Source organism: Staphylococcus sp. GDH8C109P (genome assembly GCF_017893405.1).
Classification (GTDB): Bacteria; Bacillota; Bacilli; order Staphylococcales; family Staphylococcaceae; genus Staphylococcus; species Staphylococcus cohnii.
Window position 1 is genome coordinate 1 of record NZ_JAESMX010000009.1, and the last position, 230,686, is coordinate 230,686.

The following is a 230,686-nucleotide window of genomic DNA, read 5'->3' on the forward strand; positions in this document are numbered from 1 at the left end:
CGTATGGTTTTTTTATCCAAAATAAAGGAGCAAAATAACAATCAAATATAATATTTTGATTGTCTTTGCTCCTTTGTAGCAGCTATTTTATTGAAAGCTGTTAAACTTTTCTAATGTTGCTTAACAATAAGTGTTTCTAATAGTAGTGTTCATATTTATAACATCAAGCACTTTCACTAAATTGAAATAACTAATTTGCCAACCATGCTATGGTTTTCCATTTTTTTATGCGCTTCATAAATATTATCTGCTGTTAGTCCTTTTAGCACTTCATTTACAGTTGGCTTATAGTCGTCTGATTCTACTTTGTTAGTGATATCTTTTAAATAGGTACCATGAATAGCCATATCTTCTGTTTTATTTAACGGTCTTGAATACATATATTCATGTGTAAATGTTACACTTTTAGGCTTCAGTAAATTTAAATCTTGCTTATTATTGAAAGCAACAATTGTAGCAATCTTACCGCGTGGTTTTACTAATTCAATCATTTTTTCGTAATACAAGTCCGTATCAAAAGTACAAAATACATAATCTACTTCACTAATTTCATATTTTTTAAATTCATCTGTCAGATTATTTTTATGATTCAACACGATGTCTGCACCTAATGATTTTGACCAATTATACGTTTCATCGCGAGATGCAGTGGTGATGACGTGTAATCCGTAATACTTTGCTATCTGAGTTGCGATACTACCTACGCCACCTGCGCCATTAATTATTAATAAGGACTTGCCTTTATTTTCTTCTGGATTATGAGAAATATTAAAAACATCAAAAAGTGTTTCTGACGCTGTTAAACCAGTTAAAGGGAGACTTGCCGCTTCAACATCACTAATATTACTCGGCTTCAATGCTACCAATCGTTCATCAACAAGTTGATATGTCTGATTCGATCCTTGATACGAAGGTGAACCTGAATAATAAACTTCATCTCCGACCTTAAATTGTTTAACATCTTCGCCTATAGCTTCCACAACACCTACAGCATCATACCCTAAAATTCTTGGCGACTCATTTATAATCGATTGTCTAATTTTCGTATCTACTGGATTCACACTAATAGCAGTTAAACGCACTAATAATTCATATTGCTGAGGTTTTGGCGTCTCTATATCCATTTCATAAAATTGATTACCCTCATCTAATGTAAACGGTCTATCTGCACCAATTGCTTTCATATGTGCATCTCCTCTACTTATAAATTGTCTGAAACTTGGACCACTTGTTTACCAAAATTATCTCCAGTAAATAAATTTCTAAATGCAATTGGCACGTTTTCAAATCCTTCTACAATCGAAGTTTTTGTTTTTATTTTATCTTCATTTACCCATTGAGCAAGCAGTTGACTCGCTTGTTTAAAGTCATCAGCATAATTTGCAACAACAAATCCTTTCATGAGTGCTTGTGATTTTATCAAAATCGGCTGAATACGTGGGCCGTGCTCAATACTTTTATCATTATAGCCAGAAATTGCACTACATACTGGAATTCTAGCAAATTGATTTAAGTGTTTCATTACTTCATCTGCAATGTGTCCACCAACATTTTCAAAATAAACATCTACACCATCTGGGACTGCTTGAGCTAATTGTTCTGAGAAGTTATCAGCTTTATAATCTACACTAGCATCAAATCCTAATTGTTCAGTTAAATATTTCGTTTTGGTTGTTCCGCCTGCAATACCAACCACACGTGCACCTTTTAATTTAGCTATTTGACCTACTACTGAACCGACAGCCCCTGAAGCCGCAGATACAACAACAGTTTCTCCTTCTTTAGGTTGGCCAATTTTTAGCAGACCATGGTATGCCGTTTGTCCAGTCATACCTAATACACTTAGATATAAATAAAGTGGAATGTCTCTCTGAGTAATTTTCGTAACTTTTTGAGCTGATACATTTGCATATTTTTGCCAAGGTAACATACCTAATACATAATCACCTTGCTCAAAAGCGTCAGCGTTGGATTGTACTACTTTTCCAACAATATGTCCTGCCAATGGTTCATCTAATTGAAATGGTTGTATATAAGATTTACTATCATCCATTCTGCCACGCATATATGGATCTACCGAAATATATATCGCTTCAACTTGAATCTCATCATTACCAGGCTCATCTATTTCAATAGTTTCGTATCTAAATACATCATCAGAAGGTATGCCTTCTGGGCGTTTTGCTAATACAATGCTTTCTGTTTTCATTATTTTGCCTCCATTTCATGTTTTCTTCTATTCTATAGCGATGAAGGTATGCAATCAATCAAATCGCTTATTTGATATTTTGTCCTCGTGTTATGATAAACAAAATGGAGCACTTAAATGATTGTAATGAAGGAGAATGTGATATGCGATTAAGTATACTAGACTATGTTCCAATATTTGAAGGTAGCGATACTACTCAAGCGATAAATCATTCTGTTGAATTAGCTCAATTTGCTGAATCGCTAGGTTTTTACCGATTTTGGGTTGCTGAACATCACAAAGTATTGTCAGTTGCTTCTAGCGCTCCTGAAATGATAATGATGACATTGCTAGAAAATACAAATTCGATTCGCATAGGCAGTGGTGGTGTTATGCTTCCTCACTATAGTGCATATAAAGTAGCAGAAGTATTTAAAATACTAGAAGGACGTCATCCTGGCAGAGTGGATTTAGGCATTGGCCGTTCTATGAGCTTTAAAAATGTAAATCAAGCATTAAATAAAAACAAAACAGCCAACGTCGATTTTAAAACACAAATTGTGGATTTAACAAACTATTTTAATGATGACATTCAAAGACAAAGATTCCTTGGATTATACGCTACACCTTTAATCCATACACAACCCGATATGCATTTATTGGGCACAAGCCAAAATAGCGCTGAACTCGCTGCGCAACTTGGTTTACCTTTTGTCACTGCTTAAATGGGTAAAAATAAAGATAGGATTAAACAATCCATCGACGATTATCGAAAGCTATTTTCAAAACTTCATCCAAAGCGAACACCTTATGTTATTATTTCAACTTTTGTAATCACTGCAAATGACATTCAAAAGATCAAAGAATTGGAACAAGCTTTTCATCTATGGTTATTGCGCATTAACTATTTAAAACAACCTAGTCACTATCCATCAATTACATTTGCTCAACAAAGACAACCATCTACTAGAGAACTTGAAAAAATGAAGCAAAATGAACCACGCTTTATCAGTGGTTTGCCAAATGAAGTTTTCACTCGATTACAAGCAATCGCACATAACTACAATGCAGATGAAATAATGATTCAACCACATGTTTATGGGGAATCAAACCGCAAAAATTTGTTACAATTATTAGCAATTGAAAACAACCAATTTTAAGTTAATCAAAATGAGTAGATATAGTGGCTTCATAACTGTTCAAAAGATAATTCTCATATAATAGAGTTATCTTTTTTATTTATAATTCCAAAGAAATGCATTAATTTGATCTGTAACTTTTTCATTATCATGAAGCGCGCTATGTTCAGCTTTAGACCCATAAGCTTTGTATGTTTTATAAGTTTTAATATGATTTGATAATAAGAACCTTAATGATTCTGATGATACATTCGTTACTCTACCATCAGAATGCGTTCCGTCTTTTAAATCACCATAAATATTAAGGACTTCAGCGTTTTTAGGGTAGTGCGCATGCATAGATAATAAATTACGGTATTCTTTTAACATCTTGTTGGGTTTGCCATTTTTGTCTAAATGTATATTTAAGTCCAAACCATTGATATCCACTTCTCCATTAAAGTTTCCAGCTAAACTAACTTGCTTATTTAACTTTGGTAAAACTCTATCATCGCCATACTTTAGCATATAATAGCTAAAAGATTGATTTCCCATTGAGTGTGCAACAAAATTAAATTTTTTAAAATGATATTTTACACTAAAAGCTACCATAACATTTTTGATCCATTGCGCATTTTTTTCTAAATTCTTATTTTCATTATCTTCAAGTATAATTTTTATAATTGGGCGTTTCATCTTGTTAGATATATTTTTATTAAATGTCACCTTTCCATTTGATGAAACTTTAGCTTCAACAACGTCATCTGTTATATTATTTTGGACTGCTGAATTTACCATGTATTTTTCTGATTGAGTTGTTCCAGCATAACCGTGTAAATAAAATGTCGGCACTGATGTTTCACTGGACATATTTTTAATTAACGTTTTGTTAAACACTTGATTCATCACCAAAAAAGAGCTACTAGAAAAAATAATTAATAATAATACGATACTCAATTTTTTTAAGAGATGATTTTGTTTGTTGAATGTCATATGTATAACCTCTAATACTGTTTTATTTTATTATACTTCATACTATTTTAACTTACTAAAATAAAACCAACTTTTTTCCATTTTTAAAGGGTACAAATGTTGTCTACATTTTTGACTATTTATAAAACAAAAAAACTTCCCATATTAATATGGGAAGTTTGAAACGTTTCTTCTATTTGACACCAATCACCTAAGCAATTAATGTACCAAACCTGTGAGCGAAAAATATTCGCAACAACATTTGGGATATTAACGTTTTGAGAATTGTGGTGAACGACGAGCTTTTTTAAGACCTGGTTTTTTACGTTCTTTCATACGTGGGTCACGTGTAAGTAATCCAGCGCGTTTTAATGAACCTCTATATTCAGGATCTGCTTCTAATAAAGCACGTGCAATACCGTGACGGATAGCTTGTGCTTGTCCAGTGAAGCCACCACCATGAACGTTAACTAATACATCATAGTTACCTTTAGTTTCTGTAACATCAAATGGTTGGTTTAAGTCTAAGATTAATGATTCGAATGGTAAGTAGCTACGTACATCAGTGTGGTTAACAGTAATGTTACCTTCGCCAGGTACTAAACGTACACGTGCTACTGAGTTTTTACGACGGCCTGTGCCTTTATATTCAACTTGTGCCAATGTAATTTCCTCCTTTTAATTAACCACGTAACTCGTAGTTTTCTGGTTGTTGTGCAGCGTGTGGATGTTCAGCGCCACCATATACAAATAATTTTTTGCCTTGTTTTTCGCCTAGACGTGTGCTTGGTAACATACCTTTAATTGAGTTTTCAAGTAAACGTTCTGGGTTTTTAGCTTTTAACTCACCAGCAGAGATTGATTTGATTCCGCCTGGGTGGTTACTATGACGGTAATACATTTTGTCTTGTTCTTTATTACCAGTGAATTGAATTTTAGCAGCGTTGATGATAATTACATAATCACCTGAATCAACGTGTGGTGTATAAGTTACTTTATTTTTACCGCGTAGAATAGCAGCTACTTCTGATGATAAACGACCAAGTGTTTTACCTTCAGCATCAATAACATACCATTTGCGCTCAATGTTTGCTTCATTAGCCATAAATGTTTGACGCATATAATTGTCCTCCTAGAATAAATAAATGTTTCTTGTCTAATTAAAGTGATATTTAAACTTAAATTCATTTATTTTGTTAATTTATAATTTCTACGTGCTTCTATATCTTGTTACACAATAAGATTCCGGGGCTTATCGTGGGGTGATATAAAACAATACCGTTAGTTATCGTATAATTTTTATGGGGTTTTGTCAATGTAATTTAACTATTTTGTGTAGATTTTTTTTGATGTATTTTTATATCTTCACCAAAGTCTCTTTTTAGTGCTTCGGAGGATAAATATATATGTTCCAAATACAATCCATCTGCTGGTGCAGTGAAAGGAACTTTATTGCGATCTTTAGCAATTAATAATTGTGGAACTACCTCAGGTTGAAATTTCCCTTTGCCTACTCCAATTAAAAATGCTACTAACACACGCACCATATTATATAAAAATCCTGAACCAGTAACGACATAATCAAAACCATATTTTGTTTTTTCTATTTTACTTTCATATAACGTACGGACTTTACTTTCAACTTCTGTTTTTTGGGAACAAAATCCAGTAAAGTCATGTGTACCTATAAACAAATTAGCAGCTTGTGTCATTTTTTCAAAGTTTAAACTTTCTGGTACGTGACCTTTCAAACCACATTCAAATGGATTTTTATTAGGTGATTGGTAAACTTTATAGCGATAAGTTTTACCGACACAATCGTATCGACAATGGAATGATTCATCTACAAATGAAACATCTTTCACATAAACATCATCAGGTAATGCCCGATTCATCGCATATCGCCATTGCTCTGGTGAAATGTTAAGCTCTGTATCAAAATGAAAATATTGTTCTAATGCATGCACGCCACGATCAGTTCGACTACTTGGGTGTATTCTAATATGCTGTTTGTGCATGCGTTTAAGTATTTTTTCAAATTGTTGTTGTACAGTTCTACCATTATTTTGTATTTGAAAACCCAAAAATTGACTACCTTGATAAGAAATATTTACTAAAACACGAACCATTCTTTACACTCCCATATACTTTAACACAAATAATATTATTGCTATTGGTATAATTGAAATCAATAACAAACTATCAGACCCTTGCCAGTCTAATTGACGATAACTTGTTCGCTGTTTGTTTGTTTCATAACCACGGACTTCCATTGCAATGGCTAAATCTTCTGCTCTTTGGAAAGCTGAGATAAATAAGGGAATCAATAAAGGAATAAATGCTTTAACTCTGTTGATTAACCCTCCAGAACTGATTTCAGAACCTCTTGATTTCTGTGCTAAGATAATCTTATCTAGCTCATTCATTAAAGTTGGAATAAAACGTAAAGCGATTGACATCATCATACTCAGTAAATGTACAGGTACCTTTATCAACTTTAATGGATATAATAATCTTTCAAACGCATCAGTAAGATCTAATGGGCTTGTCGTTAAAGTCATGATTGTAGATACCATAATGATAAACATTAGCCTCAAAACAATATAAACACCTTCTAAAACACCTTGAGTATCAATTGAAACAAACCCTAACTCAAATATGCGCATACCACCTTTAGTTAAAAACAAATGCATTAAAAAGGTGAAAATCAGAAAAATCCATATGGGTGTTAATCCCTTTATTAAAAACCAAGATTTTATGTACGCTGCTTTCATCATGGTTACAATGATTAAGAATAACCATAAGTAAGTGATAAATGAATGTGCAAAAAATATTAGTATGATAAATAAAAATACATATATTAATTTGGCACGTGGATCACGACGATGTACAAAAGTGTCTAATGGAAGATAACGTCCTATAATAAACTTATCTCTCATGTTGTTGCCACCCCTTATACATCTCTGTGAATTCTGCTTCGGTTAATGCGATGCGTTCAAATTTAAATTGATGCTTTGCTTCGATATCTCTCTGTAATTTAACGATGTCTGGTACATCTAAATGCATATCTTTAACATAATCGTCAGCATTAAACAATTTTCTTGGTGAACAGCTTTCCACTAACCTACCACGCTTAATAATTTTCACTTCATCAACATATTTTGCAACATCATTCATTTCATGTGTAACTAATATAATTGTTTTATTTTGTTCAAGCTGCAGTTTCTTTAACATTTCCATGATTTGATTTCTACTTTTAGGGTCAAGTCCTGCAGTAGGTTCATCTAAAATAACAATATCTGGATCCATAGCCAATATAGAAGTAATTGCTATTTTTCTCATTTGACCTCCCGACATTTGGAAAGGTGATTGTTCAAGTATATCTCTATTAAAACCGAACTCTAATAATAATTGAAATGCTCGTGCTTTTACTTCTTCAAGTGGCATATTAAAATTTTTAGGTCCGAATAAAATTTCTCGTTCCACGGAGTCTTCAAAAAGTTGAGATTCAGGAAATTGGAATACTACCCCTACGCGCTTACGCACTTGCTTTAAATACTTATCTCTCGTCTTGTGTGTAATCATGACATCATCGACCTCTAAAGAGCCATGTGACGGTTTTAGCAATCCATTAATATGTTGTATTAATGTAGACTTACCAGAGCCTGTTTGACCAATCACTGCATAATATTTACCTTGTTCAAAAGTAGTTACAATCTCTTTCAATGCAAGATGTTCATAAGGTGTTCCTTTTTGATAAACATAAGACACTTGATTGAATTTAACAGTCATAATTTGCTTACCAACCCTTCATAAGAAATATAGTCAGTAACACCTAATAATTGTTGATTCATTCTCATTGCAAACGGTAAATCTAAACCTATTTGTGTTAAAGCCTCTCCTTTATTAAAAATAACTTGAGGCAAACCTGATTGATATAGGAAGCCTTGGTTTAAAACAACTAAATGATCCGCATCTATAGCTTCAGATAAATCATGAGTGATGGATATAATTGTCACATCTTTTTCTTCCTTTAAACGATGTATGAGTGAAATTAATTCTGTTCTACCTTCTGGATCTAACATAGACGTCGCTTCATCTAATATGATGATATCCGTATTTAATGCTAAAACTCCTGCGATTGCGACACGCTGTTTTTGGCCACCAGAAAGTGATTGCGGCTCATATGTAGCTCTATCCAGCATATCTACATCCGCTAATGCTTTAGGCACAATTTCATGCATCTTCTCGTAAGTCATAGCATTATTTTCTAAACCAAATGCTACATCAAATTCCACAGTAGACCCAACAAATTGATTTTCTGGATTTTGAAATACAATCCCTATATGTTGTCTCAACTTATTTAAGTTATCGTCATTGATACTTACACCGTTTAAATATATTTGGCCCTCAAAAGGTTTTTGAATGCCTATCATCAGTTTTGCTATCGTTGATTTACCTGAACCATTATGGCCTACTATAGAGGTCCATTTGCCCCTAGGAATGCTAAATGATACATCATTTAACGCAAGTGGTTCATCGCTATTATATTTAAAAGATACATGATCAAATTTAATTATTTCTTCTGCTTGCGTTATCATACCAGTTATCTCCTAAATCAAAAATATTAATCATATACTTAATCATTTTACATGAAAAACGATAAATAAGCACTTCATCTTCATTAATTTCTCTTTTAAATTTTATTTATTGAGACACGCATAAAGATACTTTTGAGCATAAAATACACTTTTCATTAGTGTAAATAGTTAACAATCATTGTTTCTTTGCAATTTTTCTAGTTTTTAAATCAATGAACAAAATACTGTTTAATTAGAACTTCTTATGCATTTACACTATGAATATTTCCTTTTACCTTACCCAAATTAAGGATATATGGTTCGGCGGTTCGCTATTGCCTTGCAATTGCATAAGTCCCCCTAAATTCTTCGAATTAAGGGGGACTAACAAAAAAAAGCGCGCACCCCATCATATTTGAGTTCACGCTTTAAAATTTATTAAGTTTGATGGGGTACTCTGAGCTAGACAATATTTGTATGTGGCAAACATTATCGTTGCACTCATTTGCTTTATACATAGTAGTATGTGTATTTAAATTAAACTAATTCTATAATTACTGATTCAGCACCGTCACCGCGACGAGGGCCTACTTTAAGGATACGTGTGTAACCACCTTGACGTTCTGTATAACGTTCAGCAATTTCACCAAATAATTTTTGAAGTGCAGTTTGTGTTGTTTCATCTTCATTTAAAACTTCAACATTACGTAAAGTTTTAGCAGCTTGACGACGAGATGCTAAATCTCCTTTTTTACCTAAAGTGATTAATTTTTCAACAACACTACGTAATTCTTTTGCACGTGCTTCTGTTGTTTCAACACGTTCACTAACAATAAGTGAAGTAGCTAAGTCACGTAACATCGCTTTACGTTGATCAGAAGTACGACCTAATTTTCTGTAACCCATGAGTTAACCTCCTTTTTATTAATCTTCTTTTCTAAGACCTAAGCCTAGATCTTCAAGTTTATATTTAACTTCTTCTAATGATTTGCGTCCTAAATTGCGCACTTTCATCATATCTGCTTCAGATTTATCAGCTAATTCTTGAACAGAATTAATACCTGCGCGTTTCAAACAGTTATATGAACGGACAGATAGGTCTAATTCTTCTATAGACATTTCAAGTACTTTTTCTTTTTGATCTTCTTCTTTTTCAATCATGATTTCAGCATTTTGTGCTTCATCAGTTAATCCAACGAAGATGTTCAAATGTTCAGTTAGGATTTTTGCCGCTAGAGAAACAGACTCTTGTGGCGTAATTGAACCATTAGTCCAAACATCCAAAGTTAATTTATCAAAATCACTACTTTGACCTACACGTGTGTTTTCTACAGTATAGTTAACACGTTCTACTGGTGAATATAGTGAATCCACTGGAATTACACCAATTGGTAAATCACTAGTGTTATTTTGTTCTGCTAATGCGTAACCTCTACCCTTATTAGCAACAAGACGGATTTTTAAATGTCCACCTTTAGATACTGTTGCGATTTTAATCTCAGGATTTAAAATCTCTACATCACTATCATGCGTGATGTCACTTGCAGTAACTTCGCCTTCATCTTTTACATCAATCTCTAATGTTTTATCTTCTTCAGAATAAATTTTCAATGCTAGCTTTTTGATGTTCATAATAATTGTTGAAACATCTTCTACAACATTATCTATTGCTGAGAATTCATGCAATACACCTTCGATTTCGATGTACTTAACGGCTGCACCTGGTAATGAAGATAGTAGGATACGACGTAAGGAGTTTCCTAGTGTAGTACCGTAGCCACGTTCTAGTGGTTCAACAACGAACTTACCGAATTTAGCATCTTCACTAATTTCAATTGTTTCAATTCTAGGTTTTTCGATTTCAATCATTTACAAATATCCTCCTTGATTACGTCGACTTGAATTGTACTGTGTTTCTCAGTGACTTGCGACAATAACGATAATATTATACGCGACGACGTTTTGGTGGACGACAACCATTATGTGGTACTGGAGTAACGTCACGGATTGCAGTTACATCTAATCCAGCTGATTGTAATGCACGGATCGCTGATTCACGACCTGGGCCAGGACCTTTAACAGTAACTTCAACAGTTTTTAAACCATGTTCCATAGCTGCTTTAGCTGCAGTTTCTGATGCCATTTGTGCTGCAAATGGTGTTGATTTTTTTGATCCTTTAAATCCAAGTGCACCTGCTGATGACCATGATAAAGCATTACCAAATTCATCAGTAATAGTTACGATTGTATTATTGAATGTTGAGCGGATGTGTGCCACACCATTCTCAATATTCTTTTTCACTCTACGTTTACGAGATACTTGTTTACGTGCCATTTAAAATTTGCCTCCTTTACCTATTATTTTTTCTTGTTAGCTACAGTTTTAACTGGGCCTTTACGAGTACGAGCATTGTTTTTTGTCTTTTGTCCGCGCACTGGTAAACCACGACGGTGACGGATACCACGGTATGATGAGATTTCCATTAAACGTTTGATGTTTAAGTTTTGCTCACGACGTAAGTCACCTTCTACTTTATAATTGTCTACTACTTCACGGATACGACCTAATTCGTCATCAGTTAAGTCTTTAACGCGAGTATCTGCAGATACATTAGCTTCTTCAACAATTTTTTGAGCTGTAGTAGTACCGATACCATATACATAAGTTAAAGAAATAACAATACGTTTTTCACGTGGAATATCTACTCCTGCAATACGTGCCATAATTATTTACACCTCTCTTTATTAACCTTGTCTTTGTTTGTGTTTTGGATTGCTACAAATTACCATTACTTTACCTTTACGTTTAATGACTTTACATTTTTCGCAAATTGGTTTTACTGATGGTCTTACTTTCATTTTAATACCTCCCTATATTATGGAGTGACGATTATTTATAACGATACGTAATTCTTCCGCGTGTTAAATCATACGGAGACATTTCTACAGTTACTTTGTCGCCAGGTAGAATTCGAATATAATTCATTCTGATTTTACCACTTACGTGAGCTAAAATCTCATGACCATTTTCTAATTCTACTTTAAACATTGCATTTGGTAAAGTATCTAATACTGTACCTTCTAATTCAATAACATCTTGCTTAGCCATTTATTAACTTCCCCCTTTTTACAATAGTTGGTTATCGTCTAAGATCAACTATAACCATACGAGTCTATAAGTGTTGTTAATAAGTTCAACAAAATTAAAATGAATTACTATATCGCATTGTCACTCTTTTTCGTTTATACTCTTGGCATTACATAGACCGTACAAAGTTGATACTATTTTAAGTTCTCAAGAATATCGATTACGTTTGAAGTAACTTCACTAATATCTTTTGAACCATCAATGTTTTTCAATACATTTTCATTATCATAGTATTCTAGGATTGGCTTAGATTGTTTTACATTGACATTTAAACGATTTGCAACTGTTTCTGGGTTGTCATCTTCACGTTGGTATAATTTACCACCGTCAATATCACAAATGCCATCAACTTTTGGAGGATTGAATACAAGATGATAAGTGTGCCCGCATTTTTCGCAAATTCTACGACCAGTAAGGCGGTTCATTAATTCTTCTTCAGGTACCTCTATATTGATAACAGCATCAATTTTTCTATCTAGTTCTTGCATGATTTCACTTAATGCTTTTGCTTGTTCAATAGTACGAGGAAAGCCGTCAAGTAAGAATCCTTTTTTTGCATCGTCTTCAGAAATTCTTTCTTTAACGATGCCCACAGTAACTTCATCAGGGACTAATTCTCCACGATCCATGTACGATTTAGCTTCTTTTCCTAAATCCGTTTCATCTTTAATCGCTTTTCTGAACATGTCTCCAGTAGATATGTGTGGAATTGGGAATTTCTTAACAATTTCACTCGCTTGAGTTCCTTTACCTGCACCAGGTAAACCCATTAAAATGATATTCATAAGTGCCCTCCTACAATTTATCTACCACCAAAGCCTCTATAATCTTTTTGACTCACTTGAGCTTCAAGACTCTTCATTGTTTCAATCGCAACACCAATTACGATAAGTAGACTTGTACCACCGACTTGTATCGATTGTGGTAGGTCCATCACCTTAGTAGCAATGATTGGTAGTATAGCAACGACAGCTAAGAATATTGATCCTACAAAGGTCAATCTGTAGAGAACTTTAGTAATATATTTTTTTGTTTGTTCGCCAGGTCTAATCCCTGGAACATAACTTCCTTGTTTTTTAAGGTTATCAGACATCTTTTCGGGATTGACTTGTACAAATGCATAGAAATATGTGAATGCGATAATGAGAATCACATAAACAATCATCCCTATATTATTCGATGGATTTGCAACGTCAGATACTTTTTGCGCCCAACTTGCATCAGGGAAGAACAAAGTTAATGTTCTTGGTAATAAGAAGAACGCCATTGCAAAGATGACTGGGATAACCCCTGCAGAGTTAACTTTCAAAGGTAAATATGTTGCTTGTGAACCTAATCGTTGTGCAGACTGTTTTTTCGCATATTGAATTGGTATTTTTCTAATAGCTTGTAGTACGAATATTGCACCAACCGTTAGCAATACCATTCCAACAATTAATCCAATAACTTTTAACCATGCTAAAGTTGTATCATCTTGCCCTACAAAGGACTGTTGGTAAAACTGGATTAATGATGAAGGTAATGAAGATAAAATACCTCCAAAGATAATGATGGAAATACCATTACCAACACCGAATTGAGTGATTTGTTCACCTATCCAAATTAAAAACGCTGTACCAGCTGTTAACACAACAGCTATTGTTAGGTAGCTAATTATGGACTGATCCATAATTAGTTGACCTTTCAAATAATTATTAAATTGGAACGCCATTCCTATTGATTGGATAAAAGCAAGTACAATCGCAAAATAACGGGTTACGTTATTAAGTTTTTTTCTACCTGCATCACCTTGTTTTGCCCACTCTGAAAACTTTGGAACAATATCCATTTGTAATAACTGCATCACAATTGATGCAGTAATATATGGCATTATACCCATGGCAAAGATAGAAAAGTTCTGCAAGGCTCCGCCACCAAACGTGTTAAGTAAGTCAGTGACACCTTGAGAACCTTGTTGACTGTCAAAAGCAGCTGGATTTACGCCAGGTGCTGGAATATAAGTACCTATTTTAAAAATAACTAACATTGCGAGCGTAAAAAAGATCTTGTTACGAACTTCTTTTGTAGTAAAGAAGCTCACAAGCGTTTGAAACATTAGATCACCTCGTGTGCTCCGCCTTTAGCATCAATAGCTTCTGCTGCAGAAGCAGAGAATTTGTTAGCTTTCACTGTTAACTTCTTGTCAAGTGAACCACTACCTAGTACTTTAATACCAGATTTTTCACTTTTAACTACACCAGATTCTACTAATAAAGCAGGAGTTACTTCAGTACCATCCTCAAATTTATTAAGTTGGTCTAAGTTAACAATAGCATATTCTTTGCGGTTAATGTTAGTAAAACCTCGTTTTGGTAAACGGCGGAATAAAGGTAATTGTCCACCTTCAAATCCTGGTCTGATACTACCACCTGAACGCGCTTTTTGTCCTTTTTGTCCACGACCACTAGTTTTACCGTTACCAGTAGCTGCACCGCGACCTACGCGGTTACGAACTTTACGAGAACCTTCTGCTGGTTTTAACTCATGTAATTTCATTTCGGCACCTCCTTAATTATTTTTCTTCTACTGTCACTAAGTGACTTACTTTGTTGATTTGCCCACGAATAGCAGGGTTATCTTCAACAACTACTGAAGAGTTTGTTTTTTTCAAACCTAAAGCTTCAACAGTTTTACGTTGTGTTTCTGGACGACCTATAACACTACGAGTGAGGGTAATTTGTAATTTAGCCATAACTTATTTTCCCTCCTTAATTATATAATTCTTCTACTGACTTGCCACGTAATTTCGCAACTTGTTCAGCATTTTTAAGGTTTTGTAATCCATTAATTGTTGCACGCACCATATTGATTGGTGTATTTGATCCTAAAGATTTACTTAAGATATCAGTGATACCTGCTAGTTCTAATACTGCACGAACAGGACCACCCGCAATAACACCAGTACCAGGAGCTGCTGGTTTCATTAATACACTACCTGAACTGAATTGTCCAGTGATCATGTGAGGAGTTGTACCTTCGACACGTGGAACTTCAACTAAGTTTTTCTTAGCTGCTTCAACTGCTTTTTTGATTGCTTCAGGTACCTCTTGTGCTTTACCAGTACCGAATCCAACGCGACCGTTTTTATCTCCAACTACTACTAAAGCGCTGAAACGGAAACTACGACCACCTTTTACAACTTTTGCAACACGATTAATTGTAACAACGCGTTCTTCAAATTCTTTCGCTTCTTCTCTACGAGCCATGTAAATGTCCCTCCTTTAAATTAAAATTCTAAACCATGTTCACGAGCTGCATCTGCTAATGCTTTAACACGTCCGTGATATAAATATCCTCCGCGGTCAAATACAATTGTTTTTAAGCCTTTTTCATTCGCTCTTTTAGCAATTGTTTCGCCGACTTTAGCTGATAAATCAACTTTAGATCCAGTTTCATTAGCTAGATCTTTTTCTTGTGTTGAAGCTTGTGCTAATGTTTTACCATTAACATCATCGATAACTTGTGCATAAATGTGTTTGTTTGAACGATAAACATTTAAACGTGGTTTTTCAGCAGTGCCAGATAATTTGTTACGGACACGAGCATGTCTTTTCAAACGCACTTTGTTTTTATCAATTTTGCTGATCATTTTATTACTCCTTTCTTCTGAAAGTTACTTATTATTTACCAGTTTTACCTTCTTTACGGCGAACGTATTCACCTTGGTAACGAATTCCTTTACCTTTATAAGGTTCTGGAGGTCTTACTGAACGAATGTTTGAAGCAATAGCTCCAACTTGTTCTTTTGAAATACCTTCTACAGTTACTGTAGTGTTTTTATCAACACCGAAAGTGATACCATCTTCAGCTTTAAATTCAACTGGGTGTGAGTATCCAACGTTTAATACTAGGTCATTACCTTGCATTTGAGCACGGTAACCTACACCTACAAGTTCAAGTGTTTTTTTGTAGCCATCTTTAACACCTAGAATCATATTATTAATCAAAGCACGAGTTGTACCATGAACTGTTCTGTCATTTTGAGAATCAGTTGGTCTTACAACTTCTAATGTGTTTTCATCTTGCTTATATGTCATTCTTTCATTCATTGTTTGTGATAATTCGCCTTTTGGACCTTTAACAGAAACTGTATTTCCTTCGATAGTTACTGTAACGTCACTAGGGATGTCAATAATTTTTTTACCAACACGACTCATGTTATCGCACCTCCTTGTTATTAATTATTACCAAACGTAACCTAAGATTTCTCCACCAATATTACGTTTTCTTGCTTCTTTATCAGTGATTACACCTTCAGAAGTAGAAACTAATGCAATACCTAAACCATTTAACACTTTAGGCACTTCGTTTGCTTTAGCATAAACACGTAAACCTGGTTTTGAGATACGTTTTAATCCAGTGATAACACGTTCATTGTTTTGACCATATTTAAGGAATAAACGAATAACCCCTTGTTTATCGTCTTCAACGTATTCTACGTTTTTAATGAAACCTTCACTTTTTAATATTTCAGCAATTTCTTTTTTGATATTTGATGCAGGCAATTCTAACTTATCATGGCGCACCATGTTTGCGTTTCTTACACGAGTTAGCATATCTGCAATTGGATCGTTGATTGTCATTGAATGTTGCCTCCTTTCAGACTTTTTTCTATTACCAGCTAGCTTTACGAACGCCAGGAATTTGGCCTTTATAAGCTAATTCACGGAAACAAATACGGCATAATTTAAATTTACGATATACAGAATGTGGACGACCACAGCGTTCACAACGCGTATATTCACGTACTTGGAACTTTTGTTTTTTTTGTTGCTTAGCAACCATTGAAGTTTTAGCCACTTAATTAGCCTCCTTTAGAGATTATTTTTGAAATGGCATACCGAATTGTGTTAACAATTCACGAGCTTCCTCGTCAGTGTTAGCAGTTGTTACGATAACGATATCCATTCCTCGTATTTTACTTACTCGGTCATAGTCGATTTCAGGGAAAATTAATTGTTCTTTAACACCTAAAGTGTAGTTACCTCTACCGTCAAATGCTGATTTTGATACACCACGGAAGTCACGAACACGTGGAAGTGATACCGCAATTAATTTATCTAAAAAGTCATACATTCTTTCACCACGTAAAGTTACTTTAGCGCCGATTGGCATACCTTCACGTAAACGGAATGTAGCGACAGATTTTTTCGCTTTAGTTACTAATGGTTTTTGACCAGTGATAGCTTGTAATTCCTCTACAGCATCATCTAATACTTTAGAGTTTTGTACAGCATCACCAACACCCATGTTTACTACAATTTTTTCTATTTTTGGTACTTCCATTACAGAACTATAGTTGAATTTTTTAACTAAGTCCGTTGTAACTTCAGAATTAAATTTTTCTTTTAAACGATTCACAGTGGATCCTCCTTTCAATTAGTTATTCATTATTAGATTTGATTTCTTCGCCAGATTTTTTAGCGATTCTAACTTTTTTACCGTCTTCGAATTTGTAACCTACGCGAGTTGGTTCATTCGTTTTAGGGTCTAATAATTGTACATTAGAAACATGGATTGCTGCCTCTGTTTCTAAGATTCCACCTTCAGGATTAAATTGAGTTGGTTTTTGGTGTTTTTTAATAGTGTTAACACCTTCCACAACGACACGGTCTTTTTTAGGTTCTGTAGCTACTACTTTACCTTCTTTACCTTTGTCTTTACCTGCGATAACTTTTACGTTGTCACCTTTTTTGATATGCATGTGTGGCACCTCCTTAAATTTATATATTTATAAATAATTTATTAAAGTACTTCTGGAGCTAATGATACAATTTTCATGAAATTACCTTCACGTAATTCACGCGCAACTGGTCCAAAAATACGAGTACCACGTGGGCCTTTGTCGTCACGAATGATGACACATGCATTTTCATCAAATTTGATATATGAACCGTCATTACGACGTACACCTGATTTAGTACGTACAACAACAGCTTTCACTACTTCACCTTTTTTGACAACGCCACCTGGTGTAGCATGTTTAACAGTAACGACGATAACGTCACCAATGTTCGCTGTTTTACGACCAGATCCACCTAATACTTTGACTGTAAGTACTTCACGTGCACCAGAGTTATCTGCTACTTTTAATCGTGTTTCTTGTTGGATCATGAGTTAAACCTCCTTTATCTTCACTGTTTATTAAATAATTACTGATTCTTCAACAATATCTACTAAACGGAAACGCTTAGTTGCTGATAAAGGACGTGTTTCTTGAATCTTAACGATGTCCCCTAATTTAGCTGAGTTGTTTTCATCATGTGTTTTGTATTTTTTAGAGTATTTTACTCGTTTGCCATATAGTTTGTGTGTTTTGTATGTTTCTACAAGTACAGTTACTGTCTTATCCATTTTATCGGAAACGACTCTACCTACATAAACTTTACGATCATTTCTTTCGCTCACTTTAGTAACCTCCTCTTTCAATTTGATTATTGATTAGCCTTACCTTGTTCAATTTCTCTTTCACGAGCAACAGTTTTTAGACGTGCAATCGTTTTTCTCACTGTACGAATACGTGCAGTTTCCTCTAATTGACCTGTAGCTAACTGAAAGCGTAGGTTAAAAAGCTCCTCTTTTGAAGATTTGATTTGTTCTTCGATTTCAGAAGTGGTTAAGTCTCTAATTTCCTTAGCTTTCATTTGTTTCACCACCCAATTCTTCACGTTTTACAAACTTAGTTTTAACTGGAAGTTTGTGACTAGCTAAACGTAATGCTTCACGCGCAACTTCTTCGTTTACGCCTGCAACTTCAAATAAAATTCTACCTGGTTTTGCAACAGCAATCCAGCCTTCAACGGCACCTTTACCAGCACCCATACGAACTTCTAAAGGTTTTTTAGTGTAAGGTGTATGTGGGAAGATTTTGATCCAAACTTTCCCGCCACGTTTCATATAACGAGTCATTGCAATACGAGCTGATTCGATTTGACGAGATGTGATCCAAGACGTTGTAGTTGCTTGTAAACCATACTCACCAAATGTTACATAGTTACCGCCTTTAGAACGACCAGTTGTTTTAGGACGATGTTGACGACGATATTTAACACGTTTTGGTAGTAACATTATTATTTTCCTCCTTCACTAGTGTTCTTAGTAGGAAGAACTTCTCCACGATAAATCCACACTTTGACACCTAACTTACCATAAGTTGTGTCTGCTTCTGCGTGTGCATAGCCTATGTCAGCACGTAGTGTATGAAGTGGAACAGTTCCTTCTGAATATTGTTCTGCACGAGCGATATCAGCACCAGCTAAACGACCAGATACTTGAGTTTTGATACCTTTAGCGCCTTGTTTCATCGCTCTTGTAATAGCTTGTTTTTGTACACGACGGAATGATGCACGGTTTTCTAATTGACGCGCAATATTTTCTGCTACCAATTTAGCATCTAAATCAACTTTTTTGATTTCAATTACGTTGATGTGTACTTTTTTATTTGTTAATGAATTTAATTTGTTACGAAGTTTTTCGATTTCTGAACCGCCTTTACCGATTACCATACCTGGTTTACCAGTGTGAATAGCGATGTTGATACGATTAGCTGCACGTTCAATTTCTACATGAGAAACTGATGCTTCACTTAATGCGTTATCAATAAACTTACGGATTTTTAAATCTTCGTGTAATAATGATGCGAAGTCTTTTTCTGCATACCATTTAGCTTCCCAATCACGGATTACACCGACACGAAGTCCAATTGGATTAATTTTTTGACCCACAGTGTTCCCTCCTTAAGATTTTATTAAGCTTCTTTAGCTTCTTCTTTACCGTCACTTACGACGATTGTAATGTGGCTTGTACGTTTGTTGATCGCACTTGCACTACCTTGTGCACGTGGACGGAAACGTTTTAAAGTTGGTCCTTCATTAGCATAAGCTTCTTTAACTATTAATTCATCTGTGTTCATGTCATAGTTATGTTCTGCATTAGCTAAAGCGGACATTAATAATTTTTCAATTACTGGTGATGAAGCCTTGTTTGTTAATTTTAAAATCGCTATCGCTTCACCAGCGCTTTTGCCTCTAATTAGATCTAATACTAATCTAACTTTACGAGGTGCGATTCTTATTGTTTTAGCAACCGCTTTTGCTTCCATTCCAATTTCCTCCTCTACCTGTTAGATATTATCTTCTTGTTTTTTTATCGTCTGCAACGTGACCTTTAAATGTACGTGTTGGTGCAAACTCTCCAAGTTTATGACCAACCATATCTTCTGTTACAAATACAGGTACATGTTTACGTCCATCATATACAGCGAATGTATGTCCGATGAAATCAGGGAAAATAGTTGAACGACGTGACCAAGTTTTGATTACTTGTTTTTTCTCGCTTCCGCTTTGAGCTTCTACCTTTTTCATTAGGTGATCGTCAACGAAAGGTCCTTTTTTAATACTACGAGCCATAGTGGCGCCTCCCTTCTTATTATGTGCGTGCAGCGGTTAAGCCGCACACCCAAATAAGTTATTTTTATTTTTTCTTACGTCCACGAACGATAAGTTTATCTGATGATTTTTTACCGCGACGTGTTTTCTTACCAAGTGTTGGTTTGCCCCAAGGTGACATTGGAGAAGGCATACCGATTGGTGCGCGTCCTTCACCACCACCGTGTGGGTGATCGTTAGGGTTCATTACAGAACCACGAACTGTTGGACGGATACCTTTCCATCTTGAACGTCCAGCTTTACCAACGTTAACAAGTTCGTGTTGGATATTACCAACTTGACCAATAGTAGCGCGACAAGTTGAAAGAATCATACGAACTTCGCCAGATCTTAATCTGATTAATACATATTTTCCTTCTTTACCTAATACTTGTGCACTAGCACCAGCAGAACGTGCAATTTGTCCACCTCTGCCAGGTTTTAACTCGATGTTATGAATAACAGTACCTACTGGAATGTTTTGTAGTGGTAGGGCATTACCTACTTTAATATCTGCTTCTGCACCACTTTCAAGCATTTGACCTACTTTTAAGTTTTTAGGTGCAATAATATAACGTTTTTCTCCATCAGCGTAAAATAACAATGCGATATTTGCTGAACGGTTTGGATCGTATTGAATTGAATCAACTTTTGCTTGGATACCATCTTTGTTACGTTTGAAATCAATTACACGGTATTGACGTTTATGTCCACCGCCATGATGGCGAACAGTCAATTTACCTTGGTGATTTCGTCCCGCTCTTTTCGGTAGCGGTTGTAATAATGACTTTTCAGGAGTAGTTTTCGTAATTTCTGCGAAATCTAAACTTGTCATATTACGACGACCGTTAGTAATTGGCTTATATTTTTTTAGAGCCATTGTCGTTTACCTCCTTATTGGTAATTTTTAGTTAAATAGATCGATTGATCCTTCTTTTAATTTAACGATTGCTACGCGTCGTTTGTTTGTATAGCCTTGGTAACGGCCCATACGTTTTTTCTTTGGCTTGTAGTTAATGATATTTACACTATCAACTTTTACATCAAAGATTTCTTCTACAGCGATTTTTACTTGTGTTTTGTTAGCACGAGTATCAACATCGAATGTATATTTGTCTTCAGCCATTGCAACTGAAGATTTTTCAGTGATTACGGGGCGCTTAAGAACGTCTCTTGCTTCCATTATCCGAGCACCTCCTCAACTTTTTTAGCAGCTGCTTCTGTGATTACTACACTATCAGCGCTTGTTAAATCTAGAACGTTTAAACCTTGTGCAGTTGTTACTTGAACACCAGGGATGTTACGTGCTGAAAGTGCAACATTTACATCTTCAGATTCAGTAACTACTAGCACTTTTGTAGGTTGTTCTAAGTTAGAAAGTACAGTTTTGAATTCTTTTGTTTTTGGAGCTTCAAAACTCAATACATCTACAATTGTTAAGCTATTTTCTTGTGCTTTGAAAGATAATGCTGAACGTAATGCTAAACGACGCATTTTCTTAGGCATTTTGTAAGCATAGCTTCTTGGTGTTGGTCCGAATACGATACCACCACCACGCCATTGTGGCGCACGAATAGTACCTTGACGCGCACGTCCTGTACCTTTTTGTCTCCATGGTTTACGTCCACCACCACGTACTGCTGAACGGTTCTTAACAGCATGTGTACCTTGGCGTAATGAAGCACGTTGTAAATTAATTGCCTCAAAAAGAACGTTATTGTTTGGTTCGATTGCAAATACTGCATCGTTTAATTCAACTGAACCTGATTTAGTTCCATCTACTTTTAATACATCATAATTTGCCATTATGCATTTCCTCCTTTCGCTCTATAATTATTTATTACCTTTGATTGATGATGAGATTTCTAAGTATCCTTTTTTCGGACCTGGTACATTACCTTTTACTAAGATAACATTGTTTTCAGCGTCAACTTGAACTACTTCTAAGTTTTGGACTGTTACAGTGTTTCCACCCATACGTCCTGGCATTTTTTGTCCTTTGAAAACTTTTGAAGCATCAGATGCCATACCTACTGAACCAGGTGATCTATGGAAATGAGAACCATGTGACATTGGTCCACGTGCTTGGTTATGACGCTTGATAGCACCTTGGAATCCTTTACCTTTAGATACGCCAGTTACATCAATGATGTCACCAGCTTCAAATGTATCAACTGAGACTTCTTGACCTACTTCGTATTCATCAACATTAACGTTTCTGAATTCACGAATGAAGCGCTTAGGTGCTGAGCTTGCTTTTTTAGCATGGCCTTCAGCTGGCTTGTTAGCATATTTGCTTGACTTGCTTCCTTTTTTGTAAGCTGCTTTATCAGCATAGCCTACTTGGATTGCATTGTAGCCATCTACTTCTTCAGTTTTCTTTTGTAATACTACGTTTTCACTAGCTTCTACTACTGTTACAGGGATTAAATCACCGTTTTCTCCGAAAACTTGTGTCATCCCGATTTTTCTTCCTAAGATTCCTTTGGTCATCGAAAGTCCACCTCCTAATTTTTTCTATTATAATTTGATTTCGATGTCTACACCAGATGGTAAGTTTAAGCCCATAAGAGCATCTACTGTTTTAGGTGTAGGGTTAACAATATCGATTAAGCGTTTATGTGTACGTTGTTCGAATTGTTCACGTGAATCTTTATCCTTATGCACGGCACGAATTACAGTATAAACTGATCTTTCAGTCGGTAACGGAATTGGTCCAGACACATCTGCACCAGAACGTTTTGCTGTTTCAACAATTTTTTCTGCAGATTGATCGATAACTCTGTGATCATAAGCTTTTAATCTGATTCTGATTTTTTGTTTTGCCATAATTTTCCCTCCTTATTCGTCTACATTTAAGTGATAGACTTCTCCACGAAAACTATCTCACACAGCGCCATGGCAAAGCGGCCGGGTGTGTCAGTAACCTTTCGCTTCATCGCGTGTTCTTAAAGTCCAACATTAGATATGTTACATGAAAAGCAGTGATTTATCAAGCTTTTCTGCAAAAGTTTTTACTATTTGCCTAACACATACCTTGTTATTATACTTGAACTACTTATTCAGTTCAACCTCTTTCAGGAAATTTTTAGTGTTTGCAATTTTAAATGTTTATTTGACCTTTTTTATTTTCATTTGATTTATTTCGTTTATATTATTATTAGTTAGGAGTGAATATTAATGAAGAGTGGTATCCGTTCGACTCTTATAATATTGAGTTTAATATTAATTGTCGGCGAGTTTATTTATGGCATTCCGTTTTTAGGTGGTAGTATCATTTTCAGTTTTGGTTGGCAGCCTTTATTAATCAATGCGTTACTTTATTTTATAATTGTAATTATATTAATAGTTGATAAACAAAATTCTATTAAACCAATGTTAGTCATACCGTTGTTAGGTGTTATTGGTTCTTTTATAGCATTCATACCATTTGTAGGGATGATCGTCCATTGGGTTTTATTTTTCTTAATGTTATTCTTTGTTTTAATTATTTTCTCTACGCCTCTTTATGTTCCAAACAAGCATGCAAAAGTTGTTTACACGCAACATAAACAAGAGAATAATAAATTTTAAAGTTATACAGACATGGTTATTACTTTATAATGAAGAAACTCGTTTTTTTGTGAACTGAATACAGATAATTAACACTTACAAAAAATCCCTTTGCTTCGATTTGAATCGAATGCAAAGGGATTTTTTATCTAGCCATGGACAAACACAAAATATAATATAAACAGTATCATTAAAGCATACATGATTGGGTGGACTTCTTTATGTCTTTTAGAAATCAACATTGTGATTGGATAAAAGATGAAGCCACAAGCAATACCAGTTGCGATTGAATAAGATAACGGCATCATAATAATCGTGATAAATGCTGGTACTGCTACTTCGAATTTTTTCCAGTCTATTTCCGCAAAATTAGCTGCCATTAATACACCTACGACTACAAGCGCTGGCGTAGTCACTGCACTTGTTACTACTTCCATTAAAGGACTGAAAAATATCGCTAATAAGAAACAAAAACCTGTAACAACACTAGCAAATCCTGTACGAGCTCCTACAGCGACGCCTGACGTTGACTCAATATAGGAAGTCGTTGTTGTCGTCCCAAAAATCGAACCAACTATTGTTGCTAATGAATCAGAAAATAATGCTCGGCCAGCTCTAGGTAATTTATTATTCTTCATCATACCTGCTTGCGTTGCTACTGCAACAAGTGTACCTGCAGTATCGAAGAAGTCTATAAATAAAAACGTTAAAATTACAATTAAAAATTGTACGGTGAACAATTGACTAGGATCCTTAAATGCTTCAAAAGCAGCTCCGAAAGTAGGCTCAATACTAGGAACTTTGCCCACTATGCCACTTGGTGTATGTATTAGTCCTGTAAGCATTCCTAAAATAGATGTTAATACCATACCGATAAATATCGCACCAGGCACTCTAACAGCATATAATATCACTGTTATAATAATACCGAAAATCGTTAACAGTACAGGGCCATCAGTAATATGACCCAAAGTTACTAATGTAGAATCATTATTAGTGATGATTCCTGAACTTTGTAATCCAACAAAGGTAATAAATAAACCTATACCTGCTGAAACCGCCATTTTCATTTGATAGGGTATTGCGTTAATAATGGTCTCTCTTAAACCGGTCATAGTCAAAATTGCAAAAACCACACCAGAGAATAACACGCCGGTCAAACCAACTTGCCATGGAATACCCATTGTTAATACAACTGTAAATGCGAAAAATGCATTTAAGCCCATGCCAGGTGCTAAGGCAATTGGATATCTAGCTATCAAGCCCATAAATAAAGAACCGACAAACGCGGCTAATGCTGTAGCAACAAAAATAGCGCCTTGGTCCATTTTCATATCTTCTGAAACACCTTTTACGCCTGCTAAACTAAGTACTTGAGGGTTGACAGCTAATATATATGCCATTGACAAGAAAGTTGTAAGCCCACCAAGTATCTCTTTCTTATAGTTTGTTTTATGCTTTTCAAACTTGAAATACTTTTTCACGGTTTAGTTCTCCTTTTTTTAAAATACCTACACATTCTAATACCAATTACATTATTTTACAATAGCAAACACGAACTTCTTGTCGAAATTTATACTTTTCGATCGAATAATTTAAAATTTCAATCCTTTTAGTGCATCTTGGAATGGATTGTTCTCTAATCCATCATCGTTATTCATATATTTTTTCAAATCTTTTTTGTTCACTTTATCTGATTTTTTATTTTTATGACGTTTATCCATTTGTGCTTGTGTTTCAGTATGGCCACACACACAACGATAAACCGCTTCTTTGCCTTTCCCAAACAACATCATTTTTTTATGACAATTTGGACAACGTGCATTGGTTTTTCTTTGAATATTCTTTTTAGTTTTACATTTAGGATCCTGACAAACGAGCATTTGACCATTTTTAGTTTTAACTTTAATCATAAATTTGCCACATGTAGGACATTCCGTTGTTGTTAAATTATCGTGTTTATAATTTTGTTCACTTTCTTTAATTTCATTAACAACTTCATGTGTGAAAGTTTTCATTTCAGAAATAAATTGATTGGCGTTGTATTTACCTTGCTCTATTAATGATAGTTTTTCTTCCCACTCAGCAGTTAATAGTGGTGATGTTAATTTTTGTGGTGCTAGCTCTAGTATTTGCTTTCCTTTAGATGTAACTCTTATCTTACCATCACGAGATTCAATTGCATTCATGTTGAATAACTTTTCAATGATATCTGCTCTAGTAGCAACAGTTCCAATCCCACCTGTTTCTTTCAATGTTTCGTTGTATTTTTTATTATTTAATTTAAAGAATTTTTGAGGGCTTTCCATCGCTTTTAATAAAGTACCCTCATTAAAATATGATGGTGGTGTTGTTTCAAGTTGTTCGATTTTAGGATGTGTTATGTGCAATTTAGATGATTTGGTTATTTTTTCTATTTGTTTGTTGACAGTTGCTTCAGTTTCATAAATCTCTTTAAACCCTAACTTTTTAGTAACTTTATCTTTAAATTCAAATTTATAATTCCCTGCTAAAATACTGATTGATACAGCTTCGTATTCATGTGGTGGCATAAGGTTTTCTAAAAATCTTTGAGCAATCATCAGATAAATTTTTGTTTCACGTTGTGAGAGCTGATTCATATCAGGACGTACTTCTGTCGGTATAATTGCATGATGATCTGATACTTTTTGATTGTTTATAAATTTTTCATTTGTTGAAAATGATTGTGCCATTTGAGATTTTGCAATTTCTTTCAATGATGTCCCCATGATTGCTTGAATTCTATCTTTAAGTGTACCTACCATATCGTCAGTTAAATAGTTAGAATCTGTACGTGGGTAAGTTACAAGTTTGTGTCTTTCGTACAATGCTTGTAAAACATTCAATGTTTCTTTTGGACCAAAGTGATAGCGTTTATAGGCTTCTTGTTGTAAATCTGTTAAATTAAACAATTTAGGTGCATATGATTTTTTATGCTTTTTATTAATACTTTCAACCAAACCTTCTTTATCAATAACTTCGCTTTTTATCTTTTCAAAAACTGATTTATCATTACTAGTCTCCGGCGTCATACATTGGAATGTGAGGCCTTCAGCAACGATATTCATCTTAAAATAGGTTTGCGGTGTAAAATGATTAATTTCATTTTGTCTCATTTGAACAAGTTGTATCGTCGGCGTTTGAACTCTACCAAGTGACAATTGCGCATCGTATTTTGTTGTCAATGCACGAGTTGCATTGATACCGACAATCCAATCTGCTTCACTACGAGCAAGCGCTGCATAATATAAATTATTAAATTTACGACCATCTTGTAATTTTGAAAAACCATCCTTAATTGCTTTTTTAGTTACTGAACTAATCCACAATCTTTTAATAGGTTTCTTATTATGAGATTTATCTAAAATTAAACGCGCAACAAGTTCCCCTTCTCTACCAGCATCTGTTGCGATAATAATCTCTTTTGTGTTTTTATTATTAATTAATGATTGTACAATAGAAAATTGTTTTTTAGTTTTGCTTATGACAACCGTCTTCATACGTTTAGGTATAATAGGAAGATCGTTAAGTTTCCATTCTTTATAATTATCATCATATTGTTCTGGTGTAGCATTCGTAACTAAATGCCCCAGTGCCCAAGTGACAATATACTTATTATTTTCGAAGTATCCATTACGTTTTTCATTTATATTTAATGCTTGCGCAATATCTCTGCCTACAGACGGTTTTTCAGCAATAATGAGTGATTTCATAATTTCGTCCTTTCAATTTTAATGATATTCATATTGTAACATGTATATAGCACATCAAAACTTCCATTTACATGAAAAAGTTCTTATAATTAACTTAATAGTTCATCATATGGAGGTATTATATGAAAACAACAAATCCGAACGATGTAGATCAAATCTTAGAATTTTTGAATAATGCTAACTATCAATCTGCTTCCTATTTGTATAAATTGCCACAAATGCATAATGACATTAGGACCGTTATTACCAATGCAATACAAGATCCAGGTGTATTTGCACAAGTAAACAATCAAGATGAAATAACAATGTTGCTTTTGGCTTTAAAGTACGAAGATAATAAATATAAAGTATTAGGACCATTCATAGACAAAAGCATCACGCCTTCTATCGAAGAGATGACACAACTCTTCGATGCATTAGCGCAAAGTAAACCTGATACTGCAAATTTTAATTTTTCATTTGAAGAACATGAGCAAGCATATTTGCCATTTATGAAATCTTTAGGTGCATCCTATAGTTTCACTGATTATTATCTCATTTCTACGAAAGATATTGGCGACGTTGGTAATGAACAAAATATTATTGAATACCAACCTGCGTTTTATCGCTATTTTAGTAAATTACACAATCAAACATTCAAACATGATGTAATGACCGCTGATGAAATTGTAAAATCATTAGATGCATACCATCGTCTATTTATATTTATGTCTGAAGGGTTATTAAAAGGCTATTTATATCTTGAAATCGCTGAAAATAACAACATCGCTGAAATCAAATATTTTTCTTCTCACTCTGATTACAGGTTAATGGGAATTGCTTTTGATTTACTATCATATTCTTTACATTTTGCATTTTCAACATTTGATATTGATAAGATTTATTTTAAAATACGCAGTAAAAATACTACGCTTGTTGAGCGTTTCAATGAATTAGGTTTTAACATTAATTATGAATATAAAAAATTCAAATACGTAGCGGCATATATTTAAATTGTAAGTGTTTTATATTTTTACATTTTTAATATCTACACACACTATTTTAAAAATTAAAAAGCTGAACTGTAATCTAATATTTTTACTATTCGATGCCTTTACTTTAAAATGAGTATCTAGGGCAATCTTCAGTGATTGTTTTATAGAAGGAAAGTAAAATTAAATAGAGAGTGAGTGAAGCTTAGTTATGGATTTATTAATTGCCCTACTCCCAGCGTTATTTTGGGGGAGCGTTGTTTTAATTAATGTACTAGTTGGTGGTGGCCCTTACAATCAAATTAGAGGGACTACTTTCGGTGCACTTATCATAGGTATCTTATTATTACTTACTGGCAATACAAAATTCGATGACCCCATCGTAATTATTGTAGGTTTAATATCTGGTGCTTTTTGGGCATTGGGACAAGGTTATCAATTAAAATCAGTCAGTTTAATTGGCGTATCTAAAACAATGCCAATTTCAACAGGATTACAACTTGTAGGTACTACTTTATTTAGTGCTATATTCTTAGGTGAATGGAGTACCGGTACACAAGTTATACTTGGCTTAATTGCAATGATTTTACTTGTTGGAGGTATTGCACTTACATCAATTAAAGGAAAAAATGAAGCTTCAGAAAGTACTAAAAACTTTGGTAAAGCCATTCCTATCTTGTTAATTTCTACTGTAGGTTATGTCGTCTATGTTGTGGTTGCACAAATTTTTGGTGTTGACGGCATGAATGCTCTATTCTTCCAATCTATTGGTATGGCAATCGGTGGATTAATATTATCTGCTAAACATGAGACTACTATTAAAAGCACCGTGTGGAACTTAATACCAGGTGTCATTTGGGGGATAGGTAACTTGTTTATGTTCTATTCTCAACCCAAAGTAGGTGTGGCGACAAGCTTCTCATTTTCACAATTATTAGTAATTGTTTCTACACTTGGTGGTATATTCCTTTTAGGTGAACGAAAAGATAAACGTCAGATGATAGGCATTTGGACAGGTATCATTTTAATCGTTATAGCTGCCTTTGTTTTAGGTAACATTAAAGCTTAGATTAAGAATTATTATTAAATTTTATTCGACTTATAAACTTTTATAAAAACTAAATTTTTGCCGAATAACTAGGAGGAATCTTAAATGTTTGAAGATTTAGCAGGAAAAGTAGTTATTATTACAGGTGCTGGTAGTGGTATTGGAAAAGCGATGGCAGAACAATTTGGTGAAGAAAAAGCGAATGTTGTATTAAATTACAGATCCGACCGTCATATGGACGCTATGGAATCCTCAATTAAATTAATTGAAAATGCTGGTGGTAAAGCGATAAAAGTTCAAGCAGATATCTCTAAAGAGAATGATATTGATCATCTCATCCAAACTACTGTAAATCATTTTGGTACATTGGATATTATGATTAACAATGCTGGATTTGAAAAAGCAATCCCAACACATGAAATGCCTTTAGATGAATGGCAAAAAGTAATTGATATTAACTTAACTGGCGCATTTTTAGGTGCCAAAGCAGCAGTTAATCAATTTCTTAAAGAAGATAAGAAAGGTGTTATTCTTAATACCTCAAGTGTACATGACAAGATTCCTTGGCCTAACTATGTAAATTACGCTGCAAGTAAAGGCGGTTTGAAATTAATGATGGAAACAATGTCTATGGAATATGCTCAATATGGCATCCGCATTAATAATATTTCACCAGGGGCAATTGTTACTGAACATACAAAAGAAAAATTTTCAGACCCAACAACTCGTGCAGAAACATTAGAAATGATTCCAGCAAAAGAGATTGGTGAAGCAGATGAAGTAGCAAACGTAGCAAGATTTCTTGCCTCTGATTTAGCAAGTTATATTCATGGAACAACTATTTATGTTGATGGTGGCATGACAAATTACCCAGCATTTATGGGAGGTAAGGGATAAATTCCTCACGTTCCATCCGAAGACATGAACTTAGTTATTAATATCTATGCTCAAAATATAAAAAGGCGTTAATCTGTAACGGATTAACGCCTTTTTATATTTAAAGCCTTACAAATAATCAATTAAACAAATAATGCTTGATATATATATATAATAATAATGCTAATTAAAATTGTTAAGTTGCTCACCATACCAACAAGCGGCAACGTCTTATACTTAAATTGGATTGAATAAGGTATAATAGCAACACCTACTGGTAATAACCAAGCAACTTGTAATGTTGTTTTAATCATATCATTATCAACAGGTAAAAAGAAATAAACCAACAATCCTGCGATAACACCTAATCCATAATGTAAACCTAAATATTTCAAAGCGATAGGTAAGAAACGCTTATCGATACTAAAGTTGAGCATTAAGCCCAGTAAGATCATGGATAATGGCATGTTAGCGCCAGATAATACTGAGAAAAACTTAATGACAGGTTCTGGAAAATGAATATTAAGCATATTCAAAATAAACATGATAATATATGTCATTAAAGGAACTGATTTTAGTAAATTTTTACCTAAATACTTAAAGTCAAAGTTATCACCAGCACTGCTGAAATAACTTCCAACAAAGTATGTAACACCAAACATAATCACAGCGCCACCTATATCTGCCATTCCGAAATATATCATACCTGTTTTGGGCCAAATCGCTTCTACAAGTGGATAAGCAAATAAACCAATATTTAGCGAAGCAGTCATCATTCCAACTGTTCCACGTATATGATTATCATATTTTAAGAAAAGCCAAATTACGATGACCTTAGCGATAACACCATACAATATCATCAATATCGGTAATATTGATAGTGACAAATCTAAACTTGCACCATTTAAATTAACAATCACTAAAGAAGGTAATGTTACGTTTAAAACAAGTGTTGAAAAAACTTGACTATCATTAGCTTTAAAATAATTTATGCGTTTGAGTGTATAACCTAGTGCAATTAATAAAATAATAATGATAAATTGTTGGGTCACATTAATCCTTCTTTCATCCAATCATCTGTTTTCATTCTATTTTCATACTTTAACATATGTAGCAACTATTTTAGAAGCTTTCGAATCCATGTTACAATTTAATTTATATACGAAACGCTTACATTAGACAAAAAGGTGGTAATGGAATGGATTTAAATGACAAATTAGCAGAACTGAAATATGATTACGTTAGATTACAAGGCGACCTCGAAAAAAGAGAATCAGTCAATCAATCTGTGGACCCTTTAGTTAAACAACTTGAAAAGATAGAGCAAGAAATGTCAGAAGTACGTTCAGAAATTAGACAAAAAGAAAATAAATAACATCCTAGTAAATCAATAATTTACATGCTAAGATTAAGGGCGAACATAGAAAGGATGTAATCAATGCAACTGTATCTTATATTTTTGCCAGTGTTATATTTAATCGTAAGTTACATAAGTATATTTAAAATGAACACCATTATAACGCGTATTTTACGTATTATTATGTCTTTACTTTTATTATTCGTAGTAGCTATTACAACTTTATCATTCCCTGCAATAAATTGGTGGGTCTTTATTGTACTACTGCTTATCATAAGTAATGTAGAAATTACAGCTTTCAAAAACAGCAAAAACGATCAAAAAGCCGTTCAAATTTTAAATATAATGAGCGTTATTTTATTTGTAATTTATGTTATTTTGACTTTAGTTTTATATTAAAAAACATCATTATAATTATAAAGATACTATAACGTAACATATATAAAATCAGCCCCGAAAAGATTTCTGTTTATAAGAAACTTATTGGGGCTGATTTTATATATTTATACTTCGTAATGCTTTGCACGCTCACCTTGAACAAGACATGGTCTTGTTACTTTCTAAAATTATTATCTTTGATACCATACAGTAATCATTGCTTAATCACCTTAAAGAAACTCACATCATTTATATTTCCAAACGACTAATTATATATAAGTACGGACATACGAAATCTTTAAAAGTAGGTAATCTCGTATGTCCGCATTATATTTTATTCTATTTTCGTTTTCTCAAGATTTTTGCCTTTAATGTAAATAATATTTCATATATTACCGGTACAACTATTAAAGTTAGTAAGGTTGAAGAAATCAATCCCCCTACTACAGTTGCTGCCATTCCTTTTGAAATAATGATAGAACTATCTTCACCAAATAACATAGGCAACAACGCTCCAATGGTTGCTAATGCTGTCATGAGAATTGGTCTGATACGCGTTCCACCTGCTTCTAACAATGCTGCTTGCATTTCCATACCTTGTTGTTGTTTATTTATCACTCTGTCAATTAATACTATTGCATTGGTTACAACAATACCAATTAACATAAGCATACCAATCATGCTCGGTACAGATACTGTCTCACCAGTTACTACTAAAGCAATTACAACACCTATAACTGTATATGGTAATGAGAATAATATAGTGAAAGGTGCCAATGCGCCTTTAAATGTTAACACAAGCACTAAATAAACTATAATAATTGCTGCTAACATCGCCATAGATAATTGCGTTACTGCGTTACCTATATCTTCATTTGCGCCTCCCATGTTGACGTTTACGTTATTAGGTTTATCTATTTTATTTAATTTTGATAGCACTTTCTGTGAAGTTCCACCAACATCATCATTTGTAACTTTCCCGGAAACTTTTGACGTATAGTCTCCTGCTTTAGTTTCTATTTTATTTGGCGTCGTTGTTTTTTCTAATGTTGCGATATCACTTAATTCAATAGCTTGACCAGTAGCTGTTTGTATTTCAGTGTTTTCAAGTTTTTCTTCTGTCCAATCTGTTTCTTTATCTTCTTTAATTTTCACATCTATCGTTTTTCCATTTTCCTTTACGGTTGTGACACTTTGCTCAGGTGTATTCTGATTTAATGTCATAGCTAATTGAGATGCAGACAAGCCATAACCAGAAGCTTTATTTTGATCGACTTTAATATTATATTGTTCATATGTTTGAGATAAATCAGATTTAACGTTTGCTATACCATGAATATTATTCATTTCTTTTTCGACTTTATTGACAGTTCCTTTTATTGCATCAAGAGATGGTCCAGTAACAGTGACTGCTAATTCATTGTTTGTCCCACCTGTGCCCATATCTTGGTTTGCCCAATCTCCAGGATGCTGATATTTGTTGATATGTTTTAATACTTTATCAGGCTCTTCATCAAAATTAGGTGTATTACTATCATATTCAACCATGATAGCCATACTATTCGAACTACCTGTAGGGTCTGTCGGGGTTGATCCACCAACTGAATACTGAACTGTTTTAACTTTATCTTTATTGTTCAAATACTTTTGTACTTGTTCAGCATGTGCTAATACCCCTTTTTCTGTTTCACCTGGTTCAGGTGTATAAGTTAACGCCATAAATTTATCTTCCCCAGTTGAGATAAAGCTAGTGCCTAATTTTGCTGCACCTAAACCAATACTAGCAATTAAAATAACTGTACTTAAAATCATTACAATCCATTTGTGCGCTAATGACCAGCGCAATATACGTTTATATCCTCTACCTACCATACCTAGTGTTTCTTTTTTACGTTGTTTAACACCTTTTTTGAAAAAAGTAGCACTTAAAGAAGGCACGATGGTAATCGAAACAAGTAAAGAAGCTAGTAAACTAAACGCAATCGCTAATGCAAATGGTCTAAACATCTCACCTACTGATCCATTGACAAATGCCAACGGTAAAAAGACTATAATGGTAACGATTGTCGAAGACATTATCGGTTTAAATACTTCACTCGTCGCACTAATAATGAGCTGATTACCACTTAATGGTTCTTTTTTATCTGATAAACGTCTATAAATATTTTCAACTACAACAATTGAATCATCAATAACTCTACCTATTGCAACTGTTAGTGCACCAAGTGTTAATATATTTAATGATACATCTGTTAATTTCAATGCAACCATTGCAATTAATATAGACATCGGTATTGAAACGACTGAAATTGCAGTTGTTCTAATATTTCTTAAGAATAATAATATAACAATTATGGCAACAATCGTACCGAGTGCTGCTTTTTCAATCATTGTATATAGTGAGTCTTCTATTGGTTTCGCAGTATCCATAACTTTTGTAGCTTTTATTTCTTTATTATCTTTGGTAAATTCATCAATTTCTTTTTTCGTGTCTTTCGCTACTTTAACAGTGTTGGCATCTTGTGCTTTTGTCACTTGTATATTGACTGCATCTTTGCCATTTGTTTTAGAAATTGATTGTCGTTCATCACCTACTGAGATATTTGCAATGTCTTTGAGTTTAACAGAAGGCATGCTATTTTCTCCGTCTTGAGCACCTGAGCTAGGCATTGCTGTTGCTATGTTACCGCTTTGTGATGAACTTTGCGCACTAGCACCCTGATTTGCACTTCCATCGTTGCTACCTTGAGCACTCATGCTTGAAGCTGATAAAGGAATTTCAAGGTTTTTCAGTGCATTTACTGAAGTGAATTGGCCATCAATTACCACTGATTTTTCAGTTTTGCCAAACTGGAATAAGCCTAATGGGGTTTCACTAGTTGCACTCTTTAAGAATTGTTCCACACTATCTACAGTCAATCCTCTATCTTGCAATTTTTCTTGATCAAATTTAATTGAAACTTCTCTCGATGTCTCTCCATTCAATTGTGCATTTTGTACGCCATTGATTGTTTGAAGTTTAGGTAGTAACTGATTATTAACTTTTTTGGTTGTATCTTTTAAATTATTATCATTTGTAGTAAAAGAATAAGCTACAATTGGAAAAGCATTCATTGAATTCCTTGTTAATTCTGGTTCTTCAACGCCTTCTTCAAACTTAATTTTATCAAGTTCTTTTTTTAAATCATTTTCAGCTTTATCCATATCTGTGCCATTTTCATATTCAACAGAAACCATAGAAGCATTTTGAATAGATTGTGCATTAACATTTTTCACACTTGCCATTGACCTTATTTGGTCATCAATTTTATCACTAATGTCATCCTTTACCGTTTCTGGTGTAGCACCAGGCATGGTTGTTTGTACAGTAATTACTGGAGGCTCAACATCAGGCAATAATTCAAGTTTCATTTTCGCACTTGAATAAACACCACCTAAAATGACCAGCAATACCATAAGAAAGATTGCAAATTTATTTCCCAACGAAAACTGCAATAGTTTTTTAATCATATCTTTTCTCCTCTCAAATAACATTTTAATTCGATATTGCATTTATCTTCTTTATGTATAATCATATCTATGTATTTTCTAAACTCATAAAAAATGCACGTTATAAAGTTTAAAATGCATATTAAAACTTTATAACGTGTCTACTTTTTTACAAAATTACTAACAAAACTATTTACGTTTTAATTTACGTGAAAGCTTAATTTTAGTCTTAGTCAACTTCGGTTTAACATTTTCAATAACTTGATATAATGGTTTATTTAACACGTAATCAAATTCACCTATTTTTTCACTTAAATACGTGCCCCATACTTTCTTAAACGCCCATAATCCATAATGGTCTGATTCTTTGTCTGGATCATTATCTGTACCACCAAAATCATATGTTTTTGCGCCATGTTCTCGAGCGTATTGCATCATAGCAAATTGCATGTGATGATTTGGCAAGAAGTCACGGTAGTCATTAGATGATGCACCATAAAGATAGTAGGATTTGTTTCCGGCAAACATTAGCAATGCACCTGATAAATATAACCCTTCTGGATGCTTAGCTTCTAACGCTTCCATTTCCTTAATGAGTTCTTGTGTTTTTTTCATTTTATTGTCAGCATCGTTTATTTTATTTAATGTCTTTTTATCTTGTTTTTTTTCAGCTAGCTTTTCTTTTTCTGCTTCTAATTGTGCGAAGTCTTGACGTAAATCTTTAAGGACTGGTTTAGGTTCCAATTTCACTAAAAACAATTCCGCATCTCCATCTGGATGTAAAGCATCGTATATGTTTTGGAAATAGCTGATATCTCTTGTTAAAAAGCCATCTCTTTCGCCAGTGATTTTCATTAACTCTGCAAATGTTTTCAAACCTTCTCTATCAGAACGTTCTACTTTAGTACCACGCTTTAATGCTAACCTTACTTTTGAACGATTACGTCTTTCAAAACTTTGAATTAACGCATCGTCGTTTTTATCAATAGGTGTTATCATTGTCATTCTTGGTTGAATATAATCTTTCGAAAGTCCTTCTTTAAAGCCTTTGTGTTTAAAACCTAATGCTCTTAAATGTGATAGTGCATCAGCACCTTTATCTACTTCAACATCTGGATCGATTTTAATTGTATAAGCTTTTTCTTCTTTTGCAATTTGAATTGCATATTCTAGCAATGTTTCTAATGCTAATTTATTACTATAATCCGTTACAAAACCTCTTGAAATATAGCATAGCGTATAAGGTAATTTAGGAACCTTTTTAAATAATAACTGCGCCACACCTAAAATTTTACCATCTTCACCTACTGCGATACGCTTAGAGTACCAGCCAGTCAATTTCTTTGTTTCTGCCCACTTTGTTAATTGTAATAAGTCACCTTGAGGGTGCGCTTTAACAAAGGCATCGTGCGCTTGATTCGTTATATTCATCTTTTCCATAAACCTGATATCTCCTTTTACCATTACATACTTTGTTATTATACATTGCTTCACACATTCTTTCACATCATTTCCCATTATTTGATATAATAATATACGAAATGAGGTGTTTTTGTGCGTATCATTATCTTGTCATTACTTTTTTTAATAAATTTAATTTTTGTAATCCAAACATTTAATACAACTTTTAATGTTTCATATCTAAGTTTAAGAATTATTCTCGCTGTTTTTACATTTGTAGTAACGGGTTATTTACTACTTTTATCTAATAATAATAAATGGGGAACTTACTTAACTATTTTAACACTTATAATTTCTTTGATACACATCATTGTTATTGCACATAGTATGTATGTTTACATTTATTAATCTGCTTCAACTTTGTACTTAAGCCCTCTAATGATTAATGTATATGGTGAAGTTGTATTATCATCTTTCAAAGTGACTGCTTTATAACCCGAATATTCACCATCATATATATGATATACAATATCATCGTTTTTCAATTTTAATGTCGTGAATGTTTCTGTGTTATTCACGATCTCCATTCCAAACCACTGTTGCCATTTTTCAACCGTATGTGCTCTTTCTGTACTATTAATTTCAATACTTTTTATGCTAAAAGCATTTTGGCGTAATGGGTTTAACTTTTCTTCTCTTGCTTCAATATTTTCATTCCATTGAATAAAAAATGGCGGCTTCACCCTATAATCAGGATCAGCTATATATAGCAAGCGCCATGTAGTCTTTTCTCCTTTTGTGTTTTCTCGTTGCATTTCAACAGGACCTATGACGTCTATATTTTGTGATTCTAAAGTTTCTTTTAATTTGGTAATATCTTGCGTTTGAAATGCTATTGTTTTTAATCCTTCTTTATAATGATCTTGAACAATTTTCGAAGGAAATGACACACGACCTTCTTCACTTTTTACAATTTTTTGCAATTTCTCTGGTTTATAAATATCTAATAATTCAATGTAGGCATTATTTAAGTAGGCTAAACGATTGTATGTGCCTAATTTCTCATGTTTACCACCTTGATATAGTGTAAATAAATGACCTGGGAATTTGAAATTATCTAATTGTTGTACATAATGAACGATATGATCTAACTTTAAATCTTGCATACCTTTATCCCCCTATCTTTCCTTTACATTTATTTTAACAAATTGTATACATGTTTACTTCTGATAACCCATTTTAATGATTTAAATTGCGATTATACATTTATTTTTATTCAGATATCAAAAATATCATTTAATAAATAGGTATTGATTTCCCTGTCCAAATGGACTAAAATATAACTTGTTCAAAATTAAGTTAGCTTTGCTAACTATTTTCGGAGGTATGCATTCATGCAAAATAAATTTGTATTTGATAACATCATCGCAATTTATAGACCGTATACAAAAATGTTCCAACCTATCTTTGAATCATTTGATCTATATCCTGCACAATGGCTCGTTTTAAAAGATATTTCCTACAATGCACCAACCACTTTAGTACAAATTTCAAAACGACGCTCTATTGAGAAGCCTACCACAAGAAAAATATTAAAAGTACTTTCTGAAAAATCTCTATTAACTGTTGAAACAGGTACAGATAAACGAGAAAAATGGCTTTCACTTTCTCCAAAAGGAGAAAAACTTTATAAAAACATCAGTTCACGTGTAGATAAAGTGCAAGACGAAATTATTAAAAATACAGGTTTATCCGTTTCAGAACTTGAACACATTACAAAATCACTTCAACTTATTCACGCGCAAATTTTAGAAATGGAGGAATTTTAACATGAATCAAACAGCATCGATGAAGTCACCAATTTGGACAAAAAATTTTAATATCAATTTTATTACAAACTTTTTAGTTTACTTATGTATGTATTTGCTTATCGTCATCATAGCAAGTTATACAAAAACTGAATATCATGCGTCAGACAGTATGGCGGGACTCGTGTCTGGATTATTTATTATTGGTTCTTTAATTGGACGATTTATCACTGGAAAGTACGTTAATAAAATAGGTCCTAAACGTATTTTAATCATCGGTTTAATCTTATTAATCATCACACAACTGCTTTATTTTATAGAAGGTGCCTTGGCTGTTCTAATGTTCACGAGATTAGTTAACGGTATTGCTACTGGTGTTACTACGACAGCAACGGGGACAATTGCTGCTTATGCAACACCACAAGAAAGAAAAAGTGAAGGTATTAGCTTGTTTTCTTTAAGTTTAGTTATAGGCGCTGCAATCGGCCCATTTTTTGGCCTACTACTTATTAATACATTCCCAATTCAATTGTTATTTTTACTTTGTTTAATGTGTGGTGTCATCAGTTTTATCATTTCATTTTTCATTAAGTTAGATATCGATGTAACTAGTGATATACCGAAAACACAAACAACCGAAAGCAAAAAATTTAATATTAATAATTACATCGCCAAAGAAGCATTACCTGTGGCAATTATTATGCTCCTTGCAGGATTATCCTATTCATCTATTCTGACATTTTTACAGTTTTTTGCTCAAGAAATCAATTTAGTTACAATATCTAGTTATTTCTTTATTTTTTATGCTATTGCATCCCTCATTACAAGACCAATTGCTGGTAGAATGATGGACCTCAAAAACGAAAACGTCATCGCTTATCCTGCTTTTGTCTTTTTAATCCTAACTTTTTTAACATTAAGTATTACAAATAATAGTTGGTTATTAATTCTTGCTGGGTTACTCCTTGGCGCTGGTTACGGCAATATTTCATCTTGTATGCAAGCCATTGCAATCAAAGTATCTCCACCAGCTAAATACGGTATTGCTACCTCAACCTACTTTATCGGTTTAGACTTAGGACTAGGCTTTGGACCTTATGTATTAGGCTTTGTAACATCTACAGTGTCATTCGCTCAATTATACGCTATTATGGGCGTATTGGTTTTAATTACTGGTGTTATTTATTACTTCGTTCATGGTAGAAAAGTCAAACACATGAATGCCTATTAATTTTTTATAAAACAATAAATTAAAGTTACTGTAAATTATTTGCTTTAGCTGTCAACAAAACTATTTTGTTGGCAGTTTTTTTGTACATATTTTAAATACGAGCCTTTTAGTATCTACTTTATATATTTAACTTTGAATACTAGTTATTTCAAAGTTATTATTGAATTTGAATAATCGTAGATTTTTGAAGTTTATTAAAAAAACCAAATGCTATTATAGCACTTGGCTTATCTCTTAATTATATCATTGTCATTGATAGTCATCTAATTGTAACTTTAGTAATTAAGCAACTTTTATGTTTTCAATTTCTTTTATAATATCATCTATTACTTTTAACTGTTCATCAGTATAATAATAGAACACTTGTCTTTCATCTGTTTCTGATCGGACTTTTGAGATCAACTCTTTTTTATAAATCTTTCTTATAATCACATCTATTTTACTAGTGTCCCATAACATTTCAAAATGTAAGGTATCTCTTAATTCTTTTCCACTAATTTTATTAGCTTCATAAACTTTAAACAACACTACAAATTCTTCGATAGATAAACGATGAACTGACTTCAACCAATGTTTCAACTGACTTAAAGCCCTCTCAGATGTAATATAAAATGATGCTTTACTTTCCATAAATTTGGCCTCCTCATGATTTACTTTCATTGTTAGTATTGGCTTTATATAATGAATAAGCTTTTAAAATATTATATAACACTTTCTTCATTAAATCTATTATTTTAAAAGAAACAGATAAATAAATTTTACTATTGTAAAGTTTTTATATATCTACAATTGATTATGGTAATATTTTTCTATTGTTCATTATCTTTAATCGATAAAAAAATACTTATGTATAATACATTTTCATATAAAAATATCTTTCCACATTTTTGAAATCATTTCACATAAGATATGAGTTCAAATTATAATTAAAAAGAGTAGAAGATAATTCAAATTGAAACTTTGAATTATTTTCTACTCTTAATATTTTTTGAATAATCACAATAGTGATTATTATTATAAAGTGATTAGTTATTTAAACTTTTTAAATATTTAATAGCTAATTGTCATGGTCAAAAGTTCAGCTCCCAAAAATACTAAAAGCTAATAAATCAACCACCAATATAATTCATATTGATTTTTTTACGTTTTCTATTGGCTACTGTTTGTGCTGTACGTTCATCTGAATATCTATCATCACGAATATTCCATAAGGCTTTAAACTGTTCAAACAACGCTTCATCTGACACACCAGATCTCATAAATGATTTCACATTGAACCCGTCCACAGTACTAAATAGACAACCATAAAACTTACCATCTGATGATAATCTCGCACGTGTACATGTAGAACAGAATGATTCAGACACACTTGTAATCAGACCAAACTTAGCACCATTATCTTTATGTCGATAATATTTTGCGACTTCACCAAAATATTTGGGTTCCACAGGTTCTATATCAAATGATGACTCTACCATTTTTAACATTTCATCTTTTGTTACAACCTTACTGAAATCCCAACCATTATCATTGCCGACGTCCATAAATTCAATAAAACGTATTTCAATATCTTTATCTTTAAAATATTGAATCATAGGTAAAATTTGATCATCATTCACACCTTTTTGAACAACTACATTTACTTTTACATGAAAACCTATTGAGACCGCATAATCTATTTGTTGTAAAATCGTGGAAGCTTTAATATTTCGATTGTTTATAGCTTGGAACACTTTGTCATCAATCGCATCTAAACTCACATTAATACGTCTTAAACCAGCATCATATAATTTTTGGCCGTGTTTTTTTAATAACAAACCATTAGTGGTTAAACCAATATCTTCTATACCATCAAGTTGGTTCAACTCATATATTAATTTATATAAATCTCTTCTTAATAAAGGCTCTCCACCTGTAATACGTATTTTTTTGACTCCTAAACGTGTATAAACTTTAGCGATACGTACCATTTCATCAAAAGTGAGTAATTCATCTTTGGGTAGGAAAACAAAGTCATCGCCAAATATTTCTTTTGGCATACAATAGTCACAACGAAAATTGCAACGATCTGTAACTGACAACCTCAAATCTCGAATTGGACGTCCAAGTTTATCAGTTATTTGTTCTACCATCTGATCAACCCCTTATCTATTCATAATGTCGTGATGTAAATCTATTAAGTCTTGTTGATAGTTAATATTTTTGTACCAATAATCAGATGAACCAATTTCACGCACATCTAACCAATCACTTTTGACTTTTGAATAGACATTCTTAAGGCTGTAATCTCCTGATTCCAATGCTGATTCTATAAAAGATAGCGTATGCGGGCTGTAAAAAGCCATCGTTGGAATGGGCCTTCCATCTTCTTGGAAACCGGCGATATCTAGTTGATCTTCTATTAAATGTTCCACCATAAATTGATACAATTTACTTATTGCTTTTTGTGTAATCATAGGTGTATCTACAGATATAACAAAGAAAAGCGTTTCGTCTGAATGTTGTCTCATTACTGAGTAAATACCAACCAGTGGACCTTTACCTTTGTTTTTAGCATGATCGATAACAATATTATCATGATCAAATTCATGTGATAATGTTTCATTCGTACTAATAATTATTTCATTAAACATATTAGTAGCTTCTAAAACTTCAATGATACGTTTGTAAAACATTTGAGAGTTGATCTCTGCAAACGCTTTTGGTTTACCAAATCTTTCTGATTGTCCTCCAGCTAGTATAATTGCTTTCATATGTCTATTACCCTCCACTAACTGGTGGTATCAACGCTACTGTATCATTAGATGTTACGATATCATCACCTTTGACAAATTCTTCATTAACTGCAATTTGGAACTTTTTGTTATTAATATTAGGATAACGTTCAAACAAATCTGTTACAAATTCATCAACGGTAAGATCATAACTTAAGTCAATATCTTCTGAACTTTTACCTAAAATTTCTTTGATTTCCGCAAAGTATAAAACTTTCATAATTTTTCTCCTCCAACTGCATCCTCATGGCTACCATGTTGGTGACCTTGCCATTTAGCACCATCTTCCCAAATTTCTTTTTTCCAAATGGGTACTACCTCTTTAATACGTTCAATTGCATATTCGTTAGCACGATAAGCATCTTTTCTATGTGGCGATGAAACACTTATCAATACTGCAATATCTGATATGGCCAGTGGCCCAATTCTATGAACAATAGCCGTTTTTGTGCCTGGCCACTTTTGTGAAATCTCATCACCTATTTGTGCCAACTTTTTTTCTGCCATAGGTATATAAGCTTCATACTCCAAATATTCTGTTTTAATCCCTTGTGTCCACTCACGTACATGACCTGTGAAAATAACAACGGCGCCTTGACGTTCATTGAGAACATATTGACGGTATTGTTCTGTTGCTATTGGCTCGTTTATAACCTCAAATTGTTTCATTCAATCCATTCCTTTTTCATTAACGAAAGATAATAACCATTGTTCAAATTTTTGAAGTGCTAATGGTTGTTCAATATTAATATCGTACTGAATATTTGATAATTTATTTAGTTGTTGGTAATCGGCATCATCACGATATATCAGCACTTTATCATAATTTGCTTCTTTGAATCCTTCTACTAAAATGATGTCACTGTCTATTGTAACAGATTTATCAATGATTTCATCCAGGCTTTGTTTTTCACTTCGTGTAACTATTTGTTGTAGTTGATACCCTTGAACAATGCTTTGATCCGCACCAGCATTAAAATGTTTCATGTGGTCAACAGTATTTGATTGTAGTTCAATATCTGATAGGTTTAAGTCATGTTGCCCATGATGTTTAATCGTTGCTACGCAAAAACCATGCAATTTTAAAAATTTCACTGCATGTGTCATCAATGTCGTTTTCCCTGAATTTTTATAACCTACAATTTGTAATATCATAGCGTAGTGTCCACTTCATATGTTTGCGATTCAGTTAAAATGACATCAACTGTATGCCCCTTTTGATATCCTCGTGTGCCGCTTGGTAACACAATCATTGCATTACTATGTGCAATAGCTACTACTGCACCAGACTTGTTAAATCCTGATGGTATCACTGTCATCTCTTTACCATTAAAAGTCACTGTTGCTCGAATAAATCTTGTAAATGGATTTGGCTTTTTAAAGTCTTCCATAAGTGTCGCTTGTACGATTTGTGGATATATAGCTTTAGCGCCCATCATATGCTGTATTGCAGGTTTGACATAGAGTTCAAATCCAGTGAAACAAGCAGAGGGATTACCTGATAATCCAAATAAATATTTATTATTAGCAACAGCTACTGTAGTTACACTACCGGGACGCATGGCAATCTTGTTAAACAAGACACGTGCATTGACCGCTTCATAAATTTGAGGCAAATAATCGAAATCTCCTACAGATACACCGCCAGTAGTGATTACAATATCATGCTCAGCCATAGCTTCACGCATCACTTGAATACTACTATTCAAATCATCTTGTTGAATTTTATAAGCATTGACTTCTAAGTGATGCTTTTTTGCTAAAGCAGTTATCATAGGGCCGTTTGAATTACGAATTTTTCCAGGTTCTAAATCATCTCCAACATCTAATAATTCACTTCCTGTAGCGATAACAGCCACACTAGGTTTTTCAAAAACTGGAATTTCTGTATAGCCATATGTTGCTAAAACAGCGATTGCCCCTGGATTAACACATTGACCTTTTTCTAATAAAATATCTCCAACCTTTGTTTCTTCACCCTTTAACGAAATATTCTCATTTTCGCTAAACGTTTTTCTTATTGTAAAATCTTGTTCACCTTCGACAGTTTGTTCAAGCATAACGATAGCATCAGCACCTTCAGGTACTTGTGCACCTGTCATAATTCTCACGGCTTCAAATGCTCCAACTGTTTTAGTGGAAACTGACCCTGCTCCTATGTGGTCAATAACTTTAAATCTAATGCGATTGTCACCGCTCGCACCTTTTGTATCAATACTTCTTAACGCAAAACCATCATACGGTGATTTATCAAATCTTGGTATCTCATGAGTCGCTACAATATCTTCAGCTAAAATGTAATTTAAGCTTTCTGCTAAAGGTAAAGTGATTCTATTCATAAAAATTTCTTGGTTTATCACACGTTGAATTGCTTCACTCACTGGAATTGGATTTCTTTTCTTTACAGCCATCACAAATCTACTCCTTATATTTAATAATTTCATGATATACTAGAACACGATTAGGAGGGATACTTTGACTGAATTTACGCATATTAACAAACAAGGGAATGCGAAAATGGTAGACGTCTCTGATAAAAACATAACAAAACGCTCAGCTACCGCGCATTCAAGTATAACGGTAAATCCAGCGATTTATGAACAAATCGTTGATCACACTAACCAAAAAGGAAATGTGCTAAATACTGCTCAAATTGCTGGTATTATGGCAGCAAAAAATACAGCTGATATTATACCAATGTGTCATCCGTTACCTTTAACTGGTATAGATATCACATTTGATTGGCAAAAAAAAGCACAAACATTCATTTTAAATATACAGGCAACCGTCTCTACAACTGGAAAAACTGGTGTGGAAATGGAAGCACTTACTGCCGCTTCAGCCGTAGCACTTACAGTTTATGATATGACAAAAGCGCTAGATAAAGGCATGGTCATTGGCGAAACTTACCTACTCTCAAAAACAGGTGGCAAATCAGGCGATTACAAAAGATAATTGTCTTAAATATTATTATGTAAGAGTTAGAGTCCAACGAACATATAAACGTTGGGCTCTAATTATTTTGTAATCTCTTGAACTAAATGATTCAGTTCTGGTTTAATGAGCTTATTCAATGCTAATTTCACTGCGCCCGTAGAGCCAGGTATACTAAAAATCAATTTATCATTTACGGTACCTGCAATTGCTCGAGATAATAGCGCACGTGTCCCAACATCCTCTGCATAACTTAAATATCTAAATAATTCTCCAAACCCTTCGATTTCTTTAGTAATCAAACTGGATACAGCTTCTATCGTTACATCTCTTTGTGCTATACCAGTTCCACCTGTAGTGATAATCACATCAATATCTTCTGCTAACCATTGCTTTATTTGTTGAGTAATTGCTGTTTGCTCATCTTTAACAATCTTATAATGAGATTCAGAAATCGTAACATTTAATGTAGAGATTAGCTCTTTAACTAATTTACCACCTTTATCTGTTTCATAATCCCTTGTATCGGAAACTGTTAATACTGCACATTTAATATTTCTATCAAGTTTAACATTTGTATGCATACTGAACCTCCTTAGCCAAATAATTGGTTGATTAACGTCATCGCTTGTTGTGGGTTAGTCATACCATGAATCAATAATCTTCCACCTTTAAAACTAACTATTCTATGTGCTTTGTATTCAAAATGTAACATGTAAGGATTACGTTGATATGGAATCTCTTGTTGTTCCAAAAATGTTTCCAACATTTCCTGGGAAATTTTAGGATTTTCGTATTGAACGGTATCCCTTCCACATAAAGTTGCAAATTGCCTTTGTGTGGTATTGAGATAGGGATATGTTGGTTGTGTGCCACAAGTTTTACAAGCGCTATCTTGCAATTTTTTAAATCCAAATGTAAAATGTGTGCCTTCCCAAATATCACCGTAAGTAACTTTAGGTGCAATTGTTGCGCCTGTTAATATTTTCAATGCATCTTTTAATTGTAAACTAGTCGTCATAGTGACTGCTGGCTGAATGACACCTACTGTATCACAAGTCATATTAATTGCGGGTAGCTGTGGGATCAAACAGTTAAAACAAGGTGTTTGTTCAGGTATAAACGTCGCTTCCACATAAGTACTTTGTACAACACCACCATAAATCCATGGTATAGCAGCTTTATAAGCAAAATCATTTATCAATTGTCTCGTTTCAAAATTATCTGTTGCATCTAAAATAAGTTGTACATCTTGCGCGTATGTTTCTAAAAACAACCGATCGACATGTGCAATATGTAAATGCAATCTCAAATTTTGACGTATAGCCTTTAAATTACGTTCTGCTGCAACAACTTTTGGTAATTTATCTGCTGCATCCATTTCTGTATACATCGTTTGGCGTTGTAAATTACTATATTCAATATAATCTCTATCTACGATTGTTAGTTCTCCTACACCAGCTCTTACTAATCCTTCTGCTAGGTGCGTCCCTAAAGCTCCCATGCCTATAATTAACACATGTGCATTCATAATTTTCTCTTGCCCAGATGTTCCTATATGTTTAAATAACATTTGTCTTGAATAACGTTCGACACTCACTATGAACCCCCTCACTTTGCGTCATTATTTTCATTATAAATCTTGAACGTCTATGTAACAACGGTTTAAATTCATTATACAAAAATCCTATATGCCACTTTTTATTCATATTACTAATGCAAAACTTAACAAAATAAAAGAGTAAGAACGAAATCAAATATAGATAGTGATTTCATATTCCTACTCTTTATCCCAAAACAGTTTCAAAAGATATAATGATACATTTAAAGTAATTACAGATATTTTGATTTCTGGCATTAAAGTTACTAATCATTATTTAAATTTGAATTTTCAATCCATCAAATGCAATGGTTGATTTTAAGCCATCTTCTTCTAATTGACCTTCTAATTGTTTAATTTGTGCCTTTGTTAAACTTTCAGTAGCTTCAATATGAGTAAAATATGTATGCTTAGCATTGACAGCTTTAGCAATAGCCACACATTCATCAAATGTAGCTTCTCCTAAATCATTTAACATACCTTCTGGATGAATACGTTCATTAGTTATAGGATTCACTTCATTGCTACCAAAAGGTAAAATAGCAACATCAACATTTTTCAACTTCTCTGTTGGTCGAAAGCCTTTAATTTCATCTGGAATAATAAGTATACGTTTGGTATTTGTAGTTAAATAAAAACCAAACGCGAATTGTTCTGCTAATTGAATCCATTCTACCGTTGTGTCATCAAAACTAATTTCTGCATCATTGTCAACAATTACTAGATTAATTACGCCTAATGATTCTAAATATTCAACATATTTCCAACGCGCAAAATATGCTTTGAAATCTTTCACTTCTTGCGCTGTAATATAAACCGTTGACGTTTTGGACTTAGGTACTTTGTGAATAAAATCAAAATTGAGTGTTTCCCATATCCTAATCCCCATCGTGTGATCTGGATGCCAATGAGAATAAATGCCATATTTTATATCATAAATTTTTGATCTTCTCAGTTGTTGAAATATATCTTCTGAAGTGTCGATGAGTAATTGTAAGTCATGAATGAATATACCAGGCCCTGTTCGTTTTTGTGCATCTTTATGCTGTGAAACTGATTGATAAAGTGTTGGTATACCCCCAGAAGTTCCTAAAAATTCGATAATCATTTCATTGCATACCCCCTACTTATCTATAAGTGTGATTATAATTATTGCTCAACCATTCATAAACTTTGGTTGCATATCACCTATATTAATAATTTCGTGTGCCAATATTTCAGCTTCATATTGCGAATGTGTCACAAAGATAATAGGTATATTCCATAATTTAAAAATTCGTTTTACTAACAAAATACTTTCTTCTTTCGTTGCATCATCTAAACTAGAAAATGGCTCATCTAGTAACATCAAGTCTGGTTTAGTACTTAAAGTTCTAGCTAATGCAACTCGTTGAGATTCACCACCAGATAAGCGTATTGGAAATTTATCTTTTAAGTGAACAATATTTAGTTGATTCATTAAATTATCTATGTGCTGAGAGTACTGTGTCATAAAAGTGATATTTTGAAACACAGTCATATTTGGAAATAATTGATAATCTTGAAATAAATAACCGATATTGCGTTTTTGAATTTTCACATCAACATTTGAAGTAGTATCTATTAATATATGGTCGTTAATCTTTATAAACGCTTGATCTGGTTGTTGTAAACCAGCAAGCATATTTAAAATTGTTGTTTTACCTATACCTGAAGGTCCTTTAATGGCATAGATTTTAGGTGTAGTGTCATCTATTTCTACATGTAATTGCGTACTATTTAAAAGATGATTTAAAGATATATTTAGCATTAACGAACCTCCCGATAACCATCTTTATTCAATAAATTGATTGTACCAATTACAGTAACCGCAAATGCAACCAATACAATCACCCATAACCATGCTTGATTTTCTTTCCCTTGCTCTACTAAAAAGTATATTTCTAAAGGTAACGTGTTGGTTTTGTTAGGAATATAGCCTGCTACCATTAACGTAGCTCCAAATTCTCCAATTGCACGTGCAAAACTCATCATTACACCAGCAAGTATTGAACGTTTAGATAACGGTAAAACCAATTTAAAAAATATTTTGTTTTCACTTGCACCCATAGTTCTTGCTGTATTCAACATCTTGGGATCTATGCTACGAAACCCTTGTACAGTATGCTGATACATTAACGGAAAACTTACAATGATAGATGCAAATATGGCACCAGTTAAAGTAAATACAACTGGCAAATGTAAAAAATCGTTAAAAAACCTACCAACCACACTACGAGGTGAAAATATAATCAGTAAAATAAAACCCATCACTGTTGGAGGTAACACAATTGGTAAAACAATGAAACTTTCCAGAAGTCTCGTTATAAAGCCACGACGCTTATACAACCATCTTGATATAAAAACACCTAATATCGTAACGATAATCGTGCTGATAACCGCGACCCTCAATGATATCCAAAATGGCGTGACATCTGGCATTTTTGCTACCTCCTATACTTTGAATTTATATTTTTTTAAAATTTCTTGTGCTTCATCTGTTTTTAAAAAGTCAACCCATGCTGTTGCTAATTTTTTATCTGAAATCGTCGCTGACTTATATGTGATAGGCTGTTTTAACTTAGCTGTTTGAATTTCTTTCACATTACTATCACCATTTTTTTGACTTTGATATAAATCTGTTTTATATACATAACCTAATTGGGCATTGCCTTTTTCAACATAATTTAATACTTGTCGCACGTCTTTGGCAAAAACTAAATGTGGTTTAACATCCTCATACAATTGATGGTCTTTTAAGTATTGTTCGGCATATTTACCTGCAGGCACAGATTTAGTCTCACCAATAGCTAACTTTTCACCTTGCTTTAAGTCGGACACATTTTTATATGTATTATTAGATTCACCTATAAGCACTAAATCATTTTGTGCGTATTCATATTTATTTTGAGCTTGTTTACCTAATGCATCAATGTCTTTTGTATTTGCAGACATAAATACATCTACAGGTGCCCCCTTCTCAATTTGTTGTCTTAAGGCTCCTGATCCGCCATAATTAAATGTGATTTTAGCATTTTTATGTTTTTTGTTAAATGCTTGTTCTAAATCTTTAGTGACATCTGTTAAACTTGCTGCAGCTGAAATATGTATTTCTTCCTTATTATCATCCTTACTGCTAGCCTCTTTTTCACTATGATTATTTTCGCTGTTAGAACACCCACTTATTAACATACAAATCATAATAGTAGCAATAATTAAAAAATACCAAGTTCTTTTCATTTAGTTGCCTCCTTTTTCATATAATTATATGCCTCTTTATTTCAAAAAAAAAGAGCATATACTAAAGTAAAAATGACTTTGTATAGCTCAATTTTCAAAATGTTTATTGTAGCGATGTAATAAATGTTTTAAATGCGTTTTGACCTTGTGGTGTGTTTTTAAATACACCTGCATCCTCTAGTACGCGTTTGAATTTAAAACCAAGTTCTTTTTCAACAATTTCTTCTACGTTCTTTTCATTGATATCATATCGTTGCACCATATCTTCTGCCCATGATTGATGTATACCTAATGTTTGTTGTTGATCACCTAATAAAAATGCCTTAACCTCTTGTAACTCTTGTTTTAATCTACCCGGTAAAATGGCAGTGCCCATGACTTCTATTAATCCAATGTTTTCTTTCTTAATATGCTGGACGTCTTTATGAGGGTGAAAGACACCATCTGGATATTGTTCTGATGTTTGATTATCTCTTAAAACAATATCAAGTTCATATTGTTGTTCCCTATAACGGGCAATAGGCGTTACAGTGTGATGACGCTCGCCATTTTTACTGTATGCGCTTATATCTACAGTTTCATCTGAATAATTATTCCATGCTTTTCTAATAAATTCTGCCGCCGCTACTAAGTCGTTTTTATCTTCACTTTTCAAACGAATGACACTCATAGGCCAATACAATGTCGAAGCCGCTACTGTTGGGTATTGTTTCAAACTAAAGCTGTGCAATTCCTTAGCGTTGTCCATCGGAAATGTGTGTCTACCCGATTGATAATGATTGTGTGTTAAAATTGAACCGCCAACGAGTGGAATATCTGCATTCGAACCAATAAAATAATGTGGAAATTTATCTACAAAATCTAACAGTTGTACAAACGTTTGCTTATCTATGTTCATAGGAATATGTGATTGAGATAAAACGATACTATGTTCTTTAAAATAAGCATATGGAGAATATTGAAATCCCCATTGTTCTTGTCCTAAGTTCAACCTGATAATACGATGATTTGTTCTCGCAGCTTGTATTACAGAGCCTTTAAACCCTTCATTTTCCATGCATAGTGCGCATTTAGGATAATCTGTTGCAGGCGCTTCTTTCGCTTTGGCAATTTGTTTAGCATCTTTTTCTGGCTTGGATAGATTGATTGTTATTTCCATATCACCATATTCACTTGCTGTGTTGAAATTTATATTATGCGCAATTGCATCTTCTTTCACATAATGATTGCGTTTGGTTATGTTATAAAAATAGTCTGTCGCTTTCTTCGGACTCTGTTGATATAATTCATAAAACTTATGATTCAGTACAGATGGACGTGGTGTGATTAAATCTAATATTTGTGCTTCAATGATCTCTTTGCTATATAATGCGTCATCTATACATTTGTTATTAATTGCTTCTTGAATCCAGTGTTGTGTTATCTCAAGTGCAGTTGTCTCTGAATTAAATTTGGAAGTTGTTGTATCATCTATACCTGAAGCATTTAAAATACTCAGTAACTTATTTTGAATATAAATGGTGTCTTCCGCTTCATAATCCCCATGTACAATAGCGTGAGATACAAATAATTGGACAGCGTATTTATTCAATAACATGCATTATACCTCCTGATATCCGTTAGGGTGCTTTTCATGCCATTGCCAAGCAGAACCAATAATATCATGTATATCATCATGTTTAGGTTTCCATCCTAATATTTGCTGTGCTTTATTACTTGATGCAATTAATTTGCTAGGGTCTCCAGCTCTTCTTTCACCTACAACTGCATTTATTGTTTTACCTGTAACTTTTCTTGCTGCTTCTAAAATTTCAAATACAGAATATCCTTGGCTACTACCTAAGTTAAATGCACCTGATTCTCCACCATTCTTCAAATGTTGAAACGCTAAGATATGCGCATCAATTAAATCGACGACATGTAAATAATCTCGTATGCAAGAGCCATCTTCCGTATCATAATCATCGCCAAAAACAGTTAGTTCATCTCTTTGTCCTAAAGCTACTTGTAATACAATTGGAATTAAATGCGTCTCAGGTCTATGGTCTTCTCCAATTGTGCCATCTTCTTTTGCTCCTGCAACATTAAAGTAGCGTAGTGCAGCATAATTCACTCCATAAGCTTCATGACTCCAATGCATCATTTTTTCCATCATTAATTTACTTTCACCATAAGGACTTGTTGGCGTTTTAGAATCATCTTCTGTAATTGGCACAGTGTCTGGTTCACCATATACAGCTGCAGTTGATGAGAAAACAATATGCGCTACATCGTGATCATACATAACTTCTAACAATACCTGTAAGCCATTAACATTATTATTAAAATAGGTTAGTGGTTTCTCAACAGATTCACCAACTAATGAATATGCACAAAAATGAAATACGCCTTCAATATTTTCATTATTAAATACGTTTTCTAAAAATGCCTTATCGCGAATATCACCTTCGTAAAATTTTGCTTTATTGTGTATTGCTGCTTGATGTCCAGTACCTAAATTATCTACAACAACAACATCATAACCTCTATGAATTAATTGATCTACTGCATGACTTCCAATATAACCTGCGCCACCTAATACTAATACACCCATGAAAAAACCCTTTCTTTGTTAATTTGATTTTAAATTGTTTTTACGCCGTCACTAATGCCCACATGATAAAACGATGGTTCATAACCAATTTTTTCTATATACTTTTTTGTAACTTTATTTTCTAATGCTTGAATTTGATTTTTGTGCACTAACGCAATTGCACAACCTGCAAAACCTGCACCTGTCATTCTTGCACCGAGCACACCTTCCACTTGTTGAGCTGTTTCTGCCAACGTATCAAGTTCAATACCTGTTACTTCATAGTCATCTTTTAAAGATGCGTGAGAATCATTTAATAACTGCCCAAATTTTTCAAAATTATTATCGGATAATGCTTGATAAGCAAATTTCGTACGTTCATTTTCTGAAACAGCATGTTTTGCTCTTCTACGTTTTACGTCATCTTTAATAAGCATTTGATGGGCTTTAAATTGTTCCATCGTTATTTCACCTAAAGATTCAATATTTAACTTTTGTTGTAATGATGACAGCGCAGATTCACATTCACTTCTGCGTTCATTATATTTACTTTCAGTTAGTGAGCGACGTTTATTGGTATTCATAATCGAAATGACATAGTCTCCAAATTTAGCTGGTACAAATTCGTAATTCAACGTTGCAGTATCTAGTAATACGGCATGTTCTGCTTTCCCCATACCTATTATAAATTGGTCCATAATTCCTGAATTGACACCCATAAATTGATTTTCAGTCCGTTGACCTATCTTAATGAGTTCTAATCTCTCTAAATCCAAATTAAATAACTGTTTTATCAACCAGCCGGTTAATAATTCTATTGATGCAGAAGATGAAAGACTAGCGCCGTTTGGAATATTACCTTCTATCAAAATATCAAAGCCTTGTTTAATTTCTGAAAAAACTTCTACTAGATATTTAATAACACCTTTAGGATAATTCGCCCAATCATGTTCCTCATCAAAATCTAAATGGTCTAAATCGAAGGTAATCATACCAACTGTTTCAAAATTATTAGAATATAGGCGAACCAAATTATCTTCTCGTTTAACTGCTAAACCATATGTGCCTAATTCAATTGCAGCTGGAAAAACATAACCGCCATTATAATCAGTATGTTCTCCAATTAAGTTAATTCTTCCTGGTGCAAATGCACGCACTTCAGGCTGTTTGTCAAATATTCTTTCGAATTTCTCGCGCATAGCTTCTAACATAATATTCCGCTCCTTTAAAAACGATATAAACCAAAATCGAACTCCTTAGTAAACTTAAATAAAGTTTACTTGTTTACTAAATGTTTTGTCAATATACATTGCTTGTTTACTTTAAAGGTCATTCTTTCTTTTAATTGTGCCTCTGCTATAACATGTATGGCAATTTGTCTTGTTTTATTTATTCTCTCTTCAGCCATTCTTACTGCTATTTTCCCAAAGTCGTCTATTGGTATATGTACACTACTGATAGAAGGAACTGCATACTGAATGACTTCCAAATCATTAAAACTTATCAATTTTATATCATCAGGTAAAGTGTATTTTTTTAGTTGTAATTGTTGCAATATACCTATAGCAATCATATCGTTACCTGCGATAAAAACTTGAGGTAAATGATGCTTTTGCAATAATTCGTTTACTGCATTTATACCATCTTCTTTATTCCAACCATTCATCAATAATCTACCTTTTCTTTGATGCTTGTCACACCAGTCAGTAAATGCGATATATCGCTTATCTTGAATATTTGGACTATTCAATGTTGGCATACCATTAAGATTTTTTATTGTATGCGTACCACCTACATAAACAATATCGCTTAAACCTGAACGATCTATATCATTTAATAATTGAATCATAGCATCATATAAATCCGAATAAACAGCATCAACAGATTTAGGTGTGTTAGCGTTATTGATAACCACAATATTCTGATTGTAACTCTGCAATTCTAAAATAGCTTCTGAAGCAAAATTCCCCACAACAATAATTGCGCCAGCCTTTGTTATTTTAGTGAAATCAATAGAATCATGTTCACCATCAATACGAAGCGTTCTTTTTAATGATAGATTTAAACGTTTCACCTCCGCTTCAATGGCAAGTCTAATCTCACGATAATAAGGATCGGACATTTCTTTGGCTCGTGATGCATAAGTAATAATTTGTATACTTTTATTTTTCCTTTCAGATTTTTTATATTGAAAATTATCTGCTATATCATTTATTCTTTTTCTCGTTTCTTGAGCGACAGATAAAGTAGGATCATTATTTAACACACGAGAAACCGTACCTGGACTGACCTTTGCTTCTTTCGCAATATCTCTTATACTAGCCATGAATCAAATCACCTCTCAACTTCATGTTTACTATAAGTTTACTTCTAAGCATGTTATATATCAATCATATATTGTAGTTATAAGTATGTTTAAGAATACAGTTTATTTTTTTTGCAAGTAAAAATACGCTAAAATAGTTAGTGAATAGGAACTGGGGGATAAATACTATGAATGAAGATGTTTTAACAAATCAACATATTGTTAGATATGAAAACGGCAAACTTATTGAAACAACAGATCACTACGTCACAGAATTCCCACTGACAATCATGGTCAATGGAGAAGAATTTGCAACAATCATTTGCAGTCCAAATCATATGGAAGAATTAGTCTTAGGTTTTTTAGCTTCAGAAGGTGCTATTTTAAAAAATGATGATTTAAAATCTATCCAAATAGACGACAGTAAAGGGTTTGCCCATGTTGAATTAACCAAATCACTTAATGATCGGTTTGAATACTCTACTAAACGTATGATTGCATCATGTTGCGGTAAGAGTCGTGAATTTTATTTCCACAATGATGCTGCTATAGCTAAAACATCTATGTCTAAAATTAAACTTGCCCCTCAACAAGTTCTTAATATGATGACACGTTTACAAAGCGCAAGTAAAATTTTCAAACAAACTGGTGGCCTACATAATGCTGCCATTAGTGATGGAGAGACATTTTTTGAACACAGACAAGATATTGGTAGACACAATGCTTTAGATAAACTTTATGGTTATTGTATACAACGCCATATACCTGTGCGAGATAAAATATTAATTTTTAGTGGGCGCATATCTTCTGAGATTCTTATTAAAGCTGCGAAAATTGGCGTTGGCGTTATTTTATCTAAATCCGCACCAACTACATTAGCTGTAACGCTTGCTAATGATTTAAATATTACAGCAATTGGTTTTATTCGTGATGGTAATTTTAATGTTTATAGCCATCCAGAGCGCATAACATCATAATGATTTAAAAAGTATCCCTTACTATATGAAAATGTCAAATTATAGGCAAATCTTATGTGATATGTCACCTAAGGTTTGCTTTTTATCCATTGATTTATGCAATATTATAAAAAATCTTATACTCATTCACCACTAAAATGTTGATTGTGAATTGGTACTGATGCATACAAAAAATTATTAGCCAAATATGAAAAGATTAAGCTATGCCTTCAGAAATTGTGCGTAAAAAATGTCGACAAAGTTAGAAACTTTGTCGACATGATAATATCTTCACTATGTAAAAATACTTTTTAAATTATAGTAAAAAACATTGGAGCTGATTCAAATATCTTCTTTTACAATATGATAGCAAAAGCTTATAAACACATATCCTTGCTTCACATACATTTCTTTAGCACTATCTTCTCCATCGGCAATCAGTATCAATGGTTTTTGCATGGCTAACTCTGCAGCAAAACTTTGCATCACGCTACCAACACCCTGTCTTTGATGACATGCTAATACGCCAAAACCATCAATTTCAACAGTTGTCTCATTTATAATCAAATCTAATATACCAGCCGGAACACCTTGCTTATAAGCTATAAGACGTGTTTTAGCATCATTAATATATTGGTTTTTAATCATATTAGAACTTTCTCTGACATATTCCTCACCATATGGTGCTGCAAACTGGCTATGAACACTTATATAATCATCTATGGTATGCTCATCCACCACTTTAACTTCGATTTCAGAATCTACATATTTTTTGAAATTTTGAGGTTCAATCGCATATAACTCCATTAGACCTAATTCAAATTGCTCTTGATTAATTAATGCTATCCATTGTTGATCTAATTCTATATTTTCAGGAAAAGTAAAAGTTAAATGATTCGAGCTTTGTTGCTTATGCATATGTGTTTGTGCAGCTAAATCTGCTTTCCATTGTTTAATCGAAGGCATTTGTTTGTACACCCATTTATTTGCATCAAATACTAAAGGGATTTGAGGAGTTAAATAAATTACTTTATCTTCGTCTTCAGCATAAATATTCCCGGGTTGGAAAATATTGTTTAAAGTAATGTTTACCATCATTTTCACTCCCCTTTATCGAAACTGATTTTACTTAAGTAATTGTTTAAATCGACTATGGTTTAACATGATATTACCAATTAAGCTGGCAATCAGAGCTTTAATAATATCACCAGGCATAAATACAAAAGAAAGCATAACTGATTTAGAAATCGGTAAATTCGTTATCAGTCCCATTATAATCGTACCGACAATATCTAATAAAACGACCCCTATCACTACTGTCGTTATCAATAATACAATAAAGTTGATTCTTTTCAAATATAAGTCTCTTACAAGTCCAATGAGATATGTAACAACAGGATACATAAATAAAAAACCTGCTGATGGCCCTGCAAATACACCAATACCACCACGACCACCTGATAGCAACGGTAATCCAGCAACAACTAAAAGTAATAAAACAACGATACTCAATGTTCCATATTTACGACCTAATAGAATTGCAGCTAGAAATATACCAATATTTTGTAAAACAATTGGCACAGGCATTATTGGTAACGGGATAGCAGGTACAAAACCTAAAACTGCAATAATTGCAGTCATTAAAGCAGTATAAACTAAATATTTCGTTGACATCATCAAACCTCCTTTAATGAAAAAAATTATACCACAAATGTAAACTATAAAAAACAAAAAGTTTACAATAAAACGATAACCTTTTTACAATCAAAAACATGAGCCTGGACAATTTCACTTCGTCCAACGCTCATGTTTTATTTTGATGACGTCTAATTAAATCTCTAAAAAACTACTATAACCATCGCTTTATGAGTTCGATTTCAAAAATTTCTCTTTCAAGTCTTTTCTCATAAATTCCAGTGTATAAGGATCGTTATACCAATAAGTTTCTGCTTGTACTTCTATAACGTGATCATTTTTAACTGCAGATAAATTGTTCCAGAGATCTGTTTTTTTATAACCTGGTTTTGATTTACCTTCACTTGTAGAAACGATATAATCACCAGCATAATCAGCTATTTTTTCTTGTTTAATTTCAGCCCAGCCTTCTTTTTTAACTAATTCGTTAAGTTTGTCAGGCATTTTTAATCCAAAAGCTTGGTAAATGACTTCTCCACCACGACCCCAGTTAGGCCCGTATGTGTAAAGTTTTTTATCGAATTCATCAAAAATTGATACGGTTGTATTTTCACCAATTTTCTCTTTGATTGCTTCACCATCTTTTTCAGTTTGTGATTTCCACTTTTCTTCCCATTTTTTTACTTTATCTTCTTTCCCAAGTAATTTACCTAATTGTCTTTGTTGGTCTAAATATTTATGCTTACCATAATCGTAAACTACAGTCGGTGCAATCTTTTTATACTTTTTAATGTTTTTATCTGTAGAGTAAGCTACGATTAAATCCGGTTTTGTTTTAGCAACTTTTTCAACGTCATTTTCTCCAACTTTTTCAACATTTTTAAATTTATCTTTTAAAATATTACTGCTATCAACTTGCTCATTTACTGCTACAATATTGCCTCCTAAATATTTAATTCCACCTGCATATGTAGGTGCAACAACTGCAATACGTTCTGGATTTTTAGGTATATCAATTTTCTTCCCGCTATCTAATGTATAAGCTTTTGTATCTTCTTTTTTACTATCCGAGCCACTTTCAGATTGTTTCCCACAAGCAGCTAATATTAAAACCATTACAATAATTGGAAATATTAATTTTTTCATAAAGCCCCTCCGTTGAAAATGATTATCATTACTACTGAATTATATAATGATTATAAAATTTGTACAATAGAAAACCTAAAATTTTTATTATTTTAAAAAATAAAAAAAGGAATGAGTTATAAAATCAACTTTAATAAGTGATTTCATATACTCATTCCAAAATACAAAGCTTGTGAAAAATATTCATGACTTTAAAAACCAGGCCATGTTTTCTGTATTTATTTAAAGTGACCTAATACACTATGAGCTATATTCGTATAAGCCATGTCTTCCATAGGTGGATTATGGAGTCCAGCTCGCATATCCCTATAGTAACGTTGTAATGGACGCTCCATTTCTAAACTCTTAGCACCCACAATACGCATGGCAATGTCTATTATTTCTAAACCTTGGTTCATCACCAACACTTTACTTGCTGAAGTTTCATTCCAAATTGGTATGTCTTGTTGTTGATTGTATAACGCTGCTGTACTCCATAAAAAGTGGCGTGCTGATAATAGTAAGGATTCCATTTTACCCACATTTTGCTGTACGGTCGATATATCTCCAATCACACCATCAATACTTGCTGGGCTATAATTTTTTGCAAAATCAACAGCATAGTCTCTCGCTGCTTGTGCAATGCCTAAATAAGTACTAGGGATATGTAATATCCAACCATTAGGTTTTTTACCACCAGCACCTCTTATTTCAACAAAATTTTCTTCTGGAATGAAAACATCATTTAAAATCAAATCATGACTTTCAGTTGCACGCATACCCACCATATTCCAATTGTCTGCAATCTCAACACCAGGTGTATCTTCAGATATCAAGAAAAACCCTACCGTATCTATTTCTTCATAATAGGCACTTACAATAAAATGGCTTAACCTTCTACTCATTGAAGTAAATGTTTTAACCCCATTAATCACAAAACCTTTGTCTTTTTTTATTGCATGTGTAGCAGGTCTTGCCCCACGTGTAGGACTACCTGTTTCAGCTTCACTGACAGCTCTGTTAACCAATGCACCTTTTTTCACTGCAATTGCGAAGCGCTCTAGCATATCTTGTTCCCAAGCATGTTGTTCATATAATTGTCCAACTACGCTAAGGTGCCAACCAACTGAAAGTGCAGTTGCACCATCTATTGCCCCTAAATATGTCTGTAGTACAACCATATCTTCAACAGTCGCCCCTTCACCACCATAATTTTTAGGCAACGTTAATAATGTATAACCTTCTTTTACTAACCAATCAATATTCTCATATGGAAATCTTGAATGTTTATCATTATAATCAGCTTTTTCTTTAAATTGTTCTTTTATTGAATCAAACTTATCTATCCATTTTTTTTGTATCTCTGTATGTATTAATGCAGAATAATTCACAGTGTCCACCTCATTTTAGACTTTTATCTATTAATCTTAGTGTAACACTCGCTTATAACGAATAAAAGCCTTTAAACTATCTAAAATCTTACTTTACCGATAAGGATTAATGTGATACTTTGTACGTATTGATATTCTGGGGGTTTAAAATGATTACAGTTGAAAATTTAATACATAAATATAAAAACCATACTGTTCTAAATGGCGTTAGCTTTTCACAAAATAAGGGTACTGTGACAGCTATTATAGGTCCAAGTGGATCAGGTAAAACAACACTGCTAAGAACATTGAACGCGTTAGCCATACCAAAATCAGGCACAATTCAAATTGACAATCAAAGATTTGTCGCCGATAAACATTCAAAAAAAGATATCTCACAATTACGAAAGAAATCTGCAATGGTGTTTCAAAACTATAATTTATTTAAAAACAAAACAATACTTGAAAATATTACTGTTGGTTTGATACATGGTAAAAAAATGTCCGCTAAGCAGGCAAATGAAATAGCCATCTCTTATTTAGAACGTTTTAATTTATTAAATCAAAAGGATAAATTCCCTTCTCAACTATCTGGAGGTCAAAGTCAGCGTATAGGGATTATCCGTGCTTTAGCACTTAACCCAGATGTATTGCTTTTAGATGAACCTACATCTGCATTAGATCCTGAATCAATTCAAGGTGTTTTGTCGCTTATCAAGTCTATTGCACAAGAAGGGATGACCATGGTTATTGTCACTCATGAAATACAATTTGCTAAAGCGATTGCTGATCAAATTCTATTTATAGATGAAGGTAAAATATTAAAACAAGGTACACCACAATCTGTTTTAGCGTCTTCTGACTCTAAAAGAATTAACCGTTTCTTAAACACCGTAGAAATGGAGCGTGACTTTTTATGAAAAATAATAAGTTACGTTTTTTAATGATTACACTATTGATTACGGTATTATTCAGCGGATGTAGTCAAGTACAAAAATCATCAAATCAGAATAAAAAAAAAGAAATCAAAGTAGCAATATCTGCAGAAGTTAATCCACCTTATCTCTATACAAATAAACAAAATGAATTTGCTGGTTTAGATATAGACTATCTAAAACTATTAGAAAAAAAGTTACCACAATACCAATTTAAATATGAAGTTGGTGAAGAAGAATCTAATCTTGTAGGTATTGGCGCCGGAAAGTTTGATATGGGAATTAATTGGTTTTTTAAAACACCTGAACGCGAAAAACAGTTTCTCTACCAAGACGTTCCTTATAGTTACGCATTACCTTTGATTGTTGTGCACCAAAATAATTCTGAGATACATTCACTTAATGACCTAACTGAAAAAAATTAACACCGATGGCACCGAGTGGCGGGTTATATTCTATATTATCTCAGTATAATAATTCACATTCTCCAAAAATTGATATTGATACCATTCAAGAGCCTTCTAACGGGGATAATTTAAAAATGGTGAGTAATGCCAGACGTGATGCCATGATTTTAAACTGGAACACTTATAATGCAATTCAAAAACAGATTAATGCTGATGTCAAAATTGGTGGCATCATAAAAAAAGAATCATTGCATATCGTCTATAATAAAAAACATCAAAAATTACATGACGATATTGACGAGGCTACTCAAGAACTAATAGATGAAGGCAAATTACAGAAGCTTTCTGAAAAATACTTTGATGTGAATGTATTTGATGATTTAGATGAAATAAATAAGCAAAAAGATAAATTGGAGGTGCAATCATGACAAATTCTGTTGATTGGTTTGATTTATTTAGACAAGTTTTACAACAATTACCAATAACCTTATTAATCTTTATATTGTCACTCATTTTCGCCTTGATGCTAGGATGCTTACTGGCAACGATTCGTATCAAGAAAGTGAAAATATTATCACCTATCGTACGGATTTATCTGTCTTTTATTCGCAGTACACCTTTAATTTTACAACTGTTCTTGGCATATTTTGCGTTGCCACAACTATTATTATTCATCCAAATCGACATCAATCATTTCAGTAGACTGTTTTTTGTAATTTTAGCATTTACATTACATACAGGCGCTTACCTATCAGAGATTATACGGGCTGGATACCAATCAGTAGATTACAGTCAAATTGAAGCAGGACTTTCTGTCGGTTTATCTTATCCACGAATTTTAAAGGAAATCATTATTCCTCAAGCGTTGCGCAACAGCATTCCAAACTTGACGACACAAGTTATTGAACTGATCAAAGACACATCTTTAGCTTTTACAATTGGGATTATTGATATGATGGGTCAAGTTAAATTAATTATTGGAAATAACTATGGACTAGGCATGTTAGAAGTTTATATCGTTATATCCATTATTTACTGGATTATCGCCCTTATCATACAAACTATATTTGCACTCATTAATAAACAAGCCCAAAAACCATATCGCGTCTAAGGAGGCATTATTTTGTCATTTATACTTTATACTGTTTCAGAAGTACTTAAAGGTGTGCCTAATACAATCATCATCTCAATTGTAGCAATGATCATAGGTTTAATCATCGGCACTTTATTCGCCTTTATACAAACTAAAAATATTCCATTAATCTCTCAACTTGTAGTGGTATATAATTCTTTTTTTAGGAGCACACCACTCATTGTTCAATTATTTATTATGTATTACGGCTTACCAAAATTAGTGATGTGGGGAAATGAAAAATTTACATTAACAATTAATCCTGATATTTTTTCACCGTTAATTATTGCCTTTATTGTTTTTTCGTTACATGCTGTTGCATATTTGTCAGAATCTATTAAAGGTGGGTTACTTTCAGTCGATACTGATCAAATTGAAGCCGCACAAACTGTAGGGCTTTCAACAATAAGAACGTACAAGGAAATTATACTACCACAAGCATTCAGTTATGCACTTCCCAATATTGAAAATCAATATATCATGCTTATCAAAGGGACTTCTTTAGCATTTGCGGTACAAGTTACTGAAATTATGGCAGTCAGCCATGTTATTGCCAATGAAGGTTATCGATTTATAACAGTATATAGTGTAGCTGCTATATTTTATTGGTTACTTGCCATTGTACTAGAATTGATATTTTCAAAAATAGAAAACCGTTCAACTCAATATATGTTTGCAAAAACTTCAGCATAAATTACAATATTGCATACTCATTTGTAAAGTGAATATTTCAGAAGAAGCGTTCGATTTCTGTTCTACCAAACAACGACAAGATATTGCTCCTCTATAAGAATAAAAACATTAGTATGAAATAAGCCCGTTAATACATTATTCTTAAAATGTATTAACGGGCTTTATACTGAGATTGATATTTCAGTGTTATTTAAATTTTTGGAACTTAGCATACCTAAATCATTAGACAACTACATTGCCAAACGTTCAGCATACTGTCTTTTTCTTTTATAATAATTTTTAACTTTTTTAGGCATTGTACCGTTTTGTAATTCATCTTTAGTAATAATAGGATAATTTTTGAATACAATCGATCCTAAGTAACCACAAATAGCACTACCCATCGCACATAATAACGCAACAACAATCACAGTTAATGCATTATTAAAGCCAAACATCACCATTAAACCTGCAATTGGTGTAGCCGTACCTGTAGCTTCATTAACGAGTCCAAACATAGCGATAATTACACCTGATACAGCACCACCTATAAAATTAGTCGCATAGACAGGAATAGGATTTGCAGTAACAATATCTGCTTGGGATAATGGCTCAATAGCAACAGAAATCGTTGTTTTTCGATCACCAAACTTCATTCGCTTAAACAAAACAAAATTCATAAATGATGATCCAAAAACTGCCAATGCACCAATTGCCATTGGTGTACCTGTTAGTCCTAATAATGCAGTCAATGCCATCGAACTTAAAGGTGCAGTAGCTACAACTGTTATAATGCCCCCTAGTACTATCCCCATTAGTACTGGGCTTGACGTTGCTGATTCTTTAATTATATTACCTATTTGCAATAATGTCGCATCTACAACAGGCGCTACACCAATTGCAATAATTCGTGTAATAGGTGCAATGATAATAATTGAGCCTATTAAATCCAAACCATCCGGAAATTTTTGTTCTATCCATTTCATACCAAAGCTTGCTATGTAACCTGCGACAAAACCTGGTAGTAAATCCATGTTACCGCATGCAACTGCTATAACAAAGGCGTATACAGGAGAAACACCCATTGCTAAAGCAACCAAACCAGCAGCAGCAACACCACCTAAACCGCCTGCCGCTTCACCTAATTGGCCTAAAAATGGAATCCCTAGCAAATCCCCTCCAACATATTTATGAAATGCTTCTACTAAAAAAGAAGCTATTGCAGCATTTGCCAAAGCCCCCATTGCTTTTCCACCATTTGGAGCCTTACTAGTAAAAAGTGTAAACAAACATAAAACAATACCTAAAAATATAACCCCTAAAAGTAAATTCATAATAACACCCTTCTAATATTTGTATGCGCTTTCATTTAACAAATATTAGTATATCACATTTAAAGTTTTACTCAAATAATATTTTAGTTCAATATATAATTAATCAAATAAAATTACACTTTTCAGAATATTCGTTTTTTTATATATGTAACACGACTCATTTTCAAAACAAGTTACTTGAGATAATCTTGTAATGTTTTTATCATATGTTCAATTTTTTGATGTTGCGCTTCATTTATATATACAACAACTGTACGTTCATCAATATCACTTCTCTTTTTGCTCAAATAGCCCATTTTAATTAATTTTTGTAATGCCTTCGTTAAATAATACGGTTTTAACTCTGAATATTGTGCGATTTCTTTCGCAGTAACTTCATAAGATTGACATTCATGTATATAATTCAATATAAATATTTCTTCATAATTTAATTTGTGATATTTTTTTGTTTCTTTGAAAAACTGCTTTCCTTTTTGATACAAAGTTATTAGTTCATTTAGTTCTTTTAAATTTTCCATATAACCACTCCTTATGTTTTTTCATGTTGTTAATATATTTCAAAGTGTGACTGTCTTTATGTAATATAATTTTATCCTATTTATGCTATTAAATTCAATATGGCTTACTATGAAAAATATTAGGAATTGCTACTATTTTTTTAATATCACTTTTTATAATTAAAATTTAGTACTACATATATCCTTTTTGTTACTAAAAATTCATTAATACCTCTTATAAATTTTTAAAATTAATAGCATTTGATGTTAATTTAATAAATTGAACACCTCAAAAGCAAACTAAATTTATTTTGAAATATCACTTACAAATAAGGTTACATAAGACAACTAACAAAGTTTGAATCAACAAATCTAATGGAAAGTATATATATATCAAATATTTATTTTAGAAGCATAACTATCGAATAAACATTTTCAAATTGAATGATTCGCGTTTCACTATTTCTGCGATCACTATGTACAAGCGTTTCCTCACTAAGCGTCTGTCCGATAATAAAAAAACAACTTGAGACATTTACTAAAGTGCCAAGTTGTCAGTTTTTTTGTGCACGCTTTCCGCGGACACTGCCTTAGCCTGTAATCTTCGGCTAGTGCTATTCCCGCAGGAGTCGGCCCAAATCACTGCCAATATCACACTAAAAATATTACTAATTCAGAGACGCATATGTTAAAAGAGAACGAGAAAAACAATTTGCTTATAGTCTACCTGCATGTGAAGATAATGATTGTTATATCATTGAAAAGCACTGTTGATACCATAAAGAAACAATATAATTTACGAAGTCAAACAATTGAGAGAAGATTTGGCGATATAAAAGAACAGCATGGTATGGGATGAATGAGATTTAGACGCCATGACAAAATTTCTATGGATACCACGCTAATTTACGTTGCCATGAACCTTTTAAAAATGGAAATATGATTAGTAAAATGGTCAATAATGGTCTGAAATACCACTATTATTTTGAAAAAAACTATATAAATAGACAAACCCTCCGCAAATTAATGCAAAGGGTTTGTCTACTTTCTGACAACTTGAGACATTTATTAAAGTCCCAAGTTGTGTTAACTATCATTTTTTACTTTTTTATTTAAAACGAAATGCTTTATTACATCAATATCTAACTGATATTTTAATGGCTATTATTTCTTTTTACAATCTAAAGTGTCTAATAAGCTAAGTGTTGCTAATCCTGTTAAATCAAGTGCATGTTTGGCACCTGCTTTACCATGACCAGCTTCAAAGTGTTTATAAGCTGCAACACCTAACACTGTAATAGTTATTAGAGAAGCAATGCGTGATAGTCTTTTACTTGCAAAGCTTAATACGAAAAATACTGCACTTAATCCTTCTAAAGCACCAGCTAAAGGCACTGCATTTGCTGGCAAATTAAACACTTCAGTAAAAGTATCTTTCATAGATTTGTCACCTTTTAATTTAGGTTTTGCCGCACCATATAATTCTTTTGCTAATTTTAAATTTGTTAAATAACGTAATATCATTTTTATTCTCCTTCTATTTGTTTTCAAAATATTTATTTACAATAGGTTTTACCCGCTCACCTAATAATTTAATGGTGTTCATTGTATTTTCATGAGGCATTGAGCCTACAGGGGTATGCAACATAAAGCGAGATAAACCTAGTGTTTCAACAGTTTCAATAATTTTATTAGCTACCGTTTCTGGACTTCCAACATATAATGCCCCATGTGGTCCTGCTTCACGTATGAAGCTATTTTCATCATATAGCGGCCAGCCACGTTCTTTAGCTAATACATCATGGCTTGCTTTTACTGAAGGGAAAAATTCACGAAAAGCTTGTTCATCCGTTTCAGCAATGTAACCCCAAGAATGTGTAGCAATCGGTAATTTAGTCACATCGTGACCATAAGATTCAGCTATCGATTTATACATATCAATATTTCTACGGAATCTTTTGGGGTCACCGCCAATTATAGCATAAGTAATGGGTAATCCTAATGCTCCTGCTTTCAATGATGATTCTGGCGTTCCACCTGTGGCTATAGCAATAGGTAAAACACCTTGCTCAACTCTTGGATACACACCTAAATTTTGTATGTTTGCTCTCAGTTGACCAGTCCAATTTACAATTTCATTTTGATTAATTTGCATCAACAATTCAATCTTTTCATTAAATAGCTGTTCATAGTCATTTAAGTTATATCCAAATAATGGAAATGATTCTATAAATGAACCTCTTCCTACCATTATTTCAGCACGACCATTTGAAATTGCATTTAATGTTGAGAACCTTTCATAAATTCTTACAGGATCATCTGAAGATAATACAGTAACAGCACTACTCAATTTAATTTGACTTGTATTTCTAGAAGCTGCAGCTAATACTGTAACTGGGTCAGAAACAGCATAATCAGGTCGATGGTGTTCTCCTAATCCATAAACATCAAGACCATAACGATCTGCAATTTCAATTTCTTCTATTATATTTCTTATCCTCTGAGCGTTACTAATTGCAGGTTCTCTACCTTTATCGGTGAAAATTTCACTATTATCAGCAAATGATGTTAAGCCAATCTCAATTTTCATTCATTCACCTCACTTACCAAGTATATTTTTTATACTAATTATCATAAATCCTTTCAAATAAACTGTCAATATCATTGCTCAGCAATATCACTCAATCATTTTTATAAATTATCCTCAATTCTTTCAATAATAAATAATCTTTCTTTTTAGAAAATAATATATTATTTAAATAACTAAATTTTAGCATTTATTAGCATTTGTAATTTTCTGTTATTTTACAGATTTGTAATAAATTAGAGTGCAATATTACACAGGTACAACGGTAAAACACGATGATGATAGGCATTGAAGTCTATAAAAAGTTAATATTTTTTGTTACATCTAGTGATTAATTATTAGAGTTAAATTACAAAATGATAACATTGCACACAAATCGACCATTATCTGATAAAGTATTGCTTGTCGTTAAAACAACGAAAAAAAAATTATATTAAACTATTGTCATTTAGAGACTGAGATAATAAATTAAATGCTTTATAATTATTAGGAGGATATTTTATAATGAAAAAAATCGCTACAGCTACAATCGCTACTGCAGGAATCGCTACTTTTGCATTTGCACAAAACGAAGCAGATGCTGCTGAAAACAATAATGGTTATAACCCTAATGATCCAACTTCTTATAGCTATTCATATACTATAGATCAACAAGGTAATTACCACTACACTTGGCAAGGTAATTGGAATCCAAGCCAATCTGACCAAGCTCATTCAAATAATAATGTTTCTACAAATAATGGTCAAAGCAGTAATTACGGTTCTACATATGGTAATTCAACTCAATCATATACAGCTAACAATACAACTGGTGGCGGTGGAGCTGCTTCAAACTCAACTTCAGACCGTAACATCAAAGTAACTACAACTAGCGCACCATCAAGTTCATCAAGTTCTATTTCAAGTACTTCAGGTTCTTCAAGCAACCTTTACACTTCTGGACAATGTACTTATTATGTATTTGATAAAGTTGGCGGTAAAATTGGTTCAACTTGGGGTAACGCTAACAACTGGGCAAGCGCTGCAGCTGCTTCAGGTTACACAGTAAACAACTCACCTTCACAAGGTTCAATCTTACAATCTTCAACTGGTGCTATGGGACATGTAGCATATGTTGAAAGTGTAAACAGTGACGGTTCAATCCGTGTATCTGAAATGAACTATGGCCAAGGTCCTGGTGTTGTTACTTCACGTACAATTTCAGCTAGCCAAGCTTCAAGCTATAACTACATTCACTAATCGTAAATATATAAGCGGGTAGGATACAAAATCACTGGCTAATAATAAGCGCCAATTTCTATTGTAATAATATAGAAATTGGCGCTTTCTTGTTTCACTTTTAGATATTGTTTCGATAACATAATGACAATTGTGATATAAATTTAGGCAATGACTTCATTTAAAACAGTTTTGAAGATTGCTGAAGACTTAAGTATTTTATGTAATGAAACGATTTTGACATTGTAATATTATACAGTATAAGCAATAAAAAAAGTCTAGGACATCATTGATTCGTCCCAGACACTTTTAAAGAAATAAAACATCTATTCATCGAATAGTATCTCAAATTAGCAATTTCATTCATACTTATAATATTATAAATATAACATTACTATCGTCATGAAAATTTTCAATTAATACTTTACTTACTGACATGTAACTATACATATATCATTATTGTGTTTTTCAGATAAATCGGTTTTATATTGTATACTGTACCATCGCTACAATATACAATATAAAACCGACTATACAATAGATAATAGAAGGATATTTAAAATCTTTACCTATATTGAAATATTGATGTATTCCTTAAAATAAAGCATTATCGCTACAATAAACACAATATTTAATACGGAATCACCTCATCCATAGTTTTGTTTAGCCGAATTACCTGTCTCATAAACATATTAATATTAATTTCACTTAAATTTATCTAAAGCATAGTCATATAAACAAGTTTAAAGTTTGAATATATGACTACGCTTCATTTTTATCCTTCGCTCGCTTTAGCTTTTTTTATACCAATACCACTAAAGCCATAAAATACCGCAAATAAGACACATAAATAACAAGGTACAGCCCAAATAAAGAACTGATCAACAGAAACACCTAATTGTTGAGTATAATATATGCCAGACGTGCCCCATGGTATCAATGGTATAATCATTGTACCTGAATCTTCTAATGTTCTGGATAAATTTGACCGATCCAAGCCCATTTTATTGTACATATCCATCATTAATACACCAACCATAATAATTACAACAGATGCAACACCTGCAGCTAACACCATCATTAATCCACCTAAAACTGTGGCAAGAATTAAAGTCCCCACCGAATTGATATTACTAGATATTTTCTTCAAGATCACATCTAAACATCCTGCTCTTTCCACTATACCAGCAAAAGCGTAACCACAGAAAATCGTAACTACAATTTCTGTCATACTCATCATACCGCCCTGTTCTATTAAATTAACAGCTTTATCGGATAATGAGCCGTGTAAATTGGGTACCATGCTTTTATTAAATCCATCAAATGTGGCTTTAAAGCCATCTGTCATCTTAAAACCATTATTAAATGCCCCGATAACAATCGCACTTACACTGGAGATTAACATCGAAGGCACCGTGGAAATTTTAAATAATAGACATATAATGATAATGATTAACGGTAACCATACAAAAAAGTTGATGTTATAAATCGTTGATAGTTCCTTGAGCATCGCATTAACCTGCGAAGTATTCGCACTACCTTTAAATTGTAAACCAGCAAAGTACCATACAATCAACCCAATTATAGATGCTGGAACCGTTGTCCATATCATCGCTCTTATATGCGAGAAGATATTCACTTTAGTAACCAAAGCTGCTAAATTGGTCGTGTCTGATAGTGGTGACATCTTATCACCAAATACTGCACCTGCAATGATTGCACCAGCAGCCATGCCAGCTGGAATATTTAATTGTGCACTTATCGCCATCAGTGCTATGCCTGCTGTAGATGCTGATCCCCATGCAGTCCCAGTAGCAACTGACGTAATTGCACAAATAATAAAGGCTGACACTAAAAACAAATTAGGATTTAAAAATTCTAAGCCATAATAAATCAGCGCAGGTACTGTTCCAGAATACATCCAAGTACCTACGATAATGCCTACAGATAGTATAATAAATATCGCTGGCATTGCTGTTGCTAAACGATTGGTAATACCTTCTTCTAAATCTTTCCATTTTAAACCTACCCGTCTCGCAATAATTGCAGCATAAGCTGAAGAAAGAATAAGTAATGCTTGAATTGGAATATCAAACACAACAAAACCAGTAATTACAATAATAATCATCACTATGATCGTTGAAATTGATTCTAAAAAAGTTGGTTGTCTTTTCATACACATTTCCCCTTATTTATATGAATGAATATTATAATTAGTACAATCCTAACTTATCTTTTCCTAACTCATCTATCGTTAACCCCTCCTCAAAGAAGTCACGTTCTAATATTGTAGATGCAATAATAATAATCGCATCAATGTTAGGCGTTGGTACATCAATTTCCCGGCCTAAACTTGACCAAAGCACTAAACCATGTGCAATATCTTCTGTTAAATAACGATTCTTCACATGATTAGGTCCCTTAATTTGAGAAAATACGGGACTCGTATTAAACAAACGGTTAAGTGGTTCATCCTCATCTTGTCTTTCTAAATAACCACGTTCAATTCGAGCTTCTTTTGCAGATGATAACTCAAATCCTAATTTACGTCCTAATGTTAGTCTTTCTAACTCTACTGCATGTAATAAGCGCACAGTATGTTTCGTAATCCCTTCTTCGTATAGTGCGAACGTATCAGCATAATCAATTCTTCCTACATTTAATAACGTTGGCCCAGGATGAACTTCAGGGTTACCATTTTCTAAGTTTGTTTTCCACAAGCTTTCTTCTTTTACAATATAAGGATACAATTTTTCTATTGTATCGAAGCTATCACTTAACTCTTCTTTATCATATGTTGAAAAATGTACTTTTCTAACATTTAAAGATAAATCGACACGCGCTGCCTCAAAATCGACACGTGTACCATAAGTTAATGTATTTACTTCAGCAAACTTAGGCATTACATCCATATGCATATCTTCTAGCACATTCATAAAACGTATTGATCCCATTGCAGCAGCAATATTAAAAAATATTAATTGATGTGCTTTGATAAATGGTGCCATAGTATGTGCATAATGTTCAATGAATGATGAAGGTATAACAACTTGTATAACTTCAGCACCTTCCAGTACGTATTCCATATCGTCACTTATGTCAGTAAATTTTACGAAGGTTTCCTCACCTTCATTATTAAATGTAAAACCACCTTGCTCAATGGCTTTATCAAATTTATCTATCGATTGATTTCTACAATATAATTTGACTTCATGTCCTTTGCTAACCATATCTAGTGCTGCAGTAACAGCACCATTACCTGATCCTACGATAGCTATCTTCATAAACACCCTTCTTTCTTTAAACATTGAATTTTTCGTGTTAAACATTACTCTCATGTATAACCTATTAAGAAAAATGATAAACACTGGTATACAACCTATTTAATTTTTTCAATTAAATACCTGCTTATGTGCATTTCTATATTTTAACAATATCGCAACATTGTAAACAGTCTTTTTTATAAAATTTTTCAAATAATGTACAACTCATTTTTGGTTTTGTTATAGTAATAGTAAGTTAAAAGGAGGAATAATAATGACTGAAGCATACTCAAATCGTGAAGTATTCAATCAAGAACCTAATAGCGATGCAAGATTGATGGCAACATTAATTTATGTACTTAGTTTTTTCACTACATTTTTAGCACCACTAATCATTTGGCTTATTAAACGTGAAGACTCAGCATTCGTTGATAGAGCGGGTAAAAATTATTTTAATTTCCTAATTTCATATGTTATTTGGTTAACCGTTTCAACTATTTTGATGTTCATTCTCATAGGATTTATTCTATTTCCTATCATCGCAATTTTAAACTTTATTTTTACAATTGTAGCAGCAGTAAAAGCGTATAATGGTGAAGATTATTTACCTCCGTTATCTATTAGATTTTTCAAATAATTTTAATCAAAATTTTGTGATTCTTTACACTCAATGTAATATACAAATCCAATAGATGTGTAGATGATGTACTTAAACCTTATACTTGCGCATTTTTTACCATATTACAACAATATTCCCTTTTGTAACCTCACGTGTTGTTTATTACAACAATATGTGAGGTCTTTTTAATTGTTTTACAAATACGTAACAATCCACACAAAGTGATGTTCTTCTGTTATTGTATAAATTGTCGTTGAAACTAACGCAGTAATTATAAAAATAAATTTTATTAAAATAATAGATGAATTAAATTTGGGAGGACTTTTTTATTATGAAAAAAATAGTAACAGCAACAACATTGACAGCAGGTATCGGCGCAGCAATTGTAGGTTTAGATCACGGAAATGAAGCAAATGCAGCTGAACAAACTACACAAGCTAATCAAAACACAACACAAGCTACATCAGGTTCAAGTGCAAACTTATACACTGCTGGACAATGTACTTGGTACGTATTTGACAAAACAGGTGGCGAAATTGGTTCTACATGGGGAAATGCAAATAATTGGGCTTCTGCAGCATCTTCAGCAGGATATACAGTTAACAATTCTCCAGAGGCAGGTTCTATCTTACAATCTAGTGAAGGTAGCATGGGCCACGTAGCATACGTTGAAAATGTAAACAGCGATGGTTCTGTAAATGTTTCTGAAATGAACTATAATGGTGGACCATTCTCAGTAAGTGAACGTACAATTTCAGCTGGCGAAGCTAGTTCATATAACTATATCCATCTTAACTAATATTGGCATTAAATAATTACTATTGGGAGACATACGTATAAAGTCATGTGCTTAAATGACGATTTTATGCGTAAGATAAATATGATTATTAACGTTAAAAAAGCCAATAACAATTCTTTTCAATAATAAGTAGTAACTTATAAAAAGTCTAAGACATTCTTTAATGTCTTAGACTCAGACTGTCGACAGAGTCTCCGACTTTGTTGGCAGTTTTTTTATGCACGCTTTCCGTGGGCACTGCCTTAGCCAGTAGTCTTCGGCTAGTGCGCTTCCCTCAGGAGTCGGCATAAATCACTGCCAATATCACACTAAAATATTATTAATTCAGAGACTATTTTGTCTCATTGATTTGAATTTCTAAAAATTGAAATGAGAAAGCCACCTTTTTATAAAAGGTGGCTCAGACTATCGACAGAGTCTCCGACTTTGTTGGCAGTTTTTTTATGCACGCTTTCCGCGGACACTGCCTTAGCCTGTAGTCTTCGGCTAGTGCTCTTCCCGCAGGAGTCGGCATAAATCACTACCAATATTAAACTGAAGACATATATAAATTAAACAGTAGTGGTGTTTATGAGGTTGAATAAATCAATTAATAAAAAAGATCAATATGAAATGATTTCTATCTCTGAATTAGTACCTAATAATCATTTATTGCATAAATTTGATGCGATATTGGATTTAAATTTTATATAAGAACTTGTCGAAGACAAATATTGGCTTGATAATGGTAGACCATCCATAGATTCAATTGTTTTAGTGATAATATTGCTCATTCAAATACTATTTGTTAACAAATCAACCAGGCAAGCGATTATAGAAATAGAAACAAATGTAGCATATCAATGATATATAGAATATAGATTTTTAAATAAAGCACCTTATTTTGGAACTTTTAATAAAATTATACACGTCGTTTTCATGATACAGATTTATTTGAGCAAATATTTGAGAAAATAATAGAAATAGAAATGAGGTTTACATATTGCAGGCTAATTAAAAGTTTGAGAAAATAATAGCGTTTCATGTAAAAAGGAGGTTGAAGCAAATGCAGTGGCTTAAAGTGATTGCGGCAGGAATTATAGAAATATTATGGGTAACTGGTTTAAACACTGCTGACTCATTCTTGAGTTGGGCTGGTACGATTATTATTTTAATATTGAGTTTCTATTTAGTCATTTCAGCTTGTAAATCGTTACCTGTTGGAACTGTTTATGCTGTATTTGTAGGTATTGGTGCTATTGGAACAGTACTGGTTGATATGATGTTTTTCGGAGATCATTTTAACATTGCGAAAATAGCATTAGTTATCTTACTTGTAATTGGAATTATCGGTCTTAAATTAACTACAGAGGAGGCTGAACAATAATGGCATGGATTATACTATTTATGGCTGGTTTACTAGAAGTTGTTGGTGTCATTATTCTAAATGAAATTGCTCGTACTAAAAAGAAAGCATTCGTTGTGCTTTTAGCAGTTGCCTTTATTTGTAGTTTTAGCACACTTAAATTAGCGATGACAATGGGGATACCTATGGGTACTGCTTATGCTGTATGGAGCGGTATAGGTACAGGTGGAGGCACGCTAGCCGGCATGCTCATCTATAATGAATCTAAAAATATCAAACGTATTTTCTTTATTGTTATCATTGTTTTAGCAATTGTTGGTTTAAAAATTGTTGGCTAAATAACTTTTGAAGTTAGTGCAATATCTACGATAGTAAAATAATCACTTTATTTTAGAACTATAATCATAAGTAAAATGCACTTTGTTATAATTGAGAACAATGTAAAAGTTTGTTTACTTATATAAAATTTACTATACTTTAAGTAAAGGAAGTGATTATACATGGTAAAAGTTTTCATTGCAGGCCCAATACCAGAAGTTGGGTATAACTTGCTAAAAGAACAAGGTTATGAAGTTGATATGTATGAAGGTAAAGGCATTATTGATAAAGAAACATTGATTCAAGGCGTTAAAGATGCTGACGCTTTAATCAGCCTTCTATCTACTAATGTTGATAAAGATGTGATTGATGCAGGCTCAAACTTAAAAATCATCACAAACTATGGCGCTGGTTTCAATAACGTAGATGTTGAACACGCACGCCAAAAGCAAATTGATGTAACAAATACACCAAAAGCTTCAACAAACTCTACAGCAGAATTAACTTTCGCACTTGTATTAGCTGTAGCGAGACGTATTCCTGAAGGCGATAAATTATGTCGTACAACAGGATTTGACGGATGGGCACCGTTATTCTTCCGTGGTAGAGAAGTTTCTGGTAAAACAATAGGAATCATTGGTTTAGGAGAAATTGGAAGTGCAGTGGCAAGACGTGCGAAAGCATTTGATATGAACGTACTTTACACAGGACCTCATCAAAAAGTTGATAAGGAACGTGAAATAGGTGCTAAATATGTTGATTTTGATACACTCCTACAGCACTCAGATTTTATTACAATTAATGCTGCATATAATCCTGATTTACACCATTTATTTGACACTGAACAATTCAAACTAATGAAACCAACAAGTTATCTCATTAATGCAGCTAGAGGCCCTATCGTAAATGAAGCCTCTTTAGTAGAAGCATTGAAAAATAAAGATATCGAAGGTGCAGCATTAGATGTGTTTGAATTTGAACCTGAAATTAATGATGAACTGAAATCATTAGATAATGTTGTTATTACGCCACACATTGGTAATGCTACTTTTGAATCTCGTGATATGATGTCAAAAATTGTAGCTAATGACACAATAAGTAAACTTAATGGTGAAGCACCTAAATTTGTCGTTAATTAATCACTGATTATTTAACAAAACATAGATGCTGATATATCATCATTTTTGACTCATGTTTAAAGGCCAGTTTATATTCAAAATAGTTTAAACTCCCACAATTAATTAATGGGATTAAAATAAAAACACTTCCGCGTTATTCGTTTAAATGAATAGCACGGAAGTGTTTTTCTATTTGCAAGGTTGTTTATGCAATAAAAAGTAAGCTCAAATTATATTTAATCAGATTGTTCTCTATACGACATAATTTAAGCATTGAAACTGACCAACTAGATTATTAACTTAGAAAAGTTAACCAAATCATAGTCAATTTTGATAAAAAGGCCGTAAATGTATTTTAGAAAAATACATTTACGGCTTTTATGATATTGAACATTTTATCCTAAATATATGTTTTACTTTTCTTTCGATTTATAAATAAATTTTGTCTGATTGGAAAGTAATCGATCAGGAAGGATTTTAGCAATTTTATTTCTCACTTTAACGACAAATTTATTTGTTCTTTGCGCAGTTTTCCCTATTTTTCTAGAAAGCTTCACTACTTTTTTTGTATGCTTTACACGTAATTTATCATAGCGTTCCAAAGCTAAATCAAAATCATATGATTGCATACAATTCGCAAGCACAATGGCGTCTTCCATTGCTTGACCAGCGCCTTGCCCCATGTTAGGTGTCATTGCATGTGCAGCATCACCTAGAAGCACAACACGTTGATAAACAAATGATTTCAATGGATTCAAATCATACATATCATGTAATAATACATCTGTTTCGCTTTGTTTATCTAAAATTTGTCTAACCTCATTAGGAAAATGATTAAATCTCGCCTGTAAATGTGGTTTCGCAAAAGCATGTATTTTAGTATCATGGGCTTTGGCAGAAATTGAAATAAACCAATAAGCCTGATTATTTAATAATGGCACAATGCCCACTCTACCTTTTGTAGACCAAAATTCTTTAGCAATATGGTTATCTTTTAAATCAATATCTTCAACTAAGCCTCTGAATACTGTGTATCCTTGATAAATTGGTTTACTATTTGGTACTAATGCTTGTCTTATATTTGAATGGATACCATCAGCGCCGATACATAAATCAAATGATTGTGAAGTTTGTTCAGAAAATTGTAAGGTCACTTTCAAATCCCCATTTTCAATTCCTGTTACATTATGATTTGTGAAAATTACGCTATCGGGCACATAAGATTTAATCACATCTAATAAACTTTGGCGTGACATTGTTAAATTAACAGTATTTTTTTTTAATTTAAGTCTTGATAATCGTTTGTCTTTTTCATCACGAACTTCCATCACATCAATAACTTGTCCAATGTTTTTAAGTCCTTTTGCTAAATCATGACCATTTAGTTTTTCAATGACATTACCACCAATGCCAATACCCGCACCTAATTCAGATACTGTATCTTCTTTTTCAAATACACTTACATCATGACCTTGCTCTATTAATAAAGCTGCTGCAGTTAAACCACCTATACCTGCACCGACGATGGCTATTTTCATCTTTATTCACTCCAACTTTCCCTAATCTTTTATTATTGTATTCACATTTGTATAATAACATAACAAAATGTAATGTAAGTTTCTAAAAATTGCCGTTGTAATTTTTTTGGTACTACTACAAATAATAATCTTTATTGATGTCATCTTTTTTAATCCCTAAATTTTTATAAAAATGTTTCATAAACCAAGCGATATTGTCATCCCAATCCACATCACTTGCATATTGATGCTCACCAGGTGTCTTAGGATTCCATCTCATTTGATAAAGTGTTATTTGTTTATTATCAAAGTAATTTTTTCTTACAAATTGAGCCCCCCCCATAATTGCTTTTTCAGGGGATGTCCACGATTGTTTTTTTGCAAAGCTACTGCCAGTATGTACAGCATTTTCGTCAAATGCACCTATACCAAAAAAGTTATAATATCTTTCATCTTTATCTTTAATACCTTTAGCTAATTCTGATTTACCATTACCTGTTTCAACTAAGGCATGACTCACTAAATATAAAACATTAACATCATACTTATCTTGTGCCTTTAGGAAAGTTTTACCTTTCCCTTTTAATATACCTTTATTCTTTAAAATTTTATTTATCTCGTCTTCGGACATAGATACTTTTTCAGAAATATCCATATGATTTAAATCGTCTTGATCACTATTAACTTCCATTGCTTTTTTTACATCTGCAGTAGAAGCTTTAATAAATTTACCTTCTTGTTCTTTCATATTTAATGCGTCTGAGCTTACTTGTTTATCTACCGCTTCATTAAAGGTATGAGTCTTTTGTTTCTCAAATAAAGATGTTTCATTTATTATTAATAAAATCACAAATATAGCGATAATTAATATTAATAATATTAACGGTATACGTTGTTTAACACGCTCATTCATATTTTAAAATCTCCCTGCAATGCATTTTTTATTGAGTTAATGTGAAATAGGCAAAAATAACCGCAATAAGAACGATTATAAAGGAAACGTTAATTGCAATACGCATGCCTTTCCGATTTCTAAATAATGTGTTAAAAATTACTAAGCTAATTGTTAAAGAAACAACAAACATTGTAATTGCCATCACAACATTTAAAGTTATTAAAAATATAATACCAATGACTAAAAATATATTTGAAATAATAGCCATGGTTTTAATTAATTTCGGATTAATAAGTCTCCACTCCTTGTAACTAAATTCTAAATCAATCATTCTATTCATTGAAATTGTATCACATTTACTTAATTTTCAATATGTCATTTATAATAGCAAAAAGCTCTTATGTGAATAAAATTCACAATAAGAGCTTTTTCATATAATATATGCACTTCATTATATTATCTAGACATACCTCTGAGCATGTTTAACATATAAGTTAAACTACGATTCATTTCATCATCTTTAAGTACACTCATTAAACCAGTAATAGACGTTTTTTGGTTTGGACTAGCTTGATTTGCAACACTTAAACCTTTATTTACTTTATTTAACATAATGCTCAAATCGTTGACATTCAAATCACCTAAGAGGAATACAAGTGATGCCATATTGGTAATCAATCCTGTGTATTGTTCTTTATTTAATTCAACTGCGAATTTATTAGCGATAACACCTCGACTATTGACGATACCTGATAACGCATCTAATATTTTGGCATCGTCTAGCGTGCTAATAATATTAATAGCTTTCATAATACTATCTTTATTTGCTGCAATTGCATCAGTAACTTCTGCTATACTTTCTTGTTTTATTTGTTCTTCTGACTTTTGCATGCGTTTAATTTTCGTTATTCTCTCAGCCATTATTTATTCACCTGACTTCCTGGGAAAGTGTAATCATCACGTTTCCATTTGTCTTCAACACGTACGCTATACTGTGGTTGTCTTTGTTTATTTACTCGGAAGTTTGTAGGGTTCAATGGTGATTTTCCTCTGCGTGTTTTAACTTCCATACGACAACTTGTACGTTTATAAGAAGGTGTATCTGTATCTTTATCCACATCACTATTTGTCAATAAGTTAATAGCGCCTTGATCGCCATTAATCATGGCATTGTTATTTAATGGGATATAAATTTCTTTGCCTTTCACCCGATCTGTTACGTGTGCGATTAATTCAGCTTCACCACTGTCTGAAATCAACTTAACCTCTGCTCCTTCATGAATATCTCTTTCTTTTGCTAGTTCTGGAGATACCTCTACGAACGGTTGAGGAACTTTATAAGCAAGACCTGGTACTTTATATGTCATATTTCCTTCGTGGAAATGCTCTAATAAACGTCCGTTGTTAACATGTAAATCGTATTCTTCATTAACTTTAAAGAAATTATCAAATGTTAAAGGATAGAAATTCGCTTTACCGTCTTCAAAGTTAAATCCATCTAAATACAATGTTGGTTGGTCTGTGCCGTCTTCAGCAACAGGCCATTGTAAACTATTGTATCCATCTAATCTGTCATAATTAACACCTGAATAAGATGGTGTTAATTTAGCAATTTCATCCATAATTTGACTTGGATGTGTGTAATTCCAATCATAACCTAATGTTCTAGCTACATCCTGGATGATGACCCAGTCTGGTTTAGATTCACCTTTAGGTTCAAGTGCTTGATATAAGCGTTGGATACGACGTTCAGTATTGGTGAATGTACCCGTTTTCTCTAATGATGGACATGCTGGTAGAACTACATCTGCATATGAAGCAGTGAAAGTGAAAAATTCATCTTGTACGACTAAGAAACCAACTTTTTCAAGTGCAGCTTGTACATAATTAATATTTGAATCAACAATACCTGTATCTTCACCATATAAATACAAAGCGTCAATTTCACCTGCATGAATGCCTTCCATCATTTGATGGTTATCTTTACCAGGAACACTCGGTAATGTTTCACCGTATTCTCTTTCAAATTTAGCACGGATTTCATCATCTGCCACTTTTTGGTAACCAGGGAATTGATCAGGCATACTTCCCATATCACTACATCCTTGTACGTTGTTATGACCACGAAGCGGATATGCACCAGTACCTGGTTTTCTATAGTTACCTGTAGCTAATAATAAGTTGGATATTGCAGTAGACGTGTCACTACCTATATCTTGTTGTGTTACACCCATAGCCCAGGCAATTGACACTGTTTCAGCATTAACCATTTGATGCGCAAAATCAATGAGCGCTTCTTGCGAAATACCTGTTGTTTCTTCGGCAAATGTCATTGTATATGGTGCTAAAGATTTATGATATTCATCGAAGCCATTTACCCATTCATTAACAAAAGCTTTATCGTGTAGGTCATTATCTATAATATATTTTGTCACAGCAGATAACCAAACTAAATCAGTACCTGGTTTAGGTTGATAGAAGTTATCCGCTCTTTCAGCCATTTCATGTTTACGTATATCAAATACATTTAAAGTATTATTATATAATTTATGTCCACGTTTAATACGAGAAGCGATGACTGGGTGTGCTTCTGCAGTGTTTGTCCCTATTAAAACAACCATGTCAGCGATTTCAAGATCTTCGATTGAACCAGAGTCACCGCCATGACCTACCGTTCTAAATAATCCCTTAGTTGCAGGTGCTTGACAGTAACGAGAACAGTTATCCACGTTATTGGTACCAATCACTTGTCTCGCAAGTTTTTGCATTAAATATGATTCCTCATTTGTCGCTTTTGATGAAGAAATGAATGCTAGACCATCTGAGCCATGAGAAGCTTTTACCTTGTTAAAGTTTTCAGAAATCACTTGCAGTGCTTCATCCCACTCTACTTCTTCGAATTGATTATTTTTACGTACTAATGGTTTAGTTAATCTTTCTTCTGAATCAATATAATCCCAACCGAATTTACCTTTCACACATGTTGCAATTTTGTTTGCTGGAGATTCATGTTGAGGTTGTACTTTCAATACTTCTCTACCTTTTGTCCAGACGTCAAATGAACAACCAACACCGCAATATGTACATACAGTTTTAGTTTTCTCGATGCGTTCTTCACGCATTGCTGCTTCTGAATCAGATACTGCAAATAGCGGACCATAACCTGGTTCTGCTTTTTTAGTTAAATCAATCATCGCAGCAAGTGATCCTGGCTCTAAATCTGTCATATAGCCAGCGTTACCTTCCATATTGACTTCTAACATTGCGTTACAAGGACATACCGTCGCACACTGACCACACCCAACGCATGATGAATCATTTATTGTTGTATCATTATCCCAAATAACACGCGGTTGTTGACGTTCCCAATCAATTGTTAAAGTTTCGTTGACTTGGACATCTTGACAAACTTCAACACAGCGCCCACATAGAATACATTGGTCTGGATCATAACGATAGAATGGACCATAATCTTTTTCATATGGTTTTTCCTTGTATTCATATGTTTGATGTTCAAGACCCCACTGATCCATTGTATTATGAATTTCACAATCTCCATTATTATAATCACATACTGTACAATAAAGCATGTGTTTTTCTAAAATACGGTCTAAAGCTTCTTTTTGACTTGTTTGTACGTTATCATTTTGTGTATTAACAATCATTGGTTTATCTATCGTCGTACTACAAGCACGTTGCATCACACCGTCTATTTCTACTGTACACGTATCACAAGTTTCTATAGGACCAAGCGATTCGTTATAACATATAGAAGGTACAAACGTATCTTGTGATTTAATAAATTGTAGTAAGTTAGTGCCGGGTTCCACAAGATAATCTTTGCCATCTAATGTAATAATTAAATGTTCTTGCATACTAATCACCCCTATTAATTTTATAAAGCCCATATTTATGAATCTAAGATGTTTGATAACATTCCATCCTAAAAGCCCCACACTTTTTGGTAATGTTATTTATATTGTATATGTAAATCAATAAAATGTTAAGGCTTTCCACTATTTTACGCCTACTTAATACAAATATTATTTTATAGCGCTAAATATTTTCGCTGAGTATTGATTATTTTAATGACAAAATAAAAATACACGCAACCAATGTAATTGATTGCGTGTATTTATTAAATTAAATACCTAAATTATCTTTGATGTCGCTTTCTATTTCAGATAGCGAGCTTTGGCTAGGTATAAAGTAATAAAGCCCATCATCTTGTATCCCGCCTTGACCTTCTAATTGATGACGGTGCACGTTATCGTTTGCATCTTTATAATTACCTCTAACTTTGTTTAATTCTCCTAAAGTCAAGTCTGTTTTCACATTATCTTCAACATGATTCATCAACGAATTAAAATGTGTGACTGAACTGATACTGGTTAATTTGTTGGCTAGACCTTGTATCACTAATTGCTGACGCTCTTGTCTGCCAAAGTCACCACCAGCGCCTTCTTCTTTACGACTTCTTATAAATGCCATTGCTTCTTTGCCGTCCATATGAGACTTTTGTCCTTCATTAAATTGGAATCCATCATATGAGAACGTAGCGTTACTAGTAACATCAATACCTCCTACAGTATCTATCATATCTTTCATGCCGTCCATATCTATCGTTGCATAGTGATCTATTGGCACATTCAATAGTTTTTCTACTGACTTCACAGCCATGTCAGGCCCACCATAGGCATACGCATGATTAATTTTTTCAGTTGTACCTTTACCTACAATATCCGCTTGAGTGTCTCTAGGTATACTCACAATTTCAGTGGATTTCTTCTCAGGATTGATAGATAACACCATAATCGTATCACTACGTTGTCCTCCACCAGCGGCATCCCTTTTAGCATCTGAATCTACGCCAAATAAAGCAATCGTAAAAGGATCTCCATTATTAAGATTAGCTTTTTCTTCTCTCAAAGATGATTTATCTCTATCTAATGGGTTATGTATTGCCCCACCAACAGAAAATATTTTAAACCCTAAATAAACAACGGCTAAAATTGCTAAGATTAGCAATATACCCAAGAACCACAAAAATACTTTCGTGGGTAACCCCATTTTCTTTTTATTATATTTGTTAGAACGATTCACCTTTTTCATTCTCCATTCTATATTCTATTTTCTATTTCAATTAATTATAAATTATATAGTAAACTTATTTAATGAACATGGTGCTTAAGACCTATTGTTAAATAATTAATAATTTTAAATAATTATTTTTGATATCCAGATCCTGAATTTAGAATCGTCAACATTTCTTTATGGCAAGCTTTGTTACTAATAATAAAAGGTCCTGCTTTCGCAAAATCTAAAGTTGTATTATTCAATGTCGTCATTTTTAATCCCAATTCTTCAGCGAATAAAAATTGTGCAGCAATATCCCATGGTTTGGGATTAGTATTTACATGCGCACCAAATTGCCCTAAAATCACACGCACAGAATCTAAACCACATGAACCAATGAAACGATATCCAAAAGAAGCATCATTGAGTTCATGAATCGTCTCATCATTCATCACCAATGTATTAAATGAAATAATTGCATCTTTTAATTGAATAGCTTCAGGCTGTTGCAATAAATTATCATTCATATATGCGCCTTGCCCCTTGATTGCTTTATAAAGTTTGCCGTGTGGGTAATCATAAATATATGATAATGTAGGTTCCCCATCGACAAAGTAGCCTAAAATAATACAATAATCTTCTTGTTGTTTAACTAAATTTGTAGTACCATCAATCGGATCCATGACCCATACATGCCCTTTTTTTGCTAAGATGTCATCATTCGATTTTTCTTCAGCAAAGAGTTGGTGGCTTGGAAAATGTTGCTGTAAAAATTGTTCGAAATTTTGTTGAATAGATTTATCTACATTGGTCACTAAATCAAATCGATTTTGTTTCGTTGAAGTAACCATTTCTTTGATTAGCTGTGGAATAATATCATCTAATGTTGTTAACCAATCTCTTACTAAATTATCAATGTTTAATAACGCTTCTTTATTCATTTGAGACCCCCTCTTTAAACGAATCAATAAATTTTTCATTTTAATTATTTAATATGTATAATTTGTTTTATTTTATCATATAAATATAATTACAGTAACAAACCTTTACCATTAATTATTGTTCAATATAGACTCAATACCATAAATAAAGCAATGGGACTGAAATCGAATTTATTTAAAATCATTTCATTGCAATCAATCCTGACAAAGATGAAACATAATAAAACGATAAGAGGCTGAGACAATTAATTTGCCCCAGCCTCTAAATAGAAAGGAAAGTAAGTAATAAATATTGAAGATGTTTGCTTAGTAACTCGTACGAAAAAGATATTAACAAAACTATATGTAATAGCCTACCCCTTTGTTATCTTTTCGCTACCCCCTTGTTACTAATTATTATACTAACATAAACAATCAGAAAATGTAAGCGTTTTCTATAACTTTTTTTAAAACTTTATAAATGTCGTCATTGTCACTTTTATGCTATAATGAATGTAATATGTAATCATTTGGGAGGTGACTTTCTAATGAATAAACGCGAAAGGCAAAATAAATTGGTACAAGCAATACAACAAAATAAGCAAATTAGCGCTTCAGAACTTGCAATAGACTTAGATGTATCGAAACGTACAATTTTAAGAGATATTCAAGATTTAGAAGATCAAGGGGTAAAAATTCTAGCAAAACATGGTAAATTAGGCGGTTATCAACTTCAAGAAACACCTAATAGTTATGAGCTCGAATTAACTGACAATCAACTTACCGCTTTATTCTTAGTATTGAATGAAAGTCAATCATATACAACACTTCCATATAAAGAAGAGATAAACGCAATTATAAAAAAATGTTTGAATTTACCTTATACGAAAATGAGACGTGCGCTTAAAAAGCTCGACAGGTATATAAAATTCAATCAACAAACACATGTTGACTTGCCACCCATCTTTTCAGAGGTTTTAATCTATTGCACTGAACGAAATGTAATGGCAATGGAGTATAATAAAGATAACGACATTATTACTGAAAATGTCATTTTTATCGGATTATTATGTACAGACGGATTATGGAAAGCAATTATTTTTGAAATTGGTCTCGGTAAAACAAATGAAATACCTATTGTTGATATCCATGATATTTCATATTCTTTTGAGAAAAAAATTAAAACACAAGATATTACTATCAATAACTATCAACAATTTTCAAATCCCACTGAGTCCTAAAAACTCAATGGGATTTTTTTCAGCCGTTCATATTATGTATATAACGTAATAAGCGTAAAAATAAATGAAATTAAATTATTGAGCATGTGTATACTTACACTTGCTATTAATTTACATCCTGACTTGATATATGCATATACCATAGCGATTGCTAAAATTATATAACTCCCTATTTCAAATGGAGATTCTGCCCCCATCACATGCATTAATGAAAATAGAATAGCTGAAATAATCCCCATAACAATAATATTAAATTTCTTCCCTAGTTCACCTATCAGTAAATGTCTAAAAAATATTTCCTCCACTAGTGGCGCTCCAATTACAATCAATAAAAATGTAAATGGTAAAAATGAAGGTTGATCAAACAAATTCATTAGTTCCAGCTCATTTTGAGTTTCATTAAAACCAATGTCATCAGGTAACATTTGCATAGTCATATTATAAATTGCACTACAAACCATCATTATAATCGTCACGATAATCAGAAATATATAATGTTGCTTTATAAATGCTGTATTTTTCTTCAAATGCATTTTAAAGTCTTTAATATGTAAAAAATAAAAACTAAGCACAGTGACTACATATGAGAGTAGTTGTATAATCACACTTAACTTTATCACTATTTTTTCTGTTAAATGATCTACATAAACAAAACTAAATAAGATACCAACCAATGTAAAAACAATCATACTTACAATTAAAATCGCAATCAGAGAAAAGTCTTTCCACACAATATCTTTAAAACGATATTTTGTTCTTTCCACTTTCAACAGCTCCCTTTAAAATTATTTTAAATTTTATATTGTATATCCTACCATTCTTAACAATTTCAGAAAATCACATTCATCTTTTAAATTTTATATGAAAGGATGCATTTTATGTATAACTTAGAATATCATCAACTCGCGCAACGCATTCATAAACTACTCAATTTAATTGAAACATATAAATTTGCCATCGTTACTCAAAATAAAAAGAAACAACAATATAAACAAGATATCCAACATTTTATTGAGAGCGAGCTTATTCTATTCTCAGACATATCCTTACAACGCTTTTCTTTGCCTCATTATAATTATTACCAATTTCTTTTAATACATGACCAGAACCCTATTGAAGAACTCACTATCGGCAATACAATTAAGTATCTTGATACCTTACAAAATCAATTATTAGAAATACACAAGTTATTACAAACATTTTTGTAATAATATTTCAAAATGATATTTTTTTAAAATTAAAATTGTAATACTTTTTCATGTATTGTAAAATGAAATCGATTACAGCAATATAGGAGTGATAACATGCATGGCTTTTCTATTTATTTAGGACAACCCATTGATAAATCGTATATTAAACGGATGATTGCTTTGGGATATACTACTATTTTCACATCTGTTCAAATTCCAGAGGAAGATGAAGCATCTAAATATCGCTATTTGGGAGAACTTTTAGATTATTTATCAGACAAACATCTTACCTATATGATTGATATCAATCCTTCATTGCTGAATCATTCTTTTTATGAATTCCTGCAATCATATCATCATGCTCAATTTATGATTCGTATTGATCACAGTACTTCTATAGAAATAATTAATGACATCATTCAACACGGTTTTGACTGTTGCTTAAATGCAAGCATACTTTCCGAATCATTACTTCAACAACTATATGAAAAACTCGAAGACTTTACACATTTATGTTACTGCCATAATTATTATCCACGACCAGATACAGGTTTAACAACTAAATTTGTACATCGTCAAAACTCACTAATTTTAAAGTATAATCCAAACGCAACAATTTTCGGTTTTATCACAGGTACAACCAAACGTGGACCTTTATTCAAAGGTTTAACAACTATAGAATCATCAAGAACACAACACCCTATTGAAAGTGCACAGCTACTATTAGATCATCAGACAACACAAATTTTGATTGGTGATTCTAAACTTAATACGCCACTAGACGAACAATTAATGAATGTATTGTCCCATAGAACATTCACATTCACAGTTGATTTATTTGATATTCAAGCCACTACGATATTACAGCAAACGCACACTGTACGCCCAGACAACCCACAAGATGTAATTCGATCACAAGAATCTAGACACTATTGTACAAGTGAAATGAATGCTTTTAATACGACAAATCGAGACAAGGGTACAGTGACAATTGATAATAAACTGAACGGACGCTATCAAGGAGAATTACAACTCTTGAAAGCTGACTTACCAGCGCATCCTCATGTTAATGTTATAGGTAAAATTTGCGAGTCTGAGCGTAGATTGATCCATTGTATGAAGCCAAATGATACATTTAAATTTATTATTAAACAAGGGAGTAGAAATTAATGAGTGATTTAACTACTGAATCCAGAAATAAAGCTACAATGCATTTAGATGAAATGTCTATTACAGAAATTCTTAAAACAATGAATGATGAAGACCAAAAGGTTCCTCAACAAATTAGAAAAATTATACCAGAATTGGCTAAAGTCATAGAAATCACGACAAAACAATTTAGGGCTGGTGGTCGAATAATTTATATGGGTGCGGGAACGAGTGGAAGATTAGGTGTACTTGATGCTGCCGAATGTGTCCCTACCTTCAATACGTCCCCAGATGAAGTCATTGGACTAATTGCAGGCGGTCAAAGAGCAATGACAGTTGCTGTTGAAGGTGCTGAAGATAGCACTTCTTTGGCAGAAGAAGATTTACATCATATTCACCTTAATGAAAAAGACGTTGTGATTGGTATTGCTGCAAGTGGTAATACACCTTATGTTATCGGAGGATTAAAATATGCAAATAGCATTGGTGCACATACCGTTTCAATTGCATGCAATACAAATACTAAAATAAGTAAAATAGCTACAAAAGCAATTGAAGTTAATGTAGGCCCTGAAGTTTTAACAGGTTCCACAAGATTAAAATCAGGAACAGCACAAAAATTGATACTTAATATGATTTCAACAATCACAATGGTTGGTGCCGGTAAAGTATATGATAATCTCATGGTCGATGTAAAAGCTACAAACCAAAAATTAATTGACCGTTCTATACGCATCGTACAAGATATCTGTGACACATCATATCAACAATCTGAGAAGCTATATAATGCCGCAGATCATAACCTTAAAGTTGCTATCGTTATGCATATGTGTGATACATCAAAAGCAGACGCAAAACAACGTTTAGACAATAATAATCATATCGTTAAGCAAGCAATCAGAGATTAAACCAAATACTTAAAATAATTTATGTATATAGGAGGGTTTTACGATGTCTAAAGAACAAAAACTTGCAGAAAACATTGTAAATGCAGTTGGCGGTTTAGAGAACATGGAAAATGTTATCAATTGCATGACGCGCGTTAGAATTAAAGTGCACGATGAAAACAAAGTTGACTATGATAAATTAAAATCTATTGACGGCGTTATGGGTGTGGTCAAAGACGACCGTGTACAAGTTGTCGTTGGGCCTGGCACAGTTAATAAAGTAGCTGACCATATATCTGAAATGAGTGGTGTGCGTTTAGGTGAAACCATTCCACAACATAATAAAAATTATAAAGCTGAAACTGAAGCAAGAGCTAAAGAAAACAAGGCGGCTTTTCAAAGCAAACAAAAACGCGGTAAGTTCAATAAACTATTAAAAACAATCGCAAATATATTTATCCCATTGATTCCAGCATTTATTGGTGCAGGTTTAATTGGTGGTATTGGGGCTGTTTTAAGCAATTTACTTGCGGCGGAGGTCATATCAGGCGCTTGGATTACGCAACTTGTCACTGTTTTTAATGTAATTAAAGATGGTATGTTAGCTTATTTAGCAATCTTCACGGGTATCAACGCTGCAAAAGAATTTGGTGCAACACCAGGTTTAGGTGGTGTTATTGGTGGGACAACATTATTAACAGGTTTAACAGAAGAAAATATGATTACTAATATTTTCACAGGTGAACCTTTACAAGCAGGACAAGGTGGCATTATAGGTGTTATCTTTGCAGTTTGGTTATTAAGTCTCGTAGAAAAGAGATTACATAAAATTGTACCAAATGCCATAGATATCATCGTGACACCTACAATTACTTTGTTCGTTATCGGCTTATCAACAATCTTTATCATTATGCCATTAGCTGGCTTTGTTTCTGACGGTTTAGTATCCGTAGTCAATGGGGTTATTGATATCGGTGGCGTCTTTAGCGGCTTTATCATTGGTGCTTTCTTCCTACCATTAGTTATGTTAGGATTACATCATATATTTACGCCTATTCATATTGAGATGATTAATCAATCTGGTGCTACTTACTTATTACCTATTGCTGCCATGGCAGGTGCAGGACAAGTTGGCGCCGCATTAGCACTTTGGGTAAGATGTAAGAAAAATACTACTTTGAGAAATGCAATTAAAGGTGCACTTCCTGTTGGTTTCCTCGGAATTGGTGAACCTTTAATTTATGGGGTTACATTACCTCTTGGTAGACCATTCTTCACAGCATGTATTGGTGGCGGTATTGGTGGCGCAGTAGTTGGTGGTATCGGACACATTGGTGCCAATGCTATTGGACCAAGTGGTATTTCATTGTTACCTTTGATTTCAGATCATATGTACTTAGGATATATTGCAGGATTAATCGCTGCTTACATCGGTGGTTTCCTCTTCACCTTCTTTTTAGGTACAACAAAATCAATGAGAGAATCTGATAACTTAGGTGGTTAAACTATGACCAACGTACTTTATAAAATTGATAACATATATGAAACTTTTACAAAAAGTGAAAAGAAAATTGCTGATTTTATTTTAAATGAACCGCATCGTATTATTAATATGTCTGTCCAAGATCTTTCTAATGAAATTAATACAAGTACTGCTTCAATTGTTCGTTTTAGCAAAAAAATTACAGAAAAAGGCTTTCAAGAACTTAAAATTACAATTTCACGTTATTTGCCTGAAGATGCAATTAACAATAATCATATGGAATTAATTGATAATGAATCAGTCGATATTATCAAATCTAAAATGTTAGCTAGAGCAACTGATACAATGAGTTGTGTTGCGTCACAAATTGAGCAACATCATATCGATGACATCTGCGACACATTGAAACATGCGCGCACTATATTTTTATTTGGTTATGGCGCATCACTCGTCATTGTCACGGATTTATATCAAAAATTGTCTCGCATAGGTTTAAATGTACGTTTAATACAAGAAACACATTTATTAATGACTACCATGGCTACGCATGATGAAAAAGATTGTATTTTTTTCGTTACCAACCAAGGTAGTCATAGTGAAATGCAATCTATGGCTAAAGTTGCTACCGACTATAATATACCTATCATTACGATCTCAAGCTCGAATAATAACCCTGTAGCTAAAATTTCTGATTATACTTTAATTTATGGTCAAACAGATGAGAATGAACTACGCATGGCCGCAACAACATCTTTGTTTGCGCAACTTTTTACTGTAGATATTCTGTATTATCGATTTATTGCTTTAAATTATCAACGCTCATTGGATTCAATCACACAGTCAAAAATGGCACTTGATAATTATCGTAAACATTTATCAAAAATTCAATTTAAGCACTAAAACAATGCTAACATTACTTTTTAAATAACATAATAAACAAGAACGACATAGAAATCCTTTATAAAAATGCGATTTCTATGTCGTTCTCTTTTAATCTGGCGTTGACATTATTTGTTTATTACATCTTTACTTTACATCATTTTGGAAAAAGTCGAAAATATTTTTGGCATTATCAGTATTATCAATATTTCCTTTAAATTTATCACTACCAGGACCATATGCATAAGTATTTACATCTTCTCCTGTATGGCCATTTGTAGTCCAACCAGTATGAGATTTGTCGTTAATCGGTTTTTGTACAGCATCTTGAACTTTTTGTAATTGATTCTCATATGCTTTTTCGTCTTTTTTAAGATCTTTAAGTTTTTTAGCTTCGTCTTTTATTTTATCAATTTGGTCTTGTGAAACTTCAAAACCATAGCCATCTTTAATCACTTTCTCCACATTTTTACCCTTGCTGATTTCTTCAGTCATATATTTACCTGAATGTTTCATTTTGTGAATAGCATCTGGATTCCAAACATAATCTTTACCTTTCGCTATAGACATACCACCTGTAGAATGATCTGCAGTAGCTACCACAAGTGTATCTGGATTCTCTTTTGCGTAATTCATAGCATATTCAAATGATTTTTCAAATCCAGACATTTCAGACATTACCCCTGTTACATCATTTGGATGTCCAGATTTATCAATAGAAGCACCTTCTACCATTAAAAAGAACCCTTTGTCATTTTGTTTCAATTTATTTACAGCACTATCTGTCATATCCACTAATTTCGGATTTTTATCTGGAGCGTCTATCTGTAATGGCATATCATTATCTGCAAATAATCCTAATATTTGCTTACTTTTAGAGTTTTGTAGTTCATTTTTATTAGTAACTACATCGTAACCATCTTTTTTAAATTTATTTTTTAAGTTGCCGTTATCTTTACCGAAATACTCAGCGCCCCCGCCTAATAGTACATCTACTTTATGTTTGCCATTAATTTTGTCATTGTAAAATTGTTTAGCAATTTCATCCTTTTTATCACGATCATCTACATGTGATGCGTATGCAGCAGGTGTAGCATCTGTGATTTCAGCAGTAGATACTAGACCAGTTGATTTACCATTTTCTTTAGCTTGTTCTAAAATCGTTTTAACATTATTTTTATTAGCATCGACACCAATAGCACCATTATATGTTTTTTGTCCTGAACTAAATGCGGTTGCACCGGCTGCAGAATCAGTAACATTCTCTTTTGGATCATTTGGATTTGTACGCTGACTACCTATTAGATATTTATCAAAAGCAGTTTGATCCATTTCTTTAGTATCTGGATTATCTGCAAAATAGCGATAAGCAGCATTATACGAAGGTCCCATACCATCGCCAACTAAAAAGATAACGTTTTTAGGGTTTTTTGTATTGCCCATGTAAGCTACATCAGAATTTTGATTTGAATCTTTAGTTTCATCTTTTTTCCCTGCTGCATAAATCCCTTGTCCACTCCCCAATGATGAACCGGCAATAATTGTACCTGCAATTGTAGCAGTAGCTAGTTTATTAATTATTTTCATATAATAACTCCTTTGGATATGTATTATGACCTCAACTTTATTCTAAAGCACGAGTTTTGAGTGAGTATTTTTATATTGTTAATTTTTTGTAAAACATCAGTGTAATGGTACTTTTGATATTATCGATAACAAAATAAGCCATAAATGATACAAGTAAATGTATCATTTATGACTTATTTAAGGTAAATTGTAAAACCTACTGTTTTACGTTTTGCTTTATTATTTAAATTTGCTGATCATCACTTAATTTATGATAGCCTTTCAGGTAATAGAACAATGTCATACAACCTAAGAATACGATACCAATAACAACTGAAACAACTGTTTCTTTATTAAATAACATGCCTATTAACACCATGATAAAGAACGCCATTGTAATATAGTTTGTTATTGCACCACCTGGCATTTTGAACGGATGATTTTTGATTTCTTCACTGTGATTTTTTCTGAATCTTAAATGACTAATTAATATCATAAACCATGGTACCATACCTGGTAAAATTGAGGCACTATATACATAAACAAAAATGCTGTCCGCGCCTTTTATGAATAAAGGCAAGATAACGTTCAATAATGCGCCAATTAAAATACCAATTGCTATTGCAGATACTGTCCAAATAGGAACACCATTTTTCATAACTTTACTGAAAAACTTAGGTAACATTCCTTTTTGAGATAAATTCAACGTCATTCGACTAGCACTGAATATACCAGAATTACATCCAGACATCGCTGCCGTTAAAACTACAAAGTTAATGAGTCCTGCTGCAAATGTAATTCCTACTTTTGCAAATGTTGCAACGAATGGACTACCGATATTTCCTAATTCATCCCAAGGATAAACAGTTACAATAACGAAGATAGCTCCGATATAGAATATTAATATACGCCATATTACACCATTAACCGCACTTTTAATATTTTTTTGTGGGTCTTTCGTTTCACCAGCAGTTATACCAATCAATTCAACACCTTGATAAGAACCAATTACAATAGAAAGTGCAAAGAAGAATCCTATCCAACCATTAGGCATAAAGCCACCATGTGACCATAAATTAGAGAGTCCAATAGCTTCTCCTCCATTACCAAGGCCAAAGAATATCAAACCGAATCCTGCGATAATCATTAAAATAATTGTTACTACTTTGATCATTGCAAACCAAAATTCAAATTCACCAAATGCTTTAACTGATACTAAATTAGCACCTGCCAACAATAATACTACAATAATACCTGGTATCCACTGTGGTAAATCAGGGAACCAATAATTCATATATTCTCCAACGGCGATAACTTCACTCATACCTACAACAACCCATTGGAAAATATTGCTCCATGCTGTCAGATAACCAGCAACTGGATTTATGTAATCACTTGCAAAGTTTGCAAATGAACCTGAGGTTGGATGTAAATATACCATTTCCCCCATAGCTCTCATTACTAAAAATAAAAACAGACCTGCTATTAAATATGCAAATATTACTGAAGGTCCTGTCCACTTGATTGTACTTGTCGCCCCCATAAAGAGTCCGACACCAATTGTTCCACCAAGTGCTATCATCCGCATTTGACGTGCACCTAGTCCCCTTTGTAATTCATTATTCTCATTCATCATTCAAACCCCATCTCATTCAAATATAAGTGATAATAATTCACTTATTATGACGCTATTATACTATAAATTCTAAAAATTAAAACAATTATTTTTTATTTATGTAAGCCCTTACATATGTTTTTATTTTAGATTACTTTGTGAGAAAACGCAATGTAAATTTTATTTTTGATATTATAGCGAACAATTAAATATTCTCATTAGTTAATGAATCAGCACTATTTAATTATGATTATTTTGTGAATTATTTCACAAAAATACTGTGACATAGTATAATATTTTTAATTAATAGAAAGTGAGGATAAAATTTTGAACGAAAAAAATATCAAATGGGATAAAGTTTTTTATGGCAAAGCTTGGGTCCATCATGTCGTAGAGACAATTCGAGCCAAAGATATATTGCAAAGTTTTTATTTAAAGCGTTATCTGTTACGTGCTATTATGGCTGGATTTATCTTAGGCGTGATAACAGTTTTTGTCTTACTCATTAAAGGTTCACTAGCATCTGATGTTCCAACGGGTGTTACAAATTTAGTCGGTGCGATTGCATTCAGTTTTGCTTTAGTATTAATACTTTTTACAAATTCTGAATTATTAACAAGTAATTTCATGTATTTTACAGTCGGGCTTTATTATCGTGTCATTTCGCCATTCCGTGTTTTTAAAATTTTTGCACTTTGTTTTATCGGCAATGCTCTAGGTGGATTAATATTCTTTTTATTGATACGTTCTTCAGATATAATGACACCTGAAATGATGCAACAATTAGAAGCTACAATCGACCATAAAACACTAACTGCAGGTTTTGTCGCCATTCTAATAAAAGGTATTTTTGCTAATTTCTTTATAAACATCTCTCTTGTCATAGCTATGCAAATAGACGATGTTTTGGCAAAGATGTTCGTCATGATGTTTGGTGTATCAATTTTCGCATTTATGGGTTATGAGCACGTGGTTTATAATACTGTTTTATTCGCAGGCGGTATCGTATATCAAAGTGATGTCCTTTCAGTCATACCTGCTTTAATCAATTTGCTTGGTGCAGGTATTGGCAATTATATCGGTGGTGGTTTAGTAATAGGTTTGTTCTATGCTTATTTAAATGATCATAAGCAATATAAAAACAGCAAAATTCATTAACTACAGCTTGAGTTATTGTAATTAAAAGTCGAAGTCTAGTATTTATGAAGTTATAGTTCCTAATTTTATATGATATAATGCTCAATAGATTTTATTATAAAGGAGTTCAATATGAATAAACATCTATTGAAACGAACAATCACAGTTTCAATTATATTTGGCATATTATTTTTCCTGATCAATTATTTTAGTGACAGTGATGTTTCTGCCGGAAATTTAGTGCTAAAAAGTTTACTTACGATTGTTGTATTCGGGATACTATATTACTTAATTTTTACTATTGTAAATTCACCAGAACGAAAATATAAATTCGGTATTACTTTACCTATTTCACTACTCATTGCAATCATTATCAGTGCTATGTTTTCTGCTCTGAAAATCGGTATTATAACTGGCCTGATTATTGGTATAATAGCTGGTTATCTATGGGAATTTATAGATAAACATAAAAACGGTGGTGATAAATCGTGAGCATTTTCATTGGTATTGTTGTTATTATTTTATTAAGCGTAAGTTTAATCCCTAATTTAAAAGCTGTTAAAAAATCTAAAGCTACTGGAGAAAAAAATCCACGTTTTGCAATTATGGTAGGTATTGATTCTATTTTACTCGTGTTAGTTATTGTGACACTAATACTTCAATTTTTAAAATAGGCTATTATTTTCATTTTATATAATAAAAACCCCTTATCGACACTTTTTTAATGTCAAAATAAGGGGTTTTAAATTAAAATTGATTTTGTAAAACAAGAAAATATAAAGCTAACGCTCCTAATAAGTAAACAAGGCTTCCAACCATGAATGAGCGAAATTGTATCTTTAATGGAACTTTTTTATTAAAGATTGGGCCTAAAACTAAATTTCCTATTGCTAAAACAATTGGACCACCTAAAAAAAAGAGAATTAAATATCCATTCATACACTAGCCTCTACTTTTTTCAAAATATTTTTCAATGATAGCTGTACCTGATAAATCTTTACCTGCATAGGCTATGTTACTAAAATCTTGTTTTTCCGTCATATCATTCGTGTTTACAATCACATCTAAACCAGCATTTACCGCTGCAGTTGCCCCATTGACTGAGTCTTCTATGGCTAAACAATTAACTGGGTTAAAATTTAATCTTTGAACTGCTGTTAAATATAGTTCAGGACTTGGCTTTATTTCTTCTACATCTTCTCTTCCAACAACAACATCGATATACGTATCTAACCCCAATTGATCGAATGTGGGCTGAATATCTTTTCTAAAACTGCTAGTCGCAATAGCCATTGGTATATGGCGCACTTTACAATAATCCATAAGTTGTTTCATATGCGTAACAATCGGTAAATGTATACTTGTTTCATTATGCTCTTGATAAATTGCTTCCTTGCGTTCTTGTCCAAGTTGAACCTCCAGATACTGGTGTAAATCTGAAGCTAACCCCCCGATGGATTGTCGATAAAAATCTAAACTAACTTCCTCCAAACCATAATGATTTAGATGTTTATTTATTATTTCAAACAAGTGTTTTTCTGTATCAATAATTGTCCCATCAAAATCAAATATCACTGCGCGATACATACATTACCCTCCTCTAAAATAAACAAGATAAAATCAAATTATTGTCAGTGTATCATACTTTCCGCCTCTCTAGACTGTCATCGCCTCAGATAAAATAAACTAAGATAAAAACACAAAATATTAATGTTTTCATCTTAGTTATGAATTCCTAATTAATTTCAACCTAAAATCAGATATATTTACCTTTTGTTCCAGTATTTTGCAAGTATTGGTCCTGTAATATTATGTATTAAGCTAAATACCGCCCCTGGCACTGCTGATAATGGATTAAAATGTACTGTGGCTAAAGAAACTGCTAATCCAGAGTTTTGCATACCTACTTCTATCGATACTGCTTTTTTATCCGGTCGATCTAATTTTAAAATTTTAGCAAATGTATAACCCAATACATATCCAATCAAATTATGAAGAATGACAACCGCAAAAATAAGTAAACCAGTGGCCAAAATTTGTGCTTTACTACTTCCAACTACAGACGCAAGTATTAATGAAATAGCTACAACAGAAACAATTGGCAATGCAGTGGCAGTCTTATCAGCAAATTTCTTAAATACTTTTTGAAGTACAAAACCAATGATTATTGGTATTAAAATTACTTGAACTACTGACCAAAACATACTAATAAATGAAACTTGTAACCATTCATGCGCAAATAAATATATTAACGCTGGTGTTAAAAATGGAGCTAGTAATGTTGAAACACTAGTAATAGCTACTGACAAAGCAACATTTGCATTTGCTAAATAACTCATAACATTACTGGATGTACCACCCGGACAACATCCAACTAAAATCACACCAATAGCAATTTCTGGAGGTAACTGAAACAGTTTGACAATTAAAAATGCACTTAAAGGCATAATTGTATACTGTAATATCACACCGACAATTACTGATCTAGGTGCTTGAAATATAATTTTAAAATCTTTAGGATCTATGGTTAATCCCATACCTAGCATAACAATCCCTAGTAAATAAGGTACCCAACTACTTAAAGTAGCAAGTTGCACTGGAAATATAAAACCAATGATAGCTGCAATAAGCATCCATACTAAAAACGTATTCGTTGCAAACTTACTTACTTTTGATAACATCTAAACACTTCCCTCTCTGTATTAATAAAGAAGAATGTATCATACTTTAAGCCTTGAAACAACAGAATTTTCTAAATATTATGAATTTAAAATTTGCAACTTTTAAAAAATTTTATACTTCGTTCTAAAGACCTAGTGTCTTCTTTTAAAAAGAGTGGTACAATTTAATAGAATTTAAAACATGTACAATTTTAAGTGCAGTAGAATATTATTTTTAATATACGTATGTCACTTTATATAGATATGGAGGTATAATATGTTTTTAGATAAAACTGAAACGTTTGTATTAAACATCAGTGGTTTAAATAAACGTCATATCCGCAAAAATTTGTTAAAACTTTTGAAACAAGTACACTTTTGTGAATCATTCAAGTTTACTATTTTCAAAAAAAATCATTTATATGCTTTAGAAGTGAATTTACCCAAACAACAACTACCTTATTTAATTAGTTTTCTCAGTTTCCACAATTATTTAATCTATCAAATTTTAGAAAATAATCATGCACATGAACTATTAGACTTAGATCATTTACTATTATCATCCAAACGTTTCGAAATCGCTGTTGACGGCCTTCACGATGCTTTTATTAAAGATAAAGTTATCGATATTATGAATTTACTCAATCACACTGAAACTATTGTTTATACCTTCAATCGAAATACCATCAACGTTTCTTGTTCACCTACAGCATTCTCTAAATTAATTCACGCAATCGCGACACACAACATTGATATTTATAGTGCGACCTATCAACCACGTTTAATGCATAAAACTAGAATTTCTTAAAGTACACGCATGCACAATATCACTAATATAAACAACAAACTAGATCTATTTCTTTTCCACCGAAAATAAATAAACATGAGTCTAAAGTATCAACATCTAAGACTCAAACATAAACGTCAATTTTTATTGTAATTATATAGAAATTGACTTTTTTGTGTTCTGTTATGTACTTACATTATGAGTGAGCGGTCACATGCTCTTGATATGTAAACTTTGTTTATTGAGCAGTATGCACGATCAAAATCGCATATTATTCTCATATCAAAAGGTCCAATTCTTTATTTCTTAAGATTTAAGGCTAATTCATGTTATTAATTTTATAAAATAAGAATACCACTAATTTATTAGGATTAATGAATTATTTCAAATGAGCCTTTACTTTTGTATTTTGATAAATATTCCAAACGATTTTGCATCGTGCTGACGCCCGGGGAAATGATATGAGTGAGAGACTACAGGCTCGAACCATATCCCCAGGCAAGCATGCACGATCAAAATCGTAAGTTTTTTATATAAAACGGAGACATCCATAATGTGTATTCATTTTTAGTTTTATCTTTTGGTTAATTAAATTCATGATTTTCTATTAGTAGTATGAGTTAAATAATACGAAACTTTTTTCTATTGTATTAAAACACATCACTTATAGCGATTTTGCATCGTGCTGACGCCCAGGGAAATGATATGAGCGAGAGACTACAGGCTCGAGCCATATCCCCAGGCAAGCATGCACAATCAAAATCGCAAGTAATTCATATAAAAAGGACCAATCCATTTTTTTCATATGGATTAGTCCTTTTTTTGAGCATAGTTTGATATGCAACCTTTATATTAATTATTTTTTTCTTCAAATACTAAATTTTCAAATGCTTCTCTTACTTGAGGTACAGACATCCCTACTACGACTTGCACATTTTTCCCACTTTTTACTAAACCATGTGCCATCTGTCTATGAGTAAAGTAACCACTATCTTCAACTTTATTGACGTCATTCACTGTCAATCTTAGACGCGTCGTACAATTTGTAACATCTTTAATATTTTCTTTTCCACCCAGACCTTCTAAATAATATATTGCTTTATCTTCAAACTCATTTGTTGAACCAGTTTTTTTAGTACCTTCTGCTTTACCATCCTTGTTTTTATAATCATCTTTACTATATAATTTCATATCCTTGTCGTCTTTTTTACGTCCAGGAAGAGGAATATCAAATTTAACAATTAAAAACTTGAATAAAAAGAAATAAATTGCTGTAAAACCTAAACCAATTACAATTTGAATCACATAAGTTAACCAATGATTCTGTGCCAAAGGTATCCAATTCGTAGCAAAGAAATCTAATAACCCTCCGCCAAAGTTACCTACTAAGCCAAAACCATACATTAACGTATCCATTGTTGCTGCTAAGATTGCATGTAAAACGAATAAATAAGGTGCTATAAATAAAAATGTGAACTCTAATGGTTCAGTGATGCCAACAACAATCGCTGTCAATGTTGCTGGAATTAACAATGCTGCAATTTTCTTTCTATTTTTTTTTGGCGTCGTTGCATACATTGCGAGAGCAATACCAATTGAGCCGAAGACTTTCCCATTACCTTGTAACATAAAACCATACGGGAACAATTCTTTTAATGGCTCTTTACTTTTAGCAAATTCATTTACATGTTCAAACCATTCAGCTTTCAACCCATGATTCACAACAACAGGACCTACTTCTATTGGCGCATAAATAAAATGATGTAATCCAGTTGGTATCAATACTCTTTCTAAGAAATGATACAACCAAACACCTATATAACCAGACCCAATAATAAAACCTTGCAATGAAGAAATACCGTTTTGTACCGTTGGCCATACGATACAAGTAATTAAAGCAATCGGTAACATGACAAAAAATGAAATCGTCACTACAAATGTCAAACCTTGAAATACACCAAGCATTTCAGGTAATTTTTTGCTATAAAATCGATTATGTATCCATGTCACAATGCTTGAAATAATAATACCGCCTAGAATATTAGTGTCTAATGTTTCTATACCAGCAATCGCTTTTAACCCCGTTACATTTTCCACACCTTTTTCCAAATTTGCTCCGAATGTGTGTGGCCATTGCGTTAATATGGCATTGATAAAAGTATTAAACATTAAATATCCCATTAATGCTGCTAATGCTGCATGTCCAGGTGCTTTTTTAGCCAAGGATAAAGGTAGTCCAACAACAAACACCACTTCCATGTGATTAAATATTGTCCAACCACCAGACTCTATCACTGACCATATTTTGAACCAATTCGTACCTTCTTCTGCAATACTACCCATTATTGAAGGATTTTTAAATAGCGTCGCTAAACCGAGTACAATACCAAAAAATGCAAACATCAATACAGGTACAATCATTGCACTCCCAAATCTCTTTATTGCGTTCATATAAATTTCCCCTTTCTTTCTAAATTTCTGAAATTATACATTTATAATTATAAAGTGCTTATCAATTCGAATGATTAATATCAATTTATCTTCGATTTTATAGTAAACGCTTACATACAAACAATAGTTTGACGCTATTACGAACAATTTTGTACAATAAGATTATATTTTCAAAACATGAAAATTTTTTCAAAATTAGAGGTGAGAGCATTGCTTTTAGATGAACGTATTAACAATAATTTTAATAAATTAAATGAAAACGACCTACAAATCGCTCATTTTATAAACACACATATATCAGATTGTAAAACAATGAAAATACAAGACCTAGCGACTTATACACATGCATCAAATGCAAGTATCCATCGTTTCACTCGTAAGTTGGGGTTTGATGGCTATAGTGATTTTAAATCATATTTAAAATTTGAATCTGAACAAGTTCATCAATTACCTTCTGACTCTATGAACGCTTTTAAGCAAGAAATTGAAAATACCTTCACTTATTTAGAGCGTATTGATTACGACCTAGTGACAGACAAAATATATCAAGCTGAAACGGTATACTTATATGGCACAGGTGTAGCACAAATGAACGTTGCGCAAGAAGCTCAAAGAATTTTATTAACCATACATAAAAATATTATTGTGCTACACGATGTACATGAATTTAAAATGGTATTAAATAAAGCTTCTGATAATGATTTATTTTTTATTATTTCTTTATCCGGAGAAACAGATCACTTATCTGACATAACGAATTTACTGCAACTGCGTCAAAAGTATTTTATTTCTATTACTACGCTCCAAGATAACACATTAGCTCAAAAAGCAAATTATAATATTTACGTTTCAAGTAATACTTTTTATTTAACAAATGGCATCGATTATTCCAGTTTTATCAGTTATCATATATTTTTTGAAACGGTACTGCGTAAGTTTAATGAGCGCAAACAATAGGGTCAATTTACACATAATAATTAATCTATAAAAGAAAAGAAGGCTGGACAAATTAATTGTCTCAGCCTCTTAGTTTTACTACCTTTTTTATTGAGTTCGGTTGAATTAATATAATGATTTTATTGTTCCTCTTCATATGCTTCTAGCGTTGTTTGAAGCTTATCAAATAACATTTCAAAACCATGCGCAGTGGAATCATGATATTCCTTTTTCTTTTGCTTATATTCTAACGATGTCAGTCTACGTTCTCTAGGCACATAAGCTGTGTAACTAAAAATCATTTGGGTAATACCTGGCTCTCTTTCAAACATCTCAACTTCGATGGTATCTTCAGAGTCACTTAATTCAGGCATACCTATAGTCATAACAATATATTCATTTGGGTTCAATGTAACATATGAACCCTTTACTATATTCTCTTTTCCTTTACGTACATCAATAATTTTATAGCCACCGTTTTGTACAGCATCTATTTCTATTGATTTATTCGTTCGTTCAGTTGTCATAAACCATTGTTTAAGAAATCGTTGCTCGGTCCAAGCTTGATATACTAATTCAGGTTCAACTTTAAAAAGTCGTTCCAATTGAATTTCTACATTTTCATTTTCCACATTGTATCTAGCCATGATTGTTCACCTACTTTCACTCTTATTACTATTCTAACTCATTATACTAGACTTCTAAACAATAATACTATGAAATCCAACTTCCCTTTATTTTCACTATAAAAGTGACAGCCTATTTATTCTATCGTTATTAGTCAGTAAACGTCAAAATTTTACCCTTTTTTATTTAAAATGCTCAATTTTAAATATCGCATCATTTCTTAAAAACAGGGCAGTCAGTCTATATTCAAATGGTATAAACCAATGCCCTTTCTTATAATCAATTTTTTTTATTTAATCTTGGTAATCTAAAGAAGATTGCAATTAGTCCACAAACACCTAGAATGATAGGATAAATAGAATATGGCATTAACGAAATTGGTGAAATAGATGCCACACCTGCTGCTGCTATAACTTGCGGACTATAAGGTAATAAGCCTTGAAAACAACTTGCAAACATATCTAAAATACTTGCAGATTTTCTTGGATCAATATCGTATTCGTCCGCTATTTCTTTAGCCAAGGGCCCTGCCATTAAAATCGAAATTGTATTATTGGCAGTTGAAATATCAGCTGCACTTACAAGTCCTGCTATGCCTAATTCTGCACCACGTTTTGATTTAACCCTATTGCGTACAAAATTCAATAACCAAGTTATACCACCATTATGTTGTATCAATGCTACAAGTCCGCCAATTAATAGTGCAATAATTGCAATATCTTCCATGCCAACAATTCCTTTTGAAATCGAACTAAGCAAGCCTGACCAACTAAATGACCCATCAACTAAGCCAATAATAGCAGATAATACAGTGCCACCAATCAATACGATAATTACATTGATGCCTGCAAGCGCTAAAATCAGTACCAATAAGTATGGAATAACTTTAATAAAATTGTAATCATATGATTTTGTTGTATCTATCTGAGCACCATGAGTTAAAAACCATAGCGCTATAACAGTAAATATCGCGCCCGGTAATACAATTTTTATGTTCACTTTAAACTTATCACTCATTTTAGTCTTTTGAGTACGTACTGCAGCAATTGTCGTATCAGAAATCATTGATAAATTATCACCAAACATTGCGCCACCTACTACAGTAGCCATTGTAATCGCTGCAGAGACATCCGTCGTCTGACTTAAACCAAAGCCAACCGGTGCTATTGCTGCAACTGTACCTACTGAAGTACCCATTGAAAGTGATACAAACATACAAATGATAAATAATCCGACGATAATTAGGTTCTCAGGTATGAAAGATAGTCCTAAATTAACCGTTGACTTGACTCCACCCATATCTTCAGTGGTTTGAGAAAATGCACCCGCAAGTAGAAATATTAACATCATCAAAATAATATTTGAATGTCCTGCACCTTTTGTAAACACATCTACTTTTTTATAAAATGTTTCTTTTCTATTCATCAATAAGCCCGCGATAGATGCAATAACGATTGCAACATTAAGTGGCATTATTGAAAAGTCACCAGTAATAACGCCCACACCTAAAAATATACCAACAAATATAATAAGCGGTACAAGCGCCCATGCATTACCTTTTTTATTTTCCGCCATACAAAACCTACTTTCTTTATCATTACTTTAATAATCAATCATTTAATATATTTACCATAAAAAATAAAAAACTCTTTTCTTGTAGAAGAAAAGAGTAAATCATTACATCTTTAATCTTATCTTCTAGCATAAATTATGCTACTGGAATTGGCACACGCATCACCATGTTGCCGAAGTTTCAAAGGGCCAGTCCCTCCACTTCTCTAGATAAGCTATTTTATTTATTTTATAACAGTACACTATTCATGCAACTTCGTCAATTATATATTTGTAATATGAAATGATACCTAAACTCAAATATTATTCTGTTGGCCTAACAATTGTAAATGTATCACCAATTGATGCATAATCATTTCCGGCTAACCGGCAAACGGCTTCTAGTGCTTGCGCATTTATCTTACTGTCCTCAAAATACACATCTTCATTAATATGAAACATTAATACCTCACCAATAATTAGATCTGATCCCTCTTCAGCATCTCCTAATGGAATCATCTGCTCTAATTTACATTCCATACGTATTTTCGCTTGCTCAATGCCAGGTACAGATATAAGTTCCGAATCGACAAGGGTTAATTCTGTGCGATCTAATTCATTTTCTCTACGCTCCAATGGTGCAGCTGTGCGATTAATTTGTTCTACATTTGTTTCATCAGTAATATGCACTACAAAAGTTTCAGTCTCTTCAATATTAAGCGAAGTGTCTTTACGCTTGCCTTTTGAACGTCCTGTAGAAATCATAATCATCGGTGGTGCACTATTTACTACGTTAAAGAAACTGAACGGTGCCGCATTTAACTTGCCATTTTTATCTTGAGACGTAACAAATGCTATCGGTCTAGGTATGATACTGCCACTCAATAATTTATAGTTTTGCCTTTTAGACAATTGACTTGCTTTAAAATGTTTCACTGAAATTCACTTTCCTTTCATAAATAAAAAGTGGCTATGTCAAAATGTCAGTGCGTAAACCTTTCATTTAAGCACTAATCACTTTGAAATAGCCATCTATCAAATTAATCTAATTGTGTGCCACCGGTAACGCCATATACTTGACCGGTTGTGTAACTTGATTCATCAGCTGCTAAATGAACATACACGCCAGCTAATTCTACAGGTTGACCTGCTCTACCAAGTACTTCTTTTTGGCCAAATGTCGGAATTTTCGATTGTGGTTGTCCACCTGATATTTGAAGTGGTGACCAAAATGGTCCTGGTGCGACACAATTAACGCGGATACCTTTAGCACCTAATTCTTCAGACAAGCTTTTAGTCAACGATATGATTGCAGCTTTTGAAGCTGCATAATCATGTAAAATAGGACTAGGATTATAACCTTGAACAGATGATGTTGTCGTAATTGTAGCACCTGGTTTCAGATAATCGATTGCTTTTTGTACTGTCCAAAATATTGGATACACATTTGTTTCAAAAGTTTCAGTAAATGATGCTGTATCAAAGTCTTTAAGCGTATCTCTGTATTGCTGATGACCCGCTACGAGTGTAACATTATCTAAACCACCTAACGCATGATATGCACGCTCTACTAACTCATAATTGAATTGTTCATTACGTAAATCACCCGGTATTAGCACAGCTTTTTGTCCAGCCGATGCAATAACTTCTTTTACTTCTTCAGCATCCTCTTGTTCTGATGGCAGGTAATTAATCGCAACATCAGCACCTTCTTTAGCATAAGCTATCGCAGCAGCCCTACCTATAGCTGAATCTCCACCTGTTACTAACATCTTTAAACCTTTCAATCTACCATAACCAATATATGAAGTTTCTCCACAATCTGGTTTAGGGTTTAAATTTTTTTGTAAACCTGGAACAGCTTGTTCTTGTTTTGGAAAATCTGCATTTGAATATTTCGTTCTAGGATCTTGAAACGCCATGGCATAATCCTCCTCAAAAATAATGATTATAATTATTTTGTACCCAAATTAAATCGTCCATAACATAGCTATTACTTTAAGATTCATTTAATAATTTCTGTACAAATGTTACGAAGTAATCTGGTACTTTTTCTAAAATACGTTCGTCGGGATCATATTTGGGATGATGTAAATCATACTCACTATTCGAGCCAATAAAGACAAATACACTTGGATACTTATTGGCAAAACCAGAAAAATCTTCGCCAATCGTTAAGGGCTGTTCCATTATATTCACATTATAACCCACTTGTTTAGCAACGTTGATTGCATCATCTGTTAATTTTTCGTCATTGATAACCGCACCTGGCAAACGGATATATTCTGTTTCAATTTCAACATCAAATACTTCTGCCAGTCCATTGCCAATTTCTCTTAACCTTTTTTCAATGAATGTACGAATACGTTCATCAAAACTTCTCACTGTACCTTGTACATAAGCTTGATCTGCAATAACATTCCATGTGTTACCACAAGAGACTTCTCCTATCGTTACCACGGCATTATCAAAAGCAGATAAATTTCTGCTAACGATAGATTGAACGCTATTGATTAATTGACCTAACACAACGACTGGATCATTGCCTTGTTCAGGTTTTGCTGCATGCGCACCTTTACCTTTAATTTTAAATTCAAAACGATCTACAGAAGATGTCACAGCACCGGATTTCACTGCAAATAAACCTATATCCATAGTAGGATAATTATGATAACCTAGCACTGCTTTTGTACCATCAATGGCACCTGACTCAGCTAATTTAACAGCACCATAGCCTAGCTCTTCGGCAGGTTGAAAAATAAAACGTACCCTACCCTTTAATTGACCTTCAATTTCTTTTAATCTTGTAGCTACTGCTAAAATACTGGCCATATGGATATCATGCCCACAAGCATGCATAATGCCTTCATTAGTTGATGTGAATTCATGTACAACTTCTTCATTGATTGGTAATGCATCAATATCTGATCTAACAGCAACAAATGAATCTCCTTGTCCTACTTCTGCAATCAAGCCAGTTTCCAAAGGTATATCTAAAATTTTAATTTCATAACTCTCTAAAATACGTCTTAATCGTTTCGTTGTTTCATATTCATCATCCGACAATTCAGGAAACTGATGAAATGTACGTCTCCACTTTACATAATCTTCATATTGTGGCATTACATGTCACGTCCTTTCTAAATTTATAAAACGTTTTAAAAAATAATATAGTATTGTTACAATCACTACTCCGAGCGCTAAATTATTAGAAATTAGGATAAGCACCATCGTTAGTATTACGATGAAAGCGTTTATTAATGGCGCTTGGCGTATAAAAGGTATTGTGCGTCGATCAAATGTATTCAACGAAATGGTAATGAGTACAGTAGCTAAAACAGCCATTGGAATATGTCCTATAATTTCACCAAAAACAAATAAACTTACCAGTAAAAAACTACCGGTAACAAACGTCGAAACTCTCGAATTTGCACCCATTGTCACATTAAAACGCGATTGCCCAACAAGCGCACTTCCACCATAACCGCCAAATAACCCTACTACAAAATTAGCTATACCTTGACCTATCGATTCACGATTTTTATCACTTGTTGTAGCAGTTACTTCATCCATCATACCTGCTGTTAAAGTCGTTTGAACAATTGCAACAATAGCCATCATTAATCCATATAACAACGCAGGTAATAAGAAATTAACATTTAATATTTCAGTAGGGATACTTGGAAAAGGCAGTTTAATATGTATTGAAGATAAATCATGCACATATTTAATATCAGGCTTTAATATCCACGAAAATATAGTCAATATTATGATTGATATTAACGGTGCAGGTATAATTTTGATATATCGATTACTCAACCAAATAATTAAAAATGACATGATTGCAACACTATACGTTGCCATAGAAATCCCCAAGATATTCTTTAGTTGAGATGTGAATAATAGTATTCCTAAAGCATTCATAAATCCAATTACTACACCTACTGGTATCAATGCTAGCCATTTATTAACTCGAAAATATCCCAATATAACTTGAATGATTCCCATAAATAATGTAGCTAATATGACTGCTTGCATCCCATGACTTGCTGCTAAAGGTGCTACGACTAATGATACACCACTACTTGGCGCTGAAACCATCAGGGTTCTATTGCCAGTCAAGCTGAGTACGAGCATCATCAAACCAGTACTTAACATACCGATTGTTGGGGTTACGCCTGCTATAAATGAAAAAGCAATTGCTCCAGGTAGCAATGCCAGTGCAAGTAATATACCAGTAAGCATATTCTGTACTATGTCGCCTTTCCATTGATTAATATATTCAGCGTTACTCACACTATATTTCACCCCCAACCCCTTTAGTTACTATACTATCATAATTGTCAAAATATTTTATTAACTTACCTTTTATGTACTCTTAGATTTTACGTTTAGGAAGTATGTATATTACATAAATATATAAAATGAAAATAGAGCAAGGAACAAATCAATATTGTTGATTTCATTCCTCGCTCTATCTAATGTCAAAAGTCTTAAAAATTCATTTTAATTACAGTTTCACTTTTAAAGTTTTATGCGATTATCAAATAGTACCTTGCCATCTTTAATCACTCTTTCTGCGTGATTAATACCATAATGATAAGGAATATATTCATGATTCGGTGCATCCCAAATTACAATATTTGCTTTATCACCCTTATTGATGGTACCTGCATCAACATTAATCGCTTTAGCTGCATTCACTGTCACTGCATTCCAAATTTCATTTGGGGATAATTTTAATTTTAATGCTGCAATAGACATCACTAATTGTAAATTATTAGTCACACAGCTACCTGGATTGAAGTCAGTAGCTATGGCAATAGCGCCGTCGTTATCTAACATACCTCTTGCATCTGCATATGATTCCTTATCAAGATAAAAAGTTGTACCTGGCAGTAATACCGCAACGGTATCACTATCTTTCAATTTTTGTTTGCCTTTTTCACTAGATGCTACCAAATGATCTGCAGAGATTGCATTTTCATCAATTGCAAGTTCTAAACCACCTAATGGATCAATTTCATCTGCATGAATTTTAACATCAAAGCCTTGTTTTTTAGCCGCTTCCATATAAGCTTTAGATTCTTCTACAGTGAACACACCTGTTTCACAGAAAATATCAGCAAAGTCAGCATACGGTTTAACTTCTGGCAATAAATCTATCATTTCTTGTAAGAAAGCTTGGTTAGACTTCGCATCCTTTGGTACAGCATGTGGCCCAAGGAAAGTATGTTTCATGTCTAAATTATATTTTTTTGCTAATCGGTTTGAAACACGCAATTGTTTAAGTTCATTTTCTTTATCTAATCCATAACCACTCTTACTTTCAACTGCTAAGACACCGTGTTGTAACATGGTTAATAGGTTTTTTTCTGCTTTTTCAAAAAGTTCGTCTTCTGTCGCTTGACGTGTAGCTTCTACAGTAGATAATATGCCGCCACCTTGTTCAAGTATTTCTAAATAAGAGACATCTTGACGTTTGAGTGACATCTCATGTTCACGTGAGCCACCATGTACGAGATGCGTATGTGCTTCTACTAATGCAGGTGAAACGACTTTTCCTGAGGCATCTATTGTCTCATTTGCTTCATAAGCCTCAGAATGTTCACCAGCATAAACAATCTTGCCATCTTGCACAACTACTGTTCCATTTTCAATAATGTTTAAATCATCTAATTCTTTGCCTTTTAAAGGGCGATTGGTAGCCTTCGGTAAAATTAGTTGTTTAATGTTTTGAATGATTAAGTCGTTCATTTTTTATCTCCTTTCCCTGTAATCATTGGAATGTGAATACCTTTTTCATTTGCTACATTAATCGCTGATTCATATCCTGCATCAGCATGTCTTACTACTCCCATACCCGGATCTGTAGTTAATACTCGTCCTAACCGTTTGTCTGCCCTTTCTGAACCATCAGCAACAACTACCATGCCGGCATGTAATGAATAACCCATTCCAACACCTCCACCATGATGGAATGAAATCCAAGATCCACCTGCTGCAGTATTGATTAACGCATTTAATATTGCCCAGTCTCCTACAGCATCTGATCCATCCTTCATGCCTTCAGTCTCACGATTAGGACTAGCTACTGAACCTGAATCTAAATGATCTCGACCAATTACAATTGGTGCAGAAATTTCACCTTCACGTACAAGTCTATTTAATGCCAATCCCATTTTTGCACGTTCTCCATAACCTAACCATGCAATTCTTGAAGGCAATCCTTGAAATGCAATTTTCTCTTGTGCTAAATCTAACCAACGAATAAGTTTTTCATTTTCAGGAAATAGCTTTCTCATTTCTTCATCTGCACGTTCAATGTCTTTAGGATCTCCGCTTAATGCTGCAAACCTAAATGGTCCCTTACCTTCACAGAATAATGGTCTGATATATGCTGGCACAAATCCAGGAAAATCAAAAGCATTTTTTAAGCCGTCATTGTATGCGACTTGTCTTATATTATTTCCATAATCAAAAGCGACCGCACCTTGTTTTTGAAATTCTAACATCAATGAGACGTGTTTATGCATTGACGCTTGAGATTCTTTTACATATTATTTTGGATCTTTATTGCGTAGTGCACTTGCTTCTTGTAATGAATACCCTTGTGGCACATATCCATTTAAAGGATCGTGTGCACTCGTTTGATCCGTAATAATATCAATGCTAAATCCTTTATCTAAAATTGCTTGATGTACATCGACCGCATTACCTACCAATCCAATAGATAATGGCTTGCCCTGTTTACGTGCGTCTTCTGCTAAAGTTAAAGCTTCATCTAAGTCTCGTGTCTTCACGTCACAATAACGTGTATCAATACGCTTATCAATGCGGGTTTCATCTACGTCAACACCAATGACAACACCGCCATTCATTGTAACTGCCAATGGTTGCGCACCACCCATACCGCCAAGACCAGCAGTTAGCGTAACCGTCCCATTTAATTTGCCATTAAAATGTTGATTAGCGAGTTCACCAAATGTCTCGTATGTACCTTGAACGATACCTTGTGAACCTATGTAAATCCAACTACCCGCAGTCATTTGGCCGTACATCATTAATCCTTTTTGATCTAATTCATTAAAATGATCCCAGTTTGCCCATTCAGGTACTAATACAGAATTAGAAAGTAATACACGTGGTGCTTCTTCATGTGTTTTAAATACAGCAACTGGTTTACCTGATTGGACTAACATCGTTTCATCAGCTTCTAATGAACGCAGCGTGGATTCAATCGCTTCAAAGGCTTCCCAGTTGCGAGCTGCTTTACCTATGCCACCATAGACAACCAAATCTTCAGGTCTTTCTGCAACTTCAGGATCTAAATTATTATATAGCATTCGTAACACTGCTTCTTGTTCCCAACCTTTACACTCAATCTCTAAACCTTTTTTTGCTTTAATTTTTTTCATGAAAAATCTCTCCTTCATCGATTTAAATTGAACCTTTGTTTTGATATTTAAAATATCCATAATGCAAACGGAATTGTAATCAGTAGTGTTAGTACTACTCTTTCAAACCAAATAAGCACAAGTTTTCCTATCGAAATTTTAATTTCTGTAGATAATATGACCGGAACAACGCTTGAAAAAAAGATAATCGCTGAAACACTCATTACTGCTACTGTAAACCTTGTTGCTAAATCAGCTGATTGTGCAATTGCAGCGGGTAATAACATTTCAACAATTGAAATCGTTGAAGCCTGTGCTAATACTCCCACATTTTCTACTGGGAAAATGCTGATAAATGGATAAAAGATGTAAGATATATATTCGATTACTGGTGTGAATTCTGTGATTACTAGTCCTAGAAAACCAATTGACATGATAGAAGGTAAAATAGCTATAGTCATTACGACACCATCTCTTAAATTTTCAAATACATTGTCAATTAATGACTTAGACTGTTTCACTGCTAATTTTGCTTCTAACCAAGACTCTTTTAACAATGGCATGTTTCTGCGAATCTCTTCTTGATATGGTTGATCTTTATATGTCGTATGCTTTTCAAATCTGATAGGTGGGAGTTGTACGGTAATAGCAGTAACAATAAATGTCACTACGAGTGTAAACCAAAAATATAAATTCCAATGCTGAATAATACCTAGTGTGTTAGCTACAATAATCATAAACGTAGCGGAAACCGTAGAAAATCCAGTTGCTACAACTACAGCTTCTTTATGTGTGTAACTACCACTCTTGTAGACTTTGTTTGTTATCAGCAATCCTATTGAATAACTACCAACAAATGATGCTACTGCATCGACAGCTGATTTTCCTGGCGTCTTAAATATTGGTCGCATTATCGGACGACAAATCACATCGATAAACTCTAACAATCCGAAACCTACTAAAAATGATAAAAATATCGCTCCTATAGGAATTAAAACACTTAATGGTATCGCTAGCTTTTCGTATAAAAATGGTCCGATACTTTCTTTTAAAACAAAAGCAGGCCCTATATTGAAAACAACCATGAAAGCAATGAATACCCCTGCTACTTTAAATAAACTAAAGATTATGTTTGTTTTCGATTCATTCCACCGCTGATTAAGAAATGGATGAATTGCACCTATAATAATTAAAATCAATACATAATATGGTAAAACAGGTTTCACTATTAGTGTGATCCATTGCACAATATGATCAATCATAATTGTTGATTGACCTTGTATAGTCACAGGAACAAAGAAAAAAATAATACCAATCAAGCTATAAATGAAAAATCTCCACATGTACTTCACGCCCCTAACATGAAAGTACGACTCCCTCTATATCTAAAAGTATAATATGTTATTATATAGACTACCAATATCAATAAACTAATTATTAATAGCTTTAAACTATAAATACACGAATCATTTAGGAGTGACATTCATTTGAAAATTATTCAATTAGAATATTTTATTGCTGTCGTTAAATATAATAGTTTTACAAAGGCTGCAGATTTTTTACATATAAGCCAACCGTCTTTAACGAATACAATTAAAAAAATAGAAGCAGATTTAGGTTATGATTTATTTTTAAGAACTACAAAGGATATTAAAATTACAGAAAAAGGTATCCATTTTTATAACTATGCCGTTCAACTCGTGCAAAGTTATCATCAAACGCTGGAAAAAATGTATGATTTAAAAATGGGGCATGCACCTAAAATAAAATTTTCTATTCTTGAATCTTCCAATCAATGGATCTCACAAGTAGTTGCTATGCATCAAAAGGAATATGCAGACCAAACATATCATGCTTCAGAAGTACATGATCAGAGCACCATATTAGAGCGACTTTTAAATTTTGAAAATCATCTAGGCCTAACAAATGAGCAGATTGTCCATGACGATATACACTCTGTCCCACTATATAAAGAATCTTATGTACTCATAACGCCTAAAAATACATTCCCGAATAGCAAAAAAGTTTCTATTAAATCTTTACCACTAATTTTACCTACAAAAGGTTCACAAGTACGCAAGCATTTAGATGACTATTTTAACCGTCTAAATATTCATCCAAATATTATTATTGAAGCCGACCGCTTTGAAGCTTCAACTAATTTCGTTCATCGAGGATTAGGTTATGCAGTCATACCACGTGTCTATTACCAATCTTTTAATGCACGAGATTTAGATGCAATTGAAATTAAGCCAACACTCAGTCGTACGATTTACATCAATTACTTAAAAAAAAGAAAGCACCCTGAACGAGTACTTTCCTTTATAGATTTATGTCTTTATTATTGGAATATTAAAGAATAAAATGATGTAAAAAATTAGCTGAGAGCTTTGCTGTACGATTATCGACATCATATTTAGGGTTGGTTTCAGCAATGCTAATCGTTGAGACTTTTTCATTTGGGATAATACGTTTGGCAAGTTCAAGTACAATATGTGGAAATAGGCCTAATACTGCATTAGCACTTACGCCTGGTGCGTATGCGCTATCGATAACATCCATACATATTGTGAACATAATAACGTCATGGTTGTGTATAAAACGTTCTACCTTATCTTTTACAGGAGGAGATATTTGATGTAATAATTCCTCGGCATAAACAAAGCCGATATCTTTTTCGTTTGCATAATCAAATAGGCCTTGTGTATTACCACCTTGTTGTATGCCTAATACTAAATAGTCTGCTTGATTATCTTGATCTAAAATCTGCCTAAAACTCGTTCCAGAAGTGGACTGTGCTTCTGCTCTGGTATCAAAATGCGCATCAATATTAATAATACCTAAAGAAGCATCAGGATAAACTTCTCTTATGCCTAAATACTGGGCATAAGCGATATCATGTCCGCCTCCCAATAAGAACGTCTGTTTATGTCTTTGGATTGAGGTTGCAACATATTGTGCGAATTCTTTTTGGGTATCTTCTAAGTGATTGTGATCATGTTCTACATTACCATAATCATATATCTTGCAGTCACTCAACACAGGTAGATTGGCAAATGCTTTCTTAATTGCGTCGGGACCTTCTTTTGTACCTAATCTTCCTTTGTTCAATTCAACACCCTTGTCTACTGCGTAACCTAATAACCCCACACCTTGGCGTTTCTCACGATAGTCATCTTTGATATTCCTAAAATTTACAGTTTGAAAATGTCTAAATTGAGATGAATCTGTTTCACTATCGACTCTACCTGTCCATAAATCGCGCTGTGCTAATTTATACATAATTCTCCTCCTTTTAAAACAATATCCTCATATAAAAGTATACGCTTACATTGAATTCAATTCAATTTATGCTTTTATTTACCCAATATTCAGCTGCTTAATTTTTCAAATTACAATTAATTATTTCATTTAGATGTTAGTTTTGGCATTACTATTACATTTCAATGATAAATATCTAAATTTAATTTATTTCTGATTAATAAATATGTATAATTAGTGATAAATGATTTTCTGAACCCTATTGGAGGTTACATAATGAATAAACAACGTATATCAGGTTTTCAATGGGCAATAATGATTTTTATTTTCTTTATTATTGCTTATGCAGCTCCTATTATACTAAAAGATTTACAAAGTACTATTTCACTTAAAACTTTTGTCTTTGACTTAAGTGCTATAGCACCATTTATTGCTGCGCTTATTTGTATTATTGTTTTTAGTAATCGCAAAGCGCAGTTATCTGGTTTAAAACTAACAATAGATTTAAAAGTGATTGAACGAATTCTACTTGCATTTATATTACCTTTAGTCATTTTCTTGATTGCTATGGTAAGCTTCAACATCTTTGCAGATAGTTTTGTATTATTACAAGCAGAAGATTTATCAGTTTCTATAACTGCAATTATACTCGGACAGCTAGTGATGGCATTCTTAATAGAGTTCGGTTTCCGTTCTTACTTGCAAAACATTATAGAAACGAAAATGAATACATTTTTTGCATCAATTATTGTTGGTATATTATATTCTATTTGGAATATAAACATGGTATTTAGTCTTGAATATACTTTATATGGTTTATTATATACATTTGCATTCTCTATGATTATAGGTGAATTGATTCGTGCTACAAAAGGACGCACGATTTATATCGCAACGATATTCCATGCAGCAATGTCATTTGGTCTTGTTTTCTTATTCAATGAAGAGCTCGGCAGTGTTTTCGCAATGAAAGTAATTGCACTATCTACATCAGCTGTAGCAGTCGTTTACATTTTATTAAGTATTATTATTCGCGCGATACTCTATTTCTTTACAAAGCGCAGTTTAGATGAAGTCGATAATAATAATTATTTGGACCACGTTAATGAATATTCAGAAGCACCTCAAGAAGAAGACAGCAGTGAAACACCCGATGATGCAACAACAAAAGCACAAGTTCATACAGAAGATGACGAGCACAGTGAATCTACTACTTCTCAAACTGAAGAGGCAACAGACAAACATATAAATTCAGATGATGCTGACTCAAAAACATCAACTGAACTTATGGATGATACTGACACTCAAAATAATCACCAACAAACAAATCATGATGACAGTCGAAACAATATTATAGATGAAAACACACCACAAACACCTGAGAACAACGACGTTCAAGGAGAACACAAACATGTTAAAACACAGGTAAACGGTGCTGTTGAAAATTCTACTGAGAGAGCACAAACAGAAGCAACATCAACAGAACATGATAATGATCAAAATACTTCTGAGACAATCACACAACAAAATAAAAAACGACAACGCTCACCTTTTAAACTAAAAAACAAACGTGATCATCGTCGCTAATTAACAAAAAGCAGGTTACACTTACCGTATATTCAGATACAATGACTAAACCTCATGATTATCTTAATTTATACCGGTAGTTAACCTGCTTTTATTATATTTTAATATACCAAATTATTATTTATTTAAAATTTTAACACCTTTTTGTGTACCTATAATGACTTGATCTGTAACATCGATAAAATAACCAGTTTCTAAGACACCTACTAAATGAATTAAAAATTCATGCATAGCATAAGGATCGATAGATGAATTCAATGTAACATCAAGAATATAATTTCCATTATCAGTTATAAATGGGACATCATCCACCATCCGACGTATCACTTGCAAATTATCGTAAGCTGCAATTTTTTTAGAAACTAATAACCAATTAAATTTATCTACTTCTACAGGTAAATTAAACGTTTCACCTAAATATGATACACACTTAGATTCATCGACTAAAACAATAAATTTTTCCGCCATGGCGTCAATCACTTTTTCTCTAAATAATGCGCCACCGCCACCTTTAATTAAATTCAAATTGTTGTCCACTTCGTCTGCACCATCAATTGCAACGTCTACTTTCTCAATATCATTGACATCCACTACTCGAATACCTAATTCTTTGGCGATATAAGCGGTTTTATTAGAAGTGCATACACCTGTAATATCAATCTGTTCATGGTTCAATTTCTCAGCTAATTTTGGGACAAGCAACTCTATTGTTGAACCAGAACCAATTCCAACTACCATACCGTCGCTGATTTGGCTTAACGCGTCATTAAATGTACTAATTTTCAACTGTTTCGTATCCATAATGCGTCCCCTTTACATAACTTACTCTCACCTTTATTGTACATGAGATTGAAAAAAATACATAGCTAAAAAATATGTATAAATTTTAAATTAATATATCTTCTTGCATAATCAAATATGTGCTTTACAATAATAATACATAACCAACAAGGGGGATTGTCATGATTTATGATTTAAAAGCGATTGCTACAGGAAAAATAGAAGATTTACCTTATAGTTCTAAAAGACCGATGCGTTCAGCACTTAACAAACAGCCTTTCACCGGTAGAATGTGGCTTTCAAAAACAGGTTTTTCTGAAGATGAGCAAGAATACAAAGGACATGGCGGTCCCAATAAAGCTGTGTGTTTATATAGTGAAAAAAATTATAATTTATGGAAAGATGATGTCTCGGTTTTACCAGAGTATGCAATGTTTGGCGAAAATTTAACTGTCAAAGATTTGGATGAAAAAGACTTACATTTTGGTGATCAATTTCAATTAGGTGAAGCGATTATCGAAGTTTCAGAGATTAGAGAACCTTGTTGGAAAATACAAGAAAAGTATAAAATTCCTAACCTTATTAAACGTATGTCTAGTACATGTAGAACTGGTTGTTACCTTAGAGTAGTTAAAGAAGGTTTTGTTAGCGACTCATCTCATCTTCAGCTCATAAAATACGGAGAGCAAGATTCCCTTTTAACTGTATTTGAACTCAATGATATTTATTACAATGATAATAAAAATGTTGCGCGCTTAGCCTATGCCTTAAAAAATCCTTATTTAACTGAAGAAAGACGACGCAAATTAGAAAAGTATCTAAAACGCGCACAAAAATAAATATCACAATATACTAAAATGCCATATTCTAATGCGCAATAAAAAAACAGATCCCTGTACAACAAGCATCTGTAAATATTATACATTTATTAAACTCAGGTTAAGTAACTGACAAAATATGATATTCATACAGATTCACTAACCTGAGTATTTCTTTTAAACCTATCTTCTATAGCACGATATTATAAAACGTCGGTTGCTTATTCACAAGTATCACTTGATTATTTTGCATTACTTTAAATCACTTCAATGTACTTGATTCAACCACAGTAATATTATTCTGCTTCCCCACCTGTTTTTTCAGCAATTTTATATGAAGTCTTAGAATAAAAAGGTTGATTCGCTTCTAATATTGATGGCGCATTTTCTCCATACAAATTAATATCATTGGGGATGCATTGCGTTTCTAATGTAAATCCTGAATGTGCTTTATAAATATTAAAGTCACTTTCCCATTCCGTAGTATCATTAAAAGTAAAAATCACGACATTAGGCATATCTGTCTCAACAGAAAGTTGAAAATGCTTATTTTCAACTGTCATACCTTGCTCTCCAATTTGAAACGGATGATCCAGACCACCATATCGTTTCATTTGTGTTTGAATATCATGGTGTTCACTATTAAAAATATCTTTAAATTGAATTTGACTACGCTCAAACACACTTTCTAAATTTAATGGTTCTTGTTTTGTTACAAAATGATTATTGTCTAATAAGTGCATTTTTAATACTGAACTTGAGATGCTATGATTATCGATGACGTTATTGTCTCTGTTCAAATTAAAGTATACATGATTCATAGGATTAAAAATTGTTTTTTCGGTAGCTACAGCTTTATACTCAATTGTCCATTTGTGGTCAACATCATAAGTATGTATCACCTCTAAATTGATATTTCCTGGGAAATGATCATCTGACTGCTGAATTGTGGTAGAAAATACAATTTTCACTTGGCCTACTTGCTCAAATATTTCATAATCGAAATAACATTTATCTATACCTTTAAAGCCACCGTGAATATTATTTTCACCATCGTTTGTATCTAATCGGTACGTTGTACCATCTAAATGAAACTCAGCATTTGCTATACGTCCGCCATAACGACCTACAGTAGCACCAAAATAAAAAGGGTTTTGTTGATAGAATTCATCCGCTTCTACCACATTACCTAATACAATATTGTTATCATCATATTTCCATGACACGATACGGGCGCCATAGTTCGTGAAAACAATCTTAGTTGCTTCATTGTCTATTTTAATTAAGTCAATACCATTACTTTGTCTTTCTACTTTTGCAAACATCATCAATTACTCCCTTTCGAACCAAACATATTATTATTCACTTTAACTTTCAGCTTTATCTTGAATAAAACTTCAATCACAACTGTAACGAACATCATTCTTGCTTTATTAAACAAGATACAATATTCTCATCAGTTTAATAATGCATTACTTTTAAAGTGAATTGCACAGCATTTTAAATTAGCTTAGATAATTATGCGCTCAATATGTCCCCATTTACTGAGCAAAATACCTCATTCACTAATATTTAAAATTTTAAAACAGTTTACTACTTCCCTAAGTAGTTATCTTACTTTCCTATAGTGTAACAACTTAACCAAATCATTATCTATACTAATTATTAATTCTATCAAATATTATTTAAAATTGTGATGTTTTTTCTAGTTTTTTTATAGATATGATTTATTTAGCATATTTAATGCACTTGCAAATCACGCTTCCAAGTATTTTTTATAAAAAAGTAGGGATGAAACCATTATGTTGTTTTAGTTTCACTCCCCTACTCATATATTTAAATACACTTCAAAAAGTTATTGGTTTATCTATAACTTATCTTAATGATTGTTAACACACTTTAATTTTTACTGAAGACACGTTTCATAGACTTTAACAAGCCTTTATCAAAACTTAATATTGTATCTTTATAACTTCTTACTGCAATATAAAGTAAGATAAATATTGTTAATATTGATAAACTCATACTTACTACAATTTCCCAAGTAGCTACGTCAGGTGTTGATGCACGTAAAAACATGATAAAGGGAGATAATAAAGGAATAAAACTTGCAACTTTTATGAGTGTCGTGTCAGGATTTATAACACCAAACATTGCCATATATAATGCAATGATACTAATCAAAGTCATCGGCATAAGTGATTGGTTAATATCTTCGATTCGTGCAGTAATCGAACCCAATATAGCGGCCAATATAATATAAGAAAGTATACCTAAAATAAGAGAAAGTATACCTACGATAATTAATTGTACTGTTAGATCATTAGGCTCAACATCAAATCCTTTAAGCATATCTCCAATATCAAATAGCAACACACTTATGATGCCTACAATAATGAAAATACTAATTTGTGTTAATGCCACAGCGATGACGCCACACAATTTTGCAAGTATGTGTGTTACTGGAGATATGCTTGTGATAATCATTTCAATGACACGTGAGGTCTTCTCAGTTGCAATTTCCATTGCCACTTGATTGGCATAATTTATGATTATGAAAAACATGAGCATAATGCCTGCATAAACGATAATCGTATTAAATGTTTTTTGTGACTCACTTAAATTTGTCTCGTTCGCACTATCTGAAAGCACTTGTGAGCTTACTTCACTTTGAGATTGCAATTGTTTTAGCTCATCTTCAGATAGATTTAAACTAGATGCCACAAGTTTGGTTTGAATGGCTGACAAAGTAGTTTGTAATTTTTGTTCATCTGTTTTTGACACGGTATCTTTACTTAAAATTTTACCAGTCAGTTTGTGATTATCATGCAAATCAATGACATACGCTTTATCTAACTTTTCATTTTTTACTTGTTGATGTGCTTGTGATTTAGTCACTTTTTTAAATTTCGCATCACTATCAAGGTGATTACTTTGTGCTTTTATCACTTTATATACTTGGTCCTGATTAACTACAATACCAATCTTATCAGGGCCATTATCAAATAGATCGACGATTTTATTAATATTAGCGGCTGCCAACATTAATACAACTACAATCGCAGTGAAAATCATAAATGATTTTGTTTTTACTTTACTTTTATACGTAAGTGAAAAAGTAGCCCAAAATTTATCCATTTGCATCACCTACTTTATCTATAAAAATCTCATTTAACGTTGGTTCTATAACTTGAAACCTTTTGACAAAACCATACTGAACTACAATATTATATATTTCTTCAGCAATCACTTCGTTTTCTATCAACGCTCTTATTTCCCTTTTATTACGTTCAACCTGGATAACACCAGTAATATCATCTATTTCTGACATCGCATGATTTGTTTCAATTATAACGCTTTTATTGCCATGATTTGCTTTCACCTCATCAATTGGCCCAGAAACAACAAGTTCACCTTTATTCAAAATGCAAACATCATCACATAGTTCTTCTACATGTTCCATTCTATGAGAACTATATATAATCGTCGTTCCTGCATCATTTAAATCTTTTACGGCTGATTTTAATAATTCAACATTAACTGGATCTAAACCACTAAAAGGTTCATCCAAGATTAATAATTCTGGATTATGTAACATACTTGCTAAGAGTTGAATTTTTTGCTGATTTCCTTTAGATAACGCTTCTATTTTCTTTTCTCTATTTTCTTCAATATCAAAACGATTTAACCAATAATCAATAGATTTGCTTATCTCTTTTGATTTCATCCCTTTTAATGTAGCTAGATATCTCAATTCATCTTCTACTTTCATTTTCGGATGTAACCCTCGTTCTTCAGGCAAATATCCTATTTTATCATATATTGATTGGTCAATCGCTTTATCTTTATATAAAATTTGTCCTTCTGTAATCGGCGTCAAACCAAGTATCATTCTAAAAGTTGTCGTCTTTCCTGCACCATTACGTCCTAAAAATCCTAGCATCTTTCCTGATTCTAAAATTATCGATATGTCATTAACTGCTGTAAAATCCTTATATTTTTTTGTAACATTTGCTATTTTTAAGGACATGATAAGATTTCCCTCCCTTAAAGTCGAATGAATATATATTGATAATAACATTTCGCACCTTAAATATACATTTCAAATTGTATTTTAGCTTTTTAACCTATTTGTATGATGATTCATATCAACTCTTACCTTCCATTATTATCTAAAAACGTTGTTATCTTTACAATGTTTTTTGCAAGCACTATTATTAGATTAAATAAGTAATCAGAACTTATTAAAATGATTATTGGGAGGCAATGCCGCATGAGTTACAGTATTGGGATCGATTTTGGTACAGCATCTGGTCGTGTATTTCTCGTAGATACCTCCAATGGTGAGATTATTTCTAGCTACATAGAAGCATATCCTCATGGTACAATTTCAGGTTCATTGAACGGCCATGATTTACCGCATAATTATTTTTTACAAAACGCTGAAGATTACACAAATATATTAGAAAAAGGTGTTCAACACGTTTTATCAGAAAGTAAAATTGATCCATCAAATGTAATTGGTATGGGAATCGATTTCACAAGTTGTACGATTGTCTTTTTAGATGAACATTTCAAACCATTACATACACATGAATCATTAAAAGATGAACCACATGCTTATGTTAAGCTTTGGAAACACCATGGTGCTCATGAAGAAGCGACATTTATGAAAAAAATAAATGACACATATAACGCAAATTGGTTAGACTTTTATGGTCATAGTGTTAATAGTGAATGGATGATTCCAAAAATATTAGAGGTTAAACACAAAGCGCCAAAAATTTTAGCGCAGAGTGCATATATTATGGAGGCTGGAGATTATATTGTTAGTTTATTAACCAATCGCAATATTCGTTCAAATTGTGGCATAGGGTTCAAAGGTTTTTACAACGAAAAAGATGGCTTTAATTATTCGTTTTTTGAAGCGGTAGATAAAGACTTACCTTCAATTGTAAAAAATAAATGTGAGGCACCAGTGATAAATATTGGCGAAAGTGCAGGGGCTTTAACTACTTATTATCAAAAATTATGGGGGCTATCAGATAAAGTTCAAATTTCTCCTTATATTATAGATGCTCATTCAGGAGTACTCGGCGTTGGTGCAATCGAACAGGGTGAATTCATACCTGTTATAGGTACTAGCACTTGTCATCTCATGCTCGACGCTAAGCAAGTTGCAATTCCTGCGATTACAGGATCAGTCAAAGATGCAATTATCCCAGGTTTATATGCTTATGAAGCTGGTCAAGCTGCAGTTGGTGATTTATTTAGTTATTCAGCTAGTCAGGCCCCAGCGTCCATAGTAAAACAAGCTGAAAAAGAAGGTATTACTATATTAGAACACTTAGAAAATTTAGCTTCTGAGATACCAATTCATCAACAGCACGTAACCGTTTTAGATTGGCATAATGGTAATCGTAGTATATTAAGCAACAGTAACCTTACTGGTAGTATCTTTGGCTTAACGTTACAAACACCATTCGAAATGATTCATCGTGCTTATATTGAAGCAACGGCTTTTGGGACTAAGTTAATTATGCAACAATTTGAAGATAACCAAATGCCGGTTAATACTGTTTATGCTGCTGGTGGTATACCAATTAAAAGCGAATTACTCGTAGATATATATACTAATGTCTTAAATAAAGAAGTCGTCGTTATGGATTCTTCCAATGCTACAGCATTAGGTGCAGCAATGTTAGGTGCAAATGTAGGTGGTGCTTATCAAACACTTGAAGAAACAGTACATCATATGAAACAACCTGTTTATTACCGTTTACAGCCTGATCCAAAAAAGGTAAAACAATATGAAGTACTTTTTCAACGCTACAAAGCTTTGCATGACGTATTAGGAAAACATTATCCAAATTTATCATATATTAATAATTAAACTTTATAAAAACCCAATTATGACAAAAAACAGTCTAACAGTTTGACTTGTCATAATTGGGTTTATTTTAACTATTGCTCTCTATACATGTCATCAATTTTAGTATATTGGTTTGCATATTTATGGCTTGGACCATATTTATTTGTTTTTCGTTCACTATCCAAGCAACTAACGACTAGCGCATAAATACCAAAACCTATATAGAATGCGTATATCAATACGATGAAAATCACACTTGCTATATGATTGAAATCTGAATCTAGTATAGCTATTACTGTAAATATGATATATGAAAACACTGAAATACCTAAATAAATAAGTGGTAGTAACATCGATCTACCTGTATCATGAAATCTTCTAATAAATATCGCCCAATTAGGTATTAAAGTAGCTAATCCGTACACAGCTATATATATCACACTGATAATAAGAAAGATTACGCTTATCATAATGACCGTTTCAGATTGAGAAGCAGCAGCGCTAATTAATGCAATCAAACCAATGAAATATACAACAAACGCTGGTACTAGAAAAATCATATGCCATAAAACCATATACCAATATTCACTTCTGCGTGCACGGCCTTTGAAGTTAAAATAATTTTTCCAAAATAGTTTTAATGCTTCTCCAAATCCAATTTTTCTTTCCAAATTGCTCCCCCCGTTTCAAGTACATTTGATATAATGTTCATTTAACTTTAATATAGTCATTGATACTTTAACTTATGAGTTTTTAATTTTTAGTAAACTTATAAGGTTATTCTACCAAAATTCTCACATGCTTGTAACACAATTTTACAATTTAATAAAAAATTTTTAAAAACATTTAATTTCAAAAACTATTATATGGAGGATTAATAAATGGATTTTTTACAACGTGATACAGTCACTATCGCCAAAGATTTATTAGGTGTGCGTGTCATTTTCGAAGATGATTTACATACATTTACTGGATACATCGTTGAAACTGAAGCCTATGTTGGTGAAAAGGATCAAGCCGCTCACGGATTTAATGGCAAACGCACACCCAAAGTAGAATCATTATATAAACTTGGTGGCACTATTTATGCCCATGTGATGCATACGCATTTACTCATCAACTTTGTAACACAATTAGAAGGTGTACCTGAAGGTGTCCTGATACGTGCTGTTGAACCAGAAGAGAATATTGAAGCTATGCGTTCAAATAGAAACAAAGATGGCTTTGAATTAACAAATGGCCCAGGAAAATGGACTAAAGCATTTAATATACCGAGACATTTGGATGGTTCACGATTAAATGAAGGCAATCTAAAAATAGATACTAAAAACCGTAAACATCCTAAACATATTGAGGAAACACCGAGAATTGGTATTCCTAATAAAGGTGAATGGACGCAAAAACCGCTTCGCTTTATTGTTAAAGGCAATCCCTACGTTTCAAGAATTTCAAAACGTACTACCATACCACCACAAGATACATGGCGTTAATAAAAGGGAAACAGAGATTAAAATTTAATATAATCTCTGCTTCCCTATAATATTATTAAATTATTTGAATTATAAACGCTCACTTTGAATGGCTAGTCTGTGATATATCATTTTCACTTTCTAATAATTAGCTTAATTAAAATAGAAATTATTTAGAAAGGTTTTTTTCTTTATCAAGTAAACCAAATTGTATCGTAATAACCGTACAAATGACAAATATCACAGGATAAAATGTGTATTGTAAAACTTCTATATAAGAAACATCTCCATATTGTTCAACCATTAACATACCACTATCATGCGGCAGTACCATTAAGGCACAACATGCGAATATATCTAATAAGCTTGCCATACGTTTAGGAGGTACCTTATATTCATCTCCAATTTCTTTAGCGATAGGCGCAGAAATTAAAATTGCTAACGTATTGTGTGATAAAGCAGCAGAAAGTACACCGGACATTAAACTAATCACATATTCTGCACTTTTTCGGCCTTTTGCTTTTTCTTTCATTGTTTTAATAATCCAATCAACACCGCCATAATAGCGAATTAATGCCACAAGTCCAGAAACTAAAAACGCCACAAGAAAAATAAGGAACATGCTTTCCATACCTTCACCAATAGCTTTTGTAAACTGGAATATGCCCAAATTGCCTTGAAGCAAACCAATGACACCTGCCATTATGATACCGATAATCAACACTAAAATCACATCCAAACCTGCGATTGCTGCTATAAGTACAAATAGATATGGCAGTATATTTATAAAATTAAAACTTAAGTCACCTTCCACTTTACCTGTTCCACCCACAACTGCATATATAACTGCAGTAATAAGTGCAGCAGGTAGCGCAATCAACACATTCATCTTAAATTTATCTTTCATCTTAGCACCGACGCCATTTGTAGCTGCAATCGTCGTATCTGAAATAATGGATAAGTTATCACCAAAATATGCACCTGCAATAACAGCGGCACCTGCTGCTGCGACACTTAAATCAGCAGCTTGAGCTACAGCAACACCTACTGGAATAAAAGCAGCTTGCGCCCCCGTAGAAGTACCTAACGTTAGCGCAGCAAAACCACTCATAATGAAAATACCAGGTATGAGTAGACTTGGTGGGATGACAGTAAGCCCCATATTCACCATTGCTGTCTTACCACCCATTTCCGAGGTAACGGTAGAAAAAGCGCCTGCTAATAACAGTATCAAGCCTAGATTAACAATACCTGAATTGCCTGCATGCGCTGTAAATATTTCTACTTTTTTAGAAAACTTCATTTTTCTATCATAGCATGTCCAAGCGATAACGATGCCGATAAAAATAGCAACATGTCTTGGTAATTGATCAAACGCGTCTTCTTTACCCATTATGGTAAAAGTGAGTCCTACACCAATATATAACCCTAAAAATATGATTAATGGTAGAAGTGCTAAAACACCATATTGCTTATCACTTCTATTCAATTCCTGCATAACACTCCTCCTTATAAACCTAGTAATTTTATATGGCTTATAGTATATCAAAAAAGAAGCAAACACAGAAATTTAAAATTTCATCAATTCTCAGGCTAATAACAAAATAATTATAAATTATTTTCAATATCACTATAATTTTAATACGAAAACTAAAATATGAGCATAAGTCAAAATCGTTTTAGTGAATTGACTTTGATATGCTTATACTCACACAATGTAGCTTAATGCATATGATGTTATTTACTCATATTTTCAATTTTAGTTGATTTCTGCATTACCTGTGTCCGTTTCAATATGAATGAGGTTAGAGCCATTACCTCCTTGTTTGTTTTTAAACAAGTGATTATTAATGTCCAGTTCTCCTACGTCGCTATCAAATTCTATGCGTGTGTTTTCAGGCTGATTATTCGTATATGCCATTGCTATGTTGCCTACATCCGTTTTCACTTTAATTGGTATATCAATAGGCGTGTCTTTGATATTGATTGATCCAGTATCAGCTTCGAACTCACCTGAATTAAATTGAGTCGTTGCCATATACATATCTGCAACATCAACTTCAGCAATTAAACGATCAAATTTAGCATGCGTGATATTTAATTTTCCAACATCTGCGTATAACTTAGCATAATCCGCTTTTATTTGATCAATCATAATCGAACCAGATTCAGTATTAACATTTAAATGGCTCAATGATTTAGGTAATGTGATAATGACATCATTATTTTTAAAGTCCATAAATGTAATATCGACATTGCTATCTAATGATTTATCTTTCACATATAACGTACCGTTTTTTATAGTAGTATCCATATTTATTTTGTCGTTAGAACCTCGTGATTCAACTTTAAGTTGATCACCTTTTTTAAGTTTTAAATTACTATTGTTCAAATCTATATTGAGATTTTTTACTTTATTTTCATCATATTCTTTATGATAATTCTCTGTGACTTCTTTCGACTTTTTACTTTCTACTTGAAATTGGTTTACTACACCAATGCCACAAACAATCGTTACAATTAATCCAATTACAAAAAGACTAATCAATGTTTTCTTCATGAAATCCCACTCCTTTTCACAACACTTATATTCCACTTGAGATACTTCACACAAATTAAATAAAATGCTTTAGAAATTAAATACGTAATCACAAATAACATTAATCCCATTCCAAACAGTGCACCTACTGCATATACATCAAAAAGTAATACATTTTCAAATCCACTTAAAAATCCTTTTACCAATAATAATATTGGACTTAAAACGAATGAAATTGTCGTTACAATTAATGAAACAACGATACTTAAAACGAAAATAAACGGTACTAAAATTACAAAGAAATTTAATATACTTAAACCCATCACTGCAAAAATGGCGTTCCCAACGTCGCCAAATTTTTTACTGTCAGCAGCTTTTTCTACAGCAGCTGTCGCATTCATTTCTTTAGCTAAAGTTCTAGGATCACCTAGTTCTTTTGAAATTTGTGCTTCTGTTTTACCTTCTTTTAATCCGCTATAAAAATGTGTTTCCCGCTATAAAAATGTGTTTCGTACTCATTTAAAATATCTTGTCGTTCTGCATCAGAATCATGTTTCAAATGTTTATGCAACTGTTTTAAAAATTCATTTTTAGTCATTCCATTCACTCTCCTTTATAAATACTTCTACAATATTCGAAAACGATCGCCATTCATGTAATAAGTCAACTAATCTGTCATTACCTTGGTCAGTCACTTTGTAATATTTCCTTGCTGGACCCTCTGAAGAAGGTTGGTAATATGTCGTGAGTTCTCCATTTTTCACTAATCTTCGTAGCAATGGGTACACTGTTCCTTCTGCAATACTCATATGTCTCGAAATATTTTGAACGAGCGAGTAACCGTACTGATCATCTCTTTTGATAATAAGTAGCACTATAAGCTCTAGCGCGCCCTTTTTAAATTGGCTATTCATATGTTACCTCCTATGTAAATCCAGTACTATACATTACACAGTAGCTGTCGAAAAGAATATAACACAGACTACTATACATTGCAAGGTACTGTGTTATAGATAAGTCGTGTATTCATTCTTCTAACATCTATTTTTGCGTATTAGACAAGAGAATGATTATCTGAAAATTACAAATAAAACAATCTCTATTTATTCTATTTAATATTTAATTCCAAACTAGATTTATACTATTTAAATATGTATAATAGATAGCATGGAGTTTTGTAAGCACTTTCTTTATTGTCATTTTGCACATGACTCCATCTATATAACCAGACACACAGGAGAGTTTCATTTGAAATTTAAGGGGGATTGAAAATGCTAGAGCTAGATGCAATTACTACTTTAGCAATCGCAAGTTTGTTATACCTTTTAGGTATATATATTGTTAATCATATTTCAATATTAAGAAGGCTTTGTATTCCTGCACCTGTTATCGGTGGTTTAATCTTCTCGATTTTAGTTGCAATATTACAATCTACAAATATCATAACAATCAAACTGGATTCTGAATTTATACAAAACTTCTTTATGCTTGCGTTCTTTACAACAATTGGATTAGGCGCTTCTTTAAAGTTATTACGCTTGGGTGGAAAAGTACTTATTTTATATTTTATATTTTGTGGTTTTCTTGCAGTCTTCCAAAACCTTATTAGTATTTCATTAGCAAAAGTATTAAACATACCACCATTATTAGGCTTGACAGCAGGTTCTATGTCTATGGAAGGTGGTCATGGTAATGCTGCCGCCTATGGTCAAACCATACGCGACATGGGCTTTGATTCTGCATTAACCGCAGCTTTAGCAGCAGCAACATTAGGTCTTGTAGCTGGTGGTTTAGTAGGTGGTCCAGTAGTGAAATTTTTAATCACTAAATATAATTTAAAATCTGAACATGCAGAAGAAACTACGACAGACTATGGTAACGTAAAATCTAATGAATACTTACATAATCGCATGAACCCTACTACCATCTTTTTCTTACAATTTACGATTGTAACCATTTGTATGGCTATTGGTTCATATTTAGGAAATACATTCTCTGATTTAACAGGTATTAACATTCCTATATATGTTGGTGCAATGTTTGTTGCGGTAATTATTCGAAATATTTCTGAATATAATAATTTAAATCTTATTGATATGAAATTCGTGGATAAAATTAGTGACATATCACTAAGCCTATTCTTATCTATCGCTTTGATGAGTATACAACTTACAGAAATATATCAATTGGCTTTACCTTTAATTATTATCGTTTTAATACAAGTCGTGTTTATCGTGCTATTCTCTATATTTATCGTGTTCCGCGGTTTAGGAAAAAATTACGATGCTGCTGTAATGATTGGTGGCTTTATTGGTCATGGTCTTGGTGCAACCCCAAATGCTATGGCAAACCTAGATGTAATTACCAAAAAATTCGGAGCTTCACCAAAATCATATCTTTTCGTACCAATTGTGGGCGCATTTTTAATTGATTTGCTTGGTGTCCCAATCGTTACTACATTTATCAATCTATTCTAATGATATAATTTGATTTTTAACATAAGAAAACCTGAGACATAATGTCTCAGGTTTTTTCTATAATAATTTCATATACGAAAATCAACACAGTAGTTAATGACCTAACCTACAAAAATGATTTCTTTATGAGATATTAATTAGAAATATCAATATTTCGCTGATCTATCCAAGATTGTAATTTAGGACCAAAGATCATTTTCGAACCTTTTAAATCATTTATTGTAGGCGCATTTAACATCGTCATAATTTTTTTCATATGTTCAGTAAATTGTTCTGTATAGTTTAGTGTTTCTGTAATACCATATTGTTCAACTTGATTTAAAAATGGTCGCGACATACCAACCGCACTCGCTCCAAGCGCTAAACATTTCACAGCATCTAAAGGAGAGCGCACGCCACCACTAGCAAGTATATCCATATCTTTTTGATAAGAAGTACTTTCTAATAATGATTCCACAGTCGTTTGTCCCCACATACTTAAATAGTCCATGTCCTTGTATGCACGTCTTTCATTTTCAATATCTACAAAGTTCGTACCACCACGTCCACTCACATCTACATATCTAATGCCAATTTCATATAAGTTTTTGATTGTTTCTTTACTCATGCCAAACCCTACTTCTTTGACAATTACTGGGACATTTACCCGTTCTACAATTTGCGCAAGATTGTCCATCCATGTAGAAAAGGTTCTATTACCTTCAGGCATGACTAATTCTTGTGGTGCATTGACATGTACTTGTAATGCTTGAGCATCTAGCAATTTTACTGATTCGACAGCTTTATCAACAGGTACATCGGCACCTACGTTACTAAATATAATCCCCTCTGGGTTTGTGTCACGCACGACTGTAAAAGATGATGCCATATCACTATTACGTAACGCTGCATGTGTAGAACCAACTGCCATTGCAATACCGCTTTCCCGAGCCACAATTGCCAATTTTTCATTAATTTGTTTCGTCCATTCACTGCCACCAGTCATCGCATTAATATAAAGTGGTTGACTAAGTGTAAAATCTTTTAGCGAATGCTCAAGATTAACATCACTTACATCTATACTCGGAATAGAATCATGTACAAATCTAATTTCATCAAAATCTGAGATTGTAGCATCCGTTTGTGCCATTGCAATCTCAACGTGTTCATTTTTTCTTTGTTCTCTTTTTAAATCGCTCATTGTTTACTCCAATCCTCAATAGTTATTTTACTCAAGTCAGTTTAAAACTGCATCATTAATATAATACTATGATATTAAAACCATTTTTCTTTTTTAAAATAAATCACACAACCTATACTAATACATAGCATAAGTGCTAAAACAAAATAATAACCATATTGCCATTTTAATTCTGGCATATTTATAAAATTCATACCATAAATACCTGTAATTAATGTCAATGGTAAAAAAACAACTGACACCAAGGTAAGGACCTGCATAATCCGATTCATTTTATATGAAGCATATGATGTCAAATTATCTTTTATTTCATTTGTCATTTCTTGGCATATTTTCAAAATATTTTGTTGTTTAATCATATGATCATCAATATGTTGAAGATAAAGTTTATCCTTGTCATCTAATAATAATAGGTTACTTTCTTTTAATTGATTAACTAATTCTGTCATTGGATAAATCACACGCTTTAATTTAATTAGCTCAGAACGTATTTTAAATACATTATCCATCGCAAATTTCATAGAACCATTCATATTTTCACTGTCTTCGAAGTCATATACCTTATCTTCGATGGCATAAACGAATTCAAAATAACGATCTACTAAACAATCTAACACCAAGATAAATATATATGTTGGGAGAATATTACGTATTGTTTGCGTTTTGAAAGTAGTTTCTATCTTCTTTAAAATATCAAATGGTTGATGATGGTATGTAATAAGTAAACGATCTTTTATAAAAATATTTAATGCTTTTGCATTAAAATTCTCGGTATCCACATCATGAACAACTATATACTGATATGTGTCATATGCTTTATATTTAGCTCTCGGTGTCCCGTTCACTGTATCATCAATTTCAAGTTTATTAAAGTTAAAACGTGTTTTTAAAAATGTATTTTCAGCCTCGGTTGGTTGGTTAAAATCACACCATATAAACTGCGCTGTTTCAGGAATGTCTTCTAAACAATTAACGCTTGCTAATGTATTTCCAGAAGATAAGTATCTAATTGTTATAGCCATAGGTCACCCCTATAATCATTTTCTTTATTTTATCATGAAATACTATTTGTGTATGTTATATACAATTTTTAGTAAACTTAGGTTAGCTTAAATAATATAAATATGTCTATTTTAACAATTAAAGTTTTAAAGGAGATGTAACAATGAAAAATCCTTTCACAATTTCCAACAATGTGACACCCGATATGATTGACCATAACGGTCATGTACATGATGCGAATTATAATATGGTCTTCAGCGAAGCTATCAATCAATTTAATTATACACATGGTTTATCTTTAGAAGAACGTACCAAGTTAAATTACACACTATTCACTGTTGAAGAACAAACAGCTTATTTATCTGAACTAACTGAAGATGACACATTTACCATTACAATTTACATCTATGATTATAATGAAAAAAGCTTACATTTCTTTTCCGTTATGACGAACCAAGACGGCAGCAATATAGCAACAAATGAAGCAATGATGTTAGGGATTGATCGCACAATCAACAAAACAGCGCCATTCCCTCAATCATTTGCTGACCAAATTAGCAATTATTATGATAACCAACAATTAATCGAATGGCCAAAACATTTAGGTCATAAAATCGGTATCTCAAGATAAGGAGTGATAAATATGTCACAAGGATTAATCGACACAATCAAAGTGCAACTTTATGATTTAAATGATGATATGAAAGCTGCACTTAGTGAACTCAATCAAAACAAACAGCTAGTCATTAATGGACCTGATAGTCAATTGATTAAACGCGGTTTTGATATTAGTTACTACCAAGGTCAAAAACAAGCTATAGATACTATTACTTCATTAGTGGAACAAATTGATGTAGAAGCAGCTTTTATACAGCGTTACACAACTTTTGTTCAAGAAGAAACACAACTATATGAAAAATATCTCTCGAAATTCAACAATATGGATATACCAACGCAAGATTTTAACGACTTTATAGCGCAATACTATAAGCTAAAAGGGACACAATCTATATTAACTGTCCTTGATACAACAATGAATGAACACCATTAATTGACCGAAATGTTTGAGCATATAAAAACAGAAGCAAGGCGATATCAACAAAATTATATTTGGTGTCTGCCCCGCCTCTGTTTTTAATTTTTCGTAGCCTTATCATCATTTTAAAAATCGAGTGTATGCTTCCACATTAACGTTTATCGTGAATTGTATTGACGATTTCTTTAACAACTTTATGCGATTCTCTAATAGGTAATAATGCGAATGCATTCACCATTTTTTTAAAAGTATACAGTTGAACTGGCTGACGCATATCTTCTAACATATAAGCCAATTTTTTCATATCTGGTAAGTAAATCTCTCTTCCGCCACCAAATATATATATGGGGGGTAAACCAAATAATTCTCCATTAATTGGTGATAACCTACTATCGTTTAATGGAAGATTTCCAGACCATACTTTCATAATTTTTTGTAAACCTTCTATATTTATGATGACATCTTTATCGATTAAATCATCTGTAATATTTTCATTATCCAATTGAGCATCTAGCATCGGTGAAAACAAATACAATTTAGCTGGTAAAGGTTGATTATTTGATTTTAACTGTTGCACAAAACTCAACGCCAATGCGCCTCCAGTTCCATCTCCCATCACAATAATATCTTCATTACTACATTCTGTTAATAATTGTTGGTACACTTTATGAATCGCAGCATAAGTATCCTCAACATGATATTTGGGTGCTTTTGGATAAATTGGCAAAATAACTTCATTTAAAGTACTTAACGCAAGTTTATCCATAAATCTCCAGTGAAATGCAGAAGGTTGTAAAATATTATATCCACCGTGAATATATAATATTTTCTTTTGTTGACTGTGTCTAAAGCGAAATCTGAACACCTGCATATCATCCATCATTTGTTTTTCTAAGTCTGATTTTACATTTAAAGTTTCAGGTTGCTTGTGCTTTTTTTCATTCATCGTTAATCTTTTTTGTAAAAATTTTTCAAAGCTTTGTTGGTCATCAAATATAATTGAACGATGTGGTAATAAATATTTATTAACAAATTTTGTTGTTAGTCTTGATTTCATTCATAATCATCCCTATCTTTTTTGTAACAAATTTTAGAATTATAGAATTTTTGTTTCAATTCAGTATTTAAAATAAATTATATGATAAAATAAAAATAATGACATAAAAACGAAGTTATAATAGATATTGAAGTTAAAAAATATGACCATTCATACTAAAAATTAAATTATTCAACTTCATTGGTTAAAATGTAACAGTTATTACATATTATAACAAAATAAAAGTCATAAAATAACTAGATCCCCATCTAATGTAATGAAAGGAGTAAGTTATGACCGCAAATAATCAGCAATTTAAAGATTTTGAACATACTTTAACGAGTGAAACAATGCAACGAGGCGCTCGTTATGGAAAAAAGAAAAAATCTTGGGTTAGCCTTATTATACAAGTTATCGTTTTAATCCTAGTTACTATTTCAGGTTATAGTATGTTTAAGGAACCTATATTCAATTTAGTTTTTGTAGATAAAACAGTTAATTTTAAAGAATTAACAAATTTTCAAGAAACTATCAATAACTTAACGAATTTAAATATCAACGTTGAAAGTATCGATAACTTACAAACAAGCATTGATCGCTTGATACTTGTATTTTATGTATTTTTTATCGCTTGTATATTAAGTTTAATCTTAACCTTTTTTACGTTGTTTTTTAACAAAACTATATTGAAAATAGTTAACATGTTTATCATAGCGATCATGCTTGCAATTACTTTCGGTTTTTCTGCATTGATTAAAAATATTGCAACAAGAATTGCCGATTCAATGAATCAGTATTATATCACTGTTGATTCAGCTCAAATATTAACAGAGTCAAATGCAATCCATAACGCTTTTATTTTATTAAGTTGTAGTATCGCTTTACTATTAATTAGTTTATTTTTTAGAAATCGAAAACCTAGAATATAACTTCATTTAAACTTTACCAAAAAGCCGATACATATACTATCATAGATTACACCCGTAAATGAATGACTGAAAAAAATTCATTTGCGGGCTTTTTTTCTCCACTTAATCGATACACCAATCGGTAAAAAGGATTTTAAAACAAGCAATTTTTCAAGACTACAATCAATATCATATATATTATCTAATTAACTTGCGAATTTATAAAAACGATTTAGCTTTCACTTATAATGTACATAAAATCAACTTAGCACAAGTTTTTATCCCAATCGCTTTAACTATATGAAAATATTAACTCAGACTGTATTAATAACAAAATAAGCGTCAATTTCTACGTAACTATTATAGAAATTGACGCTTATTCATTAATCAGTGATGTTACATCACTGTTTTTTCACTTATTCTTCATTTGAAATATAATGTGACTTGCCTTTTAAGAACAAACTCAAAATAAATGCCAAAGCACTTAATAAAGTGGCTATTAAGAAAGCACTATTTACACCATTAATAGAAGCAAGCTTTTGCACAAATTCTAAAACTTGAGAAGTTGCCATTTGTTCTCCACCCATTGCTTGAGCCATTTCTTGTAAACGGTCTTTAATAAATGGATTTGTTTTATCTAAATCTTGTGTATATGAGGCGATATGTTGTGTTGTTTGTGTAGACATTACTGTAACTAGTAAAGCCGTACCAATTGAACCTGCCAATTGTCTCAATGTATTAGATAAAGCATTGCCATGTGCTATGAGTCGTTGTGGCAACGCGTTCATACCAGCAGTCATTATTGGCATCATGATAAAACTCATACCAAATGATCGAATGATATAAATAACCATTAAGTGACCATACGTTGTATTCATGTTTAATTTTGTTAATTCCCACGTAGCATAGGTCATAATTGCTGTCCCTACTAAAGCTAGTGGTTTAATACCAATCGTATCTAATAATTTTCCTGCGATTGGACCCATGACACCCATTATTAAAGCACCTGGTAATAATAATAAACCTGATTGTACTGGTGTAAAGCCTCTTAAGTCTTGTAAATAAAGTGGTAATAAAATCATGCCACCAAATAAACTCATCGTTACAATCATGTTAATAACGGTTGTTAATGTAAAACCTGAATATTTTAAAACTTCCATACTTAGCATTGGCACACGCATTGTAAGCTCTCTAATTACAAAAGCAGTAATAAAAATGACACCAAGGATAAGAGATACTACAACAATTGGAGAACTCCAACTATTATTTCCTGCTTCACTGAAGCCATATAATAGCGCACCAAAACCTATTGTACTAAATATGATACCTGGAATATCTGCTTTAGGGTTTGTAGTAACTTGATAAACTCTGAACCATATATATGCGATAGCTAATGAAATAAGTCCTATGATGAACATACCATAGAACATCACGTTCCAATGATAATTTTCTACAATATAACCTGACAATGTCGGACCTATAGCGGGTGCTAAAATCATTGCTATACCAAGTGTTCCCATTGCTGCGCCACGTTTTTCAGGTGGAAATATAGTCATAAATACATTTGTACCAAGTGGCATTAAGATACCTGCACCAATTGCTTGCAGTACACGGCCTACCATCATTATTGTAAATGAACCTGACATACCACATACTAAGGAACCTATTGTGAACAATGCCATCGCTATTAAGAATAATTTACGATACGAATATTTATTAAATAAATAAGCACTGATTGGTATCAGAATACCATTCACAAGCATAAATCCTGTCATAAGCCATTGACCTGTATTTGCTGAAATATTAAAATCAGTATTTATTTTAGGCAATGCAACATTTAATAACGTTTGATTCAAAATAGCTATAAACATACCGAAAATCATCGCTATTAAAACTTTGCCTTGAGAAGTGCCTTTTCCAAACATAAATGAACTATGTTTAGCTTTCAGCTTTTCATTTACTTGTGCTTCTTCAGAATTCGGATTGATTTGTTCATGATCCGAATCATGTTGTGTTGATGATTCAGAAGTGTCACTATTAGCGTGACTTGCATTCTCTGCGTTTTCTTCTGTAGTTTCACCTTTGTTTTGCTCTTGGTTTTCTGTTGTTGTTTTATCGTCTTTAACTTTAAATTTAGATTGATAACTTTCGTTAGAAGCAATGCTTTCATACTTAGATTGTTCCATTTTTCGGGTAGATTTTTGCTTATTTCTTTTCACGATAAAGAGATTAAGTCCACCGACAAGAATGAGCGCTATGACTACGTAAACAATAATGAAGGTCATTGTCATTTTAAGACCTCCTTAATTTTTATGAATTTTTACTTCAGCGTTCATTCCTGGAACAACATTTTTAGATGGTTTTGAATCTAGTGAAATTTTCACTGGTACCACTTGTGACACTTTTGTATAGTTGCCATCACTATTTGATGAAGGCATCATTGAAAAGCTTGAAGCAGTTGCTTTACCTACTTCTTCTACTTTACCTTTTAATTCAGCGTCTTCACCATCTAATTTAATATTTACATCTTTACCTTCTTCAACGTCTGCAATATCTTTTTCATCCACATTAGCAGTTATATAAGAATCATCTAAATTATAAGCGTAAGCGATTGGTGTGCCAGCTTGAGCCATTGAGCCTTCCATGCCATCAACTTTTACAATTGTGCCATCTTTAGGCATTTTAATACTCATATCTTGAGATTGACCACCTTCACCTTTAGCAGCAACCTCTGCAACTTTATCACCTTTGCTTAATTTTTCATTATTTTTAACATCAAGTGACTTGATTTCGCCAGAAGCTGGAGCTGACACCTTAATTTGTTCTCCATCCACTTTAGCATTATCTGTACTTACAAAAGATGTTGCTTGATTATAAAAATGGAATCCTACGACACCAATAATTACAAGCACAACAATGGTAATGACATTGATTAATACCATTTTCTTCATGATACTTTCCCCCTATTTGCATTTAAAATTCACCTTGTATATTATAAAGAGATGAAATTTAAAAGTATACCGACACTTAAATAAAATGTGTTGGGTACATTATTTATGTTCTATGAAGGAGTTATTATGAAACAAAATGCAAAACGAAAAATCATCCGTAATATGATTGCATTACTCGAGTTACATCCATTTGAAAATATAACTATCAAAATGTTATGCGCATATAGTGGTATAAATAGGACTACATTTTATGATTACTTCGTAGATAAATATGACCTTTTAGCTACAATACAATCACACCATATTCAAAAATATAAAACACTATTAGAAAATCTATATAAAAGTTCAGAAGAAATTGCAGATAATCACTCTAAACTATATCAATTTTTCAAAATCATTTTGCGTTATATCAAACGTCATTATGGCTATTTCCATGCTATTTTAGTCACATATCCTAATCGTGATTTATTTTTTGAGTATATGCATGCAACGCGGGACACTTATATTAAAATTTTGGACGACTATACCGATGTATTAAACAAAAAACAATTTGTAATTTACGCACTAGGTGGTCAAATGGGCCTTGTTTATACTTGGATTAAAGAAGGATGTAATCAGTCGGTTAAAGATTTAGCTCAAATTTTATTAGCTAATACAATTAAGTTGAATCGTTAATAAATTATCTAATTAAAAAGACTACTAAATTTCTACAAAATAATAGAAATTTAATAGTCTCATTATACTAACTAATTCGAACACATAAATTAAAAAATTGATACTATAATAGTGCGACATGATCTAGTATCTGTAGATCAACATGGTATACCAAAAGCAAATAGATTTTCACCAACCTCAATCACTCATGCAAAATAAATCAAAGTAAGACAGCAATTTAATTTATTTAAACGGATGTCATTGCCACACCTTCTGTTCTGTGGATTAAAGTTGAATTAACTTTAAGTATTTGAGCTGAAGCTCATGCATCAGTTACTGCCAATGTAACACCAAGATTTTACACATATGCACTTATGCTCTTTTCCTTGTTCTAAACACAAAGTAACTCATCACTTGCAGCAATATTAATAACAGACCCGCGATTATGATAATTGTGATATAAGGCACATAATTCCCTTCTCCCATTAAACCTACGAGCGGTGAAACCACCCCTCCTAATAAGTATTGCACAAGTCCAAGTAAACTTGATGCACTCCCATTACCTCCAGTACGTTCATCCATCGCAATAGAAAAACCAAGCGTTGCTACACCAGTAACTGGTGCAACAAGAATGATAAAACCTAAGAATAAAATCCATATTGAAAAATGGTTTAATAAAGTAATCGTTACACTTAAAATTCCTACTAATTGAATCAACGTCAAAATCCGTAATAATGTTTGTCGATTTATATAATCAACGAACTTACCAGTCAATTGACTTGAAATAATGAGACTAATACCAATAACTGCAAACATAATACTAAATTGCTGTGGAGACATACTATATATATGTTGCGTGATAAATGGAGAAGCTGAAATATAACTAAACAAGATGATAAATGTGACACCTTGAATCAACATTGGTAATACAAAACGTGGCGTTACTAATAATTGTTTAAAATTCTTAAATATAATTGCTATATGAGAACTGTCCTTATGTTTGATAGATAATGATTCTGGTACTTTAAACATAGTCCCCAAAAACATAAGTATCCCAAATAAAGTTAGTATGACAAAAACCATATGCCAAGTGGAAAATGATAAGATCACGCCACCTAAAGCAGGTGCTAACACAGGTGCCACACCATTGACTAACATAAGTAAAGCTAAAAATTTTGTTAATTGTTTGCCACTGTACAAATCGCTAGAAATCGCTCTAGAAATAACTGCCCCTGCGCCTCCACAAAAACCTTGTACAAACCTTAAAATGATCATCCACCATATATTATTTACAAAAATAATACCTAAACTTGCTAATGTAAATAACAACATCGCAATCATAAGTGGTTGCTTACGCCCGATTGAATCAGAAAAAGGGCCCGTAAATAAATTCCCAACGGCTAAACCAATCATAAATAAAGATAAAGTTAATTGTGAAGTTGAAGTTGTCGTATTAAAATCAGACTGAATTTGAGGTAAACCAGGTAAAAACATATCAATCGATAAGGCACCAATCGCAGTTAACGCACCTAGAATTAAAATAAAAATGAATGATTGCTTTTGTTGTTGATTATCTACCATTTTATAACTCCTTCAAAAATTACTTGAAATATCCAGTTCGACGATATTTACACTTGTTTATGTATTGTTAACTAACTTATTACAAATTATTAATTAATAAGCATTATTACTATTATAGCTTTAGCTTAAAAACAAAGAAAGTGTCAATTTCTATTAACTATTATAGAAATTGACACTTATTCATGAGTCAGTGTTGGCTTGTTTCCAGATTCCTCTGCTTATCCACTACTCAATATATTATAGTATTATCAGCAAACATATCTTTTTGTTACTCTTCCGAATATTTCACAACTTTAAGGTTACTGGCATCATCATCGCCTTCAAGTTGGTAATCCACTTCGCCATATTGACCATTTTCTTTGACGGTTTGAGCTGTAATATAAAATGTTTCACCTTGTCTCACAATTTCAGTGATTTGTGGCTGAGGTAAATAAAATACAGCATTTTCTTTTACATTATTCTTTATAGATTTATAGTTATCAGTATTTTTTTTCAAATAAGATGAAACTAATTTAAAGTTACTTTGACTATGTGCATTATTCATTGCAGCAGTATAATTACCGAAAAAACGAGCCACCTTATTTCTGAAGCTATTTTCTTCTTTTTCTTTTTTATCTACATAGTCTTGAATTTCATCACCATCAAAGTTCAATGTTACATATGTTTTATCCTTCAAGTTATCCGTTTTAACAGTCGTTTCAGCTGATTTAAATGTCTTTTTCTTCGCTTCTCCTTCAGTAGAAACTGTTAACTCTTGTGTTTTTGGATATGGTCCTATTTCTTTATTATCAGCATAGTCATATGTTTTATCATTCACTTTCACTTTAACAGTATCTTTATCTATTTCAGATGCACCTTTCAAATCTAAGACGATATAAGCTTCATTAAAATCTTCTGATACATCAACTGTCTCATGATTACTATTATTAAAATTAAATTTGAGTTCACCGCTAAACTGTCCGTTAGCCATCTCTTTTTTAGACTCTATGACGTAATCACCTGGTATAAATTCACCGAGTACTGTCGTCTTATTCTTCTGTGCATGTACTGTTCTTTGTTTATCATTTGCTTTGAATTTGTAAGTTGTATCGTACTTAGGCTTTACAATCGCTTCTTTTGTAGGCGCTGTAAAACTCATATTATCAAATATCAAGTAACGTCGCCCATTTTTGCTGATACGCAAAACTTTTTCACCATTTTTTGCTGTTACAAAGTCTTCTTCACTAGTCTCATTTTTATTTAATGATTTTATTTTTTGCTTAATATCTTTCGTATATTCTTTCATGCCAACTTCTTTTTTTATATATTTAATATAAGCTTTTGCCTCATTTTCATCTACACTATTATTTTGCGTGCTTAATAAGGTTGATAATTTTTGAGTATCATTATTATCTACTGCGTTAATTAATATTTCCGATTGTGCTTCCGGCGAATTAAAATTTTTCAATAAGATAAATATAATAACCAGCAGTATAATGATAAAAGCTGCAATACCCCAGGGAATAATTTTCCTTGCTTTGCTATTAACAGTTTTTTTATTTTCTTTTGAAGTTCGAGTCATTTTTTCGTTACTAGTCGACTCTAAACGATAGCCACAATGACTACATCTTCGTTGTCCTATCCTTATGTTTCCCCCACATTTAGGGCACTTTTGCATTTTATCACCACGCTTAGTCCTTATTTTTTACATTATCCCGTTATTTTAACATAATATATTCATAAACTATACGGCTTTATCAAGCCATTTCCACCAATTTTTTGTAGTTTTTTAATTAAGTAAAATTCATTTTTACACTACTTTATTTCTATTATATGTACATGAATAAGTAAAAGATATACATCATTAGTCCAATGTCTTTTTACAATTCCTTTAATTTTTTCTTCAATCTTATATAGTTGTTCTTTTAATGAGGCACTTCAAATAAATCATTTTTACATGGACACATCATTCTAGTTATTGAAATATGTTTTAATTAAACGCATTTTGCTTTACTTAAAAATATTATCATTGTTTTTACTATTAAACACTGTGTTTCAAATTGAAATTTTTTAATCTTTGATCAATAATCTCTAAAACATATCTTGCTTGTTCGATTTGTTCATCCGATAAGTCGTGTAATATATCACTGACAATTGTATTGATAATTTCCTTACTTTGTTTATTAAATTGTTTACCTTTTGCTGTTAATTTAATATATTTTAACCTTTGATCTGCATTTTCTTCAGCTTTCTCCCATTGCACTACTTCTGCTTGTATTAATTTTTTTATTCTCCGGCTAACGGCAGCTTTATTTACGCCTTGTCTTTCAGTTATTTCTGTTAATGTCATTGCTTTTTCGTTTTCTAACATTAATATAACATTGGCTTGCTCTTTTGATACGTTATAGTCTTCTCTTAGTTCTTTTAACAATTTAGCTAATAAAGTATTCACATCATTTATAAACTCACCCATAAAATCAATATGACTACTTAAATTTTTAACCATAACTTCTCGCACCTCTACTATTCTAGCTCACATAAGTAAACGTTATTTTTTTTATATTATGTTAATAATATCAATATTCGAGACGGTATAAAAGCAGAAATTTCTAACCGCTGAGTTTTTAATTTTTAAACCTATCTAAATTACAATCAACAATACCTATAAAATTTGATTAATTTTAAGAATTGCTCTACATTTAAAATATTATAAATTTTCGGGGTGAACCATGTATACGTTGTCTTTAATTATAAGTTTATTTATTTTATGTGGTTTTATTGCTATGTATAAGAATTTAAAATTTACTACTAATTTAACTTTTTTTGTAATTCAAATCATTTTAGGCTACATTGTTATCATCTTACATGTAGGTAAGTCATCTTTGCCGATCCCTCTAATCATAACGATGTTTGTTGGTGTATTGCTTTTACACATCAAACATCATCATCTATTTAAACATAGTGTAAGCACACTTTTTTTGCGCCGTTTATACGCTATAGCATATAAGGTATTACTGTTCATGATTGCTTGTGCTTATATTAGTCTAATTCCTGTGGGCATCAATGTGATTTTTTATTGGTTAGCCGCTATTGCCTTTAGTGCATGTTTCACCTTCATTTGTTATGCACTTTGTGCCTCTGCCTTTTCAAATGTTACGTATAAACAAGATTTTGACGTCATATTGGTGTTGGGCGCAGGTATTTTTACAGAACAAGTAACACCTATGCTTGCTAAAAGATTGGACAAAGCTATAACGTTATACCATTTACATCCAGGCGCACATATCATTGTTAGTGGTGGGCAAGGACCTGACGAACCAATTTCAGAAGCCTTGGCTATGTATCGATATTTAGTGCAAAGAAATATTAATCCTTCAGCAATCATACTTGAAGACCAATCGACGAGCACTTATGAGAACCTTAAATATACGAAAGTGCTCATTCAGCAATTATTTAAATATGAACCAAATATCATATGTGTCACTAGTCAATTTCATATTATGCGCGCTTTAAGGTTTGGACAAAAATTAAATCTCAATTTAAAAGGTGTCGGCAGTCATACACCTTATCATTTTTTTGAAATTGCATTAATCAGGGACTTTTTAGCCATCATGTATCAATATAAGCTTTTACTAACTTGTTTTTTTGCAGTGTTATTTTGGGCATGTATAATGGCACTGTGGCATATACCAACCATTTAAAGTCATTAACTACGAAATAATATGTGGATACTACATTCGATTGAATGTGCAATGCTATTCATAAAAAAGGGAGTGGGACAGAAATCTAATTTTATTAAAAAGATTTCTATCCTACTCCCATTTAATTTGAAAACACGACTTTTATCATGTCTCTTTTAAATATACTATCGATTAACAATGACACCATCATCTAATTCGATTACTCTGTCAGCATAATCAAATAGTCTTTTATCATGTGTAATCATAATACCTATCATATTTTTACTTTGAATTTGATTTTTAATCATATCTATCACTTCTGTAGCACGTTCGGCATCTAAGCTTGCAGTTGGCTCGTCAGCTAATATTATTTTAGGATTATTCATTAATGATCTCATGATGGCAACACGTTGCTTTTGTCCACCTGAAAGTGTGTGTGGAAATACGTTTAACTGGTCTGCTAAACCGATTTGTGTTAATAATTTTTCTGCTCTATCAGTAGCTTCTTTTTTAGCCATTCCCGCTTCTTTACCTATAGTTATTAACTGATCTTTAACTTTTAAATATGGTACTAAGTGTGAAGATTGAAATATAAATCCAATTTCATTTAATCTTAGTTCAGAAGCTTTTTTATCACTATCATATAAATGTTCACCATTATATAATATTTCTCCACTACTTTGTGACAATAACCCACCTAAAATAGTTAAAAGCGTCGTTTTACCAGACCCTGAGGCTCCATTTAAAATTATAAATTCTCCTTCATTCACTTCAAAATTGATCCCTTTTAGTACTTTGGTTTCGGAAGAGCCTTTACCAAAAGATTTTTTAATATCTTTAACTTGTAAACTCATTATTCTCCACCTCCTATAGCTTCAATAGGGTCTACTTTAAATAATTTAATAAATGATAGTGCTGCACCGACAATTGCAACAACTATGAAAATACCCACGACTAATAATATATTTGTAACAGTTACATGGAAAGGCATAGAAATTGGCATTACTAATGACAATCCACTGATTAACGCCACAGAAATAATAACTGCAATCATTGTAGTTATTAATATTTGAATGATTAATGCACTTAATAAATGTCTTGTCTTAATTCCAATTGCTTTTAAAATACCGATTTCAGGAATTTTTTGTATCGTCATAACATAGAAGAATGCACTAAGGACTATAGCAGAAATAACAAACAAGCTAACTATCATCATATTAAGTGGTGCTTGTTCTGCTTGATAACTTGGTATTTCACTTGTGATATCATCTTCTGTAAATACATCTATACCATTAATATCTTCTAATTTATTCATCTGTTTTTGTGACATATCTTTAATTGGATAAACAGTACTCACATTTTTATTCAATTCATCAAATCCATTATTATTCATCATAACCACTGAACTATGAGAATACATTGTGTCATCCAAAACACCTGAAACTTTTAACGTTTTACCGTCTTTAATTTTAATGTTGTCTCCAACATCTACCCCACTTGCAGTTAATTTACTATTAATTGCAATTTCATTGTCTTTTTTAGGATAATGCCCTTCTGACAATTTGGGTTTTTCATTTTTCACTGTATTCGTCATAACAACATCTTCTTCATCTTTATCAATTTTCAAAGTTTGAGATGCTATTTTTAAAGGTGACTGCCCGCTAATATCTTCAATCTTCTCTTGCTGTTCTGGTTTAATAATTGATTTTTCAATTTGTGGTGTTTTGTTATTTTGCATCACATATTTTTCAGCTTTCATATTGTCTAACATAGAAATATTTTCTCTTGCTAAACCTTGTGCCAACCCACTAATAAATAGAACCATAACGCCTAATAATAATATAATTAACATGATTAATATATAACGAAATTTATAATATTTTATTTCTTGCCATGCTAATTTCATAGTGATTCACTCCCTTTCAAGAACTTATATTTAAAGTTTAGTCTCTGTATATGAACTCAATATGAACTATGATTAACTTTTTGAAATATTTCCTATTTGTTAAGTTAAATTTTTCCATATATAATGTCTGTAAAATGATTAAGGAGATTTTGAGCATGACAACTTGTTTAATTGTCGATGATGACAGTAAAATTTTAGAATATGTTTCAAATTATATTTCACGAGAAGGATTAGATGTAGTAACACAATCAAGTGCTGAAAACGCATTGTCATATTTAGATACACATCAAGTTGATATTGCTATCGTAGATGTAATGATGTCTGGCATGAGTGGTTTTGAATTATGTAAAATTTTAAAAAAAGATTTTGAAATGCCAGTTATTATGTTAACAGCTAGAGACGCACTTAGTGATAAAGAACAAGCTTATTTAACTGGCACAGACGATTATGTTACCAAGCCATTTGAAGTGAAAGAACTTATCTTTAGAATAAAGGCCGTATTAAAACGCTATAATATAAATGCTAATAATGAGTTGAAAGTTGGAAATCTTACGCTTAATCAAGCTTATTTAGAGCTTCAATCTTCTACTAAATCAATGAACTTGCCAAATAAAGAGTTTCAACTCTTATTCTTACTTGCCTCGCATCCAAAACAAGTATTTAACCGTGATGATTTGATTGAAAAAATTTGGGGGTTTGATTATGAAGGTGATGAACGAACAGTTGACGTACACATTAAACGTTTGAGAAAACGTTTATCGAAACTAGGAGCTACTATTACAATTCATACAGTGCGTGGCTTAGGTTACAAGGTTGATGACAATGTTTAAATCACTATATTCACGTATTGCTATATATACAATCGTCATCTTACTATCAAGCGCTGTGCTTAGTTTCCTATTAACTAACGTCATTTATCATAATCATTTAAAAGAGAATAATGATGCTAAAATCATGAGAACATTAAAAGATGCAATTTCTTATGAAAAGCAATCTAAAATACAATTGCCAAAACCCTTTTTCGAACACCTTGGACAGATGAATTATCAAGTTATGACCGTATCAGAAAATGGTAAAAAAGCTTATTATGGTACTGCATTTAGAAAAGACAATGTTGACTCGAAAAATATTAAATCTGTCTTAAAGGGAAATGACTATCACGGGATAAGCAATTTACCATACAATCCTTTCATCACTGGATTCTTTGAAAATACTACTCAAAATACTGTTGGTGTGCAATTTCAATCCAATGGTCATAACTATGCAGTATTTATGAGACCAGACATTGGAAAAACATTTAGTGAATTTAGAATTTTCTTAGTCATATTAATTACACTATTATTAGTCATCTCAATCATTTGGGTTATTTCTTCAACTTACATGATTATTAAACCAATACAACAGTTAAAACAAGCGACTGAAAGATTAATGGAAGGCAATTTTGATGTGCCAATAGATATTAAGCGTAATGATGAATTCGGCACGTTGCAATACCGTTTTGATAAAATGAGACTTTCTTTAAAACAAGTAGATGACATGAGACAACACTTTGTTCAAAATGTTTCACATGAGATTAAAACACCCTTAACGCATATTCATCATTTACTTGATCAATTAAAATTTACAAAAAGTGCCACAGAACGAGAACAGTATATAGACGAAATATACCAAATTACAACGCAACTAAGTGAATTAACAAAAGAACTTTTATTGTTATCAGAAATTGATAATGGGGAGCATCTAGAATTAACTGATCATATCGAACTCAATAAGCTCATTAAACAGATTATACGTCATGAACAATTTGCGACGAACGAAAAAGAGTTAATTATTATGTCTGATTTAGCTAATATATCATTAATAGGAAATGAGCGACTATTAAATCAAGCATTTCAAAATTTAATAACTAATGCGATTAAATATTCAGAACAAGGTGGTACAATTGACATTACACTCACACATGATACTGATCACATTCGTTTTAATATAACTGATGATGGTCAAGGTATGACACCAGAAACTCAATCTCGTCTATTTGAACGTTTTTATAAAGCAAGCAATCATGATAATAGTAATGGCTTAGGCTTAGCAATTGCTAAAGCTATTTTTGAATTACACAATGGCACAATTGAAGTATCAAGTAAGAAATATGAAGGTACTACTTTCACTGTTACTATCAATAAATAACAAGCGTGTAAACGCCTAGAAAACCATATGTTTCAGAGGCCACGGGTTCGATGCTCGAACCATCATACAACATACTTGTGGTATACATGCACGATCAAAATTTCAAGATTTAAATATAAAGAAGCGCTAACCCGTAATGGATTAGCGCTTCTATTTTAAGTATGGTAATTTATCTCGCAAGAACTTCATTTAATAAAATGAGTACATCATACTTATTAATTAATTTTTAAGTTTTTAGTTATTTCTTTATTAATTTGAGTGTATAAAGCTTCATTTTCTGATAATTTCATACCAAATGAAGGCACTATTTCTTTAATTTTTTCTTCCCAATTGTTAAATTCATCTTTGTAACAACGTTGAAGTACATCAAACATGATGTCAACTGCAGTCGAAGCGCCTGGAGAAGCGCCTAAAAGTGCTGCTAAAGAACCATCTTCAGAAGTAATAACCTCAGTACCAAATTGTAAAGTACCTTTTCCTTTATCAGTATCTTTAATGACTTGTACACGTTGTCCTGCAACTACAATTTCCCAATTTTCACTTTTAGCATTTGGCACAAATTGACGTAAATCTTCCATTCTCTCCTCGTTTGACAGTGTTAGTTGAGAAATTAAATATTTAGTTAAGTTCATTTCTTTAATTCCTGCCGATAACATTGTTATAAGGTTGTTTGGTTTCACTGATTTTATTAAATCCATATTTGAACCTGTCTTTAGGAATTTTGGTGAAAAGCCAGCAAATGGTCCAAACAATAAGGTACGCTTGCCATCAATATAACGTGTGTCTAAATGTGGTACTGACATCGGTGGCGCACCAACAGCTGCTTTTCCATAAACTTTCGCAAGATGTTTTGAAGTAATAGCCTCGTCTCTACAAACTAAGAACAGACCACTTACTGGGAATCCACCAATATGTTTAGACTCCTTAATGCCTGTTTTTTGTAATAAAGGTAAACTCGCTCCACCGGCACCTATAAATACAAAGTCACTATCTACTATTGTAACTTCATCCGTTTTCAGATCTTTCACTTTAACTTTCCAAGTTCCATCTTTACGTTGACTCAGATTTTCTACTTCATGTTCGTAATTAAGTTCTACGTTTTTATCTTCTAAATTAGAGAATAGTTTTTTTGTTAACGCGCTAAAATTTACATCAGTCCCAGTTTTGTCATATGTAATAGCCATTGGTATATTTGATGTGCGCCCTTCCATAATCAACGGTGCCCATTCTGAAATTTGATCTTTGTCATCCGTAATTTCCATATTACTAAACAAAATATTTTTATTTAATCTTTCAACTCGTCTTCTTAAAAAATCTACATTGCGTACGCCCTGTACAAAGCTCATATGTGGCACAGGTTTAATAAAAGCTTCTGGTTTTGATAATTGACCTTGCTTAACAAGGTAATTCCAAAATTGTTTTGTAATTTGAAACTGTTCATTAATTTTGACAGCTTTAGTAATATCAATTGATCCATCTTTGTTTTCGTTTGTATAATTTAGTTCGCATAATGCAGAATGCCCTGTTCCTGCATTATTCCATGCATTCGAACTTTCTTCTGCTGGTGTAGATAATCTTTCAAACATTTTAATGTCTTTCTCAGGTGCAAGTTCTTTTAATAAAGTTCCTAGTGTTGCGCTCATGATACCGCCGCCAATTAATATGACATCTGTTTTGCTATGTTGTTTACTCATAACAAACACAGTCCCCCTTTTATATATGTTTATAGACACGTTATCTTTATCTAGGAAAATCACAACCATGATAAAGCGTTTTCTATAGTAAATGATTTAAATCCTAATCTACTATAATTATACGAAGTACTTAAAAAATAGCAGAATCTTTTGGTACACTTCTAATTATATACGTTATTGCCCTATGAAAAAAGGGGTTTCAGTAATTCTACTTAAATTATGTTAATACCTGTTAACTATCATTGCTATGATACGACTTAAATTACTATTTTAAATTTAAATATATTGAGCAAATTATATTGTGTCTCATATAACCTTCATTACTTTATCAATCACCTAAATTTCATGCTATAATAAATTCTAATTTAATTCTTATACTTTTGGAGGTATTCCAATGAAATCTATCACTTTTTTTACGCATAACTTATATGCTATGGGTGGTACCGTTAAATCTATTTCTCAATTAGCTAATGTTTTAGCTGAAAAAGGCCATCAAGTTGAAATCATTTCCGTTTTCAAAGGGGCTTCTAAACCTTATTTCAAGCTACATAAATCTATTAAAGTGCATGCTTTAACAGACTATCAATTACAATTTTTTAATATTAAGGATATTTTTTTCAATAGAATCCACAAATATACCTCTTTTTCTAAACCAAAATTAATTTCTCAATATGAACCAGGACTATATCAGTTTTCACATTATATTGAAAAGAAAATGATTAAAGCAATACGTAATGTTTCTACTGATATACTCATAGGTACACGCGCGAGTTTCAATATATTAATTGCTCACTATGGTCCACAAAATGTAGAGAAAATTGGTATGGAGCATATGAATTTTGAAGCACACAACATTACTTTACAAAGAGAAATTGCAGATGCTTATCAATATTTAGATAAAGTAACCACACTAACAGAAAGTGATAAAAGTAAATATGAAGCTTTCATTCAAACTCCTGTTTATGTCATACCCAATATTTTAAATGAACCTCGCCTCTCAGTATCAAAAGATAAAATCATCACTGCTGCAGGACGATTAGAATACGAGAAAGGATTCGATCTATTAATTCAAAGTATCATACCTATTCAACAAGAGGTCAGACGTTTTAAATATCAAATACATATCTATGGCGATGGAAAAGAACACGAACTCTTACAACAATTAATCATAGAGCATCAACTGGCAGATATCGTAAAGCTTTATGGCTCAACTCAACAATTAAACGAAAAGTTAGCTAAAAGTGATATTACAGTCATCCCCTCTCGTAATGAAGGTTTCGGAATGGTGATTTTAGAAGCAATGAATCAAAGTAATGTTGTGGTTAGCTTTAATGGTAACGCTGGCCCAGATGCACTGATACAAAATAACGTCAATGGATATTTAGTAGCACATGGAAATGTAGAAGATCTTTCTAATAAACTACTACGACTTATAAACCAAGAATTTAATAAACAAGCAATCATCGAAAATGGATACCAAACTGTTCAGTCATTTTCATCAGATTCTGTCTACCATTACTTTCAAATGATGATAGAGTCGAAATAAAAAAGAAACTTTTAGTTTCTTCCATATGCCAGCTTTAGTACATTATTTCACTATGATTCCATTTATCAATTGGTTTATTCACCATAACAAACAACGCCACTGTTAATTATTATATATTAAATATTGGCAGTGATTTGTCCGTATCCTGTGGGAATATCACTAGCCGAAGACTACAAGCTAAGGCAGTGCCCACGGAAAGTGGGCACAAAAAACTGTCGACAAAGTCGGAAACTTTGTCGACAGCCTGGATGAAGCCATATGGCTTCTTTTTTTCTATCTTTATATTTAACTTCGTGTTTCGATATAATGCTAAATCAAAGCAACGTTAATTCTGCGTATTTACAGATAACTGACTAGCAAACATATCAATGCTGATGTTTTAATGAATGATAAAGCTCAACATAAATGTCCATAAACATACAAAGATAATAAATGCAAAACTATAACGTAATGTCATTTTTAATAATTCCGATTCCTTACCTACCTGTTGTACAGATGCAGTTGCAATAGCAATGGACTGAGGTGAAATCAATTTAGCTGCTACACCACCAGCAGTATTGGCTGATACAAGTAATGCACCACTTGTACCAATATTATTAGCTACTGCTGACTGTATCGGAGCAAATAACGTATTATTATTTGTCACAGAACCAGTTAAAAATACGCCGATCCAACCTAAAACAGGTGATAATAGAGGGAAGACTGATCCTGCCTTAGCAATACCCTCACCTAAAGCATTACTTAAACCTGCATAAGTCATTAATTTAGAAATAATTAAAATAATACAAATTGTAATAATAGGCAACCATAATTCTTTAAAAGTTAATTTTAACAAACGCGTTGCATCAAGCATATTCACTTGTTTTGACATCAATATAGTTATTAAAATTACTAATAAAATTGCTGTACCAGTTTGTCCAATGATATTGAGTGGCAATGTAATTGCTTTATCAGCAATAGCGCTATACGTACCTGGGAGTTGAATATTAAATACTAATGCACTCAATGCACCATTAGATGTGAACAGTCCTTTAAATTGTGGTGCGCTCCAAACCATAACCAATACTGTTAAAATCACAAATGGACTCCACGCATATATTAAAGTTTTAAAATTATGTTTTACAATAGTCTTAGGTTCTCCGCTATCTTTCAATCTAAATATATTTTTTGGTTGATGTTTTTTAGAATATACTGCTAAAGCTAACATTGATACTAACGGTGGGATAATATCAGCTAGTTCTGGTCCAATAAACACCGTGATCAAAGCTTGTAGTATGGTAAAAGTCCCACCAACAATAAGGATTGCTGGTAATGTTTCTTTAATACCTTTAAAACCATCAATAATCCATACTAATAAAAATGGTATAAACATATTCATAACCGATAAAGTTAAAGCCGACATTTGAGAAACCGCAAAACCTGTAACATCACCTGGCAAACCAAGTGTATCAATTACAGTGACAGGTAAACCAATAGCTCCAAAAGCACCAGCTGAAGCGTTGGCAATTAAACATAACATTGCAGCTTCTAAAGGCTTAAAGCCCAACTGAGTTAATAATAAAGCACATATCGCAATCGGTACACCAAAACCTGCTGCACCTTCTAAAAATCCATTAAATGCAAAACCTATGAGCAATAATTGGATACGATGGTCTTGAGATACACTCGCAATACTATCTTGAATCTTATCAAATTGCCCAGTTTCATTTGTAACTTTATATAACAAAACTGCCATAATTACAATATAACCAATTGGAATTACACCTTGGAAAAATCCTTCAATTGATGCACCTGTAGCGATATTCATAGGCAATTTGAATATCGTTATGGCAAGTATCAACGTAACGACTAATGTCGTAATTGAAGCGTATATCCCTTTCATTTTAAAAATGGTTAAACATAATAAAAATAAAATGATAGGGATAGCAGCCACAATACTGGATAATAATACATTGTTAAAGGGGTTAATACTTTCTACAAACATATATACTCACTTCCTATACTTAAAATAATTAATCATCCTTTTATTTGTGAATTATTTCACATAAATTATAACATCTACTTTAAGTAAAATACAATAATTTTCAAAAAATTAATAGCCCAAAATTAAAGTTTTTTAATTTTCTAATAAACTCCAATTGAATATATATCAATTCAGGCGCTGTACGTCAGTAATGATATGAATATCAATGTTTCTTTTATCTATGACATATTAAATGATAAAATAGAGATAATAATATTTAAATAGAGGGATTATAAATGATAAAGCAAATAGAATTTTCAACGTGGGACCTTTTAGCTCAGCATCTTGAGAAAGCTACAGCAGAAGGATATTCTCATTTTGTATATATAGATCAAAATAGTGAGATTTATCAATCAATGTTAGAGGCAGTTACACTAAGACCCGTCACTATCGTTGCAGATTATACAATCAATCAGCAATATTTAAATGATTGCCGATATTTCGGTAAATCAGAAATCACTTTTAATGATTGGATGAATAATCTAAATCATTTTCCAAATATTATTTTTCATATAGAAACTGCTCAAAAAATAATAAACAAATATACAGTTAATAATATATTTGATTTAGCATTATTATCACTTTTACAAGATGATGTTGCTACAGATAGCCATGTTGTTTTTAATTTCAAACATACTTATATAACTAGTGATGCTGTTTGGGATTACATTCAAGCGTTCACGCCATTGAACACTACTAAATTTAATTTAAACAAATTAGCCTTTGAACATAAACACACGGTACCATTTAAAAATAGTGAAACATTAGCACCTAATAATGATGATATTCGATTTACAGATAAAGTGCTCAAAAATACTAAATTCAAACTTCCACATTGGCTTTATAATTTAATTCACCATCATTACGAAAAAAAGCATGATGAAATCAGTTATATTTACAAAAAGGATAAATCGAAAGTTAAAAATCATATTGTCTTTTTAGGTTTTGATTATGGGTTCCGAGGTAATTCTCGCTATTTATTTAACCATTTTGCAAAATACTTTTCTAAATTACCTATATATTTTATAACTAATGATTTAAGTGGACCTAATTTTATTGATCCAAATGATGCGAAAGCAAAAAATCTCATCGAAACAGCAAGCGTGATCATTTTAGAAAACGATATACCCGACGATATCAAACCAAATGGTACAGTTATACAACTGTGGCATGGCACACCTATAAAAAAACTATTTTTAGATAGTCATGAACCAAATGAAAATCTCAATATTTATAATTATCGCGCACGCAAATATAATAAATGGTTGCAACAAGACTATTTCATCAGTGATTCCGAAGCCATTATGGAACATTTTAAATCTGCATTTCCACAACAACACACACATTTATTAAATTGTGGGTATCCAAGAATTAGATATTTATTGGATAAACAATCAGATCAACCTTATATCTCATTCATTAAGAAAGAATTAAAGCTAGACCCTCAAAAACAAACATTACTTTACGTTCCTACATGGAAAGCAGCAAATGAAACAACCGATTTATTACCAATTAGTGATGGCTTATTAAATAAATATAACGTTATCTTTAAAGGACATGTCAATGATCAATCTAATTATATGCCTGAAAATGCTATCATTGCACCTTCACATATAGAAGTTCAAGATTTGTTGTTAGTATCAGATACAGTATTGACAGACTATTCTTCAATTATTTTTGATGCACTCACGATTGATAAAACTGTCTGCCAATATACGCCTGATCACGAAAAATATGTTTGCGAACGTGGTGTTTATGAAGATGTTATGCATTCTCTTTCTACAGTTCGATATAGTGATTCAAAAGCACTTTTAAATGATTTAATCAGTCATCAAATGAAAGATGTACATGATAATCCATTTATAAACAAAAACAATCATGCTTTTGAAACGATTTCCCATATTATTCAAAAGTCTATTAAATCCAACACATAAACTTAATAATCAAAAATACAATCAATGTTTTGATACCGACTTTAAACTTCAAAGTTTTCATATTCCAATGTTAACTTTGGAGTTTTTTTAAAATAAAAAATGTGTTTTAAGTGATAACAATAGTAACATGAGTATATACTGCAAAGTTAAGCAAAAATTAAAAGAAGCAAGTTAGAAATCAATTTTTTTCAAATTCATTTCATCTACTTGCCTCTTTATCATATTAAGTATAAAACTTGCACTTTTTTATAATTCTTTATTGTTGATATGCTGGGTCAACTACTCTAACAGTACCTTGCTGGTCAACTGTTACAATTGAATAACTACCCGGTTGTGCTTGATTTTGGAAACTAAAAATATAACTATAATTGCCTTCACTACCTTCAATAGCGTAATCGTTATAAGGATTAGATTGGCCATTTAACGCATTAACTTCTGCAGTTGCATTATCTAATGAATTTTGGAAATTAGGTAATGACTGTAAAGCTGTTTGGGCGTCAGTACTACCTGAAGTAATATTTTGTGCAACTGGTACTGCATTTTGACCTTGATAAGGTGCCACATATTGAGAAGCTCCACTGTTATTTGTGTTACCCTCATTCGAACTGCCTGCACTATTAGAAGCTTGATCTGCATTACTATTTGCATTACTTGCTGTACTATCATTGTTATTCGTATTGCTTGAATTATCACCATTATTTGAAGTACCGCTATTGTTAGCACTTCCATTGGAACCATTAGTCGAACTATCATTGGCATTGTCACTATTTCCAGAATTGCTACTGTCATCAGAGTTAGAGATAGAGCTAGAACTAGAGTCAGAACCATTTTTATCAGCATCACTATCTGAGTTGCTGTCTGATTTGCTATCCGAATTTTCATCGGAGCTGTCATTGTCCTTTTTGTCATCACTCTTAGAATCTTTTGAGTCTTTTGATTTGTCATCGGAAGACTGTTTTTCTTTCGAGCTATCATCTTTATTACCACCGTTGTCATCACTACCATTAGAACAAGCAGCAAGCGCTAATGTAAGTGTAAGAAAACCTGCTAATAACTTTTTCATATAATAAGCCTCCTTAGTTGTGTCTTTCTCATTGCCTAATTAAAAGTTATGTAATGTGTTTAGCAATTAGGATAAATGAGAATTATTATGTTATTCACTATTATTATTAAAATAAACACCTTTTATCAAAACTTTTTTTGAAATAAATATAATTTTTACAAAAACTTAAAACTTTAGAACTTTAATTAAATAATTAGCTTTTATAATAGACAAACAACGATTCAAAATAATTGAACAGATTAAAGAAAAAATGACTTTTTCAAAAGCTACTATATGTTTTTTCCATAATTAAATCTGTATCTACCACGTTACCAGTATAAAATTCATGAGAACCTGTTATACGCAATCCTTGATTTTTATAGAAATTTAATGCTTTGTCATTATATTCCCATACCCCTAACCAAATTTTTTTCTTGTACAACTCGCGTGCTTTCTTAATTGCAAAATCAAAAACTTTTTTCCCTTTACCTCCACCTTGCGATTGAGGTAAAAAGTATATTCTTTGTATTTCTAAGTAGTCTTCCCCCATTGCTTCAGTTTGTGCATCATCTATATTTAATTTAAAATAACCTACAATTTCATTATTACTGAGATAAAAATATGTGAATGAATGTTTATTACGTAACTCTTCTTGTAACGTTTCCACATTATATGCCTGTTTAAAATAGATTTCAAAATCTTCCTCTGTATATCCACCATCTCTAAATGTATGTTTGAATGTCGCAATACTAATTTCTCTTAATTGATGTACTTCCGATTCTTTTACTAATTCAATATTATCAGTCATACTTCATCGCCCCTTTTTATCATCTTGTCAATTAGTATACTAAAATGTTAAATATGTTACTATACGACTTAATATATTTTTTTGACAACTTAAAGTATAGCGTTATGACATAAAATTCAAGTCCCCTAAAATTAAAACGCTTACTTTTAAATCAGTGCTTTTACGCTTATTGTGAAATTAACAATAACATGATAAAGTAGTTCTAGTTTTTTAATTGTTCATAAATATATACATAAGGGAGTGCCATAAGGCAATGACTAAAACATTTAAAGCTTTTGTGGTCAATGAACAAGACGGCAAAGTAACAAGCGAATTTAAAGATATGACAATAGATGAGCTTCCAGAAGGTGAAGTATTGATTAAAACAAAATATTCTGGAATTAATTATAAAGATGCACTAGCTACATTAGACAATTCAAAAATTGTTAGCAGTTATCCGATGGTGCCTGGCATAGATTTGGCAGGTGTTGTGGCTCACTCTGATACACATGCTTTTGAGCCAGGAGATGAGGTCATCGTTACTGGTTACGGTTTAGGGACAGACCATTTCGGAGGTTTTAGTGAATATGTGCGCGTAAAAGAAGAATGGATTGTACCTTTACCTAAAGATCTCACACTTGAAGAAGCTATGATATATGGGACAGCAGGTTACACAGCTGGTTTAGCAATTGAAAGATTAGAACATAATGGGCTATCTGTAGAAAAAGATCAAGTACTTGTGAGAGGTGCAACAGGTGGTGTAGGAACATTAGCAATAATGATGTTAAATGGAATTGGATACGATGTAATCGCTAGTACAGGTAAAACCGAAGCTACTGAAGCACTCAAAACGATAGGTGCAAAAGATGTTATATCTAGAATTACCAAAGAAGATAATAAACCTCTAGGTAAACGCACATGGCAAGCTGTTATCGATCCAGTTGGTGGCGACAGTTTTTCACAAGTTATTAAACAACTTAATTATAATGGTAGTGTTGCACTCATCGGCATGACAGGAGGCGCTACATTCGACAGTTCAGTCTTTCCTTTCATATTAAGAGGCGTAAACGTTATAGGTATTGACTCGGTATATACAGAAATGAGACAACGAAAACACATTTGGCGTCGTCTATCTAAAGATTTAAAACCAGACCAATTACATGATATAAAACATAATATAAAATTTAAAGATATTAAAAATAGCATAGATGAAGTGATTCAACATAATAATTCTGGTAGAATTGTTATCGAATTTGACTCATAAGATGATTCTATAAAACTCCGCACATCAAGCAAAAATGGATGTGCGGAGTTTTATTTGATATCAACTTATATAACTATACATTTTTATTTAAACTACAAAAATATTATAATTCATATAACTATACATTTTTATTTAAACTACAAAAATATTATAATTCATATAACTATATATCAATAGATAAATTTATTATACTTTAACATTTACAATTAAAATATGAAAGCGTATACTTATTATTATTGAATATTATCAGGAGGGTTTATATGGGAATCAAAGTGAATAAAAAGCTCATCTTTTTCCTTGGTGCATTGGGAGGATTACTCTATGGTTATGACATGGGAGTTATATCAGGTGCACTATTATTTATAAAAGATGATATACCGTTAAATAGTTTTACTGAAGGTCTTGTCGTTGCGTCTATGTTAGTCGGCGCTATATTTGGCTCCGGTGCGAGTGGACCTATGTCTGATAGGTTAGGTCGTAGACGCGTTGTATTTATTATCGCTATTATTTATATTGTCGGTGCATTAATTTTAGCCTTGGCACCATCAATGCCAGTATTAGTAATCGGTAGACTTGTTATCGGATTAGCTGTCGGTGGTTCAACAGCAATCGTACCAGTATATTTATCTGAAATGGCACCTACCGAACAACGTGGTTCATTAAGTTCATTAAACCAATTAATGATTACAATTGGTATTTTATCTTCATATTTAATTAACTATGCTTTTACACCAATCGAAGGTTGGAGATGGATGCTCGGTCTAGCAGTATTACCTTCATTCATTCTTTTAATCGGTGTGGCATTTATGCCTGAAAGCCCTAGATGGCTACTTGAACACAAAAGTGAAAAAGCTGCTCGTGATGTTATGAAATTAACGTTTAAAGAAAGCGAAATCGATAAAGAAATTGCCGATATGAAAGAAATAAATGCTATTTCTGAAAGCACTTGGAATGTTTTAAAATCACCTTGGTTACGACCAACACTTATCATTGGTAGTGTGTTTGCTTTATTACAACAAATTATAGGTATTAACGCTATTATTTATTATGCACCAACGATATTTAGTAAAGCTGGTCTTGGTGATGCAACTTCTATATTAGGTACGGTTGGTATTGGTACTGTAAACGTCCTTATTACGATTGTAGCGATTATGATTATTGATAAAATAGATCGTAAGCGATTATTAGTAATTGGTAATATTGGTATGGTGGCATCACTATTAATCATGGCAATATTAGTTTGGACAATTGGTATTCAATCTTCTGCTTGGATTATGGTCGCTTGTCTAACACTTTTCATCATATTCTTTGGATTCACTTGGGGACCAGTACTTTGGGTTATGTTACCAGAATTATTCCCAATGCGTGCACGTGGTGCTGCAACAGGAATCGCTGCTTTAGTACTATCGATTGGTAGTTTACTAGTTGCGCAATTATTCCCTATTTTGACTGATGTTTTATCAGTAGAACAAGTATTCTTGATCTTCGCAGCTGTTGGTGTCTTCGCTTTAATCTTTGTCATTAAATACTTACCAGAAACACGTGGACGCAGTTTAGAAGAAATTGAAGCCGATTTGCGTTCTAGAACAAATGCAACAGATGTCAATGTTAAAGAGTCAAAATAAACACTATATTTCTAAATCACAACTAAAATGAGTTTTTATGATATTAAAAAATCCATTCTCAAAATAAGAGAGCTAATCCATCTTGGATTTGCTCAGACTGTCAACAAAGTCTCCGACTTTGTTGGCAGTTTTTTTGTGCACGCTTTCCGCGGGCACTGCCTTAGCCTGTAGTCTTCGGCTAGTGCGCTTCCCGCAGGAGTCGGCCCAAATACTGCCAATATCACACTAAAAATATTATTAATTCAGAGACTATTTTGTCTCAAATCAATGAGACAAACAATCAAAGAAGTTGTGAAAAGTAGATACTTTTCACTCCCAAGAAGCATTGGGCATTGAAACAAAAAAATAAAGTTTAACACAAGAAAAAAGCTATACAAATAAACAATAGACAAACCCTTCGCAAATTAATACGAAGGGTTTGTCTACGTTCTGTGCTAATCCATCTTGGATTAGCGCTTTTTGTATCTTGCAAATTAACCATGCATGCTTCCTTGGGATATGGTTCTACTCGTGTCATTCCCCTGAGTGCTATCGCGTATGATTATCGCTAAAAAATGAAAACATTTAATATAAAATAAAAACACGTCAGTTACTATGATGATATATAGAAATTGACGTGTGCTTTCAGAAATATCTATCTCCATGTTACTTCTTTGCATCTTAATATTTTTAAAAATATTTAGTATTTGATATACATACCACAAGAATGAGGTTCCGTAGTCGTAAATCCGAATTGTTCATACAATTTATCTGCCGGATAATCTGCCATTAAACTCACATAAGTACCATCTTCTGAAACAGATGAGATATATTTCATAATATCTGTCATTACCTGTTTACCATAACCCTGACCTTGATAACGTGGTTCTACTGCTATGTCAATAATTTGAAAAGCAGTACCTCCATCACCAATTACTCTTCCCATCGCTATTAATAAGTCGTCATCATATATTGTGACGTCAAAGCATGCATTTGATATCCCTTTTTCTGCCGCCTTTTGTGATTTTTCACTCAATCCAGCTTTTTTCCTCATATTTCTATAATCTTGTACCGTTGGTGCCTCATATTTTACTTTAACCATGTTGTGTCATCCCCCAAACTACAAAGCAAACATTTATAGCATAATCATATAAATGTGTTTATAAATATTTTTTCATCACTACTTTATTAGACTCTTTAAATGCATCATTATGACTAGATACATAACCTTCAGGATCCGCTTCAGGTTCAACATAAAGTTTAGCTAGATTAGCTGCGTTTGCTGCATCACTAAAAGCACTCGCGATTAAATGTGCTTTTGCTTCATGATAAATAATATCACCACAAGCATATAAACCTTCAATACTCGTTGCCGTGTTACCAAATCCTTTAATATTATATTCACTATGCATATCAACTTGAGTTGTAGACTGTTCTAACAATGTATTTTCTCTATCAAATCCATGACTGACAATAACTTCGTCGAAAGATCGTACCTCTTGTTCTCCTGTTTCAATGTTTTCTAATATTACTTGTTCTATACGTGACTGGGTTTCGTCACCTATTAATTGATAAATATGTGTGTTGGCTAACTTTTCCACTGCAAGTTTATTTAATATATCTTTCATTGCTTCATAACCTTTGATATCCGCTTTTCGATAAATTAATGTCACACTATTAGCATAACCACTTAAATCATTCGCCCAGTCTAGCGCAGAATTACCTGCACCTGAAATCAACACATCTTTGTCTTTAAAATGTTTTAAGGACTGAACTACATAATGTAAATTAGTTAATTGATATCTTTCTGCTCCCTTGATATCAAGTTGTTTTGGATTAATGATACCACCACCAATGGCGATGATGACAGATTTTGATTCATATACATTTCCTTTATTGGTCTCTACTTCAAAATGGCGTTCAGCCATTTTTCTAATATCTATAACGCGTTCCTCTAAATTTACTTTAGGATTAAAATGTAAACCTTGACTAACAGTATCTTGAATAATTTCATAACAAGGCTTCGGTGCCAATCCCCCGATATCCCAAATAATCTTTTCGGGATAAACGTGCATTTTACCTCCTAGCTTATCTTGAATATCAATAATTCTTACATTCATTCCTCTTAATCCAGAATAAAAGCTCGCGAACAAACCGGCTGGTCCACCACCGATAATGATTACATCATCCATAATAATCCTCCTACATGTACTACTTCTTAATACCTATTATCCTATTATTGATAATGCTTATCAATTAAAAAGGAAACTTTTTAATAAATAATTACTTTATATGTAAAATGATATAAAAAAAGACGATCAAATTCATAACGATCGTCTGCTATATATAATTATATTTATTTAGAAAAATTTATTTATACAAATTATTTTTCTGTTTTTTTGACAATGGCGTTTTTAAGCAAGAAGAATAATAAAATAAAACCAGCTGTAATTACTGTATGTCCAATACCAGCATAGCCGGCAAACGATTCTGGAACTTTAAGTCCAATAACTTGGTATGTCCCTTTTGTAAACATCATGCCAATCGTCAATAATACACCTATATTATACACAATAAAGAACCAATTAAATAAATAGTAACTACTCAAATTAAATACCTTCGTTACCGGTAATAAAATGAGATGCATAAACATTCCTAATATTAACGTATGCGTATGTACTACAACCAATTGTGTATCACCTGTAAAGTCATAGGCAAGTGTTAATTCACGATAATAAAAACCACTAAGCAATCCTAAGATTGTATAAATTAAAAAAGCGTATAATATTCTGCGCATTCAAAATCCTCCTTAAAAACATTATAAAATAAATCTTCTTAAATTACAGTGACAATTCATCAAACTTCAAAAAAGCTAGTAATCAAAATCTGATTACTAGCTCAATCACTTATACTTTATCTTTCTTTACGAGATTTTTTAAAAATTGCTATTAGCGCTAAAATAATAGCTACGATAGACACAACCCATAAAGCGATAGAATCATTACCAGATTGACTGTTTTCAGAATCAACATCAGCTTTTTTTGATACTTTAGTTACTGGTGAAGGTTTTTCCGCGTCCTCATTTCCATCCCATTTAACGGTTTCTCCATCATCATAAGTTTGATAAGCATCCCACTTAAATTCGCCTTCTTTATCTGGATTTGCTACTTGTATAGGCAAATCAACGAATTCATTAGGTCCAATACCTTTTTCTTTAGCTATCCAAGTTATTTTTGTAATATTACCATCATCATCTTTAGTTAATTTATGGTCAAATGTTTCCTGAGGTGCTACACCTACAACGTTTACACCCTCGGGTACCTTTAACTCTATTTTTGTTGTATTTGCTTCTTTTTCTACTGGAACTCTTACATCGTATTTTTCATAAGAACCTGGTTCACTCGTATCAGGGTTCATTGTCACATGGGCATCTGCACTTTTTGAAAATACTAAAACAGTAAAACAAACTACGAGGGCTAAAATAAATTGTTTTTTCATCTTTTAAGCTCCTATCCTGGAATATTTAATTGACTCATCATTACACCTGCTAATATAAGTAAGACACCTATACTTAGTTCTATGATTAATGCATATCTATTTGTCTGACGATGCTTACCAAGCGCTCTAGTTGTTTGATAAAATCCTAGCGCCATCATCACAATTGTTAGCAGAACCTTAACAAGTAATAATACGGTCCATGTCTGAATGTTTTGCCATAGTGACAAGACATTCGTTTGATCTATTGACATCAGGACACCTGATATGACAATTAACATGACAGCGCTAATATTTACTTTTAATAAAAAAGGTCTCATTTGAATTACTTCAAATTGTTTTTTACCTAATACCATAATGGTCAAATAAATCAGTGCACCTAACCAAAATGATATACCTACAATGTGTATTACTCTGATGAAAATCGACCATATTGGTATAGACTGAGACCAAGCATGTCCTGACATACTAAGTGTAATTAATATTAGACTAGGGATAAATATGTACCAACTTGTTGCCATATTTTTCAAAGTGAAAAGTAATAGTAATATGATTACTGCAACCATCGTTAATATGAATGGTGTTTGCAATAAGGTGGTTTTTTGCAGACTTAACACATCTGACACAATATCAGAAGATAAAGTCATCCTATAAATTAACACTGTGATAACGGAAGTCATAACCAATATTAAAACGGTTGGTAGTGTATACGTTTTTAAATTTAAATGAGGTAATCTTTGTCTTTTAGCTAAGGCGTTAACTAAATAAAAACCTGTAAGTGTAATCAATAGTCCTTCTAATATAAAGCGCGTAACTCCAAACCAAAAGTCTGCTTGTTCATAAAACGGTGGTGCCGTGTCGATGCCATTTGCTGTTTGTTTTCCAACTGAAAATTCAAAACTATCATTGATTTCATGCCCATCTGCAGACATTGTATGCCAATGAATGCTATGTGTTCCTTTATTTAAATTTTCAATTGGAAACGTCAATGTTTGTGAAGACCCTGTTGTACTTGGCTTTACTTCTGTAATTTCAGAACCTTTATCATCATAGATTTGTATACTTGAATATTTTGCATGGACTGGTTCATTAAATTGTAATGTTATTTCATTTGGTGCGTTATCAACCACACTGTTTTGCGTTGGTGTGACTTTTTCTAAAGTTGCATGTGCTGATACTTGCTGAGAAAAGATAAAAACCCCAATTATCAACGAAATTATAAATATAACATAAGAAAACTTATGGATTTTAAATGTTAATTGCACTTTCATCCCCCTTTTCAAAAAGTTTATATTATCAATAATATTAAATGAAATATACATTCACAATAATATTTAAATTGTCATTTTTTGGACAAATAATTACAATTTAAATATTATTGTTTTAATTAATTAAAAACAAAATATTAGTTTATATTCCATTATTAAAACTATTTATAATGTATCGTTATTAAAATAACAAAGGACTAATCCGTCTGTCTGATACGGACTAGTCCTTTGTTTTATGAACGGGCTTTAAATCTCATATTCTTACCAAGAAACCAATGAATTAAACTAGAGTATAACTCATTGAAATTCATCTTGCTCAACTTGTACAATTTTATCTACTTTTCGTTGAGAGCCGCCTTCCCAACTTACATTCAAGTAAGCTTCAACATTCTTTTTAGCAACTTCTATACCGATTATTTGTGCACCCATTGTAAGTATTTGTGCATTGTTACTTAACTGGGCACGCTCTGCAGAATAATAGTCATGCGCCAAAGCAGCACGAATTCCTTTTAATTTGTTGGCAGTTATTGCCACGCCGATGCCAGTTCCACAAATAAGAACGCCACGTTCATTATCCCCTTGTTGAATACTTTTACCAACTTCAGCAGCAACATCTGGATAATCCGTTTCTGCACAATGATGACAACCAAAATCTTCTACTTCATGACCGAGTTTTTCTATATGAGCTTTCACTGCCTCTTTTAAATTGTAACCATTATGATCTGCACCTATTGCTATTTTCATGCTAACTCACTCCTCCTTATATATTTATCACTTAGCTTATACATATGATTTAAATGTATTTAACATCAGGTACGCTGACATCGCACCAGGATCTACATGGCCTTGCGAACGATAGCCTAGCCTTTTGGAACGACCCTTATTAGAAACAATATCCTTTGTGCTTTCCATACCTTTCTTAGCTTCTAGAAGTGCAGGCACAAATGCTTCCTTGAAATTAATATTTTGAGATTTAGATGATTCTAATGAGAGATAAAATGGTTCAAGTGTATCAATCATCGTTTTATCACCTATTTCAGCTTTACCTCTAGCCTTAATTCCTTTACTGAATGCAATCCAAAATTGGTATAAGTCTGTATCATTCAGTTCAGTTTTATTTTTTACTGCAACTGCTGCCTTTAAATAACCTGAAGCATACAAAGGGCCAACAGATGAACCTACAGCATCTAAAAAACTTTTACCCACAGCAACACTAATTTTTGCAATATCATTTTGTGCCTGTAATTCGTTGTGAATTGTATCTTTTACAGCTTGATAACCAATATTCATCGTCACACCATGATCGCCATCACCAATTTTTCTATCTAATTCACATAGGTTATCCTTTTGTTCTTCAAACAACTCAGCTAACGCTAGGATGAATGATTTATATGTTTCACTTGTTAATGTCATAATAAATTCCCCCTAGACTTCCTTAAAGTTTGGACAATCGACAGGATGATCTATGCATGACTTTAATGTCTCGTCCAATTTCATCAACGTCACTGAGAAACCACCCATTTCCATTGATGTAATAAAATTACCCACATATGATTTATATGTCTTAATATTGTTTTCACTTAATATTGCATCAACTTCTTTATTGATAATATATAACTCCATTTGTGAAGTCGCACCTAAACCATTTACTAGGACAACTACTTCATCGTCTGGTTGATAAAGTCCCTCTTTCAAAATATTTTTCATAATCACTTGGACGGTTTCTTGTGCTGTACGTATCGTTGTTTTTTCAATACCTGGTTCACCATGATGTCCTAATCCAATTTCCATCTCATTATCTTCAAGATCAAAACTTGGTTTGCCTGTTTGAGGTAAATAACAAGGGCTTAATCCAATACCCATAGAGCGTGTGTGATCATTAGCCAGTTGCGCAATACGACGGACTTCCTCTAAATCATATCCAAAATCTGCAGCAGCTCCTGCTGCTTTATAAACCAGTAATTCACCTGCTATACCACGTCTCTCTTCAATTTCCTTCGCTGAAGCGACATCATCGTTTCCTATAACAACTGCAGTTTCAATATCATCTTCAACTTCTGTCATTTCGCTGGCCATCTCAAAATTCATTAAATCTCCTGCGTAGTTTCCATAAATATATAACACGCCATGACTATCATGAATTTCTCTGGTAACAGCTTGTATAGGAATTGGTGAAGGTGAAGCAAATATATTACCTATTGCCACACCATCAGCCATACCTTGGCCAACATAGCCGATAAAAGCCGGCTCATGTCCTGACCCTCCACCAATTAAGACACTCACTTTACGATTGGGGTGGCGTTTTTTACCAATTAATGCTCTTTGATGTAAGTTTGAACGTTTAATATATTCGGGATAAGCAATTAAATATCCAGCCATTAATTCATCTATGACATTATCAGGATTATTAATCATCTTTTTCATTTATAGTCTCTCCTTTTAACTGTCTATGCTTATCTATCATTTCGCTATTTTAAGGTACAAGTACAATTTTCAGTGATTTATCGCCTTTTTTCATTAATTCGAATCCTTCTTCAAATTCTTGAAGTGGTAATTGATGGGTCACTACACCATCAGTAGGGTAGTCGCCATTCTGTATACCATTTATCACAAGAGGATAACAATAAGGTCCTAAGTGACTTCCCATTAAATCTAGTTCTTTACGATCAGAAATGATGCTCCAGTCAACAGTTACTGGATCGCCAAATACAGAAAACTCTACAAATCTACCTAACTTCCTAATGGCACTTAAACCTTGTTCAACAGATTTAGGATGACCTGTCGCTTCAATATAAGTATCACAACCATAACCTTCCGTCATATCTTTGATTTCTTTTACCACATCAACTTTAGCTGGATTCATCACAATGTCTGCACCAAATTGTTTCGCTAATTCTAAACGGTCATCTTTCATATCTAGTACAACCAGAGTTTCAGCTCCTGATTTTTTAGCTGCTCCTATCATACCTAGACCCAATGTTCCAGCACCTGATAATACAACGAAATCCCCTAATTTGATGTTTGCACGTTGTACTGCATGTAAACTACAAGCATATGGTTCAATAAGAATTGCTTTTTCTATCGGTAAGTCTTCAGGAACTTTATAATTTATTGCTTCCTTAGTGAATTTCATGTATTCAGCCATACCGCCATTTACATTATTTTGGAAACCATATAAGTCGTGTTTTTCACACATCCAATACTCGCCACGCTTACAAAATCTACATTCCCAACAAGGTACAATCTGTTCGGAAATAACACGATCACCTATTTCAAAATCAGTCACATCTTCGCCTTTTTCAACAATACGTGCAATAAACTCATGTCCAGGTATCATCGGTGCTTTAATATAAGAAGGTTGTGTTTCATCGCCCCAAAAACTTGGTGCGCCACCATATGCTTTAATATCTCCTGCACAAATGCCACATGCTTCAACTTTTACAATAATTTCTTTTGAATTCTCAATTATCGGTGTATCTACTGTTTCATATTTATAATCCCCTGGCGCATATGCTACAACTGCATTCATTTTGTCTGGATAATTTTTATTTGTCATTTTCAACAACCCCTTCTTTTATTAGAAAACGCTTTCATTTATAACTACAATTCTAATATATATTTTCATTTCTTTCAAATATTTTTTCGTTTATTTTCGTTTTGCTTTTGTTTTGTTATTTTTATAAAAAATTGTGTTAAACTAAATCATGAGCATAAGGAGGTTGCGAATCATATGAAAATGTATGCAGATGAACGACGAGAACACATATATACTTATATAAAGTCACATAAAAGAGCTACTGTAAAACAGCTTTCAGATTACTTAAGCGTGACAGAAGCAACGGTTCGAAGTGATTTAAGACTTTTGGAAAGTGAAAATAAGGTTACACGCACACATGGCGGTGCAAAAGTAAATGATACGATGACTTCAAAGTTAAACTTTTCTTACCGCTTAACACAAAAACATCGTGAAAAACATAAGATAAGTGAGTTTGCACTAAATAAAATAGAACCACAACAATGTATACTCATAGACGCAAGTTCAACAACGTATGAACTTGCAAAATTAATATCTGAAACTACCATGGAACTTACTATTATTACAAATGGGTTGGAAAATGCAGTACTTTTAAAAGAAAATCCTAACTTAACAGTGCTCGTAGTTGGAGGGTTTGTTTCTCAAGATTCAAACGCGATTACCGGAAACATTGATTCACAAATTTTAGAAATGTACCATATTGATTACTTCTTTTTATCTGCAAATGGTTTTACCTTAGAAAATGGTTTAACTGATTTTTCATTACCTGAAGTTCAACTCAAAAAGCAGATGGTTCAAGAAAGTGAAAAAGTAATTGCTTTGATAGACCACAGTAAGTTTGATATCTCATCTACTTTATCATTCGCTAAAATCACTGACATTTCTGAAGTTATAACAGATGAAGCACCCAATAAAAAATGGTTACAACACACACCATTTAAATTAACTGTTGTTTAATAACAAAATTTCACAAAATAAAAAGCTGTACCAATTAGGAAAAACATTACTCACCTAATTGGTACAGCTTATTTTTTACTTAAAATACTTATCCAATCATTTTATATACCACCTGTCCATCCAACAGTAGTGAAGATATACAACACAATTGAACCTACGATAATCCAGATTAAAAATAATGGCGCCATAAACTTAAACCAAGAACTAAAATTAGCTTTTGCAATAGCAATCGCACCAACTGTCGCACCTAAAGTTGGTGTGATTAAATTGCCTAATCCCCCACCAAAAGATAGTGAAGTTAACAATATTTGATCATTCACACCAAGCGTATGTGTAACAGGTTGTAATATTGGAATCATCACACTCATTAAACCTGAACCCGATGGTACTAAAAAGTTAAATACTGTTGCTACTAAAAATATTAATATTGAAACGACACCTGATGAAGAGCCATCAAGTTGTGTCGTCAATCCATTGACAATCGTACTTAAAATTTTACCCTTTTCAAGTATGACACTGATAGTATTTGCCATGATAATGGCAAAAGCTACAACTAACATTGGTTTTGCTCCTGCTAAAAATCCATCCACCATTTCACTAGATCGTTTACTTTTGACTAGATAAGCAAGCACAAAACTAATACCAAAAACAGTTATAAATACACCATTGCCATATTTCTCAGTCCAACTTAACATACCATTGCCTATCGCTAATACTATGGGTGTAAAAATCACTAATCCTACTACAACCAAATCTCTCCAATTAATTGTTCTATCTTTTAAATCAATTTCTGCAGTTGTTGTTTGTGTATCATTTTGTTGCCAAGATGTTGTGTTCATTAAACTTTTATTGGGTGATTTAATAACCCTTCTCGCATACCAGATAACATATAATAAAGTGACCAATAAAAACACTATGTACATAATTGCTCTACCGCCGTATCCAGAATATAAAGTGACCTCCGGATAAACGATTTGACCAATTTTAGCCATACCTGAAGGAGAAACTGAAAAGGCCATATACAAAGGTAGGAAGGTCATACCAAGGGCAATAATTGGATCTAATTTTAACCTATTCGCTAAAATTACACCGAGCGTGACAAAGACAATCATCTGATCGCCACCTACAAAAAATCCTATAAATGCCATTAAAGAAAATAATCCAATAATAAGAGGTAAAGCACCTGCATGTTCAAATCTACATATCATATAATTTGTTAACTTCTTCACTGAGTCCAATTGCAACATACCACCAATTGCCCCACCAACAAACAACAGTAAAGTTACAGTTTGAGCAGATTGTATACCGCCATTTAATATTAAGGTAATCGCATAAAACGGATTAACTGGATTTTGTGAAATAGCATGATAAGTTCCTTGTACAATCTCACCACTTTTTGTAGTATCAAATTCGCCAGCCGGAATGATATATGTCAATAAACATGCAAACATCATCATCATCAACATCATTAATAACACGTGTGGTAATTGGAATTTTCTTTTTTCTTTTATTTGCTCTTGTTCAACATCTACTTGCGAATGATGTGAAGTTGCACTATATTCAGACATTCTATTTCACTCCTTAAAATTCAATTAAATTAGTTATGCTCTACTTTTGTTCGACTATATCTATTTTCTTTAAAAGGAATACCAAGATGATCACGTAATGTACTACCTTCATAAGATTTTGAATAATAACCTTTTGACTCTAATATTGGTAACACTTCATTTAAAAATTCATCATATATTTCACCATAAACATGTGGACCAAAGATAAAGCCATCTGCTGCACCTTGTTCAAACCATTCAATTATCAATGCTGCTACTTCTTCATAAGTACCTGTAAATGGTGACTGTCTTACTGTTTCTTCTAGAGCAACTTCTCTTAACGTTAAATTTTGTGATTTTGCTCGCTCAGCAATCGCATCAGTCGTAGCACGAAAACTATTTTTCCCTACATCACCTAATTCTGGAAATGGTGCATCTAACTCATATTGACTAAAGTCATGATGATCATAATATCTTCCTAAGTAATCTAAAGCTTCCTCAATTGTCGCTAGTGATTTAAGCTCATTTAGTCGTCTTTCTACTTCGTCTTTATCTTTGCCAATGACTGGTGCTAACATTGGGTAAACTTTAACATGATCAGGGTCACGCTCAAATGCTTGGGCTTGGCTTTTAATACTGTCATAATTACTTTTCGCAATCTCAAGTGACTCACCTAGTGTAAAGACAGCATCAGCATATTTAGCTGCATAAGCTTGTCCCTTAGGAGAAGCTCCAGCTTGAAATATAACAGGTTGACCTTGTTCAGAACGACTTGCATTCAAAGGACCTTTGACTTGGAAATATTGACCTTTGTAATCTAATGTATGCATCTTACTTTTATCCACATATTCGCCTGACTCAACATCAAATGTAAATGCATCATCTTCATATGAATCCCATAAGCCTTGTACTACCTGGATATGTTCTTCAGCAATATCATATCGAATATCATGTTCTGGATGGTCTCCTTTGCTATAATTGTCAGCACTTCCAGCTAAAGGTGAAGTTACTACATTCCAACCTGCACGGCCTTTACTGATTTTATCAATGGTTGAAAGTTGTCTGGCCACTGTGAACGGCTCACTATATGAAGTTGAAATCGTACCTACTAATCCAATTTGACGTGTTATTGGCGCAAGTGCTGCTAAAAATGTTAATGGTTCATGTCTATCTAAAAAATGTGGTATTGATTTTTCATTGATATATAATCCGTCTGCTACAAAAACGAAACTAAAGCCAGCTTTTTCTGCTTTACGAGCAATATCAAGTTGAAAATCAAAATTTGTACTTGCATCACTTGGGACGTCATTTGATTTCCAAGCATGCATATGGCTACCAGGACCATTCAACATAATTCCAAAATCTATTTTTTTATTTGTCATTTTACCCCTGCTTTCAAATTCGTTTTCTCATATACACGTGCTAGTTGCTCTACTGTTTTTAATCTTAATGAGTGGTTTTGTACTGGCATATGAAACATAAATTCATCAACTTGATCATCTATATCTAATTCATGAATTTGTTGTTTTATGGACTCAGCTGTACCATTAAATACTTCTATTTGTTGTTCTTCAATTTCAAAGGTTCTTGAACTTTGCTTTTTAAAATCATCTATTTGATGTTCGCTTGACACCGTTAATTTTTGACCGTCATCAAAGTGCAAAACATAATTTGTGCGCCCTTCTTCAATTAACGCACTTTCTGCTTCACTATTCGATACAACAGCAGCTAAGGCTATAATTATTTTCCCTTCAGGATAAAATGCTTTGTATGTACGAATTGCTTTGTGTAAAAGATCATTATTAGAATTCAAAAAATATGCATAAATAAAACCGACTTTTTCTTCTGCAGCAAAGCGTGCTGACCGTTCACTTCCTCCCAAAAGAAAAACATGCGGTTTCTCAATCTCTTTATTACGAATCGTTGTTTTTAAATTTGAATACGGATTTTCTTCAGGAAAGTTTTCATTATTAAATTGATTTAGAAGGTGAAATTTATCATTGAAAGATGTCGGTGCATTTTTAATATCTTCTTGCAAAGCTTGTGTCGCTAAAGGAAAACCACCAGGTGCTTTACCAATACCTAAATCTACTCTTCCCGGAGCAATTTGGCTCATAAAATGAAACTGTTCAATCACTTTGAATGGACTATAATGCTGTAACATAACCCCACCAGAACCAACGTTTATTCGACTTGTTTGGTTTAATAAATGTGTAACTAATATTTCAGGGCTCGTACCAACGACCTCTTGTATGTTATGATGCTCTGCAACAAAATATCTTGTATAATTCAATCCTTCTGCTAATTGCGCTAGTTCAACAGTTCTATTTATCCCTTCACTAACTGTTTCATTGTGATCTATTGGACTTTGATCAAGTATGCTAATAGATGTCATAAACAATCCCCCAATCGATTTCTGAAAATTATATTAGTTACAATCTTAGGCGCACTCTATCATTTTGTCAAGTATCCTTATCGATTTACTAAGGATTAAAAATGTATTCATTTTGATATGCCATTGTATTCCAAACTTTTGACAAATCATTTATCAATCGTACTGAAAAGTGCTATCTAAATACCTCTTATTTAATAAAAAAGAGCAGGATAATATCACTCTTTAGTAAAGTGATATTATCCTGCTCTAATTTGAAAGACTCATCATAAAAACGATTCTTATTATGACATGCCTAATTAAATAATATTAATTTTTGCATAAATTGTGGTTAAAATCATATTTTAATACGACCAACCTAAAGTATGTTCCACTTCATCATCTTCATTTTCAATATTGTCTATATCAATCATAGATTCTGAAATATTTCTAGAATGGTAACCAATACGTTCTAAGATAGCAATCATATCTAAATAAAGTAAGCCACCTTCTAAAGAACATTCTCCCGAACTTAAGCGCTTGATGTGTTTTTTTCTTAAATCATGTTCTAATGCATACGAATCATTACTCAAGCGAACGATTTCATCTTTTTTAACTCTGTCATATACGTTAAACATGTCAATTGTTTTTTCAAGTGACGCATCGACATGGTTATATAGCCTTTCAATACTTTGTTCTGCTTTTGCAGATATCTTAATTGATTCTGTTTCTTTTTTCTTTAAATCTAATAAATATGCTTCTGTTAAACTTGCTACTTTAATAAAAGTTCGATTAACATCGAATAACACTGACATTCTTTCTGCATCTTGTTTGGATATCTTCTTCTCTGAGATTTTTGTTAAATATTGCCTTACATTGTCATACATACTTTCGACAGCAGCATATTTTTGAAGTATATCTTTTTCTGTTTTATCGTCATAATGCTTAGCATGTCTGAACATATCAAATGTCATTCGCCCTATATTTTGAATTTCATCTTGTGCTTCTTGTAACGCAATATTAGGTGCTCTGTTTATTAAATTTTTATCTAACATTCTTGGTTTATATTTTTCATTCAAATCTTCACCTGGTACTAACTTCGTCACAATCCATGCTAAGACGAAAATAAACGGTAATTGTATGATTGTGTTCGTCACATTAAATGTACCATGGGCAAATGCAATAACCATTTCAGGTTTTAAATTCATAACCCCTTGCATCCATTCAATAACTAGTTGATAGAGTGGCATAATTATTAAGAAAATAATAGCACCTATCACATTGAATAGTACATGGACAGCTGCAACACGTTTGGCAGCCAATGAACCTGCTAGACTGGCCAGCACCGCAGTGATTGTCGTACCAATATTATCACCTAAAAGTACAGGAAGTGCACCATGTAAACTAATTAAATCATTAGCGAAGAATCCTTGTAAAATACCAATTGTAGCACTTGAACTTTGTATGATAACTGTTAATAATGTTCCTGCTAACACACCATATATTGGGTTAGAAGACATATCTAACATAATTTGCTTGAACGAATCTAAGTTTGCTAAAGGTTTAACCGCACCACTCATTAATTCTAAACCATAGAATAATGCACCAAAACCAAATAAAATCATACCAACATTTTTCACTTTACGTTTTTGAATAAAGAAAATTAAAAATGCACCAATTGCTAAAATTGGTAGCGAATATTCACCGATATCAATACCTATAATAAATGCAGTAACTGTAGTACCAATATTCGCTCCCATAACTACTCCAATTGCTTGGCGCATAGTCATAAACCCTGCACTAACAAGTCCTATAGTAATTACTGTTGTGCCTGAGCTACTTTGAATTAATATCGTTACAATCATACCAGCCAAGACACCCATTAAAGGGTTACTTGTAAAAGTATTTAAAATGCTTCTTAATCTATCACCAGCTGCGGCTTGCAAACCGTCACCCATTTGTTTAATACCATATAGAAAAATACCTAATCCACCGATAAAGGTAAAAATTATCTCCATTACAGAAGAATCCATCGTTACACCTCTTTAAAATATTTGTAAACTATGTGAATTATAACTGATTTTTGTTAAGTTAATGTTAATTTATCATTAAAATTGCAAAGGATTTTCTCAACATTTCTGTAATCATATTTCACCGAAATATGCAAACCTTTCCAAATCCTATATCTACGCTGATTTAAAATATGCTATTTATAAATTACACAAATTTCTACCTTTAGCATATATTAAAATTAATGCAGAAAGATACTTGTCAACCGCTCTAATCTTCGCTAATATAATTAAGAATTTAATGAAGGGAAGATTTGTATTGTGATCACTGCTTATAAACATACTCAAACACAAGAAATAATAACATCAACATTAGATGATGATGCTTCATGGATCAATGTTGTAGACCCAAATTGGGAAGAAATAGAACATTTAATAGATTTATACCATTTACCTGAAGATTTTATTAGAGACCCTCTAGATACTGAGGAAAGTTCTCGTGTTGAATACGATGAAGAAACGGGCTATTCCCTTATAATCCTTGACCTGCCAGTTGTTAATGATACAAATCTTAACGTACTCTCATTTATAACAATTCCTTTAGGTATAATAATTGGTAATAAGAAAATATTTACTGTATGTAATGTTGAAAATGAGTTTCTTGAAAAATTTAGCCATCAAAATCTAAATTTACATTTTCATAGCCGATTTGCGCTTAATATATTATTAACGATTGCAAATCATTATAATAGAAACCTTAGGTTATTAAATAAGACGAGGTTACGTATAGAACGTGATTTAAAAAATAATGTGACAAACAAGCAACTATATAATTTAATGGAAGTTGAAAAGAGCTTAGTTTATTTCTTAGCTGCTTTAAAAGGTAATGAAACTATAGTAAAAAAACTCTTTAGATTGCCTGCAATCAAACGTTTTGAAGAGGATGAAGATTTACTGGAAGACTTAGTCATAGAAAATAATCAAGCACTAGAAACCACAAGATTATATACTGACATATTAGAAAGTATTACTACTTCTTATGCATCACTACTTTCAAATGAAATGAATAATACAATGAAAACATTGACGCTATTTACCGTCTTTTTAACATTGCCAACTTTAGTATTCAGTTTTTTTGGTATGAATGTACCACTACCTATTGATGAACATAGTTATATCTCTTGGGTTATTGTAATCGGTATTTCATTAGTTATCATTTCATTTGTGGGCGCATTTCTATGGAGAAAGCAAAAGTTTTGAAATAAGACGTACACATACACGCAAGTCACCATATATTAAAAATGAGAATGCATGATCATTATGCTTAAAACAAAGGACGCTACCATTTGATATGGTAGCGTCCTTTGTTTTTTCAAATTGTTTTAACGACATCTAAAAATGAATACTAACTTACTTTAATTTGCTAATGACACTAACCTATAGACTTCATATCTTCTTTAGTAATATCATCATAATAATATTTTATTTTATAGATAAAATAATCTTTTAACCTATTTACGTTTGACAAAGTGTTTGAGGCTTGTTGCAAATGAATTAACCATGATCTAGCTGGACACTCAGTATCATAAAATTCTTTATGAATTCTCACTGTTTCTCTATTAACAGGTAATTGATATTTCTTTAAAATTGCAGCAGCTAACCAGAAACTAACTTCTTCCACCTTCATAAATGCACTATCCGTTAAGACGCCATTTATTTTAGACTGACATCTTTCGATACCAATATAATGCGTATTGGCGAATGTATTTCCACAGTGCCATTCAGTATATTGTGTCGGGTGAAACCAGTAGCAAGTGTCTTGATCAATGTAGACGCTCGCCCATCCTTTTTCTAATTCATTTTTTTAATTCGATTATTTAACCATGCAATATAATTTTGGGCTGTATAATTTTCCGCATCATCGTGTAGAACGACACCTAAAATATCCTTTTTTAGTTCAGTGATTTTATCGTCTATTTTGTAATAATTAGAGTATATATGTTTCATAAATTCCCTTCTTTAATACTTAAATTTTTGTGTCAGAAGTTCGTTTAATTTATCTGCTTTAAATTTAATGATGTGCACAATTTAATTTTCTTAGTTGAATTAGGGCTTAAAATAAGAAAATAGTTATATTTAATATATTAATATTCACAACTATTTATTATATAATGTAATTTAGTCAATATAACAATACGTTATCAGGAGTTGCTAGATAGAATGGAACATGCCACATTATGTATCCACGATTTTTTAACTACAGATACTCAACGTTGTATCAACCAAGTCATACTATTATTTTCTTTAAATAGTAAATTGAATATCAATATCAATGGTAAACAAACTTCGATTGAAAACAATATCGCTATCATCAATCACAGTGATCTATTTTGTATCACTCACGCAGAACAACTTGTTGAACTAAAAATACCAATACAACAAATCATCCCGCTTAACCAATTATTTTTTAATTGTTACTATGATGCAAAAGCATTGAACGCTCAGGCGTATTTAAAGCAAATAATTTTAAGCATGATTGAAAAGTTAAACACCATAAATTCAACAGAATTACCTCAATTAACTGAGCTTATTTCTACCTTAGAGCATGAAGCTAAAAAAATATCTGAACATGTATATATACCAACAATTCATTGTGAAAATGAACTTTTAAATAAAATATCAGAATATATCCAAACTCACATTACACAACATATCATGTCCAAAGAAATTTCTTCAATTTTTTATATATCTAGTTCATACATATCAATTTTATTTAAAAAATATTTAGGTATTAGTTTTAAACATTATATTACAAGTTTAAAAATTGCGCTTTCACTTGATGAACTTATTAATAGTAACAACACAATTTATCTTATTTCTGAAAATATGGGTTTCAATCATTATGCTAATTATACGCATCAATTTAAGTCATATCTCTGTTTAACACCGCTTGCGTATAGAAAGAAACTTAATATAATGCAGAACAAGCCAATTACGTTATTAACTACTGATATAAGTGGATACTCACACTATTTCAAAACTCACTTAAACAACCATACTCAAACGATTGATAATGAAATTATCAATTTAGATCACTTAGAGTACAATGACTTGGCAAAACAACCTACCATCTTTATTCATATTGATAACCTTATGGATATTATTCAAACAAATTTAAACCAAAAACTTAATTTTAGTGATCTTACAAACTGCTATTTACTTATAAATAATGTGAGTAATCTAGCATCAACTTCACTTAATTTAAATGGTATTGTCAATTTTATTGACGCAATTTTTTCAAACTGTATGGGTGTGGTTATTAGAATTAAATCCAAGCAAGAATATGAACAAATAGAACAGGCTATTTCTCAATTTATAATATTCAAACCTAAATATTATACTCATGATAATATGTATAACTTTATGATTCTCTTTGATTCAGAATACTTAAAGTTAAATGATATTAACCGCTTATACATCAAAGCTAGAAGTTTAAATATAAATATCAAATTAGCAATCAACGTTGAGGGGGTATTAACCCAAACTCAAAGTCTTAAACACACTTTTACGCTTTTACATAGATTTAATTTCGACTTTAATTTTATTGATGTAGAACGTAATGAATTACGCGCAATGTTGTTAAAGCATAGCCATCAATTCAATAACGTATCAAGTTATAGTGATTATTATAATAAATTCATCACACTCTCTAAGCTACAACCCAATAAATGTGTATATTCAAAACTTACTAAAAATCACTTCACTCAATATAATCAAAAAGCACCTTTAGGAATAACAGAAATTATGCAACATACAATACAATTGATTAAAAATGGTTCTGCTGTTGGCTATGAACTAATGGACAAAAGTATATCCGATGTTGCGTTAATGAACCAACATGGAATATATGAACCCATTGTTTATATATTCCAATTCTTAAAGCCATTTTATGGAAAAACAATACTAATACAACCCAATTATTTAATTGCAAAAGAAAAACAATGCACACATTTACTTTTATTCAATTCCAATACACATACAATGTCAAACAAGCGAAAGTTTACATTAAAACAACAAACAATTACTTCAAAATTAATTTTATTTATACGCACGTTAAATAGAGAACATGGTTTTATAGATTATGCATTACCACCTATATTTAATAATATTTTTATTGAACAAACGCTTTTAAAAAATATTGAACGATCAAATATGCCAAAGTCAGAATTACGACATACTACCTATCCTCACACACCTATAGAATTTGATATTGACCGTGATGAAGTAAAATACATTCGTTTATCACCCGCATGTAAGTAATCATGTAGCTCATCCACGTTATTTAAAAAATAAGTACATATTAGCACAATTTAATTTAAAAGTTTTGTCATCGCTTATACTTCAATTGCATTATGCTAAAATTTCAGATATAACTGAATAAAAGGGTATATAAAGGAGAATCTAATTTTGAAAAATAAAATGTTTGCAATTGTTATTAGTGCCGTAATGGTTATCGTAGCTATTATCTTAGTTATTATGATGGTTTCAGGCGGCCAAAAAGAGACATACTTCGGCTACATGAAGAATAGTACAACTGCTGAAAAAGTAGTCAGTGAAAAAGACCATAAAGTAGAAGAAAATGTCAAAATACCTTCTAAATCAGGTTTCAACCCTAAAAAGGGTGATTTTGTAAAACTAATTAAATCTGAAGGTGAAGACACTTATAGTAAAATGGAAGTCGTTGATCACGATGACATTCCTCATGGTCTAATGATGAAGATTCATGATATGGACATGAAAGGTATGTAAAATAAGTAACTTCGAATAAAAATTCAGTCCCACAAGCTTTTATAGGAAATGCTTGTGGGGCTTTTTTTCGTCTTATATTATTACCCTAATCTAACATTATTTATAAAAAAGCACTGAATAGATTTATTTTCTATTCAGTGCAAAAATGTCAGAATTTCAATTTAGTTTATATAGATTTCAGGTATGCTTGACCTTTCTCTTTGTCATACGCATTTTCCCATTTTGCGATAACAATGGTAGATAATGCGTTACCTAATACATTCACACAAGTTCGTACCATGTCTAATAGTCTATCCACACCGATAATCAGTGCTAAACCTTCAGCCGGTAATCCCATTGTTGTCAATGTTGTAATAAGTACTACAATTGATACCCCTGGTACACCTGCCATACCTTTTGAAGCAACCATTAAAGTAACCATTAACATAATTTGTTGCCCAATTGACATATCGATGCCATACATCTGTGCAACGAATAAAGCAGCTATTGATTGATATAATGCAGATCCATCGAGGTTAAATGTATATCCAATAGGTACTACAAATGATGTAATGTCCTTTGGAGAACCAAAGTTTTCCATTTTTTTCATTATTATTGGTAGCACGGATTCTGAACTTGACGTTGAAAATGCTAATACGAGTTCATTTTTCAATATTTTAATAATAGAAAAAATACTAATTCCACATAATCTTGCTACAATACCTAATACCACGATAATAAAGAATATCATTGCGCCGATAACTACTAATAGTAATTTTAATAACGGTATTAATGCTGAAGCACCAAAAGTCATAATTGTCGTACAAATAAATGCGAATACACCAATAGGTGCTAATTTCAATATTTTATTAATCATCCAAAATACAGCTTCTAATGAACCACTTAAAACAGCTTTCACAGGTTCTGCTTTTTTGCCAATTGCTGATAAAGCAACACCAAAGAATACTGCAAAGAATATGATTGGTAGTAATTCACCTGAAGTCAATGCCTCAAAAAGATTTTGAGGCACTATGTTTACAATTGTATCGATAAAGTGATTTCCATATGTAGATGATTCAGCAGCTTTTGCTGATGATTCATATGTTGAAATATCACCTTTGGGTAATTTATCTGGATCTAAACCTTTCCCTGGTTTAAATATATTTGCAAAAAGTATGCCTAGTCCTATAGCTATTGTTGTTATAATTTCAAAATATAAAATTGTTTTAAAACCGTAACGCCCCACTGTTTTAGATTCACCTACATTTGATATAGATAATGCTAGTGAACAAAAAACAACTGGAATTACAATCATTTTTATTAAATTCAAGAAGACATCGCCAAAAGGCTTAATGTAATTTGCAATTTCGTCGTGTCCATAAAGTAATAGACCTACGATAACACCTAATACCAACGCGATAATAACTTGCATTGGTAAACTGATTCTTCTTATAATTGCCATGATGTTTCTCCCCTTCTTCTGACATTGCTTAATTATATCAAAATAATTTTTATATAGATATAAATTTTTTCAGCAAAAATAGTTGTTATTACACTTAATTTTTATTTTTACTCATTTTATATATATATAAGTAACATAATTATTTTGACAAATACACAAAATTGCAGTTAAAGACTATGATATGGCGTTATTAAACCTTACTACAAGCCTGATATAATGTTGTAATAGGATATAAAATCACTACTCTTTTAACTAATTTTATATTTGAGTAACATCAACAATCGCTATTAATTTTTATATTCATTTTACTTCAATTGTGTATGAATTATTATATTATACTGTCATTAATTCACATGTGATAATAAGTAAGACACTATGCTATTGTTTTTGAGTTTTAATATAGTAAAGCATATGTTAAAACACATACATTAAAATATATTTAATACAAAAATGGCTGATGCCATATGTATATACGGAATCAGCCAACATGATATTGATTTGCTTTAGTTTATAAAATGATAACATCACTAAATAATGAGTTATTTAATCTTTAGGTTTATATTTCTCTTTAAAAGCATTATATTTTGCATCTTTTACATTTTTCTTAGTTTCTGGATCAAAACCTTGCACTAATATACCTTTATATGTACTAATTGGTTGCACAACATAAGTATGTTCCGAATCATCTTTAAACTTAATTTCTTTATAATATAACCCTTTTTTAGCACTATATAATGTTTTCTCTGTTTTAATTTTCTCAGTTAAATGGTTTTCATCCATGTAATTATCAACTAATTCTAAATTTTTGTGACCTTGATATGTTCTTAAACCAAAGAAAAAAGCTACGGCCAAAATTAACGAAATGATTAATAGTCCCAGTATTTTCAAAAACGTCTTCATTATTTATCTCCTTTTAAGTAAAAACAATCATAATAAATACTCTATTGTTAATCCTCATACTCTTAAATTTCTAGACTACTTATTAAAATTCATAATATTAGTATTATGAACGATAACAAATAAATTATAAAGTATTAATACCTTTTGTAACAAAATGTTCTTAAATTTCCACTTATTCACAATGATATATATTATAAAAATATTATGAATATGGACACAACAGTTCCTTGACAATGTACTTTGTTCATAATAAGGTTAAATTTCAAAAGGGGTGATTAAATGGAGGACAAAGTAAGTTACTTAGAAGAACAACTGTGCTTTCTATTTTACGTTTCTTCAAAAGAAATTATAAAAAAATATACTTCATATTTAAAAGAGCATGACCTAACATACACTGGTTATATCGTTATGCTCGCCATTAAAAAAAATGAAAAGATAAACATTAAAACACTTGGACAACGTGTTTATCTTGATTCCGGGACACTAACACCTTTACTTAAAAAATTAGAAAAAAAAGGTTATGTTAGTAGAACACGTGAAATTGATGATGAACGTAATTTACAAATTGCGCTTACAGAACAAGGTGCAAAAGTTCAGGATTCATTATCCCATGTGTCCAAAAAAGTTTTTAGTGAATTTGATATGGATATCGATGAAGCCATTCACTTAAAAGAAACACTACAAAATTTTGTAAATAAACATTTCACTAAAGAAATTTAATATATTAAGAGGTAAAGCTACGTTTAAAGTGTGTAATTTATTTATGCTAATTTAAACTTAAACTTGCCTCTATTTTTTTATTTTATTTAAAGTAATGATGATAAAAGTAATAATTACCCTTTTATCATCAGCTTTTGGTAGAACTATACACATAAAGTGTTAAATACTATAGTTTGACTTTGACTTTCTTTGACTAATATATTATAATATAAATATAAGGTTAAAGGAGAGGTGAAAAATGATGCAAAATACACAAAATCTTTCTACAGATATACTAGAAAATTTATTAACTGAGCATCATGATTTTAAAGTAGATGTATATGAATCAAGTGATGCATATCAAGTCATTGCTGAACTACCAGGTTACAGTAAAGACGATATAGACATTCAATTTGATGAAAAGACATTGACGATCAGTGTTAAAAATACTTCTACAATAACTCAAAACCAAGATAATTACTTGATTAAAGAGCGCAATTCTAACAATCAAAATAGACAATTTATATTCAAAAACGTAGACGAATCAAATATTAAAGCTACGCTGAACCATGGTATATTAAATGTTACTTTACCTATTCATCATACAAAAAAACAAATTAATATTGATTAAATCGTAACAAAACAAATCATAATATAAGGAGAGATGCTTTATGGCATTCAATATGAAACCATTCGATAATTCATTTTTCGATGTAAATCCTAGTAATTTATTTAAAGATTTCGGACGTCAATTTTTTGATCAATTTCCAGGTGCTAATAGTATTAAAACAGATGTTAAAGAATTAGAAGATGCTTACATTGTGGAAGCAGAGTTACCAGGTATGGAAAAAGAAAATATTAATCTGCAGTTTGAAGATAATATTTTAACAATAGAAGGTAAACAATCATTTGAAAATAATAAAGAAGATGAAAATGGACGCATTATCCATCAAGAACGTAGCTTTAGTGATGTAAAACGTCAATATCAATTTGATAATGTCGATGAAAACGGCATTAAAGCAGCTTATGAAAATGGCATGTTAAATGTCACTTTGCCTAAAAAAGAGAAAAAAGAGTCTTCCTCTTCTAACATTCAAATTGATTAACAATCAATTTGAAAAACAACACTTCATTTTTGAAATGTTGCTTCAGAAAGTAGATAAACCTTTCGCATTAATTTGCGAAGGGTTTATCTACTTTTTTATTTATATAGTTTTTTCAAATATTTGTCTTCGACAAGTTCATATACAAAATTTAAATCTAATATCGCATCGACTTTACGCAATAAATGACTATTAAGGACTAAATCAGAGATAGAAATCATTTCATATCGATCTCTTTTATCAATTGATTTATTCAACATAATAAACACCATCACTGCTTAATTTACATATATTATAATATTGGCAGTGATTTATGCCGAATCCTGCGGGAATAGCACTAGCCGAAGACTACAGGCTAAGGCAGTGCCCGCGGAAAGCGTGCATAAAAAAACTGCCAACAAAGTCGGAGATTTTGTCGACAGTCTGAAGCAACACTTCAAAAAATGAAGTGTTGCTTTTTTGTGAAATTTATAGTTTTAACTTACTTTTTTTAACATTTGCCCCATTGTTACTAATGCTATGATTCCAAATAACGCTAATAATAAAAATGCTAAGTGACTGCTACCTGATAGCATTGTGACATATGAAATAACAATCGGTGGAAAGAATCCACCCAATCCGCCCATCATAGAAACAATACCATTTGCAGTCCCTGCCTCTTTACTAAAATAGAAAGGCACAAGTTTAAAAATAAGTCCATTCCCCAAACCAGCGCAAACACTAATTAATAAACAACCTATCGTAAATAGTAAAATATGATTTGAAGATCCTAAAATAATTGCGCCAACAATCATCAATGTAAAATCTATCATTAATAACATCACCGCATTAAATTTATCGCCTAATATACCACCTAAAGGTCTCAAAAATGTTGCAAGTGCAATGAATACACCTGAACGTATACCTGCATCTACTTCACTAATACCAAACTGTTGCACTAAATAATTCGGCAAAAACAAACCAAATGCTACAAATGCACCAAAAGTAATGAAATACCAAAGTGATAAATAATATAATTTCAAATCTTTAAATAAACGCTTAGATTGTTCAACTAAAGGCACTTTTACTTTTTTCTCTTTCGGATCACCAAAAAAGAACATAAAAATAGCAAATAAAGCAATCACTACTAAATAACTTCTGACCGTCGTTTGCCATCCAATAATTGATGCGATTGGGGGCGCTAAAAAAGAAGAAATTGCAGTTCCGATATTACCCATCCCATAAATACCATTTGCTAAACCAACGCGTTCTTTAGGAAAATATTTAGGGATTGATGTTACACCAACAGAAAACACCGCGCCTCCAACGCCTAAAAAGAATCCTGATGCCATGAGCATCCCTGTCCCTTGAGCCTGACTCAAAAAATAAATTGGAAATAATAAAATGATAAAACTACAGAAAAACACCCATTTAGCGCCTATTATGTTCGTTAAATAGCCAAAAGGCACTCTTAAAACAGAACCTAATATTACAGGTATGGCTAATATAATTGAAAGCTGATTTCCTGTTATATTAATATCTTGAGATATAAAAGGGATTAGCGGTGCAATAATGCTCCACGCCATAAAACCCACAACTAAACTTAAAGATTGTAAAGTTAATTGAAATCCACCTCTAGCTATGTTCATTACATTCACCTACATTTAAATTTTTATAATTAAGCCTAGTATTCTACAAGCGCCTACAATAATATTATTTATTATGAAGTATTAAGGACTAAATTATGAAAGGTAAAACCGGTGTAATATACGAATTTTCGGAATATTAATATTTGTAGAATACTGGCTATATAGTTATTGTAAAATCTTTGTGAAATAATAAACATAAGGATTATCCCTTAAGTTCTCTAAAATTTCCCCTATTCTTTTTTCAATAATAAATTCAATTTAAATTTTAATTTGTGTAAAATATAGAGACTATGTGAGGAGCTTAAAGCGGAAATGAATTTTCAATTATTTTGGTTCATGCCTAAGATGGTATGCAAATGAGGAGCAAAGTAACTTTTACTTCATCATTAAAATACTGTTCTATATCAATTTTTCTTTTATACTGAACACATGATTTGCAACGATTTAATAACGTGTGGATGCCTTGGGAATAATATGATAGATGGGCTACAAGCTCAGACAATGTAACTCATATCCCAAACAAGTATACACGCTCAAATTCACTACATTTTAATATAAAAAGGACTAATCCATTTGCATATGGATTAGTCCTTTATCTTGAGCATGAAATTTATATCTTATCCTCAGTTATCTGTTATTTAACAATACATTATATCGTAAAAATTTGCATAGACTTATTAATAAATTATGACATTACCATATTATTTGTTGTCAGAAGTAACTCGATTAAAAGTCCACAAGTTTTTTCTTCATCGCATATTCTACTAATTCCGGTTTTGATTTTAAGTCTAATTTTTGCATAATATGTGTTTTATGTGCTTCTACTGTTTTTACAGATACAAATAATTTTTCTGCTATCTCTTTATTACCATAACCTTTTGCAATTAAAGGCAATATTTCTATTTCTCTTTTAGATAAAATTTTAAAAGGGTCTGATGTAGCCGTTTCGTCTTTGGAACTATTGCTAATAAATTCATTCACTAAAGAAGTCGTTAATTTCATATCTACATATGTTTCACCCTGATATACAGTTCTTATTGCTAAAATGAGTTGTTCATCTGGCGCGTTTTTCAAGATATAACCTTTTGCGCCATTTTTTAATACATGAAATAAGTACTCTTCGTCATCGTACATTGTTAATATTAAGATTTTTGTTTCAGGAAAACTTTCTGCTATTTTACTAGTAGCAATCAGTCCTGACTCTCCTGGAGGCATACTCAAATCCATAATTAATACATCAGGTTTATGTTCCATTACTTTTTGATAAGCTTCTAAGCCATCAGCAGCTGTACCGACAACTTCCATATCATCTTGGTAATTTAGAATCATAGAAAATCCTGTTCTGACAACAGCATGATCATCCGCAATAACTATTCTCAAAATTTATTCTCCTTACTCCCTTAAATTGGAACTTCTAAAGTCACTATCGTACCTCTTCCAATTTGACTATCGACATTTACTTCAGCATTTACTAATTCTGCGCGTTCATACATACCATAAATACCTAATCCAGTACCTTGTGGCTGATCAGTTTTAATAAATCCTGTACCTCTATCAACGACTTCAGCTATTAACCTATTACGATTATAATGTAAGTCAATTTCAACTTTGTCCACATTGGCATACTTAATTGCATTAAATAATGCTTCTTGTACTACTCGATAAACAACCGTTTCTATTTCATTGTCAAACCGTTGTGCATCTAGACTTGAATGATAAATAATCTCCATGCCGTAATTAGATTCAACTTGTTTGAAATATGTTTTGAACGCTGCATCTAATCCTAAATCATCCAAAGATGAAGGCCTCAATTCAACAGAAAGGTTACGTATATCATCAATGAGTTTGGACATAAGTCCTTCTATATGTTTCGAATCAGCAACTAAATCTTGTATTTCTTGCTGATACTTTAACAACCTTAACTCAACATCAATATTCAGCATTTCTTGAACAACGCTATCATGTAGCTCTCTTGAAATACGTTTCCTTTCATTTTCTTGAGCAGAAATTGTTTTTTGCATCATTTTACGTTGATACATCTTATCATGACGTTCAATTTGTGGAGATACATTTTGCAATGTAAATACTTTGATATCATTTACCGGATCAATCGTTTGATACGTTGCAGTAAATGGTTCAATCGTACCTCTATTGGTTTTCATAAATACTTGAAAGCTTGTATTACCAACTTCTTCTGCTTCAAGAAAACAATTTTTGCAAGATTGTAAATCAAACTCATTAGTATATCCATCACATCGATTACAAATCACATTAGTCATATCTCGATAGTCCTCATCATTGGAAATGATATCTTTTGCAGCTTGATTCTTAGCAATAACTTTCCCCTTATTATCAACAAACACTATTTTTTCTCTTGTATTATTGAAATACTGCAATAATAATTCAGTCATATCTTCCATTTGATTTACTTGCACGATCATCACCTAATCTTCTTCTTTAAAAATTCCTAAAACATCAGCTATCGAAATGTCACCATGTGCTAAAGGTAATGGATTTCCATCTCTCTGACCTAATAACAAAACACCGTAAACTTGTCTGTTATACCACAAAGGTATAGCCACCATGGCAGTTAGTAATTCAGTTAAAACAATAGGATATTTATGTTTTTCTGAGGGTAATAAAATTTGATTTACATCTTCAATGATCATGCGTTTACCTGTTTTCATAACATTGCCCGCGAGTCCTTTACCTTTTCTTAAGACTATTAACTTATATCTATTATTTAAATTGCCAGAAACATAATGCCATTTAATCGGTGATACTTGATTTTCTTGCTCATAAAATGCTAAACCTGCAAAGTCAAAACCTTCTCTTGTACGTATTAAATTTAAAGCTGCTTGATAATCAATTTTTTTATTTAAAGGCAATGAACCCAATGCATGACCTCCTTTCACACCTTATGTTTACGATAAATGATATAACTTCTACTCACATATGTTAACGGTACGCTCCACACGTGAACCAGTCGCGTAAATGGCCACAATGCCATAATGGTAAAGCCTAACAACACGTGAATTTTAAATGTTATAGGTACATTAGCCATTAATGTTGCATCAGGTGAAAAGACAAATAAATCTCTAAACCAAATAGATATTGATGTCCGATAATCAAAATCTGGTGTTACTGCATTGGTCACTAAAGTCGCATAACACCCCATGCAAACAATGATTAACAATAAAAAATTAACAATAATATCTGAGGCTGAGCTTAGTTTTCTAATGTTTTTCTGTGTAATGCGTCGTGTGGTTAACAACAGCATACCTATCAATGTTATTATACCAAATATGCTACCAATATACACAGCACCAATGTGATATAAGTGGTCATTAACACCAAACGTTCGTAACCAAAAAGCAGGTATGACTAAACCAACAAAATGTCCCATTGCTACTGGAATAATTCCCAGGTGAAACATTAAACTTCCCCATTGTAATCTTTTTTTCTCTATGAATTCACTTGATTTTGCAGTCCATGAAAATTTATCAAATTTAAATCTCGCAATATGTCCTAGGAAAAATATAACAACACATAAATAAGGGAATATGACCCATAAAAATTGGTTAAACATTCGCTTTCACCTCATTTGTTGGCTCAATACATACTTTTAATGTTTCTCTTAACGCTTTAATTAAATAATAATAAGGACTATTTCGTTCTGCTAAATGATTTGCCATAGCATAAGTACCGTCTTCAATAATCATGATGACAAATTCAATGTTTCCTTTTGCTCTTGGATCATTTTGCCATTGTGCAACATATAAAAACTCTAGCATCAATGGTAAAAAATCAGATAGTTCATTGTCTGCCATTTTAAGTCCAAACATTTCATATAAAACTTTCAATTTCGCTAATAATTGTCCTCGTTCTTTTTGTGTATCAAATTTGTTATAAGTCATATACAAGGGGGCATTTTTATTAAAATCAAATGTATTAGAATATAATTGTTGAAATTCTAAAAATGTATACTCATGTACCTGCTGACGATATGTCATAAGATCCTTATAAGCTGGGTGTTGATTATGAATGATGCTTTCAAAAGTATTAGGATGCAAAGTCATCTTTTTTGGGAATTCCAATTGTTGCGCAAAATATCCCAGTGTTTCTTGAAATGATTTAAACTGTTCTATGTTAATCACGGAATATCCCTCCATAGAAATTATCATTGTATATTGCTTGCCCTGACTTTTCAGAAGTCGTTCCTACTGGAACTCCACATCCTTCACAATTTGCACCAAAATACTCTCCACCGTAGCCTTGACTACCTTGTGCACGATACGTATCCATATACGCTTCCTTATGCGAAGTTGGAATAACAAATCTGTCTTCATGTTTTGCAATTGCTAATAAACGATACATATCTTTTGTTTGACGTTCAGTCAGACCCAATCTCGCTAATTTATCTTCATCAAAAGGTTTATTTGTCACCTGAGCCCTCATATAACTTCGCATCATAGCCATTTTTTGCAATGCTGCTTTGACCGGTTCTGTCTTTCCAGCAGTAAATAAGCTAGCTAAATACTGTATTGGCAAACGCATTTCTTCTATTGCAGGGAATATCATATCTGGATTTCTATTAGCATCTATAGCGGTTTTACCTTCGAAATAACTCATGATTGGACTCAGAGGTGGGCAATACCATACCATAGGCATTGTACGATATTCTGGATGTAACGGAAATGCAAGTTTATATTCAATGGCTAATTTATATATAGGTGAATTTTGAGCTGCTTCTATCCATTCCATAGAAACACCATCTTTTTGTGCTTGTTCAATGACACTTTCATCATATGGATTTAAAAATAAATCTAACTGCTTTTCATATAAATCTTGTTCGTTTTCAGCTGTAGCAGCTTCTTCAACTCTATCCGCGTCATATAACAGAACACCCAAATATCTCATACGTCCAGTACATGTTTCTGAACATACTGTCGGTAATCCCGCTTCAATTCTTGGGAAACAAAAAGTACATTTCTCTGCTTTATTTGTCTTCCAATTAAAATATACTTTTTTGTATGGACAACCTGTCATGCAGTATCTCCAACCTCTGCACGCTTCTTGGTCAACTAACACAATGCCATCTTCGTCTCGTTTATACATCGCTCCAGAGGGACACGAAGCAACACAGCTTGGATTCAAACAATGCTCACATAACCTTGGTAAATACATCATAAAAGTTTGATCGAATTTAAACTTAATGTCCTCTTCAATACGTTGAATATTTGGGTCTTCAGGCCCTGTAACATGACCACCTGCCAAATCATCTTCCCAATTTGGCCCCCACTTTAAATCTAATTTATCACCAGAAATAATGGAATGTGCTATTGCTACTGGTAAATGATTTCCTGCTTTAGCCTGAGTTAAGTGTTCATAATTATACGTCCATGGTTCATAATAATCTTTAATTACAGGCATATCTGGATTATAGAAAATTTTACCAAGAGCAATTTTTGACCATTTACTACCAGACTTTAGTTCTAATTTACCTTTTTTGTTTAAAAACCAGCCACCTTTGTAATGTTCTTGGTCCTCCCATCTTTTTGGATAACCAATGCCTGGTTTTGTTTCAACATTATTAAACCACATATATTCTGCACCTGGACGGTTTGTCCAGGTACTTTTACAAGTCACACTACACGTATGACATCCTATACATTTATCTAAATTCAATACCATTGCAATTTGTGCTTTAATCTTCAAGCCAGTCAACCTCCTTCAGTTTTCTCACTGCGACATAAACATCTCTTTGATTTCCTATTGGTCCATAATAATTAAAGTGATAACTGATCTGAGCATAACCTCCAACAAGTTGTGTTGGTTTCAAATGAATGCGTGTAGGTGCATTATGAGAACCACCACGTGTGTCTGTCAGTTGAGATCCAGGTGTCTCAATGTGCTTATCCTGAGCATGATACATAAACATCGTTCCCCTAGGCATACGATGTGATACTACAGCTCTAGCTGTAACTACACCATTACGGTTATAAACTTCTAGCCATTCATTATCTTGAATATCATGTGCTGCTGCATCCTCAGATGAAATCCATACCGTCGGACCACCTCTGAATAATGTCAACATATGTTGATTATCTTGATAAGTAGAGTGAATATTCCATTTACCGTGTGGCGTTAAGTACCGTAAGACAAGCGTACTTTCGTCTAACTGCACTTTCTTATCACGTGAACCAAAAACCATCGGCGGTAAAGTCGGCTTATAAACTGGTAGATTTTCACCAAATTGCTGAAAAATTTCATGATCAATATAATAACTTTGTCTCCCAGTTAGTGTTCTAAAAGGCACTAAACGTTCTATATTCGTAGTAAACGGAGAATACCTTTGACCATTTTTATTAGAACCAGGAAAAACTGCTGTTGGAATAACTTCCCTCGGTTGTGCGGTAATATTTAAAAATGTTATTTTTTCAGATGCACGTTCACTAGAAATATCTTTAAGTTTCATTCCTGTTTGTCGTTCCAAATCTGCATAAGATTTTTGTGATAATTTACCATTTGTAGCTGAAGATAAATTTAATACGACATCTGCAGCACGTCTAGCGGTATCTATTCTAGGAAGCTCATTTCTAATTGAATGTTCATCTTCATCATGCCACGTACCTACCATGCTTTTAAGTTCTTCATATTGCTCTGCCACAGTATAGCTCACACCATGTGCACCTATCTTAGCTTTTTCTAATAAAGGTCCTACCGTAACAAACTTGTCGTAGATTTTTGTATAATCCCTATCAACCACAGCAAATCCTGGCATAGTCTTTCCGGGAATTGCCTCTATTTCATTTTTAGTCCAATCTTTCACTTGACCATTCACATTAGAGATTTCTTGTGAAGTATCATGTGCTAGCGGTGTGGTTACAATATCTTTATAGAGGCCGTTTAAATGTGTTTTAGCAGTTTCGGATAAGGTTTTACTTAATGTTTTAAAGATATCCCAATCTGAACGAGACTCCCATAAAGGATCAATGGCTGGATTAAACGGATGTACAAAAGGATGCATATCTGTCGAAGATAAATCGTGTTTTTCATACCAAGTTGCTGCAGGCAAGATAATATCCGAATATAACGGAGTAGAAGTCATTCTGAAATCCAATGATACGAGTAAATCTAGTTTGCCTTCTGTATCATCTCTCCATTTGATTTCTTCTGGTTTTGTATCTTCATTTGCTTCGGCCATCAAACCAGATTTAGCACCTAGTAAATGTTTCATAAAATATTCTTGCCCTTTTGCTGAGCTTGAAATTAAATTAGAGCGCCATAAAAACAAAGTTTTTGGATGATTTTCCTTAGCGTCTGGGTCTTCAATTGCAAATTTAGTTTCTCTTGATTTTACAGATGCTATTGCTCGTTTTAAAATTTCATCGTTATTAAATGCGCCATCATCTTTAGCTTCTTCTCCAAATAACAAACTATTTTTATCAAATTGTGGATAAGATGGTAGCCAACCTAATTTGGCTGCTAATACGTTATAATCTGCAGGATGTTGATGCTTGATATTTTCTGCTAAAGGTGACTTAATACTATCTACGTTTGATTCTTCATATTTCCATTGATCCGTAGCAAAATAAAACCAGCTTGTACCATTTTGTAAGCGTGGTGGTCCTTGCCAATCTTTAGCAAAAGCTATGGTATTCCATCCTTCAATTGGTCTACATTTCTCTTGACCTACGTAGTGCGCCCAACCGCCACCATTAACACCTTGGCATCCGCAGAGTAATACAAGATTCAAAATAGCGCGATATATCGTATCTGAATTAAACCAATGATTTATGCCTGCACCCATAATAATCATTGATTTACCTTGTGTATCGATAGCATTCTGTGCAAATTCTCTGGCAACTTGTACCACCACATTGGCATTCACACTTGTCACTTTTTCTTGCCAAGCAGGTGTATAATACGAGGACGCATCGTTGTATCCTTGTGCTTCTAATTTATGTTCAAAACGTCGTATACCATATTGACTCGTCATCAAATCATACACAGTCGCAACATATTTTTGTTCACCGTTAGCTAATTCAATTTTCTTAGCAGCAATAGGTCTTTCAAAAACGCCATTCCCTTCATTATTGAAATAAGGAAATTGAATTTGTTTGATTTCATATTCATCTTCTGCAAGGCTTAGCGCTGGATCAACTTTAAATCCTTGTTCATCTTCTAGTTTAAGATTCCATTGTTTACCTTCTTCCCAGCGTTGACCCATTGTCCCATTAGGGACGGTTAAATGTTGTTGTATTTTATCGAAAATAACAGGTTTCCAGTCACCATTTGGTGTATCTACCCCTAAATCTTCTGCTCTTAAAAAGCGACCTGCTTTCAAACCATTAGCATCCTCATCTAACATAATGATGAATGGCATATCTGTATATTGTTTAGAATAGTTGATAAAATAAGCGTTAGGCTGATTCACATAATATTCTTGCAAAATCACATGTGTCATTGCTTGCGCAACTGCTGCATCTGTCCCAGGATGTGGTGCCAACCAATGATCTGCAAACTTTACATTTTCTGCATAATCAGGCGCAACAGAAATGACTTTCGTACCTTTATAACGTACTTCTGTCATAAAATGAGCATCTGGTGTTCTAGTTAATGGCACGTTAGATCCCCACATCATAATGTATGAAGCATTATACCAATCACTTGATTCTGGTACGTCTGTTTGTTCTCCCCAAATCTGCGGAGATGCTGGTGGTAAATCTGCGTACCAATCATAGAAACTGAGCATTTCTCCTCCCAATAAGCTAATGAAACGGGCACCAGAAGCATAACTCAGCATAGACATAGCAGGAATTGGTGTGAATCCTGCTATTCTATCGGGACCAAATTTTTTAATCGTATATATAATTTGAGCCGAAATTAGTTTGGAAACATCTTTCCAGTTCGTTCTTACAAGCCCACCCTTTCCTCGAGCCTGTTTGTATATCTTAGCTTTTTCTTCGTCTTCTACTATAGATGCCCATGCTGCAACAGTATTGTCATCATGTTTTTCTAATGCATCTATCCATAGTTCCCATAACTTACCACGAATATATGGATATCGAATTCTCAAGGGACTGTATTCATACCAAGAAAATGACGCACCACGCGGACAACCTCTCGGCTCAAATTCAGGCATATCTGCGCCACAACTTGGATAATCAATTTGTTGATTTTCCCAAGTAATCACTCCATTTTTAACAAACACTTTCCATGAACAAGACCCTGTACAGTTAACACCATGTGTTGTTCTCACTACTTTGTCATGACTCCAACGTTCGCGATACATCTTTTCCCATTCTCTACTTTTACTTTCAAGCACTGACCAATTACCATTGAATTTTTCAGTTGGTTTAAAAAATTTCATACCAAATTTCTTCATTTTATACATCCTCTCAACATCATTACAAATAAGAAATATATTCTATGAACATCTTTGTCGTAATTACTTTTCATTTCTTACTTAAATTGTACGTTTATTAAAACTTTCTATATATTAGGGATTTACCTAATTGAATATCAAAAAGCCCTAATTATTTCTAAAATTCATTTTAAATATGTAATATCCCACAGTTTATGGTAGATCTTTGTTAATACAAAAAAGAACTAATCCATTAAAAATATTTAACGGATTAGTTCTTTTATTTATAAAAATATTAAAATTTTAAAGGTATTGGCGTGCTGCTTAAAATCATGGTTCGAGTCTCATTATATAGTCAAGATATCAATGATTCTGAATCATATTAAGAAAAAACTTTCTAGTACAGCAAATTAAATTATTACATTAATTTAATATGTTCATCAAATAAATATTGTCCTTTAATATCGTTCATAAATTCAATCTGTGTTTTATGATACATAGATGTATCTATAACATCAATCAAACAAAAATGACCTTCACTATAGAGCGATAATGCCTTTTCTAAAGCTGATTGATGTTCACCAGTAATCAAATAGCTTTTAGTTTGAGCCTGACTTAAACTAGTTACACAAGGTAATTCAGCCATTAAATCTCCTACCAAAACGACACCTGGCATAAACGAACAACTTTGCGTTTCAATCAATTGGTCAATCGTAGTTACTGTACCTTGGATTAATTTCTCTTTATAAGTAGATACATTATATATCACTACAACTGGATAATCTTTCTTGGTTTGTTGATATATTTCATGCATAATCGTTTTTAAATTTCTAATACCCATATAAATGGCTAATGTGCCTCCTGATAATAATTTGTCCAATTCTACTTTATCAGTATGCATTTTACAAAAATGTCCTGTCGTATAAGTAACATGTGTCGCAATCTGACGAGCGGTAAGCCCTTGTTTCATGCTTGCAACAGCTGCACTAGCAGAAGTAATACCTGGTACGATTTCGCACTCAATGTTCTGTTTATTTAGCGCTGAGACTTCTTCATGTGTTCTTCCAAAAATAGCTGGATCTCCGCCCTTCAACCGTACAACGCAGTGATGTGAATAAGCTGCATCAACAAGCAATTTATTGATTTCCTCTTGTTGAATATGTTTATGGTAAGGTTTTTTTCCAACATCAATTATTTCTACACCTGGACTAACCATCTGAATGATAAATGGATTCACAAGGCGATCATATAATATAACATCTGCTTTTCGAATTAAACGTTCAGCTTTTCTCGTTAATAATTCCGGATTGCCGGGACCCGCACCGATAAGGTATACTTTTCCAACCTTATTCAAACCCATACATACACATCCCCATCCTGTACCTCTGTTCTGAACACCTCAACGCAACCTTCATCTGGCGCTTGTACTAAACCACTATTCAAGTCTATTTTTTGATCATGTAATGGACAAAAAACATAATCACCACTCATTGTCCCTTCTGAAAGTGGACCATCTTTGTGAGGACATCGATTTTGAATGGCATGAATACTACCTTCTTCCGTTAAAAAAATACCAATTTCTTTATTGTGTAATTTAATTTTTTTACCGACTAATGGTGTAAGTGTGTCTATTGACGTTACTTTAATCCTATTTTTAGCGCTCATATTTTACACCTTCTCCACTTCAAATATTTTTTGTTCTTTTTTACTATTTACAATCTCAGACCATGGCTCTTTTTCCACTGCGCATTTAGCTTCTAAAATTCGTGCATAAAGTACATCTTGTTTTGCTTTATCTAACAAAATACTACTCACATGTTCAAATCCTAATCGATTTAACCATGGTGCAGTACGTTCTGCATAGTTACCTGTTTCTCTATAATATTGCATCAATGCGCCACAAAGTTTTAATACTTCCGCTTCAGTTTCTACAGTTGTTAAATATTGTCCAATTGTAACTTCTGTACCGCCGTTACCACCAATATAAATTTGATATCCATTTTCTACTCCAATAACACCAAAATCTTTAACACCTGATTCGACACAGCTTCTAGGACATCCTGAAACTCCCATCTTAAACTTGTGTGGTGTATCAATATATTCAAATGTTTCTTCTAAACGGATTCCTAATCTTGTCGTATTTTGTGTTCCAAATCTACAAAAAGCTTTACCAACACAACTCTTCACGGATCGAGTCTTTTTACCATATGCTGATGCTGAACGCATACCCAATTCTGACCAGATTTGTGGCAATAATTCTTTCTCAATGCCATAAAGTCCAATACGTTGTGAACCAGTCACTTTGACTAGGGGTACGTTATATTTTTTAGCTACTTCACCTAGTTTTATAAGTTGCTCTGCATCAGTTACGCCACCTCTCATTTGAGGAATGACAGAGAAGGTGCCATCATTTTGGATATTAGCATGATAACGTTCATTCGCAAATCTTGATTCAATTTCATCAATATGTTCGAACGGATAAATCATATTAAGATAATAATTAATGGCAGGACGACATTTAGGACAACCATTTTTATCCTTAAAGTTTAGAACATGACGAACTTCTTTAGAAGTTTTAAGTGATTTCGCTCTAATTTGAGTTACAATTTGATCTCGTGTTAAATCTGTACATGCACATATGCCTGTAGGTTTAGTTGCAATAAAATCATCACCCAGTGTATGTTCAAGGATTTGCCCTATTTGTCCCTTACATTTCCCACAAGAATTACCAGCTTTTGTTAGTTGTGTCACTTCGTCAATACGCGTTAAACCATTTTGCTTTATCGCTTCAACAATAGTGCCTTTATTTACACCATTACAGCCACAGATAGTTTCGTCATCAGCCATTTCTGCGACATCAAAACCACTTGATTCTCCACCTTTGTGCAGCAATGATGCGATCGTGTAGTCTTGTATGGTTTCTTTTTTCTTCATCATATTAAAAAATCTAGAACCTTCTTCTATATCCCCATATAACACCGCACCAACGATATGACCTTCTTTAAGAAATACTTTTTTATAATGTTTATGCATGCTATCAAAGATTGCGACACCTTTTACTTCATCACTCTCATGTATCAGACCAGCACTATATAAATCGCATCCCGAAACTTTTAATGACGTAAATGTAGTAGAACCTTGGTATCCTTCAGTAGGATTATCAGTTAAATAATCTGCAAGTACTTTGCCTTGTTCATACAATGGTGCTACTAACCCATAAGTTTTCCCTTTATGTTCAGCACATTCTCCTACTGCATAAACATGCTTATCACTTGTCTGCATAAAATCATTTACAACGATCCCCTTATTGACTTCAAGTCCAGATGCTTGTGCCACTTGCGTGTATGGACGAATACCTACAGCCATAACCACTAAGTCTGCTTTTAAAATCGAACCGTCTGACAATTTGATGCCTGTTACATCTTGTTCACCTAAGATTTCTTCAGTACGTGCTTGCATCCTAAAGTGCATACCTTGTTTTTCTAAATCTGCTTTAAGCAATTCACCAGCTTTTTTATCTAACTGCATTTCCATCAACCATTTTGCAAGGTGAATTACAGTTACGTCCATACCTTGATCCATCAGTCCACGTGCACATTCTAAACCTAATAATCCACCACCTATAACGATGGCATGTTTTTTAGTCTGTGCAATCTCAATCATGCGTTCAGTATCTTCTATTGTTCTCCAACCTATTACACTATTAAATTGAGCTCCCGGTATTGGTAACACAAATGCACTTGAACCTGTTGCAAAAATACAAATATCATAGTTAAGATGCTTTCCTTTTTCTGTTACAATTTCATTGTTCTCACGATTCACTGATACGACAGGATCATTTACAATAAGCTTAATACCATATGACTCATACCATTCATAACTATTCATAATCGTTTCATCAACAGTCATTTTTTTCTGTAAAATATTCGAAAGCATAATTCTATTGTAATTAGGATAAGGTTCCTTACCGATAATCGTAAATTCATAACGTTCAGTATCTCTTTCTAATATTTCTTCTATCGTTCGTAGACCTGCCATTCCATTTCCAATCATAACCAACCTTTTTTTAGACATGATAATCCTCCTTATATACCTCTATCAAAAAATTTTCCACTGCATGAGATATATTTTTAACTTTGTTATAATCATTGCCATCTGACCTGAATAAAATATTTATATTTTTATATTGAATTTCAGGCATATTATAAAAATCTGATTGTGTTTTATCTCCTGTGTGATTAACAAGCTGTGTTGGTCGTGAATCCTTTTTTATTTGGTTATTAACATGTGGGTCATTCGTAGCAATAATAATAATATCTGCCTTTTCAATATCATTTCGGTCATAACATTTTGTTATTAATTTCAAATTTGATTGTTTGGCTTGAAAAAACTCTGGCAAAAATGTCTGACTTACGATAGTTAATGAAGCTATTGATTCAGTCTTTAACTGTTGGAATTTTCGATAGGCAACCTTACCTCCACCTATAATTACAAGATGTTTATTCGCTAAATTAAGTTGGACTGGATACATTGCGATACACCTCCAATTGTGTAATTTGATCCTTGATTATCATTTCTAATATTGGATGAAAATTTAATGATTCAGTATATTCAATATGATTCGCCATACGCATTTTTGAAATTTTACTTTTCATTTTATTAACTAAATAACCATCATATAAAAAGATAGGAACAATCAATATGTTCTGTGTTTCTACTAATATCTTAGGCAATATTTTTTGATAATTATATTCACCATATAGCGTCAACATATCAATTGATTTATTTACAATATTACATTGCTGAATTAGTTGCTTAAGTTGAACAATAGGTTGTTCATAGTTTTCACTACCATGTGCAATAAAAATCACTTTATTTATTGATGGTCTATTGAACATTGCCGCATTAATTTTTTCGTCAATAATGTTAATTAAATGAGGATGCGTACTTAGTGGTGGTGTAATACGGTATCTCATCTGTGGAAACATTTCTTTAATATGCTGTAAGATTTCTGGGATATCTTTTAAATAATGTTTTGCTGAAAATAATAATAACGGTACAATATTAAATTCAAATTTACCTTGCTTTACTAAAGTCGAAATCACGTTATAGAAATCGTTCGTATCACTTTCTAAAAATGCGATTTGATAGTTGATATTACTATTTTTAAAAAGTTGAGATATAAAATATTTCAAAGCTTTATTCTGAACACCTCGTCTCATACCATGTACAACGAGAACATTTTCTCCCATAATGACGCCCTCCCTTTACCCTTGCATTGTAATATATTTCCATTAGTTTTTGTGAATAATTTCACATAAAACTATAAAAATAGGGAATTCCCTTAGATATAACCTAAAGGAATTCCCTATTTTATATATAATCAATTAAAATGGTGGTTGTCCTAATACTTCTTCATCAAAACGTTCTGGAATTAATACTTTTCTCATAATAACACCTAAATCACCATCGTTACTTTCATGTTCTGCGTATACTTCATAACCTCTTCTTTTGTATATATCTAATAGCCATGGATGCTTACGCGCAGATGTACCTAGCGTAACGGCAGGTACCTTAAGTGTGTCTCTAAGATATGTTTCTTCAACATATTTTAATAACTTGCCACCCAATCCTTGTCCATCATATGATGGTTTCGTAGCAAACCACCATACAAATGGGTAAATAGAAATACGTCGTTGCGTCTCCCATGGATAACGTACAGTTATTGTCGAAATAATTTCTGCGTTATTTTCCAAGACAAAAGTCGTACCAGTTTGTAAATTCTTTTCGACCATTTCAACACTAGCGTTGACGGATGGCCAATCAATACCTAATTCTCTTAAAGGTGTAAAGGCTTCATACATTAATTTTTGCAATGCTTCAGCATCATCTATTTCAGCGATTCTAATATTATAATCAGACATTTTGTCACTCCTCAGCGTATCTTTTATAGCATTATTTGATTAAATTTAAAAGATTAATTTACAGTAATACAATATGGTTTCTTGATAAATGAGTCAATTTTTTTGTTTTATATATAAAAATAAAAGACAATTTGATTTCATAGTAGAAACCGAATTGTCTTTTACTTTATCTTAAGATTAGTTTCGCAAACTATCACGTTTGCCGTTTAAATAAGCATAAACTAATCCTACAAATATACCTCCACCAATATAGTTACCTATAAAAGCAAAGACAATATTTTTTAATACATGCACCCACACGACAGCATCAAAATTATAAAAGACCATACCAGCATATAAACCTGCATTAAATACTACGTGTTCATAGCCCATAAATACAAAGACAATAACACCACATGCAATGAAAAAAGCTTTAGATAAACCATCTTTAAATTGAATTGATACGTAAATACCAATGTTTATAAAAAAATTACAGAAAATGGCTTTTACTAATACTGCATACCATGTCGAATCTATGGTCTTACCATTTACAAGCGTTGTTAAACTGGTCACCATTTCCGTTGTCATTATAGGAGTAAATTTCATTAAACCAAATAAAATAAATCCTCCAATAATATTAAAAAAGAAACATACTAACATGATGATCAAAGCCTTATTCATGCCAATTAGCTTATAGTACCATCCAACTGTCAAATACATAAAATTTCTCGTTAATAATTCTGAATGTGTCAATACGATCAATACCAAGGCCAAACTGAATGAAATGGCACCTAATAAGTTAATTAGTCCTTCATTTGCACCAACAAATTGTGTTTTTATTGCAAGCATAAAAACAGTCACAATGGCTAATAAAAATCCAGATATGATTGATTTTAATGCATAACGTCCGGGTGTTTGGTTAAACATGACATCCTTCATTTGAACTTGATTATTAATGTTTTTAATTGTTTCATCTGACATATATGTATCTTTTATGGCTTTATTATTCTCTATCAACATCGACACCCTTCCCTTTAAAATGTTTGGATCACAAAATTATAGATTAATTATATTGTTTTTTATTCAAATTTAATAGGTTATACGTCTATTTTACATAAAAAAACACTTTCGTATAAATTCTTTTTAAAATGAATTCAACGAAAGTGTCTTTATTTTACTCCAAATATTTAGGCGCAGTTCATAGTGGATTAACGCTTTTATTTGAACATCGATTCTGATAGCTTAAGCGCACTGCTCACTGTTGTTTTTTGAATTTTGTTAAAATGTGTAGGCCATATGCAAAAATACCATAGCCCGTTAAAGTACGTAATAACCATTTAAATATACTGCTACTCAAACATTTTTCATTTAAGATCATAGCTGGTACAAGCGTACTTATCGTATATAAACTTAATACTTTAATATAGCGTTTATTCAATACACTCACCTCTCTTCACTTTTATTATAACTAAAAGCTAAAGTGTGCAAGTGTTTCAATTCTTACATATCTATGACTTTTTGTTCTTTAAAAGCGTTTCTAAATTATCAAATGTGCTATTCATACCCGCTTCTACACCCATATCAAGTAGTTGTTGTGCTGATTTAGGATCTGGCAGTTCCGCAGTAGAAATAATACGCGTTGAGGCTTCATCTATTTGTTCTAATTGAATCACATTACGCATACTTGCCATATTTTTATCAATATTACCTTCTTTATCAGTAAAGTAATCGTTATAATCAATCAAATAAGGTGCTTTTACTTCATTATACTTTGTTAATGTATAACTCGTACCTTGGTCAGTATATATTGCAAAAAACGCTTGACCTCCAGTCACAATATTAAATTCGAACACTTCAGTTGTTGCGCCTTGAGGGTGGAACCATTTTTCAAATAAAGATTGTTCAGTATATGCTTTAAATATTTCTTCTACAGTTGCTTCAAAATCTCTTTTAAATATAATTTTGTTTTCATTCACTTCTATACTCACTTAAAACGCTCCTTTTTATTCATCATTCATAATTACATAAGATGTAACTGTTTTAATTTTGGCATTTTTACGATTGCTTTCAAACTCAATAAAATCCGCGAAGTAAACTTCTGTGCCATCACTATTTAACTGAGTGCCATGCATTGCACCAAACTTTCCATGTGTTAAATTATGCGTCACTTCTATTCTTTTAATGTCTACTTTATGTGCTTCAATTTCATTATAAAATTCATCTAAACTGTTCAATTCAAAAGCACCGGGCACTTGCCATTTAAAATTTGACACAACTGTTTGTGATAACTTGTTTTTATCAGCTAATGCAGATCCTATTAGAAAATCTAACATGATTCGTCGTTTGGGCGCATTATCACACCCTAAATCTCCAACCATTTCAAATGGAAATTCTGAAGCTGTTTCATTTTTAAATGATAGACCTGCTTCTGTCAACGCATTCTCTAATATACCTATCGCTTTAGGTCCTACGCCATGAGTATCTAGTATCGTAGTTCGTTCATATTTTGATAATTGTTCTAAAGAATTTATGCCAATCGATGCTAATGCATTCGTTGCTGGACGACCTATTTTGGGTAACATTGTTGCCACTGTAATCCCCCTTTTTAATACTATATACCCACATAAAAATATTTTAAATTTTATATAACTAGAAAAAGGCCCAAGACAATTATATGTCTTGGACCTTTTTTATAGCTTTTATTATTAATCTTCTAACGCAAATTCAAGGCTTACTTGGAAGTTTATATCCTTACCAATCATTACGCCACCAGTTTCAAGTGGTTGGTTAAACGTAACACCATATTTTTCACGGTTAATTGTACCATTAGCAATGAAACCTGCTGTTGTAGCACCATTTAATGGGTTCTTACTTTGACCTTCATATGATAATTCAAAAGTTTCTTCTTCTGTTACATCTTTAATTGTTAAATTACCAGTAACTGATTTTCCATCTACTTTTTTTACATCAAATTTAATTTCAGGATAGTTTTCAACATCTAAGAAATCAGCACTTCTTAAGTGGTTATCACGATCACCAACTCGAGTGTCAATTGAATCTGCTTTGATTGTTAATCCACCTTTAATTGTGCTTAAATCATTTAAATCACCTTCAAGTGATGCTTCGAAGTCATTAAATCTACCTCTTATATTTGAAATCACTAGGTGTTTAACTGAAAATTCTACTACTGAATGTGCTGGATCAAAATTAAACTTTGTCATAAAAATTCATACCTCCAAATTTGTAACTTTCTATTGATACATTTATTATATCAGGTATATTTTATATATCAATGAAAAAGCTCATATTTGTGTTTCTATGAAAAATATTCCCGTAAAACAAAATTTTACTCATTTCGATGTAAAATATTTATATCATTTAAAACAATACATGGATTCAACTTTTAATGTGCCAACATTTCTTTTTTTATTTGTTCTTTAGTTAAATCTTTTGGATAATATGTTGGCCAATGATCTAATTCTTTCAATACTTTTTGTTTATTATCTCCCATAAATATATGGAAATGTTCTGCTTTTTTAGGTGCTATATTATGATCGCTAAATTGTACATATTTTGGTAACTCTTTATTTCCACCTACTAATTTAAATGAATATCTGACGCCTCTATTACCTTTTTCATATTTCAAGATATCTTTACCATCGTATTTGTATTGACCTTTTAATGTTTTGTCATCCTTTTTAAAAGTAATCGTATCCTGTGTAATATTAATATTACTAATATTTGTCTGATATCCTTTTTGATAATAATCTTTATATTCTTTTTCAGTCATTTGATTATCTTCGTTTGCTTTGTGTTTCATGACGTCATCTAAAGTACCATCTTTTAAAAATGGATAAACTGATTGCCAATGTCCTTGATAATCAGTTAATTTTCTATCTTTCACTTGATTATCTTTAAAATAGCCATCAGCGATTGCCTTTTCATGCTTGTTATGCGTTTTTTCATCATCTGTTTTAATATTGTCATTTAATGCCATATCAAGATGTTTTATATTTTTTTCCATTAGGGATTGATATGTCAATGTTTTATCTTGTGCTTGTTCTTTTGATAACGACTCCATATTATTAAACTTCAACGGTTTTGCTTTTGTTTCTTTACGAATCGTATCAGTGACTTTATTAGAAACATTTGCTTCATACAAAATGAATTTGGCCGCTGAATCATTAATTTCTTTCACAATTTTTGCTAATGCTTTTTGGGACGGATCTTCAGCATTCATATTTTGTATACCTTTTTGGACAAATCCATATCTTTCTGAAAGATAACCAATAGATTCATGTGATATATATACGGTATTGCCTTGCTTATCTTCAGTAATGTTTTTCATTTTTTGATCTATTGACATCAAATCTTCTTTCAATTTTTTATAATTCTTTTCATAATAAGATTTGTGTTTAGGATCTTGCTTTATTAATTTATCTTTAATCTCTTTTGCAAATACTTGGTTAAATTTAGGGTCTAACCATACATGAGGGTCATAACCTCCGTGATGATGTCCATGATGATGTTCATGTTCCTCATGTTCTTCGTCGTGCTGATCAGTTAATAATTCGCTTTTATCAATTTCATCTCCTAATGATACCTTTTTATTATCCTTTTTAATTGTTGCTGCCACTTTTTTAGCAATAGGATCTAAATCGTCACCTGTATACAGGAACATATCTGCTTTACTCGCATTCATTATATCTTTTTGTGTTGGTTAATATGTATGTAAATCTGCACCACTAGGATAAATAGATTTAACTGAAACATACTTTCCGCCTATTTGATTGGCAAACGATTTTAATGGAAATACAGTCGTATTAATTTTTATCTTGTCGTTACCTTTTGATTCGTTTGACTTTGTAGCACTACAACCAATAACGATTAACGCTAATACAATGACAAATGACAGTATGTATATTGATTTTTTCATTCTTACTCCTCCTTAAATAGTAAAGATTACGATTTAAAATTATAACCGTACTTTTTGAAATACGCAATACTTATTTCAGGTTTTTCGTAATTATTTCGATTTAAGGAGTTGAGATATCCTTTTTTTATTAACTAAAAAAGCCCGTCACTGTTTTTTCAGAAATTCAGTGACGAGCTTATGATATTATACTTTGTCTCTATGCCTTGAAAGTTAACTTTCTTCAAGTATTTTTTTATAATTCTTATATTTATATGGATCTTCTACTTTTTTTCCTGCTATAAAAACTGTGGGCGCTGTTTCAATATGGTTTTCTTTATATTGTTTATGATCTTGTTCGGCTGCTTTCCACGATTTACTTTCTTTAGTTTTATAGCTTGTTTTTATCTTTTCTTTTTTATCATTTGAAATTTCCAATTGGTTTATTTGTTGATCAACGAGTTGTTCGGTGATCCAATTTTCCTCTGATTTCGGCTGTTGCTTAAACATTAATTTTTGGAAATTTAAATATTGTTTAGGGGCATATTGTTTTACTGCATGACCTGCCCTTGAACCTATAATCGAATCCTTTCCTAAAAATGCCATATTAACAAACTGATAATCTACTTTTTTCGTATCAATATATTCTTTTTTTAATTTAGGCATAATATTTTCTTCTACTTTTTTACAATATGGGCACTTAAAATCACCGTATTCAATAATTTTAATCTTGCCATCTTTTCCATATTTGTCATCTTGAAGTACATTTTGATTGTCATTCGAACAAGCGGAAACAAAAATTAATACTGCCATTAATAACAAACTTATCCAACGTTTCTTCATTTGTTAAAAACACACCTTCTTATCTTGTTTTATTCTTCTAGGTTCATATTTTCTTCTTTATAATCCGCATCATGAGCATGTGAATATGATTTTGAATTAAAGTTTTTTAAGTAATGTGCCTTATCATCAGTTATTTTATATGTATAAAAATGAACTTCATCATCATCTTTTAATGGTTTATAAGCAATAGTCACATATTTGCCTTTGTCATAAACATAGATATTCGCATTCTTTTTATCAAACTTAGATTCCACATCACCCTTTTGCTTATCAGCTAAAAGCTTTTGTTGTTTTTTCTGTTGATTCACTGCTTTGTCAATCTCATCAGCATATTTCCCACTACTACACCCAGCTATAATGATTATAGAAATGAACACCATCATCATTAATTTTTTCATATTTACACTCCTAATATTACTTATCATATCTAATATTATTCAACCATAACTCTTATCTTACAACGAAAATCTTTGATGTACTAGAACTATAACATTATTTTTATATTTATATAAAAACACTTCCGAAAAATTCATTAATAAATGAATTTAACGAAAGTGTCATATTTACCGTATGCAAATTAAATTTTCATCAATGCTACAACTTTATCCTAACTATAAATCAATTAATTTCATTTTCATCATATTAGTGCCACTTTGATTGCTAATGCACCGTAATTAAGTTCATCAGTTTGTGAATAAATTTGATATATAGCTGCTAATTTTTGAGAAAGTTGATCGTCTGTTTTCGCGCCAATTTCTTCATTAGTATATTGATTCATCAGTGACTGAAACGATGAAAACACTACAATTTCCTTAACTTGCACTTTTAATGTTTCTTCAGTCTTTATATTTTTGAATACAATATAATCGCCACTTTTAATTTCTTGTCTTTTTTCATCATTCAATCTAACTTCAATAGTCTTTACTTCGTTTTTCATTAATTGAAAAGGTTCGTTATTTAAATGCATCGAGTGTTCTATAATACATACGCTCCATTCATTATTATTATATTGATATCAAAGTATCATAATATTAATATCTTTTACAAGAAAATTTCGCATGACTTAACATGATGTTCAATTTTAATTATTTAGCATTTTCTTCCTCTAATTTAAGTTGTTTTTTGCTTTTCAACATAAATACACTTACTAAACTGATAATAGATATGATGACTGCAAACCAAAAAGCACCATGATATCCACTTAGCAATGCTTGATGCTGAATTTCTGCTGTCATTTGTTTTTGACTCATATCTTTAAAATCAGACATATTTGGTGTGTAATTCTTGGCAACTTGACTCATAATTGTGATCAAACCTGCTGTACCAATAGATGCAGATATTTGTTGTATAGTGTTTGTCATCGAAGAACCGTGTGCATTCATTTCCGGTGCTAGCTGATTCATTGTATGTGTCATTAATGGCATCAAACCAAGTGCGATACCAATCATACGAATGGCATATACTGTTGCTAATATCGCTGGTGAGGTATGTTCATCCATGATTACAAAATAAGAAGTTGTTACAACTACAATAAACATTCCAATAAATGCTAATATTTTAGCGCCATATTTCTCATAGAGTAAACCTGAAATCACTGACATAATCCCCATTACGATAGCTCCAGGTAATAAAATTAATCCTGATTGGAGTGCTGAGTCATTCATAATATTCTGTACAAACATTGGTAACACTGTTTCAGAACCAATCATTGAAATCATAGTAAAAGCCATTATGATAATACCTACAGCAAATTGACTATCTTTGAACACTGAAAAATCAAGGAGTGGATTTTCTAAACGTGTTTGACGGAAAATAAAAGCCGCAACTAAAATAATGCCACCTATAACAGTAGTCAATACGATTGAATCGTTCCAGCCATCACGGGAAATTGAACTTGTACCATAAAGCAAACCACCAAAACCGAACACGGATAAGATAATTGATAAAATATCAATACGTGTCTTTCGATTAGTACCGACATTCTTGACGAATTTAAGCGCACCTATAAAAGTAAGTGCAGCAATTGGCGCAACCACATGGAATAATGAACGCCAATCTAAATACTCTACTAAATAACCTGATAGTGTCGGTCCAATTGCCGGTGCTAAACCAATAACCAAACCAAATGTCCCCATATATTTACCTCTTTCATGAGGTTCAAATATATCTAATATTGTTGTCATCATCAGTGGCATCATAATACCAGAACCAAGTGCTTGAACAATTCGTGCACTTAATAAAACAGAAAAGTTTGGACTAAATCCTGCGATTAAAGTCCCTATAAAAAAGATAAATATTGCAGTTAAAAATACTTTTCTTGTTGAATATCTTTGAATTATCATTGCTGACAATGGAATAATTACACCATTAGTCAATAAAAAGGCTGTAGTAAGCCATTGTACTTGTGTGTAATCTATTTTAAAATCTTTCATTATGCTTGGTAATGCTGTTGTTAATAAGGTTTCATTTAATAATCCAAAAAACCCACCACACAACATCATCAAAATCATTATAATTTTCGTCTTTTGATCCATTTTTGTACTCCTGTATTCTATAATTTATCAACTCTTTTTAGTCGCATTTCTGCATTATACATATTTTAGTTTAATTTATCATTAAAAATACTTAAAATATTAGTTATATTTTAAACTTTTATTTTGTAAGATTTAAAAAATGTTACAAATCGTAATAATTACTATTTACATTCCAAGTTTTTTCTTACATAATATCTATAGATAAAGGAGGTCATCACCATGAAATTAGATTTACAAACAGCACGCCGTAATTTAAATAGTCCTAATATCAAAACACGCAAGCGTGCACGCAAAATTATCCAACAACATAAGCGCAATAAATAAAAATAGAAGTAATACTTCAAAACCAAATGTTTTTTATCTTTGGTTTTGTCATATCACTTCTAAGATGTGGCCTGATTCCTGAAAATATACATTTATATATTTCAGAATCAGCCATCATTTTATTTAAGTTATTTATTACTTTACTACGTCATTTCATTTTTTGTACAGTTATAAAAGTATTATAAGTAATATTTATCTATCACTTTTAAATCATCCGTTAAATCATATATTAAAGGTGCCCCTGTTTTGATTTCATATCCTACAATATCTTCATCTGATACATCTTCTATATACTTAATTAATGCACGCAATGAATTACCATGCGCAGAAACAAGCACAGTTTTTCCATCTAATAACTGTTGTGAGATTTGGTCGTTCCAATAAGGAATCACCCTAATTAAAGTATCTTTCAAACTTTCTGATTCAGGCATAACTCTTCTATCTAAATGTTCATATTTTCTATCATTTAAGTAATCTTTTCTTTGTTCATCACTTTGCGCAGGTGGTGCTATATCATATGAACGTCTCCATATATGTACTTGTTCTTCACCAAATTTTTCTCTAGCTTTATCTTTGTTTAAACCTTGTAATCCACCATAATGACGCTCATTTAAGCGCCAAGATTTAATAACTGGAATAAATAACTGTTGAGATTCATCTAATAAGTGAAACGTAGTTTTAATGGCGCGTTGCAATAAAGATGTAAAGACGATATCTATCTCTATACCCTGTTCTTTTAATTTTTTTCCCGACGTCACTGCCTCAGTTCTTCCCTGTTCTGATAAATCTACATCAGCCCAACCTGTAAATAGATTTTCAGCATTCCAAACACTTTGACCATGTCTGCATAAAATTAGTTTTGGCATAATATTCCTTCTTTCCATTGAATAAAATGATATTATCACTACTTTTACAAAAATATTACAGTGATACACAGATATAAATCCTGTTACGACAATACTTTATCTATAATTTCTCATGCCATACATTAAAATTATAACAATTTACACTTGATTTTGAAATGATTGTATTCATTTATTCATAAATGACTTTTTATTTTTATTTTTCTGTAACCTACCTATAAAAAAATGATGTTATAGTTGTAAACGTTGATGAACGGAGCAATACGATAGACAAACAAAAATATTTTAAAAACATCCATGCTAATTAACAAATACAATTTGAAACTGTTTAAAACAAACAATTATTAGGAGGATTTTTCAAATGAAAAAATTATTATTAGCTTCATTCGCATCAGTAACAATCGCTACAGCTGGTGTTGGTTTAACTTCAAATACTTCTACAGCTGATGCTGCAGAAACTACTCAAGCAAACAATGACGTGTATAGTGAATTTATTGCTGCTGGTGGTACAAAAGCGCTTTGGGATAACATTGTAATGCCAGAATCAAGTGGAAATCCAGATGCAGTAAATGAATTAGGATATAGAGGTTTAGGACAAACGAAAGAAGCTTGGGGTACTGGATCTGTAACTGAACAAACAAAAGGTATGATTCAATACGCTGAAGATCGTTATGGCTCAATTGATGCAGCAATCGAATTCCGTGTTGCAAATGGTTGGTGGTAAGACTAATTTTATACATTAACCCAAAATGTATGATTAAAAATAGTCTAGAAATCACTTATTAAAAATGATGCTAACCTATTTCGCTATAAATTATTAAATTAAACATAGATGGTTTGAAGGAGTTAAAACATATATGCCCTTCAACCATCTTCTGATTTGCTTTATATTTTAAAAGTCCGAGACAAAAATGTCTCGGACTTTTTTACTCTAAAATAAGCTAATAAAATTTTAACTGAAACATATTATATTTGTATATCAATACTCATTAAATACCTTAATTCAAGTTATCATTTGGTAGTTTATTAGTTTAATATAAATAAAAACCATGATAATAATCACAATCATATACTTTCTCAACATCGCACTTATTGTATTGACTGTGGTTCAGGATGTACATAAACTGAAGAAATGCCTTTGCTGTGCATATGTTGTTCTACTTTGTCGCAGATGTGATGTGCTTCTTCCAAAGATAAATCTGATTTTACTACAATCGTTACATCTACAAAAACACTACTTCCGTGGTAACGACCTTTAATATTTTGTACTTCGATTACATCTTCAATTTCTAACACATAATTTTTATAAGCTTCTAATTCTTGCTCATTAAAACCGTCACTTAATGTAAAAATTGATTCTTTAAAGATACCAAAACCAGTATATATAATGAGTAAGCCTAATATAATGGCTAATATCGTATCAATTACTGGAAATCCAAATTGTGTAAAAATTAAACCAATTGCAGTACCTAAACTCACTAACGCATCTGACAAATTATCTTTAGCTGCGGAGTTCAATGAACTACTTTTCGTACGATTAGCAATGCTTTGATTAATATAAAATACAACTAGCATAATCAAACCACTGATGACACTGACATAAATATTTATAATATTAGGGGTATGATGTTCATTTGTGAATAATTCAGGAACATTCTCTATAATGACTTGAATACCAACAAACATTATAATGAATGACACGAGTAATGATGAAATATTTTCAGATTTCAAATGTCCATATGGATGGTTTTGATCTGCAGGTTTAATAGAAATTTTCAAACCAATAATTACTGCCAAAGAAACAATAATATCCGTCATATTATTTAAACTATCTGCTTTTACAGCTGCAGAATTATATAAATACCCTACGATAAATTTAGTCACCGATAATATGATGTAGACGATTAAACTTAAAAAAGCACCTTTTTGCGCTGTTTCCAATTTTTCTTTTTGACTCATCTTACTTTCCACCTTCAGTATGATTGAATACTTATTATGACTCATCACAAACATATTTACAACGATTTTTATTCAAAAATTATTTAATATAAATAAACTAATTATTTTTTTAGCCAATCCTAATATTAATTATAAAATTGAGCAAAAATAAGAGACCAAGTTTGAATCAAATCATATTTTTGATTCTGAAACTTGCTCTCATAAAATAAATATATTTAAAATGTGGGTTTATTAAAAATTTTACTAATCTCTTAGGATATATTTAGAAAGGACAAATGTTATAGGTATTGTAATGATAAGCCCTGCAAAAGGTGCTATCACAGATGATATACCAAACCATTGTACAAAAATATACAATAATAACGTTTGCATGCCCATATTGACAACTTGAGTTAATGGAAACTTTAAGAATTTACGCCAAGTTGGTGTCACTTTATAAACAAAGTAACAATTTAAATAGTAAGAAATGACAAAACTAATGATAAATCCACTGATATGACTAACTAAATAATTCACTTCTAATAACTTCAATAAACAAAGATAGACAATGTAATAATTTAAAGTATTCATACCGCCTACAATCACAAATTTAATCACTTCATAGTGTGTTTTAGTTAAATTCATTTTTTACTCCTTAGTAAAATCCCATATAATTTTATATGATTACTATCAAAAAACATATAATTAATGCGCTATATCTAGTATAATACTTTATCATATATATGTATGTTTTGTATTATATAAATAATTAAAAGTAGCTAAATTTAATTGCTCTATTTTTCTAAAATACATGGTAATTAACATATTAGTTTCATTTGTAATTACAAAACGAGATAACATGTTTATAATTAAACATTAGAGAGAATTTTAAAGGAGTTTCACACATGGACAAGATTTCAAACCGCCAACTACCAACTATGGTCATTATTGTGTTGGGTATCATGACTACATTTGGCCCTTTAACCATAGATATGTATGTGCCATCATTACCCAATGTGCAACATGACTTTAATACATCTGTATCTGAATCACAGCTTACTTTATCGTTTGCAATGATTGGTCTTGCTATTGGTCAATTTATTTTCGGTCCTTTGTCAGACGCATATGGACGCAAAAAAGTGGCGTTATTTATCATTTCAATCTATGCACTAGCTTCTTTACTGGCGGTTTTCACTGCTTCCATGAGTATATTACTCACTTTGCGTCTAGTTCAAGGTTTAACTGGCGGAGGTGCTATAGTAATTGCTAAAGCTACTATGGGAGATCAACATGAAGGTAAAGCGTTAGCTAAAGGACTAGCATCTTTACTCGTAATCAACGGAATCATTACCATTATTGCACCAATCATAGGCGGCTATGCATTAACGATATCTAATTGGAAAGCAATATTTGTAATTTTGACAATCGTAAGTGTTATTATTTTATTTTTATCAATCCGCTATTTAGAAGAAACGCATACACCAAATCGAGCTAAACTCAATTTTAAAGTTATTTTTAAAGATTTTGCTCATTTATTAAAAAGACCTGCATTTATTATTCCAATGATTTTACAAGGTTTAACTTACGTAATGCTATTTAGTTTCTCATCTGCGGCACCGTTCATTACGCAAAAAATTTATGACATGACACCTCAACAATTTAGTTATTTGTTTGCCTTTAACGGTATTGGTCTTATTATTATGAGTCAACTTACAGCCAAACTTGTCGCATATATGAATAGATACTTTTTGCTAATTATTTTAACAATCATTCAATTAATGGGCGTTGTGCTAATTATTGTGACATTAATGCTTCATTTACCATTATGGGTATTAGTTATCGCATTCTTTTTAAATGTATGCCCTGTAACTGGTATCGGACCATTAAGTTTTGCATTAGCGATGGAATCTCGTACTGGCGGTAGTGGCAATGCCTCAAGTTTACTAGGTCTATTTCAATTTATACTTGGTGGTATCATGTCACCATTAGTGGGATTACAAGGTGAATACAGCATCTTACCATATACAATTATTTTGATTATTACTGCTGTACTAATCATTGTGTTAGAAATCGTGTTAAAGTCTATTCTTATAAATAAGCGAATAACATGAATCACTGTTAAAAAATACAATTCATACCGTTATCAATACTAACAAATGATTAAGTAGTGTATGAACTTGAATTCTCCCCTAATATAGAAGCCTCTAAATGCGTGTCCAAGCATACATTTAGAGGTTTCTTTATCTTAGGTTGCTTCAGCTTATCGATTTATAAAATTCTATAAACGCAAAAAACGTCCATTCCTATTTGAATTGTTATAGAGATGGACGTTTATGCATTACTAGCGATATTTTTTATATTTTAGTTTTAAAATTTATTCTTTACTATTTTATTGGGAACCAAATTTCAGTGATATAGTCGTTTGAATGTAGTTCACCTGGTTTATATAATTCAAAAAAAGGAGCACTCCGCAATTCATAATCTAAAGTATGTAAGATATTTCTATGAATAGTTTGCATTGCTTGTTTAATCGATTCCGGAACAGGGCCTTTAGCATCAAATACTAAATATCTACCCTCTACTAAATCAACTTGTTCCCACTCACTTTGCTGTTCATCACTTGTCACACCTATTAAATAATGCATTTCACCATTTTCTTTAGGTAAACAAACACCTAATAACCCCTCTAGATATTGATTGCTTTGTGATATCAAGCGATCTTTGTAGCCCATTGCTTCAAATTCCATCCAAAACTTAAAAATATTTTCTTGTGCTTTTTGTCCAGTTGCATATTTCTTTTTTACCCCTACAACTGGTACTGGTCTTTCAGATAATGTTTCTATTCTATAATCCATGTTTTCAACCCCTTTCGCACATTATAACCAATTTCATAAAATTATATCTAATATTAACTATAATTCAAGCATCTTTGTAGGTACTTAAACTGATATAGATATATAATAAACGTATTAATTAATGTTAATCTTTCTTACTAATTGATACAGGAGTCTCTACCTATGAACAAAAAAATATTATCCGTTAAACCAATCAGTCAATTATTTCCGATTCCCATGATTATGGGATGCGAAGGCATTGCAAGTGCAATGATATTACAATTCAATAATCACAATATACTAGCAACACATATCATGAAACACTGGCCTAAACATGCGAATAATCCATACAAAGGCTATGTAGGTCATCACTTATGGGTGAAATGGGGTCATCATCAAACAATTTTCCCTACTGCCTTAGTACCTTATTTACAAACGTATGATAAACGTATTGTTAATAGTACTGGAAAATCACTAAATGCATTATGTGACATCATTGATAAAGACCAACCTGTCATCATTTATCACACTGTTTTAGGACAAAAACCTTTTAGCAAAACATTTAAAATTGATAATACACATCATCAACTAGTATCAAATATTCATGTTACAGTGCTTATTGGTTATGATGACAACCATTATTATTATATCGATCCATTATGGTCTAATTTAGGAAAATCAATTGTTCTACCTGCTGTTTTTCCAAATAAATATCAAATTATAAAAATTAAAAAACAGAAATTAGAAAACAGTTATAATGCACCTGGGCGCATGAGTATTCATTTTCAAGAGTGATTAATTAATTTCTATTTTATGTAACGCATGGTTAATTTCCTGTTCTATATATGGTGTACGCCACTCTCGTTGATAACCTAGACACGGACAAATATATGTCACTCCATTTTCTTCAAAAGCATTTCGAAAATGAACATGCCCCATAATACTATATTTAATATCATATCGCGTATAAATTTCATCAAAATCTGAAGTACCTATAAATGCATTAAAATAATCAAATATTCTATGTGGCATTGGTACCGCAAATTTACGATGTGTCACGATATGTGTCATTAATATAATTTTTTTGTCTTTTACTTTTTCAATATCTTTCATCGCCTGTTTGGCAGCTATCATTGACAATTTTTTGTCTTCTATCTGCCAATCTATTTTCACTTTATCTTGCCATGTTGCACCATAATACTTCCTGCGCGCAATGCGTTCTAAAGAGAATTTAGAATGCGCATAAGTGTAGTCATACCAGCCTGTATTACCTACAATCGCCCACTCATCATTTATGACATACGGTTCATCAATTAAGCAATTATCCATTTCGATATAAGTATCTAAAATCTCAGAAGAAGTCGCGTCAGTATCCATTGACCAAAAGTCATGATTTCCTGGTATAAAGAGTACTTTTATCTTTGTTTGCATCTCGATTTCCTTCACAAATGATTGCGTTAATTTATAATGATTTGAAACGTCACCGGCAATAAGTAATAATTCAATTTTTTGTTGCTTAATAACTGCAACTAGTGCTTGCTCATAATCTTTAGGCGTCAGCTTATTATGTCTATCGATATGTAAATCTGAAATCATGCCTATTAACATATTTATCACTTTCCTCTTCTCTTTTAACAATTTCATTATGACATAACTTCAATTTATTCATTAAATGTTCAGCTTGTATTCATTTAAATATCACTCAATAAATGATTTGTCTTAATGCATGTATACGCTTCATATAAATGTTTTTTAAAACAAATTAAATAATATTTAAACATTGTATGCAATATGTTAAAGTTACATTGTTCACAATTCGAGCAGGAAGAAATAATACATGAATAAAAAATGGATTGTTTTAATATTTCTACCTTTAATTTTAACTGCTTGTGATTATTCAAAACAAGAGGATAGAAATGGCTTATTTTATTATATATTTGTAAAACCTATTGATATGTTTTTGCATGGTTTAGGACAGTTATTTGGTAATAATTATGGCTTAGCAATCATCACGATTGTACTGACGATTCGCCTTATTTTGATGCCGTTTATGTTAATACAAGTTAAAAACATGCATTTGATGAGAGAAAAAAAAAAAATAGTACAACCACAAATTGATAATATAAAACAACGCGTAAGTGATGCACAAACACAGGAAGAAAATCGTGAAGCTAATAAGGCTTTGATGACTATTTATAAACGTTATGATATTAATCCAATTAAAAGTGTTATCGGTTGTTTACCAATTTTAATACAATTGCCCATATTATTTGGTTTAATCGTGACACTTAAATTTCCTAGCAGTGGTGGAATAGATCAATTCCCCCATTTTTTATGGTTCAATTTAACAAAACCAGATCTATGGATATCATTAATTGCAGCTGTTATTTATTTCATACAACCTCTTGTAAATGCAATGCATTACCCTAAAAATCAGCGCAAAACATATTATATAATGATGATATTGTCACCTATTTTTATAACTTACATATCCTTACATTCTGCAGCAGCACTCGGTTTATATTGGACATTTAGTGGGTTATTTTTAATTTTACAAATGCATTTTGCCCATTCATATTACTCTAAACAAGCAAAACAAGAAGCTTTAAAATTAGAGCATTCTCTCGATAAAGCTAACACTGAACTAAACAATTAGTCATGTCGTTATATTGAATTTTGTAAAACTTTCATTTACCTGATTTGAATTCAAAAATTTCTTTTACGCATAATTAGATGCTATAATATTTACAATTTGATAAACAAAGGGGGAAGATGTATGGAATTTACGATAAGAACATTAACTGAAGCAGATAAATACGGTAAAGCACTTGTCCATTATGAAAGTTGGTTAGAAACTTATGATCATTTATCAAAAAATAATTACTTAGAAAACCTAGACAAAGTGCAGTTTATCAGGAAGTCTTATTTACACGATGTTCCAACATTAGTTGCGCTTGTTGAAAACGAAGTAGTAGGTTTCATATCTTATGGTAAAACAGAGTCCTCATCTTCTTCTGACGACTGGAGCGAAATATTCGCACTTTATTTACTGGAAGATTATCAGCGTCATATGATTGGTTATGCACTTACACAGCGCGCTTTGGAATTATCTTATCCTGATAATGTAACCCTATGGGTAGTCGAAGAAAATAAAAATGCAATCCATTTTTATGAACAAATTGGATTTAAAATGAGCAATGATAAACAAGCTACTTATTTCGGAAAAACTTATTATGAAGTTCGTATGAATTATTCAAGAAATGAGCATGATTATTAAAAAACCAATGAAACATAAGCACAGTTTTATGCGCTAAAAAAGCAGTGATACCAGCTATCATCATAGCATGTCACTGCTTTTTCATTTCAATGCACTATTCTATAAGTAACTTAATGTGTTTCACCTAAAGCAATTTTGATGTCCTCATCTGATTCTATAATCGCTTTGAGCGCAGCTTCCAAACCTTCTGCAATAGTTTGAATAGACATAGATGGTTTTTCAGGTTTATCTGTTACTTGTTGCGGAATAAAAGGCACATGTATAAAACCAAATTTAATGTTTGGAAATTGTGTTGCTTGTAAAAATCCAAGTTGATACAAAATATGATTACATACAAAGGTACCTGCTGTATTAGACAACCTCACTGGTACACCTGCAGACTTAATTGCTTCTGTCATGCGTTTAACTGGTAAGTTTGAAAAATAAGCTGCATCACCTGATGATTGAATAACTTCATCTATCGGCTGATTACCCTCATTATCAGGTATACGTGCATCATCAATATTTATGCCAACACGTTCTGGCGTCAATTCAAATCTTCCACCTGCTTGTCCAATTGCTAATACAACATCATACTGTTCTTGTTTTAATTTATTAACTATAGTTTCTTTGCTTTTATTAAAAACTGTAGGTATTTCTAACTTCACAATCTGATGTGATTCAATTTCATTCGGCAATAATTTAACGGCTTCCAGTGCTGGATTAATCTTCTCTCCACCAAAAGGATCAAATCCTGTTACTAAAATTTTCATCATTAACATCCCCTTTTCATTTTATTTAAGACATACTTTTTATGCTTTAAAACGCCCAAACATACATTAATCCTATATGTACCAAAATTAATATAAGTGCAATTGGCGCTTGGGCTTTGATCACGCCGAATTCTCTTTTCATTTCTAATAACGCAACTGGTAAAGTATTAAAATTAGCTGCCATAGGTGTCAATAACGTACCACAAAATCCACCAGTCATAGCAAGCGCACCAGCTATAACAGGGTCCCCACCTTGAGCGATAACAAATGGGATACCGATACTCGCTGTGATAACTGTAAATGCAGCAAATGCATTACCCATTAACATTGTAAAAAGTACCATGCCAATGACATATGCAGCTGCACCTATAAGATGATTGCCCTCTGGTAAAAAAGAAGATATGCCTTTCGAAATGACGTCACCCACACCACTTACTGTAAAAAGTACACCTAGCGCAGCAAGAAATTGTGGCAATATACCAACTGTTCCAATTTGTTGTGTTAGACGGTCGCTGTCGTAAAGTATATATTTACCATTTGGCTTAATGACGATATATGCGGCAAGTAAGCCTAATATCGAAGAAACACCTAAACCTATTGCCCCACCTAGTGGCGTCCAGTTAGAAACGATAATCGCCGCTACAGCTAAAACAATAGCTGGTATAAATAATTTATTCCTATATTTTTGTGAACCATCATTACCTTGCTCTTCGTTAACATCTATAATATTTTTAATAACCACTTGTTTACAAAGTGTCAGTATACCCATAACTATGATAAATATACCGTTGATAACATTGGGAATATATGGCCCCGCAATAAATAAAATGGCTAATAAAATCCAAAATAAAGCTGTACCATATTTTTTGCTATTTGTTGATGCTTTTAACACGCGATATGCGGTATAAAGTAATTGTAAACCAATTAATATGTAAAATAGTTCTAAAATTTGATTTAATGTTTGCTCACTCATGTCTATCCACCTGCTTTTTACCGTATTTCCGATCTAAATATTTATCAAATCTGATATTATTTATCCACACAATGAAAAAGACAATAACAGCTATAGGTAATGACGCTAATACAAGATCAATGGCATTCACCTTAATATCTAAAGATTGAAACGTACCAACCATTAGCAATACACCTGCTGCCCCTACAAACAAATTTTGACCGAAGAAATTACCATAATTTTCCATCGCAGAAGTCTGCGCTTTAATCTTTTCGATATCTTTTTCGTCTACTTCATGTTCTTGCAAATTATAACGTGTTCTTAACGCACCCTGTACCATTGGATTAATCAATGGACGCACAAACTGTGGATGTCCGCCAATACGTATTGAAGCAACACCTGCTAACTCTCTAATGAATAAATATATGGTCATTAATCGCCCGCTCGTAACTTTATTCACCTTACCAATCATATTCGAGGCTTGCTTTTTCAAACCAAATCGCTCAATTAACCCCACCATGGGTAATGTTAAAATAAAAAGTGTTACTAAACGATTATCGACAAAAGCTTTTCCTAATGTTTCAAGAATAACGTACAAATTCAAACCTGATACAAGTCCTGTCACTACAGCAGCGATTAAAATCACAGCAATCGTATCAATCTTGAATAAAAAGCCAAGTACTATAATTAAAATTCCAATCAATTTCAACCATTCCATGTTATCTCCTTCTTTCTTCTTTTATATTAAAGGTTTACTTTTTTTAATACAATGAATTTTCAGATAATATTTTTTGTAATTTTCTAAAATAAACAAAAAAAGTCTGAAACATCTAAAAATGTTTCAGACTATCAATGATATCGGCTTATAATCAATAAAAAACAAGTTTTATATTGATTTAATTTTATTAAAACAAGCGTATTCAACCTCAACTTATTTCTCCACTATCACATTAAACTTTTGGATACTACCATAAATTATACATATAAATATTTATTTCTCATTTGTTCATCCGAATTTAAAATGCTATAACCATTTTAAGTTAGCATCCGCTTCACTACGAGAAGGTAGTAATGTTTCAATAATTAGTATAATCGTACAAATCCATGCAATCACATTCAGTATAATAGCGATACTATTGATTTGAATCATATCAAATGAAATGTTTACAATAATGGACACAGCAATAAGAATAATGGCAGAAGTTCTTCTTCTTCCTGCATCATAAAACCGTCGCAAAGTTACAGCAAACATTGGTATAATCATCGCCAACACAAAAATCCCAACCAATACTGACAAAATTGTAGCAACAATAAAAGCACCTGAAATAAAAGCAATAACACCAATAATAGCTACTATAAATATACTAACAATATGAATCAGTACTGGTGTCCAGAACTCTAATCTATTAGATTGACTTTGAAAATCTATATATTTTTTCCAAAATTCTTTGTACGCCTCTATCATATTTGACACTCCATTTTTCAATTAAGGTTATTTTAACATTTATAATTCATAATAGCGTAATAACTCACCCTCTAACAAGTAGTAACTATTTATCTACTTTAAATATATGATTTAACAACTTTTTCTAGTACTACAGGCAATTCTATTAATGCGCTCTGCTTATGCAATCGCTCACTCAATTTATGTGCGTCTTTACCGATTGGCCCTATCAACAATGTAGGTGCACTGATGGTTTTTATTGACTTAAAAGGAATGACATAAGTTCGATTGTAATTAGGTGTATTTTGTTCATATATAGCCATCTGTTCCATATCCCCATCAAACTTTAGATAACTTGTATCACTGATACCATTAAAATAATGAACTTGTTCACTGCTACGTTGAAATTGCTCGTTTAATGTATGTTTCACTAATGATATAGTTGATGCTACGCGTTTGTCATATGAAGCATTGACAGCAGGATAATAAGGTGAGGCAAAAAATGTCACTACAGCAGGAGCAATATTTTTACATATTTGCATCAACTTATCGGCAATATGAATATTCTGCAAATGCAACTCTGGCGTTTCTTGTAATGTTTGATCTATAATATTAACTATTGTTTTCTCACCATATTTTTTGATGGCGTATTGCTTAAGTTGCTCATATGTCAAAACATTAATTTTTTTATCAAATTGGTAATCCTCTGCCTCTAATACAGACAACCAATCTGATTCACAACGATCAACAGCAGTGATGACTGTATTTATAAATTCTCTAAAAACATCTTTAGGCGTTTTATTGAATAAAAAGAAATTAAATAATCCTATAGTTTTAAATAGCGTTTGTACATCATATGTATCTTTAATATCTTTCATCATTAATGTAACAGGTACTGGAGTGGATTCATTTTCAAAATACTCTTTTAACTGTGTATTATACTCTACTGCTTGTGTAATATAGCTCATCATAAAGTTAGCACTCATCCCTTCAAGAGGTTGGCCAACATGTGTTTCTTTTCCATAACACAGTACTGCTGGCATGATTTTACCAATTGAGCCAGAGTATATATAATGTTTTTCATCCGATGCAGCTTGCTGAAAAGTAGGTTCACTATTCAAATGTAATTGTATATCCAAATCGTAAGTAGCATTTAATTCCGCTAATTTTTCTACTGCTTTTCTCATACCAGAAGAATTTACTTCCTCGTCTGGAACCGTAACTAAAATAAGATTAATATCCCATTGCTCAATCGATGCTAATTCAATTAAAGACATATGTAGCATGAGACCTGCTTTCATATCCATGATGCCTCGACCAAATAAATAGTCTCCACTGTGTAGGTCTTGCACTGCGCCTTCATCCAAATAGTTTTGATTTTCTAAAAAGTATTGTTCTAATTTGTCAGGATTACAAGCTAAATCATGAGCTAAACCAAATTCTGATATGCCAACTGTATCATAATGACTTACGAGTACAATGGTTTTACCTGATTGAGAACCATGATAAAAGGCTATTAGTGCTTCTTTATCATCATCCGTCAATATTTTTTGTATTTGCTTAGGGTTAGTCTTAAAATAATCAAGCTGTAATAACAGTTGCTTTACCAGATTCGGAAATGTTTTTTCTCCCTGTGTATTCGTAATTGTTTGGTGATTTACAAGTTGTTTTAGTAAAGCTAAACGGTTTTGTTCATTTTGCCATAAAGTTTGCATCAATCCAAACCTCCTTGTAAGCGTTTACTAAATTATAATATGATTTTCTAATGATAACCAATAATATCACTATATATTCCGTACTAACTTACTCATACTATTAGCGTTTATTCCTCTGGTTTATGACTTATAGACCAATTTAAAAATGCACCCTTCAATGCTAGAGATTTAACCTGGCATTAAGGATGCATTTCATTTTGTTATTAATTTCATAAATCTTATTACTATATACTAATTGTTGAATTGTTTTTTCGGAACTAATATCCATACAAATATAAATGCAATGATTGCTAGTGCAGCATTAAACCATAGTCCATACATGGCACCAACATGAATATTAGCGCTAGTAGACATAATAGAAAATATTGTACCTGAAATTGCTACTCCAAATGAGTTACCAAGTGAAGATGCCATTTTATATACGCCTGATGCGACACCTACCTTATCTTCCGGCGCAGTAGTAACAGCTGTATCTGTTGAAGGTGTTGCATACATACCTAAGCCTACACCATAAATTAAGTAACCTAACACACAACTGATAACATAAACAGGCGTTGGTAAAAATGTGAAAGAGATTAATAGAATACCTATCGCATTAAGTCCTGCACCAATAAGCATAGGTTTTTTAGGACCTACCTCCTGAAGAATCTTTTCTCCAACGCGAATCATGATTAAAACAGCTATTAAATAAGTAATGGTCATCATCCCTGATTGAAACGATGTGAAATGTAATCCTGATTGAAAATAAGTATTCGCAACAATAAGTGTCCCTGCTACAGCATTTAATAAAAAGTTTGAAACTGTAGCACCACTGTATGCTTTGTGTTTAAAAAGTTTAAAATCTATCAAAGGGTTTTTAACTTTGTTTTCAAATAATACAAATACAATAATTGAAATGATGAATATCACAATTAACATCAAAATAAGTGGCGAAAAGAAACCATAATTTGAAGATTGTGTAATGATTAAATTGACACTCAGCATTGCAACTATTAATATAATTAGCCCTACAAAATCAAATTTGGCACGCTTTGATGACTCAGTTTGAACTGCTTTTGTTTCTGGTGTGTGTTTTATTAAATACATAGACACTAAAGCTACCATTATCGAAATAATAAATATAGATCTCCATCCAACAAATGTAGCCATGATACCACCAAAGAATGAGCAAATGCCAGTACCACCCCATGAACCAATAGACCAATAACTTAACGCGCGTTGTCGCCTTCTTCCAATATAGTATTCATTTATAATTGCTAATGTTGAAGGCATGATACATGCCACAGATAATCCCTGTATTGCTCTCCCAAGTACAAGTAAAGGGACAAATCCCGGGATGATAATAAGTAATGATCCGAGAACGCTTAAAGTCAAACCGATATAAGTCATTTTAACTCTACCGTACCGATCAGCAAGACCTCCTGAACCTACAACAAACAAACCACATAAAAGTGCGGTTAAACTTACAGCTACATTAATTGTTCCATAACTAGTTGAGAAAGATGATTCTAATGCGGGAACGATATTAACGAGCGATTGAGCAAACAACCAAAATGTTATTACGCTTAAAAAAAATACCTAAAAGAAGTCTGTTATCTCCTTCAAATGGTTGTTCTGATTCCATATAATTTTGCCTCCTAAATCCCCGTGAAACAACTATAATCATTATCAATGATTTAACGCTTCAAGCTTCAAAACATTTCCTCTTGCCTTATAATAATGATTACATAGTAAATATGACTTTTTAAAATTCAAAATATTTTTTTGAAAAAGTCAATAAGATAAAAATAACATTTACTTCAATTTATTGCTAAAAAACAGCACGCAAAGTGTATTAAGTGTCTTTTTTTGATTATTCCACAAAATATATTGACACCTTTTAAAATTTCTAATCCTTTCTAAAAGAATAATTAATGCATTATCAAATATATGTATTATACTAGATAGACAAATTATCTATAAAGGTGTATGAGATGTTAAATTTATTTATTTTATTACTAGAACGTGTAGGTCTTATTATTATTATCGCTTATATATTAATGAATATTAATCATTTTAAAACAATGATGAACCAAAGAGATAAACGAAGTTCGCAATGGCAACTCATCATTATCTTCGGATGTTTCTCTATGATTTCAAACTTTACAGGCATACAAATTAACGGTAATGAAGTCGTTAATGGCAGTGTCTATAATCATTTAGATCCTGAAGCTTCTCTCGCAAATACGCGCGTGCTTACTATCGGCGTTTCAGGTTTAATTGGAGGACCATTCGTTGCTATTTTTGTAGCAATGATTTCAGGCATTTACCGTGTTTATATTGGTGGTGCAGATGCTTATATCTATCTAATTTCATCTATATTTATCGCACTAGTATCAGGTTATTTTGGTTATAGAGCAATGCGTGCACGACAGTATCCTACTATTGTTAAAGGTACGATCATTGGCGGTACTACAGAAGTTATTCAAATGATTTGTATCTTAATTTTTTCTGATAATACAGAGCATGCTTGGTCTTTAGTTAAACTCATTGCTTTACCTATGATTTCAATCAACTCAATCGGAACTGCAATTTTTTTATCAATTATATTATCAACAATTAAGCAAGAAGAAGAAACACGCGCAATACAAACACATGATGTCCTACAACTAGCAAATGAAACATTACCATTTTTCCGGTCAGGATTAAATGAACATTCTGCCAAACAAGCAGCTACCATTATTTTAAATCTTATGCGTGTTTCGGCAGTAGCTATCACCAATCGAAAAGATATATTAACGCATGTGGGTGCGGCGAGTGATCATCATGTTGCGCAAAAACAAATCATTACTAATCTTTCTAAACAAGCAATTCAAGCAGGTACTTTAAAAGAAGCATATTCAAGGGAAGATATTGGTTGTAATCACCCTGAATGCCAACTCGAAGCAGCCATTGTCGTTCCACTAAGCGTTAAGAATGATGTTGTTGGAACTTTAAAACTATATTTTACAAATAAGCATGATGTTTCTCATTCCGATAAACAATTAGCTTCTGGTCTTGCAGAGATTTTTTCTAGTCAACTTGAATTAGGACAAGCTGAAACACAAAGTGCTTTGGTTAGAGATGCTGAAATCAAATCACTACAAGCACAAGTAAATCCACACTTCTTTTTCAATGCCATCAACACAATTTCTGCCTTAGTCAGAATTGATAGTGAAAAGGCGAGAAAATTACTGTTACAACTCAGTCAATTTTTCCGTTCAAATTTGCAAGGTGCACGGAATAATACCATTTCACTTGAGAAGGAATTACAACAAGTCGAGGCTTATTTATCACTTGAACAAGCACGTTATCCAGATCGTTTTGATGTTTCATTTAATATTGAAGACTCATGTTATGGTGCGCTTGTTCCACCATTTGCGATACAAATACTTATAGAAAATGCAATCAAACATGCCTTTAAAAATCGTAAATATAACAATCGTATTATCGTAACTGCTTATAAAACAGAAGATGGATTATATATATCAGTTGAAGATAATGGCTCAGGCATCCCGGATGATAAAATTAATAACATAGGCAAAACACGTGTTTATTCGGATTTAGGCACAGGTAGCGCATTAGAAAATTTAAACCACAGATTAGAAGGCTTGTTTGGCATTACGGCTAAAATGCATATTCATTCTAGCAAAGACGGTACTAACGTGAGTTATATAATTCCATTTTATATAAGAGAGGAAGATAAACATTGAGAGCAATTATTGTAGATGATGAACCTTTAGCGCGTAACGAACTACATTACTTATTAAATGAAATTCGTACCTTTGAGGTAATCAATGAAGCAGAAAATGTTTCAGAGACATTAGAACTCTTACTTTATGATCATTATGATGTAATCTTTTTAGATATTAATTTAATGGAAGAGAGTGGACTAGATTTAGCTAATAAAATTAATAAAATGCAAAACCCACCACATATTATATTTGCTACAGCGCATGATACTTTCGCTGTTAAAGCATTTGAACTAGATGCAACGGATTATATTTTAAAGCCATTCGAACAAAAACGTATTGCCCAAGCTATTCACAAAGTTGAAATTGCACTAGATCATGACAGTTACAAACAAGCAACTGAAGTGATTCAGCATCCAAATGACACACAAAAAGATAATGCACCAACATCACAAATGGTATTACCTATTGAAGTAGATGAGCGTATTCATATCATTAATTTAGAAGATATTATTGCTATTTCTGTCAATAACGGTATTACCACAATCAATACCTTACAAGAAAATTATCATACAACTGAGCCACTTAATCATTACGAGAAAAAAATTGCAAACCCTTTGTTTATGAGAATTCACCGTGCCACTCTTGTTAATAAAGTACACATACAAACAATTGAACATTGGTTTAACTATACCTACCAACTCACTATGACAAATGCATTAAAATTCCAAGTTAGTCGTTCATATATGAAAACATTCAAGCAAGATATGGGATTAATTTGAGTGTCACGTCGTAATTAATGCAACTCAGCATATACGTTTCGTAATTCACCTTTAAAACGACTATCAGTAACCGTTTTCATATTATAATTAACTCAAGATTAATTCGGGAGGAAATACAATATGGAAACAAACATAAAACAAGCTGAGAAACAGCCAAACCATTCAAAAACATATAACTTTTTTCATCAAGTACTAGTGTTGGCAATCATCATGCTTTTATCAAATATCATCGAAAGTTTTATGCCTATTCCTATGCCAGCATCAGTGATAGGTCTAGTCTTATTATTTATTGCATTATGTACAGGGATTGTTAAACTTGGGGAAGTTGAAAAAGTTGGTACGACGCTAACAAATAATATTGGTTTCTTATTTGTACCTGCAGGTATATCAGTTATTAATTCATTAGGCGTATTAAGTCAGAGTCCTATTCTGATTATATTACTAATTATCATTTCTACAATCTTGTTATTACTATGCACAGGATTTTTCTCACAAATGCTAATTACGAAATCATTTATACCTAAGAAAAGAAAACCTAATCAGTTAGCGGAGGAAAAATTATGATAGATCATTTGGGCATTAACACACCTTATTTCGGAATTTTATTATCAATTATACCTTTTATCATAGCGACGATTTTATTCAAGAAGACAAATGGCTTCTTTTTATTCACCCCATTATTTGTCAGCATGGTCTTTGGTATTGCTTTCCTAAAATTAACAGGCATAGACTATGCCAATTATAAAATCGGTGGCGACATTATCAATTTCTTTTTAGAACCTGCAACTATCTGTTTTGCAATTCCATTATATAAACGACGCGATGTACTTAAGAAATATTGGAAACAGATACTTGGTGGCATTGCTTTTGGAACAACAGCTGCGTTGGTATTTATCTATTTCATTGCAAATGCTTTCCAAT

The 230,686-nt window shown here is 32.4% G+C and carries 233 protein-coding genes, 6 pseudogenes and 1 riboswitch (1 of these 240 cut by a window edge); of the genes and pseudogenes, 67 read left to right on the forward strand and 172 right to left on the reverse strand.

What is annotated here, in order from left to right:
- Window positions 1–176: 176 nt before the first annotated feature.
- Window positions 177–1,184, reverse strand: a complete 1,008-nt coding sequence (locus KA867_RS01825) for a zinc-binding alcohol dehydrogenase family protein (RefSeq protein ID WP_210136883.1) — start codon at window positions 1,182–1,184, stop codon at window positions 177–179.
- A 17-nt stretch (window positions 1,185–1,201) separates the two neighbouring features.
- Window positions 1,202–2,209 carry an NADP-dependent oxidoreductase gene (locus tag KA867_RS01830; RefSeq protein WP_210136884.1) on the reverse strand — a complete coding sequence of 336 codons (1,008 nt, stop codon included), beginning with the start codon at window positions 2,207–2,209 and terminating at the stop codon, window positions 1,202–1,204.
- A 143-nt stretch (window positions 2,210–2,352) separates the two neighbouring features.
- Here KA867_RS01830 and KA867_RS01835 point away from each other — a divergent pair.
- A pseudogene (locus KA867_RS01835) lies at window positions 2,353–3,348 on the forward strand (LLM class flavin-dependent oxidoreductase).
- A gap of 75 nt (window positions 3,349–3,423) precedes the next feature.
- Here the strand turns inward: KA867_RS01835 and KA867_RS01840 are convergent.
- The 36 genes from KA867_RS01840 to rpsJ all read right to left on the reverse strand — a co-directional run bounded on the left by KA867_RS01840 (window position 3,424) and on the right by rpsJ (window position 23,300).
- On the reverse strand, window positions 3,424–4,299 hold the full coding sequence (locus KA867_RS01840) for an alpha/beta hydrolase (protein ID WP_210136885.1): 876 nt from the start codon (window positions 4,297–4,299) through the stop codon (window positions 3,424–3,426).
- Window positions 4,300–4,548: 249 nt separating this feature from the next.
- Window positions 4,549–4,941, reverse strand: a complete 393-nt coding sequence (gene rpsI / locus KA867_RS01845) for a 30S ribosomal protein S9 (protein ID WP_019468668.1) — start codon at window positions 4,939–4,941, stop codon at window positions 4,549–4,551.
- Window positions 4,942–4,960: 19 nt separating this feature from the next.
- Complete coding sequence (gene rplM / locus KA867_RS01850) at window positions 4,961–5,398, reverse strand: 50S ribosomal protein L13 (protein ID WP_019468667.1); 438 nt, start codon at window positions 5,396–5,398, stop codon at window positions 4,961–4,963.
- Window positions 5,399–5,600: 202 nt separating this feature from the next.
- Complete coding sequence (truA, locus tag KA867_RS01855; protein ID WP_210136886.1) at window positions 5,601–6,407, reverse strand: tRNA pseudouridine(38-40) synthase TruA; 807 nt, start codon at window positions 6,405–6,407, stop codon at window positions 5,601–5,603.
- A 3-nt stretch (window positions 6,408–6,410) separates the two neighbouring features.
- The gene (locus KA867_RS01860; RefSeq protein ID WP_210136887.1) at window positions 6,411–7,217 is read right to left on the reverse strand and encodes an energy-coupling factor transporter transmembrane component T family protein; all 807 of its coding nucleotides are present in this window, start codon (window positions 7,215–7,217) and stop codon (window positions 6,411–6,413) included.
- Entirely contained in the window at window positions 7,207–8,070 is an 864-nt protein-coding gene (locus KA867_RS01865) for an energy-coupling factor transporter ATPase (protein WP_210136888.1), read from the reverse strand. The genes KA867_RS01860 and KA867_RS01865 overlap by 11 nt, the downstream gene beginning before the upstream one ends.
- Window positions 8,067–8,879, reverse strand: coding sequence for an energy-coupling factor transporter ATPase (locus tag KA867_RS01870; RefSeq protein WP_210136889.1), 813 nt, complete (start codon window positions 8,877–8,879; stop codon window positions 8,067–8,069). The genes KA867_RS01865 and KA867_RS01870 overlap by 4 nt, the downstream gene beginning before the upstream one ends.
- Window positions 8,880–9,395: 516 nt before the next feature.
- On the reverse strand, window positions 9,396–9,764 hold the full coding sequence (gene rplQ / locus KA867_RS01875) for a 50S ribosomal protein L17 (RefSeq protein WP_019468662.1): 369 nt from the start codon (window positions 9,762–9,764) through the stop codon (window positions 9,396–9,398).
- Window positions 9,765–9,782: 18 nt separating this feature from the next.
- Window positions 9,783–10,727 carry a DNA-directed RNA polymerase subunit alpha gene (locus KA867_RS01880; protein ID WP_019468661.1) on the reverse strand — a complete coding sequence of 315 codons (945 nt, stop codon included), beginning with the start codon at window positions 10,725–10,727 and terminating at the stop codon, window positions 9,783–9,785.
- A gap of 76 nt (window positions 10,728–10,803) precedes the next feature.
- Window positions 10,804–11,193, reverse strand: a complete 390-nt coding sequence (gene rpsK / locus KA867_RS01885; RefSeq protein WP_019468660.1) for a 30S ribosomal protein S11 — start codon at window positions 11,191–11,193, stop codon at window positions 10,804–10,806.
- Window positions 11,194–11,216: 23 nt separating this feature from the next.
- Window positions 11,217–11,582, reverse strand: coding sequence for a 30S ribosomal protein S13 (gene rpsM / locus KA867_RS01890; protein ID WP_210136890.1), 366 nt, complete (start codon window positions 11,580–11,582; stop codon window positions 11,217–11,219).
- Window positions 11,583–11,603: 21 nt separating this feature from the next.
- A complete protein-coding gene (gene rpmJ / locus KA867_RS01895) occupies window positions 11,604–11,717 on the reverse strand; it encodes a 50S ribosomal protein L36 (protein ID WP_002482634.1) in 114 nt (37 codons plus the stop codon).
- Between the two features lie 31 nt (window positions 11,718–11,748).
- Window positions 11,749–11,967 carry a translation initiation factor IF-1 gene (gene infA / locus KA867_RS01900; protein WP_001118443.1) on the reverse strand — a complete coding sequence of 73 codons (219 nt, stop codon included), beginning with the start codon at window positions 11,965–11,967 and terminating at the stop codon, window positions 11,749–11,751.
- Window positions 11,968–12,140: 173 nt separating this feature from the next.
- Window positions 12,141–12,791, reverse strand: coding sequence for an adenylate kinase (locus tag KA867_RS01905; protein WP_210136891.1), 651 nt, complete (start codon window positions 12,789–12,791; stop codon window positions 12,141–12,143).
- A 17-nt stretch (window positions 12,792–12,808) separates the two neighbouring features.
- Window positions 12,809–14,101 carry a preprotein translocase subunit SecY gene (gene secY, locus KA867_RS01910; RefSeq protein ID WP_210136892.1) on the reverse strand — a complete coding sequence of 431 codons (1,293 nt, stop codon included), beginning with the start codon at window positions 14,099–14,101 and terminating at the stop codon, window positions 12,809–12,811.
- The gene (gene rplO / locus KA867_RS01915; protein WP_019468656.1) at window positions 14,101–14,541 is read right to left on the reverse strand and encodes a 50S ribosomal protein L15; all 441 of its coding nucleotides are present in this window, start codon (window positions 14,539–14,541) and stop codon (window positions 14,101–14,103) included. The genes secY and rplO overlap by 1 nt, the downstream gene beginning before the upstream one ends.
- A 16-nt stretch (window positions 14,542–14,557) precedes the next feature.
- Complete coding sequence (rpmD, locus tag KA867_RS01920) at window positions 14,558–14,737, reverse strand: 50S ribosomal protein L30 (RefSeq protein ID WP_002482630.1); 180 nt, start codon at window positions 14,735–14,737, stop codon at window positions 14,558–14,560.
- 16 nt (window positions 14,738–14,753) lie between these two features.
- Complete coding sequence (gene rpsE, locus KA867_RS01925; protein WP_019468655.1) at window positions 14,754–15,251, reverse strand: 30S ribosomal protein S5; 498 nt, start codon at window positions 15,249–15,251, stop codon at window positions 14,754–14,756.
- A 20-nt stretch (window positions 15,252–15,271) separates the two neighbouring features.
- A complete protein-coding gene (gene rplR, locus KA867_RS01930) occupies window positions 15,272–15,634 on the reverse strand; it encodes a 50S ribosomal protein L18 (RefSeq protein ID WP_210136893.1) in 363 nt (120 codons plus the stop codon).
- Window positions 15,635–15,665: 31 nt separating this feature from the next.
- Complete coding sequence (gene rplF / locus KA867_RS01935; protein ID WP_019468653.1) at window positions 15,666–16,202, reverse strand: 50S ribosomal protein L6; 537 nt, start codon at window positions 16,200–16,202, stop codon at window positions 15,666–15,668.
- Between the two features lie 27 nt (window positions 16,203–16,229).
- On the reverse strand, window positions 16,230–16,628 hold the full coding sequence (rpsH, locus tag KA867_RS01940) for a 30S ribosomal protein S8 (protein ID WP_019468652.1): 399 nt from the start codon (window positions 16,626–16,628) through the stop codon (window positions 16,230–16,232).
- Between the two features lie 31 nt (window positions 16,629–16,659).
- Entirely contained in the window at window positions 16,660–16,845 is a 186-nt protein-coding gene (locus tag KA867_RS01945) for a type Z 30S ribosomal protein S14 (protein WP_002482625.1), read from the reverse strand.
- A 21-nt stretch (window positions 16,846–16,866) separates the two neighbouring features.
- Window positions 16,867–17,406 (reverse strand): 50S ribosomal protein L5, encoded by a 540-nt coding sequence (gene rplE, locus KA867_RS01950; RefSeq protein WP_026034769.1) that lies wholly within the window; start codon window positions 17,404–17,406, stop codon window positions 16,867–16,869.
- A 22-nt stretch (window positions 17,407–17,428) separates the two neighbouring features.
- On the reverse strand, window positions 17,429–17,749 hold the full coding sequence (gene rplX / locus KA867_RS01955; protein WP_040029978.1) for a 50S ribosomal protein L24: 321 nt from the start codon (window positions 17,747–17,749) through the stop codon (window positions 17,429–17,431).
- 41 nt (window positions 17,750–17,790) lie between these two features.
- Complete coding sequence (gene rplN / locus KA867_RS01960) at window positions 17,791–18,159, reverse strand: 50S ribosomal protein L14 (protein ID WP_019468649.1); 369 nt, start codon at window positions 18,157–18,159, stop codon at window positions 17,791–17,793.
- 30 nt (window positions 18,160–18,189) lie between these two features.
- On the reverse strand, window positions 18,190–18,453 hold the full coding sequence (gene rpsQ, locus KA867_RS01965) for a 30S ribosomal protein S17 (RefSeq protein ID WP_019468648.1): 264 nt from the start codon (window positions 18,451–18,453) through the stop codon (window positions 18,190–18,192).
- 26 nt (window positions 18,454–18,479) lie between these two features.
- Window positions 18,480–18,689, reverse strand: a complete 210-nt coding sequence (gene rpmC, locus KA867_RS01970; RefSeq protein ID WP_002482620.1) for a 50S ribosomal protein L29 — start codon at window positions 18,687–18,689, stop codon at window positions 18,480–18,482.
- Window positions 18,679–19,113, reverse strand: coding sequence for a 50S ribosomal protein L16 (gene rplP, locus KA867_RS01975; protein WP_019468647.1), 435 nt, complete (start codon window positions 19,111–19,113; stop codon window positions 18,679–18,681). Before rplP ends, rpmC begins: the two co-directional genes overlap by 11 nt.
- A gap of 2 nt (window positions 19,114–19,115) precedes the next feature.
- On the reverse strand, window positions 19,116–19,769 hold the full coding sequence (gene rpsC / locus KA867_RS01980; protein WP_019468646.1) for a 30S ribosomal protein S3: 654 nt from the start codon (window positions 19,767–19,769) through the stop codon (window positions 19,116–19,118).
- 23 nt (window positions 19,770–19,792) lie between these two features.
- A complete protein-coding gene (gene rplV, locus KA867_RS01985) occupies window positions 19,793–20,146 on the reverse strand; it encodes a 50S ribosomal protein L22 (RefSeq protein WP_019468645.1) in 354 nt (117 codons plus the stop codon).
- A gap of 28 nt (window positions 20,147–20,174) precedes the next feature.
- A complete protein-coding gene (gene rpsS / locus KA867_RS01990; RefSeq protein WP_019468644.1) occupies window positions 20,175–20,453 on the reverse strand; it encodes a 30S ribosomal protein S19 in 279 nt (92 codons plus the stop codon).
- 64 nt (window positions 20,454–20,517) lie between these two features.
- On the reverse strand, window positions 20,518–21,351 hold the full coding sequence (gene rplB, locus KA867_RS01995) for a 50S ribosomal protein L2 (RefSeq protein ID WP_210136894.1): 834 nt from the start codon (window positions 21,349–21,351) through the stop codon (window positions 20,518–20,520).
- A 27-nt stretch (window positions 21,352–21,378) separates the two neighbouring features.
- On the reverse strand, window positions 21,379–21,654 hold the full coding sequence (gene rplW / locus KA867_RS02000; protein ID WP_019468642.1) for a 50S ribosomal protein L23: 276 nt from the start codon (window positions 21,652–21,654) through the stop codon (window positions 21,379–21,381).
- Window positions 21,654–22,277 carry a 50S ribosomal protein L4 gene (rplD, locus tag KA867_RS02005; protein ID WP_210136895.1) on the reverse strand — a complete coding sequence of 208 codons (624 nt, stop codon included), beginning with the start codon at window positions 22,275–22,277 and terminating at the stop codon, window positions 21,654–21,656. The genes rplW and rplD overlap by 1 nt, the downstream gene beginning before the upstream one ends.
- Window positions 22,278–22,304: 27 nt before the next feature.
- A complete protein-coding gene (gene rplC / locus KA867_RS02010) occupies window positions 22,305–22,964 on the reverse strand; it encodes a 50S ribosomal protein L3 (protein WP_210136896.1) in 660 nt (219 codons plus the stop codon).
- Between the two features lie 27 nt (window positions 22,965–22,991).
- Entirely contained in the window at window positions 22,992–23,300 is a 309-nt protein-coding gene (rpsJ, locus tag KA867_RS02015; RefSeq protein WP_194375799.1) for a 30S ribosomal protein S10, read from the reverse strand.
- 351 nt (window positions 23,301–23,651) lie between these two features.
- On the opposite strand from rpsJ, the gene KA867_RS02020 reads away from it, so the two are divergent.
- Window positions 23,652–24,044: a hypothetical protein gene (locus KA867_RS02020; protein ID WP_210136897.1), complete on the forward strand. Its 393-nt coding sequence runs from the start codon at window positions 23,652–23,654 to the stop codon at window positions 24,042–24,044.
- Window positions 24,045–24,172: 128 nt separating this feature from the next.
- On the opposite strand, the gene KA867_RS02025 is transcribed toward KA867_RS02020, so the two are convergent.
- Both KA867_RS02025 and KA867_RS02030 read right to left on the reverse strand, forming a co-directional pair.
- Entirely contained in the window at window positions 24,173–25,507 is a 1,335-nt protein-coding gene (locus tag KA867_RS02025) for an NCS2 family permease (RefSeq protein ID WP_040029981.1), read from the reverse strand.
- Between the two features lie 111 nt (window positions 25,508–25,618).
- Entirely contained in the window at window positions 25,619–27,757 is a 2,139-nt protein-coding gene (locus KA867_RS02030) for a DNA topoisomerase III (RefSeq protein ID WP_210136898.1), read from the reverse strand.
- A gap of 122 nt (window positions 27,758–27,879) precedes the next feature.
- On the opposite strand from KA867_RS02030, the gene KA867_RS02035 reads away from it, so the two are divergent.
- From KA867_RS02035 to KA867_RS02045, 3 genes are all read left to right on the forward strand, one after another.
- Window positions 27,880–28,749, forward strand: coding sequence for a GNAT family N-acetyltransferase (locus KA867_RS02035; RefSeq protein ID WP_210136899.1), 870 nt, complete (start codon window positions 27,880–27,882; stop codon window positions 28,747–28,749).
- 190 nt (window positions 28,750–28,939) lie between these two features.
- Window positions 28,940–29,797, forward strand: coding sequence for a RhaT/GlcU family sugar-proton symporter (locus KA867_RS02040; RefSeq protein ID WP_210136900.1), 858 nt, complete (start codon window positions 28,940–28,942; stop codon window positions 29,795–29,797).
- 84 nt (window positions 29,798–29,881) lie between these two features.
- Entirely contained in the window at window positions 29,882–30,673 is a 792-nt protein-coding gene (locus tag KA867_RS02045) for a glucose 1-dehydrogenase (RefSeq protein WP_210136901.1), read from the forward strand.
- A gap of 122 nt (window positions 30,674–30,795) precedes the next feature.
- Here the strand turns inward: KA867_RS02045 and KA867_RS02050 are convergent, their stop codons facing one another.
- Window positions 30,796–31,704 carry an AEC family transporter gene (locus tag KA867_RS02050; protein WP_210136902.1) on the reverse strand — a complete coding sequence of 303 codons (909 nt, stop codon included), beginning with the start codon at window positions 31,702–31,704 and terminating at the stop codon, window positions 30,796–30,798.
- A 146-nt stretch (window positions 31,705–31,850) separates the two neighbouring features.
- Between KA867_RS02050 and KA867_RS02055 the strand changes: the two genes are divergently transcribed.
- Complete coding sequence (locus tag KA867_RS02055) at window positions 31,851–32,027, forward strand: SE1832 family protein (RefSeq protein ID WP_195837321.1); 177 nt, start codon at window positions 31,851–31,853, stop codon at window positions 32,025–32,027.
- 63 nt (window positions 32,028–32,090) lie between these two features.
- Window positions 32,091–32,408 carry a membrane stabilizing protein MspA gene (mspA, locus tag KA867_RS02060; RefSeq protein WP_107386330.1) on the forward strand — a complete coding sequence of 106 codons (318 nt, stop codon included), beginning with the start codon at window positions 32,091–32,093 and terminating at the stop codon, window positions 32,406–32,408.
- Window positions 32,409–32,726: 318 nt separating this feature from the next.
- On the opposite strand, the gene KA867_RS02065 is transcribed toward mspA, so the two are convergent.
- The 3 genes from KA867_RS02065 to KA867_RS02075 all read right to left on the reverse strand — a co-directional run bounded on the left by KA867_RS02065 (window position 32,727) and on the right by KA867_RS02075 (window position 38,443).
- Window positions 32,727–35,897, reverse strand: a complete 3,171-nt coding sequence (locus KA867_RS02065; RefSeq protein ID WP_210136903.1) for an efflux RND transporter permease subunit — start codon at window positions 35,895–35,897, stop codon at window positions 32,727–32,729.
- A gap of 168 nt (window positions 35,898–36,065) precedes the next feature.
- Entirely contained in the window at window positions 36,066–37,316 is a 1,251-nt protein-coding gene (locus KA867_RS02070; protein ID WP_210136904.1) for a lipid II:glycine glycyltransferase FemX, read from the reverse strand.
- A gap of 365 nt (window positions 37,317–37,681) precedes the next feature.
- Entirely contained in the window at window positions 37,682–38,443 is a 762-nt protein-coding gene (locus KA867_RS02075; protein WP_210136905.1) for a VOC family protein, read from the reverse strand.
- A 228-nt stretch (window positions 38,444–38,671) separates the two neighbouring features.
- On the opposite strand from KA867_RS02075, the gene KA867_RS02080 reads away from it, so the two are divergent.
- Together KA867_RS02080 and KA867_RS02085 are read left to right on the forward strand one after the other, a co-directional pair.
- Complete coding sequence (locus KA867_RS02080) at window positions 38,672–39,106, forward strand: MarR family winged helix-turn-helix transcriptional regulator (RefSeq protein WP_210136906.1); 435 nt, start codon at window positions 38,672–38,674, stop codon at window positions 39,104–39,106.
- Between the two features lies 1 nt (window position 39,107).
- The gene (locus KA867_RS02085; protein WP_210136907.1) at window positions 39,108–40,316 is read left to right on the forward strand and encodes an MFS transporter; all 1,209 of its coding nucleotides are present in this window, start codon (window positions 39,108–39,110) and stop codon (window positions 40,314–40,316) included.
- Between the two features lie 282 nt (window positions 40,317–40,598).
- Here the strand turns inward: KA867_RS02085 and KA867_RS02090 are convergent, their stop codons facing one another.
- From KA867_RS02090 to KA867_RS02120, 7 genes are all read right to left on the reverse strand, one after another.
- Window positions 40,599–40,946, reverse strand: coding sequence for a transcriptional regulator, SarA/Rot family (locus tag KA867_RS02090; protein ID WP_019468084.1), 348 nt, complete (start codon window positions 40,944–40,946; stop codon window positions 40,599–40,601).
- A gap of 479 nt (window positions 40,947–41,425) precedes the next feature.
- A complete protein-coding gene (gene moaA / locus KA867_RS02095) occupies window positions 41,426–42,448 on the reverse strand; it encodes a GTP 3',8-cyclase MoaA (RefSeq protein WP_107504800.1) in 1,023 nt (340 codons plus the stop codon).
- A gap of 12 nt (window positions 42,449–42,460) precedes the next feature.
- Window positions 42,461–43,069: a molybdenum cofactor guanylyltransferase MobA gene (gene mobA / locus KA867_RS02100; RefSeq protein WP_210136908.1), complete on the reverse strand. Its 609-nt coding sequence runs from the start codon at window positions 43,067–43,069 to the stop codon at window positions 42,461–42,463.
- A 7-nt stretch (window positions 43,070–43,076) separates the two neighbouring features.
- On the reverse strand, window positions 43,077–43,310 hold the full coding sequence (gene moaD / locus KA867_RS02105) for a molybdopterin converting factor subunit 1 (RefSeq protein WP_210136909.1): 234 nt from the start codon (window positions 43,308–43,310) through the stop codon (window positions 43,077–43,079).
- Window positions 43,307–43,759: a molybdenum cofactor biosynthesis protein MoaE gene (locus KA867_RS02110; protein ID WP_210136910.1), complete on the reverse strand. Its 453-nt coding sequence runs from the start codon at window positions 43,757–43,759 to the stop codon at window positions 43,307–43,309. Before KA867_RS02110 ends, moaD begins: the two co-directional genes overlap by 4 nt.
- A complete protein-coding gene (gene mobB / locus KA867_RS02115; protein WP_210136911.1) occupies window positions 43,760–44,245 on the reverse strand; it encodes a molybdopterin-guanine dinucleotide biosynthesis protein B in 486 nt (161 codons plus the stop codon). It abuts the gene before it with no gap.
- Entirely contained in the window at window positions 44,242–45,501 is a 1,260-nt protein-coding gene (locus KA867_RS02120) for a molybdopterin molybdotransferase MoeA (protein WP_210136912.1), read from the reverse strand. Before KA867_RS02120 ends, mobB begins: the two co-directional genes overlap by 4 nt.
- A gap of 64 nt (window positions 45,502–45,565) precedes the next feature.
- Here KA867_RS02120 and moaC point away from each other — a divergent pair, with 64 nt between their 5' ends.
- Window positions 45,566–46,045 carry a cyclic pyranopterin monophosphate synthase MoaC gene (moaC, locus tag KA867_RS02125; RefSeq protein ID WP_210136913.1) on the forward strand — a complete coding sequence of 160 codons (480 nt, stop codon included), beginning with the start codon at window positions 45,566–45,568 and terminating at the stop codon, window positions 46,043–46,045.
- 62 nt (window positions 46,046–46,107) lie between these two features.
- Here moaC and KA867_RS02130 read toward each other — a convergent pair whose 3' ends face one another.
- The 10 genes from KA867_RS02130 to KA867_RS02175 all read right to left on the reverse strand — a co-directional run bounded on the left by KA867_RS02130 (window position 46,108) and on the right by KA867_RS02175 (window position 55,780).
- Window positions 46,108–46,608 (reverse strand): MogA/MoaB family molybdenum cofactor biosynthesis protein, encoded by a 501-nt coding sequence (locus KA867_RS02130; protein WP_107504796.1) that lies wholly within the window; start codon window positions 46,606–46,608, stop codon window positions 46,108–46,110.
- 11 nt (window positions 46,609–46,619) lie between these two features.
- Window positions 46,620–47,624 carry a ThiF family adenylyltransferase gene (locus tag KA867_RS02135; protein ID WP_210136914.1) on the reverse strand — a complete coding sequence of 335 codons (1,005 nt, stop codon included), beginning with the start codon at window positions 47,622–47,624 and terminating at the stop codon, window positions 46,620–46,622.
- A gap of 277 nt (window positions 47,625–47,901) precedes the next feature.
- Window positions 47,902–48,732, reverse strand: coding sequence for an MBL fold metallo-hydrolase (locus KA867_RS02140; protein WP_210136915.1), 831 nt, complete (start codon window positions 48,730–48,732; stop codon window positions 47,902–47,904).
- 48 nt (window positions 48,733–48,780) lie between these two features.
- Window positions 48,781–49,413, reverse strand: a complete 633-nt coding sequence (locus tag KA867_RS02145; RefSeq protein WP_210136916.1) for an ATP-binding cassette domain-containing protein — start codon at window positions 49,411–49,413, stop codon at window positions 48,781–48,783.
- Window positions 49,413–50,084 carry a molybdate ABC transporter permease subunit gene (modB, locus tag KA867_RS02150; protein ID WP_210136917.1) on the reverse strand — a complete coding sequence of 224 codons (672 nt, stop codon included), beginning with the start codon at window positions 50,082–50,084 and terminating at the stop codon, window positions 49,413–49,415. The genes KA867_RS02145 and modB overlap by 1 nt, the downstream gene beginning before the upstream one ends.
- A gap of 12 nt (window positions 50,085–50,096) precedes the next feature.
- A complete protein-coding gene (modA, locus tag KA867_RS02155) occupies window positions 50,097–50,882 on the reverse strand; it encodes a molybdate ABC transporter substrate-binding protein (RefSeq protein WP_210136918.1) in 786 nt (261 codons plus the stop codon).
- Window positions 50,883–50,985: 103 nt separating this feature from the next.
- Complete coding sequence (galT, locus tag KA867_RS02160; RefSeq protein WP_210136919.1) at window positions 50,986–52,479, reverse strand: UDP-glucose--hexose-1-phosphate uridylyltransferase; 1,494 nt, start codon at window positions 52,477–52,479, stop codon at window positions 50,986–50,988.
- A 3-nt stretch (window positions 52,480–52,482) separates the two neighbouring features.
- The gene (galE, locus tag KA867_RS02165) at window positions 52,483–53,475 is read right to left on the reverse strand and encodes a UDP-glucose 4-epimerase GalE (RefSeq protein ID WP_210136920.1); all 993 of its coding nucleotides are present in this window, start codon (window positions 53,473–53,475) and stop codon (window positions 52,483–52,485) included.
- 29 nt (window positions 53,476–53,504) lie between these two features.
- Window positions 53,505–54,665: a galactokinase gene (locus KA867_RS02170; protein WP_210136921.1), complete on the reverse strand. Its 1,161-nt coding sequence runs from the start codon at window positions 54,663–54,665 to the stop codon at window positions 53,505–53,507.
- A 65-nt stretch (window positions 54,666–54,730) separates the two neighbouring features.
- Window positions 54,731–55,780 carry a LacI family DNA-binding transcriptional regulator gene (locus KA867_RS02175; RefSeq protein ID WP_210136922.1) on the reverse strand — a complete coding sequence of 350 codons (1,050 nt, stop codon included), beginning with the start codon at window positions 55,778–55,780 and terminating at the stop codon, window positions 54,731–54,733.
- Between the two features lie 167 nt (window positions 55,781–55,947).
- Here KA867_RS02175 and fdhD point away from each other — a divergent pair, with 167 nt between their 5' ends.
- On the forward strand, window positions 55,948–56,736 hold the full coding sequence (gene fdhD, locus KA867_RS02180; protein WP_210136923.1) for a formate dehydrogenase accessory sulfurtransferase FdhD: 789 nt from the start codon (window positions 55,948–55,950) through the stop codon (window positions 56,734–56,736).
- A 321-nt stretch (window positions 56,737–57,057) separates the two neighbouring features.
- Here the strand turns inward: fdhD and KA867_RS02185 are convergent, their stop codons facing one another.
- From KA867_RS02185 to KA867_RS02200, 4 genes are all read right to left on the reverse strand, one after another.
- On the reverse strand, window positions 57,058–57,810 hold the full coding sequence (locus KA867_RS02185; protein WP_210136924.1) for a GNAT family N-acetyltransferase: 753 nt from the start codon (window positions 57,808–57,810) through the stop codon (window positions 57,058–57,060).
- Window positions 57,811–57,840: 30 nt separating this feature from the next.
- Entirely contained in the window at window positions 57,841–58,389 is a 549-nt protein-coding gene (locus KA867_RS02190; RefSeq protein ID WP_210136925.1) for a biotin transporter BioY, read from the reverse strand.
- Window positions 58,390–58,578: 189 nt separating this feature from the next.
- Window positions 58,579–59,496, reverse strand: coding sequence for an ABC transporter substrate-binding protein (locus KA867_RS02195; RefSeq protein WP_210136926.1), 918 nt, complete (start codon window positions 59,494–59,496; stop codon window positions 58,579–58,581).
- A gap of 218 nt (window positions 59,497–59,714) precedes the next feature.
- Entirely contained in the window at window positions 59,715–60,866 is a 1,152-nt protein-coding gene (locus KA867_RS02200) for an acyl-CoA dehydrogenase family protein (RefSeq protein ID WP_210136927.1), read from the reverse strand.
- A gap of 149 nt (window positions 60,867–61,015) precedes the next feature.
- Between KA867_RS02200 and KA867_RS02205 the strand changes: the two genes are divergently transcribed.
- From KA867_RS02205 to KA867_RS02220, 4 genes and pseudogenes are all read left to right on the forward strand, one after another.
- Window positions 61,016–61,765, forward strand: coding sequence for an amino acid ABC transporter ATP-binding protein (locus KA867_RS02205; protein ID WP_210136928.1), 750 nt, complete (start codon window positions 61,016–61,018; stop codon window positions 61,763–61,765).
- Window positions 61,762–62,615, forward strand: a pseudogene (locus tag KA867_RS02210) (amino acid ABC transporter substrate-binding protein). The gene KA867_RS02205 and the pseudogene KA867_RS02210 overlap by 4 nt, the downstream one beginning before the upstream one ends.
- Window positions 62,612–63,298: an amino acid ABC transporter permease gene (locus KA867_RS02215; RefSeq protein ID WP_210136929.1), complete on the forward strand. Its 687-nt coding sequence runs from the start codon at window positions 62,612–62,614 to the stop codon at window positions 63,296–63,298. Before KA867_RS02210 ends, KA867_RS02215 begins: the two are co-directional and overlap by 4 nt.
- A gap of 12 nt (window positions 63,299–63,310) precedes the next feature.
- The gene (locus KA867_RS02220) at window positions 63,311–64,012 is read left to right on the forward strand and encodes an amino acid ABC transporter permease (RefSeq protein WP_210136930.1); all 702 of its coding nucleotides are present in this window, start codon (window positions 63,311–63,313) and stop codon (window positions 64,010–64,012) included.
- Between the two features lie 230 nt (window positions 64,013–64,242).
- On the opposite strand, the gene KA867_RS02225 is transcribed toward KA867_RS02220, so the two are convergent.
- The 4 genes from KA867_RS02225 to KA867_RS02240 form a co-directional block, all read right to left on the reverse strand.
- Window positions 64,243–65,325 carry a PTS sugar transporter subunit IIC gene (locus tag KA867_RS02225; protein WP_210136931.1) on the reverse strand — a complete coding sequence of 361 codons (1,083 nt, stop codon included), beginning with the start codon at window positions 65,323–65,325 and terminating at the stop codon, window positions 64,243–64,245.
- A gap of 173 nt (window positions 65,326–65,498) precedes the next feature.
- Window positions 65,499–65,843: a transcriptional regulator, SarA/Rot family gene (locus KA867_RS02230; RefSeq protein WP_210136932.1), complete on the reverse strand. Its 345-nt coding sequence runs from the start codon at window positions 65,841–65,843 to the stop codon at window positions 65,499–65,501.
- Between the two features lie 1,143 nt (window positions 65,844–66,986).
- Window positions 66,987–67,346 (reverse strand): DoxX family protein, encoded by a 360-nt coding sequence (locus tag KA867_RS02235; RefSeq protein ID WP_210136933.1) that lies wholly within the window; start codon window positions 67,344–67,346, stop codon window positions 66,987–66,989.
- Window positions 67,347–67,359: 13 nt separating this feature from the next.
- Complete coding sequence (locus tag KA867_RS02240; protein WP_210136934.1) at window positions 67,360–68,412, reverse strand: LLM class flavin-dependent oxidoreductase; 1,053 nt, start codon at window positions 68,410–68,412, stop codon at window positions 67,360–67,362.
- 501 nt (window positions 68,413–68,913) lie between these two features.
- Between KA867_RS02240 and KA867_RS02245 the strand changes: the two genes are divergently transcribed.
- Entirely contained in the window at window positions 68,914–69,648 is a 735-nt protein-coding gene (locus KA867_RS02245) for a CHAP domain-containing protein (protein ID WP_210136935.1), read from the forward strand.
- A gap of 754 nt (window positions 69,649–70,402) precedes the next feature.
- Here KA867_RS02245 and nhaC read toward each other — a convergent pair.
- Window positions 70,403–71,803 (reverse strand): Na+/H+ antiporter NhaC, encoded by a 1,401-nt coding sequence (gene nhaC / locus KA867_RS02250; RefSeq protein ID WP_210136936.1) that lies wholly within the window; start codon window positions 71,801–71,803, stop codon window positions 70,403–70,405.
- 37 nt (window positions 71,804–71,840) lie between these two features.
- Window positions 71,841–72,911: an NAD/NADP-dependent octopine/nopaline dehydrogenase family protein gene (locus KA867_RS02255; RefSeq protein WP_210136937.1), complete on the reverse strand. Its 1,071-nt coding sequence runs from the start codon at window positions 72,909–72,911 to the stop codon at window positions 71,841–71,843.
- A gap of 253 nt (window positions 72,912–73,164) precedes the next feature.
- Here KA867_RS02255 and KA867_RS02260 point away from each other — a divergent pair, with 253 nt between their 5' ends.
- The 6 genes and pseudogenes from KA867_RS02260 (at window position 73,165) to KA867_RS02280 (ending at window position 77,110) form a co-directional block, all read left to right on the forward strand.
- Window positions 73,165–73,527, forward strand: a complete 363-nt coding sequence (locus KA867_RS02260) for a DUF4870 domain-containing protein (protein WP_019468321.1) — start codon at window positions 73,165–73,167, stop codon at window positions 73,525–73,527.
- Window positions 73,528–73,840: 313 nt separating this feature from the next.
- Window positions 73,841–74,308, forward strand: coding sequence for a CHAP domain-containing protein (locus tag KA867_RS02265; protein WP_019468322.1), 468 nt, complete (start codon window positions 73,841–73,843; stop codon window positions 74,306–74,308).
- A gap of 756 nt (window positions 74,309–75,064) precedes the next feature.
- Window positions 75,065–75,282, forward strand: a pseudogene (locus KA867_RS13565) (IS5/IS1182 family transposase); the annotation flags it as partial.
- A gap of 71 nt (window positions 75,283–75,353) precedes the next feature.
- On the forward strand, window positions 75,354–75,674 hold the full coding sequence (locus KA867_RS02270) for a DMT family transporter (protein ID WP_210136938.1): 321 nt from the start codon (window positions 75,354–75,356) through the stop codon (window positions 75,672–75,674).
- Complete coding sequence (locus KA867_RS02275) at window positions 75,674–75,991, forward strand: DMT family transporter (RefSeq protein ID WP_019468324.1); 318 nt, start codon at window positions 75,674–75,676, stop codon at window positions 75,989–75,991. The genes KA867_RS02270 and KA867_RS02275 overlap by 1 nt, the downstream gene beginning before the upstream one ends.
- 162 nt (window positions 75,992–76,153) lie before the next feature.
- On the forward strand, window positions 76,154–77,110 hold the full coding sequence (locus KA867_RS02280) for a 2-hydroxyacid dehydrogenase family protein (RefSeq protein WP_210136939.1): 957 nt from the start codon (window positions 76,154–76,156) through the stop codon (window positions 77,108–77,110).
- Window positions 77,111–77,502: 392 nt separating this feature from the next.
- On the opposite strand, the gene KA867_RS02285 is transcribed toward KA867_RS02280, so the two are convergent.
- From KA867_RS02285 to KA867_RS02315, 7 genes are all read right to left on the reverse strand, one after another.
- Complete coding sequence (locus tag KA867_RS02285; RefSeq protein ID WP_210136940.1) at window positions 77,503–78,627, reverse strand: FAD-dependent monooxygenase; 1,125 nt, start codon at window positions 78,625–78,627, stop codon at window positions 77,503–77,505.
- A 115-nt stretch (window positions 78,628–78,742) separates the two neighbouring features.
- Complete coding sequence (locus KA867_RS02290) at window positions 78,743–79,519, reverse strand: N-acetylglucosaminidase (RefSeq protein ID WP_210136941.1); 777 nt, start codon at window positions 79,517–79,519, stop codon at window positions 78,743–78,745.
- A gap of 28 nt (window positions 79,520–79,547) precedes the next feature.
- On the reverse strand, window positions 79,548–79,832 hold the full coding sequence (locus KA867_RS02295) for a hypothetical protein (RefSeq protein WP_181187396.1): 285 nt from the start codon (window positions 79,830–79,832) through the stop codon (window positions 79,548–79,550).
- A gap of 125 nt (window positions 79,833–79,957) precedes the next feature.
- Window positions 79,958–80,422: a helical membrane plugin domain-containing protein gene (locus KA867_RS02300; protein WP_210136942.1), complete on the reverse strand. Its 465-nt coding sequence runs from the start codon at window positions 80,420–80,422 to the stop codon at window positions 79,958–79,960.
- Complete coding sequence (fdhF, locus tag KA867_RS02305) at window positions 80,422–83,376, reverse strand: formate dehydrogenase subunit alpha (protein WP_210136943.1); 2,955 nt, start codon at window positions 83,374–83,376, stop codon at window positions 80,422–80,424. Before fdhF ends, KA867_RS02300 begins: the two co-directional genes overlap by 1 nt.
- A 268-nt stretch (window positions 83,377–83,644) precedes the next feature.
- On the reverse strand, window positions 83,645–84,604 hold the full coding sequence (locus tag KA867_RS02310) for an LCP family glycopolymer transferase (protein WP_348634787.1): 960 nt from the start codon (window positions 84,602–84,604) through the stop codon (window positions 83,645–83,647).
- A gap of 122 nt (window positions 84,605–84,726) precedes the next feature.
- Complete coding sequence (locus tag KA867_RS02315) at window positions 84,727–85,518, reverse strand: inositol monophosphatase family protein (RefSeq protein ID WP_210136944.1); 792 nt, start codon at window positions 85,516–85,518, stop codon at window positions 84,727–84,729.
- A gap of 527 nt (window positions 85,519–86,045) precedes the next feature.
- On the opposite strand from KA867_RS02315, the gene KA867_RS02320 reads away from it, so the two are divergent.
- Complete coding sequence (locus KA867_RS02320; RefSeq protein ID WP_210136945.1) at window positions 86,046–86,738, forward strand: helix-turn-helix transcriptional regulator; 693 nt, start codon at window positions 86,046–86,048, stop codon at window positions 86,736–86,738.
- Window positions 86,739–86,770: 32 nt separating this feature from the next.
- Here KA867_RS02320 and KA867_RS02325 read toward each other — a convergent pair whose 3' ends face one another.
- On the reverse strand, window positions 86,771–87,502 hold the full coding sequence (locus KA867_RS02325) for a CPBP family intramembrane glutamic endopeptidase (protein ID WP_210136946.1): 732 nt from the start codon (window positions 87,500–87,502) through the stop codon (window positions 86,771–86,773).
- 114 nt (window positions 87,503–87,616) lie between these two features.
- Between KA867_RS02325 and KA867_RS02330 the strand changes: the two genes are divergently transcribed.
- From KA867_RS02330 to KA867_RS02350, 5 genes are all read left to right on the forward strand, one after another.
- The gene (locus tag KA867_RS02330; protein ID WP_210136947.1) at window positions 87,617–87,946 is read left to right on the forward strand and encodes a hypothetical protein; all 330 of its coding nucleotides are present in this window, start codon (window positions 87,617–87,619) and stop codon (window positions 87,944–87,946) included.
- A gap of 96 nt (window positions 87,947–88,042) precedes the next feature.
- The gene (locus tag KA867_RS02335; RefSeq protein WP_210136948.1) at window positions 88,043–89,098 is read left to right on the forward strand and encodes a MupG family TIM beta-alpha barrel fold protein; all 1,056 of its coding nucleotides are present in this window, start codon (window positions 88,043–88,045) and stop codon (window positions 89,096–89,098) included.
- Entirely contained in the window at window positions 89,098–89,985 is an 888-nt protein-coding gene (murQ, locus tag KA867_RS02340) for an N-acetylmuramic acid 6-phosphate etherase (protein ID WP_210136949.1), read from the forward strand. Before KA867_RS02335 ends, murQ begins: the two co-directional genes overlap by 1 nt.
- 43 nt (window positions 89,986–90,028) lie before the next feature.
- Complete coding sequence (locus tag KA867_RS02345) at window positions 90,029–91,468, forward strand: PTS transporter subunit EIIC (protein WP_210136950.1); 1,440 nt, start codon at window positions 90,029–90,031, stop codon at window positions 91,466–91,468.
- 3 nt (window positions 91,469–91,471) lie between these two features.
- Window positions 91,472–92,347 carry a MurR/RpiR family transcriptional regulator gene (locus KA867_RS02350; protein ID WP_210136951.1) on the forward strand — a complete coding sequence of 292 codons (876 nt, stop codon included), beginning with the start codon at window positions 91,472–91,474 and terminating at the stop codon, window positions 92,345–92,347.
- A gap of 126 nt (window positions 92,348–92,473) precedes the next feature.
- Here KA867_RS02350 and KA867_RS02355 read toward each other — a convergent pair whose 3' ends face one another.
- Together KA867_RS02355 and KA867_RS02360 are read right to left on the reverse strand one after the other, a co-directional pair.
- Window positions 92,474–93,913, reverse strand: coding sequence for an alkaline phosphatase (locus KA867_RS02355; protein WP_210136952.1), 1,440 nt, complete (start codon window positions 93,911–93,913; stop codon window positions 92,474–92,476).
- Window positions 93,914–94,136: 223 nt separating this feature from the next.
- Window positions 94,137–95,525: an amino acid permease gene (locus tag KA867_RS02360; protein WP_210136953.1), complete on the reverse strand. Its 1,389-nt coding sequence runs from the start codon at window positions 95,523–95,525 to the stop codon at window positions 94,137–94,139.
- 309 nt (window positions 95,526–95,834) lie between these two features.
- On the opposite strand from KA867_RS02360, the gene KA867_RS02365 reads away from it, so the two are divergent.
- From KA867_RS02365 to KA867_RS02375, 3 genes are all read left to right on the forward strand, one after another.
- Window positions 95,835–96,665, forward strand: coding sequence for a formate/nitrite transporter family protein (locus KA867_RS02365; RefSeq protein WP_210136954.1), 831 nt, complete (start codon window positions 95,835–95,837; stop codon window positions 96,663–96,665).
- Between the two features lie 111 nt (window positions 96,666–96,776).
- Entirely contained in the window at window positions 96,777–97,136 is a 360-nt protein-coding gene (locus KA867_RS02370) for a hypothetical protein (protein ID WP_210136955.1), read from the forward strand.
- Window positions 97,133–97,318, forward strand: a complete 186-nt coding sequence (locus tag KA867_RS02375) for a hypothetical protein (protein WP_019468344.1) — start codon at window positions 97,133–97,135, stop codon at window positions 97,316–97,318. Before KA867_RS02370 ends, KA867_RS02375 begins: the two co-directional genes overlap by 4 nt.
- A gap of 73 nt (window positions 97,319–97,391) precedes the next feature.
- Here KA867_RS02375 and KA867_RS02380 read toward each other — a convergent pair whose 3' ends face one another.
- The 3 genes from KA867_RS02380 to KA867_RS02390 all read right to left on the reverse strand — a co-directional run bounded on the left by KA867_RS02380 (window position 97,392) and on the right by KA867_RS02390 (window position 99,325).
- On the reverse strand, window positions 97,392–97,583 hold the full coding sequence (locus KA867_RS02380) for a hypothetical protein (RefSeq protein ID WP_210136956.1): 192 nt from the start codon (window positions 97,581–97,583) through the stop codon (window positions 97,392–97,394).
- A 3-nt stretch (window positions 97,584–97,586) separates the two neighbouring features.
- The gene (locus KA867_RS02385; RefSeq protein WP_210136957.1) at window positions 97,587–98,231 is read right to left on the reverse strand and encodes an HAD family hydrolase; all 645 of its coding nucleotides are present in this window, start codon (window positions 98,229–98,231) and stop codon (window positions 97,587–97,589) included.
- A gap of 179 nt (window positions 98,232–98,410) precedes the next feature.
- Window positions 98,411–99,325 (reverse strand): bile acid:sodium symporter family protein, encoded by a 915-nt coding sequence (locus KA867_RS02390; RefSeq protein WP_210136958.1) that lies wholly within the window; start codon window positions 99,323–99,325, stop codon window positions 98,411–98,413.
- A gap of 256 nt (window positions 99,326–99,581) precedes the next feature.
- Here KA867_RS02390 and KA867_RS02395 point away from each other — a divergent pair, with 256 nt between their 5' ends.
- Window positions 99,582–100,112, forward strand: a complete 531-nt coding sequence (locus KA867_RS02395; protein ID WP_210136959.1) for a hypothetical protein — start codon at window positions 99,582–99,584, stop codon at window positions 100,110–100,112.
- A gap of 831 nt (window positions 100,113–100,943) precedes the next feature.
- Here the strand turns inward: KA867_RS02395 and KA867_RS02400 are convergent.
- Window positions 100,944–102,542 carry an alpha-glucoside-specific PTS transporter subunit IIBC gene (locus KA867_RS02400; protein WP_210136960.1) on the reverse strand — a complete coding sequence of 533 codons (1,599 nt, stop codon included), beginning with the start codon at window positions 102,540–102,542 and terminating at the stop codon, window positions 100,944–100,946.
- Window positions 102,543–102,752: 210 nt separating this feature from the next.
- Here KA867_RS02400 and KA867_RS02405 point away from each other — a divergent pair, with 210 nt between their 5' ends.
- Window positions 102,753–103,499 carry a MurR/RpiR family transcriptional regulator gene (locus tag KA867_RS02405; RefSeq protein ID WP_210136961.1) on the forward strand — a complete coding sequence of 249 codons (747 nt, stop codon included), beginning with the start codon at window positions 102,753–102,755 and terminating at the stop codon, window positions 103,497–103,499.
- A gap of 119 nt (window positions 103,500–103,618) precedes the next feature.
- Here the strand turns inward: KA867_RS02405 and KA867_RS02410 are convergent, their stop codons facing one another.
- From KA867_RS02410 to KA867_RS02450, 9 genes and pseudogenes are all read right to left on the reverse strand, one after another.
- Window positions 103,619–104,125 (reverse strand): SRPBCC family protein, encoded by a 507-nt coding sequence (locus KA867_RS02410; RefSeq protein WP_210136962.1) that lies wholly within the window; start codon window positions 104,123–104,125, stop codon window positions 103,619–103,621.
- Between the two features lie 259 nt (window positions 104,126–104,384).
- The gene (locus tag KA867_RS02415) at window positions 104,385–105,680 is read right to left on the reverse strand and encodes a Na+/H+ antiporter NhaC family protein (RefSeq protein WP_210136963.1); all 1,296 of its coding nucleotides are present in this window, start codon (window positions 105,678–105,680) and stop codon (window positions 104,385–104,387) included.
- Between the two features lie 113 nt (window positions 105,681–105,793).
- Window positions 105,794–105,894, reverse strand: a riboswitch (SAM riboswitch).
- Window positions 105,895–105,980: 86 nt separating this feature from the next.
- On the reverse strand, window positions 105,981–106,592 hold the full coding sequence (locus KA867_RS02420) for a flavin reductase family protein (RefSeq protein ID WP_210136964.1): 612 nt from the start codon (window positions 106,590–106,592) through the stop codon (window positions 105,981–105,983).
- Window positions 106,593–106,696: 104 nt separating this feature from the next.
- Window positions 106,697–107,578, reverse strand: coding sequence for an SDR family oxidoreductase (locus KA867_RS02425; protein ID WP_210136965.1), 882 nt, complete (start codon window positions 107,576–107,578; stop codon window positions 106,697–106,699).
- Between the two features lie 76 nt (window positions 107,579–107,654).
- Window positions 107,655–108,779: an amidohydrolase gene (locus tag KA867_RS02430; RefSeq protein ID WP_210136966.1), complete on the reverse strand. Its 1,125-nt coding sequence runs from the start codon at window positions 108,777–108,779 to the stop codon at window positions 107,655–107,657.
- 6 nt (window positions 108,780–108,785) lie between these two features.
- The gene (locus tag KA867_RS02435; protein WP_348634788.1) at window positions 108,786–109,952 is read right to left on the reverse strand and encodes a SulP family inorganic anion transporter; all 1,167 of its coding nucleotides are present in this window, start codon (window positions 109,950–109,952) and stop codon (window positions 108,786–108,788) included.
- 228 nt (window positions 109,953–110,180) lie between these two features.
- Window positions 110,181–111,413, reverse strand: a complete 1,233-nt coding sequence (gene hutI / locus KA867_RS02440; protein WP_210136967.1) for an imidazolonepropionase — start codon at window positions 111,411–111,413, stop codon at window positions 110,181–110,183.
- Window positions 111,410–113,074, reverse strand: a pseudogene (hutU, locus tag KA867_RS02445) (urocanate hydratase). The gene hutI and the pseudogene hutU overlap by 4 nt, the downstream one beginning before the upstream one ends.
- A 47-nt stretch (window positions 113,075–113,121) precedes the next feature.
- Window positions 113,122–114,396: a YjiH family protein gene (locus KA867_RS02450; protein ID WP_210136968.1), complete on the reverse strand. Its 1,275-nt coding sequence runs from the start codon at window positions 114,394–114,396 to the stop codon at window positions 113,122–113,124.
- Between the two features lie 144 nt (window positions 114,397–114,540).
- Between KA867_RS02450 and KA867_RS02455 the strand changes: the two genes are divergently transcribed.
- Window positions 114,541–115,416, forward strand: a complete 876-nt coding sequence (locus KA867_RS02455) for a LysR family transcriptional regulator (protein ID WP_210136969.1) — start codon at window positions 114,541–114,543, stop codon at window positions 115,414–115,416.
- On the opposite strand, the gene hutG is transcribed toward KA867_RS02455, so the two are convergent.
- Entirely contained in the window at window positions 115,406–116,335 is a 930-nt protein-coding gene (hutG, locus tag KA867_RS02460) for a formimidoylglutamase (RefSeq protein ID WP_210136970.1), read from the reverse strand. The genes KA867_RS02455 and hutG overlap by 11 nt on opposite strands.
- Window positions 116,336–116,590: 255 nt before the next feature.
- Here hutG and sdpC point away from each other — a divergent pair, with 255 nt between their 5' ends.
- Entirely contained in the window at window positions 116,591–117,901 is a 1,311-nt protein-coding gene (gene sdpC, locus KA867_RS02465; RefSeq protein ID WP_210136971.1) for a peptidoglycan release complex CPBP-like subunit SdpC, read from the forward strand.
- 117 nt (window positions 117,902–118,018) lie between these two features.
- On the opposite strand, the gene KA867_RS02470 is transcribed toward sdpC, so the two are convergent.
- Window positions 118,019–118,705 (reverse strand): ribose 5-phosphate isomerase A, encoded by a 687-nt coding sequence (locus tag KA867_RS02470; protein ID WP_210137170.1) that lies wholly within the window; start codon window positions 118,703–118,705, stop codon window positions 118,019–118,021.
- A 158-nt stretch (window positions 118,706–118,863) separates the two neighbouring features.
- Between KA867_RS02470 and KA867_RS02475 the strand changes: the two genes are divergently transcribed.
- Window positions 118,864–119,520: an MOSC domain-containing protein gene (locus tag KA867_RS02475; RefSeq protein ID WP_210136972.1), complete on the forward strand. Its 657-nt coding sequence runs from the start codon at window positions 118,864–118,866 to the stop codon at window positions 119,518–119,520.
- 275 nt (window positions 119,521–119,795) lie between these two features.
- Here KA867_RS02475 and KA867_RS02480 read toward each other — a convergent pair whose 3' ends face one another.
- The 3 genes from KA867_RS02480 to KA867_RS02490 form a co-directional block, all read right to left on the reverse strand.
- Window positions 119,796–120,824, reverse strand: coding sequence for an aldose epimerase family protein (locus tag KA867_RS02480; protein ID WP_183076697.1), 1,029 nt, complete (start codon window positions 120,822–120,824; stop codon window positions 119,796–119,798).
- Window positions 120,825–121,398: 574 nt separating this feature from the next.
- The gene (locus tag KA867_RS02485; protein WP_107384624.1) at window positions 121,399–122,637 is read right to left on the reverse strand and encodes an ABC transporter permease; all 1,239 of its coding nucleotides are present in this window, start codon (window positions 122,635–122,637) and stop codon (window positions 121,399–121,401) included.
- A complete protein-coding gene (locus KA867_RS02490) occupies window positions 122,630–123,529 on the reverse strand; it encodes an ABC transporter ATP-binding protein (RefSeq protein WP_210136973.1) in 900 nt (299 codons plus the stop codon). The genes KA867_RS02485 and KA867_RS02490 overlap by 8 nt, the downstream gene beginning before the upstream one ends.
- Before the next feature lie 243 nt (window positions 123,530–123,772).
- Between KA867_RS02490 and KA867_RS02495 the strand changes: the two genes are divergently transcribed.
- Entirely contained in the window at window positions 123,773–125,392 is a 1,620-nt protein-coding gene (locus KA867_RS02495) for a ribulokinase (RefSeq protein WP_210136974.1), read from the forward strand.
- 71 nt (window positions 125,393–125,463) lie between these two features.
- On the opposite strand, the gene KA867_RS02500 is transcribed toward KA867_RS02495, so the two are convergent.
- Entirely contained in the window at window positions 125,464–126,042 is a 579-nt protein-coding gene (locus KA867_RS02500; protein ID WP_210136975.1) for a DUF805 domain-containing protein, read from the reverse strand.
- Window positions 126,043–126,252: 210 nt separating this feature from the next.
- Between KA867_RS02500 and KA867_RS02505 the strand changes: the two genes are divergently transcribed.
- Window positions 126,253–126,861, forward strand: a complete 609-nt coding sequence (locus KA867_RS02505; protein WP_107505086.1) for a DNA-3-methyladenine glycosylase — start codon at window positions 126,253–126,255, stop codon at window positions 126,859–126,861.
- A gap of 148 nt (window positions 126,862–127,009) precedes the next feature.
- Here the strand turns inward: KA867_RS02505 and KA867_RS02510 are convergent, their stop codons facing one another.
- The 5 genes from KA867_RS02510 to KA867_RS02525 all read right to left on the reverse strand — a co-directional run bounded on the left by KA867_RS02510 (window position 127,010) and on the right by KA867_RS02525 (window position 130,293).
- Window positions 127,010–128,338: a Na+/H+ antiporter NhaC family protein gene (locus KA867_RS02510; protein WP_210136976.1), complete on the reverse strand. Its 1,329-nt coding sequence runs from the start codon at window positions 128,336–128,338 to the stop codon at window positions 127,010–127,012.
- 261 nt (window positions 128,339–128,599) lie between these two features.
- A complete protein-coding gene (locus tag KA867_RS02515) occupies window positions 128,600–129,400 on the reverse strand; it encodes a DUF4097 family beta strand repeat-containing protein (RefSeq protein WP_210136977.1) in 801 nt (266 codons plus the stop codon).
- Entirely contained in the window at window positions 129,397–129,780 is a 384-nt protein-coding gene (locus tag KA867_RS02520; protein ID WP_481906150.1) for a DUF1700 domain-containing protein, read from the reverse strand. Before KA867_RS02520 ends, KA867_RS02515 begins: the two co-directional genes overlap by 4 nt.
- Window positions 129,781–129,845: 65 nt before the next feature.
- Window positions 129,846–129,977 (reverse strand): HAAS signaling domain-containing protein, encoded by a 132-nt coding sequence (locus KA867_RS13365; protein WP_245355900.1) that lies wholly within the window; start codon window positions 129,975–129,977, stop codon window positions 129,846–129,848.
- Window positions 129,970–130,293, reverse strand: coding sequence for a PadR family transcriptional regulator (locus tag KA867_RS02525; RefSeq protein WP_107384617.1), 324 nt, complete (start codon window positions 130,291–130,293; stop codon window positions 129,970–129,972). The genes KA867_RS13365 and KA867_RS02525 overlap by 8 nt, the downstream gene beginning before the upstream one ends.
- Before the next feature lie 357 nt (window positions 130,294–130,650).
- Here KA867_RS02525 and gltS point away from each other — a divergent pair, with 357 nt between their 5' ends.
- Window positions 130,651–131,856 (forward strand): sodium/glutamate symporter, encoded by a 1,206-nt coding sequence (gene gltS, locus KA867_RS02530; RefSeq protein WP_210136978.1) that lies wholly within the window; start codon window positions 130,651–130,653, stop codon window positions 131,854–131,856.
- A 133-nt stretch (window positions 131,857–131,989) separates the two neighbouring features.
- Here the strand turns inward: gltS and fni are convergent, their stop codons facing one another.
- Entirely contained in the window at window positions 131,990–133,036 is a 1,047-nt protein-coding gene (fni, locus tag KA867_RS02535; RefSeq protein WP_107384615.1) for a type 2 isopentenyl-diphosphate Delta-isomerase, read from the reverse strand.
- Window positions 133,037–133,110: 74 nt separating this feature from the next.
- The gene (gene corA, locus KA867_RS02540) at window positions 133,111–134,058 is read right to left on the reverse strand and encodes a magnesium/cobalt transporter CorA (RefSeq protein ID WP_107384614.1); all 948 of its coding nucleotides are present in this window, start codon (window positions 134,056–134,058) and stop codon (window positions 133,111–133,113) included.
- 143 nt (window positions 134,059–134,201) lie between these two features.
- On the opposite strand from corA, the gene KA867_RS02545 reads away from it, so the two are divergent.
- Together KA867_RS02545 and KA867_RS02550 are read left to right on the forward strand one after the other, a co-directional pair.
- On the forward strand, window positions 134,202–134,669 hold the full coding sequence (locus KA867_RS02545) for a thioesterase family protein (protein ID WP_210136979.1): 468 nt from the start codon (window positions 134,202–134,204) through the stop codon (window positions 134,667–134,669).
- A 12-nt stretch (window positions 134,670–134,681) separates the two neighbouring features.
- Window positions 134,682–135,089, forward strand: coding sequence for a hypothetical protein (locus KA867_RS02550; protein ID WP_119535630.1), 408 nt, complete (start codon window positions 134,682–134,684; stop codon window positions 135,087–135,089).
- A gap of 136 nt (window positions 135,090–135,225) precedes the next feature.
- Here KA867_RS02550 and KA867_RS02555 read toward each other — a convergent pair whose 3' ends face one another.
- Window positions 135,226–136,131, reverse strand: a complete 906-nt coding sequence (locus KA867_RS02555; RefSeq protein WP_107524484.1) for an alpha/beta hydrolase fold domain-containing protein — start codon at window positions 136,129–136,131, stop codon at window positions 135,226–135,228.
- A gap of 272 nt (window positions 136,132–136,403) precedes the next feature.
- On the opposite strand from KA867_RS02555, the gene KA867_RS02560 reads away from it, so the two are divergent.
- Window positions 136,404–137,039, forward strand: a complete 636-nt coding sequence (locus KA867_RS02560) for a hypothetical protein (RefSeq protein ID WP_210136980.1) — start codon at window positions 136,404–136,406, stop codon at window positions 137,037–137,039.
- A gap of 395 nt (window positions 137,040–137,434) precedes the next feature.
- On the opposite strand, the gene KA867_RS02565 is transcribed toward KA867_RS02560, so the two are convergent.
- Window positions 137,435–139,309 carry a DHA2 family efflux MFS transporter permease subunit gene (locus KA867_RS02565; RefSeq protein ID WP_210136981.1) on the reverse strand — a complete coding sequence of 625 codons (1,875 nt, stop codon included), beginning with the start codon at window positions 139,307–139,309 and terminating at the stop codon, window positions 137,435–137,437.
- Between the two features lie 12 nt (window positions 139,310–139,321).
- A complete protein-coding gene (locus KA867_RS02570) occupies window positions 139,322–139,969 on the reverse strand; it encodes an HlyD family secretion protein (RefSeq protein ID WP_107385104.1) in 648 nt (215 codons plus the stop codon).
- 126 nt (window positions 139,970–140,095) lie between these two features.
- On the opposite strand from KA867_RS02570, the gene KA867_RS02575 reads away from it, so the two are divergent.
- Complete coding sequence (locus KA867_RS02575; RefSeq protein ID WP_210136982.1) at window positions 140,096–140,644, forward strand: TetR/AcrR family transcriptional regulator; 549 nt, start codon at window positions 140,096–140,098, stop codon at window positions 140,642–140,644.
- 351 nt (window positions 140,645–140,995) lie between these two features.
- On the opposite strand, the gene KA867_RS02580 is transcribed toward KA867_RS02575, so the two are convergent.
- From KA867_RS02580 to KA867_RS02590, 3 genes are all read right to left on the reverse strand, one after another.
- Window positions 140,996–142,204, reverse strand: coding sequence for a putative multidrug effflux MFS transporter TcaB (locus tag KA867_RS02580; RefSeq protein ID WP_210136983.1), 1,209 nt, complete (start codon window positions 142,202–142,204; stop codon window positions 140,996–140,998).
- Window positions 142,205–142,472: 268 nt separating this feature from the next.
- The gene (locus KA867_RS02585) at window positions 142,473–143,861 is read right to left on the reverse strand and encodes a membrane-associated protein TcaA (RefSeq protein ID WP_210136984.1); all 1,389 of its coding nucleotides are present in this window, start codon (window positions 143,859–143,861) and stop codon (window positions 142,473–142,475) included.
- A 363-nt stretch (window positions 143,862–144,224) separates the two neighbouring features.
- A complete protein-coding gene (locus KA867_RS02590) occupies window positions 144,225–144,689 on the reverse strand; it encodes a MarR family transcriptional regulator TcaR (RefSeq protein ID WP_107385132.1) in 465 nt (154 codons plus the stop codon).
- Window positions 144,690–144,912: 223 nt separating this feature from the next.
- Here KA867_RS02590 and KA867_RS02595 point away from each other — a divergent pair, with 223 nt between their 5' ends.
- On the forward strand, window positions 144,913–145,884 hold the full coding sequence (locus tag KA867_RS02595) for a YdcF family protein (protein ID WP_107385133.1): 972 nt from the start codon (window positions 144,913–144,915) through the stop codon (window positions 145,882–145,884).
- Window positions 145,885–146,048: 164 nt separating this feature from the next.
- On the opposite strand, the gene KA867_RS02600 is transcribed toward KA867_RS02595, so the two are convergent.
- Both KA867_RS02600 and KA867_RS02605 read right to left on the reverse strand, forming a co-directional pair.
- Window positions 146,049–146,717 (reverse strand): ABC transporter ATP-binding protein, encoded by a 669-nt coding sequence (locus KA867_RS02600; protein WP_107385134.1) that lies wholly within the window; start codon window positions 146,715–146,717, stop codon window positions 146,049–146,051.
- Window positions 146,717–147,769 carry an ABC transporter permease gene (locus KA867_RS02605; RefSeq protein ID WP_107385695.1) on the reverse strand — a complete coding sequence of 351 codons (1,053 nt, stop codon included), beginning with the start codon at window positions 147,767–147,769 and terminating at the stop codon, window positions 146,717–146,719. Before KA867_RS02605 ends, KA867_RS02600 begins: the two co-directional genes overlap by 1 nt.
- Window positions 147,770–147,924: 155 nt before the next feature.
- On the opposite strand from KA867_RS02605, the gene KA867_RS02610 reads away from it, so the two are divergent.
- A complete protein-coding gene (locus KA867_RS02610; RefSeq protein WP_210136985.1) occupies window positions 147,925–148,599 on the forward strand; it encodes a response regulator transcription factor in 675 nt (224 codons plus the stop codon).
- Window positions 148,592–149,956 (forward strand): sensor histidine kinase, encoded by a 1,365-nt coding sequence (locus KA867_RS02615; RefSeq protein WP_183076684.1) that lies wholly within the window; start codon window positions 148,592–148,594, stop codon window positions 149,954–149,956. The genes KA867_RS02610 and KA867_RS02615 overlap by 8 nt, the downstream gene beginning before the upstream one ends.
- A gap of 215 nt (window positions 149,957–150,171) precedes the next feature.
- Here the strand turns inward: KA867_RS02615 and mqo are convergent, their stop codons facing one another.
- Window positions 150,172–151,650 (reverse strand): malate dehydrogenase (quinone), encoded by a 1,479-nt coding sequence (mqo, locus tag KA867_RS02620; protein ID WP_210136986.1) that lies wholly within the window; start codon window positions 151,648–151,650, stop codon window positions 150,172–150,174.
- A gap of 394 nt (window positions 151,651–152,044) precedes the next feature.
- Here mqo and KA867_RS02625 point away from each other — a divergent pair, with 394 nt between their 5' ends.
- Window positions 152,045–153,196, forward strand: coding sequence for a glycosyltransferase family 4 protein (locus KA867_RS02625; RefSeq protein ID WP_210136987.1), 1,152 nt, complete (start codon window positions 152,045–152,047; stop codon window positions 153,194–153,196).
- A gap of 379 nt (window positions 153,197–153,575) precedes the next feature.
- On the opposite strand, the gene KA867_RS02630 is transcribed toward KA867_RS02625, so the two are convergent.
- Window positions 153,576–155,180, reverse strand: coding sequence for an L-lactate permease (locus tag KA867_RS02630; RefSeq protein ID WP_210136988.1), 1,605 nt, complete (start codon window positions 155,178–155,180; stop codon window positions 153,576–153,578).
- A 275-nt stretch (window positions 155,181–155,455) separates the two neighbouring features.
- Here KA867_RS02630 and KA867_RS02635 point away from each other — a divergent pair, with 275 nt between their 5' ends.
- Window positions 155,456–157,153, forward strand: a complete 1,698-nt coding sequence (locus tag KA867_RS02635; RefSeq protein WP_210136989.1) for a CDP-glycerol glycerophosphotransferase family protein — start codon at window positions 155,456–155,458, stop codon at window positions 157,151–157,153.
- A gap of 256 nt (window positions 157,154–157,409) precedes the next feature.
- Here KA867_RS02635 and KA867_RS02640 read toward each other — a convergent pair whose 3' ends face one another.
- Together KA867_RS02640 and KA867_RS02645 are read right to left on the reverse strand one after the other, a co-directional pair.
- Window positions 157,410–158,216, reverse strand: a complete 807-nt coding sequence (locus tag KA867_RS02640; RefSeq protein ID WP_210136990.1) for a hypothetical protein — start codon at window positions 158,214–158,216, stop codon at window positions 157,410–157,412.
- A 259-nt stretch (window positions 158,217–158,475) separates the two neighbouring features.
- A complete protein-coding gene (locus KA867_RS02645) occupies window positions 158,476–159,003 on the reverse strand; it encodes a GNAT family N-acetyltransferase (protein ID WP_210136991.1) in 528 nt (175 codons plus the stop codon).
- Between the two features lie 253 nt (window positions 159,004–159,256).
- Between KA867_RS02645 and KA867_RS02650 the strand changes: the two genes are divergently transcribed.
- Together KA867_RS02650 and glcP are read left to right on the forward strand one after the other, a co-directional pair.
- Window positions 159,257–160,246 (forward strand): acrylyl-CoA reductase family protein, encoded by a 990-nt coding sequence (locus tag KA867_RS02650; RefSeq protein WP_107504847.1) that lies wholly within the window; start codon window positions 159,257–159,259, stop codon window positions 160,244–160,246.
- 260 nt (window positions 160,247–160,506) lie between these two features.
- Window positions 160,507–161,871, forward strand: coding sequence for a glucose transporter GlcP (gene glcP / locus KA867_RS02655; RefSeq protein WP_210136992.1), 1,365 nt, complete (start codon window positions 160,507–160,509; stop codon window positions 161,869–161,871).
- A gap of 679 nt (window positions 161,872–162,550) precedes the next feature.
- On the opposite strand, the gene KA867_RS02660 is transcribed toward glcP, so the two are convergent.
- The 9 genes from KA867_RS02660 to KA867_RS02700 form a co-directional block, all read right to left on the reverse strand.
- The gene (locus tag KA867_RS02660) at window positions 162,551–162,952 is read right to left on the reverse strand and encodes a GNAT family N-acetyltransferase (protein ID WP_107384987.1); all 402 of its coding nucleotides are present in this window, start codon (window positions 162,950–162,952) and stop codon (window positions 162,551–162,553) included.
- Between the two features lie 58 nt (window positions 162,953–163,010).
- Complete coding sequence (locus KA867_RS02665; protein WP_107385700.1) at window positions 163,011–164,042, reverse strand: NAD(P)/FAD-dependent oxidoreductase; 1,032 nt, start codon at window positions 164,040–164,042, stop codon at window positions 163,011–163,013.
- 191 nt (window positions 164,043–164,233) lie between these two features.
- A complete protein-coding gene (locus tag KA867_RS02670) occupies window positions 164,234–164,647 on the reverse strand; it encodes a DUF2871 domain-containing protein (protein ID WP_107384989.1) in 414 nt (137 codons plus the stop codon).
- A 116-nt stretch (window positions 164,648–164,763) separates the two neighbouring features.
- Window positions 164,764–165,348 carry a YcnI family copper-binding membrane protein gene (locus tag KA867_RS02675; protein WP_107504849.1) on the reverse strand — a complete coding sequence of 195 codons (585 nt, stop codon included), beginning with the start codon at window positions 165,346–165,348 and terminating at the stop codon, window positions 164,764–164,766.
- An 11-nt stretch (window positions 165,349–165,359) separates the two neighbouring features.
- Window positions 165,360–166,616, reverse strand: a complete 1,257-nt coding sequence (locus KA867_RS02680; RefSeq protein ID WP_210136993.1) for a copper resistance CopC/CopD family protein — start codon at window positions 166,614–166,616, stop codon at window positions 165,360–165,362.
- 294 nt (window positions 166,617–166,910) lie between these two features.
- A complete protein-coding gene (gene rpiB / locus KA867_RS02685) occupies window positions 166,911–167,357 on the reverse strand; it encodes a ribose 5-phosphate isomerase B (RefSeq protein ID WP_107384823.1) in 447 nt (148 codons plus the stop codon).
- Window positions 167,358–167,393: 36 nt separating this feature from the next.
- Complete coding sequence (dhaL, locus tag KA867_RS02690) at window positions 167,394–168,026, reverse strand: dihydroxyacetone kinase subunit DhaL (RefSeq protein ID WP_119535790.1); 633 nt, start codon at window positions 168,024–168,026, stop codon at window positions 167,394–167,396.
- Between the two features lie 12 nt (window positions 168,027–168,038).
- Window positions 168,039–169,037, reverse strand: coding sequence for a dihydroxyacetone kinase subunit DhaK (locus KA867_RS02695; protein WP_107521349.1), 999 nt, complete (start codon window positions 169,035–169,037; stop codon window positions 168,039–168,041).
- Window positions 169,038–169,086: 49 nt separating this feature from the next.
- The gene (locus tag KA867_RS02700; RefSeq protein ID WP_107385701.1) at window positions 169,087–170,169 is read right to left on the reverse strand and encodes an MDR/zinc-dependent alcohol dehydrogenase-like family protein; all 1,083 of its coding nucleotides are present in this window, start codon (window positions 170,167–170,169) and stop codon (window positions 169,087–169,089) included.
- Between the two features lie 174 nt (window positions 170,170–170,343).
- Here KA867_RS02700 and KA867_RS02705 point away from each other — a divergent pair, with 174 nt between their 5' ends.
- Window positions 170,344–171,105, forward strand: a complete 762-nt coding sequence (locus KA867_RS02705; RefSeq protein ID WP_107384827.1) for a DeoR/GlpR family DNA-binding transcription regulator — start codon at window positions 170,344–170,346, stop codon at window positions 171,103–171,105.
- Between the two features lie 101 nt (window positions 171,106–171,206).
- On the opposite strand, the gene KA867_RS02710 is transcribed toward KA867_RS02705, so the two are convergent.
- From KA867_RS02710 to KA867_RS02725, 4 genes are all read right to left on the reverse strand, one after another.
- The gene (locus KA867_RS02710; protein WP_210136994.1) at window positions 171,207–172,673 is read right to left on the reverse strand and encodes a Na+/H+ antiporter NhaC family protein; all 1,467 of its coding nucleotides are present in this window, start codon (window positions 172,671–172,673) and stop codon (window positions 171,207–171,209) included.
- 29 nt (window positions 172,674–172,702) lie between these two features.
- A complete protein-coding gene (locus KA867_RS02715) occupies window positions 172,703–174,034 on the reverse strand; it encodes an LLM class flavin-dependent oxidoreductase (RefSeq protein ID WP_210136995.1) in 1,332 nt (443 codons plus the stop codon).
- Window positions 174,031–175,047: an MsnO8 family LLM class oxidoreductase gene (locus KA867_RS02720; protein ID WP_210136996.1), complete on the reverse strand. Its 1,017-nt coding sequence runs from the start codon at window positions 175,045–175,047 to the stop codon at window positions 174,031–174,033. Before KA867_RS02720 ends, KA867_RS02715 begins: the two co-directional genes overlap by 4 nt.
- A gap of 341 nt (window positions 175,048–175,388) precedes the next feature.
- Window positions 175,389–177,056, reverse strand: coding sequence for a Na/Pi cotransporter family protein (locus tag KA867_RS02725; protein ID WP_119535795.1), 1,668 nt, complete (start codon window positions 177,054–177,056; stop codon window positions 175,389–175,391).
- Window positions 177,057–177,353: 297 nt separating this feature from the next.
- On the opposite strand from KA867_RS02725, the gene KA867_RS02730 reads away from it, so the two are divergent.
- Window positions 177,354–178,292: a magnesium transporter CorA family protein gene (locus tag KA867_RS02730; RefSeq protein ID WP_210136997.1), complete on the forward strand. Its 939-nt coding sequence runs from the start codon at window positions 177,354–177,356 to the stop codon at window positions 178,290–178,292.
- Window positions 178,293–178,464: 172 nt separating this feature from the next.
- Here KA867_RS02730 and KA867_RS13370 read toward each other — a convergent pair whose 3' ends face one another.
- Window positions 178,465–178,860, reverse strand: a complete 396-nt coding sequence (locus KA867_RS13370) for an N-acetylmuramoyl-L-alanine amidase (RefSeq protein WP_319016626.1) — start codon at window positions 178,858–178,860, stop codon at window positions 178,465–178,467.
- Window positions 178,861–178,883: 23 nt separating this feature from the next.
- The gene (locus tag KA867_RS13375; protein ID WP_226952035.1) at window positions 178,884–179,039 is read right to left on the reverse strand and encodes a hypothetical protein; all 156 of its coding nucleotides are present in this window, start codon (window positions 179,037–179,039) and stop codon (window positions 178,884–178,886) included.
- 213 nt (window positions 179,040–179,252) lie between these two features.
- On the opposite strand from KA867_RS13375, the gene rsp reads away from it, so the two are divergent.
- Window positions 179,253–181,352 carry an AraC family transcriptional regulator Rsp gene (gene rsp, locus KA867_RS02740; RefSeq protein ID WP_107384833.1) on the forward strand — a complete coding sequence of 700 codons (2,100 nt, stop codon included), beginning with the start codon at window positions 179,253–179,255 and terminating at the stop codon, window positions 181,350–181,352.
- Window positions 181,353–181,499: 147 nt separating this feature from the next.
- Window positions 181,500–181,841 (forward strand): DUF4889 domain-containing protein, encoded by a 342-nt coding sequence (locus tag KA867_RS02745; RefSeq protein ID WP_107384834.1) that lies wholly within the window; start codon window positions 181,500–181,502, stop codon window positions 181,839–181,841.
- 166 nt (window positions 181,842–182,007) lie between these two features.
- Here KA867_RS02745 and KA867_RS02750 read toward each other — a convergent pair whose 3' ends face one another.
- Entirely contained in the window at window positions 182,008–183,282 is a 1,275-nt protein-coding gene (locus KA867_RS02750) for a cation:dicarboxylate symporter family transporter (protein ID WP_019468836.1), read from the reverse strand.
- A 543-nt stretch (window positions 183,283–183,825) separates the two neighbouring features.
- Window positions 183,826–184,182 carry a DUF3139 domain-containing protein gene (locus KA867_RS02755; protein WP_210136998.1) on the reverse strand — a complete coding sequence of 119 codons (357 nt, stop codon included), beginning with the start codon at window positions 184,180–184,182 and terminating at the stop codon, window positions 183,826–183,828.
- A 279-nt stretch (window positions 184,183–184,461) separates the two neighbouring features.
- Between KA867_RS02755 and KA867_RS02760 the strand changes: the two genes are divergently transcribed.
- The 3 genes from KA867_RS02760 (at window position 184,462) to KA867_RS02770 (ending at window position 185,987) form a co-directional block, all read left to right on the forward strand.
- Window positions 184,462–184,902 (forward strand): MarR family winged helix-turn-helix transcriptional regulator, encoded by a 441-nt coding sequence (locus tag KA867_RS02760; RefSeq protein ID WP_107385347.1) that lies wholly within the window; start codon window positions 184,462–184,464, stop codon window positions 184,900–184,902.
- 238 nt (window positions 184,903–185,140) lie between these two features.
- The gene (locus KA867_RS02765; protein ID WP_119535766.1) at window positions 185,141–185,512 is read left to right on the forward strand and encodes an Hsp20 family protein; all 372 of its coding nucleotides are present in this window, start codon (window positions 185,141–185,143) and stop codon (window positions 185,510–185,512) included.
- Window positions 185,513–185,552: 40 nt separating this feature from the next.
- The gene (locus tag KA867_RS02770; protein WP_107505423.1) at window positions 185,553–185,987 is read left to right on the forward strand and encodes an Hsp20/alpha crystallin family protein; all 435 of its coding nucleotides are present in this window, start codon (window positions 185,553–185,555) and stop codon (window positions 185,985–185,987) included.
- 95 nt (window positions 185,988–186,082) lie between these two features.
- On the opposite strand, the gene KA867_RS02775 is transcribed toward KA867_RS02770, so the two are convergent.
- The 25 genes and pseudogenes from KA867_RS02775 to KA867_RS02895 form a co-directional block, all read right to left on the reverse strand.
- Complete coding sequence (locus KA867_RS02775) at window positions 186,083–186,244, reverse strand: hypothetical protein (RefSeq protein WP_182474469.1); 162 nt, start codon at window positions 186,242–186,244, stop codon at window positions 186,083–186,085.
- Between the two features lie 216 nt (window positions 186,245–186,460).
- Window positions 186,461–187,612: a nitrate/nitrite transporter gene (locus KA867_RS02780; RefSeq protein ID WP_210136999.1), complete on the reverse strand. Its 1,152-nt coding sequence runs from the start codon at window positions 187,610–187,612 to the stop codon at window positions 186,461–186,463.
- Window positions 187,613–188,338: 726 nt separating this feature from the next.
- Entirely contained in the window at window positions 188,339–188,992 is a 654-nt protein-coding gene (nreC, locus tag KA867_RS02785; protein ID WP_107384344.1) for a nitrate respiration regulation response regulator NreC, read from the reverse strand.
- A gap of 20 nt (window positions 188,993–189,012) precedes the next feature.
- A complete protein-coding gene (locus KA867_RS02790) occupies window positions 189,013–190,053 on the reverse strand; it encodes a sensor histidine kinase (protein ID WP_182467365.1) in 1,041 nt (346 codons plus the stop codon).
- Between the two features lie 3 nt (window positions 190,054–190,056).
- On the reverse strand, window positions 190,057–190,509 hold the full coding sequence (gene nreA, locus KA867_RS02795) for a nitrate respiration regulation accessory nitrate sensor NreA (protein ID WP_107384345.1): 453 nt from the start codon (window positions 190,507–190,509) through the stop codon (window positions 190,057–190,059).
- Between the two features lie 14 nt (window positions 190,510–190,523).
- Window positions 190,524–191,201, reverse strand: a complete 678-nt coding sequence (gene narI / locus KA867_RS02800; protein ID WP_210137000.1) for a respiratory nitrate reductase subunit gamma — start codon at window positions 191,199–191,201, stop codon at window positions 190,524–190,526.
- A complete protein-coding gene (narJ, locus tag KA867_RS02805) occupies window positions 191,194–191,769 on the reverse strand; it encodes a nitrate reductase molybdenum cofactor assembly chaperone (RefSeq protein WP_107505065.1) in 576 nt (191 codons plus the stop codon). The genes narI and narJ overlap by 8 nt, the downstream gene beginning before the upstream one ends.
- On the reverse strand, window positions 191,762–193,330 hold the full coding sequence (gene narH, locus KA867_RS02810; RefSeq protein ID WP_210137001.1) for a nitrate reductase subunit beta: 1,569 nt from the start codon (window positions 193,328–193,330) through the stop codon (window positions 191,762–191,764). The genes narJ and narH overlap by 8 nt, the downstream gene beginning before the upstream one ends.
- Window positions 193,320–197,003, reverse strand: coding sequence for a nitrate reductase subunit alpha (locus KA867_RS02815; RefSeq protein WP_210137002.1), 3,684 nt, complete (start codon window positions 197,001–197,003; stop codon window positions 193,320–193,322). The genes narH and KA867_RS02815 overlap by 11 nt, the downstream gene beginning before the upstream one ends.
- 397 nt (window positions 197,004–197,400) lie before the next feature.
- Entirely contained in the window at window positions 197,401–198,342 is a 942-nt protein-coding gene (gene cobA / locus KA867_RS02820; protein ID WP_154409451.1) for a uroporphyrinogen-III C-methyltransferase, read from the reverse strand.
- Window positions 198,333–198,647 (reverse strand): nitrite reductase small subunit NirD, encoded by a 315-nt coding sequence (gene nirD, locus KA867_RS02825; protein WP_107384351.1) that lies wholly within the window; start codon window positions 198,645–198,647, stop codon window positions 198,333–198,335. Before nirD ends, cobA begins: the two co-directional genes overlap by 10 nt.
- A gap of 3 nt (window positions 198,648–198,650) precedes the next feature.
- Window positions 198,651–201,056 carry a nitrite reductase large subunit NirB gene (nirB, locus tag KA867_RS02830; RefSeq protein WP_210137003.1) on the reverse strand — a complete coding sequence of 802 codons (2,406 nt, stop codon included), beginning with the start codon at window positions 201,054–201,056 and terminating at the stop codon, window positions 198,651–198,653.
- On the reverse strand, window positions 201,049–201,513 hold the full coding sequence (locus KA867_RS02835; protein ID WP_119535774.1) for a precorrin-2 dehydrogenase/sirohydrochlorin ferrochelatase family protein: 465 nt from the start codon (window positions 201,511–201,513) through the stop codon (window positions 201,049–201,051). The genes nirB and KA867_RS02835 overlap by 8 nt, the downstream gene beginning before the upstream one ends.
- Window positions 201,494–202,234: a sirohydrochlorin chelatase gene (locus KA867_RS02840; protein ID WP_210137004.1), complete on the reverse strand. Its 741-nt coding sequence runs from the start codon at window positions 202,232–202,234 to the stop codon at window positions 201,494–201,496. Before KA867_RS02840 ends, KA867_RS02835 begins: the two co-directional genes overlap by 20 nt.
- A gap of 135 nt (window positions 202,235–202,369) precedes the next feature.
- On the reverse strand, window positions 202,370–202,906 hold the full coding sequence (locus tag KA867_RS02845) for a GNAT family N-acetyltransferase (RefSeq protein ID WP_107384355.1): 537 nt from the start codon (window positions 202,904–202,906) through the stop codon (window positions 202,370–202,372).
- A 177-nt stretch (window positions 202,907–203,083) separates the two neighbouring features.
- The gene (locus KA867_RS02850) at window positions 203,084–203,905 is read right to left on the reverse strand and encodes a formate/nitrite transporter family protein (protein ID WP_481906151.1); all 822 of its coding nucleotides are present in this window, start codon (window positions 203,903–203,905) and stop codon (window positions 203,084–203,086) included.
- Window positions 203,906–204,140: 235 nt separating this feature from the next.
- A complete protein-coding gene (locus KA867_RS02855; RefSeq protein WP_107384356.1) occupies window positions 204,141–204,323 on the reverse strand; it encodes a hypothetical protein in 183 nt (60 codons plus the stop codon).
- A gap of 70 nt (window positions 204,324–204,393) precedes the next feature.
- A complete protein-coding gene (locus KA867_RS02860) occupies window positions 204,394–204,873 on the reverse strand; it encodes an SRPBCC family protein (RefSeq protein WP_119535776.1) in 480 nt (159 codons plus the stop codon).
- A 15-nt stretch (window positions 204,874–204,888) separates the two neighbouring features.
- The gene (locus KA867_RS02865) at window positions 204,889–205,467 is read right to left on the reverse strand and encodes a helix-hairpin-helix domain-containing protein (protein ID WP_213014036.1); all 579 of its coding nucleotides are present in this window, start codon (window positions 205,465–205,467) and stop codon (window positions 204,889–204,891) included.
- 123 nt (window positions 205,468–205,590) lie between these two features.
- Entirely contained in the window at window positions 205,591–206,106 is a 516-nt protein-coding gene (locus tag KA867_RS02870; RefSeq protein ID WP_210137005.1) for a YceI family protein, read from the reverse strand.
- A gap of 182 nt (window positions 206,107–206,288) precedes the next feature.
- Window positions 206,289–207,821, reverse strand: a pseudogene (gene adcA / locus KA867_RS02875) (zinc ABC transporter substrate-binding lipoprotein AdcA).
- Between the two features lie 210 nt (window positions 207,822–208,031).
- The gene (locus KA867_RS02880) at window positions 208,032–208,640 is read right to left on the reverse strand and encodes a DsbA family protein (RefSeq protein ID WP_210137006.1); all 609 of its coding nucleotides are present in this window, start codon (window positions 208,638–208,640) and stop codon (window positions 208,032–208,034) included.
- Between the two features lie 29 nt (window positions 208,641–208,669).
- Window positions 208,670–209,038, reverse strand: coding sequence for a cystatin-like fold lipoprotein (locus tag KA867_RS02885; RefSeq protein WP_107384362.1), 369 nt, complete (start codon window positions 209,036–209,038; stop codon window positions 208,670–208,672).
- Between the two features lie 239 nt (window positions 209,039–209,277).
- Window positions 209,278–209,607, reverse strand: coding sequence for an ASCH domain-containing protein (locus KA867_RS02890; protein WP_107384363.1), 330 nt, complete (start codon window positions 209,605–209,607; stop codon window positions 209,278–209,280).
- Between the two features lie 118 nt (window positions 209,608–209,725).
- The gene (locus tag KA867_RS02895; RefSeq protein ID WP_210137007.1) at window positions 209,726–211,174 is read right to left on the reverse strand and encodes an MDR family MFS transporter; all 1,449 of its coding nucleotides are present in this window, start codon (window positions 211,172–211,174) and stop codon (window positions 209,726–209,728) included.
- A gap of 219 nt (window positions 211,175–211,393) precedes the next feature.
- Between KA867_RS02895 and KA867_RS02900 the strand changes: the two genes are divergently transcribed.
- Window positions 211,394–211,498 (forward strand): putative metal homeostasis protein, encoded by a 105-nt coding sequence (locus tag KA867_RS02900; RefSeq protein ID WP_017722768.1) that lies wholly within the window; start codon window positions 211,394–211,396, stop codon window positions 211,496–211,498.
- Between the two features lie 179 nt (window positions 211,499–211,677).
- Here the strand turns inward: KA867_RS02900 and KA867_RS02905 are convergent, their stop codons facing one another.
- Window positions 211,678–212,364, reverse strand: a complete 687-nt coding sequence (locus KA867_RS02905) for a 2,3-diphosphoglycerate-dependent phosphoglycerate mutase (RefSeq protein ID WP_107384365.1) — start codon at window positions 212,362–212,364, stop codon at window positions 211,678–211,680.
- A 358-nt stretch (window positions 212,365–212,722) separates the two neighbouring features.
- Here KA867_RS02905 and KA867_RS02910 point away from each other — a divergent pair, with 358 nt between their 5' ends.
- Complete coding sequence (locus tag KA867_RS02910) at window positions 212,723–213,085, forward strand: aggregation-promoting factor C-terminal-like domain-containing protein (protein WP_107505352.1); 363 nt, start codon at window positions 212,723–212,725, stop codon at window positions 213,083–213,085.
- A gap of 365 nt (window positions 213,086–213,450) precedes the next feature.
- On the opposite strand, the gene KA867_RS02915 is transcribed toward KA867_RS02910, so the two are convergent.
- Both KA867_RS02915 and KA867_RS02920 read right to left on the reverse strand, forming a co-directional pair.
- Complete coding sequence (locus tag KA867_RS02915; protein WP_107385373.1) at window positions 213,451–214,320, reverse strand: cation diffusion facilitator family transporter; 870 nt, start codon at window positions 214,318–214,320, stop codon at window positions 213,451–213,453.
- 243 nt (window positions 214,321–214,563) lie between these two features.
- A complete protein-coding gene (locus KA867_RS02920; RefSeq protein WP_107504931.1) occupies window positions 214,564–214,944 on the reverse strand; it encodes a GtrA family protein in 381 nt (126 codons plus the stop codon).
- 260 nt (window positions 214,945–215,204) lie between these two features.
- Here KA867_RS02920 and KA867_RS02925 point away from each other — a divergent pair, with 260 nt between their 5' ends.
- Window positions 215,205–216,410 carry a putative multidrug effflux MFS transporter TcaB gene (locus KA867_RS02925; RefSeq protein WP_107384804.1) on the forward strand — a complete coding sequence of 402 codons (1,206 nt, stop codon included), beginning with the start codon at window positions 215,205–215,207 and terminating at the stop codon, window positions 216,408–216,410.
- 273 nt (window positions 216,411–216,683) lie between these two features.
- Here KA867_RS02925 and KA867_RS02930 read toward each other — a convergent pair whose 3' ends face one another.
- The gene (locus tag KA867_RS02930) at window positions 216,684–217,154 is read right to left on the reverse strand and encodes a GyrI-like domain-containing protein (protein ID WP_107384803.1); all 471 of its coding nucleotides are present in this window, start codon (window positions 217,152–217,154) and stop codon (window positions 216,684–216,686) included.
- A 162-nt stretch (window positions 217,155–217,316) separates the two neighbouring features.
- Here KA867_RS02930 and KA867_RS02935 point away from each other — a divergent pair, with 162 nt between their 5' ends.
- On the forward strand, window positions 217,317–217,928 hold the full coding sequence (locus tag KA867_RS02935; protein ID WP_210137008.1) for a C39 family peptidase: 612 nt from the start codon (window positions 217,317–217,319) through the stop codon (window positions 217,926–217,928).
- Here the strand turns inward: KA867_RS02935 and KA867_RS02940 are convergent, their stop codons facing one another.
- Window positions 217,929–218,741, reverse strand: a complete 813-nt coding sequence (locus KA867_RS02940) for a metallophosphoesterase (RefSeq protein WP_210137173.1) — start codon at window positions 218,739–218,741, stop codon at window positions 217,929–217,931.
- A gap of 229 nt (window positions 218,742–218,970) precedes the next feature.
- Here KA867_RS02940 and yidC point away from each other — a divergent pair, with 229 nt between their 5' ends.
- The gene (gene yidC / locus KA867_RS02945) at window positions 218,971–219,789 is read left to right on the forward strand and encodes a membrane protein insertase YidC (RefSeq protein ID WP_210137009.1); all 819 of its coding nucleotides are present in this window, start codon (window positions 218,971–218,973) and stop codon (window positions 219,787–219,789) included.
- A gap of 120 nt (window positions 219,790–219,909) precedes the next feature.
- Window positions 219,910–220,410: a GNAT family N-acetyltransferase gene (locus tag KA867_RS02950; protein ID WP_107384799.1), complete on the forward strand. Its 501-nt coding sequence runs from the start codon at window positions 219,910–219,912 to the stop codon at window positions 220,408–220,410.
- A gap of 110 nt (window positions 220,411–220,520) precedes the next feature.
- On the opposite strand, the gene pcp is transcribed toward KA867_RS02950, so the two are convergent.
- The 6 genes and pseudogenes from pcp to KA867_RS02980 all read right to left on the reverse strand — a co-directional run bounded on the left by pcp (window position 220,521) and on the right by KA867_RS02980 (window position 226,897).
- Entirely contained in the window at window positions 220,521–221,162 is a 642-nt protein-coding gene (gene pcp, locus KA867_RS02955) for a pyroglutamyl-peptidase I (protein ID WP_210137010.1), read from the reverse strand.
- 46 nt (window positions 221,163–221,208) lie between these two features.
- Entirely contained in the window at window positions 221,209–222,135 is a 927-nt protein-coding gene (locus tag KA867_RS02960; protein ID WP_210137011.1) for a DUF979 domain-containing protein, read from the reverse strand.
- Complete coding sequence (locus KA867_RS02965) at window positions 222,128–222,832, reverse strand: DUF969 domain-containing protein (RefSeq protein WP_107384796.1); 705 nt, start codon at window positions 222,830–222,832, stop codon at window positions 222,128–222,130. Before KA867_RS02965 ends, KA867_RS02960 begins: the two co-directional genes overlap by 8 nt.
- A gap of 306 nt (window positions 222,833–223,138) precedes the next feature.
- Window positions 223,139–223,579, reverse strand: a complete 441-nt coding sequence (locus KA867_RS02970; RefSeq protein WP_210137012.1) for a DUF805 domain-containing protein — start codon at window positions 223,577–223,579, stop codon at window positions 223,139–223,141.
- A 98-nt stretch (window positions 223,580–223,677) separates the two neighbouring features.
- Entirely contained in the window at window positions 223,678–225,273 is a 1,596-nt protein-coding gene (locus tag KA867_RS02975) for a M20/M25/M40 family metallo-hydrolase (RefSeq protein ID WP_210137013.1), read from the reverse strand.
- A 231-nt stretch (window positions 225,274–225,504) separates the two neighbouring features.
- A pseudogene (locus tag KA867_RS02980) lies at window positions 225,505–226,897 on the reverse strand (MFS transporter).
- Window positions 226,898–227,246: 349 nt separating this feature from the next.
- On the opposite strand from KA867_RS02980, the gene KA867_RS02985 reads away from it, so the two are divergent.
- From KA867_RS02985 to lrgB, 4 genes are all read left to right on the forward strand, one after another.
- Complete coding sequence (locus KA867_RS02985) at window positions 227,247–229,004, forward strand: sensor histidine kinase (RefSeq protein ID WP_210137014.1); 1,758 nt, start codon at window positions 227,247–227,249, stop codon at window positions 229,002–229,004.
- Entirely contained in the window at window positions 229,001–229,765 is a 765-nt protein-coding gene (locus KA867_RS02990; protein WP_107384791.1) for a response regulator transcription factor LytR, read from the forward strand. Before KA867_RS02985 ends, KA867_RS02990 begins: the two co-directional genes overlap by 4 nt.
- A gap of 120 nt (window positions 229,766–229,885) precedes the next feature.
- Window positions 229,886–230,329: an antiholin-like murein hydrolase modulator LrgA gene (gene lrgA, locus KA867_RS02995; RefSeq protein WP_107384790.1), complete on the forward strand. Its 444-nt coding sequence runs from the start codon at window positions 229,886–229,888 to the stop codon at window positions 230,327–230,329.
- On the forward strand, window positions 230,326–230,686 hold the 5' portion of the coding sequence (gene lrgB / locus KA867_RS03000; protein ID WP_107384789.1) for an antiholin-like protein LrgB. The gene runs 341 nt beyond the window's last position; the window shows 361 of its 702 coding nt (coding positions 1–361); the start codon lies at window positions 230,326–230,328; its stop codon lies off the right edge, out of view. Before lrgA ends, lrgB begins: the two co-directional genes overlap by 4 nt.

Coding starts and splice junctions, on each gene's coding strand:
- KA867_RS02570 (WP_107385104.1), bottom strand. CDS start 139,969: ATGAAGAAAATGGTATTAATCAATGTCATTACCATTGTTGTGCTTGTA.
- secY (WP_210136892.1), bottom strand. CDS start 14,101: ATGTTTCAAACGCTTGTGAGCTTCTTTACTACAAAAGAAGTTCGTAAC.
- KA867_RS02120 (WP_210136912.1), bottom strand. CDS start 45,501: ATGGCTGTAAAGAAAAGAAATCCAATTCCAGTGAGTGAAGCAATTCAA.
- KA867_RS02920 (WP_107504931.1), bottom strand. CDS start 214,944: ATGAATTTAACTAAAACACACTATGAAGTGATTAAATTTGTGATTGTA.
- KA867_RS02880 (WP_210137006.1), bottom strand. CDS start 208,640: ATGAAGAAACGTTGGATAAGTTTGTTATTAATGGCAGTATTAATTTTT.
- KA867_RS02615 (WP_183076684.1), top strand. CDS start 148,592: ATGTTTAAATCACTATATTCACGTATTGCTATATATACAATCGTCATC.
- KA867_RS02040 (WP_210136900.1), top strand. CDS start 28,940: ATGGATTTATTAATTGCCCTACTCCCAGCGTTATTTTGGGGGAGCGTT.
- KA867_RS02755 (WP_210136998.1), bottom strand. CDS start 184,182: ATGAAGACGTTTTTGAAAATACTGGGACTATTAATCATTTCGTTAATT.
- KA867_RS01830 (WP_210136884.1), bottom strand. CDS start 2,209: ATGAAAACAGAAAGCATTGTATTAGCAAAACGCCCAGAAGGCATACCT.
- KA867_RS02985 (WP_210137014.1), top strand. CDS start 227,247: ATGTTAAATTTATTTATTTTATTACTAGAACGTGTAGGTCTTATTATT.
- rsp (WP_107384833.1), top strand. CDS start 179,253: ATGGAACATGCCACATTATGTATCCACGATTTTTTAACTACAGATACT.
- KA867_RS01840 (WP_210136885.1), bottom strand. CDS start 4,299: ATGACATTCAACAAACAAAATCATCTCTTAAAAAAATTGAGTATCGTA.
- hutI (WP_210136967.1), bottom strand. CDS start 111,413: ATGAACGACTTAATCATTCAAAACATTAAACAACTAATTTTACCGAAG.
- KA867_RS02415 (WP_210136963.1), bottom strand. CDS start 105,680: ATGGCGGAAAATAAAAAAGGTAATGCATGGGCGCTTGTACCGCTTATT.
- KA867_RS02300 (WP_210136942.1), bottom strand. CDS start 80,422: ATGGCTGAGAGAATAACGAAAATTAAACGCATGCAAAAGTCAGAAGAA.
- hutG (WP_210136970.1), bottom strand. CDS start 116,335: ATGTATAAATTAGCACAGCGCGATTTATGGACAGGTAGAGTCGATAGT.
- KA867_RS02480 (WP_183076697.1), bottom strand. CDS start 120,824: ATGTTTGCAAAAGTAGAAAGACAAAGTAATGGTATTGACTTAATTAAA.
- KA867_RS02235 (WP_210136933.1), bottom strand. CDS start 67,346: ATGATATTACGTTATTTAACAAATTTAAAATTAGCAAAAGAATTATAT.
- KA867_RS02255 (WP_210136937.1), bottom strand. CDS start 72,911: ATGAAGATAGCTATCGTAGGATCAGGTAATGGTGCTGTTACTGCAGCA.
- rpsJ (WP_194375799.1), bottom strand. CDS start 23,300: ATGGCAAAACAAAAAATCAGAATCAGATTAAAAGCTTATGATCACAGA.
- KA867_RS02280 (WP_210136939.1), top strand. CDS start 76,154: ATGGTAAAAGTTTTCATTGCAGGCCCAATACCAGAAGTTGGGTATAAC.
- KA867_RS02950 (WP_107384799.1), top strand. CDS start 219,910: ATGGAATTTACGATAAGAACATTAACTGAAGCAGATAAATACGGTAAA.
- gltS (WP_210136978.1), top strand. CDS start 130,651: ATGCTAGAGCTAGATGCAATTACTACTTTAGCAATCGCAAGTTTGTTA.
- KA867_RS02330 (WP_210136947.1), top strand. CDS start 87,617: ATGTATAACTTAGAATATCATCAACTCGCGCAACGCATTCATAAACTA.
- KA867_RS02665 (WP_107385700.1), bottom strand. CDS start 164,042: ATGGATGATGTAATCATTATCGGTGGTGGACCAGCCGGTTTGTTCGCG.
- KA867_RS02475 (WP_210136972.1), top strand. CDS start 118,864: ATGATTTATGATTTAAAAGCGATTGCTACAGGAAAAATAGAAGATTTA.
- rplF (WP_019468653.1), bottom strand. CDS start 16,202: ATGAGTCGTGTTGGTAAAAAAATTATTGACATCCCTAGTGACGTTACA.
- KA867_RS02335 (WP_210136948.1), top strand. CDS start 88,043: ATGCATGGCTTTTCTATTTATTTAGGACAACCCATTGATAAATCGTAT.
- rplO (WP_019468656.1), bottom strand. CDS start 14,541: ATGAAATTACATGAGTTAAAACCAGCAGAAGGTTCTCGTAAAGTTCGT.
- KA867_RS02275 (WP_019468324.1), top strand. CDS start 75,674: ATGGCATGGATTATACTATTTATGGCTGGTTTACTAGAAGTTGTTGGT.
- KA867_RS02645 (WP_210136991.1), bottom strand. CDS start 159,003: ATGACTGATAATATTGAATTAGTAAAAGAATCGGAAGTACATCAATTA.
- sdpC (WP_210136971.1), top strand. CDS start 116,591: ATGAATAAACAACGTATATCAGGTTTTCAATGGGCAATAATGATTTTT.
- KA867_RS02320 (WP_210136945.1), top strand. CDS start 86,046: ATGAATAAACGCGAAAGGCAAAATAAATTGGTACAAGCAATACAACAA.
- KA867_RS02760 (WP_107385347.1), top strand. CDS start 184,462: ATGGAGGACAAAGTAAGTTACTTAGAAGAACAACTGTGCTTTCTATTT.
- nhaC (WP_210136936.1), bottom strand. CDS start 71,803: ATGAAAAGACAACCAACTTTTTTAGAATCAATTTCAACGATCATAGTG.
- KA867_RS02085 (WP_210136907.1), top strand. CDS start 39,108: ATGAATCAAACAGCATCGATGAAGTCACCAATTTGGACAAAAAATTTT.
- KA867_RS02695 (WP_107521349.1), bottom strand. CDS start 169,037: ATGAAAAAGATGATTAATAATCCTGATAATGTCATAGATGAATTAATG.
- yidC (WP_210137009.1), top strand. CDS start 218,971: ATGAATAAAAAATGGATTGTTTTAATATTTCTACCTTTAATTTTAACT.
- rplX (WP_040029978.1), bottom strand. CDS start 17,749: ATGCATATCAAAAAAGGTGACAACGTAAAAGTTATCGCAGGTAAAGAC.
- pcp (WP_210137010.1), bottom strand. CDS start 221,162: ATGAAAATTTTAGTAACAGGATTTGATCCTTTTGGTGGAGAGAAGATT.
- rplR (WP_210136893.1), bottom strand. CDS start 15,634: ATGATCAGCAAAATTGATAAAAACAAAGTGCGTTTGAAAAGACATGCT.
- KA867_RS02430 (WP_210136966.1), bottom strand. CDS start 108,779: ATGCCACAATATGAAGATTATGTAAAGTGGAGACGTACATTTCATCAG.
- KA867_RS02285 (WP_210136940.1), bottom strand. CDS start 78,627: ATGAAAATAGCCATCGTCGGTGCAGGTATAGGTGGTTTAACTGCAGCA.
- KA867_RS02225 (WP_210136931.1), bottom strand. CDS start 65,325: ATGAATTTACTTTTAGGGGTTATATTTTTAGGTATTGTTTTATGTTTG.
- fdhF (WP_210136943.1), bottom strand. CDS start 83,376: ATGCAAGAACATTTAATTATTACATTAGATGGCAAAGATTATCTTGTG.
- KA867_RS02380 (WP_210136956.1), bottom strand. CDS start 97,583: ATGAATGGATATTTAATTCTCTTTTTTTTAGGTGGTCCAATTGTTTTA.
- KA867_RS02865 (WP_213014036.1), bottom strand. CDS start 205,467: ATGTTACCCAAAATAGGTCGTCCAGCAACGAATGCATTAGCATCGATT.
- KA867_RS02355 (WP_210136952.1), bottom strand. CDS start 93,913: ATGAAAATAATTAATAAACTAGCTACTGCTACAATTGCAGGTACAATT.
- KA867_RS02725 (WP_119535795.1), bottom strand. CDS start 177,056: ATGGATTCTTCTGTAATGGAGATAATTTTTACCTTTATCGGTGGATTA.
- KA867_RS02370 (WP_210136955.1), top strand. CDS start 96,777: ATGAATAAACATCTATTGAAACGAACAATCACAGTTTCAATTATATTT.
- KA867_RS01865 (WP_210136888.1), bottom strand. CDS start 8,070: ATGACTGTTAAATTCAATCAAGTGTCTTATGTTTATCAAAAAGGAACA.
- mobA (WP_210136908.1), bottom strand. CDS start 43,069: ATGAAAGCAATTATACTAGCTGGAGGACAATCAGAAAGATTTGGTAAA.
- KA867_RS02815 (WP_210137002.1), bottom strand. CDS start 197,003: ATGAAGAAATTTGGTATGAAATTTTTTAAACCAACTGAAAAATTCAAT.
- KA867_RS02705 (WP_107384827.1), top strand. CDS start 170,344: ATGAAAATGTATGCAGATGAACGACGAGAACACATATATACTTATATA.
- KA867_RS02890 (WP_107384363.1), bottom strand. CDS start 209,607: ATGCATTTAAATAACGAACCTTTTCAATTAATGAAAAACGAAGTAAAG.
- KA867_RS02585 (WP_210136984.1), bottom strand. CDS start 143,861: ATGCAAAAGTGCCCTAAATGTGGGGGAAACATAAGGATAGGACAACGA.
- KA867_RS02720 (WP_210136996.1), bottom strand. CDS start 175,047: ATGACATCTATTAGCATACTTGATCAAAGTCCAATAGATCACAATGAA.
- moaA (WP_107504800.1), bottom strand. CDS start 42,448: ATGGTAGAACAAATAACTGATAAACTTGGACGTCCAATTCGAGATTTG.
- KA867_RS02895 (WP_210137007.1), bottom strand. CDS start 211,174: ATGGATCAAAAGACGAAAATTATAATGATTTTGATGATGTTGTGTGGT.
- KA867_RS02080 (WP_210136906.1), top strand. CDS start 38,672: ATGCAAAATAAATTTGTATTTGATAACATCATCGCAATTTATAGACCG.
- KA867_RS02960 (WP_210137011.1), bottom strand. CDS start 222,135: ATGAGTGAGCAAACATTAAATCAAATTTTAGAACTATTTTACATATTA.
- KA867_RS02175 (WP_210136922.1), bottom strand. CDS start 55,780: ATGGCTAGTATAAGAGATATTGCGAAAGAAGCAAAGGTCAGTCCAGGT.
- truA (WP_210136886.1), bottom strand. CDS start 6,407: ATGGTTCGTGTTTTAGTAAATATTTCTTATCAAGGTAGTCAATTTTTG.
- dhaL (WP_119535790.1), bottom strand. CDS start 168,026: ATGACATTAACAAGTGAAACATATAAATCATTCATCCTAGCGTTAGCT.
- galT (WP_210136919.1), bottom strand. CDS start 52,479: ATGTTATTGAATAAATACGCTGTCCAATTATTTGTATCTCACGCTATT.
- KA867_RS02385 (WP_210136957.1), bottom strand. CDS start 98,231: ATGTATCGCGCAGTGATATTTGATTTTGATGGGACAATTATTGATACA.
- KA867_RS02675 (WP_107504849.1), bottom strand. CDS start 165,348: ATGAAAAAACAATTTATTTTAGCCCTCGTAGTTTGTTTTACTGTTTTA.
- KA867_RS02850 (WP_481906151.1), bottom strand. CDS start 203,905: ATGTTGATAGAGAATAATAAAGCCATAAAAGATACATATATGTCAGAT.
- rplC (WP_210136896.1), bottom strand. CDS start 22,964: ATGACCAAAGGAATCTTAGGAAGAAAAATCGGGATGACACAAGTTTTC.
- KA867_RS02520 (WP_481906150.1), bottom strand. CDS start 129,780: ATGAATGCGACAGCTGCTGTAGAAAAAGCTGCTGACAGTAAAAAATTT.
- fni (WP_107384615.1), bottom strand. CDS start 133,036: ATGAGCGATTTAAAAAGAGAACAAAGAAAAAATGAACACGTTGAGATT.
- KA867_RS02525 (WP_107384617.1), bottom strand. CDS start 130,293: ATGAATAGCCAATTTAAAAAGGGCGCGCTAGAGCTTATAGTGCTACTT.
- KA867_RS02870 (WP_210137005.1), bottom strand. CDS start 206,106: ATGACAAAGTTTAATTTTGATCCAGCACATTCAGTAGTAGAATTTTCA.
- modB (WP_210136917.1), bottom strand. CDS start 50,084: ATGCCAGATGTCACGCCATTTTGGATATCATTGAGGGTCGCGGTTATC.
- KA867_RS02840 (WP_210137004.1), bottom strand. CDS start 202,234: ATGGGAGAAAATGTTCTCGTTGTACATGGTATGAGACGAGGTGTTCAG.
- KA867_RS02020 (WP_210136897.1), top strand. CDS start 23,652: ATGAAGAGTGGTATCCGTTCGACTCTTATAATATTGAGTTTAATATTA.
- rpsK (WP_019468660.1), bottom strand. CDS start 11,193: ATGGCACGTAAACAAGTATCTCGTAAACGTAGAGTGAAAAAGAATATT.
- nirB (WP_210137003.1), bottom strand. CDS start 201,056: ATGTCTAAAAAAAGGTTGGTTATGATTGGAAATGGAATGGCAGGTCTA.
- KA867_RS02905 (WP_107384365.1), bottom strand. CDS start 212,364: ATGCCAAAACTAATTTTATGCAGACATGGTCAAAGTGTTTGGAATGCT.
- KA867_RS02845 (WP_107384355.1), bottom strand. CDS start 202,906: ATGTCTGATTATAATATTAGAATCGCTGAAATAGATGATGCTGAAGCA.
- rpiB (WP_107384823.1), bottom strand. CDS start 167,357: ATGAAAATAGCAATAGGTGCAGATCATAATGGTTACAATTTAAAAGAG.
- KA867_RS02490 (WP_210136973.1), bottom strand. CDS start 123,529: ATGTCCTTAAAAATAGCAAATGTTACAAAAAAATATAAGGATTTTACA.
- KA867_RS02660 (WP_107384987.1), bottom strand. CDS start 162,952: ATGGTTAAAGTAAAATATGAGGCACCAACGGTACAAGATTATAGAAAT.
- KA867_RS02790 (WP_182467365.1), bottom strand. CDS start 190,053: ATGATCGTGCAAGTAAATCAAATGGAAGATATGACTGAATTATTATTG.
- KA867_RS02775 (WP_182474469.1), bottom strand. CDS start 186,244: ATGTTGAATAAATCAATTGATAAAAGAGATCGATATGAAATGATTTCT.
- KA867_RS01905 (WP_210136891.1), bottom strand. CDS start 12,791: ATGAATATCATTTTAATGGGTTTACCTGGTGCAGGTAAAGGAACTCAA.
- lrgA (WP_107384790.1), top strand. CDS start 229,886: ATGGAAACAAACATAAAACAAGCTGAGAAACAGCCAAACCATTCAAAA.
- KA867_RS02505 (WP_107505086.1), top strand. CDS start 126,253: ATGGATTTTTTACAACGTGATACAGTCACTATCGCCAAAGATTTATTA.
- galE (WP_210136920.1), bottom strand. CDS start 53,475: ATGGGTGTATTAGTATTAGGTGGCGCAGGTTATATTGGAAGTCATGCA.
- KA867_RS02345 (WP_210136950.1), top strand. CDS start 90,029: ATGTCTAAAGAACAAAAACTTGCAGAAAACATTGTAAATGCAGTTGGC.
- KA867_RS02765 (WP_119535766.1), top strand. CDS start 185,141: ATGATGCAAAATACACAAAATCTTTCTACAGATATACTAGAAAATTTA.
- KA867_RS02350 (WP_210136951.1), top strand. CDS start 91,472: ATGACCAACGTACTTTATAAAATTGATAACATATATGAAACTTTTACA.
- KA867_RS02595 (WP_107385133.1), top strand. CDS start 144,913: ATGTATACGTTGTCTTTAATTATAAGTTTATTTATTTTATGTGGTTTT.
- KA867_RS02835 (WP_119535774.1), bottom strand. CDS start 201,513: ATGTATCCAGTCCAACTTAATTTAGCGAATAAACATCTTGTAATTATA.
- fdhD (WP_210136923.1), top strand. CDS start 55,948: ATGAATGAAGATGTTTTAACAAATCAACATATTGTTAGATATGAAAAC.
- KA867_RS02075 (WP_210136905.1), bottom strand. CDS start 38,443: ATGCAAGATTTAAAGTTAGATCATATCGTTCATTATGTACAACAATTA.
- rplQ (WP_019468662.1), bottom strand. CDS start 9,764: ATGGGTTACAGAAAATTAGGTCGTACTTCTGATCAACGTAAAGCGATG.
- KA867_RS02555 (WP_107524484.1), bottom strand. CDS start 136,131: ATGAAATCAAGACTAACAACAAAATTTGTTAATAAATATTTATTACCA.
- KA867_RS02495 (WP_210136974.1), top strand. CDS start 123,773: ATGAGTTACAGTATTGGGATCGATTTTGGTACAGCATCTGGTCGTGTA.
- KA867_RS02650 (WP_107504847.1), top strand. CDS start 159,257: ATGACTAAAACATTTAAAGCTTTTGTGGTCAATGAACAAGACGGCAAA.
- KA867_RS02450 (WP_210136968.1), bottom strand. CDS start 114,396: ATGTGGAGATTTTTCATTTATAGCTTGATTGGTATTATTTTTTTCTTT.
- mspA (WP_107386330.1), top strand. CDS start 32,091: ATGCAACTGTATCTTATATTTTTGCCAGTGTTATATTTAATCGTAAGT.
- KA867_RS02975 (WP_210137013.1), bottom strand. CDS start 225,273: ATGCAAACTTTATGGCAAAATGAACAAAACCGTTTAGCTTTACTAAAA.
- KA867_RS02940 (WP_210137173.1), bottom strand. CDS start 218,741: ATGTTAATAGGCATGATTTCAGATTTACATATCGATAGACATAATAAG.
- KA867_RS02630 (WP_210136988.1), bottom strand. CDS start 155,180: ATGTTTGTAGAAAGTATTAACCCCTTTAACAATGTATTATTATCCAGT.
- KA867_RS02700 (WP_107385701.1), bottom strand. CDS start 170,169: ATGACAAATAAAAATTATCCAGACAAAATGAATGCAGTTGTAGCATAT.
- rpmC (WP_002482620.1), bottom strand. CDS start 18,689: ATGAAAGCTAAGGAAATTAGAGACTTAACCACTTCTGAAATCGAAGAA.
- KA867_RS02510 (WP_210136976.1), bottom strand. CDS start 128,338: ATGCAGGAATTGAATAGAAGTGATAAGCAATATGGTGTTTTAGCACTT.
- KA867_RS02055 (WP_195837321.1), top strand. CDS start 31,851: ATGGATTTAAATGACAAATTAGCAGAACTGAAATATGATTACGTTAGA.
- KA867_RS02965 (WP_107384796.1), bottom strand. CDS start 222,832: ATGGAATGGTTGAAATTGATTGGAATTTTAATTATAGTACTTGGCTTT.
- KA867_RS02270 (WP_210136938.1), top strand. CDS start 75,354: ATGCAGTGGCTTAAAGTGATTGCGGCAGGAATTATAGAAATATTATGG.
- rplM (WP_019468667.1), bottom strand. CDS start 5,398: ATGCGTCAAACATTTATGGCTAATGAAGCAAACATTGAGCGCAAATGG.
- rpsM (WP_210136890.1), bottom strand. CDS start 11,582: ATGGCACGTATTGCAGGAGTAGATATTCCACGTGAAAAACGTATTGTT.
- KA867_RS01860 (WP_210136887.1), bottom strand. CDS start 7,217: ATGAGAGATAAGTTTATTATAGGACGTTATCTTCCATTAGACACTTTT.
- modA (WP_210136918.1), bottom strand. CDS start 50,882: ATGAAAAGAACTTGGTATTTTTTAATTATTGCTACTATTATGATTTGT.
- glcP (WP_210136992.1), top strand. CDS start 160,507: ATGGGAATCAAAGTGAATAAAAAGCTCATCTTTTTCCTTGGTGCATTG.
- KA867_RS02780 (WP_210136999.1), bottom strand. CDS start 187,612: ATGAACATAGCTAGAGGTGGATTTCAATTAACTTTACAATCTTTAAGT.
- KA867_RS02425 (WP_210136965.1), bottom strand. CDS start 107,578: ATGGCGTTTCAAGATCCTAGAACGAAATATTCAAATGCAGATTTTCCA.
- rpsH (WP_019468652.1), bottom strand. CDS start 16,628: ATGACAATCAACGATCCAATTGCAGATATGCTAACTCGTGTAAGAAAC.
- KA867_RS02195 (WP_210136926.1), bottom strand. CDS start 59,496: ATGAAAAAATTAATATTTCCAATTATTGTAATGGTTTTAATATTAGCT.
- KA867_RS02315 (WP_210136944.1), bottom strand. CDS start 85,518: ATGAATAAAGAAGCGTTATTAAACATTGATAATTTAGTAAGAGATTGG.
- KA867_RS02605 (WP_107385695.1), bottom strand. CDS start 147,769: ATGAAATTAGCATGGCAAGAAATAAAATATTATAAATTTCGTTATATA.
- rplW (WP_019468642.1), bottom strand. CDS start 21,654: ATGGAAGCAAGAGACGTTCTTAAGCGCCCCGTAATCACTGAAAAATCT.
- KA867_RS02265 (WP_019468322.1), top strand. CDS start 73,841: ATGAAAAAAATAGTAACAGCAACAACATTGACAGCAGGTATCGGCGCA.
- KA867_RS02395 (WP_210136959.1), top strand. CDS start 99,582: ATGTTTTTAGATAAAACTGAAACGTTTGTATTAAACATCAGTGGTTTA.
- KA867_RS02915 (WP_107385373.1), bottom strand. CDS start 214,320: ATGAGTCAAAAAGAAAAATTGGAAACAGCGCAAAAAGGTGCTTTTTTA.
- corA (WP_107384614.1), bottom strand. CDS start 134,058: ATGGCTATAACAATTAGATACTTATCTTCTGGAAATACATTAGCAAGC.
- KA867_RS02930 (WP_107384803.1), bottom strand. CDS start 217,154: ATGGATTATAGAATAGAAACATTATCTGAAAGACCAGTACCAGTTGTA.
- KA867_RS02140 (WP_210136915.1), bottom strand. CDS start 48,732: ATGATTATCGAATTTTTAGGAACTTCTGGGGGTATACCAACACTTTAT.
- rplP (WP_019468647.1), bottom strand. CDS start 19,113: ATGTTACTACCAAAACGTGTTAAATATCGTCGTCAACATCGTCCTAAA.
- narI (WP_210137000.1), bottom strand. CDS start 191,201: ATGTTTAACCAATTTTTATGGGTCATATTCCCTTATTTATGTGTTGTT.
- KA867_RS02640 (WP_210136990.1), bottom strand. CDS start 158,216: ATGAAAAAGTTATTAGCAGGTTTTCTTACACTTACATTAGCGCTTGCT.
- KA867_RS13365 (WP_245355900.1), bottom strand. CDS start 129,977: ATGACTAAAAATGAATTTTTAAAACAGTTGCATAAACATTTGAAACAT.
- rpsS (WP_019468644.1), bottom strand. CDS start 20,453: ATGGCTCGTAGTATTAAAAAAGGACCTTTCGTTGACGATCACCTAATG.
- KA867_RS02670 (WP_107384989.1), bottom strand. CDS start 164,647: ATGCGCAGAATATTATACGCTTTTTTAATTTATACAATCTTAGGATTG.
- infA (WP_001118443.1), bottom strand. CDS start 11,967: ATGGCTAAGCAAGATGTTATTGAATTAGAAGGTACAGTATTAGATACT.
- KA867_RS02240 (WP_210136934.1), bottom strand. CDS start 68,412: ATGAAAATTGAGATTGGCTTAACATCATTTGCTGATAATAGTGAAATT.
- KA867_RS02190 (WP_210136925.1), bottom strand. CDS start 58,389: ATGTCAACGAAATATTTAGTTTATACTGCTTTAATGACTGCAATTATT.
- KA867_RS13375 (WP_226952035.1), bottom strand. CDS start 179,039: ATGAAACATATATACTCTAATTATTACAAAATAGACGATAAAATCACT.
- KA867_RS02070 (WP_210136904.1), bottom strand. CDS start 37,316: ATGGAAAAGATGAATATAACGAATCAAGCGCACGATGCCTTTGTTAAA.
- rplV (WP_019468645.1), bottom strand. CDS start 20,146: ATGGAAGCAAAAGCGGTTGCTAAAACAATAAGAATCGCACCTCGTAAA.
- KA867_RS02590 (WP_107385132.1), bottom strand. CDS start 144,689: ATGGTTAAAAATTTAAGTAGTCATATTGATTTTATGGGTGAGTTTATA.
- KA867_RS02145 (WP_210136916.1), bottom strand. CDS start 49,413: ATGCTAAATATATCTTTAAATCATCTTTTAAATAGTACGCAATTACAT.
- KA867_RS02065 (WP_210136903.1), bottom strand. CDS start 35,897: ATGATTAAAAAACTATTGCAGTTTTCGTTGGGAAATAAATTTGCAATC.
- rpmJ (WP_002482634.1), bottom strand. CDS start 11,717: ATGAAAGTAAGACCATCAGTAAAACCAATTTGCGAAAAATGTAAAGTC.
- KA867_RS02970 (WP_210137012.1), bottom strand. CDS start 223,579: ATGATAGAGGCGTACAAAGAATTTTGGAAAAAATATATAGATTTTCAA.
- KA867_RS02625 (WP_210136987.1), top strand. CDS start 152,045: ATGAAATCTATCACTTTTTTTACGCATAACTTATATGCTATGGGTGGT.
- rpsE (WP_019468655.1), bottom strand. CDS start 15,251: ATGGCTCGTAGAGAAGAAGCGAAAGAATTTGAAGAACGCGTTGTTACA.
- KA867_RS02770 (WP_107505423.1), top strand. CDS start 185,553: ATGGCATTCAATATGAAACCATTCGATAATTCATTTTTCGATGTAAAT.
- KA867_RS02245 (WP_210136935.1), top strand. CDS start 68,914: ATGAAAAAAATCGCTACAGCTACAATCGCTACTGCAGGAATCGCTACT.
- KA867_RS02485 (WP_107384624.1), bottom strand. CDS start 122,637: ATGGATAAATTTTGGGCTACTTTTTCACTTACGTATAAAAGTAAAGTA.
- KA867_RS02360 (WP_210136953.1), bottom strand. CDS start 95,525: ATGAATGAGAATAATGAATTACAAAGGGGACTAGGTGCACGTCAAATG.
- nirD (WP_107384351.1), bottom strand. CDS start 198,647: ATGAGCGCTAAAAATAGGATTAAAGTAACGTCAATAGACACACTTACA.
- KA867_RS01880 (WP_019468661.1), bottom strand. CDS start 10,727: ATGATTGAAATCGAAAAACCTAGAATTGAAACAATTGAAATTAGTGAA.
- KA867_RS02035 (WP_210136899.1), top strand. CDS start 27,880: ATGAAAACAACAAATCCGAACGATGTAGATCAAATCTTAGAATTTTTG.
- murQ (WP_210136949.1), top strand. CDS start 89,098: ATGAGTGATTTAACTACTGAATCCAGAAATAAAGCTACAATGCATTTA.
- KA867_RS01870 (WP_210136889.1), bottom strand. CDS start 8,879: ATGATAACGCAAGCAGAAGAAATAATTAAATTTGATCATGTATCTTTT.
- moaD (WP_210136909.1), bottom strand. CDS start 43,310: ATGAAAGTTTTATACTTTGCGGAAATCAAAGAAATTTTAGGTAAAAGT.
- KA867_RS02550 (WP_119535630.1), top strand. CDS start 134,682: ATGTCACAAGGATTAATCGACACAATCAAAGTGCAACTTTATGATTTA.
- KA867_RS02580 (WP_210136983.1), bottom strand. CDS start 142,204: ATGGTAGATAATCAACAACAAAAGCAATCATTCATTTTTATTTTAATT.
- rpmD (WP_002482630.1), bottom strand. CDS start 14,737: ATGGCTAAATTACAAATTACCCTCACTCGTAGTGTTATAGGTCGTCCA.
- KA867_RS02410 (WP_210136962.1), bottom strand. CDS start 104,125: ATGGCTAGATACAATGTGGAAAATGAAAATGTAGAAATTCAATTGGAA.
- KA867_RS02635 (WP_210136989.1), top strand. CDS start 155,456: ATGATAAAGCAAATAGAATTTTCAACGTGGGACCTTTTAGCTCAGCAT.
- rplD (WP_210136895.1), bottom strand. CDS start 22,277: ATGGCAAATTATGATGTATTAAAAGTAGATGGAACTAAATCAGGTTCA.
- KA867_RS01825 (WP_210136883.1), bottom strand. CDS start 1,184: ATGAAAGCAATTGGTGCAGATAGACCGTTTACATTAGATGAGGGTAAT.
- KA867_RS02215 (WP_210136929.1), top strand. CDS start 62,612: ATGACAAATTCTGTTGATTGGTTTGATTTATTTAGACAAGTTTTACAA.
- KA867_RS02715 (WP_210136995.1), bottom strand. CDS start 174,034: ATGACAAATAAAAAAATAGATTTTGGAATTATGTTGAATGGTCCTGGT.
- KA867_RS02390 (WP_210136958.1), bottom strand. CDS start 99,325: ATGTTATCAAAAGTAAGTAAGTTTGCAACGAATACGTTTTTAGTATGG.
- rplB (WP_210136894.1), bottom strand. CDS start 21,351: ATGGCTCTAAAAAAATATAAGCCAATTACTAACGGTCGTCGTAATATG.
- rplN (WP_019468649.1), bottom strand. CDS start 18,159: ATGATCCAACAAGAAACACGATTAAAAGTAGCAGATAACTCTGGTGCA.
- KA867_RS02170 (WP_210136921.1), bottom strand. CDS start 54,665: ATGTTAGAAGCTATGCGCGAGAAATTCGAAAGAATATTTGACAAACAG.
- KA867_RS02045 (WP_210136901.1), top strand. CDS start 29,882: ATGTTTGAAGATTTAGCAGGAAAAGTAGTTATTATTACAGGTGCTGGT.
- KA867_RS02290 (WP_210136941.1), bottom strand. CDS start 79,519: ATGAATGAGCGTGTTAAACAACGTATACCGTTAATATTATTAATATTA.
- KA867_RS02090 (WP_019468084.1), bottom strand. CDS start 40,946: ATGGAAAGTAAAGCATCATTTTATATTACATCTGAGAGGGCTTTAAGT.
- KA867_RS02030 (WP_210136898.1), bottom strand. CDS start 27,757: ATGAAATCACTCATTATTGCTGAAAAACCGTCTGTAGGCAGAGATATT.
- KA867_RS02185 (WP_210136924.1), bottom strand. CDS start 57,810: ATGGTAAACATTACTTTAAACAATATTTTCCAACCCGGGAATATTTAT.
- KA867_RS02230 (WP_210136932.1), bottom strand. CDS start 65,843: ATGGAAAATTTAAAAGAACTAAATGAACTAATAACTTTGTATCAAAAA.
- KA867_RS02295 (WP_181187396.1), bottom strand. CDS start 79,832: ATGATTGATTTAGAATTTAGTTACAAGGAGTGGAGACTTATTAATCCG.
- KA867_RS02565 (WP_210136981.1), bottom strand. CDS start 139,309: ATGACAATGACCTTCATTATTGTTTACGTAGTCATAGCGCTCATTCTT.
- KA867_RS02400 (WP_210136960.1), bottom strand. CDS start 102,542: ATGAACGCAATAAAGAGATTTGGGAGTGCAATGATTGTACCTGTATTG.
- KA867_RS02900 (WP_017722768.1), top strand. CDS start 211,394: ATGAAATTAGATTTACAAACAGCACGCCGTAATTTAAATAGTCCTAAT.
- mobB (WP_210136911.1), bottom strand. CDS start 44,245: ATGATATTACAAATTGTAGGTTATAAAAATTCAGGGAAAACGACATTG.
- KA867_RS02600 (WP_107385134.1), bottom strand. CDS start 146,717: ATGAGTTTACAAGTTAAAGATATTAAAAAATCTTTTGGTAAAGGCTCT.
- KA867_RS02130 (WP_107504796.1), bottom strand. CDS start 46,608: ATGCATACAAATGTTAAACTTGATAGAAATATTAAATGTGCAGTATTA.
- KA867_RS02515 (WP_210136977.1), bottom strand. CDS start 129,400: ATGAAGAAAACATTGATTAGTCTTTTTGTAATTGGATTAATTGTAACG.
- KA867_RS02750 (WP_019468836.1), bottom strand. CDS start 183,282: ATGGCAATTATAAGAAGAATCAGTTTACCAATGCAAGTTATTATCGCG.
- KA867_RS02680 (WP_210136993.1), bottom strand. CDS start 166,616: ATGAAAGTGCAATTAACATTTAAAATCCATAAGTTTTCTTATGTTATA.
- cobA (WP_154409451.1), bottom strand. CDS start 198,342: ATGGGTTTGAATAAGGTTGGAAAAGTATACCTTATCGGTGCGGGTCCC.
- KA867_RS02575 (WP_210136982.1), top strand. CDS start 140,096: ATGAAACAAAATGCAAAACGAAAAATCATCCGTAATATGATTGCATTA.
- KA867_RS02560 (WP_210136980.1), top strand. CDS start 136,404: ATGACCGCAAATAATCAGCAATTTAAAGATTTTGAACATACTTTAACG.
- KA867_RS02260 (WP_019468321.1), top strand. CDS start 73,165: ATGACTGAAGCATACTCAAATCGTGAAGTATTCAATCAAGAACCTAAT.
- KA867_RS02925 (WP_107384804.1), top strand. CDS start 215,205: ATGGACAAGATTTCAAACCGCCAACTACCAACTATGGTCATTATTGTG.
- KA867_RS02885 (WP_107384362.1), bottom strand. CDS start 209,038: ATGAAAAAATTAATGATGATGGTGTTCATTTCTATAATCATTATAGCT.
- mqo (WP_210136986.1), bottom strand. CDS start 151,650: ATGAGTAAACAACATAGCAAAACAGATGTCATATTAATTGGCGGCGGT.
- KA867_RS02935 (WP_210137008.1), top strand. CDS start 217,317: ATGAACAAAAAAATATTATCCGTTAAACCAATCAGTCAATTATTTCCG.
- KA867_RS02610 (WP_210136985.1), top strand. CDS start 147,925: ATGACAACTTGTTTAATTGTCGATGATGACAGTAAAATTTTAGAATAT.
- KA867_RS02545 (WP_210136979.1), top strand. CDS start 134,202: ATGAAAAATCCTTTCACAATTTCCAACAATGTGACACCCGATATGATT.
- KA867_RS02710 (WP_210136994.1), bottom strand. CDS start 172,673: ATGTCTGAATATAGTGCAACTTCACATCATTCGCAAGTAGATGTTGAA.
- KA867_RS02910 (WP_107505352.1), top strand. CDS start 212,723: ATGAAAAAATTATTATTAGCTTCATTCGCATCAGTAACAATCGCTACA.
- KA867_RS02110 (WP_210136910.1), bottom strand. CDS start 43,759: ATGAAACAATTTGAGGTTATAAACGAGCCAATAGCAACAGAACAATAC.
- KA867_RS02205 (WP_210136928.1), top strand. CDS start 61,016: ATGATTACAGTTGAAAATTTAATACATAAATATAAAAACCATACTGTT.